This is a genomic window from Chitinimonas viridis (assembly GCF_030409555.1).
Classification (GTDB): Bacteria; Pseudomonadota; Gammaproteobacteria; order Burkholderiales; family Chitinimonadaceae; genus Chitinimonas; species Chitinimonas viridis.
This window is the reverse complement of sequence record NZ_JAUFPU010000003.1, coordinates 1-230,686: the sequence shown is the minus strand read 5'-3', so window position 1 is coordinate 230,686 and position 230,686 is coordinate 1. Positions and strand designations below refer to the sequence as shown.

Here is a 230,686-nt window from a genome sequence, read left to right as displayed (position 1 = left end):
TGATATTGAACGGCGGGTTGGCCAGCACAAAGTCAGCGCGCAGGTCGGGGTGCTGGTTGCGGGTGAAGGTGTCGGTCGGCTCTTTGCCGAGGTTGTAGTCTATGCCGCGTATGGCCAGGTTCATCGCCGCCAGCCGCCAGGTGGTGGGGTTGGATTCCTGGCCGTAGATGGACACATCCCCTAATTTGCCGCCGTGCGCTTCGATGAACTTCTCGCTCTGCACGAACATGCCGCCCGAGCCACAGCAGGGGTCGTAGACTTTGCCGTGGTGCGGCGCCAACACCGCAACCAGGGTTTTGACGATGCTGGCCGGCGTGTAGAACTGCCCGCCCTTCTTGCCCTCGGCACTGGCGAACTGGCCGAGGAAGTATTCGTACACCTGGCCGAGCACATCGCGCGCCTGGCTGGCGTTCTCGCCAAAGCCGATGGTGGACACCAGGTCGACCAGTTCGCCCAGCTTGCCGTCCGGCAACTGGGTGCGGGCATAGCGCTTGTCGAGTATGCCCTTGAGCTTGGGGTTCTCGGCTTCGATTTCAGCCAGCGCGTCATCGATACGCTTGCCTATGTCGGGCTGCTTGGCAGCATTGCGCAGGCTTTCCCAGCGCGCGGTCTCAGGCACCCAGAAGACGTTGGCGGCCTTGTAGTAGTCGCGGTCTTCCAATTCTTCAGCCAGCGCCGCCTCATCCGCATCGGGGAAGTAAAACTCATCGTTCTCGTTGGCAAAGCGGCAGGTCAGCTCGGCTCGGCGTGCGGCGAAGGTATCGGAGATGTACTTGAGGAAGATAAGGCCAAGCACGATGTGCTTGTATTCGGCGGCGTCCACGTTGGCGCGCAGCTTGTCCGCTGCGGCCCAGAGGGCTTTTTTGATGTCTTCCAGCATAGGGTGTTTCGGTTATCCGTGGTTTTCCATCACGCCACTCAGGCCCAGTGCCTGGGCGGTCAGCGTGAAGTCATGGCGCATTCTAACCAACTTGGCCACAGGCATGGCTTACCGTCACCCTTAGCGCCCGTAAACGCCCTGCTCCACCGCGCGTTGAACTGAAATGCCTGGCTGCCACCTCTTGTTTGCAGCTTGCAGCACGTCCCTGGGCTCAGTTCACGCTGCGGGCGTCGCGCAATGCCCGCTCCAGAAAGCCGTCCTTGGTCATGGCCTTGAGCGCCTGGTCCAGAGGGCCGATCAGATTACTGCGTTCCACGTGGATGTAGTGGTAAGCAGGCAGATACTCCAGTACGACGGAGCGGAAGGTTTCGGTGCCATTGAGCACCCTGGCGGATTTGAGTGCCCGCAGTGTGGGGCTGACGCCCGGTTCGCGTATCACCACCACATCGACCCGCCCCTGCGCCAGCATCCTGAACATGGATTCATAGGAATCCACCAGGCTGACATTCATACCGGCCGTCTTGATCTCGGCGATCCGGTAGCCGCGCCGCACGGCGATGTTCAAGGTTCGCATGTCCTCCCAGTTACGGATCTCCAGCGAGGGCTTCATGCTGACCGCCAGGAAGGTCATCGGCCCGATCGAGGTGGGAATGCGCCGCATATTGGTATAGGCGTCCTCAATCACGGGCAGGCGCGCCAGCAGGGCATCGGACTTGCCAGTGTTGGCAGCGATCAGGCCTCGCGCCGCCGGCATGAAGGTCAGCTCGACCGGCTGCCCGATGCGGCGGTAGGCTTCGCGCACCACCACTTCGTAATAACGCTCGGTCCCTTCGTCGTTCTCCACGCCGGCGATGCGTACCGGTGCCTCCTCCGCCGCATGGGGGACGACGACGGCAAGTGCCAGGAGCAATCCCAGGAAGTGGCGGAGGCGCATGATGGTTACACCTTTAAGGAGGGAGGAGATAGGGGCGACCCGCGCAGCCAACTCGGCGCCCTTGGCCCAGCGACTCATGTCGGCTTGCCAGACCGGCGAATCAGCATGAAAACTAATCTGCCCGCCAGCTGGGCTTGCATTCCCGCCAGATCGTAAGGGCCAGCCTGCCGGCCATTGAGGGCGCCGTGCTAGCTTTATTCGAGAGACCCTTTTCCCACTTCCAAGGAATAGTGCGCTGAACGCTTACAAAATAGACCTGTCCCGCCTCGCCGACTAGGTAAGCGGAGAAAAATCCGCCCCGCGGCATCCCGCACCGGGAAGCAGGTCGCCATCGCCCTGCTGCTTAGGCACGCTGGCTTGCGTCGCCCGGGGGCTTGGCCACCGCCACCAGCCAGTCGCGGAATGCCCGCGCCGCCGTATTATCCTGGTTGCGCAGGGGGATATAGGCAAAGTAGCGCCAGTCCCCCAGGCGCGGCTGGGTAAACGGCGTCACCAGCCGCCCAGCCTGTATATCCTCCGCCACCAGCACTGTCGGCCCCATGGCCACGCCCAGCCCATCCAGCGCCGCCTGCAGGGTCAGGTAGAAGTGGTTGAAGCGCAGCGCCTGGGCCGGCTGCAGGTCGGCCACCCCTGCAGCCGCCAGCCAGTCCGACCAGACCTCGGGCAGGGTCGCCGTATGCAGCAAGGTGTGCTGCGCCAGATCGTCCGGCTGCAGCAGGGGCTGGCGCAGCAGCAGTGCGGGGCTGCACACCGGCAGTCGCTGCTCGGCCAGGAACTCCCAGCCCTGGTAGCCTGGCCAATCTTGGGGGCCGCCGCGTATGACCAGGTCAAACGGCTCGCCCAGCGCGTCTATCGCTTCATTGGAGGTGGAGATGCGCACCTCTACCTGGGGATGCGCCATTTGAAAGCGCGACAGCCTCGGTATCAACCAGCGCAGGGTAAAGGTGGCCGGCGCGTTGACCCGTAGCACCTGCGGGCCGGGCAGCCGCTGCAATCGTACCGTTGCCTCCTCCATCTGCTCGAAAGCCGGCAGCAAGGCGGCCAAGTAGCCGCGTCCCGCGTCCGTCAGCAGCACGCGCCGATTCTGCCGCTCGAACAATGCCAGTCCCAGCCACTCCTCCAGCTGCCGCACCTGCCGGCTGATCGCACCATGCGTCACATGGAGTACCTCAGCTGCCGCACTGAAACTCTGCAAACGGGCTGCCACTTCAAAGGCTCTTAACGCATTCAAGGGAGGGAGCTGTCGCTTCATCGGTGAGTTTTCCTGACACGAAAACACAGCTTAAGTCGTTTGTTGCGCGCCGCCAAGCCCGGTACCGTTGCGCCCTGTCAACCAATCACAAGGGGTGCAGGGCATGTCCAACAAACTCATCGTCATCGGTATGCAATGGGGGGATGAAGGCAAGGGCCGCATTGTCGATCTGCTCAGCCAGCAGGCCGACCGGGTAGTGCGCTTCAATGGCGGCCACAACGCCGGCCACACCCTGGTGGTAGAGGGGCAGACCTGGAAGCTGGCCCTGCTGCCTTGCGGCCTGCTGCACGGCAAGCCCGGCGTGATAGGCAGCGGTCTGGTGATCGATCCCGAAGCCCTGCTGGCAGAGCTGGAGCGCGTCGCCCAGCAGGGCCTGGCCATCGGTCCAGGGCAGTTGCTGGTGGACGAGACCGCCACCCTGGTACTGCCCTCCCACGCCGCGCTCGACCAAGCCGAGGAGGCCCAGCGCCGCCATCCCATAGGCACCACCGGCCGTGGCATAGGGCCGGCGTTTGCCGACCGCGCCGGCCGCCGTGCCATACGGGTAGGCGATCTGGCCGACCCCACCCTGCTGGCGCAGAAAGTCGACGAAGCCCTGCACTACCACAACAGCCTGCTGGCAGCCTGGGGCCAGCCACGCCACGATCCCGCCGCCACCCTGTCGCGGCTGCTGGCCCTGGCCCCGCGTCTGCTGCCCTATGTGGGTTCGGCCTGGCAGTTGCTGCAGCAGGCCGACCAGGCCGGCGAGCGCTTGCTATTCGAAGGGGCACAGGCGCTGATGCTGGACAACAGCCATGGCAGCTACCCCTTTGTCACCGCCTCTTCCAGCCTGCCGGCCCAGGCCGTGCTGGGCAGCGGCCTGGGTGCGGCGGCGCAGGCCAGCGTGCTGGGCGTCTGCAAGGCCTACACCACCCGGGTGGGCGCCGGCCCCTTCCCCAGCGAGCTGAGCGGCGAGCTGGCCGATCTGCTGCGCCAGCGCGGCCATGAATACGGCACCAACACCGGTCGCCCCAGGCGCTGCGGCTGGCTGGACATCGCCCTGCTGCGGCAGGGGTTGCAGCTGGCGCAGGTGCGCAGCCTGGCGCTGACCAAGCTCGATGTGCTCGACACCTTGCCAAGCTTGCAGCTATGCGTCGGCTACCGCATCCGCGGCGTCTTCCAGGCCAACTTCCCGGCCAGCGCGGCCGAACAGGCGGCATGTGAACCGGTGTATGAAACCTTGCCCGGCTGGCAACAGTCTACTGTGGGCATACGGCAATTCGAGGCACTCCCCGCGGCGGCACAAGCCTATGTGCAGCGGATTGCCACCCTGCTCGACTGCCCCGTCAGCCTGGTATCGACCAGCCCGGAGCGTGAGGACATCATCACGCTACAGCAGCCGTGGTGAGGCAAACCGCGCATTCCCGCTTGGCCGCCAGAGCCTGACTGTTTATATTGAGGGTACGACCTCACTTTTGCCCACGGAGTATGTGCAGCATGAAAACCGCCCGTCAGCTTCTGCAGGAAAAGTCGCGCCAGGCCATTTTCTCGGTCCCGCCCACCGCCACGGTCTACCAGGCGCTGCAACTGATGGCCGAAAAGGACATCGGTGCCGTGCTGGTCATGGAAGGTGAAAAGCTGACCGGCATATTCTCCGAGCGCGATTACGCCCGTAAGGTGGTGTTGCAAGGCAAGACCTCGGCCGGTACACCCATAGTCGATATCATGACCAAGCGGGTCATGTTTGCCCTGCCCAGCCAGACCGTGGACGAGTGCATGGCCATCATGTCGGAAAAACGCTTCCGCCACCTGCCGGTGATGGATGGCGACAAGGTCATCGGCGTACTCTCGATCACCGACCTGGTGCGCGAGCAGATTGCCGAGCAGCAGTTCCTGATAGAACAGCTGGAGCAGTACATACACGGCTGACCCGGCACCATGCGTTCGATTCATGTCGCCCGGCTGCCAGGCCAGGCGCCCAGGACTGTCTCATCAGGCCGGCCCCACGCCGGCCTTGTTTATTGCTAGGGAGTTTCACCTTGAAGTTGTTTGCCGCCCTGCTGGCTGCGCTGGCCCTACCTGCCCAGGCGTTGGAATGCCCACCGCTCGATATCACCGCCCTGCTGGCCCAACAGCCCGACTATGTCCTGTTGGGTGAAATGCACGGCACCGAACAAGCGCCGCGCTTTACCGGCGACATGGCCTGCCAGCTGCTGAAGACCGGCAAGCCCGTCACCCTGGGGCTGGAGATCCCCAGTACCGAGCAAGCAAGGCTGGACCAGTACCTGCAATCCGACGGCGGCCAGGCCGCCCGCGAGGTCTTGCTGCAAGGCAAGCACTGGGATAGCAACGAATGGTCTGATGGCCGCAGCAGCCAGGCCATGCTGGCCTTGATCGAACGGGTACGGCAGTGGCGCCAGGCCAAGCAGCCCGTAAAGCTGGCCGCCTTCGCCGACGGCGGCGATGCCGGCTACGCCGCCGTGCTGGGTGCCACCCGCAAGCAGGCCGAGCAATGGGTATTGGCCCTGGTGGGCAACATCCACGCCAACCGCGCGCCACTGAACCGCCTTACCGGCGCACCGCCCATGGGTGCGCTGCTGTCACAGCAGGGGCTCACCATCAGCCTGAACATCAGCTATCCAGGCGGCGAGATCTGGGCCTGCATGGAAGGCGACGTCCCTGGCAAGTCGGTCTGCGGCATCCATCCGCTGCAGGGCAGCGCCAAGGCGCTGGCAGCCGGCCAGATCACGCTCAAGCAAGCACGCCGCGACAACACCCTGCTGTACGACGGCTGGTTCGATGTCGGCCCCCTGAGCCCATCCGCACCAGCACGCCCCGCCAGCACGGGCAAGGACGAATCCAAGGCGGCCAGCTGAATGCCCACCTGGATCTTCGACCTCGACAATACCCTGCACGACGCCGAGCCCTATGTCTTTCCGGCCATGAACAAGCTGATGACAGCCTATGTGGCCCGGCATCTGGACATCAGCGAGGCCGAGGCCGACGCCCTGCGCCTGCATTACTGGCAGCGCTACGGCACCACCCTGGCGGGCCTGCAGCGACACGGCCATATCGACCCCGAACACTTCCTGGCAGAAACCCATCGCTTTCCCGACCTGCAGCGCAAGCTCAGGCCCATGCGCGCCTTGCAAGCCACCCTGGCGCGCTTACCTGGCCGCAAGATCCTGTTCACCAATGCACCACTGGCCTACGCGGTCAGCGTGCTGCGCGGCCTGCGGGTAGCCCATCACTTCGATGGCGTCATCGCCATCCAGCATACCCGCCACCGCCCCAAACCCTCACCGGTAGGCTATCGCAAGCTGCTGGCCCGCTACCGCCTGAATCCCCGCCACTGCGTGATGGTGGAAGACACCCACGCCAACCTGGTCACCGCCAAGCGGCTGGGCATGGCCACCGTCTGGCTGGGCCGCAAGGCCCATCACGGCGGCGTGGTCGATATCGGCCTGCCTTCCCTGGCCCAACTCCCCCGCCACGCCGGACGCCGAGGCTGGCTGCCTACAAATAACAAATAGTTATCATCAACTAATTTTTTATTACTTTTTATATATATTGGCTTTCACTAAAGTTCGTTCCCTGACAGCGGCCACCCCGCTGGCCCGCTACACCAGTGAACGGACACCCCGTGATCGAACTTCATCACCTCAACAAAACTTACCAGGTCGACGGCCGCCAGGTCACCGCCCTACAAGATATCCAGCTGCAGATTCCCGCCGGCCAGATCTTCGGCATCATCGGCCGCTCCGGCGCCGGCAAAAGCACCCTGCTACGCACCCTCAACCTGCTGGAACGTCCCGACCAAGGCCGGGTGCTCATTGATGGCATAGATGCCACCGCACTCGACCAGGCAGGCCTACGGACACTACGCCGGCAAATAGGCATGGTGTTCCAGCACTTCAATCTGCTGGCCCATCGCACAGTCGCTGCCAACATCCGCTTTGCCCTGGAACTGGCCGGCGAACTGGACTCCTCCGCCATGGCGGCGCGGGTCGCCGAGTTGCTGGCACTGGTAGGCCTGACCGAACAAGCCCAACAATATCCCGCGCAACTCTCTGGCGGACAAAAGCAACGCGTCGGCATCGCCCGCGCCCTGGCCAACCAACCCAAGCTGCTGCTGTGCGACGAGGCCACTTCCGCGCTGGACCCGCAAACCACCCAGGCCATCCTGCAACTGCTGCTGGACATCAACCAGCGACTGGGCCTGACCATCGTGCTGATCACACACGAAATGGCCGTGGTCCGGGCCATCTGCGATCGGGTGGCTGTCATCGACGGCGGCAGCATCGTCGAGCAAGGCACGGTCGCTGACGTCTTCCTGCACCCCCAGCATGCCGCCAGCCGCAATATGGTGGCCGAAGATGGCCACGCCGCCGTGCTGGACCTGGCGGGCAAGCTCCACTCAGTCGCCGGCAAGCTGCTGCGCCTGACCTTTGTCGATGCCGCCACCTATGAGCCGGTGATCGCCGAAGTGGGCCAGCAGCTCGCCAGCCCGATCAACATCCTGCAAGGCAGCGTAGGCCGCATCAAGGACAGGCCCTATGGGCAATTGATCGTGGGCCTGCAAGGCGATGTCAGCGCCGCCCAGGCCGCTTTTGCCAGCCGTGGCGTTCGCTGCGAGGCCTTGGCAGCATGAGCGCCCCATTGTTCGACTGGAGCCTGATCGACTGGGCCGACATAGGCACCGCAACCCTCGACACGCTGACCATGCTGGGCGCGTCCCTCACCTTTACCGTGCTGCTGGGCCTGCCACTGGGCGTGCTGCTCTACCTGCTGGGGCCGCGCAGGCTGCTGGCCAACCAGCCGGCCTACGCCACGCTCTCTTTCGTGATCAACGCTTTGCGGTCCATGCCCTTCGTCATCCTGCTGATCGTGCTGATCCCGGTGACCGTCAAGCTGGTGGGTACCTCCATCGGCGTCGCCGGTGCCATCCCGCCTCTAGTGGTCGGCGCCGCACCGTTCTTTGCCCGGCTGGTTGAGTCCGCCCTGCGCGAGGTGGATCTGGGCATAGTCGAAGCCACCCAGGCCATGGGCGCCACCACCTGGCAGATCGTCAGCCGCGCCCTGCTGCCCGAGGCCCTCCCCGGCCTGCTGGCGGCCACCACCGTAACGGCGGTGACCCTGGTCTCCTATACCGCCATGTCGGGCGTGATCGGCGGCGGCGGGCTAGGCGACCTGGCCATCCGCTACGGCTATCAGCGCTTCCAGACCGAAGTCATGGTGATCACCGTCCTGGCCCTGCTGGCCGTGGTGCAAATACTGCAGATGGCGGGCGACTGGCTGGTCCGTCGTGCCACCCGCAAATAAAGACTCCCCCAAGCTCGCTGTCCATCACAAGGAAAAAAATCATGAAACTGTTCAAGACCCTGCTGCTGGCCTCTGCCACCCTGGCCGCGCTCTCCGCCCAAGCCGAGAAACTGACTATTGCTGCCACCGCCGTGCCGCACGCCGAGATCCTGGCCTTCGTCAAACCTGCCTTGGCCAAGCAAGGTGTGGAGCTGGACGTGAAGGTTTTCACCGACTACGTGCAACCCAATGTGCAATTGGCTGAAAAACGTGTCGACGCCAACTACTTCCAGACCAAGCCCTACCTCACCGAATTCAACAAGAACCGTGGCACCAGCCTGGTGACGGGAGCGGCCGTGCATGTGGAGCCATTTGGTGCCTATTCCCGAAAGATCAGGAAAATTGCCGAGCTTACCGAAGGTGCCGTGGTAGCCATACCGAACGAAGCCTCCAATGCCGGCCGTGCGCTGGTACTGCTGGACAAGCATGGGGTCATCAAACTGAAGGACAGCCGGAATATTCTTTCCAGCGTGAAAGACATCGTCGGCAACCCGAAGAAGCTGAAATTCAAGGAGCTGGAGGCGGCGACCCTGCCACGCATACTGGACCAGGTGGATCTGGCGCTGATCAACACCAACTACGCGCTGGAAGCCAAGCTGCTGCCCACCCGCGATGCCCTGTTGATCGAGGATGCCAACTCGCCCTATGCCAACTATGTGGTGACCCGCACCGACAACCAGCACAACGCGGCCTTGAAGAAACTGACCGCCGCCTTGACCTCTTCCGAAGTGAAGCAGTTCATTGCCGAGAAGTACAAAGGCGCCGTCATCGCGGCGTTCTAAGCCTTCCGGCACCCCGAGTTCGGCTGTCCCGTGTGCCCGCAAGGGTCTGGAGCGGCCTGACTGCACCACCTACCCGTGGTGCATCGCATTGTCGTCTCACTCCATCCGTAGATGATTTGCCACGCCAAGCGCGTGGCTTTTTTTTGGCGGACTGGCACAATTGGGCTATCCCCATACTCCTCTACGCTGCACACAGGCGCCGTGGTCTGCAACGCCGGCTGTCTGCAGGAGCCATTCCATGCTGATACGCAAACTGTTCAAGTTCGAAAACGCCCACATCGTGCGCAATTGCAGTAGCGATCGCTGCCGCCACTCCATCCACGGCCATAGCTACAAGGTGGAGGTGCTGCTGGAGGCCCAGGCGCTGGACCATGGCCAGATGGTGTATGACTTCGGCCTGATGAAGGGCACGATACGTGATGTGATCGACGCGTTTGATCACGCCATCTGCTTCTGGGACCGGGACGAGGCAGACTACATAGCCTGGGCCAAGCGCTATTCGCAGCGCTGGATCGCCATGCCGGTGTCGCCATCGGCCGAGCAGTTCTCACGACTGTTCTTCGTCATCATCGACGCCATACTCAAGAACACCGCCATGGCCAATGGCGAGCAGGATGTGGTGCTGCATTCTGTGATCGCCCATGAAACCGAAACCGGTTACGCGCAGTGTTTCCGCGCGGATGCCTATAATCCGCGCATGGGCCTGATCGCCTTGGAGCAGGTGATCTTCTCGGAACAATGCAAGGCAGAGTGGAAAGACCCGGCCATGCTGGATAAGCTGCTGCGGGGCGAACCCTTCCAGAACCCTACGATTGCCCTACAGGTCCAGCCCGACCCGCAGCCCGATCTCAACGGCTGAGCACGGTGGGCTGCACGCTGCGTCGATAGTCCCGCACCATCAGCCAGATCAGGTAAACCGTCGCCAGCCAGGGCCAGACTTCGGAGAGCGTCTGGGTCAGGCCGTTGAAATCGCGCAGGCCGTAGCGCCAACGGAACAGGCTGAGCATGCCATAGGGCTGCGCAGTCAGTGGCCACATGGCTTCTACTAGCTGGGTCAGGCCGACACACAGCAAGGCCACCAGCGCCTGCCAGCGCCGCTTCAGCCGCAGCAACAGAAATAGCAGCCCTAGGCCCAGCACCCCACCTGTCAGCACATTGACGTTGAACCAGGTGAGGAACTCATCTGGCTTGAGCAGGGCGCCGGCAAACAATACCTTGAGCAGCAGCGATAGCAGGATCAGGCCAATGATGGCCACCATGGCGCGTCGGCGGTGCGCCAGCAGTGTCACCACGATCAGACTCACCCCCATCAGGCTGAGCATGACCCCGAATGCTTCCAGCCCCCGTAGAAAGAGCAGGGCGTTTTCTATGGGCGACACCCAGGGCTGCGGCAGACCGACAGGCTGCACCACCACCCCGAACAAGGGAACAGCAGGATTCAGTTGTGAGATAAACCACAGGAGCAGGAGGATCAGGCCATAGTCGGCCTGCGAGCCCTCGCGGAACCATTGCTGGCGAAACACATGCCAGCCCCGCAGTATCAGCAGTTTGCTGAATAGGCCGGCCAATAATGCACCGATCAGACTACCGGAGGTGTTGTAGATGAGATCGAGATTGGATGGTACGCGCTGGGGCAGGAATTGCTGTACGAACTCGACCGAGCCAGAAAGCATGGCACCAAATACCAGCGCGGCCAGGGGCGCAAACCAGCGACAACGGAAATACAAGGCCCAGGCATATCCCAAGGGCAGATAGGCCAATAGATTGAGCGCGTTGTCTGCCACGGTATGATAGTGCGGCAAGGGGTAGGCCAAAAACGCCCAGATAGGCTCGCCGGTATAACGCCAGCCCGAGAACGGATACCAGCTGGTGACCAATATGACCGCATGCCAGGCCAGCAAAAAATGCCGCCCCAACCAGGACGGCATGGCATCACGTGCAAGGTAGGAGATGGGCAATTGCCAGCGCATGGCGAGCAAGCCTATCACATTGGCCACGAACTACGGATTGCTTGCTACCGATATAAACGTTTCATTGCATGCAGATAATAAAAAAGGAAGCTGAACGGCTTCCTTTTTTGCAGGCGTGCGAGGCTGGCTTACACGCGCAGGCTGTCGATGCTACCACCCTTGGCCAGGTGATCGACCACCCATTGCGGCTTGCGGCCACGGCCACTCCAGGTTTGCTCAGGATTGGCAGGATTCTTGAACTGAGCCGCCACCGGGCCGCGCTTGCCACCGCGCTTGCTGGGCAAATCGGCACCCAGGAGCTCGTTCAGGCTGAAGCCACGTTCTGCCGCGAGCTTTTGCAGGTCGGAGATAGCCTTTTGCTTGTCTTCGACCTTGCGGCGCGAAATTTCACGCTCAAGGTCTTTTTGCAGTTGATAAAGCTGCGGCAAGGACAGGCCAGACAAGTCCACCATTTTAATTCTCCTGGATCAATTAGTGATTTTGGTCAAAAGACTGCGGATATTATGCAGTCGAAGGCATCTCCAAATCAACCTATAACCCAATAAATATCCTGGCGCAAGCACTAAATATGCTATTGGTATTAAATACTTGTTCCTAGGCAGCCTGCCTTGCCACCGGTTTCATGGCGTCATTGAGCGCTTCATAGGTCTTTTTCAAGCGCGCATCGAGCTCGTTCAATTGTTGCTGAATAACCGCATCAATCTCGCTTAACTCTTCAATCCGGTCTTCCAGCGTATCGGTCGCCTTGTGGATGCGCTTGACACTCTCCAGCCGCCTGCGCAGCTGCATCTGGTGTTCGCGTACCTGGGTTTCCATGGGGGCCATCACCGCCTTTAGCCAGTTCTCGGCATCCCGGTTGGCGACCTCATAGACATACACCACGCGGCTGGCGATGGTTTCAAAGAACTTCTTGGTTAGCTTGTTTTGCGAGGTGGTGAGAATTGCCCCAAAGGTATTGAAATGCTCGTGGAAACTCTTTTCCAGGCGGGCAATTTCCTTGTGGTATTTCAAGGTAGAGAAAGGTGGCGGCGACACGGCGCCCAAGCCGTGCTCATCGCTGAACTTCTTATACATGCCAGCCATCATGGCCTGGATTTCCGCTACCTGCTCCGCCGACTTGGTGATGTTGCCGTTGATATCCTTGAAAAACTTCTGCATAGCGCCGGTCAGACCAGAGGAGAAGCTGGAGGCATCCATTTCCATCCGTATCTTGGTAATACGGTTCTTCAGTCCATCCATGCCCAGATAGCCAAACAGCACATTGGTCTGCTGGGAGAACACGCTGCGCAAGGCCTGGAAGCGCTGCATGCCGCGCTCGAAATGGGCCTTCTCTTCCTGGATCTTGTCCAGCATGTGTTCGATCACGTCGCGGTTCTTGCCGCGCAATGCGGTCAGCTCGTCCAGCTGCTCACGCACGCCTTCGCGGCGGGCATTCAGGATGCCGCGCGTGGCCAATACCAAGTCTTCCACCTCGGTCTGGGTGTTATCACGGACTATTTCCTGCTTGAAGGGGATCAGATCATCCGACAGCGCACGCTCGAGCTTGACGATGCGGGTCTTCTCCAGCAATTCGTCGTCATCGTTGATCTTGGCCACCAGGCCCTTCTGGGCCGATACTGGGAATACCTGGCTGGTCTTGATGCCCAGCAGCTCGGCGCTGGTCTTGACCTGCTTGTCGATCTCGGCGTCGATCTCCCCTTCGCTCTTCAGGCTGTCCCACAGGCCGTCTATCTTGTTCAGCACCACCAAGCGGCCGCGTTGCCCCCCCTGGGCACGGCCGATATGGTTGCGCCAGACATCGATATCCGTCTTGGTGACGCCGGTATCGGCCGCCAGGATAAACAGGATGGCGTGGGCATTAGGCAGCAGATTGAGCGTCAGTTCCGGCTCGGTACCGATGGCATTGAGACCTGGTGTATCCAGTATCACCAAGCCCTGCTTCAGCAAAGGATGGGGGAAATTGATGATGGCATGGCGCCAGCAAGGAATCTCGATCTTGCCATCCTGCACCGACAGTTTGTGATCAGGATCGGCGTCGTCAAATAGCCCCAGGCGCTTGGCCTCTTCCACCACCACCCATTTTTTCAGGCCTACTTGCTGAAAGGCAGCCAGCATGGCTTCGCCCGACTCGATATCGAGTTCGACCGTATGCCACTCCTCGGGATAGCGGCGATACTCGGAGGTGGTGGTATCCCCTGCGCGGGTCTCGATAGGCAACAGCTGTATGCAATTGGGCCGCGCCGCATCGTATTGCAGCTCGGTCGGACACATGGTGGTGCGGCCGGCAGACGAAGGCAAAACCCGCTGCTTGTATTCAGCGAAGAAAATCGCATTGATCAGCTCTGACTTGCCCCTGGAAAACTCCGCCACAAAGGCGATATTGAGCTTGTCCTCACGCAGCTTATCCAGCAAATGCTGGATGCGCATATTGGTCTGGGCATCGTTCAGATCCTGCTCGGACAACCAGCGTTGTAAATCCCCGATGCGCTGGATTAGATTCCCGCGCCAGCCGCTATAGGCTTCAAAATCAGCAACAAGGTTGTCGTGCGACATGTTTCTATCCTCTCGCACAGCAGGAGCAGCGTGCTGGCGCATGTATAAAAAGGGCAAATGGGGGTGGCGCTTAACCCGGCAAAATCTTCAAACAGGGAAAACGCATTTCATTGTCATTAAATAACGTGTGGCAACGCTATGCAAGCGCGGTCATCGGTCAAGTCCAGCCTTACGGCGGCAGCATATGCTACCCGCAATGAATAGGTTCATTATCCCGAGTCGCCCTGCTGGCACGCCAATAGCCCGCCCCGACCCGGGAATGGTCGGCCACGGCAACGCTCAGCGTGGCTGGCATTGCGTGCACCAATAGGTTGAGCGCTGCCCCAGGCGGCCTGATCGAATCGGATTACCACACTGTAAGCAGGGTTGTTCATCCCGGCCATATACAAAATAGCGCTGTTGAAAATAACCAGGCTTGCCTTCGCTATCGACAAAATCGCGCAAGGTACTGCCGCCTGCCGCGATGGCCTCGGTCAGGGTTGCCTGTATGGCCGCCACCAGTCGCTGGCAATCTGGCCGACTCAACTTGCTGGCGGGCCGGCTTGGGCGTATGCCTGCGCGGAACAGGGCTTCATTGGCGTAGATATTGCCCACGCCCACGACGATATGGTTATCCATGATGGCCAGCTTGATGGCCGCCTGCTTGCCCAGCAGCATCTGCTTCAGATACGCCGCCGTAAAGTCTGCCTCCAACGGCTCCGGCCCCAGATGGCAGAGCAAAGGATGGGCGAACAATTCGCCAGGCTGCCACAACAGGGCGCCAAAGCGCCGAGGGTCGCGATAACGCAATGCGTATTGCTGTCCTGCGCGATCGAACAGCAGGTCGACATGATCGTGCTTGGCGGGCGGCGTATCTGCCGCGACCACCCGCAAACTGCCCGACATCCCGAGATGCAGGATCAAATGGCCATGGCCGATGTCCAACAACAGGTACTTGGCCCGCCGCCAGATGCGCCGCACGCCGAGCCCAGCCACCCGCTCTGCCAGATCAGGCGGCACCGGCCAGCGCAAGCGCGCCTCGCGCACTACCGCGCCCTGCAGCACGGCGCCGTCCATCGCGGCCGCGATACCGCGCCGGGTAGTTTCTACTTCGGGCAATTCAGGCATGGTTGCTGCCGAACGGGTTAAGATGAAAGAACGAACGACTATAGCATGGTCGCAGATGCTGCCTGAGCCGGCAGACAAGGATACTGACATGACCAACCAGCACGCCTACCGTAATCGCCTGATCGCCCTGACCACCGCCCTGCTGGCCAGTTGCGCCAGCGTGACGCCGCCACCGCCCCCAGCGGAGTCAGCGCCGGCTGAACCCGCAGCGCCAGTGGCTGTAGCCGTAACGCCGGTGGTGGAGCCCAATTACCCCAAGCAGGAACTGACGCGCGAACTGCTGTTCGGCATGCTGCTGGGCGAAGTAGCCGTCGCCAAGGGTGACAAGCAGTTGGCCAGCGACAGTTGGCTGGAGATCGCCCGGCGCAGCCGCGATGTACGCGCCGCCGAGCGAGCCCTGCAGGTGAGCTTTGCTGCCGGACGCATCCCCCAGGCCGTACAGGCTGCCCGCCTATGGCAGGAGCTGGATCCCGGCTCGCTGACGCCACGCCAGCACCTGCTGCATATCTTCAGCAGCACCGGCATGGTCGCGGAGGCAGGGCAGGAGCTGGGCAGCTGGATGCGCGATCGCCCCAGCGATGCCGCGGGGGTGTTCCTGCGCATGCACACGCTATGGCAACCACAGGCCGATCGCCAGGCCATACTGGCGCTAACCCAGCAACTGGCTGCCGGCTTTCCCGAGCTACCAGAGGCCGCACTGGCCATCGCCCTGGCGGCTGTCAACGCCAAGAACAACCTGACCGCCGTGGCAGCGATAGATGAGGCGCTCAAGCGCCGACCCGGCTGGGAACAGGCCATGCTGTATCGCGCCAACCTGATAGGCCAGCAGTCACCGGAGGCCGGTATTGCCTACCTGCAGCAAGCCGTAAAAGCCCAGCCGAAATCGCGTGAGCTACGGGCTGCGCTGGCACGCGAGTTGAGCGATGGCAAGCAGTTGCCCGCCGCCGCAAAACTGTATGACGAACTCAGTCGCGAGTATCCAGCCGAAGTGGAATATCTATTAGGCCAGGCGCTGACCGCCCTGCAGTTGCGCCGCTACGCCGAGGCCGAGGCACCGCTGGACAAGGCGCTGGCCCTGGGCGTGAACAAGCCAGGACTGGTGCATTTCTATCTGGGTACCATCGCCGAGGAACAAGGCCTGCTGGAAAAGGCCCGCACACATTATGTCAGCGCCAGGGACAGCGAACAGGCGGCCCAGGCCAATCTACGCCTGGCCCGCATAGAAGCCAAACTGGGCAACCGGGATGCGGCCCTGGCCACCTTGCAACTGCTGCCCGATGCCAGCAAGAACGACCAGATCACCCGAGTGCAGCTGGAAGCGCAAATATGGCGTGAACTGAAAGAGCCCGAACGGGCGAAATCGGCACTGGATGCCGGTTTGCTTGCGCACGCGGACAACCCCGATCTGCTCTACGACCGCTCCCTCATATTTGACCTGATGGGTGACGTGGCCGCCGCCGAAAGCGATCTACGCCGCTATCTGACACTCAAGCCGGACAATCCGGCTGGTCTTAATGCGCTGGGCTATACCCTGGCCAACCGCACACAGCGCTACGACGAGGCCGAAGCCTTGCTCAAGAAAGCACTGGAGCAGGATCCGGACAACCCGGTGATCATAGACAGCATGGGCTGGCTGCAGTATCGCCGAGGCAATGTGAAGGAAGCCGTTATCTGGCTGGCCCGCGCCTTCGCCGCCCAGCCCGACCCGGAAATCGCCGCGCACTATGGCGAGGCACTGTGGCAGGCAGGCAGACGCAGCGAGGCCCGCAAGATATGGGCGGAAGGCAAGAAGCTGGACCCGGCTCACCAGGTACTGGCCGAAACAGTGCAACGACTGACCGGTAACTGAGACCATGCTGCGTTACTCCCTGATGGTGGCCCTGGCCGCCTTGCTGCTGGCTGGCTGCGCCACCCAGATGCCGGCCCCTGGCGCCCTCAGCCAGCTCCCCGAGCGCTACACGGTCAATGGCCGGGTGGCCGTCAATGCCGCCGGCAAGGGCTACACCGCTCGCTTCAGCTGGATACACGATGACCAGCGCGACACGGTGGACGTCAGCAACCCGCTGGGGCAGATCATGGCCAGGGTAGAGCTGGACCCAAGCGGCGCGCGCTTTTTTGACAGCGACGGCAAACTGCGCAGTGCAGACGATGTGGAGGCTCTGAGCGAGCGCGAACTCGGCTGGCGCCTGCCTGCCAGCGGACTGCGCTTCTGGCTCTTGGGCTTGGCGGCACCCGACCGCCCCGCCTTCTGGACCCAGGACGACAACCATAGGCTGCTGGAACAGGATGGTTGGCAAATACGCTTTCCGCTTGATGCGGGCACCCATGCGCCCAGCCGCCTGACCCTGAACCGCCCCGACCTGGAAGTTCGCATTGCGCTTTATGACTGGCAGCTGTCCAGCACCCAACCATGACCTATCACGCCTTCCCCGCCCCCGCCAAGCTCAACCTGTTTTTGCATGTCATAGGTCGCCGCAGCGATGGCTACCATCTGTTGCAAACTGTTTTCCGTCTGATAGACCACGGCGACACCTTGCATATTGCCATCGACCACAGCGGCGAGATCGTGCATGAGAACCCACTACCCGGTGTGCCTGCCGAGCAAGACCTGATCATCCGCGCCGCACGCCTGTTAAAGCAAGCTAGTGGTAGCCGGCTAGGTTGCCGCTTGCGACTGGATAAGCGCCTGCCCATGGGGGGCGGGCTCGGCGGTGGCAGCTCGGATGCCGCCACGACACTGATGGCGCTGAATCATTTGTGGGGCACCCGCTTCAGCCGCGAACAATTGCAGGCCTTGGGCTTGCAACTCGGTGCTGATGTGCCGGTTTTCATCTTTGGCAGAGATGCTTTTGCCGAAGGTGTAGGCGAAACGCTACAGCCTATACGCCTGCCAAATCAATGGTATGTCGTACTTATTCCACCTGTCTCCGTCCCTACGGCAGAGATTTTTTCCGATCCGTGCTTGACAAGGAACAGCGAGCCCATAATAATGGCGGCCTTTCCGAACGAGCAGATGCACAACGATCTGCAAGCAGTAGCCGTGAGGAAGTACCCGATCATCGCTGATCACCTTGCCTGGCTTAGCCAATATGGCAATGCGATGATGACCGGTTCCGGTGCTTGTGTATTCGCTGCATTCGATACACAAGTAGAAGCCGAGCGTGTTATTACAGCCCTGCCTGCCACAATGCAAGGGTTTAGCGCGCAGAGCATGATGCAGCACCCTTTGTTCGATCTGCTGGATTGAAACCAGTCGGGCAGATTTAGGGGAGTCGCCAAGTGGTAAGGCATCGGATTTTGATTCCGACATTCGTAGGTTCGATCCCTACCTCCCCTGCCAGTTTTCATCAAGCGTTTGGGCGGCACGCCGATGCGCTCACCTAACGCAAAAAGAAACCAGAAAGCGTGTAATGGCGATTACACGCTTTCTTTTTTTGTCAAGGATCAGGACATGGCCTACGAAAGTTTGATGGTCTTCACCGGCAATGCCAACCCCCAGTTGGCCGACGCCGTAGCCAAGCACCTCGACATTACCGTCGGCCGTGCCACGGTAGGTCGTTTCAGTGACGGCGAAGCCACTGTCGAACTACTGGAAAATGTCCGTGGTCGCGATGTATTCGTGCTGCAATCCACCTGCGCGCCCACCAACGACAACCTGATGGAAGTCCTGTTGATGGTCGATGCGCTGAAGCGCGCTTCGGCTGGCCGCATCACAGCTGCCATGCCCTATTTCGGCTATGCCCGCCAGGATCGCCGCCCCCGCTCGGCCCGCGTGCCCATCTCGGCCAAGGTTGTGGCCAACATGCTGCAGGCTGCTGGCGTGGATCGCCTGCTGACCGTCGACCTGCACGCAGACCAAATCCAGGGCTTCTTCGACATTCCCGTGGACAATATCTATGCCACGCCGGTCCTGCTCGACGATGTCCGCACCAAGAATTACGAAGACCTGATGGTGGTCTCGCCTGACGTGGGCGGTGTGCTGCGTGCCCGTGCCATGGCCAAGCAACTGAACACCGAGCTGGCCATCATTGACAAGCGCCGTCCCAAGGCAAACGTGGCCGAGGTGATGCACATCATCGGTGACGTGGAAGGCCGTACCTGTTTGATCATGGACGATATGGTGGATACCGCCAACACCCTGTGCAAAGCCGCCGAAGCACTGAAGCAGCACGGCGCCAAGCGGGTGATGGCCTACTCCACCCACCCCGTACTGTCCGGCCCCGCCATTGAGCGTATCGCCAATAGCGAACTGGATGAGCTGGTGGTCACCGACACCATCCCGCTCAGCGATGCCGCCCGGAAGTCCAGCCGCATCCGCATGATCAGCTTGGCACCGCTGCTGGCTGAGACGCTGCGCCGCATTAACAACGAAGAGTCGGTTTCCACCCTGTTCGTTGACTGATTCTCTGCGGCTGTTTCTTCGGAAACGGCCGTTTACCCAAGCATCACCTGGTCGCGGGTGATGTTTTTTTGTTGCTTAGGAGCAATTCCATGACCATCGAAGTTATCGCCAACAAGCGCGTCGAACAGGGCACCGGAGCGAGCCGCCGCCTGCGTCGTGCAGGCAAGGTTCCCGGCATCATCTACGGCGCCGGCCAAGAGCCTGTTGCTGTTGTGCTGGACCACAACAACCTGTACCACGCCATGCAGCAGGAAACCTTCCACGCCAGCATCCTGAGCCTGAACGTGGACGGCAAGACTGAGTCCGTGCTGCTGCGCGACGCCCAATACCACCCCTGGAAGCAGATCGTCATGCACGTCGATTTCCAGCGCGTGGACCCGAACGCCAAGCTGCACACCAAGGTGCCGTTCCACTTCATCAACGCTGATGTGGCTCCTGGCGTGAAGCTGGGTGGCGGCATCGTGTCGCACGTCATGAACGACGCCGATGTGTCCTGCCTGCCAGGCCAACTGCCCGAGTTCATCGAAGTGGACCTGAAGGACCTGCAAGCCGGTCACTCGATCCACCTGTCCGACCTGACCCTGCCGGCCGGTGTTGAATTCGTGGCCCTGAAGCATGGCGACAACGCTACCGTGGCGACCATCCTGTCGGTACGTGGCGCTGCCACCGAGGAAAGCGCTGCCGCTTAATCGGTCGCGTTTATCCTAGACGGCCCGCAGCCTATACAGGCCCAGCGGGCCGTTTCACATTCCAACGAAGGCAAATTCAGTTACACAGCCTGATACTCTCCGTCGTTGAACCTAATACTTGATGGCAAGCCATGAGCACTGCACCGCTCCCCATACGTCTGGTGGTCGGCCTGGGCAATCCCGGGTCGGAATATGTTGATACGCGCCACAACGCCGGCTTCTGGTGGGTGGATGCGCTGGCACGCGAGCTAGGCACGGGGCTGCGGGTCGAGAGCAAGTTCATGGGGCTGGCAGGACGCGCCAAGCAGGGCGATGAGGAGGTTTGGCTGCTGCAGCCAACCACCTATATGAATCGTTCCGGCCACGCGGTAGCTGCGCTGGCACGCTTCTACAAAATACTGCCGCAGGAAATCCTGGTGGTGCACGACGAACTGGACCTGCTACCCGGCGAAGCCAAGCTGAAGCAAGGTGGCAGCCACGCCGGCCACAATGGCCTCAAAGATATACAAGCCATGCTGGGCAGTGCCGATTTCTGGCGTTTACGCCTGGGCGTAGGCCACCCACGCACCCTGGGTTTGAACCAGCCGGTGGTGGATTTCGTACTCCATCGGCCCCGGCAGGATGAGCAGCCGCAGATAGAGGAAGCGATCGCCCGCTCGCTGGCCGCCTGGAAATGGCTGTCCCGCGGCGAATTCAGCAAGGCCACCATGCTGGTCAACACCAAGCCCAAGATTGCCAAGCCCGAGGCCTAAGGCAGCCGGCAAGGCATGCTTTTCTCCTCACCGCTGGCACCCCAACACGCATTAGAATTACCCTTTCCCCAAAGGAACACGCTATGAGTCTCAAATGCGGCATCGTCGGCCTGCCCAACGTCGGCAAGTCCACCATGTTCAACGCCTTGACCAAGGCCGGCATCGCTGCCGAGAACTACCCCTTCTGCACCATTGAGCCCAATGTTGGCATCGTGGAAGTGCCAGATGCGCGCCTGAAGGCGCTGTCGGCCATCGTCAATCCGCAAAAGATCCAGCCTGCCATCGTCGAGTTTGTCGACATCGCCGGTTTGGTGGCGGGCGCCAGCAAAGGTGAAGGCCTGGGCAACCAGTTCCTGGCCAATATCCGCGAGACCGATGCCATCGTGAACGTGGTGCGCTGTTTTGATGATGAGAACGTGGTCCACGTTGCCGGCCGCATTGATCCGCTGGCCGATATCGAAGTCATCGTCACCGAACTGGCGCTGGCCGACATGGCTGGCGTGGAAAAAGCCATACAGCGCGAAGGCAAGAAGGCCAAGTCAGGAGACAAGGAAGCACAAAAACTGGTGGCCACCTGCGAAAAGCTGCTGCCCCACCTGAACGAAGGCAAGCCGGCCCGCACGCTGGCACTGACCGATGAAGAAAAGGCCTTGCTCAAGCCACTGTGCCTGCTCACCATCAAGCCGGCCATGTATGTGGGCAACGTGCTGGAAGACGGTTTCGAGAACAACCCCCATCTGGATCGCCTGCGCGCCCATGCCGCAGCCGAAGGCGCGCCGGTTGTCGCGCTGTGCGCCAAGATCGAGATGGAGCTGTCCGACCTCGAGGAGGAAGACAAGCAAGCCTTCCTGGCCGACCTTGGCTTTGAAGAGCCAGGGCTGAACCGCTTGATACGCGCAGGCTACAACCTGCTGGGCCTGCAGACCTACTTCACCGCTGGCGTGAAGGAAGTCCGCGCCTGGACCATCCATGTGGGCGACACCGCCCCCCAGGCCGCCGGCGTCATCCACACCGACTTCGAGCGAGGCTTCATCCGGGCCCAGACCATTTCCTTCGACGACTTCATCAGCTACAAGGGCGAGCAGGGTGCCAAGGAAGCCGGCAAGATGCGGGCCGAAGGCAAGGACTATGTGGTCAAGGATGGCGATGTGATGAATTTCCTGTTTAACGTCTGATTGGCAGCCTTCAAGGGGGAGCGCCCAATGCCCAGGTGCACTCCTCCGCTCGCCAGGCTCGTTGTGAGCCCCCCGTGAAGGCTGGCATGCCGCCCATGGCAGATCACCAGAAAAGCAGCCGCTGCCTTTTGCCACCTAGCGGTGGCATCGACGGCGATGACGGCCCGTGAAATAACCGGCATGAGCACTTTCTCGCCCAGTCATGTCTCCTGTTTGGGATTCCCCCGCTGCGGCCATGCATACCCGCCAGCGGTCAAAGGCACTCCATGAGCGATCTTGAATCTGCAGCCTGCCCCCTTTGCGCCAGCACCACGGCCAAAGCCCTGTATGAGGGCCGTTTTGCGCCTTATGGCCTGATGTCTTGCCAGGCATGTGGGCTAGGCTACCTGTCGCCCCGCCTGACCGAGGCCGCCATGCTGGCGCATTACGCCAACGATCAATACTTCTCTGGTGATCAGCATGGCTACAACAACTACGCCGCCCAGGCTCCCGCGCTCCGGGCGACATTCCGGCGCCTGCTGCAGACACTGGCAAAGCAGGGGCGTACGGGCGGCAGCCTGTTGGAGATCGGCTGTGGTTTTGGCTATCTGCTGCACGAGGCACAGCCCTATTTCACGCGCAGGGTGGGGACGGATTTTTCTGCGGAGGCTGTGCGTACCGCGCAAGCGCATGCCGATGCCGTCTATACCGGTGGTGTAGCGGCGGTTCCCAGCGGGGAGCTGTTCGACTGCATCATCGCCACCCACGTCATCGAGCATACCTATCACCCGCGTGAATTCATCCGGGATTTGCTGCTGCACCTGCGCCCAGGCGGCTCGCTCATTATCGCCGCACCCGATGCCGGCAGTTTCTGGCGCAAGCTGATGGGCTATCGCTGGCCCTCCTTCAAGCTACCGGAGCATGTGCTTTATTTTGACCAGCACACCTTGCACCGGCTGCTGGCGGAATGCGGCCTGGAGACGCTGCAGACGGTTCCCTATCCTCATGCTTTCCCCTTGCCGCTGATTGCCGCCAAGCTTGGGCTTACCCTACCGGCCTCGCTTGGCCGGCACGCTTTGTGGCTACCCAAGACAACGATCGCGATAGCAGGAGTCAAGCCCGGTGTCTGAACTTGCGCGGCAAGCCTGTGACCTGTCCGTTGTCATCCCCCTGTACCGCGAGGGCGTACATCTGGGCGATACGGTGAAGGAGATCAGCCGAGTCTTGGAGGGCCTAGAAACCCGCTATGAGCTGATCCTGGTAGACGACGGTTCACCCGACGATACTTGGCAGGCCATTACCGCGCAGGCGAAGCACAATCCGGCCGTCAAGGGCTTGCGCCTGAGCCGTAACTTCGGCAAGGAGGCTGCGCTTGCCGCCGGCCTTGAGCAGGCCTGTGGCAAGGCGATTGTGGTGATGGACGGCGATTTGCAGCATCCGCCCAGCTTGATTCCCACCATGCTGCAATGCTGGCGCGATGGCGCAGAAGTGGTTGAGGCGGTAAAGCAGCACCGGGGCAAGGAAAGTCTGCAGAGCCGGGTCAGGGCCCAGGTGTTCTATCGCACCTTTGCCCTGCTGGCTGGCTACGACCTGCGCGGTGCGTCGGACTTCAAGCTGATAGACCGGCGTGTGCTCGAAGCATGGCGCCATATGGGCGAGCGCAACCTGTTCTTCAGGGGCATGAGTGCTTGGCTTGGCTTTCGGCGCGTGCAACTGCCATTTGATGTGCCGGAGCGCGCTGGTGGCCAATCCACTTGGTCGGTGTTGAAACTCACCAGGCTAGCCATGACGGCCGTCACCTCGTTCTCTTCCGCGCCCTTGCACCTGATTACCCTGGCAGGCATGGGGTTCATGCTGTTCTCCCTGATACTGGGTATGCAGACCATCTATCTCAAATTGGCGGGCAAGGCCGTCGATGGCTTCACGACCGTGATCCTGCTGCTGCTGATCATAGGCGGTGCTGTCATGCTGGGCCTGGGCATCATAGGCACCTATGTGGCGCGCATCTATGAGGAAGTCAAAGGCCGCCCCCGCTACATTATTGCGGAACAGGTTGAACAATGATCCTGGGGCAGGCCGGTCGCTATCTGGTCGCGGGCGGGTTGGGCACCCTGGCCCACCTGGGCTTGATGACGCTCTGCGTGGAAAGCCTAGGCGTGCGGCCCGTTGCGGGCGCGGTGGTCGGTTTCGCAGCCGCCGTGGGCGTGTCTTATGCGCTCAACCAGTATTGGACATTCCAGTCGAGTCGTTCACCGGTGCAGAGTTTCTGGCGCTTCCTGCTCGTCTCCATCCTGGGCTTGCTGATGAACACCGGCATGATGTTTGGCCTCGTCCACTACCTGGGCTGGTGGTATCTCAAGGCACAGTTAAGCGTCATCCTGATTGTGCCGGCCACCAATTTCCTGCTTAACCGATACTGGTCATTCTCCACCAGGGCCGAATGAACACGCCTATCGAGCCATCACTAGCCACCTCGGGTCGTACTGCACACTGGCAGCTTCGGGATAGTCATGCCTTGCTGCTGTTGCTGATCATCGCCGTGACCCATTTCTACAGCCTACTTTTCGGCGGGTGGCGCGGTGATGACCCAGCAATCTTGTGGCACGCCATGAACTCTAGCGGCCTCAGTGCATTCCACGATCCGGCGGACTGGCAGAAACTGTCGCCCAATAATCTGACCCCCTGGATAACCCTGTCCTTCAAGCTGGATCTCTGGTTGGCTGGGCCAGACCCGCTGTTCTTTTACCAGCACCAATTGCTCTCGCTCTGCCTGGCGGCGACCGCCGCCTATGCCCTGGGCCGATGCTGGCTGCCCCCGGCCTGGTCGCTCGCATTTGCATGCCTGTTCCTTGCCGGAGCGCCCACTACCGCCGTCGTAGAGGCGCTGATGACCCGGCACTACCTGGAAGGTTTGCTGTTTGCCATCCTGGCTGTCATCGCCTTTGTGCTGGCACAGCGCCGCCAGCATAGCGGATGGGTGGCGCTGGGCGCCCTGGCCTACGCGCTCGCCGCGACGGCCAAAGAGATATTTGTGCCGCTCCCCCTGGTCTTGCTGGCTATGCCGCCTTTCGGCCGTATAGCTGAGCGCGCGCGCCTGCTTGCCCCTTACTTCTGCGTCGCCCTCGCCTATGTGATCTGGCGGCAGTACATGCTGGGCGGCGTGACGGGCGGCTACGCTGCTGGTCAGGCCCTGGACCTGCCGGCCCTGCTGACGCAAACCATCCAGACCTTCGCCGGTTTCCCCAGGCTCATACTGGGGCCGTACTGGCCACTACCGACGATCATTCTGGGCGCAGCGCTGACCTTCTACCTATCCAAGCGGCCAGCAGGCCTGCCGCTCGCCCTTATGCTAGGTCTGTGCCTGCTTGGCCCCCTTGTGCCGCTGGTGTTTTTCCCCGGCATACATAGCCCCGATCGCTATCTGTTCCTGGTCTGGTTTGCGGTAAGCCTGGCAAGCATCTTGTCCGTGCGATTCGCGGTCTCGTATCTGCCTGGTGGCAAGGTGGTACAGCGTGGTGGTGCGGCCTTGGTCTTCCTGATGACCATCGTCCCCCTGATCGGCCAGGACCGGGCGGTGTCGGCAGTGCGCCAGACCTACTACCAAGAATATGATGTACAGGGAAAGTTCATGCTTGAGGCCGGCGCCGAGCAGGCATGGATACCCTCGCCCACGCTTACCTCCACCTACTGGTTTGTCACTCAACTCTGCGAAATCAAGCGCAGTACCGGGCTAAGCTGCCCGACCGTGCTGTTCAAGGGTGTCCCGGCGGCGGTGCCGGTGCGGCAGTTATACCGCTATGACCCGCAGCAGAAACAGATGGTGGATATCTCTGCCCGCCTGGAAGCAGAGATTGCGCAAACCATGGCCGTGGACGAAACAAGGCCGCTGACTGCCAGGGTATCGATCGAGAACGGCCACGCTGCTTGGCAGTTTGGCCCCTATGAGGAGGGGCAGTACTTTATTGCATCCGCCAGCTTGGGGCGCTACCCGGTATCCAGAGTCGGCTCGATCAAGACGGCCCTGACGGCCGTCCCCCTGCACCTGCAGTACGAGTCCCCTGAGGGTTGGACCACGCGCTCGCCCTTGCTGTGGGTGAGGCCAGGGCAGCCCATAGACTGGGCAAGGCGCTAAGAGCCTGTTCAAAGGCACGGCGGAGAAATACCGCTACCGCCTCAGCAGGCGTGCTTCCGCATGGCGCTGAAGACCATGTAGCGCTACGATATGCGCCTAGACAGCTGGTCGCTCCTCTGCAAGACGAGCGCCAAGCCCCGACATGCTGCGCAGCGCTGGTGTAACTGGCCTGGAGCCAAACATTCGGCTTGCCGTGGTGATGGCCAGTCACGGCGGCGTAACGAACATCTGTTAAGTTTCAACAAGGATATTGATATGACCAGAATGGTAAATTGCATCAAGCTGGGCCGCGAAGCCGAAGGGCTGGATTTCGCGCCGCTGCCGGGCGAGATGGGCAAGAAGATATTTGATTCGGTCTCCAAGGAAGCCTGGGCTGCCTGGGTCAAGCACCAGACCATGCTGATCAATGAGAACCGCCTCAATCTGGCCGATGCTCGTGCACGCCAGTATCTGTCGCAACAACTACAAAACTATTTCTTCGGCAGTGGTGCAGACGCCGTACAGGGCTACGTGCCGCCCAAGGAATGATTCCGGGTAGCAATGGATATCAATGGCCGCCCAGTGCGGCCATTTTGCTGCATGTCCATCAGCCCGCATTCGCAATATCGCCACCGCGCTATACTGCAACGTTACCTGCCCAACTGGGCTCAAAGCCAGACACACCATGAACCAGGCACTCTTGGAACACAGCACCGAACTCTTTCTCAATCGCGAACTGGGCTTGCTGGAATTCAACCGGCGCGTGCTGGCTCAGGCGGAGGAGGAAAGCAACCCCCTGCTGGAGCGGCTGAAGTTCCTTTGCATCGTGTCGTCCAATCTCGACGAATTCTTTGAAGTGCGGGTGGCCTGGATCAAGGAAAACATCCGTATGCACACGGCAAGGCCGGCACCGGATGGCCTGTCGCCGGAAGCCGCCTTCCATCGCATCGCCATCGATGCCCATGCGCTGGTGGAGCGGCAGTACAAGATACTGCGCGAGGTCGTACTGCCGGAACTCGCGCAGGAAGGTATCGTTTTCCTGCGCCGGACCATGTGGAGCGATGCGCAGCGCCAATGGGTGCGCGAGTATTTCGACCGCGAACTGGCGCCGGTGCTCACCCCTATCGGACTGGACCCGGCCCACCCCTTCCCTCGCCTATTGAACAAGAGCCTCAATTTTGTGGTGGAGCTGGACGGGCGCGATGCTTTTGGTCGCAGCTCAGGCGTGGCCATCGTACAGGCCCCCCGCATCTTTCCCCGCTTTATCAAGCTGCCACCAGATGTATCCGGTGTAGAGCACGGGTTTGTCTTTCTCTCCTCGGTACTTCACGCCCACGTGGATGAACTGTTCCCCGGCATGGAAATGCGCGGCTGTTACCAGTTCCGGGTTACCCGTGATTCCGATCTGAATGTGGATGACGAGGACGTCAAGGACTTGCGCGCCGCCCTCCAGGGCGAGCTGAGCCAGCGCCAGTTTGGTGACGGCGTACGGCTGGAGGTCGCGGACAACTGTCCGCATCATATTTCGGATTTCTTGCTGGAACAGTTTGGCCTGGATAACGAAGACCTGTATCGCGTGGACGGGCCGGTCAATCTGGTGCGTTTCATGCAGGTACCGGATCAGGTAGACCGGCCTGACCTGAAGTTCCAGCCGTTCATGCCCGGCGTACCCAAGGAGCTACGCAAGCAGCCCGACCTTTTTTCCGCTATACGCCACGGCGATGTACTACTACACCACCCGTTCCAGAGCTTCACGCCGGTGATCGATCTGCTGCAGCAGGCTGCCCGCGATCCGCATGTGGTCGCCATCAAGATGACGGTGTACCGCACTTCCAAGGATTCCGCCCTGATGGAGGCCTTGATCGAGGCTGCCGAGGCTGGCAAGGAGGTCACTGCGGTGGTGGAACTGATGGCTCGCTTTGATGAGGAGGCCAATATCAATTGGGCGGCCAAGCTCGAGCGCGTGGGTGCCCATGTGGTCTACGGTGTCTATGGCTACAAGACGCACGCCAAAATGCTGCTGATCGTCCGCCGTGAAGAAGGCCGCCTGCGCCGCTATGCCCACCTGGGTACAGGCAACTATCACCAGCGCACAGCCAAGCTGTATACCGACTTCGGTCTGATGACGGCCAATGAGGAGAAGTGCGCCGACGTCAACGACGTGTTCATTCAGCTGACTGGCATGGGCAACCCCGGCAAGCTCAAACACTTGTGGCAGTCGCCATTCACCATGCATTCGTCGATGATTGATGCGATCAATCGTGAGGCCAACATCGCTCGCGCCGGCCGCCGTGCCGTCATCATCGCCAAGATGAACTCATTGCTGGAACCGGCTCTGATACAGACGCTTTACGATGCCAGCCAAGCCGGCGTCTCCATCCATCTGATTGTGCGTGGGGTATGTACCCTGCGGCCAGGTGTAAAGGGGCTGAGTGAGAACATCAAGGTACGCTCGATAGTCGGGCGCTTTCTTGAGCATACGCGCGTGTTCTTCTTCCATAACGATGGGGCAGAGGATCTTTATCTCGGAAGTGCCGATTGGATGGGGCGTAACTTCTTCCGCCGCATTGAAGTGGCCTTTCCCATCTTCGATCTCAAGACCAAGCGTCGCATCATCCGCGAAGGCTTGCGCCCGTATCTGGTGGATAACAGCCAAGCTTGGGAAATGCAGCCGGATGGGCGCTACCGCAAGAAGACCACCCGCGGCGACCATAAGCGCAATGCTCAAGCCATGCTATTGGCCGAACTGGCCGCCAAGGACCGGGATTGAATATAGGGGTGCTACGGCGCCCCTTTCTATTGGATGTACTGGATGAAAACCAACCTGATACTTTGGCGTCATGCCGAGGCTGAAGCCGGCGATGACGATATGCGCCGGGCACTCACGGAAAAAGGCCATAAGCAGGCCCGCAAGATGGCCGAATGGCTGGACGCCCAGCTACCGGCACACCCCATGATTATCGCCAGCCTGGCCTTGCGTGCCCGCCAGACGGCAGCAGCCCTACACCCCAACCACCAGATAGACAGCCGACTCAACCCCGACAGCAGCGCCGAGGCCTATCTGCAAGCGGCCGGTTGGCCAGCGGCAGGCGGCACCACCGTGCTGGTGGGGCACCAGCCCACACTGGGCCGGGTTGCCGCCCGTTTGCTGAGCGGCATAGAGGCCGACTGGCACGCCCGCAAGGGGGCCATCTGGTGGCTGCAGTACCGTCTACGGGATGGTCAGCCACAAACCCTGCTCAAGACCATGCTGACACCGGAGCAGTTGTAGCGCCCTCCCGCGCTCAGAAGACCTGGCAACGGGCTGCTGTCCCCAGATACTGCCATTGCTGATTACTGGTGGACGTTGTCGGTAAGGGGCTGCTGTAGCGGCCGGCCAGCAGTGCACGGTAGTAGCGCCCGGATTGCTGGAATACCTCACCGTAACGGGCACCGCCGCCAGCGACCCAGCTGCTGCAACGTGGGTAATTCAGTTGCACCACCGTATCGACCAGGCCATTGCCGGGAAAATCCGCCCATAGCAAGCCCACATAGCGCGGCCGCACGCGATGGATGTATTGCAAGGTCAGGTCGTTGGTGCCTTCAAACGCAATGCTGCATATGCCCCAGAAGCACCCCACCCGTGGGAAATCCGGATAGCTGTGACGCCAGCCCGGTGTGGTCAAGCCAGTCAGCAGCCTGGGAGCCCCCGTCTGTGGGCTGGAGTGGCCGCTGGCCACAAAGTAGGGAAAGACACCGGTAGAAGCAGAAAGCCCGTTGGCGTGGAAGGCCTGTCCATGTTCGGCGTTGGCTTTGACCAGGTGGTTGCGTACCTTTTCCCACTTGCTATAGAGCTCCCAGTTGTTGTTGAGCAGCCAATGTCCTTGTGAGCGAAATCCAGCACCATCCAATCCATAGCGTCGCTGCGCGGCAAAATTTTGCACGATCACCAATTTACCTCGGGTCTCCGCCAGGGTGGGATTCTGGCTGCTGGGCTCCCAGATCAGGCTGCCATAGCGCGCCTTGTAGTCTGCAAAGGTGGCCTCGAAGCTACGACCATTGCCCTCGGGCGTGTGCTCCTCCTGCACGTTCACCATCAGCGTCTCGCTGGGGTTACGGCGCAGGAAATCGGCCATGGTATTGAGTACGTCTCCAAACATGGTCTTTTGAAACACCACGCCGTGATGGATAGCGAAGACGTTATTGATATGTCGACAGCGCACATCGAATGCACGCACGCCGGCACGCAACTGATTGGCCAGGCTCATGCTCTGGGTCTGGACGATGTCGCCGCCGTAAAATGACAGGCTGTCATGGGTTCCCACCAGCGAGAGGTTGCGTAGCGGCGTATTGCCATCCAGCACCGCCATCCAGTTGCTATGGTCTATGTCGGCACGGTCGTCATGCAGATAAGCGCCAGAGGAGTGCGCTGCGGCGGGCAAAGCCAATGCGATCAGCAAGGTGGTGGCAAGCAGGCGAGCCATGATGATTTCCAGTGTGGGCGAGAAGAGAAACTAAATCTAGACCCAATAAAAAACATTGTTACCAGGAAATTCATCGAAACCGCTTAACCTTTGATTAAGTAAAACTGAAGTCGTCTCTTACCCACTGTGGACCATGGGTCAGTCAGCCTCTGTTTGACCCAAGCCTGAGCACACTGCCAGATCACCACCCCGCAAGACAACGGACACCTGGCAGCGACCGGCTCGGCTCAAACAACCCAGCGTTGCGGCGCTGCTTAGGTGCGCCGGGAAAGCCCGCGAGCTTCCGGCACCTAGGTACCGTAAGCCCGCACAACCGCGCCAACAGGTTGTTACTGGCGGCGCTTAGTGTGCGGCCTCCCAGTTCAGGCCCACGCCCACCTCGGCAAGCAAAGGTACTTTCAGGTCTGCCACACCAGCCATCAGCGCCGGCAGCTGTACCCGAACCTGCTCCAGTTCGCTATCCGGCACCTCCAGCACCAGTTCATCATGGACCTGCATGATGAGCTTGCTGGCCATGCCCGTGCGTTCCAGCCAATCCTGTACCGCTATCATGGCCAGCTTGATCAAGTCGGCAGCCGTACCTTGCATAGGCGCATTGATCGCCGCGCGCTCAGCACCCTGCCGCCGGCCCTGGTTGCTGGAGCGTATCTCGGGCAACCAAAGGCGACGGCCAAACCAGGTCTCCACATAGCCTTGCTCACGCGCTGTTTCACGGGTGGTCTGCATGTAATTGGCCACCCCGGGATACCGCGCAAAGTAACGATCAATATAGTTTTGCGCCGCACTACGCTCGATATCGAGCTGGGCAGCCAAGCCAAACGCGCTCATGCCATAGATCAGACCAAAGTTGATAGCCTTGGCATAACGACGCTGATCGCTGCTGACTTCATCCGGCGGCGTGCCAAACACCTCGGCGGCAGTTGCGCGGTGGATATCTATCCCCGCGTCAAAAGCCTTTAGCATGCCTTCATCGCCGCTGAGATGCGCCATGATGCGCAACTCGATCTGCGAATAGTCGGCACTGACAATGACATGACCTGGCGGGGCGATAAAGGCCTCGCGTATGCGGCGGCCTTCTTGCGTACGCACCGGTATGTTCTGCAGATTGGGATCGTTGCTGGCCAGCCGGCCGGTAACAGCCGTTGCCTGGCCGTAGTTGGTATGCACCCGACCTGTGCGCGGATTGACCATCAGTGGCAGTTTGTCGGTATAGGTGGACTTGAGCTTGGCCAGACTGCGGTGGGCGATCAGCTTGGCAGGTAGCGGGTAGTCGCGCGCCAACTCGGTCAGCACATCCTCATCGGTCGAAGGCGCGCCTTTAGGCGTTTTCTTGATGACAGGCAGCTTGAGCTTATCGAACAGTATCTCGCCTATCTGTTTGGGCGAACCCAGGTTGAAGGGCTGCCCAGCCAGTTCATAGGCCTCCTGCTCAAGCTTGAGCATGGTCTGCCCCAGTTCATGGCTTTGGCGATTGAGTTGCTGGCTGTCCAGCAGCACGCCATGGCGCTCCATCTTGAACAGCACTTCCCGGCTGGGTAATTCTATCTGCCTATAGACATAATCCAGCCGCGGCTCCTGGGCCAGCTGTGGCGCAAAGGCACGATGCAGCCGCAGCGTGATATCCGCATCCTCGGCGGCGTAGCGTGTGGCGACATCCACGGCCACTTCACCGAAACCGATCTGCTTGACCCCTTTGCCAGCGACCTCCTCATAGCTGATGGCTTTGAGCCCCAGATGCTTGGCCGCCAGTTCATCCATGCCATGACGTTCGGTGCTATCGAGCACATAGCTCTGCAGCAGCGTGTCTTCCGTTACCCCTGCCAAGTGTATGCCGTGGTTGGCAAACACATGCTGGTCATACTTGAGGTTCTGCCCCAGCTTGGGCCTGGCCGCATCTTCCAACCAAGGCTTGAGGCGCGCCAGGGTAGGCTCCAGCGGCAGTTGATCGGGGGCATCAGCATAGCGGTGGGCAAGCGGTAGATACGCAGCCTCGCCCTCTGCCACAGCAAAGCTGATACCCACAATGTGGGCCTGCAAGGGCTCCAGGCTGTCTGTTTCGGTATCCAGCGCCACCAGGCCTGCCCCCGCCAGCTTGATCAGCCAAGCATCGAGCTGTGACTCAGTCAGAATGGTTTCATAGTCACGTGGCAGCTCGGTGAGTTCACCCACATCACTCGGTGCAAAGCTGCGCAAACTGCTGCTATTGCCCTCGGCAGCAATCTTGTCGCCTACGGCTGCATCCCCCTTCATCTCAGCCAACCAGCTTTTGAAGCCATAGGCTTCAAACAGATCAAGGAGCGTGGGCTTGTCGGCATCGCGCGGGCTGAGGCTGGCCATACCCTGAGGCATCTCCTGGCTCAGATCGACATCGCATTTGATGGTGACGAGCTGCCTGCCCATGGGCAACCATGCCAGGGTATCCCGCAGGTTCTGCCCCACCACCCCGCCTATCTTGTCCGAGTTGACCATGATGGCATCGAGGGAGCCATATTCGGATAGCCATTTGACAGCCGTCTTGGGGCCACATTTGGGTACACCCGGAACGTTGTCCACGGTATCGCCGATCAAGGCCAGATAGTCCACGATGCGATCGGGCGCCACACCGAATTTAGCCACGACACCGGCTTCATCCAGTGTTTCCTCGCTCATGGTATTAACCAGGCGCACATTGGGACTGACCAGTTGCGCCATGTCCTTGTCACCCGTGGAAACCACGACGGCCATGCCCGCTGCGTCAGCCTGGCGACAGAGTGTGCCGATTACGTCATCCGCCTCCACCCCATCCACCATCAGTATGGGCAAACCCATGGCAGCAATGGCAGCATGTATGGGTTCTATCTGTGCCCGCAGATCATCGGGCATGGAAGGACGCTGTGCTTTGTACTCGGGATAGAGGTCGTCGCGGAAGGTCTTGCCCTTGGCGTCGAAGACGCAGCCGATATAATCGGCTGGAACCTCCTTGACCAACTTCTTCAGCATGGCAATGATGCCGCGTAAGGCGCCCGTTGGCGCACCTGTTGGCCCACGCAGATCTGGCATGGCGTGAAACGCTCTATACAGATAGGAAGAACCGTCGATCAGCAGGAGCGTCTTATTGGAATCTGTTGCCATTTGGGCCCTATCCACCACGAGCGTCTAGCGCTCTGTCAAATAAAGAGAAAAAGAGAAAACCATGAGTGCCCACAGCAAGCTGCCGAGTGACAACGACCCGGCCACCATCGCGGCCAGTCAAGCCTACCGTTCAAAGGAGGCCTGGCGGGTTTTCGAGATTATGTCCGAATTCGTGGAAGCTACCGAGCGACTGCAAGCGATACAACCCGCCGTCAGTCTGTTCGGTTCGGCCAGGACACCGCGCGACCACCCCTATTACAAGCAAACCGAGGAAATTGCCCGACTCTTGAGCGACGCGGGATTCAGCGTGATTTCGGGCGGCGGACCGGGCATCATGGAGGCTGCCAACAAGGGTGCCTTCCATGGCAAGTCACCCTCGGTGGGGCTGAATATCCAGCTGCCCCACGAGCAGCATGGCAATCCCTACCAGGATGTCAGCCAGACCTTCCGTCACTTTTTTGCCCGCAAGGTCATGTTCGTCAAAAACGCTACGGCCTATGTGGTGATGCCCGGTGGCTTCGGAACGCTGGATGAACTGACTGAGGCACTGACACTGATACAGACCGGCAAGAGCCGCAAGATACCCATTATCCTGGTAGGTAGCAGTTTCTGGAGTGGTCTGCTGGAATGGATGAAGACAACGCTGGCCGGCGAGCGGATGATCAATCCGGACGACATGAATCTGATGCAGGTCATTGATGAACCCCAAGCGGTCGTCGACGCCATATTTGCCTTCTACGAAACCCGGGGCTTTGCCCCCAGCCCTGCTGAGCGTGAAATGCAACTCAGCCTATGATGGCCAAGACCAGGAGAAACCCGATCATGCGTACCCTGCTGTCGCTCATCGCCGTGATGATTGCGCAGCCCTTGCTGGCTGCCGACCCCAAACCTGCCGACCTACCGCCACCGCCACCGCTTCCCGCCGCCACGGCGGATGAAGCCACGGTGCAGCCGGAAGTCACCATCATCCAGAAGGAAGACGCCACCTACAGCGAGTACCGCCTGCGGGGCAAGCTCTACATGATCAGGGTGCAGCCCAAGGTCGGACCAGAGTATTACCTGCATGATGACGATGGCACTGGTCAAATGGTAAGGCGTGACGGCCAAGGCGTATTGCGCCCGCCCATGTGGGTCATCAAGCGCTTCTGACCACAGGGGAGTGCAGCAACTGGGCTGCACTCCCATTTCTCTACTCTGCCGATGCAGCCATATTGGCTGAATCGGGTTTTATGCGACCTTGCCCATGTCCGTCTTTACTACTGTCACCCCTCAAGAACTTGGAGCCTGGCTGAAAAATTATGCGCTGGGCGAACTGGTCGAACTCAAGGGCATCGCCGCAGGTATTACCAATACCAACTATGCTGTCACCACCACGCAGGGCAAGTATGTCCTGACGCTGTTCGAGGCCCTGCAGGCACACGAGTTGCCCTTCTACGTCAACCTGATGGCCCACCTAGCCCATCATGGCATTGCCTGCGCAGCCCCCATTGCCAATCAGCGCGACGAGTACATCGACACGCTTGCCGGACGCCCGACCGTGATAGTGGGCTGGCTTCAAGGCGAGCCAGTCACCACCCCCACGACCGCCCAATGTCGTGCATTGGGCACCATGCTGGCGCAAATGCATAGGGCAGGAGAAACCTATCCTGGCCGTATGGCCAACCCCCGTGGCCCGGCATGGTGGACAGCCACTGCCGCAGATCTATACGGTTACCTGGATGAGGCCGAAGCCACCCAGTTGCGCAACGAACTGGCCCTACAGGCACGCTACCGCTTTAGTCACCTGCCCAGCGGTGTCGTGCATTGCGACCTGTTCCGCGATAACGTCCTCATGCATGGCGAACAAATAGGCGGCTTTATCGACTTCTACTATGCCTGCAACGATATCCTGATCTACGATCTGGCCATCACCCTGAACGACTGGTGTGCACAGGAAGGGGGCGAAATCGACGCTGCGAGAGCCGAAGCATTGTGCGCAGGATACCAATCCGTGCGTCCCTTCAGCCAAAGCGAACGCGATGCCTGGCCTGTGATGCTAAGGGCGGCTGCACTGCGCTTCTGGGTCTCCCGCTTGTGGGACTGGCATAAGCCACAAGCTGGCGAACTGACTTTCCGAAAAGACCCCAACGTATTCCAGCGTATCTTGCGCCACCATGCCACTCGGGGTGATACACCACGCTGGCTATAGCGTTGCCACTACCCACCGTAGTATGCCAAAAAGCCTCGTACCATCAGGTTTGGCGGGCGGTTTCAACGCGCCAGTGCAACTGACAAAGCAAGGGTTGAAAGTAGGGTGAGATGAAGGGACTTCACCGACTTTCGATCGCCAAGTCAGAGAGCCGATGCCATCGTACCAACGCCTCACCGAGAAGAACGATACAGATCGAAGCCTACGTCCGATGTGGCCAGACACTCGCCGAGATTGTCCTACAACTCAAGCGCCCGCCGTCTACCATCAGTCACGAGCTGGCGCGCAATGGCTGCCGAAGTGGCTACCGTAGCGAGCTTGCTGATGCGCAAGCCCGGGTGGACGTCGCATTTATGCTGTTTGGAACTACTACTCAGCCAACTCACATAGAAGTTGGTTCATATACGGATTGATGCTGTCTTCTGTATAAGTAACTGGAAAGAAGTGATGTTCTCTGCAAAGTAATTCCTTCAGCGAATTTAATTGCTCTTTCTTGACAAAATACTGTCCATCCAAGTCTTCCTCATCCAACTCAGATGGCACCAATCCATACGAGAACTTCTTGAAATAGGAGACCGTATGCATTTTATCTGTCACGGTAGCAACTGACCCCAAGAGAAACCGAAGGGCATCTACTTGGATATATCTACTCAAGAACTCGATGCCTGCAAACATGGCAAACTGATCATTCGTTCTTGATGTATCTGGTCGTGAATTTTGACGAAGCAGTATCCGAACCCATATGTCTGGCGACAAGCCCCCACAAAATCGAAGTGGGTAGAATTAAGTCAAGGACATATCGATGAGGAAAGCTCCTCATTTGATAGTCCAAAAACAATTCAAAGTCGAAATTCGCAATTTGTGGGACATACTTGTTGAAGTATGTAATACCAACTTCGTTCAATTCGCTATACTCGCTATACTCGCTATGCAGCCTGTGCGAAAGTGCACTTAAATCTTAAATTCTGTTCATTTCAGTTGCCAGTTGATGGTTAGCGTGCTGTTTGTAACGAAACAGTCCGAATCCAGAGTTAAATCATAGAGCTTCAAGTATGCTCCATTGGTTTTCAAGCCCAAGTCATTGAGCAATTCAGGTACACGCAAGCCTTCCGCAACAGTTGGTCTAAAGTGGCCGGAAAGATTGTCAATCAGGTGAATATCGCCTTTACCAGACAGCATCATCTGACCAGCAGCACGGACATTGGCATTGTTGGCTAAGCTCGTATGCTTCTGACCAAGCACTAGCTGCCCGTCGGACGTAATCACAAAGTCAACATCCTTAGGCAGATTGGGACGACCAATAGCAATACGCCCATCAACGCTTCAAGCAATCCCGAATATTTTGCCATTTGGATCCAAAGCCTCGGCCGGGAATTTGTTCGACACTAGTGATGTGTTTGGAACATTACTTTGGTAATTTCTCCCTATCTTCTGGATGAAGCTCAACATAACGACTACATGCACCCTGCAAAAATGTCTTGCATTTTTCGTTAGTGACTACAACTTGGTCATTCATTATTCCAAATTTTACTCCATCAAAATACAATTCCGGATCAGGACCTTCTGGATCGGCAAAAAGACAATAGTCTTCATTGATAACGCACGAACGCCCTGCCGCTATTGAATTAACGGCTGAGACAAATTCTCCTTGGAAGTATGCTGAGTTAAAAAACTCCTTAATAATCCACTCGGGATCGTTTTCTACATTTTGCAATTTAAACAGTTCGACACTCATCATTTATCACCTCGGGTGGAAGTTTGTAATCAAACCGGTTTGTTCATTCCGGTAAACTCGGAATGAGATACCACCGGCTTCTGCAGTGTATGCCCTTATTCCATTCGCTACGGAATTTGCATAGCCAGAAGATGCCGCCTGCTGCCCAAGCTCAAGAATGGCTTGATCAGAAATAACCCTAGGGTCATACACAGTTTTGGTGAAGTCTGCGCCCTTGTAAACAATGCCACCATTTGCATCAAGCATAACGTTGCCCACTTTATCGGCGACCGGAATCTCATATTTAATTATATAGATGCCTTTCACACCACCGGGCGCTTGACTAATAATATTGACATTATTCTTCGTTGCAGCATCCATAAATGCGTCCAAGTTGTGCGCACCACCAATGCCTTTACTCTGCGTAAAACCATCCAATCTTGTAATATGCGTTGCGATGTCTGGTTCAAATGCAATCCCATACGCATACCTAAACACTTTGCTTGGAACGTTATACTGCCCAAGTCTCGGGACTCCGGTCGCAACCTGTCTGCGCAGCATGGACAAACTATTGCCAAAAGCTGGCGCAACACCTGCGGTAACAACCTTCGGCAATGATGCCATGTCCTTCGTCGTACTTCCACCTACCAGTACGCCCGGACCGGTTGCCATGTGGAGAATCTCTTCCCCCCCAGTTGCCTGCACAGCGTCCTTAAACTTAGCTTGGTCAGCTTTCCAACCGATGTTACCGTACCAGCCACGCATCTCTTTCGTCGCCGCAATCTGGTCAGTGAGCTGAACCACCAATTGCGCTTGCTGATTCTGGCTCAGGCTGCACATTTGCTTGCGCAAGTCCTTGAGGGCGTTGTCACGCCCCGCGAATCCATCTTGGGTCATGCTGGCATTGGTCAACTCAGCCGCAACCATAAAGCTCTCAGCCACCATATCTATCTGCTGTTGCTCAGCAGCTGAAATTGGCGTAATCGAGACATTCCCATCCCAGGGCTCAGTACTGGTAGCTGACGAGTACCCACCCCAAGCCGCAGCACGCTGCATGCTATCCACCAGCGACTGCATGGCAACATAACGCGCACTGGGGTGCGCTGAGGACAGACCCGCAAGGTCGATCATGACACTGCGTGGTACTTGTCTGTTCGGATAGGCCTCCCTATTCGCATTACGCTGGATTCTCGCCTCGCGACGATCAATCCAGTGCGTAGCCAATGCATTCTTGGCATGTCCATCGAGGGAAGTGATGGGGGAAGCAGCCTGCGAGAGATTGTAGTGTTCTGGGCTGCTAGCAGCTCTCGGGGGCGACTCAGTGCGGGCGGCGGCCGATTTCTGCAGGCCATGCTGGGTCTCCCGATTAAGCCCGGTTTTCTGAGCTAGGCCATTCCCCCCCTCCGCGCCGAATCTGGAGCCCTTTGATGGCAATATGCTATTCGCCGAAACAGCAACGCCACCCTGCGGTGGCGTTTTGCGTGATTCGTTAACAGATCTTTTATCTGTTGGCTTCGCTCTTTGACGAGATTCCGCAAGGATTCGATCTCTGACTACGTCAACCGACTTGTAGTTCCTGAGGTAACGCGCTTCACTGGCAGTAAGGCTTTGGTAGTCGTAACCTGTTGCTTGTCGGAAGGCATCTTCCATGTCTCCATATTTCTCGCGAACTTGGCGCAGCAAACTTGGTGCTGGTGCCAAAGGAGCGCTGAATTGTTTGCCGGTCAGGGCAACAATCGCTGCAATGTGCCCTCCGCCCTGCTGGATATGTCGCGCCAGTGCGGCCAACATGTCGCCTTGCGGCAAGGCATCATCAATCAGTACATATTGCCTGCCAGGCTGCACGGGCCCAGCAAACCTGGGTCGATTCAATATCCTGCTCAGGCTACCCGTCGCATGCCTCACTTTGATAAAGTCGAACAGGTTGCTGACGCCAGTCGCCATCCCATAGTCGCCCAAACGGTCACGCGGAACCGCGCCCGTCCCCAACTCCCCCACCAGCCCCAGCAAGGCACGCTGTGGGTTGTCACGGGTCGACTCCCCCGTTTCAGATGCCGCCCAAGCCAGGATGGGCCTATCCCAGCGTCGCCCCTGCCACCAATCCGGATACATGCCCGTCAAGTGGAAGGCCAGCTCAGCGCCACAGCAAAACGTCTTGCCATTCTGGTTGCCCGCGCGTAGCAAGCGCTCACGAAAAACAGCAATGGCAGCATGAAATTGCTGCTGCTTCCGATACGGCCGGTACACCAGCAGACGGTTCTCGCGCAACCGTCGCCCCCTTTCGTCCAGCAAGCGCAGCAACTGGCGCCGCTTATCCGTCGCTGCTGAGCATGGCAATCCGTGCGTCGAGTTCAGCATCCGTCAGCTCTTCCAGTTCATGTTTCACCGTCTGCTTGTCGTTGAACAAACCCAGATGGCGAGCGAGACTATCAAGCGCCGCCTTCTTATCCAGCAGCTTGACCTTCCTGATAGTCGACCCCTCGCCCGCTGCCAGCTCCGCCACATCCATGGCGGTCAGCACCGCCGCCGAATCCGCATCCAGCTCCAGCACTTTTTTCAAGCGCCCATCGGGATGAAACAACCGCCTTGGATCAAAAAAAGCAATGCGCGCATATTCATTCAGCACCCTGTCCTGGCTGATCTCCGTACGCTGCTGGCGGGCCGCCATACGCTCCGCTATCGCCTCCGCCACCGCATCGACCTTCAGCAGGCGATGCGCCCCGCTAGCCGCAGCGGCCGCGTTGCGCGAGGCAAAACCTGCGCGCAGATAGGCCGCCACGCCGTTCATATCCACCAAGTACTCGTCCACAAACCGTTGTCGCCTGGGCGACAGTTTTTGGGCATTCACCATGTCCACCCTGCCCGCAGGCGAGGATCCAGGCGCGAATCCTGCGCCAGCAGCTCCGCCCCAAGGCGTAGTCGGCCTATATCCCGCTCCAGCCAGATACCCGCCACACGCTGCCGCGGTGACCAGCTCAGGCCTGCAGCCCAGGTGCTGGGTGGCGCCGACAAGCGCATCGGTGTCAGCGGCATGTCCAGACCAGCGAGCACCTCGCCGTCAGGTGAACTCGCCACCACACGCTGCCCCCCCTCCGCATCCCGCACCAGGCTCACATCAACCTGTACCGGGTCACACAGGCAGTCCAACGCAAAAGCCGCTTCCGTCGGCCGGGTTTCAGGCCGTACATGCAACTGGATACGGCGCTCCTCCACGCTAGCCGCTGGCAAGGCATGCACAGGCTTGCCAGCCTTGGCAATTGGCTGCCTCGCCAATACCAGCGCACCGTCAGCCTGGCGCACGGCCGGCGCAGGCGTCATCACCTCGCTCCGCTCAACCTCACCAAGCAGCCAATAGCCCAGCAGCAGACCCACTCCCACCAGGGCCGTCAGCAGCACTAGCACGCCCCCTAACTTCAAATACGCCCAGGCCTGATTCATCAAAGCACTGCCCTCCCTTCGCATACAGCCCGCTCATGCGCCCTGCGCCTGACCAGCCCTGGCCACTGCCGGCCCCCCGCGTAGGTCCAACGGCTCAGCTCCGCACAGGCACCCATCAAATCCCCCGCCTTCGCCTTGCGCACCAAGGTAGATCGACAAAGCTGGCGCCCACCCACATTGAAGGCAAACGAAGTCAGTGCCGCCTGCATCCCCACTGGTAGCGCCACCGGTATGCAGCGCGCCACATCCGCCATGGCAACACGTGTGCCCGCCACCAGCATGCCGGCACATTCTTCAGCGCCATAAGCCCTTCCCATCCGCACGGCAGCACCTGTTTGTCCAAAACAGGCGGTTGGCACCCCAACCGGGTCCAGATAAGCCTGGCGTACCTCCCCCTCATGCGGGTCAATCAGCAAGGCGGCCAGCAGCAAGCTCCCTGCCGCTCCTGCAGCAATCAAACGCCCGCGCAAGCTCATGCCCGCCTCCGCAACCAACGCCCAATCCTGCGCAAGCAGTTAGCACCACCAAACTTGTCACGCCACAGCACCAGCAACTGCATCACCGTGTAAAGCAAAGTCACCAACAGCACCAAGTCAGACAACTGCAGGCCTGCCAATGTCATCGCACCAACCGATACCGGCGGTGCCGCCTTGATCGCCTCCAGCCCCACGTCGTATGTTCGTTGATCCATCCCTCATCACCCTCCAGAAACGCAAACGCCCAATCCGGTTGGCATCAACTGGATTGGGCGCAGAAACGAAAAAACCCGGCACAAGGCCGGGTTTTTGTCGCACTTATTGAAAGTAACGAATCGATGATCTCACACTTCATGCCGCAAGGCAAGTACCCAGCGCCGATTGCGAACTCAATACATTAATGGGATGTGACGGATTGGGCAGCACCGAGAAGACCCGGACCGGCAAACGCAGCCAGGATAGCCCCCATCACCGCTACGAAGGCGCATCCCGGCGCGGGATAGCCACAACGAAACGGTTAGTGCCAAGAGCGGCAGACACAACCCAGCCTAGGGCCCTGCTGCGCAAGCACAGCAATCAGGCGCGGAAAGCTCGCAGCGCCGAGGCAGATGCGCGGTCTTCGTAGCGCCGAATGTCGCCAAGGCCAAACCCGCTGCCGTCCATCTTGCCACCCAACCAAGCTTGCCGGCACGCGCTACGCTGCCAGCAATGCCTGATACAACCATCGCAGGAGGTCTCATGAACCGTCACATCGCGCTACAGCTACTCCTGTGCAGCAGCATGGCCCAGGCCGCCATCACGCCAGATCAACTGTTCGACTGGGCGGAGATCCAATACTACGCACTGTTTCCAGGCAACAGCAGCACCGCACAATACGAAGGTTATACCTATCGCTATTACCCTCAGTCCAACAACTACCTCGCCGTCAAAGACGGGGACATCTGGGTACTAGGCACCATCGCCAGCAGCCCACTCAAGATCGCGCCGGTAGCCGACTACCAATGCCAGGTTCTGCCTGACGTGTGTGTAGACAACATCACCCGGTCCGCACTGACCCATGCCGTCACCAGCTTCTCCCAACTTTTCAGCCAAGGCCATCCCAGCGCCGATCAACTGACGCCTTTGCTTGCCGACGACTTTCTGCATAACGACAAGCAACGCAGCACGCACATCGCCGACCTTATCGGCGACGCCGATACCCTAGGCATGCAGTTTGCCAATGTACAGGCTCAAGCCCTGTCAGGCGATCTGGCCACAGTCAGTTTCGATGTATTGGATGCACTGGGCACCCTGCAGGAGCGGGTGTATGGCATGCAGCTGCGTAAAATCAACCAGCAATGGCTATGGCTAGGCAATCAGCAACGATTCGAGACAGGCGCTTGGGCACAGGCCTTACGCCACAGCCGTAACAATGCGGCAGCCACCCTGAGCCAAGGGCTGGAGTTCTCTATCATTGACGCCGATGCCAGTAACAGCAGCGATATCAGCCACGCCATCATTACCGGGCCAGGCCTGCCTGTCGCCGGTCTCACCTATGTGCCCGGTACAGGCGGCGCAGGCAATCAATGGGTCACCACCTTTACGCAGCCAGGCGGCACCGCCAGCATCACCTCGCCCTACTATCAGATCAACAACGACACCACCATCCAGCGCATTCCCAACGCCGCCATCTATCAGATGCAGTTTTACCGGGCCGATGCCAGCCTCGCCTACACCTATCAGGCCCATATCCTTCAGCGGCCGCATCTCGGCGCCTAAGCGCTTGCCCTCAGCTATCCCGACTTCAGCCCCGCCAGCCAACAGGCCTTTGCAAGCTATCTGGGTGGCGCAATCGCCATCAGCGGCACCGCACCTGCAGGCATAAAGTACGTATGGGCCTATCTGAAACTCGTCGGCAATGCTGGCACAAGCCAAGCCAGCGGCGACTACGCCATCAGCGAACAAAGCTTCACCGCCACCGATCTAGGCCCCCAGATCAGCAGCATGCAAACCGTAACAGTGCGCAACAGCCGCATCTCCTACCGCGACAGCCACTATCGCAGCATCATGACTGAATACTATTTGGGACCTTGACCGCCGTCGCCGTCCGCCGCCCGCGCACCCAGCAAAGCGCCATAGCCCAGCTACACTGGTCTGATGAAAGCACCTTGGCACCCCGCCTCGTCCATGCGGTCCTCATGGCGCTGCTGCACGGCTGCCCTGTGCCTGCTCAGCCTCGCCTGTAGCCATGCCTTGGGAGCTGAAAGCATCATGCTCAAAGTGCCATCCCAAAGTGGTACCGAACCCAAGTACCTCACACTGCCCGATGGCAGCATAGGTGGTATTTGTATTGATGTACTTAGGGCAATAGAACGACTGGAGCCCACCATCCGTTTTAGCGGCGACCAGGAATTGCAACCCGCCGCACGTATCGAAGCCTCGATGGCAGCGGGCTCGATAGATGCCGAATGTGGCCTCTCCAAAACACCCGAGCGAGAGGCCCGCTTTATCTACGCTGAACCCGCCCTGTTCCAGGTCCGCTACCACTTGGTAGCCCGTGCCGACGATGCCACATCCATCCAGCACTGGGACGATGTACGCAAGCTAGGCGATAGCGGCATCATACTCACCATCCATGGATTCGGCCCGGTCAGCCGCCTGCGGGCCCTGGGCGGTTTGCAGATAGACTCCAATGCCAAGGACACCCCCACCAATCTACAAAAACTACTGGCTGGTCGCGGGCGCTTTTTCTACCACCGCCTGCCCGGCATCAAGGGCGATATACGTAAACTGGGGCTGGAAGGAAAAGTGCGCATACTGCCCACCGTCATGGATCGCCAGGCCTTCTATTTGACGTTTGCCCGGCATGTACCGCCGGCAGTCATTGATCGGATCAAAGCAGCGCTACGCCAGCTGGAGCAAACCGGCGATCTCAAGCGCCTCGCCGATAAATGGGATGACAACTAGGGCCTACACTGAACCTGCACACGCCAGCGCAGGCACCCGGGTGCTCACTATGGCGGCAACTCAAACAACGGCCCGACCTTGATTGAGCCCCACCCCTACCCCCGCCCGCCGGCGGGGAAGCTGGCTTCTAAGCCTCAGCTGTAAACCTTCACAGCATTCCCTATGAACCTGTGCGCGACGCCTCTTGAGCCGGCCGCAGGAGTTCGTCGAATCGATGCGCCACCGCCTTCAGAGCAGCCGTGTATTGCGTATCCAGCTCAGCCCACACCGCGTGCTTGTAGCGATGCGCCGTCGCTGCCGAGCAACCCGCCATGCCTGCCAGCTCCACCTCCGACCCCGCAGTCGCCCCCTTCTGGCTAACAGGTGTCATCCACATCCTTGCCGCATAGCGCGCCGCCTGAAAGCCATACTTGCCCGGCACACTGTCCGCCGCCGCAATACTCATATTTTCGCGCATGGTTGGGTTGAACAAGCCAAACACCACGCACTTTTGCCCCACCGGCAGGCTAGAAAGAAAAGCCATCACAACTGCCGCCTGAGCATGCTTGTCATGCGCCGACATTCCTACCGGCCCGCCTCCCCGCACCTCGGCCGACCCCGCGTCATAGCATCGCGCACTACGCAATATCGGACGCTCGCTCGTCTCAAACGCCCACGCCAACAGATGTGCCGCCGATTTGAATTGCATGCCTTCTCTCCTCATTCCTGTGAGTACCATCGCCTCAATTCGGGCGCTACACCCCCATCAACTGTACGTCATTGCGTACCATAATTCAACACAATGGGCGCGCATTCGTACTTAATATGCAAGACAATCCGGCAATGCGTACTTTATCCGAACGAATGCAAGCAGCCGCCGATGCTGCGAAGGTCTCGCAGGCCGACATCGCACGCCACCTGAGCGTATCGCGCTCAACGGTCAACCAATGGTTCAATGGCCGTGCGCACAGCCTCAGTGCAGACTATGGCGCGCGTGTTGCCAGCTTCCTGAACGTCAATGCGCTCTGGCTGTCCTCAGGCAAAGGCCCCATGCGGCCGGGAGAAATACCCGCAGGCGCAGCCGTTGCTGCGTACAACGACTTCACCGAGCTGGACGAACAGCGCTACGTCAAGGTCCCCAGCTACGATGTGGGCCTCTCTGCCGGAAATGGCAACCTGGCCTGGGTTGAGCATAGCGAGGATGACCCATTGGTATTCCGTGCCAGCTTCTTCAAGGCGCGGGGGCGTAAGCCCGAGAATGCCAAGGCACTCTATGTACGTGGCCGCTCCATGGAACCCGAGCTGCGCGATGGCGACACCGTTGTCATCGATATCGCCGACACCCGCATCGTTGATGGTGAAGTCTATGCCGTACTGGTTGGCGACCAACTCTTCATCAAGTTCGTTGATCGCCTTACCGATGGCATCCGCCTGCGCTCGGCCAATCCCGAGTTCGCAGCCCAGGACATACGCGGCGACGACCTGGAGCGCTTCAGGGTGCTGGGAAAGAAGTTCTGGCGCGCAGGCTGAACGCAGGCCCATTCATCATCCTCCCTACAGTGATACCCATGCTTCATATACAAGCAGAAGATCCCGCATCCCCCGATGCCCAGCGATTGATGGACGAACTCTCGGCTGTGCTCGCACACATCACCGGCGATAGTGGGCGAGCCTCCTTCGACGCGGATGATGTGCGCGCAGCCAATGCCGCCTTTGTGATCGCCCGCAACAACACAGGCCAGGCCGTCGGCTGCGGTGCCTTCCGTCCCCTGGGTGACGGCATTGCCGAAATCAAGCGCATGTATTCCCGGCCCGGCCATCAAGGTGTAGGCTCGGCCATACTTGCCCACCTTGAAGAGCGGGCGCGTACCCTGGGCTACCAGACACTCTGGCTGGAGACCCGCAAGGTCAACGCGCGAGCAGTCGGCTTCTACCGCGCTCGTGGCTTCCAGACCATCGACAACTACGGCAAATACATCGGCAATACCAAGGCCATCTGCTTTAGCAAGCAACTGGGCTGATGCTTAAACGCCGCCGCAAGCGCACAGACCGAACCGTTCACCATCAACGTCCGGGAAAAATAACTGCAAGGCCCCCTGCCACGGGGGTAACCTGTCCGCCCGATTGGATTCAGCCGTGCCGCTGGTCTAATCTCACTTGATCCAACATCCATCGCAGTCCGCTTTATCCGGAGTCCCCATGACCGCCTCACGCAGTCTTCTCAGCCTTATCAGCCTGGCCCTGGCTACTGGTGCGTTTGCCCAAGCCCGCCTGGATGGCGCCCTTCAAGCCATTGCCCGCAATCCTGCCCTGCAAGCCCAGGTCATTCCCGCCAATGCCGGCAGCAAGCCCAATATGGTGCCTGCGCTGCTGCGCTTTGAAGGCAAGGGCCTGGATGGCGCACGCGCCAGTGGCGTCACAGTGCGTAGCGTGCTGGGCGATATTGCCTCTGTAGAAATCCCCAGGAATAAACTACGGCAGGTCGCCAACCTGCCCGGCGTCATGTTCATCGAGGCGGCGCGCAAGCTCAGCCCCAAGCTCGACAGCAGCGTCGCTGCCACCAAGGCCAATACCCTACGCAGCGGCACAGGCTTCAACCTGACCGGTGCGACCGGCAAGGGCGTCATCGTCGGCATCATTGATGATGGCATTGACTACCGCCACATGGATTTCCGTAAGCAGGATGGCAGCACTAGGCTGCTACAGCTGTGGGATATGCGTGCCAGTGGCGCATCAGGCGCGCCTCCCAGCGGCTTTACCTATGGCGGTATCTGCACGGCGGCCATGATCAACGCGGCCATCCAGGGCAACAGCACCATGTGCCGGCAACCGTCCAGTGGCGGCCACGGCACCCATGTTGCCGGCATCGCGGCTGGCAATGGTCAGGCAACGGGGGGCGCCATGGCCGCCTTCCGCATGGTGGGCATGGCGCCCGAGGCCGACATCGTCTCGGCTAATGCCATAGGCAGCGGCGTCGCAGCCAGCAACGCCGTGGTCGATGCCGTCAGCTATATCAAGCAGGTCGCCAGCCAAGCTGGCAAGCCCGCTGTGGTCAACCTGAGCCTGGGCAGCTATTTCGGCGCGCGCGACGGCACCTCCAATTATGAGCGCGCCTTGTCCAACGCGGTCGATGCCGGCTTCATGATAGTTGGAGCCGCCGGTAACGAAGGCGATGCGAAGATACGCGCCAGCGGCAATATCAGTCAGGGTGAAACCGTCACCGTAGGTTACGAGGTCCCTGACGGCAACCAAACCTATTACCTGGAAATGTGGTACCCCGGTACTCAGTCGTTCAGCGTACGCGTCACCGGCCCAGGCGGCATTGATTGCGATAGCGGCCTGATTGCCGTCAATCAGTCCATAGACAAGGAAACCAGTTGCGGTCAGATTGTGGTGGCCTCCACCGACACCCTGGCCAGCAACGATGACAGACAGATCTACATTACGCTGAATCCCAGTGTCTCCGATGTTACCGTTGGCAAGTGGGGCATCTCAATTACAGCCAACTCGCTCGGCGGAGCCCCAGGTCGCTTCAGTCTCATCGGTGGAGAGGACGCCAGCGGCGGCACCTTTACCGATCACACCGACAATGTCACCAGCGAGATCATCACCGACACCGCCTCGGCCACCAATGTCCTGGGCGTCGCAGCCTATGTCACCAAGCGTAGCTGGAAAGCCATAGACGGCAGCACCTACAACGTTCCGGACGATGTCGTAGGCGACATCACCGGCTTTTCCAGCCGTGGCCCGCGTCGCGACTGCAGCAACTTGGCCAAATGCCCCGCCATCATGAAGCCGGAAATCACCGCGCCCGGCGCGACCATTTTTGCAGCCTTGGCCCAGGACGATAACGATGTCGCCGAAAGCAGCACCGATCCGGATGGCAAACATGTAGGCAAAAGCGGCACCAGCATGGCCACGCCACATGTCGCCGGCGCCATCGCCCTGCTGCTGCAGAAAAAGCCCAACCTGACGCTCGCCGAAGTCAAGCAGGCCCTGCTGGGTCATGTCCAGACCAATGGCTTCGTGGGTACGCTACCCGTTTACAATGCTCAGACCCTGCTCCCGCAATCACCCAACTACACCTGGGGCTACGGCATACTCGATGTCGCTGCCGCCTATAACGCCATCAGTTTTGGCCCCACTTTCTCGCTGGCACGCTCGGCCACCGCAACCGAAGTCAGCTACAACGCCACCGTCCAACCCGGCAGCGCCGACCTGGGCAAGACCGTCAATATTTATATCGGCGTGCAGGTAGGCAACAACCTCTTCCTGCGCAATGGCAGCAACTGGGAACTCTACGCCCCGCCCGCCATTCCAGTGGCAAGCACCGCCGTCGCCAACACCAGCATTCCGGTGCACATTGCCACCATCCCCCTGGGCGTCAACAACGACCTCATTGGTTCGCAGATCTATGTGGGCTACGGCAACAGCGTCGATGAAATGCTTAATGGCAAGGTTGCCATGCCAGGCTTCGTGCAGTAATCGCACATAGTTGATACGAAACCAGGGCGCTTCTTCCACCAAAGAAGCGCCCTGATCATGTGTGGATTCCACCAGCGTAACCGCTGCATTGCAAAGAGAACGATCGTTCACCATAATGGTGCTGCCATAGCTTGGTGTCTATCCGCGGTCTCTTTCCTACCCCAGCCATGCAGCGCCCCACGCTTGCCCCTCTCTACTACCTCACCAACTTCCACAGGGCGCTGGGCTGGATTAGCGAACGCTATGGCGACTTGCTGGGTGATCAAGAGCAGGCGTTCATCGCCGCATTTCAGCAGCTGCCTCTCCCCTCCCAAGCACTGCTCGTTCGGCTGGTCATGCGCAAGGGGCCGCTGTTTCTTGCCAGCAAGCTGCATTACCCCGAAATCGGCTGCATCCGTTCTGCCGCCGCCCCGCTCACCAGCGTGGGCTGGCTGGATACCAAGCCCGAACTGAGCCTGCCCCAGCTGTTTCAGCTATTGACCCGGGCCGATCTTGCACAAGCCTTGCCGGCTGGCCCCGCAGGTCAACGCAAGGATGCCTGGCTGGCCGAGCTCAGCCCGCAATACCCAGAGCCGCGCCCATTGGCAGCCTGGCACCCCACCACCAGCGATACCGTTTACGCAATGCAAGTCACCCCAATTTGCGAGCGCCTGCGGCTCATGTTCTTTGGCAATCTGCACCAGGATTGGTCGGAATTCGTGCTCACTGACCTGGGTGTGTTCCAGTACGAAAAAGTCCCATTCAGTCCCCATTCGCGTGCCTTCCAGCATCGCCAGGAAATAGACGACTACCTCCACCTGCACGATTGCCGCCAGCGCCTACACCAAGGCACGGCCATCACCGAACTGCTGGACGCCATTCCCTCCCAGCCGTATGGCAACCCTTGGCTGGAGAGTCGCCGCGCCAGATTGTTATTCCAGCTGGCACAACAAAGCGAAGCCGACGATGCGGCGACTGCCCTGGCGATATACCAACGCAGCAGCCATCCCGGCGCCCGCGCCCGGCAGGTCAGGCTGCTGGAGCGGCAGCAGCAGTACACGACGGCCTATGCCTTGGCCACGGCCGCACAGCAACAACCGGAAAGCGACGCCGAACTGCAACAACTGGCGCGCATGCTGCCACGGCTGGCCCGCAGGCTGGGCCAGGCCAAGCCGGCACCCGCGCCAGCCTTGCCAGCGCCGGAACAATGGCTGGAGCTGCCACGCCCCGAGTCCGGGCAGGCTGTCGAGCTGGCCGTGCGCGATCATCTCCATCGCATCGACGCCCCGGTACACTATGTCGAAAACACCCTGCTGAACGGCCTGTTCGGCCTACTGTTCTGGCCAGCCCTGTATGCCCCCTTGCCCGGCGCCTTCTTTCATCCCTTCCAGGCCGCCCCTGCAGATCTTTATCGACCGGATTTCCAGCAACGCCGGGCGGCAATATGTGCGCAATGCTTCGCCGAACTTGATAGCGGCAGCTATAGAGAGACCTTGCGGCAACGCTACCAGGAAAAAGCCGGCCTGCAGTGCCCCTTCATCCACTGGCCCTGGCTTACGCCCGATCTGCTGGAGCAGGCCTTGGCCGCCATTCCGCCACAGCACCTCAAGCTATTGTTTCAACGCATGCTGGCCGACCTCCAGGCCAACCGTACAGGCCTGCCCGATCTGATCCAGTTTCAAGCAGGCCACCCAGGCTACCGCATGATCGAAGTCAAAGGCCCAGGCGACAAGCTGCAAGACAACCAGAAGCGCTGGCTGGCCTACTGCCTGGCCCACGACCTCCCAATCAGCGTGTGCTACGTCCGCTGGCAAGCAGGTAGCGAGGCGGACACACCGTGAGCTACACCATCGCCGTACGTGCCTTGTGTGAATTCACAGCCAAGGCCGGCGACCTCGATCTGCGCTTCACCCCCGCCCCCACGGCCCAAGAGGGCATCACCGGCCACCAGGCTGTCACCGCACGACGGGCCAGCGGCTATCAGGCCGAAATCAGCCTGTCCGGTCAATACCAGAACCTGCTGGTTCGCGGTCGTGCCGATGGCTACGACCCAGGCAACAATCGGCTGGAGGAAATCAAGACCTATCGTGGCGACCTGGCGCGCATGCCCGCCAATCACCGGGCGCTCCACTGGGCGCAGCTCAAAGTCTATGGGCACCTGCTCTGTCAGCAGCGCCAGCTCAAGCAACTGGAACTGGCGCTGGTGTACTACGACATCAACCGCCAGAAAGAGACACTGCTGACAGAGACCTTTAGCGCCGCCAGCCTGCAGCAATACTTCGAAACCCTGTGCGGCCGCTTTACCGCCTGGGCCGAGCAGGAACTGCAGCATCAGCAGCAACGCAACCAGCAATTGCAGCAGCTGGGCTTCCCTTATCCGCATTTCCGGCCAGGCCAGCGCGATCTGGCAGAGGCCGTCTACAAGGCAGCCAGCACGGGTCGCCATCTGTTGGCCCAAGCCCCCACCGGCCTGGGCAAGACGGTAGCCACCCTGTTCCCCCTGCTCAAGGCCATGCCCGTCCAGCGGTTGGACAAGCTGTTCTTTCTGACGGCAAAAACACCCGGCCGTCGACTTGCCCTCGATAGCCTGTCACTGCTGCAACAGGGTATGGCCGGCGGCTCCCTGCGCACGCTGGAACTGGTCGCTCGCGACAAAGCCTGCGAGCACCCGGACAAAGCCTGCCACGGCGATGCCTGCCCGCTAGCCCAGGGCTTCTACGACCGGCTACCCGCAGCCCGCGCGGCTGCCGTTGGCTTGCAGCTGCAAGATCAGGCAAATTTGCGCGGTATCGCACTGGCCCACCAGGTCTGCCCCTACTACCTGAGCCAGGAGATGGCACGCTGGAGCGATGTCGTCGTCGGTGACTACAACTATTATTTCGATACCAGCGCCCTACTCCATGGCCTGGCTCAGGCACAACAATGGCAGGTGGGCGTGCTGGTGGACGAGGCCCATAATCTGGTGGACCGTGCGCGCAAGATGTACAGCGCCACGCTCGATCAAGCGGCATTCCGCCTGGCCCGCAAGCAAGCCCCCAAGGTGCTACGCAAAACGCTGGATCGCCTGCACCGTAGCTGGAAAACCCTCACAGACGCCCAGCAAACCCCATACCAGGCCCACCCCACACTGCCCGATACCCTGCTCCACCCCCTGCAACAAGCCATCAGCGCCATTACAGATCACCTGGTCGAGCAGCCATTGGGGCTGGATCCAACGCTACAGCAGTTCTATTTCGATGCCCTCGATTTCACCCACCTGGCCGAGGTCTACGACCTGCACTCCCAGTTCGACAGCACCCTGAGCGGCACGCATAGCCGGCAAGCCAACAGCATCCTCTGCCTGCGCAACATCCTGCCCGCCCCGTTCCTGCAGCCGCGCTTTGCCAGTACCCGCAGCACCACCCTGTTCTCCGCCACGCTGAGCCCCTGGCACTATTACGCCGACACGCTGGGCCTGCCACCCGACACGGGCTGGATCAATGTCGATTCTCCCTTTCAAGCCAGCCAGCTGCAGGTACGCCTGGTCAACGACATCTCCACCCGCTATCCGCACCGTCAGGCCTCGCTCGCGCCCATCTGCAATCTGATCGCCCAGCAATACCACCGCCATCCAGGCAACTACCTGGCCTTCTTCAGCAGCTTCGACTACCTGCAGCAGGTCAGCCACGCCTTCCAGTCCCGCTACCCCCTCATCCCCACCTGGCAGCAGGCCAGACGTATGGATGAAAGCGAGCGGCAAGGCTTTCTTGCGCATTTTGTCCCCGGCGGACAAGGCATAGGTTTCGCCGTCTTGGGCGGCGCCTTCGCCGAGGGCATAGACCTGGCAGGCGACCGGCTTATCGGCGCCTTCGTCGCCACCCTGGGCCTGCCGCAATTCAATCCCGTCAACGAGCAGATCATGCAGCGCATGGGCACCCTGTTCGGCACAGGCTACGAATACGCCTACCTTTATCCTGGTCTGCAAAAAGTGGTACAGGCCGCCGGCAGGGTAATCCGCACCCAGCAAGACCAAGGCTACGTCTACCTGATCGACGATCGTTACTGCCGCCCAGAAATACAGGCCCTGCTACCAACCTGGTGGGACTTGCAGCTAGCCTCAGCCACGCAAGCGCAGGCGGGGCCGATTGAGCCCTTCCAGCGTGAACGCCAGTTGCCCACCGAGCATGGCGGTCGATAGCTGATGGAAATGCGCGCAGTCGCAAGGCAGGTAATAACGCGCCAAAGCCGCCACCGGTGCATGCAATATCAAACCCATCAGATGCTCTATGGTGCCGCCATGGCAAACCACAATCACATGCCGGTCGGGGTGCGCCAGCAACTGTTGCTGCAGGTGGCCAAACCAGCTCGCCACGCGCGCCCGGTGCTGGGCCACGCTTTCCTCGCCCATCAAACTGCACTCAGGGGCAAGCAGGCCATCCTCCTGCAGTTGCTGCGATAGGCGTCCTGTCAACTGAGGGAAGGCATCAAAACTACGCTCCGCCAGGCTGGCCTCATACTGTATCGGCACCTGCAAGCGCTCTGCCACACAGGTGGCCGTCTCACTCGCACGGCGTATCGGGCTGGCATACAGCAGGCATTCCCCGCCCAGCCCAGCCAGCGCCTCGGCCAATGCCGTGGCTGCAGCCCAACCCGATGCCGTCAGCCCGTTCTCTGCATCCGCCAGCAAAGGCAGATGAGCCTCTCGCACTACTGACATCGGCTCTGCATGTCTTGCCAGCACCAACATTCCCTCACCTCATGTAGTTCAGTAATTCTGATTAATCCGCTCAAAATAAACCGCGTTCATTCCTGAAGGCATCTTGCCATACTGCAGCCACCCCACTCATCAGGGCGTGGCATTACCCGCCCAGTCCCATCAAGGAGCCTGCCATGGCAAAAGTCGCAATCGTCTACCACAGTGGTTATGGCCACACCAAGAAAGCCGCTGAGGCCGTCCATGCGGGCGCCGCCAGCACGGGGGCCGAAACCAGCCTGTATGCCATTGATGCCGAAGGCAATCTGCCAGACGGCGGCTGGGAGGCACTGGAGGCCGCCGACGCCATCATCATGGGTTCGCCCACCTATATGGGTAGCGTGTCCTGGCAGTTCAAGAAATTTGCCGATGCCAGCTCCAAGCCCTGGTTCGGCCAGAAATGGAAGGACAAGATCGCCGCAGGCTTCACCAATTCCGCCACCATGAATGGCGACAAGCACTCCACCCTGCATTACCTCATTACCCTGGCCATGCAGCACAGCATGATCTGGGTAGGCAGCGGCATGATGCCCTCCAATAGCAAGGCCGCCCAACGTAACGACCTCAACTATGTTGGCTCCTTTGCAGGTCTGATGACGCAATCCCCTTCCGACGCCAGCCCCGACGAAGGTCCGCTGCCTGGTGATCTGGAAACCGCACGGCAGTTTGGCGTACGTGTCGCCACCTACACCCAGCAGGTGAAGGGCTAAACCGCCACAACGCAGCCAGAAGCGAAACGCGCTGGCGATACGCCCCACCATCGGGCCCATCGCCAGCGCAATGCTTACCTGCAACCGCGAACCAACCCCAGCCTAACGACGTTGGCTAGGCGCGCGAGGACAAGCTCGCACAGCAACACCAGAAGGGTTGGTATCAGCGCGCCTTCACTGCAGACACCAGGTACATCACTGCAGCACCACCATACCAATAGCGCCCCGACTCCAGCAGTGCGCGCAACCGCGCATGGCGCGCATCGACATCGGCCGCATATGTCCGAACGAAATCAGCGTCCTCCCGGCTTAGTGCAGTAACCCAGCGCGCCACATGGCTATCCCATAGTGCCACCCGCTCCGGCAACATGCTCTCGCGCAAATCCGCCAGGTCAGCCTGCGCTTCCTCGCCCCCATAGGGCGCCAATACCGGCGTGGCCTTGTCCGAGAGATAACTCTGAACCTCGGCAAAGCCCACCTGCCGGAACAGGCTAGCCAGCCCATCCCCCAGTGAAGAGTCGCCTTCGCCCACCAGCCGCTTGCCCGTCTCGCACAGCAGGCGGTAGCGATATGCCGCCAACCGCTCCGCCGGCGTCATGCCTGCCTCCAGTGCACTGGCCATGCCAGCATTGGCCAAATTGCTCGGTTCGGCACATATCACCCTACCTCCCGGCTTGGCTACCCTGTGCATCTCCCGCAACGCGGCCAAGGGGTCAGCCAGATGTATCAGCACCGTCTGGCAAGTCACTAGGTCAAAGCTATCGTCGGCATAAGGCAGGCAAACTGCATCACCCTGGCAGAACACCAGGCTAGCCCCTTGCTCGGCAAATCGGCGCTGCAGCGCCGGGTCGCCCTGCGACCATTTGATATCGCGATCCAGGCCCGTAATCTGCGGCTGGTCCGCCAGATAGGGCAGCAGCAAACGGCTCCAGTGGCATTGCCCGCAGCCCACATCCAATACTCTGCGGTAGTGCTGCAACTGCCAGCGCCTGGCAATCAGCTGCAGAAAGTCCGCGTTCCACCAGAAATCCCGATAAGCCCCAAAGTATTCCTCGGAGTGCCCCAGTGCGTTGTGGGCATGGGTAGATACGGCAGCCGGCGTGGCCGGTGTCAAAGATGAAGTCATATTCCTGTCCTGTAGAGACGCAACAACACCGCCATCGCAAGGCAATGGCGTGCAAAAAAACAGCGATCTCAACACAGGCATTACATCGGCAGACCCATCCAGGCAAGGACTCAGACCCTGCCATGCTAACAGGCAGACGGCCATATCGACCTACATCAGGTTTCAGCCCGCACGCCAGTGTGTGTCTCCAGCAACCTCCACCGCCAAGCCAGAGTTTGGTACGGGTGAGCCACCTCGACTCAGCAGGCATTTGATGTGCACGGCGTATTTCTATCTGGCCACGTCATGCCACGCAGACTTCTGGCTTCTGGAAGCGCCCACCTGCATCTATGCTGAATCAGGCGCCACCACCCAGGAATCGCATTGGAACACCTCAACAGCCTGAAAACCGCTATTGCCCTCGCCCTGCTGGGTGCTGCCGCCTTGCTGCTATACAAGCTGATTACCGGCATAGACGCGCTCTGGAACGACCCGGCATCACACGCCATCATCGGCTACTTTGCCTCGCTCAGTCCTGCCGACAACACTGTCCACAGCCCCAATGGCAACATCGTCCTGTCCAAGTCCATAGTGGTGTTTCTGGGTGGCGCACTAGCGGTCTTTATCCTCGGCGTACTGGCAGGCGTCATCAACAGCCTGGTGCGGGGCGCCATTGCCCTGCTGGGGGCCGATCTCGAAAGCCGGTTTCAGCAGTTGCTGCAAGCCATCAATGCACAACGCCCAAAGTGAGGCTGGCGTGGGCGGGTACGAGCTGCCGCTATCGCGGCCCTGTTACATTCCGTTTCAACGGTAAACAAACCGCAGACCTGCTTGTCCCACGCCGACACCGGGCACTATCTTGGCCGCACTTACTACCAAAAGTTTGCCGCCATGCGCCCCCCATTGCTTGCCTACCCCCTGATGCTGTTCGCCCTGCTGTTATGCAGCCCATTGCATGCAGCAGTCCAGACGCTGGAAACCAATTGGTACGACCCTGTCCGCCAACGCAGCATCCCGCTCAAAGCCTATCTGCCTGAGGGCAAGGCGCCCGCGCCCACCATCCTGTTTTCCCACGGATTGGGTGGCTCGCGCGATGCAGCGGTTGACTGGGTCAGTTATTGGGCCGAGCACGGTTTTACCGTGCTGGTGCTGCAACACCCGGGCAGCGACGCCTCAGTTTGGCAAGACAAGCCCGCCAAAGACCGCCGGGCCAACCTCCGGCATGCCGCCACCGCACACCAGTTACTGGAACGTTTGCGTGATGTCAGCTTTGTCATCGACTACCTGGTCGAGCACCGGCAGGATGCCGTAGCAAGCCGGGTAGACCTGCTGCGGCTTGGGGCCAGCGGCCATTCCTTCGGTGCCGTCACAACGCAAGGGCTCGCAGGCGAACGCTATCCCATGGTGGGCCTACGCTTTGCCGATCCACGCCCGCTCGCCTTCCTGGCCTTCAGCCCGTCCTTGCGTAACGACAGGGAGAGACGCCACAGCCAGATGATACGCCCCATGCTGCTGATTACCGGCACCGACGACCAGGATCCGCTGCACGCCGAACGTACTCCAGCCGATAGAGCCGCGCTGCTTGACCACCTCCCACCAGGCGACAAATACCGACTGGTGCTGGATGGTGCCGACCATGCCTTTCTCGGGGGCCAACAAAGGGGCAAGGTCAATGGCGATGCCACGGCCCAACGCAAGCTGGTACAGGAGGCCAGCCTGCAATTCTGGCGTGCCTACCTGCTGAATGACACACAGGCACAGCAGTGGCTCAAGCAAGCTGCGCCCGGTACGACCCGGCAACTCAACGCCAGTTGGGCCACCCGCTGATGAAGGGCAGCACCCAGCCCAGGCACCGGGCGCTTGAACTCGCCTCAGCCGTGGGTTATATCTTGCTCCCGGCCAAGCACTGGCAACGACACCGCAACAGGAAAGCGCATGAGCAACCGCAGCCTGAACCTCGACGACACCCTGTACCAATACCTGTTGGACCATAGCCTACGCGAACACCCGGCCCAGCTCGGGCTGCGGGAAGCCACCCGCAGCCACCAGGCCGCAGGCATGCAGATATCGCCGGAGCAAGGCCAGTTCATGGCCATGCTGGTCAAGCTGCTGGGGGTACGGCGTGCCATCGAGATAGGCGTCTTCACCGGTTATAGCGCCCTCAGCGTCGCGCTCGCACTACCCGATGATGGCTACCTGCTGGCCTGCGACATCAGCGACGACTACACCCGCATCGGCAAGCCGTTCTGGCACGACGCCGGCATCAGCCACAAGATAGACCTGCAACTGGCGCCTGCGCTCGACACCCTGGATCAGCGCCTCGGCGCAGGCGAAGCCGGCCAGTACGACTTTGCCTTTATCGATGCCGACAAGGTCAGCTACGACGCCTATTATGAGCGCTGCCTGCAACTGCTGCGCCCCGGCGGTCTCATTGCCATCGACAACGTGCTGTGGAGCGGCGCCGTCGTGCAGCCATCGCAAGAGCCCGACACCCAGGCACTGCAAGCGCTTAACCGCAAACTGCACGCCGACACGCGCATCGACCTTTCCATGCTGCCCTTGGGCGATGGCTTGACCATGGCGCGCAAGCGCTAAGGCACCCCATGCAGACTGCAGCTATCCAGGTACGGCCGGCCACGCTGGCAGACTGGCCCACACTCAAGGCGCTACGGCTAGCCGCACTGCTGGATGCCCCCAAGGCTTTTGGCATCAGCCACGCCCAGGTCGCCAACGACAGTGACGAGCAATGGCAAGCCCGCGCCGGAGCACAGGCAGGTCCCACCTTCTTCCTGGCCTATGCCCATGAGCAAGCCATTGGCCTCGTCGGCGGCGTGGTGCATCCGCAAAGCCAGGCATACCACCTGATCGCCATGTGGGTAGCCCCAGCGGCGCGCGGTAGCACAGCGGCCAGCAGTCTGGTCCAGGCCGTCATCAACCATGCCAGCCAGTTGGGTCACAGCAGGGTTGTACTCTCCGTTTCGCCCACCAACGAGCGCGCCTGCCAGCTCTACCAGCGCATGGGTTTCAGCTTTACCGAACAGACCGAAACCCTGGCCAGCCACCCCGAAATCACGGTGCAAGTCATGGTCAGGGAGTACTAAGAGCTGCTAACAAAACCCTTCTGGCGTTGTTGTGCGAGCTTGCCGGACCCACGTACTGTCTGCTGCGCGCGCCATCTCTCGCACGCCTAGCCAGAACCGCTACGCTGAGTTTTGGTAGCCGCTCTCAGCACCGCCACCAGGCATGCTCGAAGCAGCCTCGGCTACATCCGCCGGGGCCGGCAGCAACCTCCTGCGGCCCGCCCAGGCTATGGCTATCGCCAGGCAGATCAAGCCCATCGCGACAGCAAACGTCATCTGCATACCGGCCGCTACCGATACAGCGGAGGCCAGCGTGACATCGGTCGCCCTTGCCCCGTAAGCAAAAACAGCCCCCATCAACGAAGCGCCCGTAATCAAGCCCAGGTTGCGCGACAGGCTAAGCATGCCCGAGATGACACCTCGCTGGTCGGGCCTGGCATCCGCCGCCACCGCCGTATTGTTAGCAGTCTGGAACAAGGCATAGCTGGTCGTGATGATCACCAGCGGTACAACATAGGCAACGGCTCCCAAGGCCGGCGGCAGCAGCCACAGCATGCTACTGCCCGCGGCCATGCCCGCTAGGCCCACCAGCGTCAGCGGCGGCGCACCCAAGCGATCCACCAGGCGACCGGCAGGCACCCCGCCAAGCGCCGCCGCCGCAGGCCCGGCCGACATGAGCAGCCCCACCAGCATCGCATCCAGCCCCAGCGTACGGGCCAGATAGAATGGCCCGACCACCAGTGTCGCCATGATCACCGTGGCCACCAGCGCGCTGGTGGTCAGGCCTGCGCTCAGCACGGGGTCACGGAACATGCCCAAGCGTATCAACGGCGACGCAACCCTGGTTTCCAGCCACACGAAAAAGCCACCCGCTACCAAGGCCAGCAGCAGCAGCCCCCCATTGCGCCAACCCGGCCCGCCCTGCCCTGCTGTCATGGCCAGCGCATAGGCCGCCAGCGTCACCGCCAGCAGCGACATGCCCCCAAAATCGAAGTCACGCAGATTTGCCCTGGGGGCCAAGCCATCCCCCGGCAGGTAGCGATACGCCAGCAAACCGGCCAATACGCCCAAGGGCAGGTTGAACCAGAATATCGCCCGCCACCCCAGCTCGGCTATCAGCAAGCCCCCCAGCGAAGGCCCGAGCGCCGTCCCGATGGCCGACATCGAACCCAAAAGCCCCATGGCACTGCCGCGCCTCTCCTTGGCTACCGCCTCGCCCACCAGGGCCAGGGCAAGCGCCATCATGATGGCCGCACCCAAGCCTTGCGCCACCCGTGCAGCAATCAAGGCCCCCAGCGTAGGCGCAGCACCACAAAGCGCCGAGGCCGTGGTGAACAGGCCTATCCCCACCAGCAATAGCCTCCGGCGACCGATGACGTCGCCCAGCCATCCAACGCTGACGATCAAGGTGGTAATGGCAATGAGATACGCCAGCACCACCCACTGCACCGCCTGGAAAGAAGCCTGGTAGGCCTGAGCCAACGTCGGCAAGCCCACACTGGCAATGCTGGTGCCTAACGAAGACAGCAACATCGCCAGCGCCAGGCTAACCAGCGCCCAGTCCACCGCAGCCGGCCGACGCCCAGCCGCCCCTACCGCATCACCTGCTTTTACCCTTGGTTTCAACATGAAAGCCGCCTCCGATTGCCACTCGCCATACACCGCGATCACAAGCAGAGACTAGCCCCCCGTCACCCATGGCGGAAGGCGCAGCATTTGCACTTTATTCATGCATACAACGCCACACCATGTCTGTTCTGCGCTATCGTCAACCCATGTCCACGCCCGATCTCAACCTGCTCACCACGCTCGATGTCCTGCTGGCGGAAGGCAGCGTCGCCCGCGCCGCACGCCGCCTGCGGCTCAGCCCCTCGGCCATGAGCCGAGCCTTGGCACGATTGCGCGAAACCACCGGCGACCCCCTGCTGGTTCGCGCCGGGCGTGGCCTGGTGCCAACACCAAGGGCGATCGAACTGCGCGAGCGCGTCAGCCAGCTGGTGCAGGATGCGCAAGCCGTATTGCGGCCGGCCGAGCAGCCCGATCTCAGACAGTTGGTACGCACCTTCACCCTGCGCTCGCGCGACGGGTTCGCCGAGAATTTCGGCCCAGCACTCATGGCCCGCATCGCCGATGAGGCGCCCGGCGTACGCCTGTGCTTCATGCAGAAAACAAGCAAGGACAATGCACCACTGCGCGACGGCAGCGTCGATCTCGAGACGGGTGTGATAGGCGAGGCCACCGGCCCTGAGCTGAAAGTCCAGACCCTGTTCCGTGATCGCTTCATCGGGGTTGTCCGTGCGGGGCATCCGCTAAGCCAAACCGAGCCGACCGCCGCGCTTTATGCTGCCGGCAGGCACATCGGTATCTCGCGGCAAGGGCGGGAACAAGGCCCTATCGATGCAGCGCTGGCATCACTGGGGCTGGAACGCCAGGTCGCAACCATAGTCAGCGGTTTTTCCACCGCCTTGGCACTGGCACGTCATGCCGACCTGATCGCCAGCGTGCCCGAACGCCATACCGGCAATCTGCGCGCGGGCATGCACAGCTTCGCACTACCCATCGCCCTGCCCGAACTCACCATCTCGCTGATCTGGCACCCCAGGCTACAGGCCGACCCCGCCCACCGCTGGTTGCGCGAATGTGTACTGGCCGTGTGCACGGCAGAGCTCGGCAGCACCGGCATACGCTGATACCGCCAGAGACAAGGTCACAACGGCTCGCCCGCCAGCAGGATGGCACGCACCTGCTCGTAGACCTTGAGCCGGGCATAGTCGGCCTCGGTAGGCTGGCTGATGCGGCCCAGATCCATATTGTCCGCCACGTCGGCCAGCTTTACCCGCCGCGCAATGGGGTTAGCGGCCGCTCTATGCGCCGCCGCAATACGCGACTCCCCCTCGGTCTTGGTCAAGGCCGTCACCGCGTCCAGCACGGCTTGCGGAAAGCCAGCCAAGGCCAGCTCCTCCAGCGTGACCGCCGTATCCTCAACCACATCATGCAGCACAGCCGCCATGCGCTCGTCAGCCGTCGTTACCGCCAGCATCAGACGCAAGGGGTGCAGTATATAAGGCTGCCCCGCCTTATCGACCTGGCCCTGGTGTGCCGTCGCCGCAATGGCAATCGCCCGTTCAAGGGTAGACATATCAATCCTTCCTGCTCACAAGAATTCCGGTCGCGCCGCTAAGAGCCTGCCTCTACCTGAGTTTAATCGCACCACTGGCAATCACAATGCCAGTGTCCAGGCTGCCGCCAGCCGGATACCCACACCATGCGCTATACCTCAGTCTGGCGCCCCTGTTCGGCACCCATACACTCAAGGAGTCGAGGAAATCATGAAGATCACCCCCTGCCTGCTGGCAGCCGCCCTCTTGGCCTGCACCAGCGCATCTGCAGAAGAAACCCACTGGAGCTACCACGGAAAACACGGCCCCAAGCATTGGGGCGGCCTCTGCAACAGCGGTCACGAACAATCACCCGTCAATATCGACACCGCCCGCGTAGAGCATGCCCTATTACCTGATATCGAATTCAACTACCACGACAGCAGCACGCAAGTCGTCAACAATGGCCACACCGTCCAGCTCAACTACGATAGTGGCAGCAGCATACGGCTGGGTCAGGACGAATATCGCCTGTTGCAGTTCCACTTCCACACACCTGCCGAAGAAACCGTCAACGGCCAGCGCTACGACCTGGTTGCCCACCTGGTGCACAAGAATGACGCGGGCCAGTTGGCAGTCGTTGCCGTCCTGCTCAATACCGGCAAGGAGAATGCCTTCCTCAAACAGTTCTGGCACAAGATTCCACCACCCAAAGAGACCGCCACAGACGACAGCCGTATCAATGTCGCCAAGCTGCTGCCCGCCATAACCCGCTATTACACCCTGCCAGGGTCATTGACCACCCCAGCCTGCAGCGAAGGTGTGCGCTGGCTGATATTGAAGGTGCCGGGCAGCCTGTCACGACAGCAACTGGCTGACTTCAAAAAACACTACAAGATGAATGCCAGGCCCGTTCAAGCCCTGAACCAGCGCACCATCCAGGTCGGCTGGTAGCCCCCGGGCGGGCCGGTTTGCCCGCCCGCCTCCCTCGCGCAACACGAAACGTACAACTCGTACGAATATTTGACATTAAGTACATTTTTTCGTACAATCTGTTCATCGATGTCGCCATGTCATCGTGCAGCAAGCCCCTCGTAGCCGCAGCACCGTAGTCTGGTGTACCACCTAAAGCGGCAGGCGTACCGACACAAAGGCGGATGGGGAAGGTGGGGGATTTATACGTTACACGTGTACGTTTTTATGAACACATTTTGAACACATATCGTACAAGCGCCATCGGTCGCCAAACACCGTGCAGCCTGAGCTGCGTGCCGCCGGCCACACCTTGCCGGCAAACCAGAACGCGTGCCAGGCGCGCGGTCCGGTTTTCTGGCAAGCGCACCCTACAGCGGCCGACGCCCTCAGCCAGTGCCTTGCCCTTGCAAGGCCTGGCGTGCAACTGGCACGCCAGGCCCAGGTAGGCCCCCCCATCAAGACGGAGATATCCATGTCAGCCCTCAGCCACATTGCCCGCAGCCTGATCGAAGCCACCGCCGAGCTGGAAGCCGACAACCGCCTGGCAGAGCTACGCCACATCGCCAGACTGGCCAGCCAGCAACTGGGCCTGCAGCACGCCGAAATCGACCGCCTCAATCAAGCCATGAAAGGCATGGGGCCACTGGATGCCGGCATGCCCGCCCTGGATCAAGCCCTCCGCACCGCCCGCAACGAAGCCAGCCGCCTGCAAAGGCTCTATGGCAGCGCCAGCGCCAAGGCCGATCGCTACCAGCGCGAAGTCTGGCAACCACTGTTTCTCGGCACAGGTGCCACCAGTAGGCAAGCCAGCTGCCACGCCAGCATCGCCTTGGAACAACAGCGCGCCCACCAGCAGGGCGATATGTACCTGAGTGGCGACTGAGCACCTGCTCAACCCATGGCGCCAGCCATGAGCTTAAGCCTTTATTAAGCGCAGCCAATTCAAAAGTGGCGACGAGCGTCAGCGATTCATCACAGGCCCTTGAACAAACCCACACTCACAACGGAAGAGGAGAAATGAATGCCCGCATGGCTAGATAGACAATCCCAACCCCCTCCCCCCAAAGCCGCGTCCAACGCGGCTTTTTCTTTGCCCCCACCCGCCAGGCACACACCAGGGCGGGAGGAGGAAGGCTTCTGGATCGGCGGGGCCCGTGATCTAGCAGGCGCATGGACCATAGGTTCCAACGGCCTCCTGCATGGCGCCGGCTGGCTGGTCGGCAAGCTCGGGGCCGACGAAGTCGGCGCCGACATGATGGAGATGGGGCGCAGCGGCATGCAGTATGGCCAGGCCCTGCTCAGCGACCTGGGCTACAACGCCATGCAGTCCGATGAACTCAGCCTCCACAAGCTGGGCCTGGCCGGTGTGCAATCGCTGCCCGGCATGGCAGTGGGCGGCGCCGTCGCAGCCCCCATTACCCTCACCGCCCGGGTAGGCGGTACGGCCCTGGCCGCGCGCACACTTGCCTCACAAGGCGCCCTGGGCAAGGCCGCAGCGCGCATCCTGCAGCTGCCCAAAGGTGCGGAGCTGGCCAAGGCCTTGCCCGCCGTGGTCGGCAACAGCGTAGCCGAAGGCAGCCTGGCGGCCATGCAAAGCGGCGCCGAGGCCTACGACGAAATCATGCAGGCCGACCCGTCCCAGCTCGATCAATCACCGCAATTCCAAAAGCTGCTGCAAACCCTGGGCAGCGTCGACAAAGCGCGCGCCGCCATGGCAGACAGCTACGCCACCCATGTGGCATGGCGTACCGGCCTGAGCACCGGCGCCCTCAGCGGCCTGTTCGGCACTACGGCACTCGTCAGGCAAGGCGAGAAGGTAATGGGCCGACAGACTGCCGTACAGGCACTAGCCCGGGTAAGCCGCGAGCTGGTACAGGAGTCGTCAGAAGAAGCCGTCCAGAGCGGCGCGGAGCAACTGGCCAAGAATCACGCCCGCCAACAGGTCATCGACCCCAAGCAGTCGCTGCTGCAAGGCGTTGCCAAGGCCGCCCTGGAGGGCGCAGCAACAGCGGGCCTGCTCGGTACAGCCAGCCGTGGCGCCAGCAAGCTAGGCAGCGTGGCTGCGACCGCCATCCATACCCCAGCACCAAGGGCGGTCAACACTGTCACGCGCCCTGCTGCTGTAGACCAGGAAAACCAGGCCACCACCGAACGCCGCGCACCTGAAGCCACCAGCGCCACCGCCGGCCAGATTCCTGACCACCGCCGCGCCGCCGACACGCAAGCAGCACCTGCTGGCAATACAAAGGCCACTTTCTCGCGCACCCAAGCGACGCCCCCAAGCGAGGCGGAATCTCCCGCAGCCACCACACCCAGCGCCCGGACAACCACGGCTGACCGTAACACCGGGCAAGTTGCTGCTGCCGCCCGCCATACGCCACAGCGCCGCGTCACGGTGGAGGAGAGCGCCAAGCCTCCCGCCGCAAGCGAGGACGCACCTGCCCAATCCCCCACCCCACAAGCAGCTCAGCCCCACCCTGCCGATCCCCTCACCCAACCGACGGCGGAAGACGCATCCAGCCCAGCCCCACTTCACACCAGTGACAGCAGCAACGCCCCTCAACTGCTCCCGCAGACCTCCCTGAACAAGGATGGCACCCTGCTGCTGCATGGCGAAAAGGCCCAGCTGCAAGCGCTGATGACCAGCCTGAATCTCCAGCACATCCGCTCGCAACCCCACACCGATGGCTTGCTGATAGGGCGCAAGCAGGTAGCGCTGGTACAGCAGACACTGCTACAGCTGCAGCAACGGCCCACCCAGCCCAAGCCGCCACCGCGCCCACCGGCCCAGCCAGCCGGCCCGGCGCTGCCCGATACACTCGACACCCCCACCCAGGCTACCGTGGACGCCGCCTGGCAGACGCTGAATCAGCACGACGAACTACGCAAAGCCCATGACTACATCCAAAAACAGGAACAAGCCGGCGACCTTGCCATCGCCGCCCTGGCGCGCAGCGTCGACACCAACCAGCCAGGCCTCACCGGCACTGCGCGCAGTGCCGCCATCCTGGCACTGGCCGCCCGTGGCGACATCGACTACGAGAAGGACCTGGGCAAGCATGCGCTGAACCTGGCAAATCGCACCCGGCTGGCGCTGAGAGAGGCAGGCATCAGCAATCGCTGGGTAGGCAGCCACAAGAACGCCGACATACTGCAGGCGCTGAACCAGCAACACGCCGCCCCCACGCCAGCGCAACTGATCACCAGACCAGAATCCCCGCCGGCCCGTCAGCACATCTATATCCAGAATTTCAACGAATACATCGCCGTCAGCAAACAGCCCTTGCAGCCCAATACCATCTATCACTTCGACGGCATGGAATTCGAAACCGATCATCTAGGCCGTTCGGTCAGCACTCGGGGTAAGGTCGACGTGAAAAAGCGCGGCAGGCGCATGAAGGTCTTGGACCGCCTACTGGGCAAGGGCAAGGAGGCCGACAGCCATGATGTCGGATTCCACCGTGGCGGCGATGCCCTCGGCTTCCCCGGTGGCCCGCTCAATGTCGTGCCCGGCAATGGCAAGCCCGATAAGGACAAATTCCCCAACAAGAAGAACCTGAACCAAGGCCCTTACAAGCAGCTGGAGCTGGAACTAGCCAGGCTGGCCAAGGCCGGCAAGCAGGTGCATTGCAACTTCAGCATGGAGTTCGATAGCGACAACCTTCAAGGGAGGCCTGATCGCTTCGTGGTAAGCTATCAGGTAGACGGTGGACCCGCGATCACGCACTATTTCCTGAATCAACCAGGAGGATAAAACACTGATGGAAAACGAGATTTTTCAAGACATTACCGACCTGGTGCTGGACGCCATCGACGCCCAGGGAAAAGATTGGCATGCCTTCGTCATCAACTACCGGGTCGACGATCAGCAGAGCGATTGTGTCAACACCTTCATTACCCAGGAACAAGGGCAGTGGAAGGAAATATCCCTGCCCCCTATCAAAGGCCTGGATCAATCCCTGCGCAAGCTCCGAACCCTGCAGTCACAAGGCGGTCGCTCGCCCTTCACCAGCTGCAACCTGCATGTCACGATAGACGGCGACTTCAACACCCAGTACGGCTACGACCCCATAGACTGGGAAAAGCGCCTGGGCTGGAACTTCGACATCCCCAATCGCTAGCCTAGTCGCAGACCAAACCCAGCGTAGCGATCCTGGCTGGGCGTCTGGACGATGACAGTGCGTGGCTAGGGCAAGCGCGCACAGCAAGGCCAACAGGGTTTTGTTAGCGGCCCGATGGAGACGGATGCGCTGGATACATCAGCAGACCCTGACGGCCTACCCCCGCCGCACCCACAGACGATAGTCCCTCGGGGTCATGCCCGTCAGTTGCCGGAACTGCTTGGATAGCGCGCTCTGGTCACAGAAGCCGCAATCCAGCGCGATATCCGAGATAGCCGCCTGGCTCTGTGCCAGCAGGCGGGCGGCTGCATCAATGCGCAGCTTGGTCAGGAACTGCCCGGCGCTGAGCTGGAATATCTTCTTCATGCGCCGCTCAAACTGCGCCAGCGAGATACCCGCCATCTCGGCCAGCGCCTCCACCGACTGCGGCTGGGCATAGCAGGCCAGCATATGGTCCACCGCCTCTGCCATGCGGGCATCCACGATGCCTGCCCGGCTGGGCTCCAGCAGATCGCGTGACAAACAGGCCAGGCCGATGATGCTGCCCTGCGCATCGAGCAAGGGAGTCTTGTTGCTGAGACACCAGCCTGGCTCGCGGTTGTTGAACAGGGTCAGGTCCAGGTTGTCGACTATGGGCAGGCCAGTGCGGAACAACTGCTCATCCTGCTCGGCATAGCGGTCTGCCATATGGGGCGGGAACAACTCATGCGCCGTTCTCCCCACCGCCTCATGCTTGCCCGCCAGGCCGCAGCGCTCGGCACAGGCCTGGCTCATGGTGATGTAGCGGCCGGCACGATCCTTTACTGAAAACACCATGTCCGGCATACGGTCAAACAAGGCTTCCACAAACAGCGGCTGAGCTAGGCAGCTGACAAAGTCCTCGCGCCAGGCCTTGAGCGTGCTATCCATCCGATTTATTCCCATCTCTATCGCATTTGCCAAAAACGGGCCTTTTTACGCGCTGATCACACAAGATCGCATCGGCCTCTAGAAACTAGCATGACGGCATTCCCAATCAACGGGCAAGCCTCATGTCTCAAATGCAGCAAATCCAGATCATCGACTCCCACACCGGCGGCGAGCCGACACGCGTCGTCATCAGCGGCGGCCCACGCCTGGGCCACGGCACCCTGGCCGAACGGCGCGCCCGTTTCGGCAGCGAATTCGATCACTACCGCTCCGCCATATGCAATGAGCCACGCGGCAGCGACCCGGTGGTCGGCGCCTTGCTGTGCGAACCGCGCGACCCCAGCTGTGTGGCAGGCGTCATCTTCTTCAACAACGTCGGCACCATAGGCATGTGCGGCCACGGCACCATAGGCCTGGTCGTCACCCTGGCCCATCTGGGCCGCATAGGCGAGGGCACCCACCGTATCGAAACCCCGGTAGGCGTGGTTGAAGCCACCCTGCAACGCGGCAACCGGGTCAGCCTGCGCAATGTCGCCAGCTACCGCAGCGCCACCCAGGTAGCCGTCGAGGTGCCTGGCTACGGCCGCATGCACGGGGATATCGCCTGGGGCGGCAACTGGTTCTTCCTGGTCAGCGATCATGGCCTGCAGGTTCAGTCCGACAATATTGCCCAGCTGACCGACTGCAGCGTCCGCCTGCGTGCCGTGCTGGATCAGGCCGGCATACGCGGCGACGATGGCAGCGAGATCGACCATATCGAGCTGTTCGGCCCCAGCAGCGTGGCCGATTCCCGCAGCTTCGTACTCTGCCCCGGCCTCGCCTACGACCGCTCACCCTGCGGCACCGGCACCAGCGCCAAACTTGCCTGCCTGGCCGCCGACGGCAAGCTCGCTGCAGGCCAGATCTGGTGGCAGGAAAGCATCATAGGCAGCGTGTTCGAAGCGCAATACGAACAGGCCGACGGCCAGCTCTACCCCCGCATCACCGGCACTGCCTATGTCAACGGCGCCACCACCCTGATGATAGACCCGCAAGACCCGTTCGCCTGGGGCATACGCAGCGAGGCCATGGCGTGAATCCCGTCATGCACGGCGACGTGCTGATCATCGGTGCCGGCATCATAGGCAGCGCGCTGGCCGAGCAATGTGCCCGGCGCGGACTGCGGGTCGCCGTTGCCGAGGCCGCCATCCCGGCAGCCGGCACCTCAGCCGCCGGCATGGGCCACCTGGTGGTGCTGGACGATAACCCTGCCGAGCTGGCACTGAGCCGTGACGGCCTGGCACGCTGGCAGGCACGCCGCCATGAGCTGCCGGCCAATGCCGAGTACCGCGCCTGCGGCACCCTCTGGCTGGCGCGCGACGAGGCCGAGATGCAGGAGGCCGAGCGCAAGCAGGCCGGCTACCAGCAGCACGGTCTCAGCAGCAACCTGCTGCCCGCCACCGCCCTGCGCAAGCTGGAACCCGCCCTGGCGCCTAACCTGGCCGGCGCCCTGCAGGTTCCCGACGATGCCGTGCTCTACCCCCCAGTCGCCAGCCGCTGGTTGCTGCAAAACGCCCAGGCCCTGGGGGCGCAGCTCTGGTGCAAGGCCCAGGTCAGCAGCGTGGACGACGAAGGCGTCGCCCGCCTGGCCGATGGTCGGCTGCTGCGCGCCCGCCATATCGTCATCGCCGCCGGCAATGCCAGCGCCACGCTCCTGCCCGGCCTGCCACTCAAGCCGCGCAAAGGCCAGTTGCTGATCACCGAGCGCTATCCGCAACGCATCCGCCACCAACTGGTGGAACTGGGCTATATCCGCTCTGCCCACGCCAGCGATGGCGATTCCGTCGCATTCAATGTCCAGCCCCGCGCCACCGGCCAGTTGCTGATTGGCTCCTCCCGCCAGTTTCACGATACCGACCCCGCCATCAACTGGCCGCTGCTACAGGCCATGCTCAGCCGCGCGCTGGAATACCTGCCCAGCCTGCGCCAGTTGCAAGCCCTGCGCAGCTGGGCGGGGTTCCGGCCCGCCACGCCAGACAAACTGCCCCTGTTGGGCAAGGTGCCCGGCCACAGCCGACTCTGGCTGGCCACCGGCCACGAGGGTCTGGGCATCACCACCGCGCTTGCCAGCGCCCATCTGCTGGCCGATCTGCTGTGCGAACAGGCACCCGCCCTTGATCCCACCCCCTACAACCCCGCCCGCTTCGGCCCCTGGAGCCTGGCCGATCAGCACCACCCGGTGGGAGTCGCCGCATGAAGGTGCAACTGTTTATCGATGGCCAAGCCCACCTTGCCACCCTGGGCAGCAATCTGGCCGCCGCCCTGGCGGGCCTGCCCGGCCGCTGCTCGGTCAGTGGCCAGCCGCGTGCCGCCCTGTGCGGCATGGGCGTGTGCTTCGAATGCCGGGTCACCATCGATGGTCAGCCGCACCAGCGTGCCTGCCAACGGGTGGTATACGAAGGCATGGAGGTAGCGCGTGAGCTCTGAGCTGCATACCGACATCGCCATCATCGGCGCCGGTCCTGCCGGCATAGCTGCCGCCATCGCCGCCTGCGCCCAGGGCGCCCACGTCACCCTGGTGGACGACAACCCCCGCCCTGGCGGGCAGATCTGGCGTGGCGGCCCGAGCCAGGCGCCGGCCTCGGCCAGCAGCACCTTCCGCCAGCTGGCCGACAGCCAGGCGCGCCTGCTCAGCGGCTTCCGCGTCGCAGCCATACCCGCCCCCGGCCAGTTGCTGCTGGAAGACCCCCACCGCGCCCAGGTATTGCGCTACGGCAAGCTCATCATCGCCAGCGGCGCCCGCGAACGGCTGTTGCCCTTCCCCGGCTGGACACTGCCAGGCGTTACGGGCGCAGGCGGGCTGCAAGCCCTGGTCAAGGGCGGGCTGGATGTCCGCGACCAGCACATCGTGCTGGCCGGCACCGGCCCCTTGTTGCTGGCCAGCGCAGCCACCCTGCGCGCCGCCGGTGCCCAGGTGCTGCTGATTGCCGAGCAGGCACCCTGGTCGCAGCTGGCCCGCTTTGGCTGGGCCCTCAAGGCCTATCCGGCCAAGCTGGCCCAGGCCGCCTCGCTGGCCTGGCAGTTGGGCGGCGTGCCCTATCACCATGCCAGCCATGTACTGGCCGCGCTAGGCCAAACCCGGCTGGAAGGAGTGCAGCTGCAACTGGGCGCCCGCACCCTCACCCTGCCGTGCGACTGGCTGGGCGTGGGCTATGGCCTGCTGCCGAATACCGAACTGCTGCGTGCCTTGCATTGCCAGATCAGCCAGGGCGCCGCCGAAGTCGATGCCCTGATGCAGACCTCGCAAGCCGGCATCTATGCCGTAGGCGAGGCCACCGGCATCGGTGGCGTCGATAAAGCCCTGCTGGAAGGCCGCATCGCCGGGCTGGCCGCCACCGGTGCCGCCGCCGCCGCCCAGGCACTGGCTCCAAAGCGCAAACGGCAGCTGGCGTTTGCAGCACTGCTGGACAAACACTTCGCCCTGCAACCCGCCATCACCCAACTGGCCCAGCCCGACACCCTGGTATGCCGCTGCGAAGACGTCAGCCACGCCAGCCTGCAGCTGTTCGACAGCTGGCGCGAGGCCAAGCTGCAGACCCGCTGCGGCATGGGCGCCTGCCAGGGCCGTATCTGTGGTGCTGCCTGCGAGTCCCTCTATGGCTGGCAAGGCAGCGGCGACCGCCCCCCCTTACTCCCCACCCGGCTCGGCAGCCTGCTTGAGCCTACCCTAGCAAAGGCAAATCCCACATGAGTATCCGTTTCGAAGGCGTCATGCCTGCCATCACCACGCCGTTCGCAGCCGACCTGAGCGTAGATCACGAAGCCCTGACCCAGACCGTCCAATGGCTGGCCGGCCATGGCTGCAGCGGCATCGTGCCCTGTGGTTCGCTGGGCGAAGGCGCCACCCTGGAGTTCGACGAAAAGGTCGCCCTGATCGAAACCTGCGCCCGTGCCGTCGACATCCCCGTCATCCCCGGCATCGCCGCCCTCTCCACCCACGAGGCCGTCAAGCTGGCCAAGGCCGCAGCCCACCATGGCGCCAAGGGTCTGATGGTTCTGCCACCCTATGTCTACAGCAGCGACTGGCGCGAGATGAAGGCCCACCTAGCCGCCGTCATCCAGGCCACGCCCTTACCCTGCATCATTTACAACAACCCGGTTGCCTACAAGACCGACTTCAAGCCCGAGCAGATCCTCGAACTGGCCAACGAGTTCGACAACGTCAAGGCCGTGAAGGAGTCCTCCACCGACGTCCGCCGCATCACCGCCATCAAGGCACTGGCCGGTGATCGCCTGGCCCTGGGCGTGGGTGTCGATGATGTCCTGGTGGAAGGTGTTGCCGCCGGTGCCCAGTTCTGGATCGCCGGCCTGGTCGATGCCCTGCCGGCCGAATCGGTGCGGCTGTTCGAGCTGGCCCGCGCAGGCCGCTACGAAGAAGCCGCCCGCCTCTACGCCTGGTTCCTGCCCTTGCTGCGGCTCGATACCGTGCCCAAGTTCGTACAGCTGATCAAACTGGTGCAAGAAAAACTGGGGGTCTGCCACCACCGCGTCCGCGGCCCACGCCTGGCCCTGGAAGGCGCCGAGCTGGCCGAAGCCGAAGCCGTCATCCAGCACGCGCTTGCCACGCGCCCAGCCCTATGAGCAACGCCCCCTTGCTACAAGGCCTGTCGCTGATCGGCTACGACCACGGCAGCCCTGGCGATAGCCGCTTCCAGGCCAGCAACCCGGCCACCGGCGAGCTGCTGCCCCAGCACTTCCACGCCGCTCACCCCTCGGAACTGGACCGGGCGGTGGTCCTGGCGCAGCAGGCCGCACCTGCCTACGCTGCCCTGGGCGGCAGCCTGCATGGCGCCTTCCTGCGCGGCATCGCCGAGCGGCTGGAGGCACTGGCCGATGAGTTGGCCGAGCTGGTGCCGCAGGAGACCGGACTGCCCGAGGCACGGGTGCGCGGCGAGTTGGCACGCACCACCGGCCAGTTACGGCTGTTTGCCCAACTGGCCGAGCAGGGTGATTGGGTCGATGCACGGCTGGACAGCGCACAAGCCCAGCGCCTGCCACAGCCACGGCCCGAGCTGCGCTCCATGCTGCAGCCCTTGGGTCCGGTCGCGGTATTCGGCGCCAGCAACTTCCCGCTGGCCTTCTCGGTGGCCGGTGGCGATACCGCCTCGGCCCTGGCCGCCGGCTGCCCGGTCGTGGTCAAGGCCCACCCAGCCCACCCGGCTACCAGCGAGCGGGTTGGCTTGGCCATCATCGAAGCCGCCCGGGCGCTCGATCTGCCCGAAGGCGTCTTCTCGCTGCTGTTCGACGCCGGCATCAGCGTCGGCCAGGCCCTAGTCAAGCACCCCGGCATACAGGCTGTCGGCTTCACCGGCTCCCTGCGGGCCGGCCGGGCGCTGATGGATGCCGCCGCCGCCCGCCCGCACCCCATACCGGTGTATGCCGAAATGGGCAGCAGCAATCCGGTGGTCGTCCTGCCCCAATCGCTCAGCCGCCATGCCGAGTCCATCGCCGATGGCCTGGCCGCCTCGGTCACCCTGGGCAACGGCCAGTTCTGCACCTGTCCCGGCCTGGTCCTGGCGGTGGAGGGCGAGGGCTACCAGCGCCTGCGTGATCGCCTCACCCTGCAACTGGCCAAGGTACAGGCAGCCCCCATGCTCAGCGCCGCCATCGCCGGCAGCTTTCATGATGCGCTGGCCACCCGGGCCCGCCAGGAAGGCGTCGTGCAACTGCTGTGCAATACCCCAGGCCCCCACCGCACCGGCCCCGCCCTGCTGGAGACCGATGCGGCCCGCGTACTGGTCCAGCCGGCCTTGACCCACGAGGTCTTTGGCCCGGTCACCGTGCTGGTGCGCTGCGCCAACCCGGCCGAACTGATGCAGGTGCTGCACAGCCTGGATGGACAATTGACCGCCACACTCCATGCCGAGGCGACCGAGCTTGCCGCCTGGCCGGGCCTGCCCGCCCTGTTGGCCAGCAAGGCGGGCCGCGTGCTGTTCGGCGGCTATCCCACCGGGGTCGAGGTCTGTCATGCCATGGTGCACGGCGGCCCCTACCCAGCCGCATCCGATAGCCGCAGCACCTCGGTCGGTGCCGCCGCCCTGCTGCGCTTCGCCCGCCCAGTCTGCTACCAGAACTGGCCCGATGAGCTGCTGCCTGCCGCCCTGCAAGCCGCCAATCCGCTGGGCCTGATGCGCATGGTGGACGGCCAATACCGCCGGGATGGGGGATGAGTCACCCGTCTCCAACATAAAGGGGCTGGCCCGCCCAGCCAGCCCGACAAGCGCGGCAGCACCGCGTCAGATACCGAGGAAGCCAGCGGGCCGGCTCGCCGGCCCACGCAGCAACACCACCAAGAAGAGAGGACAACATGCCACACCCTGCACCCAAGCAATGCGCCCTGATCCTGGCCAGCGCCCTGCTCGCCTCATCAGTTGCCGCTGCCGGCCCCACTACGGTCAAACTGGGATTCGCCGCCCCGCTCACTGGCCCGCAAGCGCACTACGGCGCCGACATGAAGGCCGGCATCGTGCTGGCGCTGGAAGACATCAACAAGCAAGCCCCCGTCATCGGCGGCTCGCCGGTGAAGTTCGAGCTGATGACCGAAGACGATCAGGCCGACCCCAAGTCCGCCACCAGCGTGGCGCAGCGCTTCGTCGATGCCAAAGTCAGCGGCATCATCGGCCACTTCAACTCCGGCACCTCCATCCCGGCCTCCAAGGTCTACGCCGACGCCGGCATTCCGCAGATTGCCATGGCGACCGCCCCCACCTACACCGCCCAAGGCTTCAAGACCACCTTCCGCGCCATGACCAGCGACACCCAGCAGGGCAGCGTCATGGGCGGCTTTGTCGTCAAGAAGCTGGGGCTCAAGACCATCGCCATCATCGATGACCGCACCGCCTATGGCCAAGGGCTGGCCGACCAGTTCGAGAAAGCCGCCAAGGCTGCCGGCGGCGTGGTGGTACAGCGCGAATACACCACGGACAAGGCTACCGACTTCTCCAGCATCCTCACCAATATCAAGGCCAAGCAACCGGCGGCCATCTTCTACGGTGGTGCCGATGCCCAGTCCGCCCCGCTGACCCTGCAGATGCGTCGCCTGGGCATCAAGGCGCAGCTGATTTCCGGCGAAATGACCCGCACCGACAACTACCTCAAGCTGACGGGCGACGCTGGCGACGGCGTCATCGCCTCGCTGGCCGGCCTGCCGGTAGAGAAGACACCGGGCGCGTCCGAACTGGTAGCACGGGTCAAGGCACGCTTCGGCGCCGCCGACTTCTACGCCCCCTATTCCTACGACGCCACCATGGTGATGTTCAAGGCCATGAAGGCCGCCAACTCCACCGACCCCGCCCGCTACCTGCCCTTCCTGGCCAAGACCCGCCATGCCGGCGTCAGCTCGCCCAATATCGCCTACGACGCCCGTGGCGATCTCAAGTTTGGCGACATCACCGTCTACAAGGCCCAGAAAGGCAAGTGGACGGTGCTGGAAACCGTCAGCGGCAGCTGAGCCTCACCTGCCCACCCCGTTTCGGCATCCTCACGGGCTGGCCGCTATCGCTCCGTAGCGTCCTGCCCACCGTGCAGGGTTGACCCCTCCCTGCGCGGTCGCCGACTTGCGGCGGGTCCACAAGGCCCGCCGCACCTTTTTATTCTTGCGAGACCCCGATGAACGCCCCGCTCCATACCGCCACCCAGCACCTCGCCACCTTGCGTCAAGCCATGCAGGCACAGGGCCTGCACGCCTGTATCGTGCCCTCGGCCGATCCTCACCTGTCCGAATACCTGCCCACCCGCTGGCAGGGCCGCCGCTGGCTCAGCGGCTTCCAGGGCTCGGTCGGCACCCTCATCGTCACCGCCGATTTTGCCGGTCTGTGGGTAGACAGCCGCTACTGGGTGCAGGCCGAAGCCGAACTGGCCGGCAGCGGCATCGCCCTGATGAAGACCGATACCGCCGCCAGCACCGCCTATATCCCCTGGCTGGCTGCGCACCTGCCCCCAGGCAGCAGCGTCGCCGTGGCTGGCGAAGTACTGGGCCTGGGCCTGCGCCGCACGCTCAACACTGCCCTCTGCGCCAGCGACATTTCCTTGCGTACCGATATCGACCTGCTCGCCAGCATCTGGCTGGATCGCCCCGGCCTGCCCGCCGCGCCGGTATACGAGCATCTGGCACCCCACGCCGATCTCAGCCGCGCCGAGCGGCTGGCGTGGGTCCGCGCCCAGATGCACGAGCAAGGGGCCGACTGGCATTTCATTTCCTCGCTGGACGACATAGCGTGGCTGTTCAATCTGCGCGGCAGCGACGTCAGCTTCAATCCCGTGTTTGTTGCCCATGCCCTGCTCAGCCCCAGCCAGGCCACCCTGTTCCTGGCACCCGGCAAGGTTGATGCTGCACTGACCGCACGGCTGGCCGCCGATGGTGTCGCCCTGGCCGACTACGACCAGGCGACCCATGCCCTGCGCGCCCTGCCATCCGGCAGCAGCATCTTGCTAGACCCTCGCCGCGTCACCGTCGGCCTGATCGATACCCTGCCCGCCGGGGTCAAGCGGGTCGAAGCCATCAATCCCAGCACCCTGGCCAAGGCCGTCAAGTCCACCGCCGAAGTCGCCAACCTGCGCCTGACCATGGCCCACGATGGCGCCGCCCTGTGTGAGTTCTTCGCCTGGCTGGAGGCAGCCCTGGCGCAAGGCCAGCGGCTGACCGAGGTGGACATCGACACCCACCTGACCGCCGCCCGCGCCCGCCGCCCCGGCTTTGTCAGTGCCAGCTTCGCCACCATTGCCGGCTTCAACGGCAACGGCGCCATGCCCCACTACTGCGCCACGCCCGCAAGCCATGCGGTCATCGAAGGCAATGGCCTGCTACTGATCGACTCGGGCGGCCAGTATCTGGGCGGCACCACCGACATCACGCGTACCATCGCCATCGGCAAGCTCACCGACCAGCAGCGGCAGGACTTCACCCTGGTACTCAAGGGCGTGATCCAGCTATCGCAGGCGCGCTTTCCCACAGGTACCCGCAGCCCCATGCTAGATGCCCTGGCCCGCACCCCCATCTGGGCCGCCGGCATCAACTACGGCCACGGCACCGGCCACGGCGTGGGTTACTTCCTCAATGTGCACGAAGGCCCACAAAGCATCTCGCCCTACACCGCCCCAGAACCCCATACCGCCATGCTGGCCGGCATGATCAGCTCCAACGAACCCGGCATCTACCGGGCCGGCCTATGGGGCGTGCGCATAGAAAACCTGATGCACAACATCCCGGCGGGAGAGACCGAGTTCGGCGAATTCCTGGCCTTCGAAACTCTCACGCTATGCCCCATAGACAGCCGCTGCCTGATGCTGTCGCTGCTGCGGGAGGATGAACGCGCCTGGCTCAACCAGTACCACGCCACCGTACGCGAGCGGCTGTTGCCGCTGGTCACCGGTGCCGCACAGCAATGGCTGCTGCGCTGCACCGAACCCGTCTAGCGCCATCACGCCTAGCCCCTCTGGCCTGCGTTGTCCGCAGTGCCAGCCCCCCCGGCGATGCACGGGTAAGCCAGCCCGTAGAGCCCGTTCAAAGTCTTTTCGCCGCGTCGTTCGCAACCTTGCCGGATGAAGGGCAAGGCGTAAGCCGCGCAGCGGTACGGGTACCGTAAGCGGCTTGCAACGCCGCCATTCGCCGGCAAGGCTGCGAACCCGAAGGGCTGAACTGGAAAATGGCCACTCACTGCGTTGTGGCGCTTGGCAATAACTTGTTATTGCCTGTGCGCCACGCCTTGTCCCTGGCCCTTTTCCAGATCAGCGACGAGGCGAAAGGACTTTGAACAGGCTCCTAAATCGCCGCCTCAAAAACGCAACACAAGCTTAGTCATTCTGAAATAACACTGTTTTATTTTATATCTCGGTTCTAGAAATAGACCTGCTGCAGACGTCGCATCGCCTACCAGTACTCAACTCGAGGAGATAAAGCATCATGCGCATCACCACCTGGCTGCGTATCGCAGCCTGTACCCTGCTGGCCTCAGTGGCCAGTGCCGAAAGTTACGTTTACCTCAGCAACAATACCGCCCAGCCGGTCACACTCAGCACGGTGCAGACGGGTGACAAAGCCCTGCAGCAAGGCAGCCACTGGGGCCAGTACGAAACCACCATACCGGCCTATGGCACCCGCAAGATATTGTGGATGAACCGCGATCAGGGCATCAGCAGCGGCAAGAACTTCTATTTCGAGACCACCGTCCGCCAGGGCGCACATGCCGTAGTGCTGCAGCAGCGCCTGCAAGGCAAATTCATCGGCAGCAGCATCTGGGCCGCAGCCCGCTCGGCCGACTTCAGCCACCCCTGGTATGCCGACCGAGAGCTGCACAACGGCCGCACCCGCTTCGCCGGCCTGCAGGCCACCCTGTCCTACCGCGCCCAGTTCACTGGCGGCTACGACGACTTCCACTACGTCATCCAGCCCGATGCCACCGTCGAAACCAACACGGCCAGCAACGAGTTCAAGATACTGAGCTGGAACATCTGGGGCGTAATCGGCGCCAAGCAGATTTGCGACCGCTGGAATGACGTCCCCACCCATACCCGCAATTTCGACGCCGTCGTCTTCAGCGAGGCTTTCGATAACGGCTGCCGCGACCAGCTCCGCGCCGCCTTAAGATCCGAATTCCCCTACCAGACCCAGGTCGTGGATAAAGCCAATGTCTACGAGGATGGCGGGGTCTTTATCGTCAGCCGCTGGCCTATCGCCGGCGAACGGCAAATGGTCTATAGCCAGTGCTCGGGTACCGACTGCCTGTCCAACAAGGGCGTCATGGTGGTCGAGATCATCAAGCAGGGTAAGGCCTACCACATTGCCGGCACCCACACCCAAGCCTGGAACGGCGCAACCGAACGCAGCGTACGCCTGGCCCAGCTCAGCACCCTGCGCCAGTTCGTCGACCAGCAACGGCCACCCGCCAGCGATGCCCTGTTCTACGCCGGAGATCTGAACGTAGACCGTTACGCCACCGCCGACGACTACCAGCAGATGCTGGGCCTACTCGGCGCCAACCAGCCGGCCATCCAGGGCTACGGCTGGACCTACGACGCCAGCGTCAACAGTCTGGCCAGCGCAGGGCGCGAATACCTGGACTACGTGCTGGTCTCCAACGGCCATCGCCAGCCCAGCCGCAGCGAGAACGAGGTCACGGTCTACCGCAGCATCACGCCCGCCGTCTGGTCCTTGCGTGATCTTTCCGACCACTTCGCCGTCGCCGGGCGCTTCCGCTACTAAGCACCGTCAGCAAAGCCATGGCCTCCCCACCCTCTACGCTGGTAGAGGAATGGGAGGCCACGGTCCCCTGCTCATCGCAAAGCCGCCATCACGCAAAGGCGCCTATCCCATGCCACGAACCCTGCTATTGAGCCTGGTCACCGCACTGACGCTGACCCTCTGGTATCTCTGGCCTGCCGCCCAAGCCACCACGACTGCCCCAGCCGCCATCACCCCACCACCCCCCGTGCTTGCGTCCAGTGCCACCACAGCCATCCCGGCGCTCCCGCCCCAGCAGACCGCAGCCGCCCAGCGCCTGGCAGCCTTGCGCACTGTCCTGGCCGGCCAGCGCAGCTTGCTCGAGCTGCAAGCCGAAGTCCGTCGGGCCTGCAAACCCGCCTGCCCCAACTGGCCCGAAGGCGAACTCAGTGCCCTTAGTCCACAAGAAGCCCATCTGCTGCGCCGGGCCCTTGCCGCCCACCCCACCATGGAACGCGCCGTGGCCGAACTAGTACAAGACAGCCAAGCCCCCCTGGCCGAGAGGCTGGCCCACATCAATACGGCCCGCCAGCAGATCGCGGGCACAGAAGTCACCCAGTTGCTCTATGGCGAACAACAAGCGCAGATCGCCTTCCAGGCGGCAGTCCAGTCTTTCCTGGCCGGCCCTGCAGCCAGCCTGCCCCCAGCGGCCCGGCAGCAAGCCCTTGATGCCCTGCAGCGCCAACATTACGGCAGCTATTACGATCACCTCACGGCACAGCAAGCGCCCGCAGAAAAACTGCATTGGGTACTGGCCGCCGCCGAACTGGGGCTGAGCCCCCCCCAGCGCAATGCCATCCGCCTGCAGCTACGCACCCAGTACCTGGGCGCCGACATGGCTCGCCAACTGGCCGCCCAGGATGCCGACGATGCCCGCCACCAGCAGCAGGCCCAGGGCTATCAAGCCGCCCGCGCAGCGCTGGAGACCGCACTCCGCCAACGCGGCGATCCCAGCCGCGACCCGGTACTGGCCGCCGAATGGGAAGCCGGCCTGGCCGCACTCAGGCAGCAGTGGTTTCGCTAGCCCGGCACACGGCAGCCTGAATGCACACAGCGGTATCAGTCCGACTTGATGCCATGCCTTGCCATCTTCCGCTGCAGATAGGTCGCACTCAGTTTCTGGTATTTGCGTTGCGCCTTCTCCTGCCGTTTCTGATCGCCGCTTTGGTGGTGCTCCATGATCCTATCGATCTTCGCCTTCTTGCTGGTCCACCAAGTACCCCCCTTGAAGTTGGGGTCAGCCATCTTTTCAAATTTATGGCTGAAGGTCGCCAGTCCAGCGTTATAGGCCTCTTGATGGGCATTGCTGATATGCCCGAGTTGATCGCTCTTGGAGAAATCGGTGCCGCCGGATTTCCAGTGCGACTTCAGCGCCGAGATGCCAGATTCCTTCAATTTGCCCACCGCCAACCCACCCTTGCCCAGCTGTGGAAACTGCTCGAGCATGGTGGACTGGAAGCGCTTCCCGGCATCCTCGTTGCCGGCCAGCTTCATCCGCCATTTCGCCGCCATGGTCTTGGCCCGCATGGCCGAGCCTATATGGTCCATGCCCACCGCGCGGCCAGCCGTCACGTCTTCCAGAAACGACCCTATCGCAATACCACCCAGCGGTGATGACTTGGCGGTTTCCTTGGTAGATAGGCCCAAGGAAGGAAAAGCACTGACCTTGGCAGAGGCATCGTAGGGCGCATCACCCGGATGCACCGGTGACAACTGCTTGATCACCCGGCTTTCCAGCGTGGCCCGCTCCAGCGAGAGATCAACCGGCAATACGCTATGCGTCACGATCTTCTGCTGCCGCTTTTCCTCCGCCTCCTTGTTCTTCTGCGCATCCTTGGTCTTCTTGATGGCCTTGGGCGTAGAAAGATAGGCCGAGGGCGCACTGCTGTTCATCATGCCCTGGGTCAGCTCTGTGGTGGGATGGGTCATGACGCTGAAACTGGCACCGATCTTGTGTACCGCAGCCTTACCGCTCGCCCCCTGCAGATTGACAGCCACCTTGGTGCGAACACTCTCATCGCTGTCGCCGCCGCGCATCCGGATGATGGCCTCGGAAAATTCCTTGCCCGTCTTGACCTGCGGCGTCCGTGGCTTACCGAGATCACCAGTCTTCTGGCCGGTAAACGTAAAGGGATTCACCGCCGTCAGCGGCTTGACCTTCTTGTGGCCGGAGTCCCCGCCTGACTTACCATGGTCAACACTGGCTTTGCGCTTCACGTAATACCCCCATCACTCAGGCTATAGGATCGTCAAGACGCAACGCGCCAGCAATGCGCATGCCACCCTGCCCAAGGCCGGCCAAAGCCTGCGCCAGCCCAGGCGCTCGGGCCAAGGCAACAGCCTATACCTGGAGTAATACGGGTTGTTTTATACCCATGAAGCGTGGTTTATTACCCATCCGCCGGGCGATGACCGTGCAGGGTAAAGGCAAGCTCGATCAACAAGGCCTAAGGGTTTTGTGAGCGGCGCTCAGCGGGCGCGCGGTAGGGGCTGCATACTGAAGCCTGTGACTGCATCCGGTGTACCCACTCCATCGCACCCAACGATTGAAAACATCATGACCTGGATACTCACCACCCTGCTGATCGCCATCGCCGCCACCGCGCTTGGCCTTGCCTGGTGCATCCTGCGTTTCCACGCCAGCCTGGGCCAGCACCACCTCCGCGGGCGCTATACCTGGGCGGACGAGATCGCCGCACAGGAACAGCCCGATAATCCGGCCAATGATGCGCAATAGATCCTGCCGGGGCATCGCGCTCTCGAGCGGATGCCCCGCTCAGTTGGGAAACGGCTCTATGTGCACTTCGCCACGGCGGCCGAAGTAGCTGACATGTCGGCCTATCAGCCAAACGGTATAGCCTATGCAGCCCGCCAGTTGCGACAGGTGCTTGAATTGCGGATACATCAGCTCCCCACGCTGGGCACCAAGAATAGCCGCCTTGATCCCCTCAGCCGAGAAGTCCTGCCCGATGGTGACATCCACGTCGGGGTGATCCACCGTCAGTGTTTCACCTGTGGGCAGGTAGTAGGTCGTACGGCGAGCTCGATAGTCCACGCTATACGATTCAATACCCGCCCCCAGCAAAGCGCCGACGACCTGGCCAAAATGCATGCGCCCCTCATTCGAGGCGGCAGCCGTATCGCGTATGACGCTTGCGACCGCGTTATCCATGGTGCTTCTCCTTGCTGCTTACTTGATGGGGACGACTTTGAGCTGATGATGGCAAACCAGGCCCTGCATCAAAGCCATCAGCTCACCGCGCTGCGCCTCGTCCAGATGCCCGAAGAAGAACCTGTCGTTTTCATCCGCCAAGGCCGCCAACACCGGTAGCAACGCCCTACCCGCCGCGGTCAGTGCCAGAACCTGCTCACGCGCACTGCCCTCCGCCGCCTGGCGCACCGCCATGCCCTTGTGCTCGAGTTTGCTGACAACCTTGGAGGCCGCGCCCTTGGTCATCCCCAGCGCGCTGATCAGCTCGGCATGGCTGGTATGCGCACGCTCAAACAAGGTCCGCATGGCGACCCACTCCGTGACGGTGAAGCCCTGTGCTTCCAGCTGCTGCTCAAAACGGCCGGAAACCTGGTTGGAAACATAGCGCAGCCAGAACCCTAGGTGCGCTTCGAGAGGACTGACATTCGATGTAGGTGCGAGGCTCATATATTGTTTCCCTGGAAACAAATCAATATTAGTTTCCAGGGAAACCTGAGTCAAGCCCCCTACGCGCAAATCGGCACCCCCACAGCCAACCCGATGCAACCAGCGCAAATGCCCGTGCAAAGGCGCGGGTCAATAGCAACGGCTTTGGGCCACAGCGGACCATCGCCACCCGCAGGTGTTTCAAGCCACACGCGGTCGTCGGATGGTCTACCGTTAATCGAGCCCAGCGAGCGTAACGATACCTAATCTATGCCGCGGCCTGCCCAGGAGGAAATCATGGAGCTCACGCTCGACTTCACCCGCAAACCGACCATCCTCATAGTCGACGACACGCCGGACAACCTCCTGCTGATGTCTAACCTCCTGAAGGAGAACAACCGGTACGTCATCAAGGCAGCCAACAATGGCGAAAAGGCCTTACGCATCGCCCAGGCCGACCCACTGCCCGACCTGATCCTGCTCGACATCATGATGCCCGACATGTCCGGGCATGAGGTTGCCCAGGTGCTGAAAGCCGAGCCCAGGACCAGGGATATTCCCATCATCTTCCTCACCGCCATGGCCTCCACCGCCGATGAAACGCTGGGCCTGCAGATGGGCGCCGCAGACTACATTACCAAGCCGATCTGCCCACCTATCGTGCTCGCCCGCGTCGAAACCCAGCTCAAGGTCAAGGCAGCAGCCGATTTCCTCAAGGATCAGAACGACTACCTTGAACAGGAGGTCTTGCGGCGCACCAAGGAAGTGACGGCCATTCAAGACGTCACCATACACGCCATGGCCTCACTGGCCGAAACACGCGACAACGAGACAGGCAACCATATCCGTCGTACCCAGCATTACGTGAAAGTGCTGGCCGAGCACTTGCGCGAGCACCCTCGGTTCCGCCATTTCCTGGACGACGAGACGATCAAGCTGATCTTCAAGTCAGCGCCACTGCACGATATCGGCAAGATCGGCATCCCCGACCGCATTCTGCTCAAACCCGGCCGCTTCACGCCCGAAGAGTTCGACATCATGAAGACCCACACCACCCTGGGCCGCGATGCCATCGCGCATGCCGAGCAGCAATTGGGCATGGATGTGGACTTCTTGTGCCTGGCCAAAGAGATTGCCTACGGTCACCAGGAAAAATGGGATGGCTCGGGCTACCCCGAAGGCAAGGCAGGTGACGACATCCCCATTTCGGCGCGCTTGATGGCAGTGGCCGACGTCTATGACGCCCTGATCAGCCGCCGGGTCTACAAGGACGGCATGTCGCACGAAGCTGCCTTGGCCATCATCAGGGAGGGCAGGGGCACCCATTTCGACCCCGACATCTGCGATGCCTTCCTGGCGTGCGCCGACCGCTTCCAGGTCATAGCCACGCAGTTTGCCGATTCAGACCATGACATGGCACAAAAGGCGGTCGCCCTGCAGTACATCACAGGTACACCCTGAACCTCGCACCTACCCGCCGGCCATTTGGAGTGCCCATGCGTTCACCGTTGCAGTTGCTGGAGCGCCTACCGCTCCACCACAAGCTGATCGTCGGTTTCATCTCGCTCTTGCTGCTGTCGCTTGCGCTGGGCCTCCAAAGCCTGGAAACCCAGCGTGATCTCAATCGCGACCTGTACCAGTTGCATGAAGAGGGCGTCATAGGCATAGCCAGGGTGCAGGAGGCCCGCATCCATTTCTCCCGTATGGTGCTGGCAGCCCATCGCGCCGTCGGAGCAGAGTCGGACGGCGAGCGCGACGAAGCCCTGCACGAGATGGACGAGGCCCACCAGCGCATCCAGCAAGCGATACAGCTTATCCGCCCTACCCTGTTCAAGTCACAGAACATGGAGCGATTGACCCAGTTCGAAGTATTGCTTGCCCGCATGCTGCGCACCACCTCAGACGCTGTGGGTCTCGCCAAGCAGGGCCTTCCCGACGAGGCCGTCTCGCTGGTCGAGAGCGTCGCCTTCAAGCAGCTCGGCCGCAGCGCAGATCAGTTGCTGGATGAAATCGTTGCCGTGAAGGAATCCACCGTCCGCGATACGACACAGGCCTTCCATGGCACGGCCACGACCAACAACACCCTCACTTACGCCCTACTGCTGGGCGGACTCGGCTTGGCCCTGGCCTTCGCCTGGCTCATCAGCCTGTCCATCCGGCGACCTATCAACCGAGTCCGCAATGCGGTCGAGCAATTGGCCGCCGGCAAGCTCCAGCTCACGATTCCGCACACAGACTTCCAGAACGAAACCGGAGACCTGGCACGCGCCATCGCCGCGCTTCAGGCAGAGTCCATCCAGCTGGAAGCCCAGCGCTGGATCAAATCCCAGGAATCCATGATCCAGGCGGCGCTGCAGCAGGCCGATTCACCAGCCGAGCTGGCGTCACGCTTCTTCAAATACCTGGCGCCCTTGCTCAACGTCGGGCAGGGGCTTATCTACCGCTGGGACGAAGCTCGCGCCACGCTCGTCCTGGCCAGCAGCTATGCCATCAGCAGCGACCGCACAGTGGACAGCGAAATCGCGCTCGGCATGGGCTTGCTGGGGCAGTGCGCCAAGGACAAATTGCCCAGATCGGTGCAGCAAGGCGCCGATGGCGAATGGCGCATCCGCTCCACCCTCGGGGAGATCGTCCCCAGTGACATCATGGTGATACCCCTGCTGAGTGGCGACAAGCTGACGGGCGCGATGGAGCTGGCCTGCTACGACTCGCCGAGCAACACCGCCAGATCCCTGCTTGAGCAGGTGCTGCCTCGCCTCGCCATCAGCATGGAAATACTGGATCGCTCGCTGGCCGTACAACGGCTACTGGAACAAACGCAACTGCAAGCCGATGCGATGGAGGCCCAGGCAGCACGCATGGAAGAACAGGCTGTCGAACTGGAGGCGCAACAGGCAGCCTTGAAGGACACCGAAGCCTGGTTCCGCGGCATCGTCGAATCCGCACCCGACGGCATGCTGGTGGTGGACGAAATCGGCAGAATCATTCTTGCCAATACGCAGCTGGATAAACTGTTCGGCTACCAGCCAGGCGAAATGGTCGGCCTGACGGTTGAGCACCTGGTGCCCGCCTCGGTTAGACCGCACCACGGGGAGCTGCGTAAGGGCTTCATGACCGAAGGCAAGACGCGCAATATGGGCGGCGGCGCCAATGACCTGCTAGGCGTGCGCAAGGATGGCAGCACGTTTTCCGTCGAGATCGGCCTGGCGCCGCTACCGGCACTGGGCGACCGGGGGAGGTGCGTGTGTGCCTCGATCCGCGACATCACCGAACGCAAGCGCTTGCAGGAAGCCATGTGGCGCGTCAACTTCCTGTCCGATGTCGCGCTGGAACTGACCGGCAGCGGATATTGGCACGTAGACTACAGCGACCCCGAGCACTACTACCAGTCAGAAAGGGCCGCCCAGATACTGGGCGAGCCGATCAAGCCCGATGGCCGCTACCATCTGCAGACTGAATGGTTCGAGCGCCTGCTCGAAGCCGATCCTGTTGCCGCACAGAACACCCTGGAACGCTACCAGGGCGCCCTGGACGGCAAGTACGACAGCTACGACGCCATCTACGCCTACAAGCGACCGCTGGACGGCCAGGTTATCTGGGTACATGCAGCGGGCAAGCTGGTGCGAGGTGAGGACGGGGCTATCCAGTACATGTATGGCGCCTATCAGGACATCACTCAACAGCGCGCCTCCGAGCAGGCCATCCTCAACAGCGAACGACAGATACGCACGATGCTGGATACCAGCCCGATCGCCGTGCGGGTAGCAGCCCAATCGACGCATACCGTGGTGTATGCCAACAAAGCTCTTGCGGACATGCTGCATGAAGCGCCCGACGACATCGTGGGCATGGCCCCGAGCGTGTACTACCAGGACCCTGAGGATTTCAGGCTGATCAGCGAAAAGATGGCCTTGGGCGAGAACATCATCAACATGCCGCTGGCCATGAAGACACGCGATGGCCAGCCCTTCTGGGTATCGGGCTCCTTCTCCCAGATTACATACGGTGGCGGCCCCTGTGTACTCGCCTGGTTCTTCGACGTGACCGAACTACGCCTCGCCAAGGAGGCGGCAGAAAATGCAACGCGAGCCAAGAGCGATTTCCTGGCAAACATGAGCCATGAAATCCGTACGCCGATGAATGCCATCATTGGCATGAGCCATCTGGCCTTGCGCACTGAGCTCGACAAGAAACAGCGCAACTACATCGAGAAGGTCAACCGGTCGGCCGAAAATCTGTTGGGCATCATCAACGACATCCTCGACTTCTCGAAGATAGAGGCCGGCAAGATGACGGTCGAGCGGGTGGATTTCCGGCTTGAAGACGTCATGGACAACTTCGCCAGCATGATAGGCCTCAAAGCCGAGGAAAAAGGCCTTGAGCTGCTGTTCGATACACCGCCAGACATACCGACCGCACTGATAGGCGACCCGCTGCGCCTGGGACAGATACTGATCAACCTCGGCAACAACGCGGCCAAGTTTACCGAGCACGGCGAAATCGTGGTCGGCATCAAACCATTGGCGGTAACAGCCGATTCGGTAGAGCTGCACTTCTGGGTACGCGATACCGGCATAGGCATGACACCTGAGCAGTGCGGCCGCATGTTTCAGTCATTCAGCCAGGCCGACAGCTCAACCACGCGCAAGTACGGTGGCACGGGCCTGGGCCTGGCCATATCCAAACGCCTGGTCGAATTGATGGATGGGCGCATCTGGGCAGAAAGCGAACCCGGCAAGGGCTCAACCTTCCACTTCATCGCACGGTTCGGCCTTCAGCACACCATCGCACCGCGACGCATGTTCAAGGCAGAGGAATTGTTAGGCCTACGCATCCTGGTGGTGGATGACAATACCAGCGCACGCGAGATTCTCTCGACCATGGCCCGCAGCTTTGGGCTGGAAGTCGATGTAGCCAGCGGAGGAGCCGCCGCCTTGCACCAGTTGGCAGAAGCCGAGCGCAAGGATCTGTGCTACGACCTTGTACTGATGGACTGGAAGATGCCCGGCATGGATGGTCTGGAAACCGTGCTGCAGATGCATGCCAACACCGTCGGCAAGGTGCCCTCCGTCATCATGGTGACCGCCTTCGGCAGGGACGAAGCACAGGAGGAAGCGACCCGCAAACAGGTGCAACTATCTTCGGTACTGACCAAGCCGGTGACGCCGTCCACCCTGCTTGAGGCCATAGGCGAGGCATTGGGGAAAGGCCAGATGGTCGAGACCCGTTCAGCAGAGCGCGATGACCAGAGCACCACCGACATGGCCAGACTGGCCGGCGCCCGAGTCCTGCTGGTTGAAGACAATGATATGAACCAGGAGTTGGCGAGCGAGCTGCTAACCCAGGCCGGGATCGGATACGCCATTGCCAACAACGGCCAGGAAGCGCTTGCCCTCCTCGCCAAGGACGACGCTTACGACGGCGTACTGATGGACTGCCAGATGCCCATCATGGACGGCTACACCGCCACCCGCGCCATCCGCGCTCAACCCCGGTTCGCACAGCTGCCCATCATCGCCATGACCGCCAATGCCATGGCAGGGGATAGGGAGCTTGCCATCACCAGTGGTATGAACGACCACATCCCCAAGCCGCTGCATGTGGCAACAATGTTTGCCACCATGGCAAAGTGGATACGCCCTGCATCGCCGCAAGCGGCATTACCGGTCGCCCAGCAGCTAGGCCTAACGGCTGCGCTCCCACCGCTGCCTGGCATCGACCAGGCGGCTGGCCTGGCCACCAGCATGGGCAAGCCGGCGCTCTACCAACGCATGCTGCTCAAGTTCCAGGCATCGCAGCATGGCTTCCCGCAGGCCATGCGCGACGCCCTGCTGGCACACGACCAGACAGCAGCGGCCAGGGTAGCCCACACACTACGCGGCACCGCAGGCAATATTGGCGCCATGGCGCTTGCGGCAGCCGCGGCCGAACTGGAAACCGCCTGCAAGCAAGGATGGGAGCAGGCTCGGCTGGCACCGCTCATCACGGCAACAGAACAGGCCCTGGCGACGGTATTGAAGGGTATATCGCAGATCGAACAAGCCAAGGACGCGACAACGACTGTCACGACCGCGCCGCCAGACCAGGTCCATCAACGCGTGGAGAAACTCAAGCAACTGTTGGCCGACAGCGATACCAGCGCGCTCGACCTGCTGAGTGAGCTGGAGGCCCTGGTGGCAAAAAGCCCGGCAGGCGCCCAACTACGCGCAGTGATCGGCAAGGTCGAGATGTTTGATTTCGACGAGGCGCTCGAACTACTCAACGCGATCCCCTTTGCCGGATAAGGCCGGACTTCAGGGGCTTTCAGGCAACAGGACCACGAAAGTGCTGGTGTCATCCTCGTCCGACACCGCGAAAGTCACATCCCCACCCTGGGCGTTGGCCAGCAGCTTGGCAGAATAGGTGCCCAAGCCAGACCCATTCGGCTTGCCGTAGGTAACATGCTTCTGGAACAAGCGTTCCCGAATTTCTGCTGGCACCGCGCCCCGGTTGCGGATGGAAATGCTCACTGGACTCCCGGCGATCAATGAGGCGGTGACACGGCTACCGATAGGAGCAGCCTCGCAGGCATTCTTGAGCAGGTTGTGTAGCAAGGAGTAGGTCAACATGGCATCCCCTGCCACCTGTGGCGCCTCGCTGCCCACGTCAGCATCCGCATCGACTGCGACAACCAGCTGCTTGGAGGCGAAAGTCGTCCGCACCATCTCGACCACCCGGCGCAGCATATCCCCTATGGGCAACGGCTGGGCCTGGAGCGAGAAGCGACCGGTTTCAATCTTGAGCAACTCGGTGGACAGGTTGATCATGTCCATCACCTGCAGCATCGCATGCTCGGCCAGTCTCAGTTGTTCCGATTGCCGGCGCGTGGTGTCGGAATCGTCCAGCAGCAATTGCAGCGTCGCCATCGCCCCCGCCAACGGCCCCTTGATGTCGTGACGCATCATCGCATCCATGTCATCGCGCAGGCGGGCCGTTTCCAGAAGGTTGTCGTAGTCCGCCTGCAACTGCTTGCGCAGCTCGACATAACGCATGAAATTGTCCACACGCAACTTGAGCTGTATGGGATCGAGCGGCTTGCTGATGAAATCGACGGCGCCTAGCTCCATACCCTTCAGCTTCGAACTTTCATCGGTCAGCGCAGTGACAAAGATGATGGGTATGCCCTCCGCATTCGGATGCTCACGCATCCGTCGCGCCACCTCGAAGCCATCTATGCCCGGCATCATCACATCCAGCAACACCAGGTCGGGAGGGTTGTCCGAGCAGCAGATATCCAGCGCCTTCTGGCCGTGATGGGCAGCACGGACACGATAGGCCCCTTTGAATATCTCTGCGAGCAGGTGCAGATTGTCCGGTGTGTCGTCGACCAGCAGCACAGTGGCTTGCTCTGGTGCTGTCGTAGCAGGCAGGATGCGGCCCGCTGGTATCTGCCCTGCTGCCGATGCGCCGGCCTCATGGCGCGCGCGAACCCGAAGCGCTCGCTTGATACCCTGTAGCAGCCGGTTCGCCGTGTACGGCTTAACCAATAGGTCGCTGATGCCCAGCGCGACCGCTTCCTCGATACGGCTACGCGCTGCTTCTGCGGTAATCAGTACGAAGGGGATACTCGCCAGTTTGGCATCGTGGCGCATCGCCCGAAGTAGATCGATGCCGGACATGCCAGGCATATTCCAGTCGGACACCACGACATCGAAGCGTTTGGCTTGAAGGAACCTGAGCGCCTCGATTCCATCGCGGGCGAGTTCGGCATGCTCAATGCCAATCGATGCCAACTGCGCAGCCGTCACCTTGCGCATCGTTTCCTGGTCATCGACAACCAGTACCTTCAATCGCTCGTACATGCAGGCGGCCTCTGTCAGCTGATCACCTTGCTCATTTAAGGCCAAGTTGCGCAGGATTACGACCCATGGCCTCCCCCACCTTCAGACCCGATGGCACTTTGGTGCCTGCATCAGCCCATACTGAATTGCGGCTTCTTAGCGAACTGTGCAGCAGCAGCAAAGCTTTATCCTAAAGTTCTGGCTGGGTGCGCGCACCAGCAATTTTTATGGGTATGGCAAACCCGCACAACGACGCCGGAAGTATTTTGTTAGTGGCACAAAATGGAGGCAAAACATGACACGAGTTCGCGTTGAGAGCTTCACCATCTCACTCGACGGATACGGCGCGGGGCCCGATCAAGACATCAACAACCCGCTCGGCGTGGGTGGGGCAGAGCTGCACCAGTGGCTATTCCCCACCCGCACCATACAGTGTGCCCTGTTCGGCAAGGACGGCGGTACGACCGGGGTGGACGATGATTTCGCCGCCCGAGGCTTCCAGAATGTCGGTGCCTGGATACTTGGGCGGAATATGTTCGGCCCCATCCGGGGCGCTTGGCCAGACACCAGCTGGCAAGGCTGGTGGGGAGATAGTCCGCCGTATCACGTCCCGGTATTCATCTTGACCCACCATGCTCGCGCCCCCATCGAGATGGAAGGCGGCACGACCTTCCACTTCATCACAGGCGGCATACACGAAGCGCTAGCCCAGGCTCGTGTAGCCGCAGCCGGCAAGGACGTGCGCATCGGCGGCGGGGCCGACACCATCCAGCAATACCTTCGCGAGGGCCTGATAGATGAGTTGCACATTGCCATCTCGCCTATCCTGCTAGGCGAGGGCGCCGCGCTGTTCGCAGGGTTGGACTTGCGGGCCCGAGGATACGAATGCGTTGAGTTCGTCCCGTCAGAGAAGGCCACGCATGTCGTCCTGCGGCGCCGGGCCTGAGTATGCTTGCTGCCGGCACCGTCGACGGCAGCGCCCGCCGTTCGGACTAAGCCGGCCGTACCGGCAAACACAGCTCGCAGTTGAACACCTGCGTCTCCGGGTCGTATTGGGCATCGGCCGGATAGTGCTCGAAACAGGGTCTGTTGTCGCACTGCATGCCGCTGGATGGCAGCCAGTCACGCAGCAAGGTCAGCCAAGCATCGCCGATATCGGCCCCGGTGCCCTCGACCCTGGCCACGGCATAGCAGCCACCAGGCAGACTGGACAGCACGGCGCTGCCGCTGGCCACATAGCCGTCCGGCACCACAACAGCCGCGTCGTAGCGGCATTTGTCCGGCGCAGTGACGCTGGGGTCGTCGTGGCCTATGCCGTAGCACGATCGCCCGGTCAGCCCTGCAGCCGTCAGCCATGGAATAAAGGTCTGCGCCCAGAAACGGCTAACGCCAGGGCCATAAGGGCCGATATAGCGTTGATAAGCAATCTTGCAGGCAGATAGTTGCACGATGCGGACTTGCATTTGGGCCTCCCAGGCTTTGAATGAGTCCGCATCATCGCCATTTCCCCCCTGGCCAGCCTGATCGAGCTTGCGCTGCACTTGATCCTGCTTGCGCATCTGTTGCGCGCGCCGAGCCTGCATCTCGTCCAGCAAGGCCTGCGCGCGTTCCGCCGCCCCCTTGCGCCAACTGGTCGGTGTGCAGCCAAAGCGCGCCTTGAACGCCCGGGTAAATGCCTCCGGCGACCCAAACCCTATCGACAGCGCTACCGCCAGAATGGCCTGATCGCCATTGCACAGCAGCAAGGCGCCTCGCTCCAGGCGGCGGCGCCAAAGGTAGTCGCCCAGCGTCTCGCCCATCCACGCCGCAAACAGCCGGTGGAAATGATAGGGAGAAAAGTGCGCCACCACGGCCACTGTCTCAAGATCCAGCGGTTCCCCCAGATGACGATCGATATAGTCCAAGACGCTATTCATGCGCCTGCCGTATTCGCGCCGGCTTTCACGCCATGTCATGCCCTACCTGCCCTCCTGCCTCGGTCAGGCCCGCATCATGCCAGCGCCAGGCGCCACACACCAAACCTCGCCAGGATCGGCAACACCCGGTTCGATCATCGGCACCTCAAAAAGGCCGTCCCTGGCCACAGCCCAGCATCGTCATGTCGCCACCACACGACAATGCTTTACGCTGTTTTTTCATGAACTTATCGACCACGCCCCGCCAAGGCGTCGCCTCTACCCGACAAATCCCTGGCCCAAGTGCGCCTCATCGCCGCACCTGTACGGCCATCTCACTGATACGACAGGCATAGTGCCTGGTGGCACGGCTTTTGTATGGCTCAGGAGCTCACCCCGTTCTGCGGGGTGCAACACTGGCGCCGCGGAGCCCGAGCCTCGGTGCATTCCTGCTCCCATCACCAAGGAACGCCATGTTCAACAAGACCAGTCCCCTCGCCCGTCACAACGCCAATGGTCAGGAGAGCGACAACCGCACCAGCAGCCCCTCCACCCCCAGCCAGCGCAGCGTAGGCAGCGCCTATTCCGGCCTGGAACTGGGTAGCACCCCGCCCAAGCCAGCGCCCGAACCCATTGCAACAACGCCGGCCGTCAAAACCGATTGCGACAGCCCCAGCCAGCTCAGCGTCGGCCCCAATGTCAAACTCAAGGGCGCCGAGATTCTCGATTGCGACACCCTGGTGGTAGAGGGCCGAGTCGAGGCCACCATGGACAGCCGGGTGCTGCGCATCGCCGAAAAAGGCGCCTTCTCCGGCAAGGTCAGCATCGACATCGCCGAGATACACGGCCACTTTGATGGCGAGCTGACCGTGCGCCAGCAACTGGTGGTCCACGCCACCGGCCGGGTCAACGGCACCATACGCTACGGCAAGATGCTGGTAGAGGAAGGCGGCGAGCTATCAGGCGATGTCCGCTCGCTCAATGCCCAGGCCACCCGGCCCGAAGGGCTGCAGCGCACAGAAGCACGCCCGGTACAGGTTGAGGCCGCCAACAGCAAGCCCCTGAACGGCACGCTAGGCTAGCAAGCACACCCGGTGCAGCGCCCGGCCTGCCCCGGGCGCTGCTAGGTCGGCCTACCATCGGGTAGCCATGCCAGCGACAGGTGATGCGCTCCCCCGCAGCCAGATACCTTTTCAGACGCCTAATGGACATCATTCGGGCCAGCCCCCGCCCCTCTGGACGGAGGCCGACTCAGGCAGCCTGGCTATCACCTTGATCTCAAACTGGTAGCCGTACAGCCAGGTCACCCCTACACCAGTCAGCGTCGGATGCGGCGCCCCACCCCAGCATTCCGAGAACACCTGCCAGATGGGCTCAAAGTTCTGGGCAGGATCGACGATAAAGACCGTCACATCGACCACATCCTCGAAACTGCAACCCGCAGCCGCCAGGATGGCATCCAGATTGTCGAACGCAAGCCTGACCTGGGCTGCCAGTTCAGGCTCAGGATTACCATCAGGCCGGCTGCCGACCTGCCCCGACACAAACAAAAAACCGTTGGAACGAACCGCTGGCGAGTAGCGGTTCTGTTCATACAGCGCTTGGCGCTGGGCAGGGAAGACAACATCACGTGCAGACATGGATCACCTCCTGGTGCTGGGTCGAGTCAGATAGCACCGGGCGAGAGGACCGGCATCGCTGATCGAGCAGATAAGGCGATTCTAGGAATTCGCCCTAGGCGAATAAACACCAAAGACGCACAATGACTGTTTGCACTAAGCAAACAATTAGTTGCGCATCAGGGGTGACCATGGACCGATTCGACGCACTGCAGGCATACACCCGCGTGGTGGAGGCAGGGAGCTTCACCAAGGCGGCGCAGACGCTACATATCAGCAAGACCACGGTGACTCAGTTGATCCAGCAGCTGGAAGCACGCCTGCGTGTCAAACTGCTACATCGCACTACACGCAAGGTTCAACTGACCAGCGAGGGGGCCACCTACTACCAGCATGTGGTGCGGCTACTCGCCGATCTGGAAGAGGCTGATGCCAGCCTATCGAGCGCTGTCACCTCGCCCAAAGGACGTTTGCGGGTGGACGTACCCAGCCCTTTCGCCCTGATGATACTGGTGCCGGCCCTGCCGGACTTCCACGCCCGCTATCCTGATATCCAGCTGGATCTGGGTGTCAGCGACAGGATGGTGGATGTCATAGCCGACAATGTGGACTGCGTGCTGCGTGGCGGCGAACTGCCAGACTCCGCCTTGATTGCCCGCCGCATAGGGGAATTACAGTTTGGCGCCTACGCAGCACCAGGCTATCTGGCGCGCTCGGGCACGCCATTGCACCCAGCAGAGCTGGAAGACACGCACCACCGTGTCGTGGGTTTTCTGCGTGCCAGCAACGGCAAGGTGGCCCCCGTCACACTGTGGCGAGCAGACGAGCGCATCGAGGTGCGGGGCCGTTACACCGTCGCCCTTGATGACGGCAACGCCTATCTGGCCGCGGGCCTGGCAGGCATGGGCGTCCTGTGGCTGCCGCACTATATGGCCGAAACACATGTGGTACAGGGGCGCCTGACCCCGCTGTTCGAGGCCTGGTGCTCCGCACCCATGCCCATGCACCTGATGTACTCACCTAACCGCCATGTCAGCGCACGGCTTAGGGTATGGATAGATTGGCTGACGGAGCTGATGGCCCATCATGCGCCGAGCGTTGCTCCGCAAAACACTCAGCGCCGCTAGAAAATCCGGCTTACACCCCCTGCAGCATCAGGCCAGGATATTTCCTCGCTATTTTCATGGGCCCGTTGATGGCGTAGATTGCGGCCAGCTAAACCAAGCACCCCCACACCAAGGTCCTATATGAGCACTGATCGCGTTGCAAAGCTGCTGGACGACATCCGCGCCCTCGATGAAGCGCGCTACACCCTGGTACAAACCCTGCGCGAGGCAGTGCTGAGCCTGGGCGTCGGCGTAACCGAGGAAGTGAAATACGGCGGCCTGCTGTTCTCCGCGGGAAAGCCATTCTGTGGTGTTTTCTCTTACGCCAAGCATGTCTCGCTGGAGTTTGGCGACGGCGCAGCACTGCCCGATCCGCACCAGGTGCTGGAAGGTGAGGGCAAGCTGCGCCGCCATATCAAGCTCTCTGCCATCCAGGATATCCAGGCCAAGCAGGTACATACCTATCTGGGGCTGGCATACCAGGCTGCAGCCCCAGCTTGAATAGGGCCGCCGCAATAGGCCCGGCGCAGCGAACGGGCTAGCGGCGCAGACCGCCTGGCCACCCTGCGGCTGCCGCACCGGCCCCCTCCAGCCTCCTCCCCGCCCATCAATCCAGCTTGACCCGGCTGCCTGTTTCGTATTTAATTTCTGTAACGACAGAAATTACTGAAAACATCATGAAGCTCAGCCCCACCGCACAGAAATACATCCTCCACTGGGGCGAAATGGGCACCCGCTGGGGTGTCAACCGCACCGTCGCCCAGATCCACGCCCTGCTCTTCCTCAGCCCACATCCGCTGCATGCCGAGGAAATCAGCGAGACCCTAGGCGTCGCCCGCTCCAATGTCAGCACCAGCCTCAAGGAGCTGCAGAGCTGGGGCCTGACCCGGGTGACCCACAATCTGGGCGACCGCCGAGATCACTTCGTGGCCCATCAGGATGTCTGGGAAATCTTCAGGGTGGTGATGGAAGAGCGCAAGAAGCGCGAGCTGGACCCGACCCTGACGGTACTGCGCGAGTGCGCGCTGGAAGCCGATGGCGACCGGGAACTCGATGCCATCACCCGCGCCCGCATGGATGAGGTACTGAGCTTTATGGAAGACCTGATGCGCGCCTACGAAGACTTCAAAGGCCTGCCGCCACCCACGCTCAAGCGCTTTTTGAAGATGGGCGGCAAGATGGCCCGCTTCCTGAGCACCGATGACAGCAACGACCTACCCTGACAAGCGAGTAAGCACCATGACTACCCTCACCCTGTTCTACGATAGCCGCTGCCCCCTCTGTGCCGCCGAAATGCGCCGCCTGGCCCGACTGGATAGGCACGGCCGCCTGGCTTTCAGCGATATGCACGCCGAAGGCTTCGACGCCGCCCGCTACGGCGTCACCCTGGCAGCCCTGGATGCCGAACTGCATGGCCTCGATGACCAAGGCAGGATGCTGGTCGGCATCGACTGCATCGCCGCTGCCTATACTGCTGTAGGCCGGGCCTGGCTGGTATGGCCGCTGACCATAGGCGTCACCAAGCCCCTGTGGCGCAGCCTGTACCGCTGGTTTGCCCGCAACCGCTACCGTGCCAGCGAAATAATGGGCTTCACCTGCACCGATGGCGTCTGCGCCACTCGCTATCGCTAAAAAATTTGGCAATCTATTTCTGTCTTTACAGAAATTTCCGCAACGAAAACTCCCGGAGCCATCATGGACATCCTGCTTACCGGCGCCAGCGGCCTAGTTGGCAGTGCCTTGCTCCCCCGGCTCCTGGCACAGGGCCACACGGTACACGCCCTGTGCCGTCGCCCCCCTGCCAACACGGCAGCAGTCGGCCAACTGCACTGGCATGCCGCCGATATGGCCACACTTCTGAATGAAGACGACTGGCTACCGCTGCTGGACGGCATCGACCTGGTCATCAACACTGTGGGCATCTTTGCCGAGACCGGTAGCCAGACTTTCGCCCACCTCCACACCCAGGCCCCCATCGCCCTGTTCAACGCCGCCATCGTGGCCGGGGTAGAACGTGTCATCCAGCTCTCCGCCCTGGGTGCCCACCCGCAGGCCACCACCGCCTACTGGCGCAGCAAGGCTGCGGCCGATGCCGTGCTGCGTACCGCACCGCTGGACTGGGCCATCGTGCAGCCCTCGCTGGTATACGCCGACCAGGGCAGCAGCAGCACCCTGTTCCGCCAGATGGCGGCCCAGCCCTGCCTGCTGGTGCCAGCCGATGCCGGCCCGGTACAGCCCATCCATCTGGCAGATCTGGTGGATACCTTGCTCCAGCTTATCCACCGCCCCACCCTGAGCCGCATCACCCTGGCAGCGGTCGGCCCGCAGGCCTTGCCCTGGCATGATTACCTGCAGGCCCTGCGTGGCGGCATGGGCATGGCGCGCGCCCCCGTCATTGCCCTCCCGGCCCCTTGGGTAAGCGGCATCAGCCACTTGGCCGCCCTGTGCCCAGGCAGCCTGCTCAACCCAGCCAGCCTCAGCATGCTGCGAGCCGGCAGTTGTGCTGATGCCGGCCCCATCCACCAGTTTCTGGGCCGCCCCATGCACCCACCACCGGCCTACAGCCATCCCGCCCTGCGCAGCGCAGCCGTCATCGCCGCTTGGCAGCCCTGGCTACGCCTGGCCTTGGCGTTCGTCTGGCTGCTGACAGCAATCGTCTCCATCCAGCAAGCGCCGCTGGGGCTGCAACTACTGGCCGATGCCGGCCTGCCCGCCGCCTGGCACCCGGCAGCGCTCTGGGGCGGCGCAGGGCTGGATCTGATACTGGGCCTACTCACCCTCGGCCATCCCCATCGCCGCCTATGGCAGGCACAGATCGCGCTGATCCTGGGCTACACCCTCTTTATCAGCCTGCTCCTGCCGCAATGGTGGCTGCACCCCTTCGGCCCCATCAGCAAGAACCTGCCCATCCTGGCCCTGCTGGGCTTGCTGACCGCCCTTACTCCCGCCACCCGCAAAGCGAGCTGATCATGGACTACCTCACCCTCAAGTGGCTGCACATACTCTCAGCCACCTTTATGTTCGGCACCGGCTTTGGCACAGCCTTCTATATGTTCTTTGCCAACCGCAGCGGCAATGTCCAGGCCATCGCCGTGGTCACCCGCTGGGTTGCCCGCGCCGACTGGTGGTTCACCACCCCCGCCGTCATCATCCAGCCGCTCTCCGGAATGTGGATGATCCACCTGGCCGGCTTCCCCATGGATTCGTTCTGGATCGTCGCCTCCATCGCCCTCTACGCCCTGGCCGGCGCCTGCTGGGTGCCCGTGGTGTGGCTGCAGCTCCGCATGCGCGACATGGCCCAGCACGCCGCACGCGACAACACCCCGCTGCCGCCCAGCTACTGGCGTTACGAACGAATCTGGACCGTACTCGGCTTCCCCGCCTTCAGTGCCCTGATCGTTGTCTACTGGCTGATGGTGCACAAGCCCATGGCCTGGTAAGGGCCCGCTTTTCCAAATACTGCTTCATAGGAAACACATCATGTTTGCCACACCATTGGACTGGGTCCTCAACCTGCTGATACTGCAGGGCCTGATGGGCGCCTTCGATACCGTGTACCACCACGAACTGACCGTCGGCTTGCCGCAGCGCCCCGGCGCCCGCAAGGAGCTGACCCTGCATGCCGTCCGCGCCCTGCTCTACGGCGTGGTCTTCGCCGCCCTGGCCCACGTAGGGTTCCATGGCCTCTGGGTTGCGGCCATTGCCGCCCTGGTGCTGGTCGAAGTCGGCCTCACCCTGTGGGATTTCGTGGTGGAAGACAACAGCCGCAAGCTTCCCAGCACCGAACGCGTGCTGCATACCGTGCTGGCCATCAACGGCGGCGCCCTGTTCGGGCTGTATGCCTGGCAATTGGCCGACTGGGCCAGCCTGCCCAGCGCCCTGGTCAGCCTCGATACCGGCTGGCGTGGTTGTCTGCTCAGCCTGTTTGCTGCCGGCGTAGCCCTCTCTGGCGTGCGCGATGCGCTGGCCGCCCGCAAGCTGGGGCAGGCCGCCGCCACCCCCAACCCGTTTGCCGGCCTGCCCCATCAGAGGGTATTGGTAACCGGTGGCACCGGCTTTATCGGCGAAGCCCTGGTATCGCAGCTGCTGGCAGCCGGCCACAATGTCACCGTGCTGGCGCGTGATCCCCTGAATGCCGCCTATCTGTTCCACGGCCGCGCCCGCTGCGTGCCTGCGCTGGACCAGTTGCACAGCGCCGAGCAGTTCGACGCCATCATCAACCTGGCCGGCGCACCGGTGGTCGGCCCACGCTGGAGCCCCCAGCGCAAGGCGCAATTGCTGGCCAGCCGGGTGGGCACCACCCAGGCCCTGCAAGCGTGGCTGGCCAGGGCCACCCACAAGCCCGCCACTTGGATACAGGCGTCGGCCATAGGCTACTACGGCGTGCGGCCGGCCGACGAGCTGCTGCACGAAGACAGCCGCGCCGGCCAGGGTTTCATGACCGAACTGTGCGCGCGCTGGGAGGAATCCGCCCAGCCTGCGCAGCGCCAGGGCCTGCGCCTGGTCACCCTGCGGCTGGGCCTGGTGTTCGGCCCCGGCGGCGCTCTGCTTCCCCTGCTGCTGCCCCATCGCTTCGGGCTGGGTGGCCGCATGGGCAATGGCCGCCAGATCATGAGCTGGGTACATCGCGACGATGTGCTGGGCATGATCGCCAGGGCGCTGGGCGACGGCACCATGCAGGGCACCTACAATGCGGTCGCGCCCGAGGCCATCAGTCAGGCCGACTTTGCCCAGACCATAGGCAGACTGATGCATAGGCCGGTTTTCCTGCACCTGCCGGCCGCCCCCTTGCGCCTGATCATGGGCGAGATGGCCCAGTTGTTCTTCGACGGCCAGCGCGTGGTACCCCACCGCCTGCAGTCGCACGGTTATGTCTTCCGCCATCCCACTCTGGCAGGCGCCTTGCGGGCACTGATCTGAAGCCCGCCTACCCAGCCAGCGACTAGCCCACCATGCCCACGCTCTACCAAACCGCCCTCGGCCCCGACTACCGCCACCTCCCCCCGCTGCTGCAAGCCTTCCATAGCCAGCCAGGGCCCTGGTGGCGCGGCCAGGTCGATGTCAGCTGGAGCCCCTGTCCTCTGCTGCGCAGCCTGCTCTGGCTGGCACGCCTACCCGCCGAAGGCAAGCAGCTGGCCATTGCCGTGCGGCTGGTAGTGCAGGGTCAGAGCGAGTCCTGGCAGCGTTACTTCGGTAGCCGCGCCATGGTCTCGCATCAGCGCCTACATCCCATGGGGCTCAGCGAATCATTCGGCCCCCTGCGTCTGCTGCTGCGCAACCAGGTCGACGCCCGGGGCCTGCATCAGCGCAGCCACGACACCCGTTTTCTGGGCCTAACTCTGCCAGCATTCCTGTCGCTGCAGGTACAAGCCCACGAATGGGCAGTGGCCGATCGGTTTCATTTCGATGTCACGATCGCCCTCGGGACACATTGCTTGCTACGCTATACCGGCTGGCTGCAACCTGAGAAGGCCAAGCCCTTCGCCGAACACCGCGCCCACTAGCATGCTAGCCATGCTTCAACCCTTGCATGCCGCATAAGAAGGCTGCACGCCCTGCAACGCTATCTGGAACATGCCCGTGAGTGCTAAACCCATCCTCTACCTGCTAGCCGGCAACGGTGGCGCCGCCGATTGGTGGAACGATGCCCTGCCCTCCTTCCGCCACTACCATCCCCAGCCGCTGGAGCTGCCCGGCTTTGGCGACAACCCGGCGCCACCGCTGCCCGATCTCGCCAGCTATGCCGAAGCGCTGCTGGCCGCCACCCAGCCCGGCAGTCACATCTTCGCCGTCGGGGTCAATGCCCTTCTGGTCATGCATGCACTGGCCCGCCGGCCCGGCCATTTCCAGCGCACCGTGCTGCTGGCCCCGGTCGGCGCCTTCCTCTGGCAGCGTCGCCTGCCTGCCCTGATGGCACCCAAGCCTATGCGCCTGCTGGCTTACTGGCTGCTGGCCTACAAACCGCACTGGCTGGCCCACAAGTTTTCGCGCCAGCGCTGGTCCGCCACCCAATACCGCCGCATGGGCAGGGGCTATCGCCGCTGCCGCGCCTTCCTGCCCTATTGGGACATGGTAAGGGCCGATACCGCCCTGCCTCTGCTGGAATGGATCAACGACAGCATGGAACTGGTCTGGGGAGAGCACGATGCCATGCTGGGCCGCGAGCAGGCCTCGGCCTGGTCGGCCATCCTTGCCCGGGCAGACCTGCACGTCAGCATCCAGCCCGGCTGGGGCCACTACCCCTGGATAGACCAGCCAACCGCATTCGTCGCTTGGCTGGAATCCGGCCAGCGAGGCTTCGTGGCACACGGCAAGGGCGGCCGGCTGCAACTGGCCGCGCTCGCCGGCCTGCCGGTACCCACCGCCGTCAGCGTCAGCCACGTCGACGACCCACGCGTCGCCGCCTTGCTGGCCAGCCAGCCCGACGCCACCTGGGCCGTGCGCTCCTCCAGCCACGCCGAGGATCAGGCCGACCAGGCCAATGCCGGGCTCTCCACCACCTATCTCCAGCTCCCCAGCACTGCCGTCGCCGAGCATATCGCCCTGCTGCGCCAGGCCGGCGTAGAAGAAGTGGTCGTGCAGCGCTTTGTCGCCCCCGTGCTCTCGGGCATCGCCTTCGTCCGCCACCTGGCCGCCGAGGTCGAATGGGTGGAAGGCCATCTTGCCGGCCTGGCCGACGGCCAACTGAATCCCCAACGCGCCATCCTGTCACGGCTGGGTGGCGACTGGTCCAGCGGCCACTTCCCCACCCAACATGGCCTCAACCAGCAGGCACTATGGCAGTTCCTGCAGGCAGTACTGCATGCCTTCCACTATGTGCATGGCGATGTGGAATGGGCCTGGGATGGCCGGCAACTCTGGCTGCTGCAATACCGGCCCATCAGCGACTACGGCTGGCGCCGCCACCTGACTGCCGCCAACATCGCCGAAATCCTGCCACCGCAGCCCAGCCGCCTGGTCGAATACGCCCAGCGCCGGGCCGCCGGCAGCATACCCGCCATCATGGCCCGCTGGGATGGTCGGGTGCTGCAGGACGCCGAGCCCTTTACCGCCCGCTATGGCGATGCCTCCTACATCAACAACGACCTGTTCCTGGCGCGGCTGGCCGAATGGGGCCTGCCCTCGCAGCGCTACGCCGACGAGGTGGGTGGCAGCGCCCCCAAGCTCCCACTGCGACCCGCCAGACTGCTACGCCAACTGCCCTTGTTCTGGCGCATGCAACAGCGCAGCCGCGCCTCCCTGCCCGGTCTCGCCGCCGGCCTGCAGCGCTTTGATGCCGAGCTGGATCAGCTACGGGCCCAGGCAGCCAACGGCCAGCAACTGGCCGACTGGTTCTGCCGCTTCTATGTGTTCGTGGTGCAAGGCAATCTCTGCATAGGCACCGCCCTGGCCGGCAGCGGCGGCAGCTTGCTGGGCCGGCCAGCCACGGCCTACGCCACGCTGGGACACGCCCCCCACCGCCTGCCGTGGGAGACCGACCCCGCCACCCCAAGACCCGCCTACACCGACCTGCCCCTGCAGCCCTTCCCGCGCTGGCCCGGTGCCATCAAGCTGGCCCACCGCCTGGGCCTGCCCGGCATGCGCGGCTACTATCTGCAGGTACGCGAGTGGTACCGCGATAACCTCATGCGCATCTTCTTCCGCCTGCACCACGCCATGCCCGAGGCCGACCGCGCCTATTGGTACGCCCCACATCCAGCCAGCCGCACCCAGCCGGGCGCCTTCTGGCAAGACGGCCAAGCCGACCACACACAGGCACAGGGTTTCGTCATCTATCCCGGTGCTGCCGAGGGCATACTGGGGCAGGACATCCTGCTGGAAGCCACCCTGGACCCCGGCCGCCACGCCCACTACCGCGAAGCACGCGCCGTCATCGCCCGCATGGGTGGCCGCCTCTCACACGGCGCCACCCTGCTGCGCGAACTACGCAAGCCCGCCGCCGTGCTACCCCTGGTCGATCCCGCCTGGGTAGGGCAAGCCGTGCGTTACCAGGACGGCCAGCTCAGCCTGGTCTCGGCTATCCATTGAGCAAACAGCCACAACGCGGCATAGGCTTGATATGCAAGACGACATTGTTCTTAGACAACGCCGTACCGCGACGAAAGCAAGGGGGCTGGAAGCCCCCTTCGCCCATGTTGAGCTCTTTATCGAGCGCTAAAGTTGAAGGTAACGTACAGCAGGAGCGGCGAAGCAGCGGAGGGAACCTAAAGTGTAGCCTTGGGTTCTCACATTGACTGACAGGTTAGGTGCGTAGCCAGTAGCACAGTTTTGCAATTGACTTTTCATGCATTGGATGGACCTTATCCGATTTCGGATCGGGCAATGCAATTCGCTTCTCCCATAGTGGGAACCATAAAGGGTCTTTTGTATCTTCAGCTGTGGCCGGGCGCACATTTTTTACCATTTCTCTATTGCATGCACCAAATTGCACAAAATTAACTTGCGACTCCATTAGGGAGCAGGGATTTGGGCCGCCAGCTTGATTTGGAAAATACAGTTGGGATGCATCATCCTCCCAAAAGCAGAACGGGCATATTTCATACGACCCAGGAGACTCGCCAAATACTTCATAGCCACAGCACGGGCAGGTAAACATAAGCACCTAACATTGTTTATACGCACTTTAGGTTCCGTATATTAATTAATAATAACGGCACTGTACAATTCCCGTAACCCATTGATTTTCAATTACCTACGCTTCGCCGTGCAGTATAGCAACAACAGAAAACCGGGCGCCATGCCGTTCTCTATGCCTTTAGGATAACCAGGTGACTTTCTGCTCACAAAGGCGCCACCTAATGGTGGGACACTCCTCTCAAGCCACGCCTGCTAGATCAGGTTTCACTGACCTGCCGCCGGCGTCACTTCAGCGCCAACGCCTAAGCGGCTTATCCCTACGGTGTCCGTCAGGTCCTCATGCTCCGCGGCAAGCAGCATCCAAGCACCCCTGGGGCGGTAGCCCTTGAGGCATTTCTCAATCAACCGGCCACCCAGCGGCGAGTAGCAGCCTTCACTAGCCAAAGACGATTAATGTCTTAGGAAAGCAAACCGAGGCTTACCCTTCAAACACACTCACTTGGGCAACTCTGCAATTAACTGCTTGATTCGAGCAATCATGTCTTCACGCACTGCCACGTAGCTCTTGCTTACGGAAGGGACGCCTTCCCAGGCAACAATTTTTTCCTTATTCAAGAAGCCAGGTACTTGCTCGACCCCAATCAGTACAACTCTTTCGGACGTTTCACCATCCTCCTCACTCAAGTTCTCAGGCACGAATGCTGACGTATCCATGCCGTCCTCCTTCAGGCCGACAGCCGTCGCTGGTTGAAGCTCTGCTTTGCTGGTGACACCCCTTGATACAGCGGTGTATTTCAGACCCTGTTCTTTGGCGAGCTTATTGAAGTATTTCTCGGCAATGACACTTTTTGCCACGCCATACTCGCAAACAAAGGTGATCTTTTTTGACGAGGGCTCCGCCGCGCCCGCCCCGAATGAAATGCTGGACTGCAGGGCAAAAATGGCAAGCGCAATCAACTTTCTCATTGTGACTCCCGATTCAACGCTGTTCGTGGCGGTATCCACCACACCTCTATCTGCACAGTCTTACCACCCAAGGCCTAAGACTTCCGTTCGTCTCGCATGGTGAGCCTTCAGGTTGAGAAGCCGCTCGACTTACGATCAAGTGCCGCAGCTGATTTGCACCCGATCATGTCAGTACTTTATACGCAGAAATTTTTACATAAGCTACATTTTTTGTAGATCATATTAAATGTATCATGGGAGGATGAACGATTGGCTAGCACTCATCCTGACTCTACCCACCGGCAACGCGACTGCACGCATGCGCGTTTGGCGGACACTCAAGGCCAGCGGCGCGGCAGTGCTGCGAGATGGTGTTTACTTGCTGCCTCGGCGCGACGAATGTCTTGGCGCACTCAGCGCCGTTGCCGAGGATGTTCGCCAGAATGAAGGCACGGCCTACTTGCTAGAGGTTTCGGGCAGCGACACGGAAGGATTTCCTGGGCTCTTCGATCGATCTTTGGAGTACACAGCGCTGCTAGCTGAGATTTCCCACCTGAGAGCCGGTCTGACGCTGGCCAGTGCCGACGAATCCGTCAAAAAGGCTAGGCGTTTGCGCAAACAGGTCGATGCCTTGACCACGATCGACTTCTTCCCCGGCGAGGGGAAACAGCAGGTTTTGGCAGCACAGGCTGAGCTAGACCAGCTTCTTCGCCAGCTACGCCACCCAGGCGAGCCACAAGCCATCGAGATGGCATTGCCCCGACTCGAAATTGCCGACTTTCAAGGTCGGCGCTGGGCAACCCGAAAACGCCCTTGGGCGGACCGACTCGCGAGCGCTTGGTTAATCCAGCGCTTCATCGATCCTGCAGCCCATTTCCTTTGGTTGGCCACACCTGCAGACTGCCCCAGCGATGCGCTTGGATTTGATTTCGACGGCGCCCGCTTCAGTCATACCGGCTCTCGTGTGACGTTCGAAACCCTATGTGCCAGCTTCGGCCTTGATAGCCCAGCAATGCGCAGGATGGCTGCCTTGGTCCATTACCTCGATGTTGGTGGCACATCAGTACCCGAAGCGGCGGGTGTTGAACAAGTCTTGACCGGCCTGCGGAGCCGTCTGAGCGATGACAACTTGCTTCTCACAGCCAGTTTCGCCATTTTCGACGGCCTGCTGGCCGCTTTTGAGTCAGAGCAAGCATGAGCTCACCCAAGCAAACGCTCCTCACCGACCAAGGCTTACTACTGCCCAACCAACCAGCGCCGCCGAATACGCTCCAGCGTGCCATTGCGGCCCAGTTGCACAATCGCCTCGTTGATGGTGTTCAGGTCAGCCTGCGTCAGTGTCTTGCGGTTGAGCATATAGGCCACCTCGCCCCTGGCAATCGCGATGTCCAGCCGCCGGATGGGCACGCCCTGCTCGGTGGCGGCATGCTGTACCGCCCATTGGTCGCCTATCAGCACTTCGCCCCGCCGCAGTTGCAGCAGCTGTACCCCTTTGCGGTACTCCTCATACCGCGTCACCAGGCCCGCCGCCAGAAACTGCGCCGCCAAGGGGTAGCCGCCATCGCTCCCGGTCTGGGTCACCAGGGGTACGCGATGGGCCAGCATCGCCTGCAGTGAGCCCACATGCGGGCGCGCCCGTCGGTCATCCAGCACAAAGGCCGCAATGATTTCCGGTCGATAGGGGCGGGTAAACATGGCGACAGCGTTGTGCGAGGCCAATCCGTTGTCGGAGGCAGCCAGCAGCACGTCCAGCTCGCCCTGGGTAAAGTACAGCCAGCGCCGCTTGCGCGGCAGGTCTTGCACCCAAGACACTTTGCAGCCCGCCGCCCTGGCGATGGCATTCAGCATGTCTATCTCAAAACCCACCGGTTTGCCGCCAGCGTCCAGATAGGAATACGGCGGCCAGCTCTCGAATGGCACGCGCAGTACCTTGCTGCATGGTGCGCCCAGGCAAACAGCTTGAAGCAGGCAGGTGAGCAGCAAGGCACGCAGCAACATGGTGGCCGGCAATCAGGACGCAATCCTCGTTCATGCTGTATAGCATGCGCCCGTGGGCCGCGCCGTCGGTCGCGCCCGCGTGCTGCAGCACGGCCTACAACCTCTCAGCCAGCGATTGGTTCCCGCAAGGCATAGCCCATGTACGAGACCGACATATCCCGCGTCGCCCCCAGTCGTATGCGCTCGCCCAGGCCGGCAAAACTTAGTCTCCCCAGCTTGTGCAGCAGCAGCCCCCACAAGGGCCGCAAGGGATTGCCTACCGGCGACAGGCCGGCCATCACCACCTGGCCCAAGCCGTGCCTGGCCATTCCCTGCTGCAACTCTTGCGGCCGGATAAACTGGTGCCAGACATGGACATCGGCCGGCATCAGCCGCGTCAGCGCCCAATCCTGCGCCAGCTTGATGGCCAGCAGCTTGCTGCGCAGGGTACGGTTGATGGTGTCAAAGAAGAACACCCCACCCGGCTTGAGCACCCTGGCTATCTCTGCCAACACGGCATCCACGTCATCCACATGCTCCAGCACATCGCAACAGCAAACGACATCGAACTGCTGGTCTGCAAACGGTAGTTGCTCGGCACTGCCTTGCTGGTAGTCAATACGCAGGCCGCTGGCCTCGGCATGGGCCCTGGCCGCCGCCAGGCCAGCCGCCGCACGATCCAGCCCGGTTACCTGGCAGCCCAGCGCGGCAAACCGCTCCGACAGCAGCCCCCCGCCACAGCCGACATCCAGCACCGTCAAGCCCGCCGGCTGGCGCTTCAGCACGCCCGTCAAGGCCTGCTCAAAATAGGCAAATCGGGGAGGATTGATGGCAGTACGCAGCAGTGACATAAATCCATCCTCGTCCCACCAGGTGTGCGCAACGTGGTCATAGATGGCGTTGTTGATAACAGGCATGGCAGCTCCTTGGCAACCGCAGGCTAGCACCCGGTTTGGCGGTACCACCTCGATAAATTTATTTAGCTAATTAGTTAAATAACAGCATACAATGCCACCATTCAATCCGCAAGCATCATACCGGGAGCAGCGCCATGAAAACCGCAGACAACAAGCATCAGGACGCATGGTTGGTGTACGACGGGGAGTGCCCGGTATGCACGGTTTACTGCCGCTATATCCGAATCCGCGAGGCCGTCGGCACCTTACATTTGGTCGACGCCCGCCAGCCTGGCGAGCTGATGGACGAAATCACGGCGGCCGGGCTTGATATCGATCAGGGCATGGTGCTCAAGTTCAAGGATGTCGTCTATTACGGTGCCGACGCCATCCATATGCTCACCCTGCTCAGCACGCCTTCCGGCCTGTTCAACCGGCTCAACTACCATGTCTTCAGCCACCGCCTGGGCGCCAGGATCGCCTACCCCCTGGGCAAGGCCTTCCGCGACCTGGTGCTGAGGCTGCTGGGCATACGCTATATCAACAACCTGGCCAGCAGGCACTGATACTGGCTCGATGGGCGGCCACCGCGCACCGTCACCAGGATGCGCCCTACCACGATGCACGCTGCCACTGCGTCACATAGCAGTCGCCGTCCAGGCACAGCATGGGGTCGTTGTTCCTGGGGTGGTTGCGCTTTTCCAGCGGGTAGGTGGTGCTGCCGCCCTTGTGGGAGTGCGCCGTCAGGCTATTGCCGGTGGCCGTCCAACGGCCACTGTCGCTGCTGCTTGAGCTGGTACCGCCCCACATGCCGCCGCCGTAGGCATCCATGCTGCGCTCGCTGCTATAGCTGTAACTGCCATCGGGCCGCAGCTCAAAGCAGGTCGAGCTTTGCGAACCACCTCCGCCACTGGCGCTGAAGTTGCGCACCAGGCACCAGCTGCCCACCAGCTCCTGCCGCAAGCCACCGGCCTGGGCCTGGGTGGCATTGCCACGTGGCGGCTTCTGCCCCGGTTTGACCCGTATCATGCTCAGCACGCCCGGTATATCCCCACCGGCAATCAGCAACTGGCCACCCTGCAGCCGGAACTGATACGGCGTCACCTCGCCGTCTTCTTCAATCAGCAGCAGACCACCCATCACCTGGTAGCGTATGGGCTTGCCATCCAGGCTGCCGCCCCCCTTGCCGTTCAGGCTCAGGCTTACCGCCTGTCCCGCCACCTCGCCACCCCAGCTACCGGTCAGCACCTGCTCGGCGCGCAACAACAGGGTGCAACAGGCCAACAACAGGCAGATCAGCAATCGGTGCACGGCAGTCTCCTTGGATGGCAACGCGACGGGAAGGCGTCCTAAAGCGCCCGCCTGCCAGCGAGCAACGCCACAGCTGGCCAGGATATGCGCTTAGAGCCTGTTCAAAGTCTTTTCGCCGCGTCGTTCGCAACCTTGCCGGATGAAGGGCAAGGCGCAAGCCGCGCAGCGGTACGGGTACCGTCAGCGGCTTGCAACGCCGCCATTCGCCGGCAAGGCCGCGAACCCGAAGGGCTGGCGCGCGGCGAAAAGACTTTGAACAGGCTCTTAGGACACTCCCTTTAGCTTATGCAAGCCACGGCGCCTCAGGCATTCCGGCGATGGCCGGTCTAAGAGCCTGTTCAGGCCGGCAGCAGCACCTCGGCATCGGCCTCGCCCACCACCACCCTGGGTACTGCTGCCAGCAGAGTACGGGTATAGGCATGCTGGGGTGCCGTCAGCAGGCTGGCACTCTCGCCGGTCTCGACGATGCGGCCAGCCTGCATCACCGCAATCCGGTCGGCCAGGTATTCCACCACCCCGATATTGTGGGTAATGAACAGATAGGCGACCCCCAGCTGCTGCTGCAGCTCCTTCAGCAGGTTGAGTATCTGCGCCTGCACCGAGACATCCAGGGCCGAGGTAGGCTCGTCGCAGACAATCAGGCTGGGTTCCACCGCCAGGGCACGGGCGATGGCAATGCGCTGGCGCTGGCCGCCCGAGAACTCATGCGGAAAACGCGTCAGCGCCGACTGCGGCAGGCTGACCTGCTCCAGCAAGTCATCCACCCGGCGGCGGCGCTCGGCCAGGTCCAGCTCGGGCCGCAGCGACTGTATGCCCTCGGCCAGTATCTCGCCCACCCGCATGCGCGGATTGAGCGAGCCGAATGGGTCCTGGAAAATAATCTGCATCTGCCGCCGGGCGCGCATCAGCTCCGCCTTGCCGGCACGCATCAGGTCGATATCACCCAGCATGGCCTGGCCATCGACCACAGCCGTGCCGCGCAACAGCTGCAATATGGCCTTGCCCGTGGTGGTCTTACCCGAACCCGACTCCCCCACCAGCGCCAGGGTCTCACCCGGCCGCAGCGAGAACGATACCTCGTGTACGGCATCCACATGGCCGCTGACCCGCTGCAGCAAACCCGAGCGTATGGGAAACCGTACCCTCAGGTTTTCTACCGCCAGCAGCGCCTTGTCGCCTAACTGCCTGGCCACCCGGCCCGCGCCGATATCCCGCAGCGGCGGCAGCACCAAGGGCACGGCCGCTTCGGGCGCATAGGCAAAGCAGCGCACACCATGCCCGCCACCCATTTCGTACATGGGCGGGATTTCGCCACGGCAGCGGGCCGTGGCCGAATAGCAGCGAGGGGCAAACCGGCAGCCGTCGAACGCCTGATAGAGCGGCGGCACACTGCCAGCAATGGCCTCCAGCAGATGGCCGCGCTTGTCCACATCGGGCAAGGCGCCCAGCAAGCGGGTGGCATAGGGGTGCAGGGGCTTGGAGAAAAACGCCGCCTTGCTGCCCAGCTCCACCAGCTCGCCCGCATACATGATGCCGACGCGATCCGCCACCTGCGAGACCACACCCAGATCGTGAGTGATCAACAGCATGGCCATGCCACGCTCGCGCTGCAGGTCCAGCAGCAGATCCAGTATCTGCTTCTGCACCGTCACATCCAGCGCCGTGGTCGGTTCGTCGGCAATCAGCAGCGCCGGCTCGGTGGCCAGCGCCATGGCAATCATCACCCGCTGCTTCTGCCCACCCGACAGCTGGAAGGGGTAGCTGTCTATGCGCCTTTCCGGCTCGGCAATGCCTACCCGCTTCAACCAGTCCACCGCCTTGGCCCGGGCCGCGGCCCCCCGCAGCTCGGTATGGGTGGTAATGGCCTCCACCAACTGCCGCCCCACCGACATCACGGCATTGAGGCTGGTAGCCGGTTCCTGAAAGATCATGGCAATGCGGCCACCGCGATACGCCCGCATCTCGCTTTCCGGCAGGTCGGCCAGGCTGGCATCGTCCAGCCGCACATCGCCGGCAGCAATGCAGGCGTTGTCGGGCAGCAGCCGGCTGATGGACAGCGCCGTCACCGATTTGCCCGAGCCCGATTCCCCCACCAGGGCAAAGGTCTCGCCCGGCTGGATGGCAAGGCTGACGCCATCGACGGCCACCACGATGCCCTGGCTGGAGTGGATCTCGGTACGGAGTTGATCGAGTTGCAGCATGATGGACGACCTACTTGTGCGTGGCGCGAGGATCGAAGGCATCGCGGATGGCATCGGAGAACAGATTGGCCGACAGCACCAGCGAGAACATGAAGGTGAAGGCCGTCGCCAGCGTCCACCAGATGGTGGGTTCGCGCGACAGCTCCAGCCTGGCGGTATTGATCAAGGTACCGAAGCTCTGCATGGACGGGTCCACCCCGATTCCGACATAGGACAGCACCGCCTCGGCCAGCACCAGACCGGAGAAATTGATCACCATGCTGATCAGGATCAGGTGCATCACATTGGGCAGCAGGTGCACCAACAGTATCCGCCACGTGCCCACCCCAAACGCCTGCGCCGCCTGGATGTACTCGGCCTCGCGCAGCTTGATCACCTCGCCCCGTATCAAGCGGCACAGCTCGGTCCAGCTGGTCATGCCCAGAATGATGCAGAGAAAGAACAGGCGTGCATCGGTACGCTCGGCCGAGGTCGGGAACAGGTCCGGGTGGTTATCGATGAACACCATCAGTATCAACACCACGGCCGCGATCAGCAGCACATAGGGGATGGAATTGATCACCGTATAGACATACTGGATCGCCTCATCCACCCAGCCCCGCAGATAGCCGGCGCAGATCCCCAGGCCTACGGCAATGGGCATGGTCACCAGGGTGGACATGGTGCCAATGACTAGGGCCGTACGTATGCTCTTGAGCACCACATACAGCAGGTCATTACCCACCCGGTCGGTGCCAAGTACATGGTAGGCCGTCGCCAGCATGGCCATGACGCCGGCCAGCACGGCCAGCACCGTCAGGGTCAGCAACACCGCACGCAGGGGGAATCCCACCTGCCCACGCCGCAAACTGCGCCAGGCCACCCCCAGGCCCTGGCGCCGCTTTCGCGCCAGCAGCAGTACGGCCAGTGCCGTGGCCGCAGCGGCCACCAACAGGCCCAGCCCTACCCCTGCCAGGGTGCGCAGTAGCACGTCAGCGGCCCATTGCTGCTCGGGCTGGTCCAGATGGGCGCCGCCATGCTGCAGGCGCAGGTAGGCCCGTGTAGCCTGCCCGTCTATCACCGTCGCCTCCTTCTCATAACCCTGGTAGGCCAGCGGCGCCGAGTAGCTGCGTTCACGTCCCGTTTGCTGCTGGTGCAGGATATCGTCCAGCACCGAGCGCGTCTCGGTGGCATAGGCATCGGCCTTGCCCGCTATGGCCGGGCGGTAGTGCAGCGAGTCGAGCAGGCCTATCACCAGAAAGACCGCCAGCACCGTGGCTGCCGAGGTGCCGGTGGCGGTATTGAATGCCTTGCGCCAGGTCACTGCCAGGTGTGGCTGGCGCATGACCTTCCAGCCGTAGGCCAGAGTACCCAGCAGTACCAGCAGCACCACCCAGTCTGTCCACAGAACAACTATCTTCATCGCGGCATGCTCACTTCAGGCGCACCCGCGGATCAGACCAGGCATAGGCAAAGTCGGTCAGCAGGTAGGTAATGACATAAAGGAAGGAACCGAAGAACACCATGGCCCGGACGATGGAAAAATCCTGGCTGGTGATCCCGTCCACCGCAAAAGTGCCCAGGCCCGGTATGCCGAAGAAGGTCTCCAGCAGGATGGAACCGGCCAGCAGCGCCGGCAGCAGCAGGCCTATCGAGGTAATAATGGGTATCAGGGAATTGCGCAGCACATGGCGCCCCAGCACAGCCCATTCCGACACCCCCTTGGCGCGGGCGGTACGGACATAATCCTTGCCCAGTTCCTCCAGGAACAGCGTGCGATACAGACGGGTATCAGGCCCCAGGTGGGCAATCACCGATACCAGCACAGGTAGCAGCAGGAACTTGAACATGCCCGGCGGCGGGCTGAAGCCCGATACCGGCGTAATGACCATAAGCTTGGCGAACAGGTACTGGCCCATGATGATGAAGAACAGCGACGAGGTGGACATCAGCCCCACCAGCACCACCACCCCCCAGGTATCCAGCACCGTATGGCGGTAGAACACCAGTCCCAGCCCCAGGATGATGGACAGCGTTACCGAGATCAGCAGTATCGGTATCGCCAGCGCCAGGGTGGGGCCGATACGGTTGCCCAGCTCCCAGCCCATATTGCGGTTCTCATTGGTCTTGCCAAAGTCCAGCCGCAACAGCTTGGCCGAGCTCTCGAAAAACACCGTCTGGGTCAGCTTGCCCACCCCAGCCGCCTGCGCATTGAAGTACAGCGGCTGGTCATAGCCGCGCTCGGCCTTCCAGCGCTCCACCGCCTCCTGCGCCACCCGCTTGCCGCCCAGCTGCAGGCGGGCCATGTCGTCCGGGGTATTCACCGAAAAGAACAGAAAGAAGGTCACCAGGTTGATACCGGCCAGCACCAAGATGGAGTACAGGGTGCGGCGCACCAGATAGGTCATCATGCTTGCGCTCCCTTGCTGGCACTGCGGCCGCTGTTGATACGCAGGGTACGCGCGGTGGCGCGCTCACGCCGGCGGTAGATGCGCCAGGCCGGCCACAGCAGCAGGCCCAGGGCCACCATACCTACGCCCAGCGGCCACACCCGTGGCTGGTTCCATTGCGCGACCTTGCTGGCCCGCAACGCCCCATCTACCCGCATGTATTTGACCTTGTCGTTGGCAATCGAAGTGGGCTTGGCGTTGTGCACCCACTGCTGGTACACCCCCAACGAGCCAGGAAACAGCCCCCAGCTCCATGGTGCATCCCGCTGCACCATGGCCACCATCTGGTCTATCACCTGCTGCCGCTCGGCGTTGTCCGGCAGGTCGCGCATGCGGGTATAGAGCTTGTCGTATTCCGGGTTGGCATAGTTGGAGGCATTTTCACCCTCAAACTTCACCTTGGACTGGGTGCTGTTCAGCAGGAACAAGTAATTCTCCGGGTCCGGGTAGTCCGAGAACCAGCCCCAGAAATACAGCTGGGCATTGCCCTTGCGCATGCGGTCCTGGAAGCGGTTGTAGTCCGATGCCCGTATCTCCAGCTGTATGCCCAGTTTCTGCATTTGCTTGACCTGCCAGTCCAACCTGGCCTGATAAGCCGGCCCCACGCCGTTAGAGTCATAGAACAGCAGCAGCGGCTTGCCGCTCTTGGCGTCGCGCCCATCGGGATAGCCCGCCTCGGCCAGCAAGCGCTTGGCGTCAGCCAGTGGGCGCCGCACAGCCTGGCCATCACGCCAGACATGGGTCACCGGGTTGATACCCGCCTCGCCGATACGGTAGCCGAACAAACCTGGTGGAATCGGCCCCATGGCCGGCACCGACGGCCCATAGGTATCAAAGAAAATGGCGTTGTGCTCTTCCCAGTCGGTGGCGATGGCAATGGCCTGGCGCAACTTACGGTGCCGCTCGGCCTCCTCCGGGTTCTTGCCGCCGCCCACCACCGGGTCCAGCCAATTGAAGCCCATATACCAGCTGGTCGGTTCTATGGTCGGCTCCAGTTTCACCCCATGCTCACGCAGCACCTGCCAGCGGCCGGTCTGGTCCATGGCTTCCTTGAGAAAGACAAAACCCACATCGATGCGGCTGAGATCGGGCACATCGTAGTAGCCCTGCATGAACTTGGCCTGCTCAGGCTCAGACTCCTTCTCCTGCAGGAACACCAGCTTGTCCAGGAAGGGCAGCCGCTTGCCGGCATCGGCCAGCAATCCCTGCGCCTTGTCCTCCGCCGAGCCCTCGCTGGGGTAGCGCATATCGCGGTAGTTCGGGTTGCGCACCATCACGTAGCGGCTGGCGCTCTGCTCGGTCAGCATAAAGGGCCCCGTCCCCACCGGCCAGGTATTCAGCGACAGCGAATGCTCCGCCATGCCGCGCTGGGCATAGAAGCGGTCGGCCTCCCAGGGGATGGGGACAAAGAAGGTCATGGCCATCCAGTACTTGAACTGCGGGTACTTGCCGGCGATGCGTATTTCCAGCGTGCGCGCATCCAGCGCGCGGGCACCTTCCAGCTTCACCTCGCGCAGATCGCGCCAGGGCAGGTAACGGTCACGCGGGTCACGCTGCGCTAGCTGCGCATTGCGCTCGGCCTTGAGCTGCTCGCCCAGATCCTGCAGGCCGACTATGTACTGGTTGAGCAGGTTGTAGATGGGCGACGGCGTGGGCACATAGGGGCTGGCCAGGCGCTTGATCTGGTAGACGTAATCTTCTGCCGTCACTTCGCGGCTGCTGCTGGCCGCCTGCGCCAGCGGAAAATCCCAGATGCTGTATTTGCCAGCCAGCTGGGCCGGTTTGAGATCGTGATACAGCAACTGCCCAGCGGCATCACGGGCCAGCGCCGGATGGGGCTGGTAGCGTATGCCGGGCTGCAGTTTGATGGTGTAGATGCTGGTAGCGATCTGCTCGCTGGGCGCATCGTCAGGCAGGGTATTGCCGGCCTGGTCGTAATAGCGCGGTATCGGCACCTCGGTGGCGGTCAGCCCCTCCAGCGTGTAGGGCCGCTTGAGGTAGTGGTAATGCAGCAGCGGCTCGTAGGTCTGGTAGGTCCAGGGGGTTTCGTTCAGGTTATAGGAGCTGACCGGATCCAGAAACTTGGGCCGCTCCTGGAACGAACTGAACATCACATCGCCGGTCAGGTCGGCCTGGCTATGCGGCTGGTTGGCCACTTCGCAGCCCCCCAACAGCAGCAGCGCGGGTGTCGCCGCCAGCAGCAGCGAGCGCCGCAGCGCGCGTAGCGACAAGGAAAAAGGCTGGAGTACAAGCATGGCACGACCCGCAGACAAAGGCACCCCCAAGGGAGCGAAGGCCGCGATCATGCCATGCCGTTTGGCCTGACTGCCAAGCGCAGTCCGGCCACTGTGGCCTTTTCGCCAGTGCAAGAAAGGCGGCCCTGGCACGACAGTGCCGGGGCCGCCTCAGTCGGCGATCAGGCCAGTACCAGCACCGCGTCAGCCTCGACCTGGCCACCCTTGGGCAGTGCCGCGGCCTGGATGGCGGCGCGGGCAGGGTAAGGGGCATCAAAATACTGGCCCATGATCTCGTTGAGCTTGCCGAAGTTGGCCAGGTCAGTCACGAACACGCCCAGCTTGACGATATCCTTGAGGTCGCCGCCGGCCGCCTGTGCCACCGCGCGCAGGTTCTTGAACATCAGGTGGGCCTGGGCCTCAAAGCCCTCGGCCAACTCGCCGGTCACCGGGTCCAGGCCCAACTGGCCCGACAGGTAAACCGTGTTGCCCACCTTCACGGCCTGCGAATAAGTGCCGACAGCCTTGGGTGCGTGGTCGCTATGGACGATTTCTTTGCTCATGATGTATTCCTTGGGTAAACGACGCGACGGATAGCCGGCAGGCAGCATGAACAACGCGGCCTCGTGCGACATAGTTGAATGTATTGGGGGGAAGCTGGAAGCCCTGCACACACCCTCCTTCCAGCACGCGCCGGAACGAGGGCGGAACGAGCCCACCAGGCCTGATAGAGGCCAGTTGCCACTCAACGCCCGCCTGGACCAGGCTGCCCAGCGCCGCCACCAAGGGTGCCATCTTGCCTTGCTATGGCAGACTTTCCAAGCCATACCGCTTGCGCAGCGCCCTATCCTCGGCACTACCACGAAAAGCCCTGAAGGCCGCGTCAAAGCGGGCTACCCATTCGGGGGTGACGGTCTTGCGCGAGAACATCACATAAAAGCGGATGGGTTGGTTCATCACATCGGCGGTGACCAATTGCTCACCCCACCCCTGCTTGGCGGCCAGGTGCAGCCCCACCTGCCGCTCCTCGATCACATAGTCCACCTGGCCGGCCAGCAGCCGACGGAAATTGCTGAACTGATCGTAGGACACCACCGACTTACCCTGGCTACCCAGAAATGCCTCGATCTCCGGCGAATAGCTCCAGCCATGCACCAAGCCGGCCCGCAAACCCTTGAAATCCTCTTTCTTCTGCAGCCGCAAGCCATCGCTGCGACGGCTGAAAGCCGTCCAGCGGGTTTCGGTAAAAGGCTCGGCCGAAAAATGCACATAGGCCTCCCGGTTGTCCACCTTGCCGCCATTGACTGCCACATCGGCCTCCCCCGCCTCCAGCATGGCCAGCAGGCGCTTCCAGGGCACGGCCCGATCGGGGTGGACCAGCTCCACCTCCATCTGCCGCAGCACGGCCTCCAACCTGGCCACGCTGTAACCATCGGCCTTGCCCTTGGCCGCGTACTCATACGGCGGCCAATCATCCGTCACCAGCCGCAGTTTCAGCGGCTCGGCCGCCAGTGGCAGGCAGGCAAGCAGGATCAGCAAGGCACGCAGCAGCACGGCAGGCTCCTGTCTCCCGGCTCAACGGTCGGGCAAAAAGGCTTCCATCAATCGATTCAGGTGGCGCCGACCCAGCTCGCTGGGCGCCAGCCGGGTGGGGTCGGCATCCAGCAAGCCCTGTTCATGCACCCGCGCCAGGGTGCGCGCAATACCTGCCAGCGGCAGGCCGGTACGTTCACTATAGAGGGTAGCCGCCACGCCTTCGCTCAAACGCAGCGCATTGAGCATGAATTCGAACGGCAGGTCCTGGTGATCCACCAGTTCCTCGGTCTGCACCGCATTGCCCGCCGCCACTGCCTTCAGGTACGCGGCCGGCTGCTTGTAGCGCGCTTGGCGCAGGATGCGGTCATGGAAACTGAGCTTGCCATGGGCACCCGCCCCTATGCCCAGGTAATCGCCAAACTGCCAGTAATTGACGTTATGCCGTGCCCGGTGGCTAGGCAGCGCATAGGCACTGGTTTCATAGTGATCAAACCCCGCGCTCGCCAACCGCGCGGCGATCACATCGTGCATCTCGGCAGCCGTATCGTCATCAGGCAGGCTGGGCGGATAGCGGTAGAAATAGGTATTGGGCTCCAGCGTCAGGTGGTAGCAGCTCAGATGGGTGGGCGAGAACGACAACGCCGTTTCCACATCCGCCAGCGCCTGCGCCACGGTCTGGCCCGGCAGGGCAAACATCAGGTCCAGATTGAAGGTGTCAAAGGTCTCGCGCGCAAGCGCCGCTGCCCGCCGCGCCTCATCGCCATCGTGTATGCGGCCTATGGCGGCCAGATGGGCCGGATCAAAACTCTGTATGCCGATAGAGAGACGATTGATCCCTGCCGCCCGGTAGCCCTTGAACTTGTCCGCCTCCACCGTACCGGGGTTGGCCTCCAGCGTGATCTCGGCATCGGGCAGCAGCTTGGTGCGCGCCCGTATGCCGGCCAGCAGGCTGTCCATGGCTTCGGCCGAAAACAGGCTGGGTGTGCCCCCGCCCATGAAGATGGTGTGTATGGGCCGGCCCCAGATCAGCGGCAGGCTGTGCTCCAGGTCGGTCAGCAAGGCCGCCACATAGCCCGCCTCGTCCATGCCCCCCTTGGCTTCATGCGAATTGAAGTCGCAATATGGGCACTTGCGCACACACCAGGGAAAATGGATATACAGCGATAGCGGCGGCAATGCCTGCAAGGCCCAGCCCGCAGCCGGGGCCGCCACAACAGCCGCCGGGCCAGGATGGGGGTGGATGGGGATGATCATGGCTTGCGGTAGGGGTTGACCAGCGCATCCACCATGCGGTGCAGGGCCTCGCGCATCTGCGCCTCCGAGACTTCCATCAACAGGCCATCCTCGAATGCGTCCTGGGTCATCTGCTGTATCTCGCCCAGGTTTTCTTCCATCACCTTGACCTTCTCGAAGCAGCTCACCACCGCCCCATCGTCCTTCAGCCATTTCGGCCATGGGCTCGTCATAGTGCATCCTTTGCCAGCTTGTCCAACAGGGCAGCCAGGGCCTGGCCGCGATGGCTGATGGGGTTCTTCTCTTCCGGTGTCAGCTCGGCCACGGTCTTGCCCAGTGCCGGCACCCAGAAATGCGGATCGTAGCCAAAGCCCCCCTCGCCGCGCGGTTCAGCCAGCAGCTCGCCATCAAACCGGCCTTCGGCAATCAGGGGCCGGGGGTCATCCGCCGTGCGTACCAGCACCAGCACCGCATAGTAGAAAGCCCGGCGGTCGGCCTGGCCGGCCATATCCGCCACCAGCTTCTGGTTGTTGCGCGCATCCGATTTCGGCTCACCGCCATATCGGGCCGAATACACCCCAGGCGCACCGCCCAGGGCCGGCACGCAGATGCCGGAATCATCGGCCAGCGCCGGCAAACCAGTGGCCGCCGCCGCATGGCGAGCCTTGGCCAGGGCATTCTCGACGAAGGTGGCGTGCGGCTCTTCGGCTTCGCCCACCCCCAGTTGCCCCTGCGGTATCACCTCGATGGCAAGAGCCCCCAGCAAACGCTGGAACTCCTTCAGTTTTCCGGCATTGTTGCTGGCGAGTACGAGCTTCTTCATGCGCAACCTGCTTGCAGTACGGTGAAAGAGGGATTCAAGGGGCAGTCGCCAGCAAGGCACGCAAGGCCTTGGCGAACTGCGCCGGCTGCGGCAGGCACAGCCAGATGGTGCGGCCATCACGGGTCTGCAGCTTCACGCCCTGATTCAGGTCGGGCGTGAAATTGCCGCCATGGCGCTCCTCCACGCCTTCCCTGCGCACCGGCCGGGTCGGTTTGTCCGGCAGGGCAGCCACCTCCACCGCCGCAATATCGGCCAGCGCCAGACGTTGCACCGGCCCGTGGTTCAACTGCCCCCAACGCCAGCACAGCGCCTCGCCCTCGCACCAGGTCTTGTAGGCCAGGTAGGGCAGCAACAGCCAGGTCAGCACCAGCGCCAGCAGCACATACCCCAGTTGCACCGGGCTGGCCACGCCCATGCTGCGCAGCACCCACAGTCCCAGGGTCAGCAGCACCAGGGCCAGCAAGGCCGGCGGCCAGATCGACCATTGCTGCAAGGCCTTGTCCTGTTTCTTCGTCTTGTCCATGTAACCGTCTTCTCAGTATTTCTTCTTCAATGTCATGCGCTGGCCATCGTTCTGCATATGGAACTGGCCCAGCACACTCATACCTATCAGCGCGACTTCCGGGTAGGCACCATCGGTCACCACGGCGTCCACATTGTAGAGCTGCACCCCTTCGATGCGCAGGCTGGGCACCTTGGTACGCCAGCCATTCTGCACACCCTGGGCCGTGCGCAGCATGATGGGCTGGTTACGCTCGAAGCGCAGCCCCATGGCCTTGGCCTGGTTGCCCGACAGCGACAACAAGGACGCCCCGGTATCGATCAGCCCCCTGACGCCACCGCCACCCAGGCTGATCTGGGCCATGAAGTGGCCACCGCCGACATCAAACACGGTAAAGCTGTTGGTCTGGGCCTGCTCCGCCTGGCTGCCGCCGGCATAGAACTCCTGGCCCAGGCGCACACTCTGGCGCTTGCCCTCCACTTCCAGCACCGCACTGTCCTCGCCCACCGATATCAGCTTGATACCCTCGCGCTGCTGCCCCACGCTCAGAGTCAAGGGCTTGCCACCCAAAGACAGCGACACCTTGTTGCCCATGGTAGCCAGCAGCACCGGCGATGCCGCCCAACTCGTGCCTACCAGGCCCAACGCCAGCACCAGCTGCAACAGGTTCTTACCTAACATGCGCTGCTCCATCGCTAAGCCACCACCGGTTCCACTTCCGCCAGGGCCGCCTCTATCAATTCCGGCCCTGCTCCATTCAATACCTTGCTGTCACTGAGCATGCGCCGCCAGTTGCGCGCCCCGGGGCGCCCCTGGAACAAACCCAGCACATGCCGGACGATATGCTTGGGCTGGCTGCGCCCAGCCGCCATGCGCTCGGCAATATAGGGCATCAGGGCTCGGGCTACCTCGGCTCGGCTCGCCACAGCCTGCTCATCACCGTAATAGCGGGCATCCACCTCGGCAAACTGGTAAGGGTCGTGGTAGGCCATGCGGCCTATCATCACCCCGTCCACATGCTGCAGCTGCTCATCCACCGCCTGCCAATTGTCCAGGCCACCGTTGATGATGATCTCCAACTGCGGAAAATCCCGTTTGAGCCTGTGCACATAGTGGTACTTCAGGGGTGGCACCTCGCGGTTCTCCTTGGGGCTCAGGCCCTTCAGTATGGCGTTGCGGGCGTGGGCGATGAACACCTCGCAGCCGGCATCCGCCACCGTCCCGACAAAGTCGCGCAGATACTCGTAGTGCTCCACCTCGTTGATGCCGATACGGTGCTTGACCGTCACCGGAATGCTCACCGCATCCCGCATGGCCTTGACGCAATCGGCCACCAGTTGCGGCTCCTCCATCAGGCAGGCACCAAACGCCCCCGACTGCACCCGCTCGCTGGGACAGCCCACATTGATATTGACCTCGTCATAGCCCCACTGCTGAGCCAACCGGGCACACGCCGCCAGATCAGCCGGCTCCGAGCCCCCCAGTTGCAGCGCCACCGGGTGCTCCGCCTCGCTGAAATCCAGAAACCGCGCCTTGTCCCCATGCAGGATGGCGCCCGTGGTCACCATCTCGGTATAGAGAAAGGTGTGGCGGGTGATCTGGCGCAAGAAAAATCGATAGTGCCGGTCCGTCCAGTCCAACATCGGTGCCAGACAGATGCGCCTGGCAGACAGGGGTGCAGCAACATCGGGGGATGTAACGTTATGCATGAATTCCAACTATCAAATTGCAAAGGCTGCGCCCACCAGGGGACAAGCCTACTTATTCGTCGCGGCTGACTGCTGCTGCAGCGATGGCACCCATGGCACCTGCCACCAGGAACACATACCAGAGCGATACACTACCGCCAGGCAGCGTCAGCATGCCCGCCGCCGACATCACCAGCGACACGGCGGCAACGCCTGCCAGCAGCAGCATGGACAAGGCCGAGCCCAACACGATGCTGCGTATCTGGCCCAGCTTGCCGCCTATGCCAAACAGCACCGAACCGGCGATAGTAAGCGCAGGAAACAATATCCACAGTGCCAAGCTGGCCGGGCCAGACAGTTTGCCCAGGGCGATCAGCACCATGGCCAGGCCGGCAAACCAACCCAGCGCCAGCAGAAATACGCCCGCCACAAGCAACACCATTTATTCATCCCTTTCAAAAGCGCATACGGGAGGATGCTTCACAGGCCGTACAACGCCGGCCTGTGTCGAGCAGCCAACTGCCTCAGCCAGCCAAGGCGGCTTTCTGGGCATTAATCAGTTGCGCAATACCCGCATCCGCCAGATTCACCAGCGCGTTCATTTCTTCGCGGCTGAAGGGCGCACCCTCGGCCGTGCCCTGCAGTTCGACAAAACCGCCGGCCGCCGTCATCACCACATTCATGTCGGTATCGCAGTCGCTGTCTTCCAGGTAATCCAGATCCAGCACCGGCACACCCTGGTAGATACCCACCGAAACGGCTGCCACATGCTGGCGGATGGGATTACTGCCCAGCTTGCCGGCCGCCATCAGGCTGGCGATGGCATCCTGCAGGGCAACGAAGGCGCCGGTAATGCTGGCGCAGCGGGTGCCGCCGTCGGCCTGTATCACGTCGCAGTCTATGCTGATCTGGCGCTCGCCCAGGGCTTTCATGTCCACCACGGCACGCAGGCTGCGGCCTATCAGACGCTGTATTTCCTGGGTGCGGCCGCTCTGCTTGCCGCTGGCCGCCTCGCGCTTCATGCGGCTATGGGTGGAACGGGGCAACATGCCGTACTCGGCGGTCACCCAGCCTTCACCCTTGCCTTTCAGAAAAGGCGGCACGCTTTCTTCTACCGATGCCGTGCAGATGACCTTGGTGCCCCCCATCTCGATCAGCACCGAACCTTCGGCATGGCGGGTGTAGTGACGGGTGATGCGGACATCGCGAAGCTGGTTGGGTTGGCGGCCAGAGGGGCGCATGTCATACCTCATTGAATATCAAGGCAGAAATTATACCCCAAGCGTCAAGCCCTTACGGTGGCAAGGCTGCGCCCTGGCGGCGTTACCCTGTAAGGCCAGCGGTTTTGCCAGCGACACCTAATCAGCACGGTGTATGGGCAGCAACACCACCCGGATGCCAGCCAGCCTGTCGTGCAGGCATTGCTGCTCGCGATCTATCAGCGCCCACAGCCAGGGCAGCGCCATCCAGACCAGACCCAGCCATAGCAGCCATTTCATGTCCGGCACATGCTTGGTATAGGCCCACAGCGGTATCAGCGGTGCGTAGACCAGCAGGCACAGGGCAAACCGCAGGCTGACCTGCCACAGACTGGGTAGCTGGTTGGCGCGGTTGCGCAACTGCAACCGCCAGGTCTTCATGGCCAGTGTCTGGCCCGAGCGGCGCCAGCACCAGGCAAAGTAGCCGTACAGCACCAAAATCAGAAAGGCGAACTGGGCCGGGGTACCCGCCAGCCGGCTGAACAGCAACTGGAACAGCATGCCGGCGACCAGAATCACGGCCAGCAGCAGCAGGCTCTCATAGCAAAGGGAGACAAGACGCCGCCACCGGGGGGCAAGAGGATGTTCTACCAACATGGTGCAACCTGCATGCAAGACAAGCCCGCCAAGATACGGCGCAAGCCCGGATAAGACAAGCGGCTGCCCGGATCAGTTGGCCGCCTGCACCTGCTTGAGCTTTTCCTTGACCTGCTCGCGCTGGGGCGAGGGCAGGCGCTGCACCTTCTTGTAGTTGTCGCGCGCCCGGTTGCGTTCGGCTGGGCTCAGGCTGGCCCAATGGCGTATGCGGGCGTCGATGCGGCTGCGCTCGGCCGCGCTATGGTGGGGATATTGCTCGGCCAGGGCCAGCAGATGCTGCCGCTGGCCGGCGCTATAGCTACCCCACTCTGCTGCCAGCGGCGCCAGCACCGCCTGCTGGGCCGGCGCCAGGGCCGCCCAATCCGCCGGAGGTGCTGCCGCCACGGCCGTGGCGGCGCAGAACAGCAGCAACGACAATCCCAGGCGCCTCACGAGGCCTCCCTTGCCAGGTGCTCCACCGAATCGGACAGCCACACTTCCATGGGCACCTCATCGGCCAGCAGCTGGGCATCGATATCGTCGTCGATTAAACCGGCATTGCCTTGCTGCCACCAGAACAGGCCCACGCCCAGGCACAACGCCAGCCAGGCCGCCTGGCTCGCACGCCGGCTAGCCACCGGGTGCAGCCCCTGCCAGCGCACCATGCCCAAGCACCAGCCCCGTGAGCCAGACTGCTGCCGAGCCAGTGCCACCTGCCGAGCCTGGGCCAGCCTGTGCTGTTGCCGTAGCGACAGCGGCTGCGCAGCCAGTTGGCTGGCAGCGGCTTTGCCGAAGGTGTCTTCCTCCCACTGCGACTTGCTCATGGCTCCACCCCTCTCTCTCGCAGCCAGTCTGCCAGGCTGTGGCATGCCCGCGAGCAATGCGTCTTGACGCTGCCTTCCGAGCAGCCCATGGCCGCCGCCGTGTCGGCCACGTCCATCTCCTCCAGATAACGCAGCAGGAAGGCCTGCCGTTGACGCAAGGGCAAATGTGCCAGACCGTCCTCCAACAAGGCCAGCATCTGGCGTCGCCCCCATTGCACATCGGGCTGCTGCAAGGCCTCGCAGCCAGGCTCCACCGCCAGCGTGTCCAGCGGGTCCGGCTCGCTATCGTCGTCTTCGCCCTGGCGTAGGTGCAGGGCAGACAGCAGGCCCACCCACAGGTTGCGCACCTTGCTACGACGATAATAGTCCCGTATTGCGTTCTGCAATATCCGTTGAAACAGCAAGGGCCATTCTTCGGCCGGCTGGCCGGCATAGCGCTCCACCAGCTTGAGCATGGCATCCTGCACCAGATCCAGCGCCGCATCCTCGTTCTGCACGGCAAACATGGCCTGCCGAAAGGCGCGGTGTTCGGCTGCAGCAAGGAAATCGGCAAGGGAGGACGGAGTGGGCACAGCGCAGGGCAAACAAGAGACGGGGGCGCGATGATAGCAGTGACGTGCGCGGAAGTCGTTTTGCAAACAGCGGTTTAGCATCGCCCATGTTGCATTGCGGCACTTGACCTGCCCCGGTCAGGTCGGCTATGGTCACACCCATCCTCTCCGCCACGGACGGTGCCGCTTGCAACTCGCTTGCCGGCACCACATCGGCAGCAAGTCTCGATGGTCACCCGCCAGCCACAAGCCAGCGCGCGGTGACAACCCGGTTGGTTCTGGTGCGTAGCCATTACGTGCCCGTGATATACAAAAGCTTTATCGGCTTTTTTGCTGCATTGGTTGCAGATCTTGGTTGTCGTTGCAAGTTGGCTTGAGTCGGCAGATGCCGATTCGCAGTCGCCCCGGTAACGGTGCGTTGGTCTGGCGTCTTTTCCAAGGCGTCGGGTGCGCGTACCCACCTGCACAGCAGTGCGGGCCAGTCTCCGGGTAGGGCTGTCTGCCACACGTCGCCTCGGTCTGTTTTAGTGTCCCCTTTACCAAGGAAGACATCATGGAAATATCCGGTGCGGAAATCGTCATCCGTTGTTTGCAGGAAGAAGGCGTTGAATTCGTCTTCGGCTACCCGGGTGGCGCTGTCCTCGAAATCTACGACGCAATCTTCAAGCAAGACAAATTCAAGCACGTGCTGGTGCGCCACGAGCAAGGTGCCGTGCACGCCGCCGATGGCTACTCACGCTCCTCGCACAAGGTCGGGGTAGCGCTGGTCACCTCCGGCCCCGGTGCCACCAATGCCATTACCGGCATTGCCACCGCCTACCTCGATTCCATCCCCATGGTGGTGATCTCGGGCCAGGTGCCCACGCCCGCCATAGGTCTCGACGCCTTCCAGGAAGTCGACATGGTCGGCATCACCCGACCCTGCGTGAAGCACAACATCCTGGTCAAGGATGTACGCGACATCGCCAGCGCCATGAAGAAGGCTTTCCATATCGCCACCACCGGCCGCCCCGGTCCTGTCGTGGTTGATATCCCCAAGGACATCACCCTGGCCCGCGCGGAGTTTCACTACCCGCAATCGGTCAGCCTGCGGTCCTACAACCCGCCAGCCAAGGGTCACCCTGGCCAGATCAAGAAGGCCGTCAATCTCCTGAGCGACGCCAAGCGGCCCCTGATCTACATCGGCGGCGGTGCCGTGCTGTCCAATGCCTCCAACCAGGTTACCGAACTGGTCAAGATGCTGGGCGTGCCCGCCACCAACACCTTGATGGCCCTGGGCGCTTTCTCCGGCTCCGATCCGCAAAACCTGGGCATGCTGGGCATGCACGGCCTGTACGAAGCCAATATGGCCATGCAGCACTGCGACGTGCTGATCGCCATCGGCGCCCGCTTTGACGATCGCGTCATCTCGGTGCCCTCGCACTTCCTCAGCTCGCCCAAGAAGATCGTCCATATCGACATCGACCCCTCCTCCATCGCCAAGCGCGTAAAGGTGGACATCCCCATCGTCGGCAATGTGCGCGATGTGCTGGACGAGATGCTGGCGCTGCTGCGGCAGACCGGCGCCCGCCCCAATGCCGAGCACCTGGCCAACTGGTGGAAGCAGCTGGAAGAGTGGCGCAGCCACAACTGCCTCAAGTTCGACGCCAACAGCGACATCATCAAGCCGCAGTTCGTGGTGCAGACCCTCTACGAGATCACCGGCGGCGATGCCTTCGTCACCTCTGATGTGGGCCAGCACCAGATGTGGGCGGCGCAGTACTACAAGTTCAACAAGCCACGCCGCTGGATCAACTCCGGCGGCCTGGGCACCATGGGCTTTGGCCTGCCTGCCGCCATGGGCGTGCAGCTGGCCAATCCCGATGCCACCGTGGCCTGCATTACCGGTGAAGCCTCCATCCAGATGAACATCCAGGAGCTCTCCACCTGCAAGCAGTACCACACCCCGGTAAAGGTGATTAACCTGAACAACCGCTATCTGGGCATGGTGCGGCAGTGGCAGGAGTTCTTCTACGGCAACCGCTATTCCGAATCCTATATGGATGCGCTACCCGATTTCGTGAAGCTGGCCGAGGCCTATGGCCACGTCGGCATGAAGATCGAGCGCCCAGCCGATGTGGAACCCGCCCTGCGCGAGGCCATGAAGCTGAAGGAGCGACTGGTGTTCATGGACTTCATCACCGACCAGACCGAGAACGTCTTCCCCATGGTGCAGAACAACCGCGGCCTGAGCCAGATGGATCTGCCGCCGCATATGCGCCACCTGCAACAAGGCACCGTCGCAAAAGAGCGCGACTACGGCAACCTGAGCTAAGGAGGAGAGACCCATGCGACACATTCTTTCCATCCTTCTGGAAAACGAAGCCGGTGCCCTGAGCCGGGTAGTGGGCCTGTTCTCGGCCCGTGGCTACAACATCGATTCGCTCACGGTATCCACCACCGAAGATGCCACCCTGTCGCGGATGACCATCGTCACCAGCGGCTCCGATGACGTCATCGAGCAGATCACCAAGCAGCTCAACAAGCTGATCGAGGTGGTCAAGGTCATCGACCTGAACGAGTCGGACCATGTCGAACGCGAGCTGATGCTGATCAAGGTCCGCTCCACCGGCAAGGACCGCGAAGAGATGAAACGGATGGCCGACATCTTCCGTGGCCGCATCCTCGACGTCACCGAAAAGACCTACACCATCGAGCTGACCGGTGAGAGTTCCAAGCTGGACGCCTTTATCGAGGCGGTGGACCGCACCCTCATCCTCGAAACCGTACGGACCGGTGCCTCAGGCATAGGCCGTGGCGAACGCATACTGAAAATTTGATCGTGCGGGGCACCACGCGCGGGCAGACACCCGCCGCCCCGACACCACTCACACCCAACAAGGAGTTACCCCAATGAAGGTTTTCTACGACAAAGACGCCGACCTCTCCCTGATCAAGGGCAAGCAAGTCACCATCGTGGGCTACGGCTCGCAAGGCCACGCCCACGCGCTGAACCTGAAGGACAGCGGCGTGAACGTGACCATCGGCCTGCGCAAGGGCGGTGCCTCGTGGAGCAAGGCCGAGAATGCCGGCCTGTCGGTCAAGGAAGTCGCCGAGGCAGTGAAGGGCGCCGACGTGGTCATGATACTGCTGCCGGACGAGAGCCAGCCTGAAGTCTACAAGCGCGATATCGAACCCAACATCAAGCAAGGCGCCTCGCTGGCCTTCGCCCATGGCTTCAATATCCACTACAACCAGATCGTGCCGCGCGCCGACCTGGACGTCATCATGGTCGCCCCCAAGGGCCCAGGCCACACCGTGCGCTCCGAATACAAGCGCGGCGGTGGCGTGCCCTCGCTGATCGCCGTGTACCAAGACACCAGCGGCCGCGCCCGTGATGTGGCCCTGTCCTATGCCGCAGCCAATGGCGGCACCAAGGGCGGCGTGATCGAGACCAACTTCCGCGAAGAAACCGAGACCGACCTGTTCGGCGAGCAGGCCGTACTCTGCGGTGGCGCGGTCGAACTGGTGAAGATGGGTTTCGAAACCCTCACCGAAGCCGGCTACGCCCCGGAAATGGCCTACTTCGAGTGCCTGCACGAACTCAAGCTTATCGTCGACCTGATGTACGAAGGCGGCATCGCCAACATGAACTACTCGATCTCCAACAATGCCGAATACGGTGAGTACGTCACCGGCACCGAGGTAATCAACGAGCAGTCGCGCGCCGCCATGCGCAACGCCCTCAAGCGCATCCAGACCGGCGAATACGCCAAGCGCTTCATCCTCGAAGGCAAGACCAACTACCCCGAGATGACCGCCCGCCGCCGCCTCAACGCCGCCCACCCCATCGAAGTCGTGGGCGAGCAACTGCGCGACATGATGCCGTGGATCAAGGCCAACAAGCTGGTCGACCAGAGCAAGAACTAAGCACCACCATGGGGCGCAGCATTCGCCCCATGCGCCACACCCAAGGCCGGCTTTGCCGGCCTTTTGCATGGCCTGGGCCCCGCGCCCAAGCCATGCAACCCGGCACTTAGCGCTGCTAACAAAACCCAGCGCAGCGGTTCTGGCTAGGCGTGCAAACGATGGCGCGCGCAGCTGACAGTACGTAGGTACGGCAAGTTTGCACAACAACGCCAGAAGGGTTTTGTTAGCGGCTCTTATTGCGCTTACGTCTGTGGTGGCGATCTATATCCTCTCGCCACGCCAACACCACACCAACCGCACCATGAGCACACAGCACACCATCGAATACAGCGGCTCACTGCTCTTCCGTGAGCTGCCAACCATCCGCTATCCCGAACTGGCCGCCGCCTGGGCGCAAGAAGGCTATGGCTGCGAACCCATGGATGCGCCAGAGATGCTGTTGGCCGCCTTCCGTGGCGAGAACGCCATCCTGCTGGAACCCATCGTCGCGTTAGACCTGAACAACCATCCAGACCACTATCCGGCCATGGCGGCAATGGCGCTCGATTACGACTCGACCTTTTTGATCAACCATCAAGCCGCCTATGCCGACTTCCAGCGCGCCGCCTACGAGGTGCCCTTCACCTATAGGACGCTGGCCAGCTATGGCAAGCAAACCGCCCTGCTGGAACTGGCCCGTACCCTGCTGGGCCTGCGCCAGGCAATCGATATCGAAGCTGTCTGGCTGGACCACGCCGGCATGCTGGTGGGCAAGCAAGACCTCCAGGAATTCACCGATTACGTCAACACCCAGGACGGCATGCCCCCAGAGGCCGTGCCCTATCCACTCTTCTTTGGCGTGCACTACCAGCAGGATGGCAGCGGCTACACCGCCTGGAGCCGTGGCCTGACAGAACTGGACCACCCCGAGAAATTCGTCCACACCGCGTCCCACACAGTGCTGGACACCATCAGCCTGATCTTCAACAGCTGCATGTTCATCCAGGCCGGCTGCATCTGCCAACCCGGCGAATCGCTGTCCTGCGGGCAGTTCGTCTGAACCATAGCCGCCGCAGATTTTAACGGCGCACCGGCTTGCCAGTTGCTGCCGCAATAAGCCATCCCACTACAGCAGCCCAGCCCCGCGCATACAAATGCCTCCGCGATAGCGAGCCCCTTCTCTGGTGTGGCGCGCTACGATAGTCATACTCGTCATCCCAACTCAGCACATGAAAAAGGGGCACCCTTAGGTGCCCCTGCTACCTTGCGAACCTATACCGTGGATCAATCCGGTATCAGCTCACGCCAACTAGCCTTGGTCTGCAATGTCACATCTGCGTTCTCAAGACCAACATTGGTCAGCTCACCCTTTACGTCAGCACTCTGCAGCACGATCTTGCCACCCTTGAGCTGTATCAGTCGCGGACTAGCGGCCGCACCGGTAGTCAACTCCTTATAGGCAACATTGCCCGTACCTATCTTCAGGAAAGAACGGCCTTCCTTGCCTGCCAGATAAGAACGTGCATACACCCGAGCCACATTACCAGGGGAGCAGAGATCCTTAGTCGGGATAGTAGATGCAAAAATCACTTGGCCCAGTGCCGCAGAGGGCTGTAGCACCACCCGTTCGGCCAAACGGTCTATACCAAGCACCTGTTCGGAGGGCGCCAGATCCATATACCAGCCACGCTTGTGCGATTCCAAATTCACTTCATCGACAGTGGCACGGTTCACGGGCACCATCACATCACGCTTCACCGGCAGCTCGCTACCCGTCAGTGGGGCCAATGCCTTACCGTCACGGATGGCGTACATGGTCTGCACCTGATTAGCCTGGGCAAAGGTGCCATCACGGTCAGCCTTGCTCTGGTCCAGCCCTGTACCAATAAAGATCCAGCGTGCGTCTGCAGCAGAGTCCCAGGCAATAGCTGGGTTCACCGTCACCGGCTGACGAGTATTGTCGTAAACCCCCTTAGGTGCCAGGCCACGATCCAACTCGGCCAACTTCACGATCTTCCAGTTATTCATATTGGCGTCAGAGACATCCATGCGCCAGACATTGCCCTGCATATCCGCAGCATAAATGGACCACAAGCGTTCTTCATCACGACTGGTGACAAAAGTCGCCAAACTGCCCAAGTTCAACGGATTGGAGGCACTGAGGCCAGGCAACTGGAAGCAACTGTTAGTACCGCAGCCGGCCGAGGATATGGTGAATTTCTTTACTACCGCACCTGTCTTGGCATTCAGTATCCAGATCGCGCCATTACCGGTGCTGTTGTTGTAACCGGATGGCACAATCACCACCCAGCCATGATCCTTGATCCAGGATACGGTAACTGAGCCGAAGCTATAGCCCATATCCGCATCACCCTTGAACTCCCACAGCAGCTTGTTAGCGACATCGACTTCGGTAGCAGCAGCACCGTTGGTCACATCAAGGGCAAAGTACCCCTTGCCACCCTTGTTCAGGCCGCTGATAAGCAGACTGCGCCAATTCACCGCCCCCTTGGTACCACCGGTATGGCCCAGATCGGCGTCGAATATTGTCGGCGTTGCATCACTCAGGAAATGCTTGCGGAACGGCGGGTTGGCAGCCTCCGAATAGGCATAGCTCTGCAGGCCATTCTTGCGGCCATCCTCATCCAGCGCATCGGCACCGGTGCGCAGCAGCATGCTGGGAATATAGGCCCACAGCTCCTTGCCCGAAGTCGCCGTGGCTACCTTCGCACCACCAATACCGGCCGAGGTGGCGTCAAATGCATGCAGCATGCCATCGTTGCTGTTGACATACACAACTGGCGGGCGATTCTTGACCGAAGTAACAAAGGCATCGTAGCCCTCGTGGTAATCCTGACTGTAGCGTGAAGTCGCCTTGCTCAACACCACGGGGCGCGAGTTGATGATGTCCCCCAGAATACCAATGGTGGTGTCACCGACCGTATCGTCGCCACGAGCGCGGAACAACTTGTTACCCGACTCACCCTCATTGCTCTTGTCCCCGCGCAGATAGTTCAGCAGGCTTTCGCCATACGCCGCCGTCTTACCGTCCTCAAGTACGGTCCGATGCCCTGCCGGTAGGCTGGCCCAACGGAATGGCACGGCGGTGCCGCTGCCGGTACCCACGGCAATACGCCGCTGTGTATCCCAACCAGTGCCACCACCAGAGAGTACCGCGGCATCCAGCTTCTGATGTGCACGCCAGATCGGAGCTCCGGGCAGGTACTCGCCTGTCTCAGGATTGATCAGCTTGGCCTCAAGCCGGCCGGACCAGCTACCATTGCGGTAGGACGCCACATAGGCCACGTTGTCATCATCCGACAGCACCGGGCTGGCGGTACTCGGTGCCACCGCCTTGAACACATCAGCCTTGATATCGGTCAGCGCCTTGATCAAGCCGCGCGCCAGCGAACCAGGGTCCTTGGCTGAGAAGAAAGTGCCACGTCCGTTGACCGCCGCATGCCACAGGTCATCGACCCGTTCGGGGTAGGTGCCATTCGGGTTGCCGGTGTTGGCATCGGGCCAGTCACATACCGAGGCGCCCGTGCCCCCCCCCGCCGCGCTACACGTTGCCACACCGGTTTTGATACGGTTGAAGTCTGAAGCTGGATCCACCGAGGTTTTATAGTCCTCAATGAACTTCAGCCTGCCGGACAAACCCAAGCCTATGGTATGAGACACCATGTTCTGGAAGTTGGCGGGGTTGGCCGTTCCGTAATTATTGGGCAGATCGGGGCGGATATCCTGACCATAGTAATGCAATGCTACGTCAGCCAAGGTGCCGGAGGAGTTCTTGCCATCGAATGCGCCGTCGCTGCGCAACCGGAAGGGAGCAAAGGTTGCCGGCCCTGTGGCACTGTCGGCATCCAGCACAGTATTGGAATCATTACTTGGCGTTGCCGTTAACCCCACTGCGCAGTTCGAACAATTCAGCGGGTTGGGGGTGTTGGAGTTCCACATACCATCAGTGGAAAGGATGGTGTAGTTACGTTGGCATGCCCCGCCATTGAGGTTGCTGTACATGGGGTCTGCGACAGTAGCGCTATATTTGTTGCCGTAATAGCGCCCCACGCCGGCCAAAGCCTCACGCAATGGTGTACTGCCACTTTCGGGTGCCGCAAACAACGTGGAATACCAATTCCCGCGCACCGTACCTGTTGTGGTACCAACAAACTTGCCCACAGGGCGGAAAGACGAACCACCAGCGGTAGTGATATGGCTGGGCTGGGCATGAATAGTCATAAAGCCGACCCGATAATCGCCATCGATCGAACCAAATGCCGTACTGACAGCCGACTTCATGGTCATGCTGCGGCGGCGATAATAAGTAAACCAGTTGGCAAACCGCCGATTGAGCTCCGCCTTGGTCATCGTGATAGGCGCACCGCCATCGGTCTTGTACAAGGTGTCTATCGGGTCTACAGTCGGTAGCGGTATCAACACCTTTGTAAAATTGGTGGAGTTACCCAATACTTTCTTGCTATCCACTATCGAAACAGTTGGTGCTTCCTTGCACTTTACATCCGTATGATCTGTCGGCGCAGGATCCGTACCCGTATAAGCATAGTAATGTGCCGCGGAGGGTAATTCTGTTGCCTGATAGAAACGGCCTATATCGTCATCCTGCGTGCCCGCAGTACCAGGCAAGTAGTTGGTAGTGACCTGAAACTTAGCAAAACCGTTGTTGCCATCAACGGAATTTACATCCAGCAGATTGTAGGTCCCATTGTAGTTGGCATATCCGCCCTGTGTGTCGATATCTATGACGCGGTAGCCATCCAACATACGCGCCTGTATACCATTGGTTACCAAATAGGCAGTGTAGGGGCTGCCCGTACCAAATACATACAGCTGGCTATCCCCAAGATTATTCCCATTGGTCTCAGGCTCCCGAAAATGCCAGTTGGTGCCTGAAGCAACCGTAGGGAGGGCAGCAGTAGTTTGCAGACTGAACTCAAAGTAGCTGGTAGCAGCTGCCAGATTGACGACATTTGTTACCCGATATATGCCTGCTATCGAAGCAGGTTGCAATAGCGCAACCAAATCATTGAGTTGATAATTATGCGTCGCCGAAACACTACCGGGATAGACCCTAACGACATAATTCGGGCCAGCACCAGAAACCACGACCTTAGGGCTGGGGTCCCCAGCAGCAGCCTTCCTGACCACATTTAGTGAAGCACCGTTTCCCACAGAATTGATAGCAGATCCCGCGTTATTATTACCTCGACGGAAGGGCGTTAAACTAAGCGCAGCCTCTTCCAAGTCCCAGGCAAAATATTCGCTTGAAAGATCAATCGTAGCGCCATAACCGCTAAAGGGCATGGAGGGCGTATTAGTGGCGCTAGCCTTGCTGGTACGTAATCCATCGTAATAAGCACTTGTCCAAGTACTATTCGGGAACAACGTGCCATCCGCCCTGGTTGGTGGGTCGTAGGTCAGTGCGGGATTAAACGCCAGCGAGTTGCACAGTGCGTTCTTGTAGCCCACCGTAGCCGGAACAACATTGGCGTTCGCCAAGCTATCGCCGTTCAAGCTAGAGCCATGATCTGGCACATGGCTCCAAGCCATACTGCCCGATGTATCGTAAACAAACATCAAATTGGGTTCGACCAGACTGGTCTGGTTGAGCGGGGTATTCCCCAGCGGCGGCACCACTGCCTCTACGCTGACGACCTGGCACAGGGCCAACATGGCCACTAGGGTCTTGGTGGCAAATGACTTGGAGTCTGACATGACTAGTTTCCTCTCACTATCACGTGGAGATGTAATTACTGGATCCGGCGGCAACTTACCGAGCAGGGATCAGGTATCTGGCAAGGGGTAGATCAGTATGGTCTGCAGATAAGAGGTAGTACCGCGCGGACCGTCCACTCGGACACTCAGACGCATGCCCACACCGTTCTGCGGCGGGACTATGTCGGAACTGTTGGTACCGTCACCAGTCTGCCCTTGGGTCCACTTGCCCCCCACCTGGGCCTGGTTGAACAACACACAATGATTGGCGCTAGCCTGCCCGGTATTCCGGCACATCCGCTCTAGTACCATTACGGCACAGTTGCCAGACGCCTCATCCCATACCGCACGCAAAGCTGAGGCCGCTGCATCGCTGCTACTTTTACACTTGCCGGCAGCGCGCAGCGCGTTGGGTATGCCCGAGGTCTTGATGCAATTCAAATCAGTGGCGACACATGGTGAGGTTGGGTTTTCCTCGGTAAACAAGGTTGAGCGATACCAGCCGCCGTAGTTGTTGTGATAACGGGTCTCTACCGTATTCAGTATGCCAAACCCACCACTGCTGCTGATATCTGCCATATGCTCGACGGCCAGATCTGCCGTATTGATGCTGGACTGCCGGAAAGTCAGATTACCGGTCACCAGCGTAGCCGTATCAACCTGCCGGACGATGGCCAAACCGGCTAGTGTCAACGCCACCAGGGCAATCAGGGAGATTAACAGCACCACACCGCGTTGCCGCGCCATGCCTGGCACTGGCCCGGCCGAATAAGAGTACATAGGGATCATGGCTCGATGCCTCGCGTATTCCAGATCATGTTACGAAGAGGCACAACTCCGGTGAACACCTGGTAGCGGTAGCAGCGCCATTCATTAGGGCCATCGGTCGGTAGGCTGCCACGAGCCATATCCACATTAATGGCGGGACCATTGGGAAAGGTAATGGCCCGTACCGAGGCCGCTTGCACTGCCGGTGGCGTGGCATCGCAATTCACACCATCAGTAGGCCGCTCCCGCAAATTGTTACGGGACACGATAGCGAAGCGTACGCCACGTATCATTCTGGCCTGTATGGGGGTCAATGCCGCAGCCGCGTAGACGCCCGTCGGCTCAACCCAATTGCTGATATCGGTGACCACATCGGCTGGTACGGTATCAACCCCATACTGTGCCTGCAGGTCGATAACCTGATCTGCCAGGCGCAAGACCTCCGCCTGACCTGCCATGGTTGCGATCGCGGGTGCGGTCGCGCGCAGAGCTCCGACGCCATCATAGCTGGCGCCAAGCACGCCGTTAGTTGCATTCATGGCGTTGTTGCGTACGGTATAACTCTGTACCGACAAGGTGCCCAGATGGGCGAGTTCGGTAGCCCCCACCAACGCGGTTAGCTGATTGAAGGTGCTGCTGGGGCAGGCATTGCGTGAACAAGTGGCGCCACCCGGCGTAAAGGCAATCTGTGTCAGATTATTGTTATCGGGATCATTGGTCACCTGACCAAGCTGGCAAGTGCCAGCGATGGTGTTGATCTGCAAGGCCAGGTCGCCACGATTCACCATGAAAGCCACATTGGACCGCGCCGCGGTCACATTGAAGGTAGTCGGAGCCAATGGCGGTACCACGCCGTTGAAGGGAATGGCATTTCCACCCGTGGCACGCATGACGCGTATGCCATCCGCAGCAGCCCCGCCATCAGCAATCAACACCGGTAGTATCACTGGCGCGTTTAGACCAGCAGGGGCAGCTGGCGGCACAGGAAAAATACCGGTAGGCCCCAGGCTTGCCGCATAGGCCGCACCAAAATTGCAGCCCACCCCTGCACGCACATTGGTCAGGCCATAGCCCGCCATGCGCAAGTCTCTGTCCAGTTGGTACTGGGCAAACTGCCCGCTGGTCTGCGATTCGCTGCTGGCACCTGTTGTACGGCGTTGCCCTTCATAACCACGGTAGGTTTCCATGATGGCAACCGTAGTGATAAGGGCGACAACCATGCCAACCATGATTTCAACCAGGCTGATGCCTGACTGCATATGGCGGCGGGGAAAATCGGGCGTGGTAATCACGGCATCCTGCCTTGTTATGGTTTTACTGCACCACTTCAGCAGTGGTGGTGTAGGTTCTCACATCAGACGACGGTAATTTCCAGCTCACCGTTACCGTCACCCGGTTTTGGCGACCCGCTGTTGGCGCCGACCAAGCAATGGTGGGCGGATATGTGGCAGCACCAGGCAACACCCCCGCCACTTCGTTCGCCCAGGTATTAAAAGCGGTCGTGCCTGTCGCATAGGTGGTTTTCACCGTAGCTGGATTGGCAGCCCACATATTGGCCAGCAACTGGTTGGCCATTGTTGCCGCCTCACCACGATGGCGTGAGTCGAGATCCATCGTGATGGCACGAGCCTGCAACGCCACCAAACCCAACAAGCCCAGGGAAAAAATCACCAGCGCCACCAGCGCCTCAAGCAGCATCACACCTGCCTGTCCACGTAACGTGCGCGATGAGAAATTAGGGTGGTTAGAGGGTTTCACGTTCAGCACCTACGTGGGTCATTGAGAGGAAAAAGATTCTCGGCATCTGGGTCGCACATGCGCAACTCCCCACCTTGGCTAACGGTAATGCGCAAGTTACGCGACTTCTCCAATGGCAACACAGTTGCTGGCAAATCAATATCTACCCACCAGCCCCCTTGGATATTGTCTACAACCCGCCCCAGCGCAGAGAACTGTATGGTGTTAGGGATGTCGCCAGTTGGCACGCGCGCAACATTGACAAGCCGATGGGTAATGACCGCATTAGCACCCACTTTGTCGGAGCCCGAGGCGACAAGTATCCGCGCATCATTGCACCCGGCAATCGCCGCTGGCACAGCTGCCGTGTCTTGCCAGATCACCCAATGCGGTGCGCCGTTGGTCGGTATGCAGGAGGTGCCGTTCGCCAGCGAAAAACGCACTGAGGCATTGTTCTTGATCGCCTCCATACGCGCCTGCCGCATACCATCCATCAAGGCATCGGCACGTGCGCGCACGCCACTGTTCTCGATCCAGGCACGATAGCTGGGCACACCTACGGCCATCAGCACCCCGATGATAAGCACTACCACCATCATCTCAACCAGGCTGAAACCGTGGCCGCGACGCAGACTGGAAAATTGGAAGTTATCCATGGCGGCGCCTTAGCAAACCCCAGCTTTGGTCGATATCCAGCAGTTCTTGGGCAAGCCAGCCGCACCGGGGAACGCAGTGGTTCGGCGAACATTGGTCTCAGTGACGGTGAAGACCATGCCGTTAACGCCAAGACCGGATGCTCCCTTGGAGGAAATGGTCAGCAGATAGGTCTGCGCCTGATTACCCGGCGCGTCACACGCCAGCGTGAAGTTCTTGTCCGTCGGCATGGCGACATCGCAAACCCCTGCATTACCATACCGGCGCCTATCCTGATACGACTGCTCCAGCCGGACACGCTGGTCGGCAATCAGGCTTTGCGCCGCCGTAGCGTGCGAACGCACGACATGTTCCCGGTAGTTAGGGACAGCAATAGCCAGCAGCACCCCGATGATTGCCACCACAATCATGATTTCGATAAGGGTAAATCCATGTTGCGTCTTGTTCACGATGCTCTCCCCAGTTCAGCTTGGTTTGGATTATCAGACGGGCGCCAAGACGATGTCATCTTGATGCGACCAGCGTCATCATAGGACGGATCAATGGCACTGCCTGCATGCCACGTGCAAGCAGGGGCCGACATTCTCAGGGGGCTTACGGTCGGGGGTCAATGTCATTATCATGTCGGGCAACCGCCCCTACCCGGCGCAGCGCAGCAAACCAGCAGCGCTCGATAAGGCGTTGCTTAAGTACCGTGCATCGCTTCTGCACGATATTGACGCTTTAAATCAGCCAAGATTGATTTTGCAATTAACTTGGCGTTAAATGCCATATGAATGCGGATGGCCCAAGTTAAATTTGCCTTATCTCTGAACAACTTCCGCGCTCAAGCTCAGAAAAGGAATTAATATTTATGCGCAAATTCAGTATATGGCACGAACTGTGGCGCTTCGCCCTGGTTCTGGTGGCCATTGCCCTAGCCTCCTGTGGCGGCCCTGGCGGCAGTGACTCCGAAGCCTCCAAGAAGGAAACCCTGACACTGACAATGAGCATCAGCTCACTGTCTGCAGGTCAGCCAGCCACCGTTACTGCAGTACTCAAGGATGGTGCCGGTGCTCCCAAGGTAGGCCAGACCATCACCTTCACTACAGATGCGCTGTTCGGCATCATGTCCCCCGCTTCTGGCGTGTGGATCACCGATTCCACCGGTACGGCGACCATCACGCTGTCCTCAGGCCCAAACATCGGCTCGGCCGCCATCACCGCCACATCGAGCAGTGGCACCAAGTCCAGCCTCAGCTACAACAACACCTCCGTAGGTGTATCGGTGGCTTCGCTGCAACTGCTGGTGAGCAGCGGCAACCTGCTGGCAGATGGCTCTTCTACGATTGATGTCACTGCATTGGTCAAGGACGCCAACAACAACACCGTCAGCGGCCAAACCGTGGTGTTCTCTGCCAACTCCGGTGCGCTGACTGTAACCAACAACGGCGTTTCCGATGCGGCTGGCCGAGCCAGCGCTGTACTCAGCAGCGGCGATGACAAGACCACGCGTGATATCACCGTCACCGCCAAGGTTGGCTCGCTGACTGCCACCAGCACAGTACGCTTGGCAGGCACCAAAATTACCATCGCCGGTGTTAACTCCCTGGTCGTGGGTAACAACACTCAGCTGACCATACGCCTGCAGGATGGCGCAGGTCGTGCCATCGCTGGACAGACGCTGACGCTGGGCTCCATCATCGGCAACACCTTCAGTGTCAATGGCGCCAATGTTACCTCGGTCTCCACTGACTCTTCCGGTCAAGCCACCGTCCGTTACAACGCGGTCAACCCAGGCACAGATAACATTTCCGCATCGGCCTTGAATGAGCGTGGCACTCTAGCCATGGCCGTCAGCAACCAAAGCTTTACGGTTGTCGCAGCCCCTGGCCAAGCTGGCACCAACTTCCCTGCCGGCAGTTCGCCCGAGTTCAATCTGGATACCCCTGTCGTCATTACAGCTCGCTACCTGAACGCAGGCGTACCCCAAGTTGGTAAAACTGTCACCTTTACCTCTACCCGCGGCACCATTAGCCCAGCCTCGGCTATCACGGACGCGTCGGGCTCTGCCTACGTAACTGCCCAGGCAGATACGGCGGGCGCCGCCGTGATTACCGCCGAAAGCGGCTCGGTGTCGTCGCAGTATCTGGTGGAATATGTCTCGATTGCGCCGAACAAGCTCAATCTGCAGGTCGAGTCCTCAACCGTCGCCCCGCGCGGCAAGACAGCAATCACCGCCACCGTTCGTGATGCCAAGAACAACCTGGTTAAAAACAAGACGGTGTCGTTTACGCTAAGTGACACCACAGGTGGTACCCTCAGCGTTGCCAAGGGCGTGACTGACAGTGCAGGACAGACGAGCACCACCTACACCGCGGGCAATACCACCAGCTCCAAGGATAGCGTGGTGATCACCGCAACCGTACAGGATACAGCGGTCACCTCCACAGCACGCCTGACTGTCGCAGGCCAAGCACTGTTTGTTCGCCTGGGTACTGGCAATACCATCGACGTAGTGAGTGCGACCGAGTATGGCATGCCCTACACCGCCATTGTCACTGATGCGGCTGGCAATCCCGTGGCCAATGCAGAGGTCACGTTCTCAGTGGTTCCCGTGAAGTATTACAAGGGCACCCACTATTGGACGGGTACTACTTGGGCAGCAACAGGTGGCACGCAACAATTCACCACTACTGACCCCGCCTGCCCAGTGGGTAGCTATCAGGTTGGTAGCAACGGCCAGATCCCGCCAGTCCTCAGCTGTGTCCAGTTGTTGCCAGCCACTTCATGTGCCAACGAAGACACCTTTGTTGACGCGCTTAATGGTGTTGGCGCCAACAACGGCATACTGGAACCGGGTGAAGACTTTAATGGTAACGGTGAGCTAGATCCTGGCTTTGTTGCCGCAGCCTCGCCCGCCAAAGTGCTTACCAATGCCGCCGGCAGTGCGACGATCCGCGTCGGATATACCAAGGACAAGGCGCGGTGGGTTCAGGTTGCCCTGACCGCACGCGCAACCGTCCAGGGTAGTGAAGCATCTTCCTCGGCGATTTTTGGCCTCAGCGGCTTGGCCGGGGACTATGATGACGAGACCATCTCGCCTCCTGGCTTCAGCAGCCCATATGGCACCAGCGTTAGCTGCAGCTCGCCTAACTAAGTAGTGTTAGTGGTCCCGCCAGGCCCCAAGGCCGGCGGGTACAGCAAGCAGTAGCAAAACAAAAGCCCGCACTTGTGCGGGCTTTTGTTTTGTGGCCTGACACACCGTGCCTGTCAGGCATCACGCCTGCGGATGCGCCCGCCCGGCCTCGGTCGTTAGCCGGTTCAGGGCCGAGATATAGGCCTCGGTCGAGGCCACCAGCACATCAATGTCCGCTCCCTGGCCGTTCACCACCATATCATCCAGCGACAGGCGTACCGTCACCTCGGCCTGCGAGTCTGTACCGGCCGTGACGGCATTGACCGAGTACAGCAGCAGGTCGGCACCGCTCTGCGCCACGCTCTCTATGGCCTTGAACACCGCATCAACCGGGCCGGCCCCGTGGGCCACCACCCTGTGCTCCTCGCCCTGCGCGCCCATCACCAGGTTGGCCGTGGGCTGCTCGCCGGTTTCCGACACCACCTTGAGCGAGATCAGCCGGTAACGCTCAGCCGCATCCGGGCCGCTATCGCCCAGCAGGGCACGCAGGTCCTCGTCGAATATCTCGCGCTTCTTGTCGGCCAGCTCCTTGAAGCGGGCAAAGGCGGCGTTCAAGGCCTCCTCGCCTTCGGGCAGTATGCCCAGCTCCTGCAAGCGAGTACGGAAGGCATTGCGGCCAGAGAGCTTGCCCAGAGTCAGCTTGTTCTGGCTCCAGCCCACCGATTCGGCCGACATGATTTCATAGGTCTCGCGGTGCTTGAGCACGCCGTCCTGGTGTATGCCGGATTCATGCGCAAAGGCATTAGCGCCGACCACCGCCTTGTTCGGCTGCACCGGATAGCCGGTAATCGAGGAAATCAGTTTGGAGGCCGGTACGATCTGGGTGGTATCGATGCGGGTCTCCAGGTCAAACACATCGCAGCGGGTGCGTACCGCCATAACGATCTCTTCCAGCGCAGCATTGCCGGCACGCTCGCCCAGGCCATTGATGGTGCATTCCACCTGGCGAGCGCCGGCCATCACCGCAGCCAGGGAGTTGGCCACCGCCATGCCGAGGTCGTTATGGCAGTGCGCCGACCAGATCACCTGGTCCGAATTGGGTGTACCCTCGATCAGCTTGCGGAAGAACTCGGTGGTCAGGTGCGGCACGGCATAGCCCACAGTATCGGGCACATTGATGGTGCGGGCTCCGGCTTGTATCACGGCATCAAAGATACGGCAGAGGAAGTCCGGCTCGGAGCGCAAGGCATCCTCGGCCGAGAACTCCACATCGTCGGTGTATTGACGCGCCAGCTTGACGGCCGCCACGGCGGCCTCCACCACCTGGTCTGGCTGCATGCGCAGCTTTTTTTCCATATGGATGGGGCTGGTGGCGATAAAGGTGTGGATACGGCCACGAGCAGCCGGCTTGATGGCCTCGCCCGCCGCACGGATATCTCGCTCATTGGCCCGCGCCAGCGAGCAGATGGTGGATTCCTTGATGGCCTCGGCGATGGCGTGGATGGATTCGGCGTCACCTGGGCTGGCAGCAGCAAAACCGGCTTCGATGATGTCCACTCCCAGCTTCTCCAGCTGGCGGGCAATGCGTATCTTCTCGTCACGGGTCATGGATGCGCCCGGACTCTGCTCGCCGTCGCGCAAGGTGGTATCGAATATGTAGAGCCGTTCGCTCATGATGCTGTCTCCAGTGACGATGTAATAACAAAAAAGCCGCCGGGCCTAAGGGCCGGGCGGCTGAGATTGATGTTGTTCTGGTCTGGCTAAGCGCGTTTATCGCGCAAGACGTAACAGCGGCCCGGAGAGGTCGTTCTCGGCTAGTAGTAGCAGAAACGGGCGGCTGTTGGTCGAAGTCATGCTTGCAGAGTAAAAGCCTGCGGCGTCAACGTCAAGCCTTGTTCGCAGGCTTGAGCCGGTTCCACAACGCCAGCACATAGCCGGACAGCGCATAGACCACAAACAAGGCAAACAAGGCGATAGGCGGGTTAGCTGCAATGGCCACCAGCACGAACAATATCGGCAACAGCACAAAAAAAGGCACGGTCTTGCGGACGTTGATCTCCTTGAAGCTGTAATAGCGCACATTGCTGACCATGGTCAGCCCGGCAAAGGCCGTTACGACCAGCGCCCCCCAGCGTATGGCCTCACCAGCCCAGCCGGCCTCCAGCGAGATCCAGACAAAACCGGCTACCAGGGCCGCGGCCGTGGGCGAAGGCATGCCCTGGAAGAAGCGCTTGTCGGCCACCTCCAGCTGGGTATTGAAGCGTGCCAAGCGCAGGGCGGCGGCCGCACAATAGATGAAAGCGACTATCCAGCCCAGCTTGCCAAAGCCGCGCAGCATCCACTCATAAGCCACCAACGCGGGTGCCACACCAAACGACACCATGTCCGACAGCGAATCGAACTCCGCTCCGAAGGCACTCTGGGTATTGGTCATGCGCGCCACCCGGCCATCCATGCCATCCAGCACCATGGCCACAAAGATGGCCACTGCAGCAGGCTCGAAGCGGTGGTTCATGGCCTGCACGATGGCATAGAAGCCAGCGAACAGGGCCGCCAGGGTAAAGCTGTTGGGCAGCAAGTAGATGCTTTGGCGGCGCAGGTTCAGGGGGCGCTTGTCGCTCGGTTGCATGGTGTGGTTTCTCGTTCGGCTGCCTGCACTGGGGCCATCGGCCCTGTCGCAGATTCGGGACACGATTCTAGCTGAGCCACCAGCCCCTGTCTTTGCGGCCTATCGATCAGGCTGGGAGGTAGCCCGGACATCATCACTTCACGTCTGTCACCCAGCCTGGGTAATCCCGGTATTCTGCCGCCGGGCGAAGCAAGCATGCGTTAGAATCTCCCGCTTTCCCCTAACCCGGAATCGATTGTGTCTGATCGGCTGTTTGTTCTAATGCAGTATCTCATGCCCAAACTGGCTATGAACCGCCTGGCCGGCCACCTGGCCAGCCGCCCGGCCGGCCGCTGGATGCGCTGGGAGATGCGCCGTTTTGTGGCGCGCTACAAGGTCAATATGGCCGAAGCCGCCAACCCCGATCTCGACAGCTACAACAGCTTCAACGATTTCTTTACCCGCGCCCTCAAGGAGGGCGCCAGGCCGCTGGCCCAGGCCGACCTGGTCTGCCCGGTGGATGGCGCCATCAGCCAGTTTGGCCGTATCGAGCGCGACCAGATATTCCAGGCCAAAGGTCACCAGTATTCCACCACCGCCCTGGTGGGCGGCGATGCCGCGCTGGCAGCACAATTCGAGAACGGCAGCTTTGCCACCATCTACCTCAGCCCACGCGACTACCACCGCATCCACATGCCTTGCGACGGGCGTTTGCTGCGCATGATCTACGTGCCGGGCGAGCTGTTTTCGGTCAACCCGGCCACCGCACGCGGCGTACCCGGCCTATTCGCCCGTAACGAACGGGTGGTCTGCCTTTTTGAATCAGCCAAGGGCCCCTTTGTGCTGACCCTGGTTGGCGCCACCATCGTCGGCAGCATGGCCACCGTCTGGCACGGGGTGGTCAATCCGCCCCGTCGTCCTGCCATCGAGGAGTGGGACTACCGCGACCAGCAGATCGTGCTCAAACAGGGCGAAGAGATGGGCCGCTTCCTGCTGGGCTCCACCGTAGTCATGCTGTTCCCAGGCCCCGCCCTGCCCTTCGCGCCAGACTGGGCGCCTGCCAAGGGCGTACAGCTGGGCGAGAAGATGGCCGACTGGCCGCAATAAGCGCACAGCCATACCCGGCACCTAGCGTACTTCCCAGGTGCCAAGCAATAAAAAACCCCTGGGCAGATACCCAGGGGTTTTGCTTTGGCGGCCTTGCCAGCAAGGCCTGCCGCTGCGGGATTACATGTCCATACCGCCCATGCCACCCATGCCGCCCATGCCACCACCCATCGGGGCATCTTCCTTCGGCAGCTCAGCCACCATGCAATCGGTGGTCAGCATCAGCGAGGCCACGGAAGCCGCGTGTTGCAGGGCTGAACGGGTCACCTTGGTGGGATCCAGCACGCCCATTTCAACCATGTCGCCGTACTCGCTGGTACCGGCGTTGTAACCGAAGTTACCCTTGCCTTCCAACACCTTGGCAACCACCACGCTGGGCTCGTCGCCGGCGTTGGCAACGATCTGGCGCAGCGGGGCTTCGATGGCACGCAGCACGATCTTGATACCGGCATCCTGATCGGCATTGATGCCGCGCAGTTCGGTGATGGCCGAACGGGCACGCAGCAGGGCTACGCCGCCGCCAGGAACAATGCCTTCTTCAACGGCAGCGCGGGTAGCGTGCAGCGCGTCTTCGACACGGGCCTTCTTTTCCTTCATTTCGACTTCGGTCGCAGCACCGACCTTGATCACGGCCACGCCACCGGCCAGCTTGGCCTTGCGCTCTTGCAGCTTCTCGCGGTCGTAGTCGCTGGTGGCTTCTTCGATCTGCTTGTTGATCTGGCCCACGCGAGCCTGGATCAGTTCGGCCTTGCCCACGCCGTCGATGATGGTGGTGTTTTCCTTGCCGATCTCGACGCGCTTGGCTTGGCCCAGGTCGGCCAGCGAGGCCTTTTCCAGGGTCAGGCCCACTTCTTCAGCGATCACGGTGCCGCCGGTCAGGATGGCGATATCTTCCAGCATGGCCTTGCGACGATCGCCAAAGCCAGGAGCCTTCACAGCAACGGTCTTCAGGATGCCACGGATGTTGTTGACCACCAGGGTAGCCAGTGCTTCGCCTTCGACATCTTCGGCAATGATCAGCAGCGGACGGCCGGCCTTGGCCACTTGCTCCAGCACCGGCAGCAGGTCGCGGATGTTGCTGATCTTCTTGTCGAACAGCAGCACAAAGGGGTTGTCCAGCGAAGCGATCTGCTTCTCGGGATTGTTGATGAAGTACGGGCTCAGGTAGCCGCGGTCGAACTGCATGCCTTCCACGGTGTCCAGCGAGTTTTCCAGGCTGGAGCCGTCTTCAACGGTGATCACGCCTTCCTTGCCGACCTTGTCCATGGCATTGGCGATGATGTCACCAATGCTGGAATCGGAGTTGGCCGAGATCGAACCGACCTGGGCGATTTCCTTGGAGGTGGTGCAAGGCTTGGAGATATTCTTCAGCTCGCCGACCAGGGCTGTCACAGCCTTGTCGATACCGCGCTTCAGATCCATCGGGTTCATGCCGGCGGCCACGTACTTCATGCCTTCCAGCACGATGGCCTGGGCCAGCACGGTAGCGGTGGTGGTGCCGTCGCCAGCGATGTCGGAGGTCTTGGAAGCCACTTCCTTGACCATCTGGGCGCCCATGTTCTCGAACTTGTCCTTCAGTTCGATCTCCTTGGCCACCGACACACCGTCCTTGGTGATGGTGGGGGCGCCGAACGAGCGCTCCAGCACCACGTTACGGCCCTTGGGGCCCAGGGTCACCTTGACAGCGTCAGCCAGGATGTTGACGCCGATTACCATTTTTGCACGGGCGCTATCGCCGAACTTCACTTCTTTTGCAGCCATTATCTTGCTCTCCGAATTCGTTAAGGGGACTAGCGGTGTGGGGCGATCAAGCCTCGACAACACCCATGATGTCTTCTTCACGCATTACCAGCAGTTCGCTGCCATCGACCTTGACGGTCTGGCCGCTGTACTTGCCGAAGATCACCTTGTCGCCAGCCTTGACCTGCAGGGCACGGACCGAGCCGTTTTCCAGGATCTTGCCGGTACCAACCGACACCACTTCGCCCATATCAGGCTTTTCGGCCGCATTGCCCGGCAGAACGATGCCCGAGGCGGTTTTTTCTTCGGCTTCGACGCGCTTGATCACAACGCGATCGTGCAGGGGACGAATCTTCATGGTTTTCTCCTGTAGGAATACGATTTGCTGAATGCCGTGACAGGCAAAAATCAACAGTTTGATGTTCGCTGCTAGCACTCTAGGCTAACGAGTGCTAATGATATGGGCAGTGTTAGCCCATTTCAAGGGCGAGGCTTGCAGATAATTGGTCCGTTACCGCAGATAAGACCGCGCTAATGACGAACGACAGTGCCAGAATGTGAAACTGCGCCCAGCACGACATTAGATGGAAAGCGCTTTACAGGCGCATGACGGCCACCTACCAGAATGCCTCGCCATCGTTGCAGTACATGGTCCTATGCCGATAAGCTGCGCACGCCGCGCGTGGGCCGAGCCAGAAGCCCGGTCTACCAGGCAGCCAAAAACGGGCAGATGCGCCAACAGCGCACCGGACAGGAGACAAGCGCATGACCCCCCCCAATCAAGACTGGCTGGCCCGTAGCCGCCAAGCCGTATGGCATCCGTGCACCCAGATGAAACGCCACGAAGCCCTGCCCATCGTCCCAGTAGCCTGTGGCGACGGTGCCTGGCTAGTGGATTTCGAGGGACATCGCTTCCTCGATGGCGTCAGCAGCTGGTGGGTCAACCTGTTTGGTCACGCCAACCCGCGCATGAATGCCGCCATCCTGGACCAGATGAACACGCTGGAACACGTGATACTGGCCGGCTTTACCCAGAAGCCGGTGGTGGAACTGTCCGAGCAGCTGGGCCAGCTGACAGGCCTGGGCCATGCCTTCTATGGCTCCGATGGCGCCAGCGCTACCGAAATCGCGCTGAAGATGAGCTATCACTACTGGCGCAACCTGGGCCAGGAGCGCAAGACCGGCTTTGTCAGCCTGCGCAACAGCTATCACGGCGAGACCCTGGGTGCGCTCAGCGTGACCGATGTCCCGCTGTTCAGCGCCACCTACGCGCCCCTGCTGCGCCAAACCCACCGGGTCATGTCGCCAGACTGGCGCTTGGCCGAGGCCGGTGAAACCGCCGAAGCCTACGCCCTGCGAGCGGCGGCGGACCTGGAGCAATTGTTCCGGCAGCAGGCAGGCGAACTGGCGGCCTTTATTGTCGAGCCCCTATGCCAGGGTGCCGCCGGTATGGCCATGTACCACCCGGCCTATCTGCAGCGGGCACGGGCGCTGTGCGACCAGTATGGGGTGCACCTGATCGCCGATGAGATCGCCATGGGCTTTGGCCGCACCGGCACCTTGTTTGCCTGCGAGCAGGCCGGCATACGGCCCGATTTCATTTGTCTGTCTAAGGGTATTACCGGCGGCTACCTGCCGCTGTCGGCGGTACTGACGACCGACGCCATCTATGCCGCTTTCTATCACGACGATGTCAGCCGGGGTTTCCTGCACAGCCACAGCTATACCGGCAACGCCCTGGCCTGCCGCGCCGCACTGGAGGTGCTGGCCATCTTCCGCGACGACGCCGTACTGGACAGCAACCGCGCCAAGGCCGCCGCTGTCGCAGCCGATTTCGCCCGCCTGGCCAGCCACCCACGGGTAAGTCATGGCCGCCATCTGGGCATGATCTGGGCCTTTGAAGTCAACGATGCCCGCCCCGGCTTTGCCAACCGCTTCTTCGAGGCCGCCCTGACGCGGGGGCTGCTGGTCAGGCCAGTGAATAATTCCGTCTACCTGATGCCGCCCTACGTAGTTACTATCATGGAACTACAGGCCGCGTTTGCGACACTGCAGGCCTTGCTGGACGAAGGCCTGGACTGAACTGGCTGACGTAGCGAAATAACAGGTCGGGGAGCGGCGAGTTCGCATGCTAAGCGAATATCGCCTATATAAAACAACAGCAACTGTTCGTGGAAACACATGTCGCTCGCTCTCAACGTACCGGAACCGATTACCGGTTACTCCATCAGCGTCGAGACCAATCCAAAGGCCGTCAAGGCCTGGCTGGTCTCGCTGCCGCCTGCCAACCTGATGGAGACCACCCGGGCCATCTTTGATGCCTTGACCACGCTCAACCGCATCAAGCTGGACGACGACACCCGACTCAAGCTGATGGAGCACTACCAGCTGGCGTCTGACTTGCTGGATGCGCCGCTGGAAGACGCCTATACCTCGGCCACCGTACCCGCCAAGGAAAAATTCAAGCAAACCGCCGCACTGGCGCGCAACCTGCAGCTGGAGCTGGCCAATGGCTACAAGATCATCCTGCTGGGCCGGCTTGGCGCCCGCTTCAGCCTGGGCCAGAAACACATCCCCGATGTGATACGCAAGCTGCTGATCACCTACTACAAGCTGATGTGGGTGTGCTGCAAGAGCTATAGCCCTATTCCAGCCGGCGTCTGGCAGGAAGTGCATAGCCTGTTCCGCCACGCCATACAGCACAAGCTGATAGACCAGCCGGAAGGTGCCGAGCACCCGACCAAGACCATAGGCGGTTATTACAAGCAGATCCTGCTGCTGGCCCTGTCCGACCCCTACCGTTACCACCCGGTGGAGCACGACAAGATACAGGAGCTGATCAAGAGCTACGGCGCAGCCGCCCAGTTCCAGCCGCTGGGCAACACGCCCAATCCGGCCGGGTTCTTCCTGGTGCGCATGGATGTAGACCAGCCACCGGCTTTCCTCGGGCAGCGCCCGATGGATGTGGAAGCCAGCAATGCCATCCTGCTCGACACCATGGAGATGGCCAAGCTGCTGCACAAGGCGCTGCATGCCGTGGAGCAGAAACTGCCCGGCGCCAGCGACCGGCCCAAGGCCCAGGCCTGGATAGACCTGCTACGGCGCGTCACCCGGCAGTGGAGCATCGCCCCCAAGCGGGTATTCCAGCGCATACGCGCCAATAGCCGCGTCAATATGGTGGGCGGCCTGCGCATGACGGCCTTCTACCTCAATGGCGCCCAACCGCTGCTGCAGCCGGTGGTGCTGGACGACAGCATACTGGACGAGCAGGGACCAGTCAGTGTCTCCGGCGCCAACTATGGCCCGGCCGACAGCTGGCTGGTCATCAACGAAAGCCCCGGCGGCTATGCCCTCAAGCTGCAGCCCGCCCCGCAGAACTGCACCTACCGGGTGGGCGATATCGTCGGCCTGCGCGGCGCCCCAGGTGATGACTGGATGCTAGGTTGCGTACGCTGGTTGCAGACGGTGGAGGAAGGCGAATCGCTGGAGGTCGGCATACAGGTGCTGGCCCCCAAGGGCGAGCCGGCCATGCAGCGCCCCAGCATCACCCATGCCGGCGCCACCTTTCAGCCCTGCGTCCTGCTGCCCGAAGTGCCCGCACTCAAACAGCCGCCACTGGTCATCGCCCCGCGTGGCACCTTCTCGCCCATGCGCGAGCTGGTGATCTACACCGATGAAGGCGAGCAACTGATACGCGCCGTGCGGCTCAACGAGCAGGCGGTAGGCTACGAGTTGTTTGAATACGCCCCCAGTCCAGGGGCGGCACACTAGCCCGAATCCGTTACAGATTGCCTGTGAGGCTGCCGGAAGAGGCCAGACGCTAGTCTTCCGGCGCAGCCTCCCGCCGCAGTTGCCGCGCCATCTCGGCCAGCGAGATATCCAGCGAGTCATCGACCCGGCCAAATCGCTCGGCCAGCATGTCATGCAGGCCATCCACCGCGCGGGGCGGCGCCACCGGCCGGGTTACCAGCAGGTGGTAGAGTGCCTGCAGGTTGATGCGTTCCAACGCCACCGCCAGCAGCCAGCCGCCACTGCGGGTGGCTTGGGTCCAGCCTTTTTCGGCCAACCGCTCCAGCAACTCATGCAACTCATCCTGGCCTAGCGAGAGCGAGCGACGTAGCTGGCCCAGTTGCAGGGTCACGCCTTCACGGCGGGCATCGTCAAGCTTCAGCAGCAGCCGCACCGCGTCATAGAGGCGCTGGCCCGGATGCGCCCGGCGACGCCAGGCTTCGCCATGCCAGTAGGACAGACAGGCGCTCAATACGGCACCGGCCAGCACGATGACCCAGATCAGATACAGCCACAGCAGGAAGATAGGCAGGCTGGCAAAGGCACCGTACACCAGCTTATAGGAGGCGAAATTGCGCACATACAGCCCGAACAGCCCCTTCATCAGCCCCAGCGCCACCGTGGTGAACAGGGCGGCTATCCACGCGTGGCTGGGTGGCACCGGGCAATTGGGCACCACCCGGTAGAGCAAGCCAAAGCCGGCCAGCGCCATCAGAAAACCGCTGCCGTTCAGTATGGCGGTCAGCGCGCCGCTGCCGGCCTTGTCCGCCACCCAGTCGGTCATGGTCAGGCCTATGCCCAGCAGCAGGGGCCCCAGCGTCAGCACCCCCCAATAGGTCAGGGTCTTGACCATCCAGGGGCGCGAGCGCCGTATCCGCCAGATACGATTGAAGGTGCGGTCCATGGTGGCCATCATGGCCAATGCCGTCAGCGCCAGGGTGGCCATACCCACCAGGGTGAGCTTGCCGGTGTTTTCGGTGAACTGCCGCATGTAGACCGAGATCACCTTGCCGGCCGAATCCGGTACCAGGTTCTTGATCAGGAACAGCTTGACCTCCTGAGTCAGGCTGTCTGCCATAGGAAAGGCAGACACCACCATCAGGGCGATGGTCAGGAAGGGCACCAAGGCCAGCATGGTGGTAAACGTAAGGCTACCGGCCGCCTCCAGGCAGCGGTCATCACGCAGGCGGCGGAATACGAACAGCGCAAAATCCAGCGGCGCAGGCAGCTTGCTGATGACATTACGGCGATAGTCGGACAGTCTCAACATCGGTCAGTGAGGCTTTACGTGGAATGCCGCGACTATCCACGAAATACGCGGCGCGGCAAAGGCCTATAATCCCGCTTTTGCTGACTTCCACCCTTGCGTACATGGCCGACATCCTGGTTCTCTATTACTCGCGCCACGGCGCCACCCGGCAACTGGCACAGCTGATCGCCCGCGGCATCGAATCGGTACCAGGCTGCCATGCCAGGCTGCGTACCGTGCCCGCCGTCTCCAGCGTGGCCGAGGCCACCGCCCCCGCCATTCCCGGCAGCGGCGCACCCTATGTGGAGCTGAGCGACCTGCAGGAATGCCAGGGCCTGGCGCTGGGCAGCCCTACCCGTTTTGGCAATATGGCCGCACCGCTCAAGTATTTTCTCGATGGCACCAGTGCCGACTGGCTGGCGGGTACGCTGGCTGGCAAACCTGCCTGTGTATTCACCTCCACCAGCAGCCCCCACGGTGGCAACGAGGCCACCCTGCTGACCATGATGCTGCCCTTGCTGCACCATGGCATGACGGTGCTGGGCCTGCCCTACAGCGAACCCGGCCTGACCCTGACCCAGGGCGGCGGCACCCCCTACGGCGCCAGCCATGTGGCCGGCCACGACGGCCGCCGCGCGGTGGATGAACACGAGAAGGCCTTGGCCATGGCCCTGGGCAAACGCTTGGCCGAGGCTAGCCTCAAACTGGCGAGACCGCTATGAATCCCTGGATACGCCTGAGCCGTAATGGCACCCTGGCCGGCATGCTGGCCCTGTTCATCCTGTGCATCGTGTGGGAGGCCTGGCTGGCGCCGCTACGCCCAGGCTCGCTGCTGTGGATCAAGGCCCTGCCCCTGCTGCTCCCCCTGCCGGGCGTGCTGCGCGGCAAGCGCTACACCTACCAGTGGCTGAGCATGTATGTCCTGGCCTGGTTTATCGAAGGGGTGATGCGCAGTTGGGGTGACCGCGGCACCATGCAATACCTGGCCCTGGTTGAGACCTTTCTCAGCGTCTGGGTATTCTGTTGTACCGTGGTATATGCCCGATTGACCCGCCCCACACCGCAATGAACCCTTATCCACTGCTACGCCTGTTGTCCGCCGATCAGTTCCGCCCCGGCCCCGAGTTGGCCGAGGCACTGGGCGTCTCGCGCGCCAGCATTTCACTGGCACTGAAATCGGTGGCCGACCTGGGTGTCACCGTGCATACGGCCAAAAGCCGTGGCTACCGGCTGGACAAGCCCATAGACTGGCTGGAGGAGCGCAAGGTGGCCGAGCATCTGGGCACGCAGGCGCGCTATTTCGATCTGCGCCTGTTCGATGAGATCGACTCCACCAACACCGCCCTGATGCAGCAAGCCGGCCAGGGTGCGCCGGCCGGCCTGGTATTTGCCGCCGAGCACCAGACAGCCGGGCGCGGGCGGCGTGGTAGACGCTGGCAGGGCGAGCTAGGTGACGCCCTGATGTTCTCGCTGCTATGGCGCTTCAACCTGGGCGTGGCCGACCTGTCCGGCCTCAGCCTGGCCGTGGGCCTGGCCGTTGCCCGTGCGCTGGAAGGGCTGGGCCTCAGCGCCGCACGGCTCAAGTGGCCCAACGATATCGTGACCGAGCAAGGCGCCAAGCTGGGCGGCATCCTGATCGAACTGGCCGGGGAGGCACACGGCCCATCCACGGTAGTGATAGGCATAGGGCTCAACCTGCGGCTGTCCGATACGGTAAGGGGCAGTGTCGAACAGGCCGCCGAATCGCTGGCCATGCTGGGCTATGGCGGCGACCGCAACCGCCTGCTGGCAGCCCTGCTGGCCGAACTGGCGGTGCTGCTGCCCCAGTTCGAACAAGGTGGTTTTCTGCCCTTGCTGCCGCAATGGGAAGCACGCCACGCCATGCAGGGGGCACCGGCCCGCCTGCTGCTGCCCAATGGCGACAGCGTCGCTGGCACGGCGCTGGGCGTAGCCCCCGATGGCGCCCTGCGCTTTGCCACAGCCGAGGGCGAGCGCCGCGTCCATGCTGGCGAAATCAGCCTGCGGGGGGCGGCATGAGCGGCCCGGTACTGTTGCTGGACGCCGGCAACAGCCGGCTGAAATGGGCGCTGCTGGCGCCCCACGCCCCCTTGAGCTACCTGGCCGAGGGCAGCCAGGCCTACGATCAGCTGGCGCAGCTGCCGCTGGCCTTGGCCCACCACCCTGCGGTCAGCCACATACTGGGCTGCAATGTGGCCGGGCCGGCCATCGCCGAGCAACTGGCCGCCTGCTTGGCATTGCCCATAGACTGGCTGAAACCTACCGCTAACCAGGCCGGCCTCAGCAATCGCTACCGCGAACCAGCCCAGCTGGGGGCGGACCGCTGGGCGGCCATGCTGGGCGCCCGCAGCCTGGGCGCCAGCGATGCCATCGTGGTCATGGCAGGCACCGCCATGACGGTGGACGCTCTGACGGCGGAAGGGGTGTTCCTGGGCGGACTGATCGTGCCCGGCTACCGGCTGATGCGCCAGTCCCTGGCACAAGGCACAGCCGACCTGGGCCTGCCCGATGGCAGCACGGTGGATTTTCCCCAAGCCACCGGCGAAGCCATCGTCAATGGCGCGCTGCTGGCCCTGACCGGCGCCATCATGCAGATGCACGGCCGGCTGGAAAAGCACACCGGCCATGGCGCCCAGGTGTGGCTTTCGGGGGGCGATGCCAGCCTGTTGGCGCCCTTGTTGACGCCAATGCTGGCAACACGCCTGTCTGCCGTTGATAATCTGGTCCTGCGCGGCCTGGCCAAGTTGGCCAGCGATGCCTCGCCCAACTGGAATCCTGTCCCATGAAATGGCTGTTCTTCCTGTTACTGCTCGCCAATTTGCTGTTCTTCGGCTACACCCGGCTGGCAGAGCCGCAGCCGCCGCTTGATTGGCGTAACCGCGAAGTCAATGCCGCCAAGTTGCACATCGCCGAAGTCCTACCTGCCAGCCCCAGTGCAACCCCACCGGTTGACGCAGCGGCCGGGCCAGCAGCCGACACCCCGATGGTCGCCTCCGATACCCTCGAGGCGCAGGCGCCCGTGGCCGCCGAAGTCGCTGCTGCAGGCAAGGCCTGCTTTGCCTGGCGAGGCATACTCACCGAAGACCTGCCCAATGTCAGGAAGCGCGTGGCCGCCCTCAAGCTGGGTGGTGAAACCAGATTGGAAAGCAGTGGCGGCGAAGGCCCTGTGCGTTACTGGGTACTGATACCGCCACGCGGCACCACTGCCGACGCGCAAAAGAAAGCCGACGAACTGAAGACGCTGGGCGTGACCGATTTCTTCATCATCAACGACGACAAGCGCTACCTGAACGCCGTATCGCTAGGCCTGTTCTCGACCAAGGAAGCCGCCGAACGCCGGCTGGACAACCTGCGCCAGCAAGGGGTGCGTACCGCCATGCTGCGCGAACGCCGCGAAGGCGCACCTGTCAGCAACACCCTGCTGCTCAAGCAGGTCCCCAGCTCGGCCAAGACCCTGTTGAATCAGGCTGCGACCGCCTTCCGCGGCAGCACCATCACCAGCATAGGTTGCTGATACCCCTGCAGGCTGGCGCCGTCGGCACCGGCCTGCATCACTGCAGCTCCAGCCGCAGCACCTCGCCATCGGCGGCATCGGTCAGCAGATAGACCCAACCGTCCGGCCCCTGCCTTACGTCCCGCACCCGCCGCCCCAGCTCCATCAGCAGCTTCTCCTCGGCCACCACCCGCTCGCCGTCCAGGCTGAGCCGTGCCACATGCTGGCCACGCAAGGCGCCCACCAGCAAGCTGCCGCGCCAGCCTGGGTAGCGGTTGCCGGTATAGAAGGCCATGCCGGAAGGCGCGATGGACGGATCCCAGTAATGCTGTGGCTGCTCCATGCCGTCCTTGGCCGTCCCCTCGCCTATCTTGCCGCCGCCATAGTTGCGGCCATAGGTGATGACGGGCCAACCGTAGTTGCGCCCCGCCTTGGGGGTATTGATCTCATCGCCCCCCTGGGCACCGTGTTCGGCCGTCCATAGCTGGCCGCTTTGCGGGTGGATGGCCGCCCCCTGTACATTGCGGTGGCCCAGCGACCATATCTCAGGCTGATAGCCCGGCCGGCCGACAAAGGGGTTATCCGCCGGCACGCGGCCGTCGTCATGCAACCGCACCACCTTGCCCAGATGCTCCATGGGGTGCTGGGCGCGATCACGCTGAAAGCGCTCGCCCATGGCCAGGAAGAAACGCCCATCGAGCGCAAAGGCCAGGCGTGCGCCAAAATGATTGCCGCCAGCCACCTTGGGCTGCTGGCGGAACAGTACCTGAACGCCCTGCAGTTGCTCCCCCACCAGCTTGCCGCGCGCCACGGCGGTGCCGGCCAGGCTGGCCTGCTGGGGGTCGGGCTCGGCGTAGACAAGGTAAACCCATTGGTTGGTGGCAAAGGCCGGATGCAGCACCACATCGAGCAGACCGCCCTGGCCGCTGGCAAACACGGCTGGCACGCCTTTCAGCGGTGCCGATACGGCGCCATCCCTGGCCACCAGGCGCAGCCTGCCTGGCCGCTCGCTTACCAGCATGCGGCCATCGGGCAAGAAGGCCAGCCCCCATGGATGCTCCAGCCCACGCGCCACCGTCACCGCCTGTAGTTTGGTGGCGGCCTGCAAAGGTGCGGACTGCATAGGTGCCACCGGCACAGGCACGGCCGCAGTGGGCGTCTCCGCGCCATGGCAGGCCACCAGGGACAGCAGGCTGGTGATGATCAAGCTATTGCTGGCAGACAAGGTTGCGTCCTCCGTCAATAAGAGCGGCTAACAAAACCCAGCGTAGCGGCTCTAAGGCGCCGTGCATAGCGCCACACCCCACGCCATCCCCACCCGCCAGGGTAAGCTAGCGCTTCACGAACATCAGATCCCACACCCCATGGCCCAGGTTCAGGCCACGCTGCTCGAACTTGGTCAGCGGACGCCATTCCGGCCTTGGCGCATAGCCCTCTGCCGTATTGCGCAAGGCCGGATGGGCGCTCAGCACGTCCAGCATCTGCACGGCGTAGTCCTCCCAGTCCGTCGCCATATGCACATAGGCGCCCTGCTTGAGCCGGCTGACGATGCGATCCAGAAACTCGGGCTGCACCAGCCGGCGCTTCTGCTGCCGCTTCTTGGGCCAGGGGTCGGGGAAATACAGATGGAAGCCATCCAGGCTCTCCAGAGGCAGCATGTGCTCCACCACCTCGACAGCATCATGCCGTACCACGCGGATATTGCTCAGCTGTTTTTCGCTGATCAGCTTGAGCATATTACCCACCCCGGGGCCATGCACCTCGATGCCCAGGAAATCGGTATCGGGCCGCGTCTGGGCGATTTCCGCCGTTGCACCGCCCATGCCAAAACCGATTTCCAGCACCTTGGGCGCCTCCCTGCCAAAGGTCTGGGTCAGATCCAGCAGTTCATGTCGGTACTCCACCCCCCATTGCGGCATGCCCTCTTCCATGGCGCGAGTCTGCGCCTCGGAGAAATGCCCCTGGCGCAGCACGAAACTGCGGATATGGCGATGATGCGGATTGTCCAAGATGGGGCCTTTCTACTGCGAAATCAGGTTGGAACGAGTGTTCTGGGGCTAGCCGCTTCTTAGAGCGACTAGCAAAACCCAGCGTAGCGTTTCTGGCTAGGCGCGCGCAGCTGACAGTACGTGGGTACGGCAAGCTCGCACAACAACGCCAGAAGGGTTTTGTTAGCCGCTCTTTGCGCGCCTGGCCTTCAAGTGCTTGAGGTCGGCAATGACAATAAAGCTCAGTATCACCAGCAGACCCCAGGAACTGATTTTACCCCAGTGCACCAGCGTCCAGCCGGCGGCTTGCTCTGGATACTGCCAGGCGCGAAAAAACGTGGCGATGTTCTCGGCCAGCCAGACAAAGAAACCGATCAACACAAAGGCAATCGGCATGGGCATCCAGCGCGGTGTTGCCAGCGGATGGAAGTACACCCGGGTGCGCGCAAAGATCAGCACGGTGGCGCCTATCAGGAGCCAGCGCAGATCGGGCAGGAAGTGATGGGTGAAGAAGTTCAAATAGATGGCGGCACACAGGGGTAGGCTAAGCCAGTAGCTGGGGTAGCCAGTCAGTCGCAAGTCCATGATGCGCCAGGCCTGCGCCATATAGCTGGCCACGGCGGCGTACATGAAGCCACTATAGAGCGGCACACCCAGCACCTTGCTATAGGCGAACTCCGGGTAATGCCACGAGCCTATGGCCGGATGCGTCTTGAACACCTCCAGCGCAAAGCCCAGCAGATGGAACAGGCTGATGGTCTTGACCTCGTCCCAGCTCTCCAGCCGGGTAGCGATCAGCAAGCCCTGGATCAGCAACGCCGCCAGCAGGATGAAGTCGTAACGCGGCAATGGCCCCAGCGGCAGCTTGGTGGACAGGGCCAGCACCACGAAGAACGAGCCTGCAAATATGCAGGCGCGCGCCTCTTTCAGGCCAAACCACCAGAACTCGCGGCAAAACCGGGCGAAACCGCCCGGTGCAGGTAGTGCAGCAGCCTGACTCAAGCTCGCCTCAGCCTATCATGCCGGTAGTGGGCGAGCTGGGGCTGGCCGAGTAAAGCTTGCGCGGCATGCGCCCCGCCAGAAAGGCCTCGCGGCCGGCTTCCACGCCCTTGCGCATGGCGCTGGCCATCAGTACCGGGTGCTGTGCCGCCGCAATGGCGGTGTTCATCAGCACGCCGTCGCAACCCAGCTCCATGGCGATGGCGGCATCCGATGCCGTGCCCACGCCGGCATCGACGATCACCGGCACACGCGCCTGCTCGATGATGAGCTTGAGGTTCCAGGGGTTCAGTATGCCCATGCCCGAGCCTATCAGGCTGGCCAGCGGCATGACGGCGCAACAGCCTATCTCCTCCAGCTGCTTGGCGATGATGGGATCGTCCGAGGTGTAGACCATCACATCGAAGCCATCCTTCACCAGGGTTTCGGCCGCACGCAAGGTCTCCACCACATTGGGGTAGAGGCTGTGGGCGTCGCCCAGTACTTCCAGCTTCACCAGCTTATGTCCATCCAGCAGCTCGCGGGCCAGCCGCAGCGTACGTACTGCATCGTCGGCGCTGTAGCAGCCGGCCGTATTGGGCAGGTAGGTGAACTGGCTGGGTGGCAGGTAATCGAGCAGGCTGGGCGCCTGGGCATCCTGGCCGATATTGACCCGACGGATGGCGACAGTCACGATCTCCGCGCCCGAGGCATCAATGGCCGCGCGGGTCTCGGTGAAGTCCTTGTACTTGCCGGTACCCACCAGCAGGCGGGAGCCATAGACGCGGTCGGCAATCTGGAATGGAGCATCTTGCATGGGCTTGGTTATCCGTCAGTATAGGGCAGCCGGGAGCAGGCGCTCCATCAGGCGCACCCTGGGGTCTTTGCCAGACTGGGCGCAGAGGGCCCAGCCATGCTTCTGATAAAGGTATCGCGCCGGGCTGCCAGGCAGTCGGCCAGGTGGTGTTCCAGGTCTATGGTGGCAAACCGCAGCGGCTGATGCACTCAGCCGCCCCCTACTGCCACCACGATCTCCAGCCTGTCGCCGGCCAGCAGCAGCGTCTCACCATGCAGGCGCTTGGGCACGATTTCGCCGTTGCGCTCAATGGCAATACGGTGCCCCGTATGGCCCAGCCTATCCACCAACTGGGCCAGATTGAGATCGGGATCGAACTGGCGGGTTTCGCCGTTGAGGGTGATGGTAATCACGGTAAGGGGTGCGCAGAGCCGGTCAAGGCATTGATTCTAGCATTGCCCGGCCCATCGCCAGGATGGCTAAGTACCTGTTCAATATCTTTTCGCCAGCGGGCCGGCGCGAGGCGAAAAGACCTTGAACAGGCGCTAAGACTTCAGCCTGTGTATCCGCACCACGCTCTCCAACTGGCGCAGGGTCTGCATCACTCTGGCCAGGTGCTGGCGGTTTTCCACCTGTACGGTAAAGCTGATCTCGGTGTAACGATCGCCCTCGTGATCGCTATCCATGCGCACATTCTCGATATTGGCCGCCGCCTCCGAGATGGCGGCGGCAATCTGCGCCAGCACGCCACGCTCGTGCATGGCCAGTATCTTGATCTGCACGTCAAACAGCTTGCCGGCGGGGACATCCCACTCCACCTCCAGCATCTTCTCCGGGTCCACCTTGCCATGCCTGCCTACGACCTGTGGGCAGTCATGGGTATGGATGACCAGCCCCTGCCCCTGCTTGATCAAGCCGATGATAGGGTCGCCCGGTATGGGATTGCAGCAGCGGGAGAACTGCACCGCCACCCCCTCGGTACCGCGTATCAGGATAGGCCCGCTCTTGGCCTCGCCTTCGGTCAGCAGGCCGGCCAGCGTCAAGAGGCGCTGCGCCACCACCACACCGATACGCTTGCCCAGGCCGATGTCAGACAGTATCTCGTCACGCCGTGACGGGGCGTTTTCTTTGAGGTAGCGCTCCCAGGACTCGGGTGGCAACTCCACGCTCTGGTTCATCAAGGCCCGGGCGGCCTGGCTCAGCATGCGCTCACCCAGTTGCACCGATTCCTCATAGCGCATGGTCTTGAGGAAGTGCCGGATATGCGAGCGCGCCTTGCCCGTCACCACAAAGTTAAGCCAGTTGGGATTGGGCCGGGCCGTGGTGGCCGTAATGATCTCCACCTGGTCACCGGTCTTGATGGCGGTCCGCAGGGGCATCAGGTCGTAGTTGATGCGGGCGGCAATGCAGCGATTGCCGATGTCGGAGTGCACCGCATAGGCAAAATCCACTGCAGTGGACCCTTGCGGCAGGGTCAGTATCTTGCCCTTGGGGGTAAAGACATACACCTCGCCAGGGAACAGATCGACCTTGATATGCTCGAGGAATTCAACCGAATCCCCCGACATGGATTGGATCTCCAGCAGACTTTGCAGCCACTGGTGGGTTTTCTGCTGCACATCGCTGACGCCGTCGTCGCCGGATTTGTACATCCAGTGCGACGCCACGCCGGCCTGCGCCACCTTGTGCATATCGTGGGTGCGTATCTGCACCTCGATGGGCGTGCCATAGGGGCCGGACAGCGCCGTATGCAGGCTCTGGTAGCCATTGGGCTTGGGGATGGCGATATAGTCCTTGAACGTACCAGGGCGGGGCTTGTAGAGGCCGTGCAGGGCCCCCAGCACCAGGTAGCAGGTCGATACATCGCGGACAATGACACGGAAGCCGTAGATATCCAGCACCTCGGAGAAGCTCAGGTGCTTCTCCTGCATCTTGCGATAGATGCTGGCCAGGTGCTTTTCACGGCCATACACGGTGGCCTCTATCCTGGCGTCTTCCAGTTTTTGCTTGATGGCGTCCTGTATCTTGTTCACCACCTCGCGCCGATTGCCCCGCGCCGCCTTCAATGCCTTGCCCAGCACCTCGTAGCGCATGGGGTGCAGGTAGCGGAAACTCCAGTCCTCCAGCTCCTGATAGATGGCATGCAGGCCGATGCGGTTGGCGATGGGCGCGTAGATTTCCAGCGTCTCGGCGGCAATCCGCTTTTGCTTGTCCTCGCGCATGGCATCCAGCGTGCGCATATTGTGCAAGCGGTCGGCCAACTTCACCAGGATGACCCGCACATCGCGGGCCATGGCCATCAGCATCTTGCGGAAGTTCTCCGCCTGCGCCTCTTCCTTGCTCTGGAACTCCAGCTTCTCCAGCTTGGACAAGCCATCCACCAGCTCGGCGATAGGCTTGCCGAAGCGATCGGTCAGCTCCAGCTTGGTGACCCCGGTATCCTCCATGGTGTCATGCAGGAAGGCGGCCATCAGCGCCTGGGCATCCAGGTGATGATCAGCCAGGATATCGGCCACCGCCAGCGGGTGGGTGATATAGGGCTCGCCGCTCTTGCGGAACTGGGTCTTGTGGCACTCGGCGCTGAACAGGAAAGCCGTGCGCAGCAACGGCAGATCCTCGGGCTTCAGATAGCCCGATACCTTGGCGAACAGAACGTTCGCATCCCTCGCCACCAGTGCGGCGTACTCCTCGGGGACGGGGATGTCTTCGGCTATCAGCATGATGTAGGGTAGCTAGAGGGACAAAAAGCGGGCATAGCCCGCTTTTGTGCTGCCCTGCAACGCTTAGCTACGCGCCCGGTGCAGTATCTCGATACCGATCTTGCCCGCAGCCAGCTCACGCAGGGCCAGCACGGTGGGTTTGTCGCGACCCACCTGATCAACCAGCGGCGTGGAGCCATTGGCCAACTGGCGAGCGCGGTAGGCGGCCGTCAGGGTCAGGTCGAAACGGTTGGGGATACGGTCGAGGCAGTCTTCTACGGTAATACGGGCCATGGTCATTTACTCCGGTAAAACGGCCGGCATGGCGGCCGGCACGGGTTCTGTGATGCTCAGCCCTGCAGGCTGGCAATAAGGGACTGGTGCCGCTCGCTCTGGGCTGCCACCTTGCAGCGCTCAGCGCGGACGATACCGATGATGTCACGCACGGCCTGATCGATATGCTCGTTGACGATCACATAATCAAATTCGGCCAGGCGGGCGATCTCTTCGCGGGCGTTGGCCAGGCGGCGAACAATGGCGTCTTCGCTATCGGTACCCCGATTGCGCAAGCGCTGCTCCAGCACCTCGGCGCTGGGCGGCAGAATAAAGATGCCTATCTCGTCGCCAAAAATCTTGCGCACCTGCTGGGCGCCCTGTACATCTATCTCCAGCAGGATGTCCTGGCCCGCCGCCATCGCATCGGTAATCCACTTCTGCGATGTGCCGTAGAGATTGCCATGAACCTCGGCATGCTCCAGAAACTCGCCACGGCTTACCATGGCGAGGAACTCCTCGCGGCTGACGAAATGGTAGTCGCGACCATCCTGCTCACCATCGCGCGGCGCGCGGCTGGTAAAGGAAACAGACAGTTGCACCTTGGCATCTGCGGCCAACAGCCCCCGCACCAAGGTGGCCTTGCCGGCACCCGAAGGCCCAGCCACGACGAAAAGCTTGCCTTTGCTCATAGCACTATCTCATTGATTCAAACGGCCTCGCGCCAGCGTAACACAAACCACCCCTCGCCCGCATGCACAGTGGGCAGTATAGCCCCCAACCACCCCGCGTCACGCCCAGGTTCAACCCAGGCAAAAGGCCAAGTTCAAGCCCTATGCGCATCCGTAGGCATGGACGGCACAACCAAGTCGCGGTGGGGCGGGCCATAGGCCTGATGAATAGCACGGTACTTCAGTGATGCCGGTAACCGATACCGACTGCGGTGCTTAGCTGCGCTTGAATACCATTCCCTCACGGATCAGCGCCGAAACCACCCTACCCGTACAAAACCACCAAGGTCCACGAACGCCAGCGAGGCTCCCCCTGCGGCGGCAGGGGGCGGGGGGATGGGCTAGATCAGGGGAATAGTGATGATGGCCCAGCCGCTGCCACTTTCCATCAAAGCCTGGGCTCTGCCCGGGCCTGCCGCGATCGCCATCACCCAAACCCCCTGGCCATCATTCAATATTCTGCACCTGCTCCCGCATCTGCTCGATCAGCACCTTCAACTCCAGCGAGGCCTGCGAGGTCTCTACCGCCACCGACTTGGAGCCCAGGGTATTGGCCTCGCGATGCAGTTCCTGCATCAGGAAGTCCAGGCGCTTGCCGACCGCTCCACCGGTCTTGAGGATGCGACGCAGCTCAACGATATGGGTGCTGAGGCGGGTCAGCTCTTCCGCCACGTCGATCTTCTGGGCGAACAAGGCCACTTCCTGGCGCACCCGGTCATCGTCGGCACTACCCAGTGCCTCGACCAGCCGCAGCTTCAGCTTCTCGTCATAGGCGGCCACGATGGTGGGCAGGCGTGGCTGCACTTCGGTGACGATGGTCTCGATCTTGGCGATGCGCTCCAGCATGGAATCCGCCAGCTTGGCGCCTTCGCGGCCACGGGTGGCGGCGAAATCGGCCAGCGCGATATCCAGCAGTTCCAACGCGGTCTGCTGCATAGCCTCCGGCGTCACCGAATCGGTTGCCAGCACACCAGGCCAACGCAGCAGTTCACCCATCTTCAGGTCACCTGCCTGGGGGGCGATATCACGTGCCTGTTGCGATAGCGCCACCAATTGCGCCAGCAGGCCGGTATTCAACTGCAGCCGCGGCTGGGTCTCGGCGCGGGCCGAGAACCCGACGCGGCAATCCAGCTTGCCACGCGACACCTTGCCGGCCAGCTTCTCCCGCAACTGGTTCTCGATCAGCCGCAGCTCTTCAGGCAGGCGCAGGTTGAGATCGAGAAAACGGTGGTTCACCGCCCGCAATTCCACGCTCAACAGGCCACCGGCCAACTCTCGGGTAGCGACGGCGTAGCCAGTCATGCTCAGTATCATGGGGTCTCCGGAATGCTGTGGATAAGACGGTTTGATGCAGGACAAAGCAGGCTAAGCTGCAATGCGCTTTGACATTGTGACGGCCCAAAACCACAATTGACACAACAACTCACATGTCATTTCATTGCCTTACTGGCAATATGGCGGGCAGCGGTCCAAAAACAGGCCGCCAATCTTACCACACGCGCCAAGACGCCTATCGATGCCACCACCCAGTAACTTCCCGCTAGCGCGCGGCTACCAGCTGCTCAATTACACCATCGTCAAGCAATTGTCGGCTGGCGGGTTCTCTATCGTCTATCTCGCGCACGACGATACCGACCAGCCGGTGGCCATCAAGGAATACCTGCCCAACGCGCTCGCCCTACGCAGCGAGGGTGAGCGGGTGATGGCCACCTCGGCCGACAACCTGGCGCTGTTCCGGCACGGCATGAAGTGCTTTTTCGAGGAAGGCAAGACCCTGGCGCAGATACGCCACCCCAATATCGTCAAGGTGGTGAATTTCTTCCGCGCCAACGAGACCGTGTACATGGTCATGGAATACGAGCGGGGCAGGACGCTGCAGAAAGAAATCCAGCTGACCGAAGGCGGCGTGAAGGAGAACATGATCCTCTACGTCTTCGCCCACCTGCTCAACGGCTTGCGCGAAGTGCACCTGCACAAGATGCTGCACCTCGATATCAAGCCGGCGAACATCTACATACGGCGCGACGGCAGCCCGGTGCTGCTGGACTTCGGTTCTGCCCGCGAGGCGCTGAACCAGTCGGCGCTGAGCAAGTTCACTCCCATGTACACCCCAGGCTTTGCCTCGCCCGAGCAATATGCCGATCGCGAGAAGCTGGGGCCCTGGAGTGACATCTACAGCGTGGGGGCCAGCATATTTGCCTGCATGAGCGGACTGGCGCCGCAGGCGGCCGACCAGCGTGCCAAGGAAGACAAATACCAGTCGGTCAAGAAAATGTGGGCTGGCCGTTATTCGGCCAGCTTGTTGGAACTGGTTGACTGGTGCCTGGAACTGGACCCGTTGGCCCGTCCGCAAAGCGTACGCGACGTACAAAAAGCCTTGGTTGAAACGGCCAGTGAGCCGCAACCAAAACCAGGCAAGGGCCTGCTGGCCGGCCTGAAAGGCAACCTGGCGCGGTTGACCCGCCTAGGCAGCAGCAAAGGAGAACAAAAATGAAATTCACGATATTCCAGGAAACCCGCCGGGGGGCGCGCCAGTACAACCAGGACCGCATGTGCTATTCCTACAGCCGCGATTCGCTGCTGATGGTGGTAGCCGACGGAATGGGCGGTCATTTGCATGGCGAAGTGGCAGCGCAGATCACGGTCGAACTGATGGCCGAGCTGTTCCAGAAGAAAGCCAAGCCCACCATCCAGAACCCACACCAATTCATTGCAGATGGCTGCATGAAGTGCCATGACGCCATCTTCAACTATGCCGCCAACCACAGCCTGTTGGAGACGCCCCGCACCACCGTGGTGGCCGCCATCATCCAGGATGGCATGCTGTACTGGGCCCATGTGGGTGACTCCCGCCTATACCTGATACGCAACAGCCAGGTCGCCGCCCGCACGCGCGATCACTCCAAGGTACAGCAGATGGTGGACATGGGCCGTATCACAGCCGAGGAAGCCGAACGCCACCCGGAGAAGAACAAGATCTACAACTGCCTGGGCTCGATGTTCCCGCCCGAGGTGGAGATTGGCGGCAAAGTACCGCTGGTCGACGGCGACACCGTGCTGCTCTGCACCGACGGCCTGTGGGGCTGCGTCACCCAGGGCGAGCTGGAGCAGATGATGACCGGCTACCCGGTGCTGTATGCCCTGCCCCAGTTGCTGGACCGGGCCGAGGCCCGTGGCGGCATACATGGCGACAACCTGACCGGCGTTGCCATCAACTGGCACGAAGAGGACGACCACGCCACGGCCGACAGCCTGTCAACCAAGAAGCTGTCCGATGGCGAAGTGACCACCCGGCTCAATACCCTGGCATCCGACAAGGCCTTGAAGGAAAACAAGGAAGTCACCGAGGCCGACATCGAAGCCGCCATCAACGAAATACAGGCCGCCATCAACAAGTACTCCCGCTAGGGCAGATCGATCCCGACCGGGCAGACGGTTAGCGCCAGGGAAACCCCTGGTGCTAGTCCGTACCCCCCATCACCGAAGCAAGAGCCTGCTTAAGGTCTTTGCGCCTCACGCCGGCGCCACCACCAGCCCATGCCCAGCCCCAGCGCTGCCAGCAGCAATGCCGCCGTATTGCCCCACAACAGGTAAGGCGTGTTGCCCTGCATACCTTGCACCATGGCGTAGAGCGTACCCTCGATCCGCTCGGGCAACCGTGCTTGGTAATGGCCATCTGGTGTAATGGCCGCCGTGGTGCCGCTATTGGTGGCCCGCAACATTGGCCGCCCTGTCTCCAGCGCCCGTGCCTGCGATATCTGCCCATGCTGTGCCAACGCCACCGAGCCATCGAACCAGGCCAGATTGGAGAGATTCAGCAGGATGGTGGCCTGGCGGGCATTGGGCAGCAATTCCTCGCCAAATACGTCTTCGTAGCAGATATGCGCGGCTATCCGCTGGTCGCGCACCTTTAGCGGTGCCTGCTGCGGGCCGCCCGAACTGAAATCGGCCAGTGGCATGTTCAACAGATTGTCGTAGACCCAGGCCAGTAGCGGCCGCATGGGTACATATTCGCCAAACGGCACCAGATGGGCCTTGTAGTTGGCAGGCCGCTCCGGGTCGCTCAGCAACACGGCGCCGTTGTAGTAACGCTGGCTGCGCACATCCAGCCGCGGTACGCCGCCTATCAAGGCCGCCTGCTGGGCCGCCACATGGGCCAGCATGCCATCCAGCACCTCCGGGAAATAGCCGTCCATATCGTGCAGAAAGATAGGAAAGGCGGTTTCCGGCATCACGATCAGATCGGCCTTGGCCTTGCCAACAAGCTGGTAATAGGTGTCGAGGTTGTAGGCCAGATCCTCGGCGCCCCATTTGCGGTTCTGCGGAATGGCACCTTGCAGCAGCGCCACCTTGAGCGGCTTGCCACTGGGCTCGGTCCATGCCACCTGCTTGAGGCCATAGCCCAGGCCACCCAGCAACAGCACTCCGGCCAGCGCCAGACCATCGACCCGATCAAAACGCCTACCCATCAACCAGGCGGCAATGCCGCCCACCAGGGCAATCAGGCCACTGACGCCATAGATACCAATCAAGGGGGCGTAGCCTGCCAGCGGGCCATCGGGTATTTGGCTGTAACCAACGGCCGCCCAGGGAAAGCCAGTGAACACCCAGCCGCGCAGCCATTCGGCCAGCAGCCATAGGGCCGGCAGCAGGCACAGCAGCAGGGCGGCGCGGGATTGCCCGGCCAGCCGCTTGCCGGCCCAAGCCGTCAGGGCGGGGTACAGGGCCAGAAAGGCGGCCAACAGCAAGACCGCCAGCGCCGCCAACGGCGCGGGCATGCCGCCATAGGTATGCAGGCTGATGAAGATCCAATGTATGGTGCCGGTGAAATAGCCCAGACCCCAGGCCCAGCCTATATAGGCCGCTCGCCTGGGCGTGGGCGCAACGTCGATCAGGCCAAACAGCAGGGCCAGCGACAACGGCAGCAAGGGCCAGAACGAGAACGGCGCAAAGCCGAACACGGCAATGCCGCCTATCAGGGCAGGCGGCAGCGCCCGGCCAAGCAGCCGGGCGGCGGTGGTGAGGCGGCTCACGTCTCGTCCGAGGCGGCTTCGCGCTCGACCAGCAAGGAATAAACACGGCGGCTGTCGGCACGTATCACACGGAAGTGATAGCCCTCGATACTGATGGCGTCGCCCCGCTTGGGCACCCGGCCAAACTCGGTCACCACCAGGCCACCGACGGTGTCGATGCCATCGGGTTGGTAAGCGCTGCCCAGGGCGATATTGAGGTCGCCCACCAGGGTAGTCGCCTTGACCCGCCAGCGCCCCTGCTTGTCCGGGCGGATATTGTCCTCGGTCTCATCGAAATCGTACTCGTCTTCAATATCGCCAACGATCTGCTCGACCACGTCCTCTATGGTGACCAGACCCGCCACGCCACCATACTCGTCCACCACAATGGCCATATGGTTGCGGTTGGCACGGAACTCCTTGAGCAGCACATTGAGACGCTTGGATTCAGGTATGAACACGGCCGGCCGCAGCATGGGCCGCAGGGCAAACTGCTGGCTCACGTAATAGCGCAGCAGATCCTTGGCCAGCAGTATGCCGACGATATTGTCCTTGCTGCCCTCGTACACCGGGAAACGCGAGTGGGCCGTATCGATGACGTAGGGTATGAAATCCTCGGGCGGGGTGGCGATATCGATCGCATCCATCTGCGAGCGGGGCACCATCACATCGCGCACCTGCAGGTCACCTACCTGCAGCACGCCCTCTATCATCTCGAGTGCGTCGGCATCGAGCAGATGGCGTTCGAACGCCGAATGCAGTAGCTCCACCAGTTCCTGCCGGTCTTCCGGCTCACGCAGGAGGAAGGCGGTCAGGCGCTCCAGCCAGTTGGGTTTATGGTCGTTATTCGGCTTGGGCGATCGACTAGAGGGTAAGTCCATGAGGCAATAGGAAAAATGACAATGGGGGGATTATAGCCGGCTCTGCCGGCTGTGTTCTTACATTACGGTTTCGTAGAATTCAATAGGCAAGCCGTCAGGATCACGGCAAAAGGTGTAGCGGGCGCCCGTATATTCGTCCACCCGCAGCGGCTCGCAGGCTATCCCGAACTGTGCCAGCCGCTGCAGCAGGGGCGCCATTGCCGTCACCCGCAATGCCAGGTGGCGCAAGCCTTGCGCCTCGGGTTGGCTGGCGCGGGGCGGCGCCGCCGGGAAAGTGAACAACTCCAGCTGACCGCCATCGGGCAACTGCACATCCACCTTCCAGGAATCACGCGCTGCACGATAATGCGCCGCCATCTCGCGGCCACCCAGCACCTCGCAATAGAAGCGCCGCGCCGCTGCCAGATCGGTCACGATGATGGCAACGTGGTGCAGGCCGACTATCATATCGCCACGCTCTCAGGCAGAGTCATGCATAGCAACTCGGCCTTGCCATGCGTACTGCAGGCACGTGCAAAGTCCAACACCTCGTTTTCGTCCTCACCCGGGTGGCTGGAGGTGAGCGCGAACAATTCGACATCACGGCCTGTCTCTATCATCACCCAATCCAGTGCTTCTTCCCAGGCGGCACAATCAATGCCATGGAAGCAGCACAAGGCAGGGAGCCGATCCGCCAGCAGGCGTAAGGCAGGCTCGTACGCCACCGTATACGGGCAAAGCGTGCGGATCACGACGGCAAGCGAGGCCACCTCAGCCTCGCCCTCACGCCTCGTCCGGCGCACCCTTCTCGCTCAGATAGGGATCGGGATAGCCCAGGCTTTGCAGGATGGCAGTTTCCAGGGCCTCCATGGCCTCGGCCTCCACCTCGTCCATATGGTCATAGCCCTGCAGATGCAGCACGCCATGCACCACCAAATGGGCCCAGTGCGCCTCCAGGGTCTTGCCCTGCTCCAGTGCCTCGCGCTCGACCACCGGTGCGCACAGCACCAGGTCGCCCATCATGATGTCATCCATGCCCGGCATGGCTTCGCCCTCATTGAAGGCAAAGCTCAGCACATTAGTCGCATAGTCCTTGCTGCGATAGTCGCGGTTCAGCGCACGGCCTTCGGCTTCGTCCACCACCCGCAGGGTCAGCGAGGCATCGAGGCCAGCCTCCAGCGCGGCGGCAGCCCAGAGGCGCAGCAGCTTCTTGCCGGGCGTGCCCTTGGGGCGCACACCATACTGCACTGCCAGGTCCAGCGAGCCCTCGCGGTCCGCACCCAGCACCGACAGGTCAACCGGGTCGCGCTCAACTTCGATACGCACGGCATTGGCCGCACCCGGGCGCAGCACCAGCCGCGCCGGCGCATGATCCTCGGCCGGCGTGCCGATCAGCAGTCCGTCCTGCTCATCGAGCAGCACCTGCAGCTCGCTGCCGTCGGCCAGCACTATGCGCAACGCCTCAGCCTTGACCCGCTTTTGCTTGCCATCGGCATCGACAGCATAGACTTCTGGCTTACTCATCGTTCTTTTCCTTGGCGCGATCGCGCTTTTCATAGGCATCGACTATCTTTTGCACCAATGGGTGCCGCACCACATCGTCGCTCTTGAAGTAGTGCAGGGCAATGCCGCGCACATTCTGCAGCACGTGCTGGGCGTCGATCAGGCCGGACTTCTGGTGGCGCTGCAGATCGATCTGCGTTACGTCGCCGGTGACCACGGCCTTGGAACCAAAGCCGATACGGGTCAGAAACATCTTCATCTGCTCGGGCGTGGTGTTCTGCGCTTCGTCCAGGATGATGAAGGCGTGATTGAGGGTACGGCCACGCATAAAGGCCAGCGGCGCTACCTCGATGATGCCGCGCTCGAACAGCTTGGTGACCTTGTCAAACCCCATCAGGTCGTAGAGCGCGTCGTAAAGCGGGCGCAGATAGGGATCGACCTTCTGCACCAGGTCGCCCGGCAGGAACCCCAGCCGCTCACCGGCCTCCACCGCCGGCCGTACCAGTACCAGCCGCTTGACCAGGTCGCGCTCCAGCGCATCGACCGCGCTGGCAACGGCCAGATAGGTCTTGCCGGTACCGGCAGGGCCGATACCGAAAGTGATATCGTGTTCCTGTATGGCCTTGAGGTAGTGATTCTGCCTGGGCGTACGGCCACGCAGATCGGCGCGCTTGGTCAGCAGCACCGGCATGCCATCTTCACCAGCCACCAGGGCGTCTGTCGGATGCGCCACCTCGATCAAGCCCAGCTGTATCTCTTCGACATCGATGGGTCGGCGCGATATGGCATAGAAGCGCTCCAGCAACTCGGTTGCCAGCTTGGTCTGCGCCACCCGGCCGGAGATGCTGAAATGCTCGCCACGGCGGGCGATATCGACTTCCAGGCCGTTTTCTATCTGGCGCAGGTTTTCATCGAGGGCACCACACAGATTGGCCAGTCGGCCGTTGTCTACAGGTTCAAAACTGATTTCACGGGTAGCGTGACGGGTGCTCATGGCGTGAGGCGTTTCTCATGGCTGCGTTGCGGATGGCCAATGATACGGCGATAACCCATGCTTTCGTAGAAATGCATGGCCGGCTCGGCATTGGTATACAGCACCAGGCGCTTGAAATGCTGGCGGGCGTGCTGTTCGATGGCGCCGATCAGGGCATGGCCCACGCCGTGGCTACGGGCCTCGGGATGCACATACACCCGCCGCACCCGCCCCAGCGTATCGTCATCGCAGTCGCGGTTGATCCCCGCCACCCCCACCAGCCGGTCCGCCATCCAGACAGCCAGAAAGGCTTCGCCCTCCTGGTCAAAACGGTTATCGCCACAGCGCCAGTCATCGATCAGGCGGCGCAGAAAGCGGAAGCCCTCGGCCTCGCCCAGCACACAGAGTGCCTCTACGCCCTCGGGCAGATCGGCCACCGGCACAATCTGCACCGGCGCCTCGCTACCGATCTCTACGGTAGGCATCATGCGCTGACGGTCTCGCGCGTCACAATCTCGCCACGCAGGCTATGCGGCATGGCCTCGGTGATCAGCACTTCGGTGAACTGATTGATCAGGCGGGCATGGCCGGCGAAGTTGACGATGCGGTTGTTGTCGGTGCGACCCGCCAGCTCACTGGCATCCTTGCGGGCGTGGCCCTCTACCAGCACGCGCTGCACCGTGCCCACCATGCGGCGGTTCTCTTCCTGGGCGAACGCCTCGATACGGGCCTGCAGCCGCATCAGGCGCTTGACCTTGTCCTCATGGCTTACGTCATCTGGCAGATCGGCAGCCGGCGTACCAGGGCGGCGGCTGTAGATAAAGCTGAAGCTGGCGTCAAAACGGACATCCTCAATCAGCTTCATGGTGCGCTCGAAGTCCTCATCCGTCTCGCCGGGGAAGCCGACGATAAAGTCGGACGACAGGCAGATATCGGGACGTGCCTCGCGCAGCTTGCGCACGATGGCCTTGAATTCCAGGGTGGTGTAGCCGCGCTTCATGTTCACCAGTACCCGATCAGACCCAGCCTGCACCGGCAGGTGCAGATGCGATACCAGCTTGGGCAGGTTGCGGTAGCAATCGATCAGCCGCTGGGTCATTTCCTTGGGGTGGCTGGTGGTATAGCGAATGCGCTCGATACCGGGTATCTCGTGCACATATTCCAGCAGCAGCGCAAAGTCGGCGATCTCGCCGTCTTCCATCTTGCCCAGGTAGGCATTGACGTTCTGCCCCAGCAGGGTGACTTCCTTGACGCCTTGCTGGGCCAGACCCGCCACCTCGACCAGCACATCCTCGAACGGCCGGCTGACTTCCTGGCCACGGGTGTAAGGCACCACGCAGAATGAACAGAACTTGGAACAGCCTTCCATGATGGAGACAAAGGCAGTGCCGCCTTCAACCCGCGCCGGCGGCAAATGGTCGAACTTCTCGATCTCGGGGAAGGAGATATCCACTTGGGAAGTACCACTGGCGCGCCGCTGGGCAATCAGCTCAGGCAAACGGTGCAGGGTCTGCGGGCCGAATACCAGGTCCACGAAGGGCGCCCGCTTGACGATGGCCTCACCCTCCTGCGAAGCAACACAGCCGCCCACGCCTATCAGCAGATTGGGATTCTGCAGCTTGAGTTCGCGCACCCTGCCCAGGTCGGAAAACACCTTTTCCTGTGCCTTTTCGCGCACCGAGCAGGTGTTGAACAGGATGACATCGGCCTCCTCGGGATTATCGGTCTTGGTCAGACCCTCCGACGCGTTGAGCACATCCACCATCTTGTCCGAGTCGTACTCGTTCATCTGGCAGCCGAAGGTTTTGATGAAGACTTTCTTGCTCACGATAATCCGCCTTGAAATCAAGCCCTTAGTTTACGCCAATCACCACGGCGCGCGCATAAGGCAAAAGCCCGCTGCCTTACGGCAACGGGCTTTAAAAACCTGGTGGCTATGACTGGACTTGAACCAGTGACCCCAGCATTATGAGTGCTGTGCTCTAACCAGCTGAGCTACATAGCCAACGAAGAGGGCGTGATTATCCGCAGCGCCCCGCTATTCGTCAAGCGCCACGCGCAAATCTTTTCAGACGGCTATAAGCCGCCCGAGCGATCATCCCGGCCAAAGCCTGCCAGCAAGCCCGGCAGCGCCAAGTTGCGCGAGAAGGCGATAACCTTGAACAGCTCGCCCATCTCGGCCGGCCCCACCAGCTTCTGCGCCGCTGCCGCCGCCCTGAAGTAGTCCTGGCTCTGGCTGTCCATCCCGGCCATGCATTCCAGCAGGCCGGCATCCAGCAGGAATGCACCCTGGGCCGTATAACCCTCCAGCTGCCAGCCTGCCGCATCGCCAGCGCGCCAGATGGCCGAGAAATCCACATGCGTGGTGATGTCTTCCAGGCCCGGCAGATGGAACGGGTCGTCGTGGCTATGGTGACGGTAGTGGCACATCAGGGTGCCCTTGTGCCGTTGCGGGTGGTAGTACTCGCTTGCCACAAAGCCATAGTCCGGCAAGATCAAGGCACCCTGCCTGGTAGCCTCTGCCAGACTGGCCACAAAGCCACAGGCCTCAGGCTGTATCTCGGTCAGATAGCCATCCGGCAGGCCAGCGGTAGCGATATGCGCCACCACGGCGGCATCGGCCAGCGGCCTATCCTCCCAGGCCAATCCTGCGCGCCAGCACACACCGCGCTCCCACCACATGCCCCCTTGCCAGCGGACTAGCCGGCATGGCATGGCATCGAGCACCTCGTTGCCGACGATGGCGCCGACAAACGCCTGCGGCAGCGCAGTCAGCCAGCTCACCCGCGCCAGCAAGGCGGGCTCGGCGGCCAGCGTCTCGCGCTGGCGTTGCGCCAGTTCGGCCGATAATTCCAGTATCAGATAGCGCGCCGGCAACTGCCCCAGCGCAGCCAGCGCCTGCAGCATATCCAGCGCCAGCCTGCCAGAGCCCGCCCCCACCTCAAGCACATCGCCGCCGCACTGCTGTAGCACCTGGGCCACGGGCCGGGCCAGGCACTGGGCAAACAGCGGCGACAACTCCGGCGCCGTGATGAAGTCCCCGGCTGCGCCGAACTTGCGGCTACCGCCGCTGTAGTAACCCAGGCCAGGGGCGTACAGGGCCAGCCGCATATAGTCGGCAAAAGGCAGCCAGCCGCCAGCCTGGGTCAGTTCATGCTGTATCAGCTGCAGCAGGGCCTGGCTGGCGGCCTGTTGCGCAGCGCTGGGCGCGGGAAGGGAGGTCATGTGCTAGATTCGATGCCATCAGAGAACACGCAGTTTAACGAGGGTGCATCATGCAGGGCAAAGTGGCATTGGTAACCGGTGGCGCCAAGCGGGTAGGCGCCAGCATCGTACGGCGGCTGCATGGCGCCGGCTGGAACATCATGCTGCATTACCGCAGCTCCAGCACCGAGGCGCGCGCACTGGCCGCCGCACTCAACCTGCAGCGCAGCGGCAGCGTCGCACTGGCCCAGGCCGACCTGCTCAATATCGCCGGCCTGCCCACCCTTGTACAGCAGACACTGCAGCAATTCGGCAGGCTGGATGCCCTGGTCAACAATGCCTCCAGCTTCTTCCCCACCCGCGTGGGCGATATCAACGAAGACAACTGGGCCGACCTGATAGGCAGCAACGTCAAAGCCCCCCTGTTCCTGGCGCAGGCCGCCGCGCCCGAGCTGAAGAAAACCCATGGCTGCATCGTCAGCATCGCCGACATCCATATCGAGCGCCCCATGCGCGACCATGTGGTCTACACCATAGGCAAAGCCGGCCTTGCCGCCATGACACGGGCACTGGCGCGCGATCTGGCGCCCGAAGTCAGGGTCAATGCGGTGGCGCCTGGCGCCAATGTCTGGCCCGATGCGGACTCGGTGTTTGATGAGCTGCATCGCCAGCGCATCGTCGGCAGCATCCCGCTCAAGCGCGTGGGCGAACCAGACGATCTGGCCCGTACGATCCAGTTCCTGATCGAGGATGCCCCCTATATCACCGGCCAGATCATCAACGTGGACGGCGGCCGTAGCGTATACCTCTGATTTGCCAGGGTGGGCGGCCATGCTGATTTTCGTGCAAGCAGACGGCGCCAAGGCAAAAAACCCTGTAAAATCACGCCCTTTCGCATTTCAGGGTGGCCAATATGGACGCCGTAGTACAGAAGCCGGCACTGACCGACGCCGAGCAAAAAGCCAAATACAACTTCGACAAGCTGGCCAAGCGCCTGCGCCATGGCGTGGGTGACGCCATCGACGACTTCGGCATGATAGAAGCCGGCGACCGCATCATGGTCTGCCTGTCCGGCGGCAAGGACAGCTACACCATGCTGGATATCCTGCTGAGTCTGCAAAAGAGCGCGCCGATTGATTTCGAGCTGATTGCCGTCAATCTGGATCAAAAACAGCCCGGTTTTCCCGAGCACGTGCTGCCCGCCTATCTGGACAAGCTGGGCGTGCCTTACAAGATCGTCGAGGAAGATACCTACTCCATCGTCAAGCGCGTGGTGCCCGAGGGCAAGACCACCTGCGGCCTGTGCTCGCGCCTGCGGCGCGGCATCCTGTACCGGGTTGCCGACGAACTGGGCTGTACCAAGATCGCGCTGGGCCACCATCGCGACGACATACTGGAAACCCTGTTCCTCAACATGTTCCACGGCGGCCGCCTGAAGGCCATGCCGCCCAAGCTGGTGAGCGACGATGGCCGCCATATGGTGATACGCCCGCTGGCCTACTGCCGCGAGAAGGACATCGAACGCTACGCCGAACTGCGCGCCTTCCCCATCATTCCCTGCAATCTGTGCGGCTCGCAGACCAATCTGCAGCGCGTGGTGGTGGGCGATATGCTGCGCGACTGGGACAAGCGCTTTCCCGGCAGGCTGGAGAGCATGTTCCGCTCCCTGCAGCATGTCGTGCCTTCGCACCTAGCCGACCCCCAGCGCTTCGACTTCAAGGGACTCAAGACGCAGGACACCCCTTTCGAAGATGGCGATACCGCCTTCGATGCACTGGAATTGCCGCCGCAGCCGCCCGAGGGCAGCTTACGCGGCATCAGCATCATGGATAGCCGCGACAAGCTGGAAGGGTGTCATTGATGCGGCGCTTCGGTAAGCGCGTGCACAAATCGCCGCACGAGGAGGTCGTGGTCGACGTCAGCGAGAAGGACGGCATACGATCGCTGCACCTGGGCTCGGAGGCCATCCAGAGCTCCATGCGGGTGCGCGACCCCTATGAGCTGGTGCTGGGCTACAGCCGCTGCATGTTCTCCTTCCTGCTGTTCCGCGAGCCACCGCGCAATATGCTGATGGTGGGCCTGGGCGGGGGCTCCATCGCCAAGTTCGCCTACAAGCACCTGCCCGAGACCCGCATCGTCGTGGTCGAACTATTGCCCCAGATCGTAAGCGTCGCCCGCTCCATGTTCTTCCTGCCGCCGGACGATGAACGGCTGCAGGTCATCGTCGGCGACGGTGCAGACCATATCGAAAACATGGTCAATCCGGTGGATGTGATCATGCTGGACGCCTACGGCGCCACCGGCATCGCCGAACCGCTGTCCACCGAGGACTTCTTTGGCCGTTGCCGCGATCACCTGACGGCAGAGGGCGTGCTGATGGTCAATCTGTGGGGTTCGGACTCGCGCTTCAATGCCTATGTGGACAGGCTCAGCCGTGCATTTGATGGCCTGGTGCTGTGCCTGCCCGCCCGCCAGCGCGGCAATGTCACCGCGCTGTGCTTCAAGCGGGGCTGCAACAGCCCAACCTGGTCGGCGCTGACCGAGAAGGCGCTGGAGCTGGAGCAACGCTACCCGCTGGAGTTCGCCGAGTTCGCCAGCGACCTGAGCCGCATGAATGTGCACAACGACCGTCGGCTATTGATATAGCAGGAATTTTTCCAGCCAGGCGCAAGCCCCCGCCAACTTGCTGCAAAGCAGCATCAGCCTTTGCTTTCCATCACCGTGCCGATGTGAAAAAATCAAGACAACTTAACGATTTCCTACGGTGATATCCATGCTCGATCGAGACGGTTATCGCCCCAACGTTGGCATCATTATCTGCAACGACAAAAACCAGGTTTTTTGGGGCAAACGTGTTCGCGAACATTCCTGGCAGTTCCCGCAGGGCGGCATCAAGTCGGGCGAAACGCCCGAACAGGCCATGTTTCGTGAGCTGATGGAAGAAACCGGGCTCAAGCCCGAACATGTCCGCATCCTGGGGCGCACCCGGGACTGGCTGCGCTATGACGTGCCCACCCATTGGGTGCGGCGGGAGTGGCGCGGCACCTATCGCGGCCAGAAGCAGATCTGGTTTCTGCTGCGGCTGGTCGGCCGTGAGTGCGATGTCTGCCTGCGGGCTTCGCACCACCCGGAGTTTGATGCCTGGCGCTGGAATGAATACTGGGCGCCGCTGGAGGCCGTGATCGAGTTCAAGCGCGGCGTCTACGAGCAGGCACTGTCTGAACTGGCACGTTTCCTGACACCCAATCCTCGCCAAAAAACACTTCCACGACAACAAGAAGCACCACGCTGACTATACTCCTCGCTGAAACGCATCTCGGCAGCTAGTATTCAGCTGCCGTTAGGCTTACACGGATTATATTGGCCCTTTGAATGCAATCGTGGTCTTGGTTGCGCCGCACAATAACGGTAGCATTGGCAGATGCGACAACAAATACTCGTTACCGGGGGAGCCGGCTACATAGGCAGTCATACCTGTGTGGAACTGCTAGCTGCAGGCTACGACCTGGTCGTCGTCGATAATTTCTCCAACAGCAAACCGGCTGTGCTGGATCGCGTTGCCGCCATTGCCGGCCGCGCGATGGTCTGGCACGAGGGCGATCTACGTGATCGTGGCTTGCTCCAGCGCCTTTTCGACAAACACCCGTTCGCGGGTGTGTTGCATTGCGCCGGCGTCAAATCCATCTCCGAAGCCCAGCAGTTCCCCCTCAAGTACTACCAGCATAATCTCGAAGCCAGCCTGACCCTGCTCGACGTCATGGCGCGGCACAATGTACGCCGGCTGGTATTCAGCTCCTCAGCGACCGTCTATGGCGAGGCCGCCCGCGTGCCTTACCGCGAAGAAGCACCGGTGGCGCCCAACACCGTCTACGGTCGCAGCAAGGCCATGGTGGAGGGCATATTGCACGACCTGGTGCAGGCCGACCCCAGCTGGCGGATCGCCATACTGCGCTATTTCAATCCGGTGGGCGCCCACCCATCCGGCCTGATAGGCGAGGACCCCAGCGGCGCCGTCAACAACCTGATGCCCCACCTGTGCCAGGTTGCTGTTGGCCGTCAGGACGAGCTGTCCATCTTCGGCCATGACTACCCCACGCCCGACGGCACCGGCGTACGCGACTACCTGCATGTGTGTGATATGGCCGAGGGCCACGTCAAGGCACTGCAGCACACCGCCGGCGAAAGCGGCCTGCTGACCCTGAACCTGGGCATGGGCCGCGGCCACAGCGTGCTGGAAGTCATACGTGCTTTCGAACAGGCCTGCGGCCAACGCATACCTTCGCGCTTCGTGGCACGCCGCCAGGGCGACCTGGCCAGCTACTATGCCGACCCCAGCCGGGCGGCCGATATACTGGGTTGGCGCGCCAAGCGCGACCTGCTGGAAATGTGTGCCGACGCCTGGCGTTGGCAATCGCAAAACCCGAACGGCTACTGAGCCGCCCTGCTCCACACCCGCCGGCCCATTCGTTGCTCCCGTACAACAGGCTGCCGGGGTAGGCAGGCCCGCCCAGCGCTGCCGCCTTATTTTTTCGGAGTGCATCTTGATTCTTGTTACCGGCGGCGCGGGTTTTATCGGCGCCAACTTTGTTCTGGAGTGGCTCAAGCAGGGCAACGAGCCTGTCATCAACCTTGACAAGCTGACTTACGCTGGCAACCGCGACAATCTGCAAGCCCTCGCCAACGATGATCGCCACTGCCTGGTGCAGGGCGATATCGGCGACAGCGCCCTGCTGGCTCAGCTGCTGAGCCAGCATCAGCCGCGCGCCATCATCAATTTTGCGGCGGAATCGCATGTAGACCGCTCCATACACGGCCCGGCCGATTTCATCGAGACCAATGTGCTGGGTACATTCCGCCTGCTGGAGGCCACGCGCGCCTACTGGCAAGGCCTAGCGGCAGAGGCCAAGGCTGACTTCCGCTTTCTGCATGTCTCCACCGACGAAGTCTACGGCTCGCTGGAGCGTGAAGACCCCGCTTTTGCCGAAACCCACCAGTACCAGCCCAACAGCCCCTACTCCGCCTCCAAAGCGGCATCCGATCACCTGGTACGGGCCTGGCACCATACCTATGGCCTGCCGGTGCTGACCACCAACTGCTCCAACAACTACGGCCCCTATCAGTTTCCGGAGAAGCTGATACCGCTGATGATTACCCACGCACTGGCCGGCAAGGCCCTACCCATCTACGGCGACGGCCAGAATGTGCGTGACTGGCTCTATGTGGGGGACCACTGCGCCGCCATACGTCAGGTACTGGGCCGCGGCCGCCTGGGCGAGACCTACAATATCGGCGGTTGGAACGAGAAGCCCAACATCGAGATCGTCCACCTGATCTGCGACCTGCTGGACCAGGCCCGGCCGCGCCAGGATGGCCGCTCCTACCGCGAGCAGATCAGCTATGTGGCCGACCGCCCCGGTCATGATCGCCGCTACGCCATCGATGCCCGCAAGGTGGAACGCGAGTTGGGCTGGCGCCCCAGCGAGACCTTCGAGACCGGCATACGCAAGACCATAGACTGGTATCTGGCCCATCCTGACTGGCTAGCCCGCATTGCCAATGGCAGCTATCGTGCCGCGACCACAGAAAGCGTACTCGCATGAAGGGCATCATCCTGGCCGGTGGCTCCGGCACCCGCCTCTACCCCGCCACGCTGGCCGTCAGCAAACAACTGCTGCCGGTGTACGACAAACCCATGGTCTATTACCCCCTGACCACCCTGATGCTGGCGGGGATTCGCGACATCCTGCTGATCTCCACCCCGCAGGATACGCCGCGCTTCCAACAGTTGCTGGGCGATGGCTCGCAATGGGGCATACGGCTGCAGTACAAGGTGCAGCCCAGCCCCGATGGGCTGGCGCAGGCCTTTATCCTGGGCGAGGAGTTCATCGCCGGCGACAGCGTTGCCCTGGTGCTGGGCGACAACATCTTCTACGGCCATGATTTCCAGTCCCTGCTGACCAATGCCGCCCAGCGCGGCGAGGGCGCCACGGTATTTGCCTATGCGGTGACCGACCCGGAGCGTTATGGCGTGGTGGAGTTCAATGCACAGGGCCAGGCCGTCAGCCTGGAGGAAAAGCCCAAACAGCCCAAATCGCGCTATGCGGTGACCGGCCTGTATTTCTATGACCATCGCGTGGTGGAGGTTGCCAAATCCATCCAGCCCTCGGCACGGGGCGAGCTGGAGATTACCGACGTCAACGCCCGCTACCTGGAATGGAATGCGCTGAACGTGGAGATCATGGGCCGGGGCTATGCCTGGCTGGATACCGGCACCCATGAATCCATGCTGGAGGCCTCGCTGTTCATCCAGACCCTGGAAAAGCGCCAAGGCCAGAAGATCGCCAGTCCGGAGGAGGTCGCCTTCCGCCAGGGCTATATCGACGCTGCAGCCCTGCAACGGCTGGCCCAGCCCATGGCCAAGAATGCTTACGGCCAGTACCTGTTGAGCCTGCTGGCCGATGACAGGCCATTCCGCTGATGACAGCACCATGCGGCTAGGCCTGCTGGTTCCCACACTGGATGCAGGCCCCCGCTGGGTCGAATGGCTGGCCGCCCTGGCCAGCCAGACCCGACAACCAGACCGCACCCTGGTCATCGACTCCAGCTCCAGCGACCAGACCGCCGAGCTTGCCCGCGATGCCGGGCTGGAGGTGTGCAGCATCGCCCGCGCGGACTTCGATCATGGCGGCACTCGGTTGTGGGGCCTGCAACAGCTGCACGACTGCGATGTGGTGGTCTGCATGACCCAGGATGCCCTGCTGTCCTCGCCCGAAGCCCTGGCCAGGCTGCTGGCGGCATTCGAGCAGACCGATGTGGCCGCTGCCTATGGCCGGCAACTGCCTCACCATGACGCCACCCCGCTGGCAACACATGCCCGCCAGTTCAATTATCCGGCCCGCTCCCATGTGGTGAGCTACGCCGATCGGCAACAACTGGGCATCAAGACCGCTTTTTGTTCCAACTCCTTCTCAGCTTGGCGCCGCCGCGACCTGATGGCACTGGGCGGCTTCCCACAGCGCACCCTGCTGGCAGAGGACATGCTGGCCTGCGCCAGGCTGCTGCAAGCAGGATTCCGCGTCGCCTACGTGGCCGACGCCTGTGTGGCCCACTCGCACAACTACCCAGCCACAGCCGAGTTCCGCCGCTACTTTGATACCGGCGCCCTGCATGCGGGCGAACCCTGGCTGCTGCACAGCTTTGGCCAGGTAGCGGGTGAGGGTTTGCGCTATGTCAGGTCGGAGTGGCGCAGCATGCGCATGCACGGCCGGATATGGCAGTGGCGCAGCCTCAAGGCCAGCTGCATGAAGTGGCTGGGCTACCAACTGGGAAAACGCTCCCGCCGGCTACCCCGTTGGCTATGCCAGCGCCTCAGCATGCACCCACGCTGGTGGCGGACGTCCGGCCGGCCGTAGATCGGGCCATGAACTTGCGTCGTGGCCAAGCGGAAGCACAATCAAATTGCAGACGCGCCGCAGTGAGGCCCCCTCCGCGCAGCGTAGACCTCCGTCGCGGCGGCGAGGGTAAGGGTGAATAGCGGATGCGATCTGGGGACAGACTAGGGTATCAGGCAGCGCTGGCGTTTAGCGCCAGGGTGCCTTTGGGCATGCCCCATCCAAGGCCCATCCAGAACCTGTGTGCTTAACCGGCTTTCAATAAGCACCGCGCCGATTCAGCACCACCAGGCAGGTACGCAGCAGGATGGTGATATCCAGCCACAAGCTCCAGTTACGTACATAGTGGGCATCCAGCGCCACGCGCTGGGCATAGCTGGTGTCATTGCGGCCGCTTACCTGCCACAGCCCGGTAATGCCAGGCCGAACGGCCAGGTAGCTGGCCAGGGCCTCTCCATAGCGCGGCAACTCCTCGCTGACGACTGGGCGCGGCCCCACCAGGCTCATCTGCCCTCGCAACACATTCCATAGCTGTGGCAGCTCATCCAGGCTGGACTTGCGCAGGAAGGCGCCCAAGGGGGTCACACGGGGATCCTGTTTCAGCTTGAAATCCTGCTGCCATTGCCGTCGCGCCTCTGGATCGCGGGCCAGCAGCTCCGCCAATCGCTGTTCGGCATCCACATACATGGTGCGGAACTTGTAGCAATGGAAAGTCCGGCCATGGCGACCCACCCGGACATGACCAAACAGCGGCCGCCCGCCTTGCAGGCACAGCAGGCCATACAGCAGCAGCAGCACCGGAGCACACAGCAACAGCGCCAGCAGACCCAGCAGTATGTCCAGCAGGCGCTTGGTACCGCTGTTGAAGCGGCTCAACAAGGGCGACATCAGCTCAGCAACTGGCGCAGTTGCGCCGTATCGAGATGTGTCACATAGGCTTGGCTCATGGCGCGCAATAGCACGAAGCGTATACGACCGGCCTCCACCTTCTTGTCCTGCGCCATCAAGTCCAGCCAGCGCTCAAAGCCCAGCGTGGGCGCCTCCACGGGCAAGCCGGCTGCCTGTAGCAGGCGGGCGATGCGCGCCACCTCCGCCTCGTTCAATTGCCCCAGCAGGTGCGATGCCCTGGCGGCCAGCAGCATGCCCACCGCCACCGCCTCACCATGCAGCCAGGTGCCATAGCCCAGGCCCGCCTCGATGGCATGGCCAAAGGTATGGCCCAGGTTCAGCAGGGCACGTTGCCCCTCTTCCCGCTCGTCCGCCATCACAATGCGGGCCTTGTTACGGCAGGAGCGCTCGACAGCATAGGCCAGCGCCGCAGTATCACGGGCCATCAAGCGGCCCATGTTCTGTTCCAGCCAGACAAAGAACTCAGGGTCATCGATCAGGCCATATTTGATCACCTCAGCCAAACCTGCGGCGTATTCCCTGGCGGGCAGGCTATGCAAGGTAGCCAGGTCTGCCAGCACCAATCTGGGTTGGTAGAACGCGCCTATCATGTTCTTGCCCAGCGGATGGTTGATGGCAGTCTTGCCGCCCACCGATGAATCCACCTGGGCCAACAAGGTGGTCGGCACCTGGATGAAAGGTACACCGCGCTGGTAGATGGCCGCTGCAAAACCGGTCATGTCACCGATCACGCCACCGCCCAGTGCGATCAAGGTGGTCTTGCGCTCACAACGGCTGGCCAGTAACTGATCCATGATCTGGTTCAAGGTCTCCCAGGTCTTGTAGGCTTCACCGTCGGGCAGACAGATAGGCAGGACGCTCACCCCCTGTGCCTCCAGGGCGGCCTGCAAGGGTGCGAGGTAGAGCTTGGCCACGGTAACGTTGGTCACCACTGCCACCTTGGGCAAGGGCAGCAGCCGTACTATGGGGCTTACGTCTGCCAGCAGATTGCTGCCGATCAGAATGTCATAGCTGGCGTGGCCCAGATCAAGATGAACGGATGTCATGGCGTTGGGACAATTCGGTAAGTATGGATTGAGCCAGTTGCTGCACGCCCTGGCGGCCGGTATCGACAACCAGGTCGGCCAGTTCGCGGTAGATGGGATCGCGTTCGGTGTACAGCTGTTCCAGCTTGGCCCTGGGATTGGCAGTCTGCAGCAGCGGACGGTTCTTGTCCTGGCGGGTGCGCTGGTAGAGTTCCTCTACCGAAGCCCGTAGATAAATCACAAAGCCATGCTTGCGCAGACAATCGCGATTGGCCGGATTCAGCACCGCGCCACCACCGGTCGCCAGCACGATATCGCTGAGCGCCGTGAGGGCGCGTATGGTTTCCACCTCCCGCGCGCGAAAGCCCGCCTCGCCTTCGATTTCAAAGATGATGGGCACCCGCACACCGGTGCGCGCCTCTATCTCATGATCGGCGTCATAGAAGGTTTTATTGGACAGGCGCGCAAGGCTGCGACCTATGGTCGTCTTGCCTGCACCCATCAACCCCACAAGAAAAAAATTGCCCGGCAAATTCATGCCGGGCATTGTAGCGTATCAAGCTGAGATCAGCGCAGTGTCAAGGAGTCATCCAGGATGCGCGGGGTCACAAAGATCAGGAGTTCCTTCTTGCTGGTGCTCTTGAGCTTGGACTTGAACAGGTTGCCCAGGTAAGGAATATCACCCAGCAGCGGTACCTTGCTCTCGCCGTCGTTTTCCTGCATTTCGTACACACCACCCAGTACGGCGGTGTCACCACTACCTACCAGCACATTGGTCTGCACCACCTTGGTTTCCACGACAGGGAACTGGCCACCCTGGGTCAGCACGTCATTGCTCACCCTCAGCTCCATGAACACGCGGCGGTCCGGGGTAATCCGTGGGGTCACTTCCAGCTTCAGGGCCGCTTCCTTCTCCTGCGGTGCAGCGCTATCGCCCGAGCCACCCGGCACGATGATGTAGTACTTGCGGCCCTGCGAGATCGTAGCCTTCTGCTGATCGGCAGTAATCACGCGGGGGCTGGACACGGTACGACCCTTGCCCTCGGCTTCCAGCGCCTGCAGCTCCAGGCTGACCAGCATGCCTGCTGCTGCATTCAGCAAAGTCACGCCCAGCGCGCCCCCCGTCGTGGCGGACGATGGCAGGTTCACCACAGAACCCTGGCTACCTTCCGTACCCATTGTTTTCCCGTTGTTCAGGATATCAATGGCGGCATTGGAGGTATTGCTGACACCGATGCGGGTGTCACTATCCAGCGTACGGTTTGCGCGCAGCCCCAAGCGTACACCCAGCTCACGGCTGAAGGTGTCATCCGCCACCACGATACGTGCCTCGATCATCACTTGGCGCGAAGCGGTGTCCGTCTTCAGCAACAGGGCGCGGACATCGTCCAGCTTGGCAGGGATGTCGTTCACGATCAGGGTGTTGGTACGCGGCTCGACGATGGCCGTACCTTGCTTGCTCAGGAAGGGCTGCTTCTCGTTCATCAGCATATCCCGCACTTCTTCTGCCTTCTGGTAATTCAACTGGAAGGATTCGGTACGGGTGGGCTCAACCTCGGCCAGCTTCTTCTTGCTCTCGGCAATCTGGGTTTCGCGCAGGGCTATTTCGTCGCGCGGGGCCACCCACAGCACATTGCCATTCTCACGCTTGTCCAGGCCCTTGCTCTGCAGTATGAGTTCCAGCGCCTGATCCCAAGGCACGTCTTTCAGACGCAGGGTCAGGTTGCCGTTGACGGTATCGCTGGTGATGATGTTCTTGCCGGTAAATTCGGCAATCACCTGCAGTACGGTACGCACTTCTACGTTCTGGAAGTTCAGCGACAGCTTGTCGCCTTTAAACACCGGCTTATCCAGTTCAGCCAGTTTCTTCGCACGCTCGTCGATACTCTTTACTTCAACAGTAAAGCGATTCTCGGTCTGGTACGCCGAATACTCCCAGATACCGCGCGGCTCGATTACCATCTTGACCGTGTCGCCCTGGCTATAGGTATCGATGGTCTGTACAGCAGTACCAAAGTCGATCACGTCCATACGACGCTCGAACTGGCGAGGCAGTTGGGTCTTGGCAAATTCCAGCACCAGCGACTTGCCCTGCTGCTTGATATCAATACCAATGGAAGGGCTGGACAGATCGATCAGGATACGACCATCACCATTGGTGCCGCGACGGAAGTCAACACTGCGTATCGCCTCCTTGCTGGCGTTCTGGGCAGTGGAGAATTGAGCCGTGGTATTGGTGACCGCCATCGCAGCCGCCGTGGACTTGACCTTGATCTTCAGCTTGTTGCCGTCCACCTGGGTCTCGTAGGTCGCACCACGCAGCAGGCTCAACACCAGCCGTGTACGGCTACCCGATTCGGCGATGCTGATGGACTTGAGATTGCCGCTCGACACTGGCACGGACGACTTGCCCGAATCGTTGACAGTGTTATTAAAGTCAAACGCGATACGAGGCGGCGTATTCACAGCAAAACTCGCCGGCACTTGCGGCGCTTTCTGCATCACGACCGTGATTTCCTGGTGATCGGCAGACTCGGCCTGCACTTCGATAGACTTGATCGCATTGGGCTCGTTAGCATGGGCAACACCCATCAACAAGACCAGCGCAATACAACCCAGCCATCCCTGCATCCGCTTCCTAATCATTTGTTTTGCTCCGTATCATCCAACGCCAGTACGCTTGTTCTCTCAACCCAGTCGCCGCCACTGTCTTCCACAATCTCTTTCAGTGTCAGGTCTGTCTCGGTAATGGTAGTCACCATGCCAAAATTCTGGCCGATATAACTACCCAGCTTCACCCGGTACAGATTGCCGTCCGGCGTGCGGATCAAGGCATTCAGCTCCTTGCCGCGCTGCAACGTACCCACCATCCGCAACTTCTCCAGATCGTAGGCTTCCAAGGTTTCCTTGGGTCGATTCAAATTGGGTGCCAAACCACCACCACCACCCTTTTTCGCTACTTCCATCTTGTTGCGGCTGAATGGCTCAACAATATCGAATGCAGCATAAATAAAGGGCTGATAGGGCTTTACCTCAGGCAGCGGCTCAATCCGCCCCCGCAAGGTGGCACTTTCTGCATCCATCCACACCTGCAAATCCTCAAAGCGGCTGTCAGAACACGCTGTCAATAGCAAGGGCAGGAGCAGCAGGGTTGATGACTTCTTCATCGCGATCATCCTTTAATCCCTAATCACTGCTTTTTCTTCTTGGCCTCGGCCTCGGCCTTGCGCATTGCAACAGCCTCCTCCGCATCAAGGGCTCGATAAGTCTTGGCTACCGCCTGCATGGACAGCACGCCCCCCATTGCAGCACCGGTCTTGGCATCCACATTGACGGCAGGCACGGCGATCTGGATATCACCCAAGGTCACGATGCGCGACAACTGGGCGATATCGCTGGCAAACGCCGCAAGGTCGTGATAGCTGCCATTGATCTTCAGGCTGACCGGGCGCTCGGCAAACTCCGTGGTTTTTACCTCAGCCGTGGTGGGTTTAAACAGTTCGAACTGCAAGCCACGCCCCACGCCGGACTGGTTGATCTCAGTAATCAGGGTTTCCATCTCTGCCTTGCTTGGCAATTGCTTGAGCAAGGCACCAAAGGACTCCTGGATATCAGCCAGCTGGAGGCGATAGGCCTCCAGATTGACCGCCTTGGCTTTCTTGTCCAGGAACGCCACTTTGAGTTCTTCCTCAGTGACCCGGCCTTGATCCAGAATTTCAAGCTCACCAGCCAACAGCAAGAAATAACCCAGCACAATCACTACTACAGAAAACAGGGCGAGGGTGACCAACTGCACGGCAGCCGGCCAGTTCGCAATATCCTTGGGGTCTAGCCGCCGTAATTCATCTAGATTCATGGCTTTGGCGCCTCTTTCTTGTTGGCCTTGGCCTTCTCATCGGCCTCGTCCTTCTCTCGCGTCACCTTCACGTTCAGGCTGAACTCATTAACGCGCTGACCACCTACGTTAGTCGCCTTGATTTCAATCAGATTGGGCTGCTCGAAAATGAAGGAATCCTCCAGGCTGCGCATCAGGGTGGATACCCGCGCACTCGACTGGGCATAACCGATCAGCAAGAGCTGGTCGTTGGTCTGCTTGATCTCCTTGAGGAAGATCCCCTCGGGCACCTGGCGCGCCAGCTGATCCAACATCTGTACGGCTTCGCCACGATTGGATTGAAGGCGTTCAACCACCTTCTTCCGATCCAGCAACTGCTGGCGCTCTTTCTTGAGCGTCTCGATCTCGGCAATCTGCTTGTCCAGCTCGGCATTCTTTGCCGTCAGGAAAGCATTCCGCTCTTCCTGATTGGATATTTGAGCGCCGATAAACAGGTAGGCAAACACCACGATGGCTCCGCCAGCCAGAACCGACATCGCGGACAACACAGTAAAGCGCCGCACCCGAGCCTTACGCTTCTGCTCCCGGTGCGGTAAGAGGTTGATACGTATCATTGGTCAAACCTCCTGAGTGCCAAGCCACACGCAATGAGCAAGGAAGGAGCATCCAGGAGCAGCTGACGGGTCTTGATTCGGCTGGACTGCGTCATATTCAAGAAAGGGTTGGCGATCATGGTACTGACCTGGGTTCGACTGGCCACAACCTCATCCAGCCCGGCAATCACACTGCACCCACCCGCCAGCAGGATGTGATCCACGCTGTTGTACTGGGTGGAGGTGAAGAAGAATTGCAGAGCGCGGGAGATTTCCATGGCCAACGAATCCATGAAAGGCTGCAACACTTCGGGTTCGTAGTTATCCGGCAGGCCGCCATTACGCTTGGCAGCTTCCGCTTCTTCAGCAGACAGACTGAACTTCCGCTGTATGTCCTGGGTCAACTGGTTACCGCCAAATGCCTGCTCACGGGCATAAACCTGCACACCATCGCGAACAATATTGATATGCATCATGGCAGCGCCAATATCAACAATGGCGATGGTCTGGTCCTTGCCGGACTGCGGTAGCTGATGCTCGATCAACTCATAGGCGGCCTGTGTGGCAAACGACTCCACATCCACCACCAGGGCTTTCAGGCCGGCGGCTTCGACCACGGCAACCCGGTCTTCGACCTTTTCCTTGCGGGAGGCGGCAATCAGGACTTCCACTTCATCCGGCGTGGCAGGCGAAGGGCCCAGCACCTGGAAGTCGAGGTTGACCTCGTCCAACGCAAAGGGGATGTACTGGTTGGCCTCTGTCTCGACCTGCATCTCCAGTTCCGCCTCGGTCTGTCCGGCTGGAACGGTGATTTTCTTGGTGATGACAGCTGCCGTCGGCAACGCCAGCGCCACATTACGGACGCGGCTACCCAGCATGCGCCAGGCTCGCTTGACGGCCTCACCCACCACCTCTAGATTCGCGATATTGCCATCAGCAATCGCGTCCTTGGGTAGTGGTTCAATGACATAACGTTCAACGGCAAGGTGCTTGCCCGTCTCCGACAACTCCACCATCTTCACCGCCGATGTGCTGATATCAACACCGATCAGTGGAGGGGCTTTGGGCTTTAGGAAATCGAGGTTCAACTTAAATTCCCTTTATGAATTAGCACTTTGGCAGCACTTTTAAATATAGTAGTCACTTTAAATCGTAGCAGCCCACCATCAGGGTGTAAAGGCAATTTATGCATTTATCTTAAACTGTGCCCTAACTGACGTATCCTACTTATCCCGCACCCCAAAAAATCGTACTTGGCAATGAAAAAACGCTGGCTGCTACTCACCGTCGCTCTATTGAGCCTCATCCTCATCACCATGATAGGCGTTCTGGCGATCGCTATCGCCGTCACTTACCCCAAGCTGCCCTCGCTGGCGGTGCTTACGGACTACCAACCCAAGATTCCCCTGCGCGTGTACACCCAGGATGGTGTACAGATAGGCGAGTTCGGAGAGGAGCGCCGCGCCTTCGTCGCCATAGGCAAGGTGCCTGTGCTGATGAAGCAGGCCATACTGGCAGCCGAGGACGAGCGCTTTTATCAGCATGGCGGTGTTGATTACATCGGCGTCGGCCGTGCAGTGCTCTCCAATCTGGTCAGCGGGCACGCGCAGTCGGGCGCGAGTACCATAACCATGCAGGTGGCGCGCAATTTCTTTCTGTCCAGCGAAAAGACATTTACCCGTAAATTCAATGAGGCGCTGCTCTCATTCAAGATTGAGCATAGCCTGAGCAAAGACCAGATACTGGAGCTGTATTTCAACCAGATATACCTGGGCCAGCGTGCCTACGGCTTTGCCTCGGCCGCTAATATTTACTATGGCAAGACACTGGAGCAATTAAGCATCGCCGAGATGGCCATGCTGGCCGGCCTGCCGAAGGCCCCCTCCAGCTACAACCCGGTGGTGAACCCCCCGCGCGCGCAGCAGCGCCAGCGCTATGTGCTGCGCAGAATGCGCGAACTGAATTTCATCAATCAGGTGCAATACGAAGCGGCCGTGAAAGAGCCCTTATCGGTCCGCCGCATCAGCGAATCATTCCCGGTACAGGCCGGTTATGTTGCCGAGATGGTCCGCCAAGCGATGCACGACAAATATAAGGATGCGATTTATACCAAGGGCTATCGCGTCTATACCACCCTGACTGCCGCACATCAGACTGCAGCCCACGAAGCCGCCAAGCGCGGCCTGCTGGATTATGACCGTCGGCATGGCTATCGCGGCCCCGAAGGTTATATCGAGCTACCCGCCGGCGTGATCGCCCCCACCGAGCAGCTGGAGGATTTCCTCTCCACCCAGAAGCAGCTGGGTGACCTGTCACCCGGCATCGTGCTCGCGGCCGAGCGCAATCTGGTCAAGGTGTATCTGCGCGGCGGCAAGATCGCCGATGTCAGCGGCAAGGGCCTGCAATTTGCCGCCCGTGCGCTCAACACCAAGTTGCAGCCAGCCCAGCAATTGCGTCGTGGCTCGGTGGTGCGCATGCAGCTCAAGGGCAATGACTGGCAGATCGTCCAGTTGCCCGAGGCCGAAGTCGCCATGATCTCGCTGGATCCGAAGGATGGTGCCATCCGTGCCCTGGTCGGTGGGTTCGATTTTGACAAGAACCACTTCAACCACGTCACCCAGGCCTGGCGCCAGCCCGGCTCCAGCTTCAAGCCGTTCATTTATTCAGCCGGCATAGAGCGCGGCTTCACACCCGCCAGCATCATTAATGACAGCCCCCTGGAGATAGACCCCTCATCCATCGGTGGCCAACGCTGGGAGCCCAAGAACTTTGACGGCAAGTACAGTGGCCCAATGAGCATGCGCGATGCCCTAACCAAGTCCAAGAACTTGGTGTCCATCCGTATCCTGCAGGCTATTTCACCCGAGTATGCCCAGAGCTATATCAGCAAGTTCGGCTTCGAGGGCCGTAACCACCCGCCCTACCTGACCATGGCCTTGGGCGCTGGCAGCGTCACCGCGCTGCAGATGGCCGAGGGCTACGCCGTGTTCGCCAACAGCGGCTACCGGGTGCGGTCTTACTTTATCGACCGTATTGAAAACAGCCAGGGACAGGTCATCGCCCGCACTGCCCCAGAAGTCGCTGGCATCAATGCCCCCCGCACGCTGGATGCCCGTAACGCCTTTATCATGACTAGCATGATGAAGGACGTGACCCGCTTCGGCACCGCAGCCAAGGCCAATGTCCTGAACCGTACCGACCTTGCTGGCAAGACAGGCACCACCAACGACACCTTCGATGCCTGGTTTGCCGGCTACCAGCAAAAACTGGTGTCGGTGGTGTGGATAGGCTTTGACCAGCCCAAATCACTGGGTGGCGCTGAAACAGGCGGCCACGCCGCACTGCCGATCTGGATCGACTATATGGGCAAGGCACTGAAGGGCGTACCCAACTACCAGTATCCGATACCCGAGGGTGTGGTGACCCAGACGATAGAGACCGGCCGCGGACCACGCGAGGAATACTTCTACGCCGAGTTCCTGGAAACCAATAGCGAGCTGGGGCTGGGCGGCAGCAACGCCCCCGCCAGCCAGACCATCAATGACGAGGTGAAAGACCTGCTGTTCTGACCCTTGCCATTTGTAACAAGCAAAGGGGTGTGCCCAGGCACACCCCTTTATTCATTCAACCCACCGTCGGCCAACCATCGGCCCACCATCCGCCCGTCATCGACGTCCGCCGATTCCAGCAGCGATTACAGCAGCGGGTAATCGAACCGGCGCAATAGCTCGGCCGTCTCACATAGCGGCAAACCCACCACACCGCTGAAGCTGCCCTGCAACTCGGCAATCAAGATGGCGCCCAGGCCCTGGGCACCATAGCTTCCAGCCTTGTCCATGGGTTCACCGCTGGCCACATAGGCCCGTATCTCCGACTCAGCCAGATCGCGGAAGCGCACCTGGCTGGTGGAAACCGCGGTCTCCGTCCGCTCGCCATCCGTCAACGCCACACCAGTCAGCACCTGATGGCAGCTGCCGGACAAGCGCATCAACATGGCCACGGCGTCTTCCGGGCTTTCCGGCTTGCCCAATATCAGGCCATCCAGTGCCACCGTAGTATCCGCAGCCAACAGCAGCCGTGGCTCACGCCCCTCGCGGCGATAGGTCGCCACACCTGCTTGGGCCTTGGCCCTGGCCAGACGGCTGACATAAGGCAGTGCCTGCTCGCCCGGCAGCGGCGATTCGTCTATCTCGCAGCGCACCAGCTCGATAGGCACACCTATCTGGCCCAGCAGTTCACGCCGGCGCGGGCTGGCCGAAGCCAGGTATATCGTGGGTTTGGTCATGGTCTAGACTCAGACTGCGGCCAGCCGGCAGCGACTAAACGCAGCGCGGCTACTCGCGGTGGTAAGGGTGGCCCTGGTTGATCGCCACGGCGCGGTACAACTGCTCGGCCAGCAGCACCCGCACCATGCCATGCGGCATGGTCAAGGCGGAGAGTTGCAGCAGATCGTCGGCCTGTCGCTTGACATCGGCATGAAGGCCGTCAGCCCCGCCTATGACAAACGCCACATCACCGCCCTCACGCTGCCAGCCCTTGAGTTTCTCGGCCAGCTTCATCGACGTCCAGGCCGCACCACGCTCGTCCAGAATCACCTTGCGGCAACCAGGCGGCAAGGCCGCCAGTATGCGTTCACGCTCGGTATCCATGGCCCGCTCAACGCTGGAGCCGGCCCGCTGGCCCGGCTTGAGCTCGATCAGCTCGATACTGGCCTCGCGCGGCATGCGCTTGGTGTATTCCTTGAAAGCCGTTTCCACCCAATCGGGCATCTTGTGGCCAACGGCAATAATGAAAAGCTTCATGCAGCGTACTCGACAGCCACGGCATACACCGTGGCCGGCGCCTTATCAGACCTGGGGATCGTCGTGTGCCTGAATGGCTGCTTCCCAAGGCCGCGTGGGGTTGAAGGTCGGCTTCTGGCCGCCCCACAGCTGTTCGATATTGTAGTAGTCACGCACGGCCGGCAGCATCACGTGCACGATCAGCGGACCGACATCGACCAGCACCCATTCGCCGCTCACGTCGCCTTCCATGCCGAGTATCTCGGCACCGGCTTCCTTGAGCTTCTCGCGGGCGCTGTTGGCCAGCGCTTTGACCTGGCGGTTGGAGCTGCCCGACGCCACGATCATGCATTCGAACATGGCGGTCAGCTTGGTGGTGTCGAGCACCAGAATGTCTTCGCCCTTGATGTCTTCCAGGGCGGCTACGGCGATGTCACGCATCTGCTCGATAGTCAGGTGTTGAGTCATGGAGTCAGTTTCTTCCCAATAATGTCTTGCAGCACAGCAGCCGCGGGACGTTCCGCATTCATAGCTGCTAAGCCATAGAAAGCAAATGCCGCTCGGCGCAATCTGGCACGGCGTCCGGGCTCACTCGGCAATAAAAACTGCCAGTAGCGCAACGAAGGCGGTGCCCGACCAGGCGAGCGGCGGCATAGGCAAGCGCGGGATTGTACCCGCATATCTCGAACAGGTCACGCTAAGTGTTTGAATTCTCGGCAGGACTTGTTTCGGCACGCCGCAATCGATGCCGGCGCGCCATCGATTCACATGGATTTCTCGAACTTCGCCACGATGGCCTTGAGCGACTTGGCCGTCGCCGCCAGTTGCTCAGCCGACCTGGCCACGTCCTGCGCCTCGCGGTTATTGGCATCAATGGTACCGGCCATACGCTCGATGGTACGGGCCACTTCCTCCGCCGCCGACGACTGCTGCCGCAGGGTATTGGCAATCCGCCCGGTCATCTCCACCGTATGCTCGGATGCCGCCGCCACCGCCGCCAGATTCTGGCTACTGGCCTCGATCGACGCCGTCCCGTTGGCTACTTCGGCCACCGCATCGTCCATGGTCATCAGGGTCGCCTGGGTCACCATCTGGATATTGGTCACATTGTTGCTGATGTCCTGGGTGGACTGCGAAGTCCGCTCGGCCAGCTTGCGCACCTCGTCCGCCACCACCGCAAAGCCACGGCCCGATTCACCGGCACGGGCTGCTTCAATCGCCGCATTCAAGGCCAGCAGATTGGTCTGATCAGCAATCTCCTTGATGGTGCCTGTCATGCTGCCGATGCGGGAAACCGCCTGGTTCAGGTCGTCCAGGGTAGAACGGGCCTCGCCCACCACCTCCACGATACGGCTGGTTGATGCCAGGCTGGCCTGCATATTGGCCTCGCCCTCGCGCACCACCGTCTTGGCCTTCATGGCGCTCTCGGCCGTCTCATGGGTGGCCCGGCTGATCTCAGTCACCGACACGCTCATCTGCTCGGTGGCGGCGCTCACCTGCATGGCTTGATCGCTCTGCTGCCCGGTCTGGGTCGCCAGCAATTCCGCCGCGCCATCAAGGTGGTGCGATTGCTCCGAAATCTTGTGGGACGACGCCAGCACATCGGCAATCAGGCTGCGCAGCTGGTTGGACAGCGTCTGCACATACTGGATCGTATCGGCAAACTCGTCGGTAGACTCCACGTGTACCTGGTAGCGGAAATTGCCATCCTCGATATGCTTGAGCTGCGTACGTATCTTCTCTATGCCATGACTGGCCCGGCTGGCCCACCAGCCACCTCCGACAACGGCGACTATGGCGCCAAATACGGCAACACCCCAGACCGCACCGCTGCCCCAACCCAAACTCGCCACCAAGGCGGTGGCCAGGTTCAGCACGGCAAGGCCCATGAATGCCAGCAAGGCACGTTGGGTGAACGAGAATATCTGCATGGCGGCTCCGGTACCGATAACAGGGCACATACCCTGAATTGAATTAGCGCTACGCTAACGATAGTGCGCCACAGGCCACTGCGGCAACATGACTCGCAAAGATATAATCTTTGCGCAACAGCACAAGCCAGGCCAGAAACGGCCAAGACCGGCCCAGTGGCGATACTGCGCCCCTCACACGGCGCGCCTTGCAATACCCCTCGCACCTGCGCCACCCAGCGTGCCCGATCAGGCTAGCACAAGCACCGCCAACGCCACCTTGAGCCCCATCAAAGCCCGCTACCAGCGGGAGTGGTGATCCTCCGCCACCCCCAGCAACCCCGCCACCTGATAGGGCTCGGCCTGGGCCGACGCCTTCACCCAACCATGGTAAGTACCCACCGGCTGCACATAGCGGCTGGCCGCCACAATCAGATCCCTGTCTTCGCGCCGCTCGCCCTCGGGGTGGAAATGCAGGTCAAGCAGGCCATCGTCGGTGCGCACATGCCAGGGCGCCAGCGTATTAGCCTGGTCGTAGCTGAATTCGGCCGCACCCAGCGCAATCAACTGCCCGTGCAGCCACAGCACATTCTCGTGGTTGCCAAAATAACCGGCCTGAAGGTTGAACCCCACCTCGGCGCCATGCGCTGACGCCCACAGCCAGCGGGTATTGCGCGGCAACAGCCCGTTGGAATGATCCAGGCTGGCGTGCCCACCATCCAGGCGATACACCCGCCCGCCCACGCGCGCCTCGCCCTGCACCTGCAAGGCGGGCGACTTATGGGTGGCATGCCATACCCCGCCATCCACCGGCCCGGTGGCAAACAGCCAGGGGGCCGCCGCCCGGCCATCCAGGCCGGCCCGCACGCTGAAGCCATCTGGCCCATCCACCTCCAGCACAAACTGGCCCGCCGTCGGTTCCAGCATCTGCACACGGGTACCCCGCCAGGCAAACCGGCTCTCGGCCCCGGCAGCCGGTACATCGGCCACACGGGCCGTCAGTCCCGGCAAGCCATCGCGTGATGTTGCCGCCAGCACCTTGCCACTGGCCCGGTCAAACAGGTAGGCAAACGCCGCATTGGTCCAGCCCACATGCACCACCGCCGCCCCGATAAAACAATCGCCGCAGGCAATGCCCATATACTGCCAGCGCTTGTGGTGGAACAGGCGCCACCACGCTGGCCGCTGCAGGCCTGCCGGCAGCGCACGCCAGTCTATCTCGCCACAGCGGCCAGCAAACTGGCCCGCCAGGGGCGCCACGGCATCGGGCACGGCAACAGGTGCCGCCAGCAAATCACGCACGAATCTGGCCGTCACCCAGCACCACCCACTTCTGACTGGTCAAGCCATCCAGCCCCACCGGGCCACGGGCATGTATCTTGTCGGTCGAGATACCAATCTCGGCCCCCAAGCCATATTCAAAGCCATCGGCAAAGCGGGTCGAGGCATTCACCATCACACTGGCCGAATCCACCTCGCGCAAAAAGCGCCTGGCCTTGCTGTAGTTCTCGGTGACGATGGCATCGGTATGGTGGCTGCCATAGTCATTGATATGGGCAATCGCCGCATCCAGGTCTTCCACCACCTTGATCGCCAGTATCGGCGCTAGGTATTCGGTAGACCAATCAGCCTCGGTCGCCGCCAACACTTCCGGCAGCACATCTCGGGTGCGCGGACAGCCCCGCAGCTCCACCCCCTTGGCACGGTAGATCTCAGCCAGCGGCGGCAGCACCAGCTCAGCCACATTGTCGTTCACCAGCAAGGTCTCCATGGTGTTGCAGGTGCCGTAGCGATGGGTCTTGGCATTGTCGGCAATCCGCAGCGCCTTGTCCGGGTCGGCCTCGTCGTCGATATATACATGGCAGATACCGTCCAGATGCTTGATCACCGGCACCCGCGCCTCACGGCTCACCCGCTCGATCAAGCCCTTGCCGCCACGCGGCACAATCACGTCCACATACTCGTTCATGGTAATCAGCGCGCCCACGGCCGCACGGTCGGTGGTCTCCACCACCTGCACCGCTGCCTCCGGCAGGCCCGCACTGCGCAAACCCTCGCGCACCAGCGCCGCCAGCGCCTGGTTGCAACGGGCCGCCTCCGAGCCCCCACGCAGAATCGCCGCATTGCCCGATTTCAGGCACAGCCCCGCCGCATCCGCCGTCACATTCGGCCGCGCCTCGTAGATGATGCCTATCACCCCCAGGGGCACCCGCATCTTGCCCACCTGTATGCCGCTGGGGCGGTAAGCAAAGTCACTCATCTCCCCCACTGGGTCTGGCAGGGTGGCAATCTGCCGCAAGCCCTCAGCCATGCTGGCCACGCCCTTGGGCGTCAGCGCCAGCCTGTCCAGCAAGGCCGGCTCCAGCCCCGCCGCCTGCGCCGCCGCCATATCGGCCGCATTGGCCGCCAGCAGTATCGCCGCATCGCGCTCTATGCCCGCCGCAATGGCCAGCAAGGCCGCATTCTTGGCATTGGTATCCGCCCGCGCCAGCAAACGCGAAGCCGCCCGCGCCGCCCGCCCCAACTCGTTCATGTACGACTGCACGTCCATTGCTGATTGCTCCGTCAGATCTTGGCTTCAGTCGATTCTGCCAGAATCCGCGCCACCTTGTCGGCGCCACGCACGCCACGCTATATTTACCCCACATGGGCCGATAGCTCAGCTGGGAGAGCGCCGCGTTCGCAATGCGGAGGTCGGGAGTTCGATCCTCCTTCGGTCCACGTCGAACACTTCCGGAAAAGTCCGAGCTGTTGTGACGGCTTGCAAATCGTGCCGGTGTTGGCACCTATCTACGTCCAGCATTGCGAGCCTCTATCTAGCCTCGCAAGATCGCAATGATCGCTACCCCCGCTCGACCCTATCGTAGGTGTGATTGACCGAATTTTTACTAACAATTCCCCTCCGCGATAATGCGCAGGCTACATCTTCAGTCAACCAAGTTTGATAAATGCCCGCTCGTGCATTAACCCTTCAATCACAGAAGTTTTCAGCAGCTTCGACCCATCGCCATTCAACGCATCCACTTGGCGTCGTCTTGCTTCTCGCACTCGCCACGACCTCTGTGGCCGCCCACAGCGCCCCCTGCCAAGAGCCTGATTTGGCGTCAGTATCCGTCACGCATCCAGAGTGTCATTTCTACAAGGGAACAAGACACTTTCGTGCAAAGGAATGCGCTGCTGCGCGCTTGGCGTGGATGACTATCATCGATGCCAAAGACACCCCCAAGGGGTCAGAGCGCCTACGGCACGACGCCCAAAACAACCTGGGTTTCCTCTACTAAATGAGATGGGGCGTGAAGCAAGATCAAAAGCGTGCCATTCAGCAGTATTGGCTGCCCGCAGAGAAGGCAGGGCACGAGGAAGCCGCGTATCACCTATGCCATGCCTATGCAGACGCGGCGCCAAAGCTCGCCCTGGGCTACTGCCATAAGGCGCTTCGCAGCTACCGCAAGCTCCGAAAAGCAGACGAAGACAACCGCGCTATTGTTGCTCAGCTCCATCAGCATATCTCCCGCTTGGAAGCACTTGCGAGATAGCCTTGATCCCGTCAATCACATTCCATAAGCGAGCTGGATACAAACAGAATTAGGCAGAAGCAATCCCCTAGATCCTCGTCGAAGGTCGACATGCTCCTACAACCGCCGCATCCAGGCGCGCCGCTTAAAATTAGACGTAGTGTTTACGGACACCACCAATTTGCAGTGCACGAAAGCCTTTAGAATGGGAGGGCTATCGGTTTTCTCTATCCGGCATGTCAGGTGTCGCCAATACGACTCAGCAGAGACTCAACATGGGAACAGGTACCAAAATCCACTGCAGCAGGTGTTGTGCTGCCATTACGGTCGAACTGAAAGAGGTGGATATCGACGAACAGCGCATGCTGGTGTCGCTGACCGTGCCTTGTCCTGCCTGCGGGCACACCAATAAGTGGAGCCAGCTCCATGCCGACTCTGCCGCCGATCGGGTCGTCCAGGAGTCCACACTTGACCTCATGGCGCAAATCACCGGTCTATCTAAAACCAAGCTGAAGACCTATGTTTACCCGCCTGACGTCATGAAGCAGGCGGATTTAGCCAGACGAAAGATCCCCCACATTCGTGTAAAAAACATGCTGAAGGAAGCTCGGCAACCCTATCCTGCAGCAGCAGAAGACTGGTGGTGCGTTTACCTGCTCGCTGCAACTCAGGAGGCCATTTGGTTCAACCCAGACAATGGCGCCTATCGCATCCATACTCCAACAGGACAGCAAATTCTACTGACCTCCGTCATAGCGTTAGGTGAGTACTACAGCGCGCGGGAATAGCGGGTTGCGTGACCACTTGACCGCGCAAGCAGCCTGCATCCCCCCGCCTCTCACGCACAATGCACTCGCCTCCATACAGGTGACTCACATAACCTGCCACCCCTCATGCGGCCCCACTCTTACGTCTGTAGAAGTTGCCAGGAAGCCTTCCAGTTCCCATTTAACGAGGTATGCCACTACATTAGGTAACCCACCAGCGAATGGGCTGATAAAAGCAACTGACTTGCTATGGCTGCCCAAGCGACCCGCCTGGTGCAAGCGCTGTTCGTCCGGCGCTATGAAAATCTGCGTGAAGTGGTAGGGGCCGCGATCGCAAAGTATGAAGCAGACGTTAGGGGCGGCACCTTTCCCAGTGCCGATGAAACCTACTCGGCGAACTAAGCCGAGGTATTTGCGTACTAAGCGCCGCCAACAGGAGCCTCCAGAAACCGCGAAGCAACATCGCATCGCGACGAAAGAGAGGCTTCGGGCAGCGCCCTTGGCCTAAACATGGTTATACATCAGGAGCATGCAGTGATCGTCGAACGTATCTTCATCAGCCCGGAGCGCGGCCTCGCACAAATGGAGTGTGAGCACATCACGCTCCATAGCGGCATGGGCATTGTAGGCGACCGCTACTTCGGGATGCATACCTACCCAGGCCAAAACCTGACCTTGGTCGAGGCCGAGGAGATAGAGCAGTTCTGCGCGGCGCACTTGCGCACGCCCGACCTGTCGATAACGCGCCGTAATCTGGTCACCCGGGGCCTGCGCTTGAACGATCTGGTGAATGTGGAGTTCACCATCGGCCCGGTAAGGCTGCGCGGTGTCGAGTTGTGCGAGCCTTGCATCCTGGTGGGCAACAACCTCAGCAGTGCATCCCTGACGCCAGCCGAGGTCATCAAGTACTGGGTACACCGTGGTGGGCTGCGTGCCGATGTGATCAGTGGCGGCGAGATTGCCCGTGGCGCGCGTATTGAGACGGCCACATAGAATGCACGCCGATAGCCGCCAGGAGAAAAGCCCCCGCTAGTAGCAGGGGCTCCTCCTACCGGCCTATCCACCAGGGCCTCTCCCCTACGCAAGCCTGCCTGCTTGCCGACGCCGGCTATCGCTACCGCATCGGCATACGCAAATACTGGTTGTCACCGGTAAACCGTTTCAGCGGCTTCGGGTCTTCTGCCCGGCAGCCTGCGCATATCAGTTCGATATTGCCGCCATTAGTGACCCGGAACGAATCCAGGTTCCAGTTATCGCCGCCTATGCCGCCACCGAATGTCGTGGTCAGCACAAAGCTGGTGATATCGGCCTTGCGGACGGGCCGGTTCAGTACCAGGGGCACCGTCTCCTCATAGTTGTCTATCCACCTTGCCTGCCGGTTGACGTCGAGGAAGGTCTGCGAGCTGCCGTCGGTGTAGCTGACAATCACATTCACATTGTCGTTGCCGCCGCGCAGATCGTCTCCGCCGGTACGGAAGCTGGCATAGATGTGCCGTATGCGGCCGTCTGGCTCGTTGGCGGCCAGTGCATCCAGCCTGGGCGGGGTCACGGCGGCGTATTTGCGGTCGACAAAGTAGGTGCGGCGTACGGCAGGATCCTCGACATAGAAGAAGGCCTTGCGTGTCACATCGGGCACCATGGTCATGGTCTGGCCGGGGTAGTTGGGGTCGTAGACAAAGATTTTCAGATCCTGCTTGTGGCTGCCCAGATCGCCACGGTAGCGGCCCAGCGCATAGCCCACGGCCAGCACCTGGTGATCGCCGGCCTTCCATCCCTCGAAATTGCTCGTGCCCCCCTCATACAGACCCAGCGGCGCTGGCTTGGCGCTATTGATCATTTCCTGCAGCTCCTGCAGCCGGCCACCGCCGCTGCCACGCAAGCCCCATTCAAAAAACTCCGCATCACGCCAGCCGAATGGGTTCAGCCTAAGCTCCATCCATTTGTCCAGCTGGTTTTCCATGGCGGCTTTGTTCTGCCGTGCATAGATGTGCGACTGCAAGGGCGTGCGGTTGGCCGGTGTATAGGTCTGCGGTGGGATAGCCATGCCCAGGCTGAAATAATCCATGGCGCTGTAGACCATGCCACCACACAGGCCGCCGTAGGCATAGCTGGCGTCCACCCCCTGAAAGGTATTGGCGAACTTGAAACCATGCGTGCCCGGCATAAAACTGGTCATCTGCCTGCCATCTCCGGTCCACTTGATCAGGTGCCATTTCTGGGTATCGGTGTAGCTGATGCTATTGGTGAAGCTGACAATGCCACCGTCCCGCCGCCGGGCATCCGTCACCGCTAGGTATTTATTGGTCTTGGATTGAATGGTGTAAAAGCCATCGCCCGCATCAACTACCCGCCACAGCTGGCTGTCCTCGTCCAGGTCTGGGTCCAGCGTCGGCACCAGCAGGCGCTTCTGGGTCAGGAAGAAACCGGTTTGCGACTTGATCTGGTAGAAACCGTCGGCCTTGGGGATAAAGCGCCAGGTATGGCGATTCGTCTCTCCCGCGTTAAATCGGGACATTGAGGCAATCGACCCCACGGCCGGCACCGCATCCCTGATGGAGAGATAGCGATAATCGCTATTGCTGCGCAGGGCAAAGGTGCCGCTGGCCAGGTAGTCCGGGCCGGCCAACACCTGTGCATTGAACAAGGCCAGCCATGCACAGGCCAGCATCAGACGGATAAAACCAGTACGGCGTAACATGATTCCTCCTTGCCTTGCGTCGGCTGCCCGCCATAGCCAGGGGTAACGGCATCCATCCCTTGGTCTTGGCGTGGGTTCTCGTACGGAAAATATAATATGAGTGCCACCAGGGCAAAGAATCACCCAAATGAGTGAGACTGGTACTAGTTGGCATGCAAGCTAGCGAGTGCAACTAGCCCGTTGCGGGATTGCCCATCACAGCCAACCAAGGGCCCGTAGCCCAGCAGCACTACCCTTCCTGAAAACGCGCCTGCATATCCCGATAAGCCGTTTCAACCAGCGCTATCAAGGCCCGGCTGTCTAGCGATTGGCCAGGCCGTAGCTTGACATGGCGCATGTACTTGCCCGTGCCTTCCAGCAGATGTCCTGGGTCGGCCAACTCGGCACCACGAAAAAAGCCGACATTGACGTGGGCGGTAAAGGCATTGACATAGGCAAACGCCGCATCGCCCACGCAGGCAGTGGGATGGCCATCGTGCAATAGCTCCCGCACATCGTCGCCACAGCCGCGGATCAGGGCAAACCAGTGCTGCGCGATTTCCCCCAACTCGCCCGGATGGGCTTGCATCCAGGTTTCGATGGCTGGGTCATGCCTGACGGCAGTGGGAAATCGCAGTAGCGGGCTCATCATGGGGTGTCGTGTTGCCATGCCATCCCCACCTGCGCGCCGCCAGCCCATGGCAAACCCGTTGCCCTGGTCATAGGGTGCCGCCTGCCACCTGTACGTCCCCTACCAAGCCATTCAAGCGGCTCTGCAAGTTGTACAGTTCGGCGTATTTGCCATTCTGCTGCATCAGGGCCTCGTGGGGCCCTGCCTCCACCACGGCGCCACGCTCCAGGAAGTAAATGCAATCCACATTGCGTACGCTGGCCAAGCGATGGGTGATCAGGATCATCGTGCGGTGATGGGCGAGCTGGCGCAGTGACTCATACACCGCATGCTCGGCCTTGGCATCCAGCGGCGCGGTGGGTTCGTCCCAGATAACCAAGGGCGCATCCCGATACAAGCCACGCGCCACGGCCAGGCGTTGCCATTGGCCGCCTGACAGATCGTGCCCACCACTGAATTCGCGTGACAGCAGGGTCTCCCAACCATCAGGCAATTGGCTGATGACTTCGGCGGCGCGAGACTGCTGCGCGGCATCAAGCAGGGCCACATCAGCAGGGTCAGCCCTGTCGTAGCGCCCCAGGCGGATATTGTCCCTGGCACTACGGGGCCAGCGTATGGGGTCCTGCAACACCATGGCGACCTGATCAGCCAGGCTGCCAGGGTCTATCTGCCCAAGCGGTACACCATCCCAGCTAACGCTGCCCCCGCTAGGCTGTAGCAAGCCGGCGATCACCTTGGCCAGCGTAGTCTTGCCCGACCCATTCTCGCCCACCAGGGCAATGGTTTGGCCCGCCTTGATCTGCAACGAGATATCGCGCAAGGCAGCCGGCCCGTGCGTGCCAGGGTAGCGAAAGGTGACGCGATCGAGCGTCACCAACTGCGGGTTCGTGGGCGCCGCCAGCTTGCCCACCGCTAATCTGCGCTGCGCCGCCTTGTCGATAAATTCACAGTAATCGCTGATATAGAGCGTTTTCTCGAACAGGTCGTGGCTCACCTGCATCAGTCGCCCCAATGCCAGGCTGGCGCTGCGTATGGCGATGACGGCCGTGCCGGCTATCGCCAGATCCAGCCACTGCCAATGCAGCATGAAACCCAGCGCCGCAAAGGTAGCCACCAGGCCCAGCGATGACAGCAGCCGCCCCAATGTGGTGGCACGCACCTCCCGCAAGCCCAGCGCCACCAGGTGTTGCTGCAGGGCGAGGGCGCTGCGATGGTGCTCCGCCAGCACATAGGGCTGCGCCTGGTTGGCGCGTATCTCGGCCGCCGCATCCCGGTTGGTCGCCAGTTCGGCCATCATCTCCAGCTGCCGCGACAGATCGATGGTCACCGACATGCCGGCATATTGCACCTGCGCCGCCGTCAGCGCGGCCCAGCCTTCAGGCAGCAGGGCCAACACCAGTATCGGCAGCAGCAGCGGGTGCAGCCAGCACAGCGCAATACTAGCGCTCAGCACCGCGAGGCTGGCACTCAGGGCTTCGACCAGACTATTGGTGGCGCCCTCCATATGCATGACACCCCGCATCTGCGCCCGGTGCATCTGGTCGTAGAAGTCCGCGTCATCAAACGAGGCCAGGTCCACTCCGACGGCAGCCTGGCAGAGCGCCTCTTCTGCAGCCCTGTGCACCTTGGGCCCCATATGGGCCTTGGCCATGGCCGTTACGGCATCCAGCGCCATGCGCACCAGGTAAACCAGCAGCAGCAGGGCTATGGCCGGCAGTACCAGGCGCAGCGAGGCAATCCCACCTTGGGCGCCAAACAACTGGTTCAGCACCTCAGGCGTCAGCAGGAAGGCCCAGGTTGCCGCCGCACCGGCCAGCAACTGTGCCACCACCACCACCAGAATGGCCCGGGGGGCGGCTCGCCGCAGCAGGGCGGCGGCCGGCCGGATGGCTTGATTCAGCCGACGCAACACCCCACGCAGGCCAGGGGCGGCCGACTCGCCCCGGTCTATGCGCCAGAACGGCGTATCCAGCGTACTTTCTTCAGCGCTTTGGCTCAGAGCCCACCCCCACCCAAGGTCAAGACAGAGGGCAGATCGCAGTCAGGGTGGGCCCGCAGCAACTGGTACACCACGCCCCCCAAGCCGGACAACAAACCCGGCGCGAAGGTATTGCGGGCAATCCCGCTAACCGGCCCGTGGTCTTCGATACTGGTCAGTATCAAGGACAATACCTGCTCGTGGTTCAGCCCCTCGGGGGCCTCACCCAAAGCCATGGCGCGATGCAACAGCTCCCAAGCACCCAGATCGCCATGGCAGGGGCAATGATTCTGGCCAAAGCCGGCTCGCCAGGCTGCCGCTGCGGCAATCCGCACACGCTGCCGATTGGCTGGCTCCGCCAGGTGTGGGTCCAGGTGCAGATGCGCCAGGCCTATGCCCACGGCACCATGGCACCATGCCGCCACGCTCCTGACCGGTAGATCACGCAAATCCAGCCAGTTCTGCTCGTCTTCGTCATACAGCTGGTCTTCAAAAGCAAAGGCAGCCTGCGCCATGTCGGTATAGCGCTGCTGGCCCGACTCGCGCCCCAGCCAAGCCAAGGCCCAGCCTATGCCGGTAACACCATGGGCAAATCCGCCTATGCCCTTGGGCCAACGCTCGTGTGTCCAATGGGCAGTCGTGCCCTGCTGCTGGGCACGGTCGCATAGCTGGTCGCCAATATCGCAAGCCATGCGCAGATAGCGGGTATCGCCTGTCGTACGCGCCAGCACCAGCAAGGGCACAATGGCCCCGCTGCGGCCCGTCAGCAGATCGTTCACTTCGTCGGCAGCAGCGGCCGCCGGCAGCATCTCGGCCAGGGCACAGGCGCGCACTACCCCATCACCGCCGTCCATACCCCAGGCCGCCAGTGTCAGCCGGGTCCATATCTGCGAGCCCAGCCCGATATAGCCGCCCGGCTGCAGGGGACGCATCTTCTGGGTGCCGGCGCGCTTCCACTCCTTGACCACCCAGTCTTCCAGCAGGTTCAGCGAGTGCAATACGTCGGCCAGCAGGCTGTCCAGGCCCGCCACAGGGTCGGCGCGACCCGCTTCCACTTCTTTCAGATAGGCGGCCAGCAGCAGCGCCACGCCGCTGGTGCCACCGTACAGATCGTCCTCCAGCGGCTGCACCGACCAGCCATTGGCCCCCACTATCGGCGCAATCCAGGCAGCCGTCCCATCCTTGCCGCGTATAGCGGCCGACTGCATGTCCGTCACAATACGCGCCGCCAGCACGCGCCGGCGTAGCTCCAGCGCATCGACACGGGGCTGCGCCGGCAGTATCGAGACATCCTCGGGATACCAGCCGTCTGAAATAAAGGCGCTCACCAGGCTCGCACGTATCACCTTTCGCTCCAGTTCGAAATCTGCGGCGCGCCAGCCCTCCAGTACGGCCTCCACCAGGTTGCAGGGTTTGAGCCAACGGGTATCCCGGGGGCCGTCCAGCACGCCATGCCCGGCGATGGCGGTAAAAAATGGGATATCGCCTTCCAGCAGGTCGTCTATCTCGGCATTGATCACGATAGGGTCGGAAGGCGCCGAGATGAAATTGACCGCCATGGTGGCCAGCAGATTAAACGCCTTGTCGCGCGCCGGCCCCTCCTTGTGCAGCGACACCGGGTGCCACAGCATGCGGCTGATTTCCGCATAAGCCTCGGTCGGCCGGGGGACAAAACGGATGCGGCACGGCTCAAAGGCCTGCAGGCGATGATGCAAGGTACCGGCAGCATCCAGCCGCTGCAGGGTTGCCGTCAGTTCATCGAATGCGGACAACACCTCCGGCCAATAGTTGCCCAGGGCGGGTTCGGGGCTGGGGTGATTCTGGCTGCGCGGCATCTCCATCGTGGTCCGGCCCAGCCTGGCTTGGTCTGAGCCCGCATTGACGACACCTGGTACATTCAACACCGGCTGCTGGCCCGGCAGCATACCCACGCTGGAGACATCCACGCCGCGCCAGCCTAAGCCACGGCCACGGCCAGGCAACATGCCCACATTGAGTACCGACTCATTCACCAGCAGGTTGGCTTCGTCTACGGCCGCCCCCAAACCAGAAGGCCTGACCGGTAGCCGAGGCGCAAACAGCGTTTCGCAGTCCACCACGATAGGGCAGCTACCATGGGCAATCAGGTTCTCGGCATGTAGATCATTGCCACCCAGCAGGCGCATCAAGGCCAGCCAGTGGCCTATGCCACGGTAGAACGCGCGCAGCTCCTGCTCATCGGCTGCGTAGCGGTGCGCCACAAACTCAGACCATCCATGCTCGCCGCGCAACAGCACGCGGGGCACGCCTATGGTCATGGCACTGCCATGCGCCTGGGCAATGTCGCGGACAAACGCTCCCAGCGCCACATCCACCGCCATCGAACGCGGCTTGTATACGATACGGCCACCTTCGCAGTGGACAATGCCTACCGTCTGGCCCTGTTGGTGACTATCGCCAGCGCCCAGGCTCAGCTCCAGCAATCGCCCTGCAGGCTGGCCACACAGCTCAGCGAGCGCGGCACGGTCCGCCGCCCAGCGCTGGGCAAAACGCAAAGAGGCCATGCACCGGTTCCGGATGACGGTGTCGATACGGCGCAGCACAGTAGGATACGGCCCCGCCAGGTCATCCCAGAACTGGCGTTGCGATGCCATTTCGATGAACTCGGCCCAGCGCTTGGCAGGGTCCTCCGCCACCAGCTTGCCCGTCACCCGCGCCGCGTTCAGTTCCAGCAGCAGCAGGCGCCCCAGCTTGGCGTGCAGTACTTCCTGTAACGCTTCGCCCGTCACTCGCAGAATGACTTGCGACTCCCCTTCGAGCAGCCCAGCAACCGAAAAAAGCTGGGTTGCCAGCTCGTCAACGTACGGCGAGATCAGGCAACCCAGGCATTTATCGAAGTTACTGGTGTCCATAGCTGACACCATCATTCAATAAACCTCTCTACTTGGTTTCGATGCGTTTGCTTAACAGCACATATAACGCGACGAACCAGTGCAAGCCGTGCCACAGCCGCCAAAGGTCAGGGGACGGATGGCCATGGTGATGTCGGCTTCGGCGTACTCACCGCTAACGAACAAGGAACCAGCGGGATTCTCTTCGCTGGCTTCATTACGCCACAGGTCAACAAGGCTTGCTGCGTCGATGCTGTTCATAAGTCTTCCTTCTCACGGTTGGTCGATTGAGTTTGTCGGAGGGCCCCTGCAAAGCATCGCCGCCGGTACTTTGCAGGGGCTCCCCGTGCTGCCGATAAGACGCTTGTGCCATCGCTCAGCAGCCGAATTCAAGCTACACCAACAAACTTTGCGAATCGAATCATTTCTTATGCATAGCGGGTTATTGAATCAATCTCGCCACATCTTAATCTTGTGCCCAAATCCCCCGCCCAGCCTTTGCCTTATCATTCAATCCCGCACTCTGCCACCGGCATTATCTAGTCGTGATTATAAGAAAATAAACTGATATACCCTCCTTGCAAGTTGCACTCCACAGCCGCAGCAAACACACCTAATCCGGCAAACAAAAAATCCATAATAAACAATGCATTATGCACACCACCCATCACGCCAATTCAGATTTCACACGGGCAAGCCAGCACTTATTTCGCATCGCAGCAAACACGATTTACCCTTGCTGAATAAAACAAGATGGAATAAATCCATGCCCATATATTGCCAGTCGAATCTTATGCCGCGAAACTAATCCACCCGCGCTCGGCAACCCACACCAGCAGCACCCCACCCAATTCCGCCGGCGATCGTGTTTCGGTGCGCTTGCTTGGCAGGCCCAGCTACCCGCCCAACCCTGCAGACATCCGCTTGCTCTCAGCAAGGCGGTTCACAGTTTGCGATTGCTCGTTTGCCTCAGCGCAACGCCAGCAAGTGCGCCCAGAAGCGGATGGGGTGTACCGCCCAGCGGCACTGGCCCAGGCAGCACCCGGGCCCATGCGTCAGCGCCTTGCCATCACTTGGCCCGCCGCCACTCCATCACCCAGTTGTGCGCCCAGCTTTGGCCGCCATCCTCCGAAACCACCTGGCGCCAGCGGCAACCATGGGGGGTGATGCTGTCCCAGATACCGAGCGAGATCGTCTTGCGGCCTGCCACTTCTTCCTCGGCCCAGAACAGCCCTACGCCTTGCTCGAAGCTACCCTGCAATCCCGGTGGTGTCAGCGCGCCGCTGCGGGCATTCACCCAGAAGTCGGACCACCGCTGCTGCTCAACATCGAGCAGGCGCAGGCCCATGCCACTGAAGTTACGAGCCGGGATACGCAACTCCTCGACGCTGCCTACGCCGCCCAAGATCGTCCAGCAGGTAGCCTCGCCCTCAAAATGGTCCCACTCCTTCGCCCCAGCCGGCAGGCGCCAGTGGCGTATCTTCCACTCGCCTGCCAGAAAGTTGAAATCGCCAGGCTTGCCCGGTGTCGGCAGCTTGGGCAGCGGCGGTACGGCATCCAGCACAGGGGCGTTGCTCGCCAAGGTAGCGCCTGGCAGCAGGGCTGCGGCACCGGCAGCCATCATCAAGGTACGGCGGGTTTGGTCCATCTCAATCTCCAGTTGTCAGGATTACAGGGTAAGCATGGGCCGTGAGGCCCTGCATGCAGTAGCGTTCCGCGCCGCAATACATGCCGGCATCGACCGCGCCCTTGCACACAGGGCACCTGAGGCTGGAAGAAATGCTACGCTTCAATACCTGACAACCTGTGGCAGGTATTTTCTTGCCGCGCCTGATACCCGCCTCACCATGCGATCCAGCCGGCTGCTCTCCATCCTGATGCTGTTGCAATGGCGTGGCTGCCTGTCGGCCACGGTGCTGGCGCGCGAGTTTGAAGTGTCGGTACGGACCATCTACCGCGACGTGGATGCGCTGAGCGCCAGCGGTGTTCCCGTCTATGCCGAGCGGGGCCGCCAGGGCGGCATCACCCTGCACGAGGGGTATCGCACCCGTCTGACGGGCCTGACCCCTGGCGAAGCAGAGAGCTTGCCGCTGGCCGGCATTGCCACCATAGCGCGGGATCTGGGCCTGGGTGCCGAAGCCACCGCCGCGCAGTTGAAGCTCATGGCCAGCTTGCCAGTAGACGCCGGCGAGGGGGCACTACGCATCGCCCGCCGATTCCATATCGACCCACTGCCCTGGTATCACCGTGCCGAAACCGCACCCTGCCTGCCGGAGCTGGCCAATGCCGTCTGGCGCGAGCGCTGCATCCTTATTGACTACGAGAACTGGCAAGGCCCAACCCGGCATGAGCTGGAGCCCCTGGGGCTGGTGCTGAAAGGTGGGCTTTGGTATCTGGTCGCCAGCCATCGCGGCAAACAACCGCGCAGCTACCGCGTTGCCAGCATACGCTCCATCGAGGTTTCGGACCGTAGCTTCAAGCGCCCTGCCGGCTTCGATTTGGCCGTGCATTGGCCTGCTTCGGTAGCTGATTTCGAACGATGGCTGACGAGAGATATCGCCACCGTCAGGCTGTCGGCAGAGGGCTGCCGCATCCTGCGCGCCGTCAGCCCCATGGCGGCCGAGCAAGTAGAGGCCAGCAGCAGGCCCAGTGCGCGCGAGCAATGGATAGAGGCAGAAATGCCTATCGAGACGCCGGAGTACTCGGCACGCCAACTGCTGCGCCTGGGCGCCGAGGTCGAAGTACTCGCGCCAGCAGCGCTACGCCTGGCACTACAGCAGGAGGCACAGGCCGTGCTGGCGCTCTACGGGCAGGAGCCCAACCCAGGCGCCGGCAAGGTTGGTAGCGGCAAGGCCTAGCCACCCACCATACCTCCCAGATTAACGCCCTTTAATCACCCGCCCAGATTGCGTCAAGGTTGGGAGGGCGATGATCAAGCTGCGCACGTAGTACCTGCGCTCACCACGCAAGGGGACGAGCATGCACTACCTCTCCCGACCTTGGATATGGATCGCCCTGCTTGGCCTACCTGGCAGCCATCTGCCGACGGTGGCACCCCAGCTGGAGATGGCCATGCAAGAGGCCACCCAGGCCACCAGCGTGCAAGCACAGCGCGCGGCGGGGTTGCGATCCAAAACCGCACGTAGCAGCCAGTTGCTGTTTCTGTTCGAGGATGGCCAACCGCCGCCCGACAAGAAACCCGCGCACGGGCGACTCTGACCCCGTAGTCAGCGTACCCCGCGAATCTGGCGCACCTTGCTGCCTGCCTGCAGCTCGGCCAGCACCGTATCGAGTGCGATGGGCCGGCCCACCGCATAGCCTTGGGCGTAATCCACGCCCAGCTTGGCCAGGCAATCGAATATCTCCTGCGACTCGACAAACTCCCCTACCGTTGCGGCACCCAGCTGATGGGCCAGTTGGTTGATGGTGGCGACGATGGCGGCATCGGTGGGATTGCGATCCAGATTGCGGACAAAGCTGCCGTCTATCTTGATGATGTCGACAGCAAAGTGCTTGAGGTAGTTGAAGGAACTCAAGCCGGCACCGAAGTCGTCCAGCGCAACCTTGCAACCCAGCTCCCGCAGCGTCTTGAGTATATGGGATGCCACCGATAGCTGATTCATCAGCGCGGTTTCGGTCACCTCGAAATGCAGCTGGCGGGGCGCCATGGCAGACTGGGCGATCTGCTGCAGCAGATAGGGCAGGAACTGCGCATCGTTGAAAGAGTTGGCCGACAGGTTGATACCCACCGACACATGTGAGTGCGCCGCCAGCGCCGGGCCCAGATTGCCCAGCACTTCCTGTATCACCCAGCGGTCTATGCTGCCCATCAGGCCAAAACGCTCTGCCGCCGGGATGAACACGCCGGGCGACATCAGGCCGCCTTCATGGTCGTACATGCGCAACAGCAGCTCGAAGTGGCGATGAAAATCGGCATGGCTGGCCGTGGGCACGATCTCCTGGGCGTAGAGGGTAAACCGGTGCTTCTCCAGTGCCTCCCGCAGGCCGCTGGCCAGCAATATCTCGTGGTGTTGCCGTTTGACATCGTCCTGGCCGGCGTAATACAGCGACACCCGGTTGCCACCGGCCTGCTGGGCAGCGTAGCAGGCCACGTCAGCCTGGCCCATGATCTCGCCGGTGCCCTGGGTGGAGGGCAGGATGGGGGCGATCCCTATACTGGCCCCCACCACATAGACATGCCCCTCCCACGGGAAGCGCAGGCTGGTGACGGCCTGAATGATCTTGTTGCCCATCTCCTGCGCCTTGCCCAGATCGCAGTTCAGCAGCAGCAGGGCAAATTCATCGCCGCCTATGCGGGCTATGGTGTCGGAGTTGCGCACCTGCTCCATCAGCAGCAGGGCCAGTTCGCGCAACAGCATGTCACCTGCAGCATGGCCAGCCGAATCATTGACCACCTTGAAGTGATCGATATCAATAAAGCACAGGGCATGCTGGCAGTTGCGCTCGCCGGCATTGACGACAGCACGCTGCAGCTCCTGCTCGAAGCGGGCGCGGTTATACACGCCGGTCAGGGCGTCATGGGTGGCGCTAAAGCTGAGTTCCTTCTGCAGCTTGTGGCTGCTGGTCTGATCGTGCCAGACCAGCACAGCACCGGTCACTTCGCCGTTGCTGGCGCGCACCGGAGCGGCGGTATGCCGTATCTCGTAGCGCTCGCCTGTTTTGCTGATCAGCGTCACACCCTCGTCACGGCAGAAGCCGTGCATCTGCTGCAGGCTCAGCTTGATAGGGCTGCCGACAGGCTCGCCGGTTTCGCTGTGCAGCGCCCGGAATACCTGCTCATAGGGTACGCCTTTGGCCATGGCCAAAGTCCAGCCCGTCATGGCCTCGGCCGCCGGGTTCATATACGAGACCGTACACAGGGCATCGGTCAGCAACACAGCATCACTGATGGCAGCTATGGTGGTTTGCAGCCGCTCCTGGGCCTGGAACAGCATCTCCTTGGCGCGGCGGGCATCAGTCATATCACAGCAGGACCCCAGCAACTGCGCCGGCTGGCCGGGCTGGCTAGGCAGCAACCTTGCGGCAACACGCAGATGCCGCATATCGCCTCTGGGCAGCACCACCCTTACTTCCACATCCAGCTGCGTCTCGCCGTTGGCGGCAAACCGCACCGCATGCTCAAAGCCCTCCCCGTCCAGCGGGTGCATCAAATAGGCCCAGGTATTCAGCGCAGGCCGGAAGTTTGCCTCTGTCACCGCATGCAGGGCATGCATTCGGCCATCCCATAGCAAACCGCGCCCGGCATCCCACGACCATTGCCCCAGGCCGTTGCTCTGCGCCAGTTGCTCCAGCCTGGACCGGTCCAGTTGCAGTGCCTCCTCGGCCCGCTTGCGCTGGTCTATGTTCTCGATCTGCGAGACAAAATACAGTGGCGTACCCGCTTCATCGCGCACCACCGACACCGCCAGCTCCACCCACAGCACCCGGCCATTCCTGCAGATATAGCGTTTCTCCATCTTGTAGGTGTTGATGCGGCCGCTCAGGATGTCATGCACCAGATCCAGATCGTCCTGCAGGTCGTCCGGGTAGGTCACATCCTGAAAGCGCATGGTGGCCAGTTCCTGCTCGGTGTAACCCAGCCAGCCGCACAGCGTCGGGTTGACCTTGAGCCAATGGCCTTCCAGGGAGACCAGCGCCATGCCAATGGCGGAGAACTCCATGGCCCCACGGAAACGGGCCTCGCTGATGGCAGCCTGGGCCCGGCTGGCGCGCAGTTGTTCGATCACCACTGCCAGGAAGTAGGCCGGTACCAGCGTCAGGGCGATAGGCAGGTGGTGCAGGGGTGTGCTGGCCTCGCGTGCGCTGCCCGGCGAGAGCCAATCCAGCGCGATCAGGGTGAGGATGAACAGGGCGTTGATACCGCCTATCAGGGCTGTGCCGAACACGCTGAGGCGCAAGGCCACCAGCAGCAAGGGCAGCATGATGTAGGCAAAGGGATAGGGCAGATGGACCAGGGCAAAATAGGCCGTGCCCATGGTCAGCGCCAGTAGCATCACCACATCGCCGCTCTGCCGCCCCGCCAGGTGATTGCGCCAGGCTTCGCGGCTGCTATTGAGCAGCAAGGGCAGCATCACCAGCAGGCCGATGGTGTCGCTAACATACCAGCGCAGCCAGTTATGCTGGAAGGTGGCCAATTCGCCGGTACCAAATGCCGCCGCACCGATCACCGACGCCAACAACGGCGGCATGAATACGCCGGCCCACAGTACCCGTACGGTAGACGACATATCGCTGTCGAACGCGGCACTGATGTTATGTACCCGCAGTGCCCAGTAACCTATCAGTATCTCCACCAGATTGGCTGCGACAAAGAACAGGGTCAACTGCAGGGATGCGCCGAAAGCCAGGTTGGCCAGCAGGTTGGCCAGCGCTACCGGTGGCAGTATCAGGCTCCATTTGCCTGGGAAGTGCAGCAGGGCAACTATGCCCAGCGCATTGGGCAGCCAGAGACCGGCTATCCCACCCGATAACTTGAACAGACCGACACACAGGCTGGCCAGCACAAAGTACAGTAGGAACAAAGGCAACGTCAGCGTCAGCAGATCTTGCCGCAAGGCAGGGCTCATCACGGGGCTCCTCGATACCTCTGCCTTGAAGTCAACCGGTGTACCCCTGGCAGATGGATGCCGGGCCCGCCTTGGGCATGCCCGCCCTGGGCCCGACGGCTGTGCATACTCAACCTTGGCAGGCGGCGAGCGGCTTTGCCAGCCAGCCGACAAATGGAGCGATCACCGGCTACCCCTCGCTCGCCCCGTCGCTAACCCGCATGGTGCGCCCCTATACCCGCACCAGCCTTGATATGGCGCAATGCAACATTTGCCGCCGAGCACTACATTACGGTCATAACCAGAACACGATTCGTTCGATCTGTGGGAGGAATAAGCCGAATGCACCCCTGGCATGCCATGGAGCCGCCCCATGTTGCGGCGCACTTTGAGGTGGATGCCCAGCAAGGCCTGGATGAGGCGGAAGCCGCAGCCAGACTGCAGAAGCACGGTCGCAATCGGCCCAGCGCGCCACCCACACGTAGCGGGCTCGCGCGTTTCCTGTCGCAGTTGCTGCAGCCCTTGATACTGGTGCTGATCGTCGCGGGCACCGTCACCGCCTGGCTGGGCGAAACAGTAGATGCCAGCGTGATTCTTGGCGTGGTGCTGATCAACGCGCTGGTGGGCTATATCCAGGAAGGCAAGGCCGAAGCCGCGCTGGCTGCGCTGGCCCGCTCAATGACCATGGAGGCCACCGTGATGCGGGGTGGCAGTCGGCAGCGGCTGGATGCCGCCCATCTGGTTCCCGGCGATGTGGTGGTATTGGCGGCCGGCGACAAGGTGCCGGCAGATCTCCGGCTGTGCACGGGAAAGTCCCTGCGTACTTCCGAAGCAGCACTGACCGGGGAATCCACGCCGGTAGACAAACACGCTCAGGCTCTACCCGCCGAAACCGTGCTGGGTGACCGACGCAATATGGCCTATGCCGGCACCCTGGTCGTGGCAGGGCAAGGCAGCGGCGTAGTAACGGCAACCGGCGATCACACCGAGGCGGGCAAGGTATCGGGCCTGATTGCCGGAGCGGCCGAGCTGGCCACACCACTCACCCGCAAGCTGACGGTATTCACCCGCTATCTGCTGGTCGCCATCCTGGCGCTGGCGGCCCTGACCTTTGCCGTAGGTATCTGGCGCGGCGAAAGCGCCTTCAATATGTTCATGGCCGCCGTGGCCTTGGCAGTGGGCGCCATCCCAGAGGGCTTGCCCGCTGCCGTGACGATAACACTTGCCATCGGCGTAGCACGCATGTCCAGACGCCGCGCCATCATCCGCAAGCTGCCCGCCGTCGAAACCCTGGGCAGCACCACGGTCATCTGCTCTGACAAGACCGGCACCCTCACCGAGAATGCCATGACCGTACAGGCCATCTGGTCTGGCGGGACAAGCTATAAGGTGAGCGGGCTGGGTTACGATCCGATCGGCCAGATAACAGCAGCCATGCAGCCCGCCGAGATCACGCCGCCACTGCGTGAGACACTGATGGCCGGCGTGCTGTGCAACGACGCCAAGCTGCTGCCCACAGCAAGGCAATGGACGCTGCTGGGCGACCCCACCGAGGGCGCCCTGCTGGTTGCGGCCAGCAAGGCCGGGCTGGACTGCGACACGCTCTACAGCGTCTTTCCCCGGCTGGATGAATTGCCATTCGACCCCAACCGGCAATACATGGTCACCCTGCACGAGATCGAGGGCGAGCGCCTGCTCTACGCCAAAGGTGCGGTGGAAAAACTGCTGCCCGCCTGCAGCGCCATGCTGAATGCTGACGGCCAACCCATACCGCTGGCGCCAGAGGCCATCCACCAGGCTACCGCGCGGATGGCGGAAGCCGGCCTGCGGGTATTGGCCCTGACGCGCTCGACCCTGGCGGCCAACCGGATACTCGATCACGACTGCCTGGGTGCCGACCTGGTGTTCCTCGGCCTGATGGGGATGATAGACCCGCCTCGACCTCAGGTGCGGGCATCCATTGCGGCCTGCCACAACGCCGGTATCCGGGTAAAGATGATTACCGGCGACCACCCCGGCACCGCCCGCGCCATCGCCTGCCAGCTAGGCATTACCGGCAGCGACACCAGGGCCTGGACCGGGCAAGAGCTGGCCCAGTTGGACGATGCCGCCCTCTGTACGGTGGCGCGGGAATTCGATGTGTTCGCCCGGGTGGAACCGGAACAGAAGTTCCGGCTGGTGCAGGCGCTGCAAGCCAATGGCGAAGTAGTCGCCATGACCGGTGATGGCGTCAATGATGCCCCCGCGCTCAAACAGGCCGATATCGGCGTGGCCATGGGCCTGGGCGGCACCGCCGTGGCCCGTGAGGCGGCCGCCATGGTGCTGACCGACGACAACTTCAGCACCATCGAAGCTGCCATCGAAGAAGGCCGTGGCATCTACGACAATCTGCTCAAATTCATCGTCTGGACCCTACCCACGAACGCCGGTGAGGGACTGGTGATACTGGCGGCCATACTTGCCGGGGTAACCCTGCCGATCACGCCCCTGCAAATCCTCTGGATCAACATGACTACGGCCGTGCTGCTGGGCATGATGCTGGCCTTCGAGCCGCCCCGGCACGACATGATGCAACAGCCGCCGCGCTCCCCCTCGGCGCCCTTACTGAGCCCAACCCTGCTGCGACGCATCGTGCTGGTGAGCCTGCTGATGCTCGTCGGGGCATTCAGCCTGTTCGAGCTGGCGCTGCGGCAAGGCAGCACGCTGGCCGAAGCACGCACCGTCGCCGCCAATGTGTTTGTGCTGATGGAAATACTCTACCTGTTTAACTGCCGCACCCTGAGCCAGCCCTGCTGGGCCAATGGCTGGTTCTCCAATCAGTGGGTGTGGCTGGGCAGTGCCGCCATGCTGCTGCTGCAGTTGGCCTTCACCTACGCCCCCACCTTCAACAACGTCTTCCAGACCGCCCCCATCAGCGCTCAGTGGTGGCTCACCATCACGGCCTTTGCCGCAGGCAGCAGTGTCCTGATCGAACTGGAAAAAGCACTGACGCGCCCCAGGGGTAGCGACAGCTGATACGGCATCGCCCGCCGCAGCGCTTACTTGGGTGGGATAGCCCCGGCAGCAGGCCAATCGGTATCGCCTATGCGCTTGAGATCCATTTCAAAGAAACGCACAGGTTCCTTGCCCGGCATCAGCCGGTCGCCGACTTCCTTCCAGCTGCCGTCCTTGATGGTGGCGGTGTAGCGTATGGTCATGGGACCGGCGGGGATTTCCCAGACAAAGCCCTGCTCCGTGGGGGTCAGCGCAAAATCACCGACATTGCCCATGGCGTAGGAGTGCATTGTGTAGGCATTGCTGGCGGGGTTGTAGGAGATCGTGCCAAAGGCGTTGAAGCCCACCTTGCCGTCCGCCTGGTAGCCACGTCCTTCCACCACCTTGACCGACCCATCCAGAAACGGCCCGACACGCTCGGTCTGGGTAACCGTGTGCTTCTCGCCCGAGGGCAGCAGGGTCCAGGCGGTGCCGCGCCAGCTGCCATCCATAAAAGCCAGCTTGGCCATGGCGGCCTGCTGGGCAGGGATGACTTTAGCTGGATCAGGCCGCATGGTGCCTGCAGCCAGGCTGCTTATACTGGTCAGCAGCAGCAGGGACGCAACGGTAGTGCGCAGGGTGTACATGGTGTGCTCTCTTCGTCAGTAGGGGCGGTGACAAGCGTACATGGAAGAAAATAGACGGGTCGACATAATGTCGGCGCCAGACATCTGGCTGTTGCGAACGATCAACACGGCCCCTGCACCCCGGTAGAGCGGCCAAAGCCGCCCCGCCAGGATGCAGGCCTACATTACTGCTTCACCATGGTAGCCACCGAGATATGCGGCCAATCTATGCCGTCAAAATTGAGTATCACGGTCTGGGTGTACTGCAATTGCATGAACTGTTCCCCGTCGGGCAGCTCCACCGTCTCTATCCAGAATATGGCGTCCAGCTTGGTGGCATTGGCGTTCTGGGCGATGAAGGGGATATTGACGATACCGCCCACCGGTGTAGTGGATATCTCCAGCACCACGGTGTTGACGATGTTCTGTCCCTGTATGGCATCCACCAGCAACTGATTGGGATTGCCCACCATGGCCTGGGTAATGCCGGGGGGCAGGTCGGAATGCAGGTAGGGGTCCAGATAACCGAGCTGGCCGGTGCCAGGCCCCGTGGGCGTGGAGCTGACCGGAGCAATCTGCGGGCCGCCGTTGACCTCGAACGCGGTACCCTGGGCCAGCAATGAATCGCCGTGCGGAATGGTGGATTGGCGCACGATGGTTGCCGGCGCCGACGGGTCGCTGGTGGGCGGGACGTTCAGCCAGATGCCGGGCTCGATATGCAGGGCAGCATGGCTCTGCTTGTCGCTGACCCGTTGCAGATAGGTCAGACCGGTCAGGAAGATATCGTCCTGCAGCGAACCACGGTTAGGGACAGGCGCACCGATGGGTGAAAAGTCCAGTACTTCATGGGTGGCGTTCAGCATCAGCCTGAAAATTCCGCCATTTTGCTTGTTGGGCAGGGCAATCAGGTTGAAGCCGCTACCTATCCAGCTGCCGGCCAGATTCTTGAGCAGGCCCAAGGGCGAGGCGGTGGCGGTCGATGGCAGGCTGGCGCGCATCAATTGTACGGGGGGACGGGCTTGATTCACGATGGTATTCCTCCAGTGACGGTTGGGTAGGCACGTACATGAATGCCGTGCTTTTCTTGCTTATTGCCGGACACACCACTCGCCACATGGCGATGGCAAAAGGTACGGCGCAGGCCAGATCGGGATGGCTAGCTCCGTTCTATGGGATGACCGAGCGCCATGCATCATTCATTTGGGGGACACTGGATTTATTCCGCCCACCGGCCATGCCCACCAACTGGCAACGCTGCTATGCCTCCCCCATTTGAATGAAGGTAGCCAATCCGCCTTGTGCTAAAGCTATTGCATGGCATCCGCAATCTGCCCTGCCCGCCTGGGCCGAGACAGACCGAGATGGCATGAAAGCGACCCATAGAGGTCAACAAGGAGCGAGGAATCCTGCCCCCTGCCATGGTCCGGTCCCACCGGCCAACGTCAGGCCATCACGCACTCTCCTGCCTTACGCCTCCTTGCCGGGCCACGCCCACTGAGAGCCTGTTCACGATCTTTTCGCCCCGGCGCCGGTCCGGCCCTTCGGGTTCCGGGCATTGCCGGTAGCGACCGCCGCGGCAGCGGTCGGCGTTACAAACCGCTTGCGGTACCCGTACCGCGGTGCGGCTTGTGCCTTGTCCGCTATCCGGCACTACCCGGAACGCCGGGGCGAAAAGATCGTGAACAGGCTCTAAGACTGACACGAACGGCAGCAAGACCGTTCGCCCGCACGCGGCCCCGGCCACAGGCGGACTCCCCACGGGCGGAAAGCCCGATAGGCAATACAAGCAAACGGAGGATGTATGGCAACGGCAACAACAGCTGGCCAGCCCCGCTGGGCCAGGGACTATGTGTTCGATATCTTGAGTGAGCTGGGCATCCACTACATTTTTGGCGTGCCGGGCACCAATGAAATCCCCATCATCGACGGCACCGCCTACCCCGAGAACGAGGTCGAGTACATCGAGTGCCTGCACGAGAACATTGCCATCGGCGCGGCCATGGGTTCTGCCCGCATGACAGGCAAACCCGGCGTGATGGTGGTGCATGTCACCCCTGGCATCGCCCACAGCATAGGCAACCTGTTCAACGCTGCGCGCTCGCAGGTGCCGCTGGTCATACTCTGCTGCCAGCAGCAGAACGAGCTGGTCACGCAGGAGCCCTTGCTGGCCTCCAACCTGGTGGACCTGGCCAAGCAATACACCAAATGGGCACACGAAGTCCGTACCCCGGAAGAACTGCCCATGGTGCTGCAGCGCGCCTTCAAGGAGGCCATGGCCCCCCCGAACGGCCCGGTGTTCGTGGCCATCCCTTGGGAATTCACCATGCGCCGCATCGGTGACCATGACCGAGTGCCCGGTGTCACCCGCATCTCGCCGCACTTTACCGGCGACCCGGAGACCATACGCCAGGTGGCCACCCTGCTGGCCGAGGCCAGGAATCCCCTTATCGTGGGTGGCGATGCCGTGGGCTATGCCAATGCCTGGCCCGAGATGCAGCAGCTGGCCGAGCTGATCGGCGCGCCGGTACTGCTGCAGACCTTCAGCAGCGTGGCCAACTTCCCCAATAACGACTACCACTGGCAGGGTGAGTTACCGGGCAGCCAGCAAGCCATGCAGCAGGTATTCGAAGGCCACGATGTGGCCTTCCTCTGCGGCTTCAGCAACCAGGCCCAGATCACGGTGTTCAAATACACCCAGGGGGCGCTGATACCCCCCCATGTGCGCCAGGTCTACCTCACCAACAACACCTGGGACATCGGCAAGAACTACTACGGCGAGGCCGCCATCCTGGGCGATATCAAGGCCACCCTGCCCCTGATCAACGCGCTGATCGCCCCGCAGGCGCCAGCCGCCGCCGCACAACGCAATCAGCACCTGCGCGAGCTGGATGCCGCACGGCGGGTATCGTGGGATCAATACCTGGCCCAAGCCATGCAGCAGAAGGAAATCTGGGCCGTGGTGATTGCCGACGCCCTGCGGCAGGAGATAAGCGAACGCGGCCTGGACAAGAAGTTCGTCTACGTCCACGAGGCAGTGTCCGATCCAGCGCCATTCCAGTACCTGCTGCCCTTCGGCACCGAGGGGGGCGCACCCATCAGCTACTACTGCGTGGGCGGCGGCTCCCTGGGCTGGTCCATGCCCGCCACGCTGGGCATCAAGCTGGAACAGAACGGCTGGCAGGATATCGAGACCCAACTGGTGGTATCGGCTACCGGCGATGGCTCCTCGCTGTTCTATCCGCAAACCTGGTGGACGGCAGCGCATCGCCAACTGGGCGTGCTCTACATCATCACCAACAACCACGAGTACCACACGCTACAGCTAGGGCTGCAACAGGTTATCCAGGCCTATGGCTCGGCACCGGGCTATGGCTGGACGCCCAAGACCGACAACCCGGACTACCTGCGCATCCGCGGCCCTGCCCCCGATTTCGTCGGCATGGCCAAGGCGCTGGGCGAACTGGGCGGCGAGGTAGTACACCTGCCCGAGCACGTCCGGGCTGCCGTGCGGCGCGGCATCGATCATGTGCTGCACACCCGCCAGTCCTACCTCCTCGATATGCGCACGGCGCAGAACACACCCACCACCCCGTCACTGGCCGAAGCCAACCGCATGGCCCTGGCCCGCTATGTGGGGCAACCACCATTGGACAGCTTCCATCAGCCGGCCGGCAAAGGCCTGCTCAAGGGCGAGCCCGGCAGTGCGCAGCCCAATATACCCATCCTCTTCTAAATCACAGGCAATAACAGGGCGCCCGGCAGCAGGCGCCTATTCAATCCAAGGAGATCAGTATCATGGCTAACGAAACCGTAGATATCGCCATCATCGGCGCAGGGATTTCTGGGGTTTACAGCGCCTGGCGGCTCAAGCAGGCCCACCCTGGCAAGAAGATCGTCGTGTTCGAGAGCTCCGACCATGTCGGCGGCCGCCTGCTATCGGTACAGCCGCCCGACATTCCCAATATGGTGGCCGAACTGGGCGGCATGCGCATTCTGCCCGCGGTACAACCACTGATTACGGCACTGATCGCGGAACTCAACCAGTCGCTGCCCCCCCACGAGCAGATCGAAACCTATCCCTTCCCGGTGGACCAGGACCAGAACCTGGCCTATCTGCGTGGCGTCTATCTACGCCTGAGCGACTTCACCAGCCAACCGGACAAGGTGCCATACCAGCTGTCCTTCCTCGATAGGGGAGCCACTGCAGGCAGCATCATCCTCAATGCCATCGAGCAGATCGTCCCCGGCATTACCGCCCCCGACCTGACCGAGGAGCAGCGCCGCACCATGGCACAAGAAGCCAGCTTCGGTGGCCTGCCACTCTATCAGCAGGGTTTCTGGAACGTGCTGCTGCGGGTGATAGACAGCGAGGCCTACCAATTGGGGGTGGATGCAGGCGGCTACAACTCCACCCTGTCCAACTGGAACGCGGCCGATGCCATCCCCTGGTATCTCTCCGACTTTGGCATCGACCCGCAATACAAGGGCTTCTGCAAGGGCTTCCAGCAGGTACCCAAGTCCATTGCGGCGCTGTTCCAGCATGCCGGTGGCGAGATCAGGCTGAACGCCACGGCGTCGCGGCTCAAGTGGGAAAACGAGGTGTTTGAATTTGCCGTCGAGGGCAAGGTCATCCGGGCACACCAGCTCATCCTGGCCATGCCGCGCCGCGCCATCGATCTGCTGGCCGCCACCAGCCCCATCCTGCAGGAAATCCAGCGCCTGACCTCCAGCGTCACCCCCAGGCCGTTGTTCAAGCTGTTTACCACCTACAACAACCCCTGGTGGCGCGCCGCCGGCTATACCAACAGCGACAACGTCTACGTACCGGTGCAGGCGGGCCGCTCGGTCACCGACCTGCCGGTACGGCAAACCTATTACTGGCCACAAAGCGACGGCCAACCGGCCGAATCCGGCCGCGCCATGCTGCTGGCCAGCTACGATGACGGCACCAATACCGGCTTCTGGGACGGACTGCGCCCGCAGCGGCATCAGCTGAAGCGCAGCGGCCAGGAAGTCGCCGCGCTGGCCGATCCCTTTGTGGGCGAAGCCACCGCCAGCCAGACCGAATCCACCTGGCACCAGTACAAGGCCCCCCGCCTGATGGTGGCCGAAGTCGCCAGACAATTGGGCACCATGCACGGCCTCAACTACACCCCCGAGGTACGCAATGCCGCCTTCCGCGACTGGGGCGACGACCCCTTTGGCGGTGGCTGGAACAGCTGGAATATCGGCGTGAAGAGCTGGGAGGTAAAGAAGCAGATCATCAAGCCACTGGATATCTGCCAGCTCTACATCTGCGGCGAAGCCTACTCTGATGCCCAAGGCTGGGTGGAGGGTGCCTTGCAGACCGCCGAGATGATGTTGAAGCGGATGGCTTACTAAACGCTACTGGCTGGCACGAAAAACAAAGGCCTGGGACATACCCAGGCCTTTTTCCAACACCAGGTGCCGCAATCCAGCCGACACAGGCCGACAACCGCTACTCACGCAGAAATTGCAGCAAGTCACGACTCAGTCGCTGCTTATCGGTAACGAACAGGCCGTGAGCCGCACCTTCGTATTCCAGCAAAACCGACGAGGGCATGGCTTTGGCCGCAGCACGTGCCGAAACCGCTATCGGCACTGTCTGATCTTCTGTTCCATGGATAATCAATGCGGGTACCGTGAATGCCGACAAATCCTCGCGAAAATCCGTCGTGCCGAAGGATCTCACGCATGCCAGCGTCCCCTTCAAACCAGCCTGCATGGCCATGCCTTGTGCCCAATCCAGGGTGGCTTGTGATACTTGGCCCTTGCCAAAGAAGGTTTTGAAAAAGCCTTCAAAAAAGGCAGGGCGGTCAGCCCGAATAAGGGCGCTCATCTCATCAAAGACAGCGTCATCCACGCCTTCTGGATTGTCCGGAGTTTTGCGCATAAAGGGTACGACAGAAGAAATAAGCACCGCTTTTTCCACTGACTTGCCCGCATGGCGTGACATATAGCGTGCCACTTCACCGCCCCCCATCGAGAAGCCAACCAGTGTCACGTTTTTTAGATCAAGCTGGCTCATCACCGAACACAGATCATCGGCCAAGGTGTCGTAGTCATAACCCCACCAGGGTTGCGAAGATCGTCCAAACCCGCGCCTATCATAGGCAACCACCCTGTAGCCTGCCTCCGCCAGCACCAACGCTTGGTCGTCCCAGCTATCCGCTGAAAGCGGCCAACCGCTCAACAGCAACACCGGCTGCCCCTGACCCCAATCCTTGAAGAACAGCGTGGTGCCATCCGCCGTGTTTATCGTATTCATGACATGCCTCCACCAAGGTTGATTACCCACAATGGCTGCAGTGTCACGTCAAAGTCTGTGCGCTAGCGAACAGCATACTGTCGGTATACAAGGCCACCCAGATGTGTTGGCGCGCAGCGCCCATAGATTGATAAGCACCCTGCATCGCTTCATACCGCCACACACATCCGGTGCAATGGTCAGTGTCTGTTTAGGCCAGATTGACGGATGAACGCGGCTCCCTAGTAGCAAGCCTAAGCCCGGTGGCTACGCACCTTGCCACTGTGCCTGCCCGTTTCGGCAGTCCCACGTTTTGCCAGGAGCAAAGCGGGATTGGTGGGCTTGCGTGCACTGATGCCAGCATGCCGTAGAGGTTCGAGGCCATACCTCGGGCTGGCAAGCCCAAGGCGACACACCTCAAGATAGCCATGTAGCGCTTGAGAATAGTGGGCTGCGCTTCGCTCTATCGCTTTCATCTGGTGCTGCAAGGTATTACGGAAGAGCGCCCTGTAGAAGGCAACAAACTGCTGGTAGGGCAGCGCTACAGCGAAGATATCTGCTTGCTCCCCCATGACATCACGCCCTCTACCGACCTCTTGCTGTGCAGCGGGGGTAGCGTGTGCGGCCACATACTGTGTGGATTCAAGCAGCGCTAGTCTCGCTGGCGTATGCTGCTTGGCCTGTTCAGTCGCAGCAATCATACGGGTGCCATTTTGCTTGTTCATAAAGACCTCAGCTAAGTGACTCTCACGCCACAAGATTTGGGCATATCGAGAGTAATGCCGGCTAACATTAGAGCGCCGTATCGTTCATGTCGGTGCGCTAACCCGCTGAGCTCGATTTCGGGGCTGTCAGAGGCTTGGTGATAGGCAAGATCGAAGCACCTCGACCAGGCCACCAAACACGGCCATCGTCGTTAAAAGTGCGATAGCGTACCGACGCCTGGGGCCGAGGCGACCATGGTGACAATGTTGCACCCACCTTGGCACCCCGCATCTTGCGGAAAGCCAAGCCTTCAGGAGACGACATCATGCAAAAGCCCAGCGTTCAGAACCCGAGTAGCGACATCAAGAAAACCGCGGTTCAGCAGCCCAAGAACACCACCACTACCCGGCAGGCTCCCTCCAGCCCCAAACCTAGCCAGGCACCACTGAACAAGCCTGCCACCAAGTGACCGTATAAGCCTGTAAACCGTTCGTGCATCGAGCCGCAGTACACTGTGTTGTACTACGGCTTGAGCTGGTTGGCAGCTGAGCTCGGCCCTGTGCACGCTGCAACACGCACACCAGAAGCTAGCCCGCCACCAAGCTGCGGTCAGTCCTTGTCACACGGCAGCCATAGCAGCCGTAACCAGCAAAGCGGGCCAGCACAAACGCCACCTCATCTCTGGCCCACAGCCCTTGCAAGCGTTCCTCTGCGTCCCCTGCCGTGACCACCAAACCATCAACTATGCGCTCGCTGGCCGTATAGGCCCGCAGCACCAGGGTGTCTTTGAAGTAGTCCGCTACAGGCGCCAGCGGCAGCGCCTGGACACTGGCGGCGACCGGGCTCGCATCCCGCAGGATAAAGACCGGGCCAAACTCGCGGTATGGCCCCGGCAGGCTGAAAGGGCAATAGCTGGCCAGTATCAACGCCTCACCGTGGTGGGCACGTCTAAGCACGTCGCGACAGGGCTCCCCGCCCTGCGCTTGATGGTACTCCACCGGCTGCTGCTGATCATCCAGGCCATGCATGCGTGCACGGGCCAGAAAATCGGCCCTGATGGGCTCGATACGATAAGGTATGGACATGGTGCTCCCTCTTCATGACGGGCCCAACGGGCCGCAATGCAGACAAGGTAGGCTGCCTGTACCCAAGCCGACACCCGATTCCTGCTGAGTCGCAGGCAACTCGCTGCGCCAGCGCTACCAACAAAAAAGCCCAGCCAAAGGCTGGGCCTGGAGGATCACTGCAGCGGTTTACATCCGCTTGGCGTAGGCCACCAATTGATCCAGCGCCGTGCCCCATCCTTGGTGAAAGCCCATTTCCTCGTGTCGCTGCCTACCGGCTTCGTCACGGTGTATGGCCACGGCCCGGTAACGGGTGCGTCCCCCTGGCAGTTCGTCCAACAACAGCATGGCGCTCATGAAGGGCTCCGCCGCCGGTCGGTAGCCAGGCAGCAGGGCATCGGTCCAGACTAGGCGCTGGCAGGGCACAACCTCCAGATAGCAACCGATATTGGGATAGTCCTGGCCTTCCGGCGAACGCATGGTGGTGCTGAACATGCCACCGGGGCGCAGATCAATCTCACAATGCGAAACCGTCCAGGGCGCTGGGGTGAACCAGTGGGGTATATGCTCAGCCTGGGTCCAGGCAGCCCAGACCAGTTCGCGCGGTACATCGATCTCCCGTTCCAGTACCAAGTCCAGCTTGGGATCCGGGGTCCATGGGGTTGCGGTCATGTGTTTTTCTCCTTGAGTGCCATAAGGTAGTGGTCAAGTTGATCCAGTCGACGCTCCCATAGCGTCCGTTGCTGCGCCAGCCAGTCTTCCGCCAACTGCAAGCGGGCAGCGGCCAGTTGGTATGTGCGTACCCGCCCCACCTTGCTGGAACGCACCAAACCGCAGGATTCCAGTATCTTCAGGTGCTGCACGAAGGAGGGCAACGCCATATCGAACGGCGCAGCCAAATCGCTGACCGTGGCCGGGCCACGGCTCAGTCTCTCCAGCACCCTGCGGCGGGTCGGGTCGGACAGTGCGCGGAAAACACCATCTATGGGCTCAGCGCCATGTGACAAGATCATTCCTCCTGGCTGCACGTTCATCCATGCAGCCTCACTACCATAGCAAATACTTAGGTAAAATACTAAGTATTAATCTCAAAAAAGCCAGTGAAGCGCTGCCAGCCCCGGCAGCAGCCCACTGCGCTACTGGGGCCGCATTAATCCAGCCTGGCGGCTCCTGCTAGGCGAGCGATGGCCGTGATGGATACGGCAAGCTCTCCCAACAACGCCAGAAAGTGGTAGCTAGCGCCGCCTAGTACGACATACGCCGCAGCGCGTCTTCTTCCAGCGCCCGCTCTACATGGAGCAGGACATCGTCCACATCGGCAGGACGCTCATCCAGCACTACCCGGCCAGTCAAGGGTACATCGGGCAGCAAGCTACCCTCCTTGTAATGTGCCCAGATTTCCTTGCTGTACTGGCTGGCTTGCAGGGCCGGGGCAAACACGGCGAAGAAATTGCGCAGATTGTTCACATCGCGCTCCAGCATATCGGCCGCGCTATTGTTGCCAGCGGCATCGATAGCCTGCGGCAGGTCGATGATGACGGGGCCATCCACCCCGACCAGGATGTTGTATTCAGACAGATCACCATGCACCACCCCGGCACACAGCATGCGCACCACCTCCCGCAGCAATACCTCATGGTATTCCAGCGCCAGCGCCTCGGTCAGATCCACATCATTGAGGCGCGGGGCGGCATTGCCATCCGCGTCCACCACCAACTCCATCAACAACACGCCTTCGTGGCAGATATTCGGCCTGGGCACCCTCACGCCGGCTGCAGACAAACGGTATAGCGCATCCACCTCGGCGTTCTGCCAGACCTCTTCCTGCATCTTGCGGCCATAGCGGCTCCCCTTCTCCATCGCCCGGGCCTGCCGGCTGTTCTTCACCCGGCGGCCTTCCTGATACGACGCGCTCTTGCGGAAGCTACGCTGATTGGCTTCCTTGTACACCTTGGCACAGCAGATCTCGTCGCCACAGCGCACGATATAGACGGTCGCCTCCTTGCCACTCATCAACTGGCTGATGACTTCGTCTATCAATCCTTCTTCAACCAGGGGCAGGAGTCTTTTGGGTGTCTTCATCGTAATAGCAATAGGCCAGATAGGGGAGAGAAAGCCCCGACCGGTCAGGCCGCGTAGGGATACACCGATAGGGATACTCAGGAACAGGGGGCGCAGGCACGGTCACCACACAGGGAAAGCACGCACCGCAAAGCGGGAAGGCAGCGGCTCAAGCCGAGCCGAATCAATAGTTTAACAGCTCCCAGCCACTTGGCAGCGATACTATCAACGACTAGCCTGTCACATCCGCCCAAAGGTAGCGCCGGCCGGCATGGCCAATGCCGCACAGCAGGCAGCTTACAGCGCCTTGGACACACAGGCTTAAGGCAAGCAAGCCGGCGCATGCAGGCGCTTGATTCAGAAGAAGAAGTTTACCCCGGCAAGCCGTCTTCCCCAATCAGCCGGGTGGCGGCGTGCTCCGTGCCTGCCCAGGCGCCCAGCCCACCATCCCGCTAACGCGGCAGGATGATGGGCGGCTGCTTACTTGCGCCAGTAGTTTGCCGTCATGAAACAATGCCACTGGCCATCGTCACCCAAGGTATGGGACTTGAGCGTACGGTGATCCGGACCGTGCAGCTCGATGACATCGCGGTACTTGCCCATCTTGCCTTCCACGGCAAAATCCGGCCCTTCGGCATCCAGCGACAATATCCTGCGATCCTTATCGAGGCTGCCATCGTAAACCCATAGATAGGTCATCATCGAGCCCACCCAGCTACCGCAGAAACGCCCTTTCTGCGGGTCGTAGCCCAAGGTCATCAGCATATTGGCCATGCCACCACCAGGCATTTCGCCGCGCCCCTCCAGCAGCACCCACAAGTCACCCAAGGCACGCACAGTCTCCTCGCCCTGGAACTTCATCAGTGGCTCATCCGGCCCCATCACGGCCTCACTTTCATAGCGCCACTCGCCTACCAACTGTAACAACCAGCGGTGCTCGTCCTGTGCTTCAATCTGCATGGTCAACCTCCTCAGGTATAGGGATGGCCGCCTAAGCGACCCTGCTGCCAGAACCAGCATAGCAAGCCATGGTCGGAAAGCGCCTGGCAAGCTAGCTAGTCATGGCAGCGCGGCGCAAGGTAAGGGCGCTATTGGAATGCCACCTCGGCAAAGCTACGCAGCTTGCGGCTATGCAACTGGCCCAAGCCCTGCTCGCGCAGCAGCTCCAGGGCCCGTATGCCTATGCGCAGATGCTGGTCCACCCGCTCACGGTAAAAGTGGTTGGCCATGCCTGGCAGCTTGATCTCGCCATGCAGCGGCTTGTCACTCACGCACAACAGGGTGCCGTAAGGCACGCGGAAGCGGAAGCCGTTGGCCGCAATGGTGGCACTCTCCATATCCAGCGCCACCGCCCGGCTCTGGCTGAAGCGCCGTTGCGGTTTGTTATCCGGCAGCAACTCCCAGTTGCGATTGTCGGTACTGGCAACGGTGCCAGTACGCATCACCCGCTTGAGTTCTGCCCCCACAGCCTGGGTAACATCCGACACAGCGGTTTCCAGCGCCTGCTGCACTTCAGCCAGGGCGGGAATCGGCACCCACAGCGGCAGGTCTTCATCCAGCACATGATCCTCACGCACATAGCCGTGGGCCAGCACATAGTCGCCCAATTGCTGGGTGGTACGCAGGCCGGCGCAATGGCCCAGCATGATCCAGGCGTGCGGCCGCAATACAGCCACATGGTCGGTCATGGTCTTGGCATTGGCAGGGCCGACACCAATGTTCACCATGGTGATACCGGCATGCCCCTCGCGTACCAGATGGTAGGCAGGCATCTGCGGCAACCGCGGCGGCGCCACACCCAGAGCATCCCCGGGCAGGGCCTCGCTGCCCACCCGCCGGGTAATCACATTGCCAGGCTCCACAAAGGCGCTGTAGCCGCTATCCGGCTGCGCCATGGCCTCGTGCCCCAGCCGCACGAACTCATCGATATAGAACTGGTAGTTGGTGAACAGCACATAGTTCTGGAAGTGCTCAGGCGCCGTCCCGGTGTAATGGCGCAGCCGGTGCAGCGAGTAATCGACCCGTGGTGCGGTAAACAGCGACAAGGGCAACGGATCACCTGGCTTGGGCTCGTAAGTACCATTGGCAATGCCATCATCCATGGCAGTGAGGTCGGGCAGGTCGAACACATCCCGCATCAGCGCCCGCCGCTCCGGGCTCAGGCTGCCTTCGATGTGGTCGTGCTCGGCAAACGAAAAATGCACGGGTATGGGCTGGGTACTGGTGCCTATCTCCAGCTCGCAGTCGTGGTTCTGCAACAGCAGCGAAAACTGCTCCAGATAATAGCCCGCAAACAGATCGGGGCGGGTCAAGGTCGTCTCGAAGCGGCCGGGGCCGGATACAAAGCCATAGCTCAGATGGGCGGTATCGATGCTCTTGTTGCGCAATGTCGTACGTATCTGGAAGCGCACAAAGGGATAGCAGGCCCGCACATGGCCAGGCAGCGGCTCACCCGCCATAAAGCGACGCATTGCCTCGCGCAGGTGCTTGAGATTGTGTTCATAGATGCGCTGCACCTGCTTCAGGGCATCTGCAGCATTGGTGTAGCGGCTGGGGGCGATAAACGGAGGGAGATGGGACATGGGCTCACACATTCAAAGGTGGGTCGCCTGCAGCGCATTCCTGGCATAGCGCAGGTAGAGGCAGGCGCAGGGCACTACTATAGCCAAACCACCGCGCCATGCACACGCCTGCCAGGCAGCCGCAGGGCTGTTCTACTGGCTTATCATGGCGGCCATCCCTCAATGAACAGGCAGCAAGACATGAATGCGCGACAACTGATTATTGCCGGCAGTCTCAATATGGTGCTGGGCGTCGGTGCCGGTGCTTTCGGCGCGCATGGCCTCAAGGCCGTGCTCAGCCCAGCCCAGCTGGCCATCTGGCAGACCGCCGTCAGCTATCAACAGCTACACGCCCTGGGATTGATACTGGTGGGTGCACTGGCATCCCGCCTGGGGCCAAGCGCCACGGCCCGAATCGGCAACTGCATGCTGGCCGGCATCATTGTGTTCAGCGGCAGCCTGTATGCCCTGGCGCTCAGCGGCATCAAGCTCCTGGGCGCCATTACCCCCCTGGGTGGCGTGGCCCTCCTGGCCGCTTGGCTGATGCTGGCCTGGGCTGCATACCGTTCAAGCCAAGGTGCAGAATAAGCCACGACGGTACGATAGGGCTCTAACCATGTTACCCATCTAAGGAGAACATAATGAGCACGTGGGATTTCTACTTTTTAAATGTCGATGACAAACCGGCATCCATCTATGTCAACCTCGGCGCCATCGATGCTGCACCTAATCCACACTACCCTCATATGGCCTATATCAGACTCCATATGCAAGCACCGCGTGAAGATGGGCTTTCGAGCCAATCCGAATACGATGTGCTGGTGACCATTGAGGATCATCTGGTGAGCACCTTGGTAAATGAAAATACGCAGTATTTGGGTCGTTGCACCACCAATGCTTGCCGCGACTTCTTTTTCTATCTCACCGACGCGCATGACTGGTCATTACGCACCGCCACATGCATGAACGCATTTGATGGCTATCAATACCAAGCAGATACAAGAGAGGAGCCGGACTGGTCAACTTATCACGACTACCTCTATCCCTCCGAGGCTGACAAGCAAACGATGCAGAATCGACATGTATGCGATGCACTAGCCCAACAAGGAGATCAACTCGAAGCCCCTCGAGAGATTGAGCATTGGGCATATTTCCCAAGCAATCATGCATTGGATCTATACGTGATGGAATCACGCCAGTTAGGTTATGAGGTTCGCACCATAACGAAACCAGGCGAAAATCATGATCAATACGGCGTTCAACTTTGGCGCAGTGATGTACCCGCTTACAACTGCATTGATGAGGTCACACTGCCTCTATTCTACTTAGCAGTCAAACACGGTGGGGAGTATGACGGCTGGGAATCCGTCATTATCCGCTAAACCCATCGACACAAACCCGTCAATGCCAATGCATGTACCGGCAGGCCGGTAATCTGCTCCGCTCGATGGCCGACTTAACCAAATCGGCCAAGAGTCGGTAGCCTGCTTACTAGCAAGGCCATGGTGACTCGCAACCGGGCGTCAGGTCTGCCGGTTGCAGCGCGGTCAAGCTCAGCCCGGGAAGATCAGATCAAAGATCCGACAGGGCCTACGCAGCTGCCAATCGCCAAACCCAAACCCCCAAAGCAAAAGCCCCAGACTCTGCTGAGTCTGGGGCTTTCAAGGGGAGCCTGGCGGTGACCTACTTTCACACGGGTAGTCCGCACTATCATCGGCGCTGCCTCG

Annotated in this window: 214 protein-coding genes, 3 tRNA genes and 1 pseudogene (1 of these 218 cut by a window edge); 106 read left to right on the top strand and 112 right to left on the bottom strand. The window is 61.4% G+C overall.

Annotation, left to right across the window (positions count from 1 at the left end):
* The 3 genes from QWZ03_RS03905 to gcvA all read right to left on the bottom strand — a co-directional run.
* Positions 1–880 carry the 5' portion of a class I SAM-dependent DNA methyltransferase gene (locus QWZ03_RS03905; protein ID WP_290331554.1) on the bottom strand. The gene continues 671 nt to the left of window position 1, outside the view, so the window shows 880 of its 1,551 coding nt (coding positions 1–880); it begins with the start codon at positions 878–880; the stop codon falls past the left edge of the window.
* Between the two features lie 211 nt (positions 881–1,091).
* Positions 1,092–1,892, bottom strand: coding sequence for a substrate-binding periplasmic protein (locus QWZ03_RS03900; protein WP_290331553.1), 801 nt, complete (start codon positions 1,890–1,892; stop codon positions 1,092–1,094).
* A gap of 265 nt (positions 1,893–2,157) precedes the next feature.
* Positions 2,158–3,066 carry a transcriptional regulator GcvA gene (gcvA, locus tag QWZ03_RS03895; RefSeq protein WP_290331552.1) on the bottom strand — a complete coding sequence of 303 codons (909 nt, stop codon included), beginning with the start codon at positions 3,064–3,066 and terminating at the stop codon, positions 2,158–2,160.
* A gap of 103 nt (positions 3,067–3,169) precedes the next feature.
* Between gcvA and QWZ03_RS03890 the strand changes: the two genes are divergently transcribed.
* The 9 genes and pseudogenes from QWZ03_RS03890 (at position 3,170) to QWZ03_RS03855 (ending at position 10,047) form a co-directional block, all read left to right on the top strand.
* Positions 3,170–4,453, top strand: coding sequence for an adenylosuccinate synthase (locus QWZ03_RS03890; RefSeq protein ID WP_290331551.1), 1,284 nt, complete (start codon positions 3,170–3,172; stop codon positions 4,451–4,453).
* Positions 4,454–4,542: 89 nt separating this feature from the next.
* Complete coding sequence (locus QWZ03_RS03885) at positions 4,543–4,974, top strand: CBS domain-containing protein (RefSeq protein ID WP_284197134.1); 432 nt, start codon at positions 4,543–4,545, stop codon at positions 4,972–4,974.
* A 110-nt stretch (positions 4,975–5,084) separates the two neighbouring features.
* Positions 5,085–5,921 (top strand): TraB/GumN family protein, encoded by an 837-nt coding sequence (locus QWZ03_RS03880; protein WP_290331549.1) that lies wholly within the window; start codon positions 5,085–5,087, stop codon positions 5,919–5,921.
* Positions 5,922–6,578, top strand: coding sequence for a pyrimidine 5'-nucleotidase (locus QWZ03_RS03875; protein ID WP_290331548.1), 657 nt, complete (start codon positions 5,922–5,924; stop codon positions 6,576–6,578).
* A 110-nt stretch (positions 6,579–6,688) separates the two neighbouring features.
* A pseudogene (locus tag QWZ03_RS03870) lies at positions 6,689–7,423 on the top strand (methionine ABC transporter ATP-binding protein); the annotation flags it as partial.
* A complete protein-coding gene (locus QWZ03_RS21040) occupies positions 7,409–7,696 on the top strand; it encodes an NIL domain-containing protein (protein WP_439954237.1) in 288 nt (95 codons plus the stop codon). The pseudogene QWZ03_RS03870 and the gene QWZ03_RS21040, both read left to right, overlap by 15 nt.
* Positions 7,693–8,367: a methionine ABC transporter permease gene (locus QWZ03_RS03865; RefSeq protein ID WP_284197130.1), complete on the top strand. Its 675-nt coding sequence runs from the start codon at positions 7,693–7,695 to the stop codon at positions 8,365–8,367. The genes QWZ03_RS21040 and QWZ03_RS03865 overlap by 4 nt, the downstream gene beginning before the upstream one ends.
* A 41-nt stretch (positions 8,368–8,408) precedes the next feature.
* Positions 8,409–9,188, top strand: a complete 780-nt coding sequence (locus tag QWZ03_RS03860) for a MetQ/NlpA family ABC transporter substrate-binding protein (protein WP_290331546.1) — start codon at positions 8,409–8,411, stop codon at positions 9,186–9,188.
* Positions 9,189–9,426: 238 nt separating this feature from the next.
* On the top strand, positions 9,427–10,047 hold the full coding sequence (locus QWZ03_RS03855) for a 6-pyruvoyl trahydropterin synthase family protein (protein ID WP_290331545.1): 621 nt from the start codon (positions 9,427–9,429) through the stop codon (positions 10,045–10,047).
* Here the strand turns inward: QWZ03_RS03855 and QWZ03_RS03850 are convergent.
* From QWZ03_RS03850 to mutM, 4 genes are all read right to left on the bottom strand, one after another.
* Complete coding sequence (locus QWZ03_RS03850; protein ID WP_290331544.1) at positions 10,037–11,158, bottom strand: VanZ family protein; 1,122 nt, start codon at positions 11,156–11,158, stop codon at positions 10,037–10,039. The genes QWZ03_RS03855 and QWZ03_RS03850 overlap by 11 nt on opposite strands.
* Positions 11,159–11,286: 128 nt before the next feature.
* Positions 11,287–11,610 carry an H-NS histone family protein gene (locus QWZ03_RS03845; protein WP_284197126.1) on the bottom strand — a complete coding sequence of 108 codons (324 nt, stop codon included), beginning with the start codon at positions 11,608–11,610 and terminating at the stop codon, positions 11,287–11,289.
* A 142-nt stretch (positions 11,611–11,752) separates the two neighbouring features.
* Complete coding sequence (locus QWZ03_RS03840) at positions 11,753–13,711, bottom strand: dynamin family protein (RefSeq protein ID WP_290331543.1); 1,959 nt, start codon at positions 13,709–13,711, stop codon at positions 11,753–11,755.
* Between the two features lie 279 nt (positions 13,712–13,990).
* Complete coding sequence (gene mutM, locus QWZ03_RS03835) at positions 13,991–14,818, bottom strand: bifunctional DNA-formamidopyrimidine glycosylase/DNA-(apurinic or apyrimidinic site) lyase (protein ID WP_290331542.1); 828 nt, start codon at positions 14,816–14,818, stop codon at positions 13,991–13,993.
* 88 nt (positions 14,819–14,906) lie between these two features.
* Between mutM and QWZ03_RS03830 the strand changes: the two genes are divergently transcribed.
* The 15 genes from QWZ03_RS03830 to QWZ03_RS03760 all read left to right on the top strand — a co-directional run bounded on the left by QWZ03_RS03830 (position 14,907) and on the right by QWZ03_RS03760 (position 29,197).
* Entirely contained in the window at positions 14,907–16,667 is a 1,761-nt protein-coding gene (locus QWZ03_RS03830) for a tetratricopeptide repeat protein (protein WP_290331541.1), read from the top strand.
* Positions 16,668–16,671: 4 nt separating this feature from the next.
* Positions 16,672–17,232, top strand: a complete 561-nt coding sequence (lolB, locus tag QWZ03_RS03825) for a lipoprotein insertase outer membrane protein LolB (protein ID WP_290331540.1) — start codon at positions 16,672–16,674, stop codon at positions 17,230–17,232.
* Positions 17,229–18,065 (top strand): 4-(cytidine 5'-diphospho)-2-C-methyl-D-erythritol kinase, encoded by an 837-nt coding sequence (gene ispE, locus QWZ03_RS03820; protein WP_290331539.1) that lies wholly within the window; start codon positions 17,229–17,231, stop codon positions 18,063–18,065. Before lolB ends, ispE begins: the two co-directional genes overlap by 4 nt.
* 18 nt (positions 18,066–18,083) lie before the next feature.
* Positions 18,084–18,158, top strand: a tRNA-Gln gene (locus QWZ03_RS03815).
* A gap of 111 nt (positions 18,159–18,269) precedes the next feature.
* Positions 18,270–19,220, top strand: a complete 951-nt coding sequence (locus QWZ03_RS03810; protein WP_284197120.1) for a ribose-phosphate pyrophosphokinase — start codon at positions 18,270–18,272, stop codon at positions 19,218–19,220.
* 89 nt (positions 19,221–19,309) lie between these two features.
* Positions 19,310–19,909, top strand: a complete 600-nt coding sequence (locus tag QWZ03_RS03805; protein ID WP_308447039.1) for a 50S ribosomal protein L25/general stress protein Ctc — start codon at positions 19,310–19,312, stop codon at positions 19,907–19,909.
* Between the two features lie 131 nt (positions 19,910–20,040).
* Positions 20,041–20,661 carry an aminoacyl-tRNA hydrolase gene (pth, locus tag QWZ03_RS03800; protein ID WP_290331538.1) on the top strand — a complete coding sequence of 207 codons (621 nt, stop codon included), beginning with the start codon at positions 20,041–20,043 and terminating at the stop codon, positions 20,659–20,661.
* 83 nt (positions 20,662–20,744) lie between these two features.
* Positions 20,745–21,836 (top strand): redox-regulated ATPase YchF, encoded by a 1,092-nt coding sequence (ychF, locus tag QWZ03_RS03795; RefSeq protein WP_290331537.1) that lies wholly within the window; start codon positions 20,745–20,747, stop codon positions 21,834–21,836.
* 266 nt (positions 21,837–22,102) lie between these two features.
* Positions 22,103–22,945: a class I SAM-dependent methyltransferase gene (locus QWZ03_RS03790; RefSeq protein WP_290331536.1), complete on the top strand. Its 843-nt coding sequence runs from the start codon at positions 22,103–22,105 to the stop codon at positions 22,943–22,945.
* Positions 22,938–23,879: a glycosyltransferase family 2 protein gene (locus QWZ03_RS03785; RefSeq protein WP_290331534.1), complete on the top strand. Its 942-nt coding sequence runs from the start codon at positions 22,938–22,940 to the stop codon at positions 23,877–23,879. The genes QWZ03_RS03790 and QWZ03_RS03785 overlap by 8 nt, the downstream gene beginning before the upstream one ends.
* Entirely contained in the window at positions 23,876–24,259 is a 384-nt protein-coding gene (locus QWZ03_RS03780) for a GtrA family protein (RefSeq protein WP_290331533.1), read from the top strand. The genes QWZ03_RS03785 and QWZ03_RS03780 overlap by 4 nt, the downstream gene beginning before the upstream one ends.
* On the top strand, positions 24,256–25,947 hold the full coding sequence (locus tag QWZ03_RS03775; protein ID WP_290331532.1) for a hypothetical protein: 1,692 nt from the start codon (positions 24,256–24,258) through the stop codon (positions 25,945–25,947). Before QWZ03_RS03780 ends, QWZ03_RS03775 begins: the two co-directional genes overlap by 4 nt.
* A 255-nt stretch (positions 25,948–26,202) precedes the next feature.
* Positions 26,203–26,475 carry an oxidative damage protection protein gene (locus QWZ03_RS03770; RefSeq protein WP_284197113.1) on the top strand — a complete coding sequence of 91 codons (273 nt, stop codon included), beginning with the start codon at positions 26,203–26,205 and terminating at the stop codon, positions 26,473–26,475.
* A gap of 136 nt (positions 26,476–26,611) precedes the next feature.
* Positions 26,612–28,696 carry a polyphosphate kinase 1 gene (gene ppk1 / locus QWZ03_RS03765; protein WP_290331531.1) on the top strand — a complete coding sequence of 695 codons (2,085 nt, stop codon included), beginning with the start codon at positions 26,612–26,614 and terminating at the stop codon, positions 28,694–28,696.
* A 42-nt stretch (positions 28,697–28,738) separates the two neighbouring features.
* Positions 28,739–29,197 (top strand): SixA phosphatase family protein, encoded by a 459-nt coding sequence (locus QWZ03_RS03760; RefSeq protein ID WP_290331530.1) that lies wholly within the window; start codon positions 28,739–28,741, stop codon positions 29,195–29,197.
* Positions 29,198–29,210: 13 nt separating this feature from the next.
* Here QWZ03_RS03760 and QWZ03_RS03755 read toward each other — a convergent pair whose 3' ends face one another.
* A complete protein-coding gene (locus QWZ03_RS03755; RefSeq protein WP_290331529.1) occupies positions 29,211–30,389 on the bottom strand; it encodes a phosphatidylinositol-specific phospholipase C in 1,179 nt (392 codons plus the stop codon).
* Between the two features lie 342 nt (positions 30,390–30,731).
* A complete protein-coding gene (gene polA, locus QWZ03_RS03750) occupies positions 30,732–33,500 on the bottom strand; it encodes a DNA polymerase I (protein WP_290331528.1) in 2,769 nt (922 codons plus the stop codon).
* A gap of 61 nt (positions 33,501–33,561) precedes the next feature.
* Here polA and QWZ03_RS03745 point away from each other — a divergent pair, with 61 nt between their 5' ends.
* The 3 genes from QWZ03_RS03745 (at position 33,562) to QWZ03_RS03735 (ending at position 35,688) form a co-directional block, all read left to right on the top strand.
* Entirely contained in the window at positions 33,562–34,296 is a 735-nt protein-coding gene (locus QWZ03_RS03745; protein ID WP_284197108.1) for an LOG family protein, read from the top strand.
* A gap of 26 nt (positions 34,297–34,322) precedes the next feature.
* Complete coding sequence (locus QWZ03_RS03740) at positions 34,323–34,649, top strand: DUF2782 domain-containing protein (protein ID WP_284197107.1); 327 nt, start codon at positions 34,323–34,325, stop codon at positions 34,647–34,649.
* A 94-nt stretch (positions 34,650–34,743) separates the two neighbouring features.
* Positions 34,744–35,688, top strand: a complete 945-nt coding sequence (locus QWZ03_RS03735; RefSeq protein WP_290331526.1) for a homoserine kinase — start codon at positions 34,744–34,746, stop codon at positions 35,686–35,688.
* Positions 35,689–36,057: 369 nt separating this feature from the next.
* On the opposite strand, the gene QWZ03_RS03730 is transcribed toward QWZ03_RS03735, so the two are convergent.
* The 8 genes from QWZ03_RS03730 to QWZ03_RS03695 all read right to left on the bottom strand — a co-directional run bounded on the left by QWZ03_RS03730 (position 36,058) and on the right by QWZ03_RS03695 (position 41,531).
* Complete coding sequence (locus QWZ03_RS03730) at positions 36,058–36,363, bottom strand: hypothetical protein (RefSeq protein WP_290331525.1); 306 nt, start codon at positions 36,361–36,363, stop codon at positions 36,058–36,060.
* Between the two features lie 294 nt (positions 36,364–36,657).
* The gene (locus tag QWZ03_RS03725; protein ID WP_290331524.1) at positions 36,658–36,954 is read right to left on the bottom strand and encodes a hypothetical protein; all 297 of its coding nucleotides are present in this window, start codon (positions 36,952–36,954) and stop codon (positions 36,658–36,660) included.
* Between the two features lie 139 nt (positions 36,955–37,093).
* Positions 37,094–37,423: a ribonuclease toxin immunity protein CdiI gene (gene cdiI / locus QWZ03_RS03720; protein WP_290331523.1), complete on the bottom strand. Its 330-nt coding sequence runs from the start codon at positions 37,421–37,423 to the stop codon at positions 37,094–37,096.
* A 6-nt stretch (positions 37,424–37,429) separates the two neighbouring features.
* Complete coding sequence (locus tag QWZ03_RS03715) at positions 37,430–39,670, bottom strand: CdiA family toxin C-terminal domain-containing protein (RefSeq protein ID WP_290331521.1); 2,241 nt, start codon at positions 39,668–39,670, stop codon at positions 37,430–37,432.
* Positions 39,671–39,713: 43 nt separating this feature from the next.
* Entirely contained in the window at positions 39,714–40,253 is a 540-nt protein-coding gene (locus tag QWZ03_RS03710; protein WP_290331520.1) for a terminase small subunit, read from the bottom strand.
* Positions 40,247–40,840, bottom strand: a complete 594-nt coding sequence (locus QWZ03_RS03705; RefSeq protein ID WP_290331519.1) for a hypothetical protein — start codon at positions 40,838–40,840, stop codon at positions 40,247–40,249. The genes QWZ03_RS03710 and QWZ03_RS03705 overlap by 7 nt, the downstream gene beginning before the upstream one ends.
* Positions 40,840–41,316 carry a lysozyme gene (locus QWZ03_RS03700; protein WP_290331518.1) on the bottom strand — a complete coding sequence of 159 codons (477 nt, stop codon included), beginning with the start codon at positions 41,314–41,316 and terminating at the stop codon, positions 40,840–40,842. The genes QWZ03_RS03705 and QWZ03_RS03700 overlap by 1 nt, the downstream gene beginning before the upstream one ends.
* Positions 41,313–41,531, bottom strand: a complete 219-nt coding sequence (locus QWZ03_RS03695; protein ID WP_284197080.1) for a hypothetical protein — start codon at positions 41,529–41,531, stop codon at positions 41,313–41,315. Before QWZ03_RS03695 ends, QWZ03_RS03700 begins: the two co-directional genes overlap by 4 nt.
* 523 nt (positions 41,532–42,054) lie before the next feature.
* Between QWZ03_RS03695 and QWZ03_RS03690 the strand changes: the two genes are divergently transcribed.
* Together QWZ03_RS03690 and QWZ03_RS03685 are read left to right on the top strand one after the other, a co-directional pair.
* The gene (locus QWZ03_RS03690) at positions 42,055–43,074 is read left to right on the top strand and encodes a hypothetical protein (RefSeq protein WP_290331517.1); all 1,020 of its coding nucleotides are present in this window, start codon (positions 42,055–42,057) and stop codon (positions 43,072–43,074) included.
* 492 nt (positions 43,075–43,566) lie between these two features.
* Positions 43,567–44,262 (top strand): substrate-binding periplasmic protein, encoded by a 696-nt coding sequence (locus QWZ03_RS03685; RefSeq protein ID WP_290331515.1) that lies wholly within the window; start codon positions 43,567–43,569, stop codon positions 44,260–44,262.
* A gap of 160 nt (positions 44,263–44,422) precedes the next feature.
* Here QWZ03_RS03685 and QWZ03_RS03680 read toward each other — a convergent pair whose 3' ends face one another.
* Entirely contained in the window at positions 44,423–44,950 is a 528-nt protein-coding gene (locus tag QWZ03_RS03680; protein WP_290331514.1) for a hypothetical protein, read from the bottom strand.
* Positions 44,951–45,084: 134 nt separating this feature from the next.
* Between QWZ03_RS03680 and QWZ03_RS03675 the strand changes: the two genes are divergently transcribed.
* From QWZ03_RS03675 to QWZ03_RS03655, 5 genes are all read left to right on the top strand, one after another.
* Positions 45,085–45,771, top strand: a complete 687-nt coding sequence (locus QWZ03_RS03675) for a LexA family transcriptional regulator (RefSeq protein WP_284197077.1) — start codon at positions 45,085–45,087, stop codon at positions 45,769–45,771.
* Positions 45,772–45,809: 38 nt separating this feature from the next.
* A complete protein-coding gene (locus tag QWZ03_RS03670) occupies positions 45,810–46,262 on the top strand; it encodes a GNAT family N-acetyltransferase (protein WP_290331513.1) in 453 nt (150 codons plus the stop codon).
* A gap of 178 nt (positions 46,263–46,440) precedes the next feature.
* Entirely contained in the window at positions 46,441–48,726 is a 2,286-nt protein-coding gene (locus tag QWZ03_RS03665; RefSeq protein WP_290331511.1) for a S8 family serine peptidase, read from the top strand.
* 167 nt (positions 48,727–48,893) lie between these two features.
* The gene (locus tag QWZ03_RS03660; protein WP_290331509.1) at positions 48,894–50,546 is read left to right on the top strand and encodes a VRR-NUC domain-containing protein; all 1,653 of its coding nucleotides are present in this window, start codon (positions 48,894–48,896) and stop codon (positions 50,544–50,546) included.
* Entirely contained in the window at positions 50,543–52,882 is a 2,340-nt protein-coding gene (locus QWZ03_RS03655) for an ATP-dependent DNA helicase (protein ID WP_290331508.1), read from the top strand. Before QWZ03_RS03660 ends, QWZ03_RS03655 begins: the two co-directional genes overlap by 4 nt.
* Here the strand turns inward: QWZ03_RS03655 and QWZ03_RS03650 are convergent.
* A complete protein-coding gene (locus QWZ03_RS03650) occupies positions 52,802–53,431 on the bottom strand; it encodes a histidine phosphatase family protein (protein WP_290331507.1) in 630 nt (209 codons plus the stop codon). The two genes, QWZ03_RS03655 and QWZ03_RS03650, sit on opposite strands and share 81 nt — an antisense overlap.
* Before the next feature lie 143 nt (positions 53,432–53,574).
* Between QWZ03_RS03650 and QWZ03_RS03645 the strand changes: the two genes are divergently transcribed.
* Complete coding sequence (locus QWZ03_RS03645; protein ID WP_290331506.1) at positions 53,575–54,147, top strand: flavodoxin family protein; 573 nt, start codon at positions 53,575–53,577, stop codon at positions 54,145–54,147.
* A gap of 163 nt (positions 54,148–54,310) precedes the next feature.
* Here the strand turns inward: QWZ03_RS03645 and QWZ03_RS03640 are convergent, their stop codons facing one another.
* Positions 54,311–55,273 carry a class I SAM-dependent methyltransferase gene (locus QWZ03_RS03640; protein ID WP_290331503.1) on the bottom strand — a complete coding sequence of 321 codons (963 nt, stop codon included), beginning with the start codon at positions 55,271–55,273 and terminating at the stop codon, positions 54,311–54,313.
* A 363-nt stretch (positions 55,274–55,636) separates the two neighbouring features.
* Between QWZ03_RS03640 and QWZ03_RS03635 the strand changes: the two genes are divergently transcribed.
* From QWZ03_RS03635 to QWZ03_RS03620, 4 genes are all read left to right on the top strand, one after another.
* The gene (locus QWZ03_RS03635; protein WP_290331502.1) at positions 55,637–56,002 is read left to right on the top strand and encodes a hypothetical protein; all 366 of its coding nucleotides are present in this window, start codon (positions 55,637–55,639) and stop codon (positions 56,000–56,002) included.
* 81 nt (positions 56,003–56,083) lie between these two features.
* A complete protein-coding gene (locus QWZ03_RS03630) occupies positions 56,084–57,079 on the top strand; it encodes an alpha/beta hydrolase family protein (RefSeq protein ID WP_290331501.1) in 996 nt (331 codons plus the stop codon).
* Positions 57,080–57,187: 108 nt separating this feature from the next.
* The gene (locus tag QWZ03_RS03625; protein WP_290331500.1) at positions 57,188–57,847 is read left to right on the top strand and encodes a class I SAM-dependent methyltransferase; all 660 of its coding nucleotides are present in this window, start codon (positions 57,188–57,190) and stop codon (positions 57,845–57,847) included.
* 8 nt (positions 57,848–57,855) lie between these two features.
* Complete coding sequence (locus QWZ03_RS03620; RefSeq protein ID WP_290331499.1) at positions 57,856–58,353, top strand: GNAT family N-acetyltransferase; 498 nt, start codon at positions 57,856–57,858, stop codon at positions 58,351–58,353.
* A gap of 99 nt (positions 58,354–58,452) precedes the next feature.
* Here QWZ03_RS03620 and QWZ03_RS03615 read toward each other — a convergent pair whose 3' ends face one another.
* Positions 58,453–59,961 (bottom strand): MFS transporter, encoded by a 1,509-nt coding sequence (locus QWZ03_RS03615; protein ID WP_290331498.1) that lies wholly within the window; start codon positions 59,959–59,961, stop codon positions 58,453–58,455.
* Positions 59,962–60,080: 119 nt separating this feature from the next.
* Between QWZ03_RS03615 and QWZ03_RS03610 the strand changes: the two genes are divergently transcribed.
* Positions 60,081–61,022 (top strand): LysR family transcriptional regulator, encoded by a 942-nt coding sequence (locus QWZ03_RS03610; protein ID WP_308447510.1) that lies wholly within the window; start codon positions 60,081–60,083, stop codon positions 61,020–61,022.
* Between the two features lie 17 nt (positions 61,023–61,039).
* Here the strand turns inward: QWZ03_RS03610 and QWZ03_RS03605 are convergent, their stop codons facing one another.
* Positions 61,040–61,471, bottom strand: a complete 432-nt coding sequence (locus QWZ03_RS03605) for an HD domain-containing protein (protein WP_290331496.1) — start codon at positions 61,469–61,471, stop codon at positions 61,040–61,042.
* A gap of 190 nt (positions 61,472–61,661) precedes the next feature.
* Here QWZ03_RS03605 and QWZ03_RS03600 point away from each other — a divergent pair, with 190 nt between their 5' ends.
* The 4 genes from QWZ03_RS03600 to QWZ03_RS03585 all read left to right on the top strand — a co-directional run bounded on the left by QWZ03_RS03600 (position 61,662) and on the right by QWZ03_RS03585 (position 66,526).
* A complete protein-coding gene (locus tag QWZ03_RS03600; protein WP_290331495.1) occupies positions 61,662–62,384 on the top strand; it encodes a carbonic anhydrase in 723 nt (240 codons plus the stop codon).
* Positions 62,385–62,877: 493 nt separating this feature from the next.
* The gene (locus QWZ03_RS03595) at positions 62,878–63,288 is read left to right on the top strand and encodes a hypothetical protein (protein WP_290331494.1); all 411 of its coding nucleotides are present in this window, start codon (positions 62,878–62,880) and stop codon (positions 63,286–63,288) included.
* A gap of 138 nt (positions 63,289–63,426) precedes the next feature.
* Positions 63,427–66,159, top strand: a complete 2,733-nt coding sequence (locus tag QWZ03_RS03590) for a DNA/RNA non-specific endonuclease (protein ID WP_290331493.1) — start codon at positions 63,427–63,429, stop codon at positions 66,157–66,159.
* A 7-nt stretch (positions 66,160–66,166) separates the two neighbouring features.
* Positions 66,167–66,526 carry a hypothetical protein gene (locus QWZ03_RS03585; RefSeq protein WP_290331491.1) on the top strand — a complete coding sequence of 120 codons (360 nt, stop codon included), beginning with the start codon at positions 66,167–66,169 and terminating at the stop codon, positions 66,524–66,526.
* Between the two features lie 156 nt (positions 66,527–66,682).
* Here QWZ03_RS03585 and QWZ03_RS03580 read toward each other — a convergent pair whose 3' ends face one another.
* Positions 66,683–67,435, bottom strand: coding sequence for an AraC family transcriptional regulator (locus QWZ03_RS03580; protein WP_290331490.1), 753 nt, complete (start codon positions 67,433–67,435; stop codon positions 66,683–66,685).
* 122 nt (positions 67,436–67,557) lie between these two features.
* On the opposite strand from QWZ03_RS03580, the gene QWZ03_RS03575 reads away from it, so the two are divergent.
* The 10 genes from QWZ03_RS03575 (at position 67,558) to QWZ03_RS03530 (ending at position 79,716) form a co-directional block, all read left to right on the top strand.
* Positions 67,558–68,511, top strand: a complete 954-nt coding sequence (locus QWZ03_RS03575) for a 4-hydroxyproline epimerase (protein ID WP_308447509.1) — start codon at positions 67,558–67,560, stop codon at positions 68,509–68,511.
* Positions 68,512–68,519: 8 nt separating this feature from the next.
* Entirely contained in the window at positions 68,520–69,671 is a 1,152-nt protein-coding gene (locus QWZ03_RS03570) for an NAD(P)/FAD-dependent oxidoreductase (protein ID WP_290331489.1), read from the top strand.
* Entirely contained in the window at positions 69,668–69,901 is a 234-nt protein-coding gene (locus tag QWZ03_RS03565; protein WP_284197054.1) for a (2Fe-2S)-binding protein, read from the top strand. Before QWZ03_RS03570 ends, QWZ03_RS03565 begins: the two co-directional genes overlap by 4 nt.
* Positions 69,891–71,165, top strand: coding sequence for an NAD(P)/FAD-dependent oxidoreductase (locus QWZ03_RS03560; protein ID WP_290331488.1), 1,275 nt, complete (start codon positions 69,891–69,893; stop codon positions 71,163–71,165). The genes QWZ03_RS03565 and QWZ03_RS03560 overlap by 11 nt, the downstream gene beginning before the upstream one ends.
* The gene (locus QWZ03_RS03555; protein ID WP_290331487.1) at positions 71,162–72,055 is read left to right on the top strand and encodes a dihydrodipicolinate synthase family protein; all 894 of its coding nucleotides are present in this window, start codon (positions 71,162–71,164) and stop codon (positions 72,053–72,055) included. Before QWZ03_RS03560 ends, QWZ03_RS03555 begins: the two co-directional genes overlap by 4 nt.
* Positions 72,052–73,644 carry an aldehyde dehydrogenase (NADP(+)) gene (locus tag QWZ03_RS03550; protein ID WP_290331486.1) on the top strand — a complete coding sequence of 531 codons (1,593 nt, stop codon included), beginning with the start codon at positions 72,052–72,054 and terminating at the stop codon, positions 73,642–73,644. The genes QWZ03_RS03555 and QWZ03_RS03550 overlap by 4 nt, the downstream gene beginning before the upstream one ends.
* A 137-nt stretch (positions 73,645–73,781) precedes the next feature.
* A complete protein-coding gene (locus tag QWZ03_RS03545; protein WP_290331484.1) occupies positions 73,782–74,924 on the top strand; it encodes a branched-chain amino acid ABC transporter substrate-binding protein in 1,143 nt (380 codons plus the stop codon).
* A 158-nt stretch (positions 74,925–75,082) separates the two neighbouring features.
* The gene (locus QWZ03_RS03540) at positions 75,083–76,888 is read left to right on the top strand and encodes an aminopeptidase P family protein (RefSeq protein ID WP_290331483.1); all 1,806 of its coding nucleotides are present in this window, start codon (positions 75,083–75,085) and stop codon (positions 76,886–76,888) included.
* 487 nt (positions 76,889–77,375) lie between these two features.
* Complete coding sequence (locus QWZ03_RS03535; RefSeq protein WP_290331482.1) at positions 77,376–78,674, top strand: sphingomyelin phosphodiesterase; 1,299 nt, start codon at positions 77,376–77,378, stop codon at positions 78,672–78,674.
* A gap of 109 nt (positions 78,675–78,783) precedes the next feature.
* The gene (locus QWZ03_RS03530; RefSeq protein WP_290331481.1) at positions 78,784–79,716 is read left to right on the top strand and encodes a lipase secretion chaperone; all 933 of its coding nucleotides are present in this window, start codon (positions 78,784–78,786) and stop codon (positions 79,714–79,716) included.
* Positions 79,717–79,751: 35 nt separating this feature from the next.
* Here the strand turns inward: QWZ03_RS03530 and QWZ03_RS03525 are convergent, their stop codons facing one another.
* On the bottom strand, positions 79,752–80,909 hold the full coding sequence (locus QWZ03_RS03525; RefSeq protein ID WP_290331480.1) for a hypothetical protein: 1,158 nt from the start codon (positions 80,907–80,909) through the stop codon (positions 79,752–79,754).
* Positions 80,910–81,249: 340 nt separating this feature from the next.
* On the opposite strand from QWZ03_RS03525, the gene QWZ03_RS03520 reads away from it, so the two are divergent.
* On the top strand, positions 81,250–81,429 hold the full coding sequence (locus QWZ03_RS03520) for a hypothetical protein (RefSeq protein WP_290331479.1): 180 nt from the start codon (positions 81,250–81,252) through the stop codon (positions 81,427–81,429).
* A 39-nt stretch (positions 81,430–81,468) separates the two neighbouring features.
* Here QWZ03_RS03520 and QWZ03_RS03515 read toward each other — a convergent pair whose 3' ends face one another.
* Both QWZ03_RS03515 and QWZ03_RS03510 read right to left on the bottom strand, forming a co-directional pair.
* A complete protein-coding gene (locus QWZ03_RS03515) occupies positions 81,469–81,864 on the bottom strand; it encodes a DUF1398 domain-containing protein (RefSeq protein WP_290331478.1) in 396 nt (131 codons plus the stop codon).
* Positions 81,865–81,882: 18 nt separating this feature from the next.
* On the bottom strand, positions 81,883–82,350 hold the full coding sequence (locus tag QWZ03_RS03510; RefSeq protein WP_290331477.1) for a MarR family winged helix-turn-helix transcriptional regulator: 468 nt from the start codon (positions 82,348–82,350) through the stop codon (positions 81,883–81,885).
* A 276-nt stretch (positions 82,351–82,626) separates the two neighbouring features.
* Here QWZ03_RS03510 and QWZ03_RS03505 point away from each other — a divergent pair, with 276 nt between their 5' ends.
* On the top strand, positions 82,627–83,790 hold the full coding sequence (locus QWZ03_RS03505) for a response regulator (RefSeq protein ID WP_290331476.1): 1,164 nt from the start codon (positions 82,627–82,629) through the stop codon (positions 83,788–83,790).
* Between the two features lie 35 nt (positions 83,791–83,825).
* Positions 83,826–88,613: a response regulator gene (locus tag QWZ03_RS03500; RefSeq protein WP_290331475.1), complete on the top strand. Its 4,788-nt coding sequence runs from the start codon at positions 83,826–83,828 to the stop codon at positions 88,611–88,613.
* Positions 88,614–88,622: 9 nt separating this feature from the next.
* Here the strand turns inward: QWZ03_RS03500 and QWZ03_RS03495 are convergent, their stop codons facing one another.
* Positions 88,623–90,170 carry an ATP-binding response regulator gene (locus QWZ03_RS03495; RefSeq protein ID WP_290331473.1) on the bottom strand — a complete coding sequence of 516 codons (1,548 nt, stop codon included), beginning with the start codon at positions 90,168–90,170 and terminating at the stop codon, positions 88,623–88,625.
* Between the two features lie 274 nt (positions 90,171–90,444).
* Between QWZ03_RS03495 and QWZ03_RS03490 the strand changes: the two genes are divergently transcribed.
* On the top strand, positions 90,445–91,095 hold the full coding sequence (locus QWZ03_RS03490) for a dihydrofolate reductase family protein (protein WP_290331472.1): 651 nt from the start codon (positions 90,445–90,447) through the stop codon (positions 91,093–91,095).
* A gap of 46 nt (positions 91,096–91,141) precedes the next feature.
* On the opposite strand, the gene QWZ03_RS03485 is transcribed toward QWZ03_RS03490, so the two are convergent.
* Complete coding sequence (locus QWZ03_RS03485; protein ID WP_290331471.1) at positions 91,142–92,065, bottom strand: AraC family transcriptional regulator; 924 nt, start codon at positions 92,063–92,065, stop codon at positions 91,142–91,144.
* 452 nt (positions 92,066–92,517) lie between these two features.
* On the opposite strand from QWZ03_RS03485, the gene QWZ03_RS03480 reads away from it, so the two are divergent.
* Positions 92,518–93,126 carry a bactofilin family protein gene (locus QWZ03_RS03480; RefSeq protein WP_290331470.1) on the top strand — a complete coding sequence of 203 codons (609 nt, stop codon included), beginning with the start codon at positions 92,518–92,520 and terminating at the stop codon, positions 93,124–93,126.
* A gap of 129 nt (positions 93,127–93,255) precedes the next feature.
* Here QWZ03_RS03480 and QWZ03_RS03475 read toward each other — a convergent pair whose 3' ends face one another.
* Positions 93,256–93,684 carry a RidA family protein gene (locus tag QWZ03_RS03475; RefSeq protein ID WP_290331469.1) on the bottom strand — a complete coding sequence of 143 codons (429 nt, stop codon included), beginning with the start codon at positions 93,682–93,684 and terminating at the stop codon, positions 93,256–93,258.
* Between the two features lie 170 nt (positions 93,685–93,854).
* Between QWZ03_RS03475 and QWZ03_RS03470 the strand changes: the two genes are divergently transcribed.
* The 9 genes from QWZ03_RS03470 to QWZ03_RS03430 all read left to right on the top strand — a co-directional run bounded on the left by QWZ03_RS03470 (position 93,855) and on the right by QWZ03_RS03430 (position 102,797).
* The gene (locus QWZ03_RS03470) at positions 93,855–94,790 is read left to right on the top strand and encodes a LysR family transcriptional regulator (protein ID WP_290331468.1); all 936 of its coding nucleotides are present in this window, start codon (positions 93,855–93,857) and stop codon (positions 94,788–94,790) included.
* A gap of 120 nt (positions 94,791–94,910) precedes the next feature.
* Positions 94,911–95,270 (top strand): DUF1801 domain-containing protein, encoded by a 360-nt coding sequence (locus tag QWZ03_RS03465; protein ID WP_290331466.1) that lies wholly within the window; start codon positions 94,911–94,913, stop codon positions 95,268–95,270.
* Between the two features lie 176 nt (positions 95,271–95,446).
* Positions 95,447–95,992, top strand: coding sequence for a GbsR/MarR family transcriptional regulator (locus QWZ03_RS03460; protein ID WP_290331465.1), 546 nt, complete (start codon positions 95,447–95,449; stop codon positions 95,990–95,992).
* Positions 95,993–96,008: 16 nt separating this feature from the next.
* Positions 96,009–96,401, top strand: coding sequence for a thiol-disulfide oxidoreductase DCC family protein (locus QWZ03_RS03455; RefSeq protein ID WP_290331464.1), 393 nt, complete (start codon positions 96,009–96,011; stop codon positions 96,399–96,401).
* Between the two features lie 63 nt (positions 96,402–96,464).
* Complete coding sequence (locus QWZ03_RS03450; protein ID WP_290331463.1) at positions 96,465–97,736, top strand: SDR family oxidoreductase; 1,272 nt, start codon at positions 96,465–96,467, stop codon at positions 97,734–97,736.
* Positions 97,736–98,209: a DUF2269 family protein gene (locus tag QWZ03_RS03445; RefSeq protein WP_308447513.1), complete on the top strand. Its 474-nt coding sequence runs from the start codon at positions 97,736–97,738 to the stop codon at positions 98,207–98,209. Before QWZ03_RS03450 ends, QWZ03_RS03445 begins: the two co-directional genes overlap by 1 nt.
* A gap of 40 nt (positions 98,210–98,249) precedes the next feature.
* The gene (locus tag QWZ03_RS03440) at positions 98,250–99,689 is read left to right on the top strand and encodes a TIGR01777 family oxidoreductase (RefSeq protein WP_290331461.1); all 1,440 of its coding nucleotides are present in this window, start codon (positions 98,250–98,252) and stop codon (positions 99,687–99,689) included.
* A 32-nt stretch (positions 99,690–99,721) separates the two neighbouring features.
* Positions 99,722–100,273 carry a DUF4166 domain-containing protein gene (locus QWZ03_RS03435; protein WP_290331460.1) on the top strand — a complete coding sequence of 184 codons (552 nt, stop codon included), beginning with the start codon at positions 99,722–99,724 and terminating at the stop codon, positions 100,271–100,273.
* A gap of 76 nt (positions 100,274–100,349) precedes the next feature.
* On the top strand, positions 100,350–102,797 hold the full coding sequence (locus tag QWZ03_RS03430) for a PEP-utilizing enzyme (protein ID WP_290331459.1): 2,448 nt from the start codon (positions 100,350–100,352) through the stop codon (positions 102,795–102,797).
* Positions 102,798–103,011: 214 nt separating this feature from the next.
* Here QWZ03_RS03430 and QWZ03_RS20970 read toward each other — a convergent pair whose 3' ends face one another.
* Both QWZ03_RS20970 and QWZ03_RS03420 read right to left on the bottom strand, forming a co-directional pair.
* Positions 103,012–103,365 carry a CPCC family cysteine-rich protein gene (locus tag QWZ03_RS20970; protein WP_290331458.1) on the bottom strand — a complete coding sequence of 118 codons (354 nt, stop codon included), beginning with the start codon at positions 103,363–103,365 and terminating at the stop codon, positions 103,012–103,014.
* A 476-nt stretch (positions 103,366–103,841) separates the two neighbouring features.
* Positions 103,842–104,312, bottom strand: coding sequence for an arsenate reductase/protein-tyrosine-phosphatase family protein (locus QWZ03_RS03420; RefSeq protein ID WP_290331456.1), 471 nt, complete (start codon positions 104,310–104,312; stop codon positions 103,842–103,844).
* A 241-nt stretch (positions 104,313–104,553) separates the two neighbouring features.
* Between QWZ03_RS03420 and QWZ03_RS03415 the strand changes: the two genes are divergently transcribed.
* On the top strand, positions 104,554–105,489 hold the full coding sequence (locus QWZ03_RS03415; protein ID WP_290331455.1) for a chromate resistance protein ChrB domain-containing protein: 936 nt from the start codon (positions 104,554–104,556) through the stop codon (positions 105,487–105,489).
* A gap of 38 nt (positions 105,490–105,527) precedes the next feature.
* Here the strand turns inward: QWZ03_RS03415 and QWZ03_RS03410 are convergent, their stop codons facing one another.
* Positions 105,528–106,289 (bottom strand): substrate-binding periplasmic protein, encoded by a 762-nt coding sequence (locus tag QWZ03_RS03410; RefSeq protein WP_290331454.1) that lies wholly within the window; start codon positions 106,287–106,289, stop codon positions 105,528–105,530.
* 104 nt (positions 106,290–106,393) lie between these two features.
* Complete coding sequence (gene ubiG / locus QWZ03_RS03405; RefSeq protein ID WP_290331453.1) at positions 106,394–107,185, bottom strand: bifunctional 2-polyprenyl-6-hydroxyphenol methylase/3-demethylubiquinol 3-O-methyltransferase UbiG; 792 nt, start codon at positions 107,183–107,185, stop codon at positions 106,394–106,396.
* Positions 107,186–107,319: 134 nt separating this feature from the next.
* On the opposite strand from ubiG, the gene QWZ03_RS03400 reads away from it, so the two are divergent.
* Complete coding sequence (locus QWZ03_RS03400) at positions 107,320–107,730, top strand: DCC1-like thiol-disulfide oxidoreductase family protein (protein WP_290331452.1); 411 nt, start codon at positions 107,320–107,322, stop codon at positions 107,728–107,730.
* Positions 107,731–107,776: 46 nt separating this feature from the next.
* On the opposite strand, the gene QWZ03_RS03395 is transcribed toward QWZ03_RS03400, so the two are convergent.
* From QWZ03_RS03395 to QWZ03_RS03305, 19 genes are all read right to left on the bottom strand, one after another.
* Complete coding sequence (locus QWZ03_RS03395; RefSeq protein ID WP_290331451.1) at positions 107,777–108,475, bottom strand: hypothetical protein; 699 nt, start codon at positions 108,473–108,475, stop codon at positions 107,777–107,779.
* 338 nt (positions 108,476–108,813) lie between these two features.
* Entirely contained in the window at positions 108,814–110,676 is a 1,863-nt protein-coding gene (locus QWZ03_RS03390; RefSeq protein WP_290331450.1) for an ABC transporter ATP-binding protein, read from the bottom strand.
* A gap of 10 nt (positions 110,677–110,686) precedes the next feature.
* Positions 110,687–112,078, bottom strand: coding sequence for an ABC transporter permease (locus tag QWZ03_RS03385; RefSeq protein WP_290331448.1), 1,392 nt, complete (start codon positions 112,076–112,078; stop codon positions 110,687–110,689).
* Positions 112,079–112,088: 10 nt separating this feature from the next.
* On the bottom strand, positions 112,089–113,066 hold the full coding sequence (locus QWZ03_RS03380) for an ABC transporter permease (protein ID WP_290331447.1): 978 nt from the start codon (positions 113,064–113,066) through the stop codon (positions 112,089–112,091).
* Positions 113,063–115,360 carry an ABC transporter substrate-binding protein gene (locus QWZ03_RS03375; protein ID WP_290331446.1) on the bottom strand — a complete coding sequence of 766 codons (2,298 nt, stop codon included), beginning with the start codon at positions 115,358–115,360 and terminating at the stop codon, positions 113,063–113,065. The genes QWZ03_RS03380 and QWZ03_RS03375 overlap by 4 nt, the downstream gene beginning before the upstream one ends.
* A gap of 161 nt (positions 115,361–115,521) precedes the next feature.
* A complete protein-coding gene (locus QWZ03_RS03370; RefSeq protein WP_284197021.1) occupies positions 115,522–115,902 on the bottom strand; it encodes a Rid family detoxifying hydrolase in 381 nt (126 codons plus the stop codon).
* 241 nt (positions 115,903–116,143) lie between these two features.
* Complete coding sequence (locus tag QWZ03_RS03365; protein WP_290331445.1) at positions 116,144–116,893, bottom strand: substrate-binding periplasmic protein; 750 nt, start codon at positions 116,891–116,893, stop codon at positions 116,144–116,146.
* 21 nt (positions 116,894–116,914) lie between these two features.
* The gene (gene hemW / locus QWZ03_RS03360) at positions 116,915–118,129 is read right to left on the bottom strand and encodes a radical SAM family heme chaperone HemW (protein WP_290331444.1); all 1,215 of its coding nucleotides are present in this window, start codon (positions 118,127–118,129) and stop codon (positions 116,915–116,917) included.
* Positions 118,126–118,341 (bottom strand): hypothetical protein, encoded by a 216-nt coding sequence (locus QWZ03_RS03355; RefSeq protein WP_284197018.1) that lies wholly within the window; start codon positions 118,339–118,341, stop codon positions 118,126–118,128. Before QWZ03_RS03355 ends, hemW begins: the two co-directional genes overlap by 4 nt.
* A complete protein-coding gene (gene rdgB / locus QWZ03_RS03350) occupies positions 118,338–118,931 on the bottom strand; it encodes an RdgB/HAM1 family non-canonical purine NTP pyrophosphatase (protein WP_284197017.1) in 594 nt (197 codons plus the stop codon). The genes QWZ03_RS03355 and rdgB overlap by 4 nt, the downstream gene beginning before the upstream one ends.
* A gap of 34 nt (positions 118,932–118,965) precedes the next feature.
* Complete coding sequence (locus QWZ03_RS03345) at positions 118,966–119,454, bottom strand: hypothetical protein (RefSeq protein ID WP_290331442.1); 489 nt, start codon at positions 119,452–119,454, stop codon at positions 118,966–118,968.
* Positions 119,455–119,466: 12 nt separating this feature from the next.
* On the bottom strand, positions 119,467–120,114 hold the full coding sequence (locus QWZ03_RS03340; RefSeq protein ID WP_290331441.1) for a retropepsin-like aspartic protease family protein: 648 nt from the start codon (positions 120,112–120,114) through the stop codon (positions 119,467–119,469).
* A 14-nt stretch (positions 120,115–120,128) separates the two neighbouring features.
* Positions 120,129–121,142 carry a tRNA dihydrouridine(20/20a) synthase DusA gene (gene dusA, locus QWZ03_RS03335; RefSeq protein WP_290331440.1) on the bottom strand — a complete coding sequence of 338 codons (1,014 nt, stop codon included), beginning with the start codon at positions 121,140–121,142 and terminating at the stop codon, positions 120,129–120,131.
* Between the two features lie 52 nt (positions 121,143–121,194).
* The gene (locus QWZ03_RS03330; protein ID WP_290331439.1) at positions 121,195–121,563 is read right to left on the bottom strand and encodes a hypothetical protein; all 369 of its coding nucleotides are present in this window, start codon (positions 121,561–121,563) and stop codon (positions 121,195–121,197) included.
* 82 nt (positions 121,564–121,645) lie between these two features.
* Positions 121,646–122,362 carry a ribonuclease PH gene (gene rph, locus QWZ03_RS03325; protein ID WP_290331437.1) on the bottom strand — a complete coding sequence of 239 codons (717 nt, stop codon included), beginning with the start codon at positions 122,360–122,362 and terminating at the stop codon, positions 121,646–121,648.
* Between the two features lie 117 nt (positions 122,363–122,479).
* Entirely contained in the window at positions 122,480–122,977 is a 498-nt protein-coding gene (locus QWZ03_RS03320) for an RDD family protein (protein WP_290331436.1), read from the bottom strand.
* Positions 122,978–123,049: 72 nt separating this feature from the next.
* Positions 123,050–123,409, bottom strand: coding sequence for a DUF3106 domain-containing protein (locus tag QWZ03_RS03315; protein ID WP_290331435.1), 360 nt, complete (start codon positions 123,407–123,409; stop codon positions 123,050–123,052).
* Positions 123,406–123,780 carry a DUF3619 family protein gene (locus tag QWZ03_RS03310; RefSeq protein WP_290331433.1) on the bottom strand — a complete coding sequence of 125 codons (375 nt, stop codon included), beginning with the start codon at positions 123,778–123,780 and terminating at the stop codon, positions 123,406–123,408. Before QWZ03_RS03310 ends, QWZ03_RS03315 begins: the two co-directional genes overlap by 4 nt.
* Positions 123,777–124,352: an RNA polymerase sigma factor gene (locus QWZ03_RS03305; RefSeq protein WP_290331432.1), complete on the bottom strand. Its 576-nt coding sequence runs from the start codon at positions 124,350–124,352 to the stop codon at positions 123,777–123,779. The genes QWZ03_RS03310 and QWZ03_RS03305 overlap by 4 nt, the downstream gene beginning before the upstream one ends.
* Positions 124,353–124,884: 532 nt before the next feature.
* Between QWZ03_RS03305 and QWZ03_RS03300 the strand changes: the two genes are divergently transcribed.
* From QWZ03_RS03300 to QWZ03_RS03285, 4 genes are all read left to right on the top strand, one after another.
* Positions 124,885–126,645 (top strand): acetolactate synthase 3 catalytic subunit, encoded by a 1,761-nt coding sequence (locus tag QWZ03_RS03300; protein WP_284197009.1) that lies wholly within the window; start codon positions 124,885–124,887, stop codon positions 126,643–126,645.
* 13 nt (positions 126,646–126,658) lie between these two features.
* Entirely contained in the window at positions 126,659–127,150 is a 492-nt protein-coding gene (gene ilvN / locus QWZ03_RS03295) for an acetolactate synthase small subunit (protein ID WP_284197008.1), read from the top strand.
* Positions 127,151–127,223: 73 nt separating this feature from the next.
* Complete coding sequence (gene ilvC, locus QWZ03_RS03290; protein WP_284197007.1) at positions 127,224–128,240, top strand: ketol-acid reductoisomerase; 1,017 nt, start codon at positions 127,224–127,226, stop codon at positions 128,238–128,240.
* A 301-nt stretch (positions 128,241–128,541) separates the two neighbouring features.
* Positions 128,542–129,279, top strand: a complete 738-nt coding sequence (locus QWZ03_RS03285) for a hypothetical protein (RefSeq protein WP_290331430.1) — start codon at positions 128,542–128,544, stop codon at positions 129,277–129,279.
* Positions 129,280–129,503: 224 nt separating this feature from the next.
* Here QWZ03_RS03285 and QWZ03_RS03280 read toward each other — a convergent pair whose 3' ends face one another.
* The 6 genes from QWZ03_RS03280 to QWZ03_RS03255 form a co-directional block, all read right to left on the bottom strand.
* Positions 129,504–133,955, bottom strand: a complete 4,452-nt coding sequence (locus QWZ03_RS03280) for a pilus assembly protein (protein ID WP_290331429.1) — start codon at positions 133,953–133,955, stop codon at positions 129,504–129,506.
* 69 nt (positions 133,956–134,024) lie between these two features.
* Positions 134,025–134,744, bottom strand: coding sequence for a pilus assembly PilX family protein (locus QWZ03_RS03275; RefSeq protein WP_290331428.1), 720 nt, complete (start codon positions 134,742–134,744; stop codon positions 134,025–134,027).
* Positions 134,741–136,015, bottom strand: coding sequence for a PilW family protein (locus QWZ03_RS03270; RefSeq protein ID WP_290331426.1), 1,275 nt, complete (start codon positions 136,013–136,015; stop codon positions 134,741–134,743). The genes QWZ03_RS03275 and QWZ03_RS03270 overlap by 4 nt, the downstream gene beginning before the upstream one ends.
* Before the next feature lie 22 nt (positions 136,016–136,037).
* Positions 136,038–136,481: a PilV family protein gene (locus tag QWZ03_RS03265; protein WP_290331425.1), complete on the bottom strand. Its 444-nt coding sequence runs from the start codon at positions 136,479–136,481 to the stop codon at positions 136,038–136,040.
* Positions 136,482–136,483: 2 nt separating this feature from the next.
* Positions 136,484–137,116 carry a GspH/FimT family pseudopilin gene (locus QWZ03_RS03260; protein WP_290331424.1) on the bottom strand — a complete coding sequence of 211 codons (633 nt, stop codon included), beginning with the start codon at positions 137,114–137,116 and terminating at the stop codon, positions 136,484–136,486.
* 9 nt (positions 137,117–137,125) lie between these two features.
* Positions 137,126–137,563 carry a type IV pilin protein gene (locus QWZ03_RS03255; protein ID WP_290331423.1) on the bottom strand — a complete coding sequence of 146 codons (438 nt, stop codon included), beginning with the start codon at positions 137,561–137,563 and terminating at the stop codon, positions 137,126–137,128.
* A 404-nt stretch (positions 137,564–137,967) separates the two neighbouring features.
* On the opposite strand from QWZ03_RS03255, the gene QWZ03_RS03250 reads away from it, so the two are divergent.
* Positions 137,968–140,253 carry a beta strand repeat-containing protein gene (locus tag QWZ03_RS03250; RefSeq protein ID WP_290331422.1) on the top strand — a complete coding sequence of 762 codons (2,286 nt, stop codon included), beginning with the start codon at positions 137,968–137,970 and terminating at the stop codon, positions 140,251–140,253.
* A 120-nt stretch (positions 140,254–140,373) separates the two neighbouring features.
* Here QWZ03_RS03250 and QWZ03_RS03245 read toward each other — a convergent pair whose 3' ends face one another.
* Together QWZ03_RS03245 and pssA are read right to left on the bottom strand one after the other, a co-directional pair.
* On the bottom strand, positions 140,374–141,906 hold the full coding sequence (locus tag QWZ03_RS03245) for a 2-isopropylmalate synthase (protein WP_290331421.1): 1,533 nt from the start codon (positions 141,904–141,906) through the stop codon (positions 140,374–140,376).
* A gap of 211 nt (positions 141,907–142,117) precedes the next feature.
* Positions 142,118–142,861 (bottom strand): CDP-diacylglycerol--serine O-phosphatidyltransferase, encoded by a 744-nt coding sequence (gene pssA / locus QWZ03_RS03240; protein ID WP_290331420.1) that lies wholly within the window; start codon positions 142,859–142,861, stop codon positions 142,118–142,120.
* A gap of 261 nt (positions 142,862–143,122) precedes the next feature.
* Here pssA and asd point away from each other — a divergent pair, with 261 nt between their 5' ends.
* Positions 143,123–143,947 carry an archaetidylserine decarboxylase gene (gene asd / locus QWZ03_RS03235; RefSeq protein WP_505538576.1) on the top strand — a complete coding sequence of 275 codons (825 nt, stop codon included), beginning with the start codon at positions 143,123–143,125 and terminating at the stop codon, positions 143,945–143,947.
* 120 nt (positions 143,948–144,067) lie between these two features.
* Here asd and groL read toward each other — a convergent pair whose 3' ends face one another.
* Together groL and groES are read right to left on the bottom strand one after the other, a co-directional pair.
* Positions 144,068–145,708 (bottom strand): chaperonin GroEL, encoded by a 1,641-nt coding sequence (groL, locus tag QWZ03_RS03230; protein ID WP_290331418.1) that lies wholly within the window; start codon positions 145,706–145,708, stop codon positions 144,068–144,070.
* A 46-nt stretch (positions 145,709–145,754) separates the two neighbouring features.
* Complete coding sequence (gene groES, locus QWZ03_RS03225) at positions 145,755–146,045, bottom strand: co-chaperone GroES (protein ID WP_284196995.1); 291 nt, start codon at positions 146,043–146,045, stop codon at positions 145,755–145,757.
* Positions 146,046–146,452: 407 nt separating this feature from the next.
* Here groES and bioA point away from each other — a divergent pair, with 407 nt between their 5' ends.
* Together bioA and QWZ03_RS03215 are read left to right on the top strand one after the other, a co-directional pair.
* Positions 146,453–147,769: an adenosylmethionine--8-amino-7-oxononanoate transaminase gene (gene bioA / locus QWZ03_RS03220; protein WP_290331417.1), complete on the top strand. Its 1,317-nt coding sequence runs from the start codon at positions 146,453–146,455 to the stop codon at positions 147,767–147,769.
* A gap of 99 nt (positions 147,770–147,868) precedes the next feature.
* On the top strand, positions 147,869–149,458 hold the full coding sequence (locus QWZ03_RS03215; RefSeq protein WP_290331415.1) for a cyclic-di-GMP receptor FimW-related protein: 1,590 nt from the start codon (positions 147,869–147,871) through the stop codon (positions 149,456–149,458).
* 49 nt (positions 149,459–149,507) lie between these two features.
* Here QWZ03_RS03215 and QWZ03_RS03210 read toward each other — a convergent pair whose 3' ends face one another.
* Positions 149,508–150,746: a YihY family inner membrane protein gene (locus tag QWZ03_RS03210; protein ID WP_290331414.1), complete on the bottom strand. Its 1,239-nt coding sequence runs from the start codon at positions 150,744–150,746 to the stop codon at positions 149,508–149,510.
* A gap of 101 nt (positions 150,747–150,847) precedes the next feature.
* Here QWZ03_RS03210 and wrbA point away from each other — a divergent pair, with 101 nt between their 5' ends.
* From wrbA to QWZ03_RS03185, 5 genes are read left to right on the top strand one after another with little or no spacing between them, the layout of a single operon-like run.
* Complete coding sequence (gene wrbA, locus QWZ03_RS03205) at positions 150,848–151,447, top strand: NAD(P)H:quinone oxidoreductase (protein ID WP_290331413.1); 600 nt, start codon at positions 150,848–150,850, stop codon at positions 151,445–151,447.
* Positions 151,444–151,794: a DUF2069 domain-containing protein gene (locus QWZ03_RS03200; protein WP_290331412.1), complete on the top strand. Its 351-nt coding sequence runs from the start codon at positions 151,444–151,446 to the stop codon at positions 151,792–151,794. Before wrbA ends, QWZ03_RS03200 begins: the two co-directional genes overlap by 4 nt.
* The gene (locus QWZ03_RS03195) at positions 151,791–152,762 is read left to right on the top strand and encodes a biotin--[acetyl-CoA-carboxylase] ligase (protein ID WP_290331411.1); all 972 of its coding nucleotides are present in this window, start codon (positions 151,791–151,793) and stop codon (positions 152,760–152,762) included. Before QWZ03_RS03200 ends, QWZ03_RS03195 begins: the two co-directional genes overlap by 4 nt.
* On the top strand, positions 152,759–153,529 hold the full coding sequence (locus QWZ03_RS03190; RefSeq protein WP_290331410.1) for a type III pantothenate kinase: 771 nt from the start codon (positions 152,759–152,761) through the stop codon (positions 153,527–153,529). Before QWZ03_RS03195 ends, QWZ03_RS03190 begins: the two co-directional genes overlap by 4 nt.
* Positions 153,526–154,257: an SPOR domain-containing protein gene (locus QWZ03_RS03185; RefSeq protein WP_290331409.1), complete on the top strand. Its 732-nt coding sequence runs from the start codon at positions 153,526–153,528 to the stop codon at positions 154,255–154,257. Before QWZ03_RS03190 ends, QWZ03_RS03185 begins: the two co-directional genes overlap by 4 nt.
* Before the next feature lie 37 nt (positions 154,258–154,294).
* Here the strand turns inward: QWZ03_RS03185 and QWZ03_RS03180 are convergent, their stop codons facing one another.
* From QWZ03_RS03180 to QWZ03_RS03140, 9 genes are all read right to left on the bottom strand, one after another.
* Entirely contained in the window at positions 154,295–155,461 is a 1,167-nt protein-coding gene (locus QWZ03_RS03180; RefSeq protein ID WP_308447507.1) for a PQQ-dependent sugar dehydrogenase, read from the bottom strand.
* Positions 155,462–155,567: 106 nt separating this feature from the next.
* Positions 155,568–156,245 carry a tRNA (guanosine(46)-N7)-methyltransferase TrmB gene (trmB, locus tag QWZ03_RS03175; RefSeq protein ID WP_290331408.1) on the bottom strand — a complete coding sequence of 226 codons (678 nt, stop codon included), beginning with the start codon at positions 156,243–156,245 and terminating at the stop codon, positions 155,568–155,570.
* Positions 156,246–156,407: 162 nt separating this feature from the next.
* Positions 156,408–157,226, bottom strand: a complete 819-nt coding sequence (locus tag QWZ03_RS03170; protein WP_290331407.1) for a DUF817 domain-containing protein — start codon at positions 157,224–157,226, stop codon at positions 156,408–156,410.
* Between the two features lie 7 nt (positions 157,227–157,233).
* The gene (locus QWZ03_RS03165; RefSeq protein WP_290331406.1) at positions 157,234–158,019 is read right to left on the bottom strand and encodes a thiazole synthase; all 786 of its coding nucleotides are present in this window, start codon (positions 158,017–158,019) and stop codon (positions 157,234–157,236) included.
* A 188-nt stretch (positions 158,020–158,207) separates the two neighbouring features.
* Positions 158,208–158,411 carry a sulfur carrier protein ThiS gene (gene thiS, locus QWZ03_RS03160; protein ID WP_308447032.1) on the bottom strand — a complete coding sequence of 68 codons (204 nt, stop codon included), beginning with the start codon at positions 158,409–158,411 and terminating at the stop codon, positions 158,208–158,210.
* 132 nt (positions 158,412–158,543) lie between these two features.
* The gene (locus tag QWZ03_RS03155; RefSeq protein WP_284196983.1) at positions 158,544–160,718 is read right to left on the bottom strand and encodes a RelA/SpoT family protein; all 2,175 of its coding nucleotides are present in this window, start codon (positions 160,716–160,718) and stop codon (positions 158,544–158,546) included.
* A gap of 63 nt (positions 160,719–160,781) precedes the next feature.
* A complete protein-coding gene (rpoZ, locus tag QWZ03_RS03150) occupies positions 160,782–160,991 on the bottom strand; it encodes a DNA-directed RNA polymerase subunit omega (protein ID WP_284196982.1) in 210 nt (69 codons plus the stop codon).
* A gap of 56 nt (positions 160,992–161,047) precedes the next feature.
* Positions 161,048–161,662 carry a guanylate kinase gene (gene gmk, locus QWZ03_RS03145; protein ID WP_290331404.1) on the bottom strand — a complete coding sequence of 205 codons (615 nt, stop codon included), beginning with the start codon at positions 161,660–161,662 and terminating at the stop codon, positions 161,048–161,050.
* A gap of 486 nt (positions 161,663–162,148) precedes the next feature.
* On the bottom strand, positions 162,149–163,015 hold the full coding sequence (locus QWZ03_RS03140) for a YicC/YloC family endoribonuclease (protein ID WP_290331403.1): 867 nt from the start codon (positions 163,013–163,015) through the stop codon (positions 162,149–162,151).
* Between the two features lie 202 nt (positions 163,016–163,217).
* On the opposite strand from QWZ03_RS03140, the gene QWZ03_RS03135 reads away from it, so the two are divergent.
* Positions 163,218–164,195: a serine/threonine protein kinase gene (locus QWZ03_RS03135; protein ID WP_284196979.1), complete on the top strand. Its 978-nt coding sequence runs from the start codon at positions 163,218–163,220 to the stop codon at positions 164,193–164,195.
* Positions 164,192–165,109 carry a PP2C family protein-serine/threonine phosphatase gene (locus QWZ03_RS03130; protein ID WP_284196978.1) on the top strand — a complete coding sequence of 306 codons (918 nt, stop codon included), beginning with the start codon at positions 164,192–164,194 and terminating at the stop codon, positions 165,107–165,109. The genes QWZ03_RS03135 and QWZ03_RS03130 overlap by 4 nt, the downstream gene beginning before the upstream one ends.
* Before the next feature lie 89 nt (positions 165,110–165,198).
* Here the strand turns inward: QWZ03_RS03130 and lnt are convergent, their stop codons facing one another.
* The 10 genes from lnt to QWZ03_RS03080 all read right to left on the bottom strand — a co-directional run bounded on the left by lnt (position 165,199) and on the right by QWZ03_RS03080 (position 173,274).
* Positions 165,199–166,734, bottom strand: a complete 1,536-nt coding sequence (gene lnt, locus QWZ03_RS03125; RefSeq protein WP_290331402.1) for an apolipoprotein N-acyltransferase — start codon at positions 166,732–166,734, stop codon at positions 165,199–165,201.
* Positions 166,731–167,594 (bottom strand): CorC family transporter, encoded by an 864-nt coding sequence (locus QWZ03_RS03120; protein WP_284196976.1) that lies wholly within the window; start codon positions 167,592–167,594, stop codon positions 166,731–166,733. The genes lnt and QWZ03_RS03120 overlap by 4 nt, the downstream gene beginning before the upstream one ends.
* Before the next feature lie 57 nt (positions 167,595–167,651).
* A complete protein-coding gene (gloA2, locus tag QWZ03_RS03115) occupies positions 167,652–168,041 on the bottom strand; it encodes an SMU1112c/YaeR family gloxylase I-like metalloprotein (RefSeq protein WP_290331401.1) in 390 nt (129 codons plus the stop codon).
* Entirely contained in the window at positions 168,038–168,343 is a 306-nt protein-coding gene (locus QWZ03_RS03110; protein ID WP_290331400.1) for a DUF7684 family protein, read from the bottom strand. The genes gloA2 and QWZ03_RS03110 overlap by 4 nt, the downstream gene beginning before the upstream one ends.
* A 13-nt stretch (positions 168,344–168,356) precedes the next feature.
* Positions 168,357–169,097, bottom strand: coding sequence for an rRNA maturation RNase YbeY (gene ybeY, locus QWZ03_RS20965; protein ID WP_284196973.1), 741 nt, complete (start codon positions 169,095–169,097; stop codon positions 168,357–168,359).
* Positions 169,090–170,070, bottom strand: a complete 981-nt coding sequence (locus QWZ03_RS03100) for a PhoH family protein (RefSeq protein WP_284196972.1) — start codon at positions 170,068–170,070, stop codon at positions 169,090–169,092. The genes ybeY and QWZ03_RS03100 overlap by 8 nt, the downstream gene beginning before the upstream one ends.
* Positions 170,067–170,537: a GNAT family N-acetyltransferase gene (locus tag QWZ03_RS03095; protein WP_290331399.1), complete on the bottom strand. Its 471-nt coding sequence runs from the start codon at positions 170,535–170,537 to the stop codon at positions 170,067–170,069. The genes QWZ03_RS03100 and QWZ03_RS03095 overlap by 4 nt, the downstream gene beginning before the upstream one ends.
* Positions 170,534–171,877, bottom strand: coding sequence for a tRNA (N6-isopentenyl adenosine(37)-C2)-methylthiotransferase MiaB (gene miaB, locus QWZ03_RS03090; RefSeq protein ID WP_290331398.1), 1,344 nt, complete (start codon positions 171,875–171,877; stop codon positions 170,534–170,536). Before miaB ends, QWZ03_RS03095 begins: the two co-directional genes overlap by 4 nt.
* Before the next feature lie 100 nt (positions 171,878–171,977).
* Positions 171,978–172,054 (bottom strand) — tRNA-Met (locus tag QWZ03_RS03085).
* A 71-nt stretch (positions 172,055–172,125) separates the two neighbouring features.
* Positions 172,126–173,274 (bottom strand): class I SAM-dependent methyltransferase, encoded by a 1,149-nt coding sequence (locus tag QWZ03_RS03080; protein ID WP_290331397.1) that lies wholly within the window; start codon positions 173,272–173,274, stop codon positions 172,126–172,128.
* Between the two features lie 50 nt (positions 173,275–173,324).
* Between QWZ03_RS03080 and QWZ03_RS03075 the strand changes: the two genes are divergently transcribed.
* The 8 genes from QWZ03_RS03075 to QWZ03_RS03040 all read left to right on the top strand — a co-directional run bounded on the left by QWZ03_RS03075 (position 173,325) and on the right by QWZ03_RS03040 (position 180,665).
* Positions 173,325–174,065, top strand: coding sequence for a pteridine reductase (locus QWZ03_RS03075; protein ID WP_284196968.1), 741 nt, complete (start codon positions 173,325–173,327; stop codon positions 174,063–174,065).
* 101 nt (positions 174,066–174,166) lie between these two features.
* Entirely contained in the window at positions 174,167–175,114 is a 948-nt protein-coding gene (ttcA, locus tag QWZ03_RS03070; RefSeq protein WP_290331396.1) for a tRNA 2-thiocytidine(32) synthetase TtcA, read from the top strand.
* Positions 175,114–175,899, top strand: a complete 786-nt coding sequence (locus tag QWZ03_RS03065) for a polyamine aminopropyltransferase (RefSeq protein ID WP_290331395.1) — start codon at positions 175,114–175,116, stop codon at positions 175,897–175,899. The genes ttcA and QWZ03_RS03065 overlap by 1 nt, the downstream gene beginning before the upstream one ends.
* Before the next feature lie 127 nt (positions 175,900–176,026).
* Complete coding sequence (locus tag QWZ03_RS03060; RefSeq protein ID WP_284196965.1) at positions 176,027–176,545, top strand: RNA pyrophosphohydrolase; 519 nt, start codon at positions 176,027–176,029, stop codon at positions 176,543–176,545.
* Between the two features lie 129 nt (positions 176,546–176,674).
* Entirely contained in the window at positions 176,675–177,688 is a 1,014-nt protein-coding gene (gene galE, locus QWZ03_RS03055) for a UDP-glucose 4-epimerase GalE (protein ID WP_284196964.1), read from the top strand.
* Positions 177,689–177,794: 106 nt separating this feature from the next.
* Entirely contained in the window at positions 177,795–178,853 is a 1,059-nt protein-coding gene (gene rfbB, locus QWZ03_RS03050; RefSeq protein ID WP_290331394.1) for a dTDP-glucose 4,6-dehydratase, read from the top strand.
* Positions 178,850–179,731 carry a glucose-1-phosphate thymidylyltransferase RfbA gene (rfbA, locus tag QWZ03_RS03045; protein ID WP_284196962.1) on the top strand — a complete coding sequence of 294 codons (882 nt, stop codon included), beginning with the start codon at positions 178,850–178,852 and terminating at the stop codon, positions 179,729–179,731. Before rfbB ends, rfbA begins: the two co-directional genes overlap by 4 nt.
* A complete protein-coding gene (locus tag QWZ03_RS03040; protein WP_290331393.1) occupies positions 179,712–180,665 on the top strand; it encodes a glycosyltransferase family 2 protein in 954 nt (317 codons plus the stop codon). Before rfbA ends, QWZ03_RS03040 begins: the two co-directional genes overlap by 20 nt.
* A gap of 237 nt (positions 180,666–180,902) precedes the next feature.
* On the opposite strand, the gene QWZ03_RS03035 is transcribed toward QWZ03_RS03040, so the two are convergent.
* From QWZ03_RS03035 to QWZ03_RS03005, 8 genes are read right to left on the bottom strand one after another with little or no spacing between them, the layout of a single operon-like run.
* Positions 180,903–181,532 (bottom strand): sugar transferase, encoded by a 630-nt coding sequence (locus QWZ03_RS03035; protein ID WP_290331392.1) that lies wholly within the window; start codon positions 181,530–181,532, stop codon positions 180,903–180,905.
* Positions 181,532–182,599, bottom strand: a complete 1,068-nt coding sequence (gene aroB / locus QWZ03_RS03030; RefSeq protein ID WP_308447506.1) for a 3-dehydroquinate synthase — start codon at positions 182,597–182,599, stop codon at positions 181,532–181,534. The genes QWZ03_RS03035 and aroB overlap by 1 nt, the downstream gene beginning before the upstream one ends.
* Positions 182,580–183,125, bottom strand: a complete 546-nt coding sequence (locus QWZ03_RS20880) for a shikimate kinase (RefSeq protein WP_308447505.1) — start codon at positions 183,123–183,125, stop codon at positions 182,580–182,582. Before QWZ03_RS20880 ends, aroB begins: the two co-directional genes overlap by 20 nt.
* 20 nt (positions 183,126–183,145) lie before the next feature.
* Positions 183,146–185,224: a type IV pilus secretin PilQ gene (locus QWZ03_RS03025; RefSeq protein ID WP_290331391.1), complete on the bottom strand. Its 2,079-nt coding sequence runs from the start codon at positions 185,222–185,224 to the stop codon at positions 183,146–183,148.
* Positions 185,221–185,754: a pilus assembly protein PilP gene (locus tag QWZ03_RS03020; RefSeq protein WP_290331390.1), complete on the bottom strand. Its 534-nt coding sequence runs from the start codon at positions 185,752–185,754 to the stop codon at positions 185,221–185,223. Before QWZ03_RS03020 ends, QWZ03_RS03025 begins: the two co-directional genes overlap by 4 nt.
* 14 nt (positions 185,755–185,768) lie before the next feature.
* Positions 185,769–186,434 (bottom strand): type IV pilus inner membrane component PilO, encoded by a 666-nt coding sequence (locus tag QWZ03_RS03015; protein WP_290331389.1) that lies wholly within the window; start codon positions 186,432–186,434, stop codon positions 185,769–185,771.
* Positions 186,431–187,027 carry a PilN domain-containing protein gene (locus QWZ03_RS03010; RefSeq protein ID WP_290331388.1) on the bottom strand — a complete coding sequence of 199 codons (597 nt, stop codon included), beginning with the start codon at positions 187,025–187,027 and terminating at the stop codon, positions 186,431–186,433. The genes QWZ03_RS03015 and QWZ03_RS03010 overlap by 4 nt, the downstream gene beginning before the upstream one ends.
* The gene (locus QWZ03_RS03005; RefSeq protein WP_284196955.1) at positions 187,024–188,094 is read right to left on the bottom strand and encodes a pilus assembly protein PilM; all 1,071 of its coding nucleotides are present in this window, start codon (positions 188,092–188,094) and stop codon (positions 187,024–187,026) included. The genes QWZ03_RS03010 and QWZ03_RS03005 overlap by 4 nt, the downstream gene beginning before the upstream one ends.
* Positions 188,095–188,265: 171 nt before the next feature.
* Between QWZ03_RS03005 and QWZ03_RS03000 the strand changes: the two genes are divergently transcribed.
* On the top strand, positions 188,266–190,575 hold the full coding sequence (locus tag QWZ03_RS03000; RefSeq protein ID WP_290331387.1) for a penicillin-binding protein 1A: 2,310 nt from the start codon (positions 188,266–188,268) through the stop codon (positions 190,573–190,575).
* A gap of 125 nt (positions 190,576–190,700) precedes the next feature.
* Here the strand turns inward: QWZ03_RS03000 and QWZ03_RS02995 are convergent, their stop codons facing one another.
* From QWZ03_RS02995 to QWZ03_RS02970, 6 genes are all read right to left on the bottom strand, one after another.
* The gene (locus QWZ03_RS02995) at positions 190,701–191,291 is read right to left on the bottom strand and encodes a Maf family protein (RefSeq protein WP_290331386.1); all 591 of its coding nucleotides are present in this window, start codon (positions 191,289–191,291) and stop codon (positions 190,701–190,703) included.
* A 49-nt stretch (positions 191,292–191,340) separates the two neighbouring features.
* Positions 191,341–191,808, bottom strand: a complete 468-nt coding sequence (gene rlmH / locus QWZ03_RS02990; protein WP_284196952.1) for a 23S rRNA (pseudouridine(1915)-N(3))-methyltransferase RlmH — start codon at positions 191,806–191,808, stop codon at positions 191,341–191,343.
* A gap of 45 nt (positions 191,809–191,853) precedes the next feature.
* On the bottom strand, positions 191,854–192,255 hold the full coding sequence (rsfS, locus tag QWZ03_RS02985; protein WP_284196951.1) for a ribosome silencing factor: 402 nt from the start codon (positions 192,253–192,255) through the stop codon (positions 191,854–191,856).
* Positions 192,256–192,551: 296 nt separating this feature from the next.
* Positions 192,552–193,718 (bottom strand): methyl-accepting chemotaxis protein, encoded by a 1,167-nt coding sequence (locus QWZ03_RS02980; RefSeq protein WP_290331384.1) that lies wholly within the window; start codon positions 193,716–193,718, stop codon positions 192,552–192,554.
* Between the two features lie 279 nt (positions 193,719–193,997).
* Positions 193,998–195,014, bottom strand: a complete 1,017-nt coding sequence (locus tag QWZ03_RS02975) for a DUF2804 domain-containing protein (protein ID WP_290331382.1) — start codon at positions 195,012–195,014, stop codon at positions 193,998–194,000.
* Positions 194,992–196,248, bottom strand: a complete 1,257-nt coding sequence (locus tag QWZ03_RS02970) for a glutamate-5-semialdehyde dehydrogenase (protein WP_290331381.1) — start codon at positions 196,246–196,248, stop codon at positions 194,992–194,994. Before QWZ03_RS02970 ends, QWZ03_RS02975 begins: the two co-directional genes overlap by 23 nt.
* Positions 196,249–196,345: 97 nt before the next feature.
* Between QWZ03_RS02970 and QWZ03_RS02965 the strand changes: the two genes are divergently transcribed.
* The 4 genes from QWZ03_RS02965 (at position 196,346) to QWZ03_RS02950 (ending at position 198,972) form a co-directional block, all read left to right on the top strand.
* Positions 196,346–196,418, top strand: a tRNA-Ala gene (locus tag QWZ03_RS02965).
* 572 nt (positions 196,419–196,990) lie between these two features.
* Positions 196,991–197,233 carry a hypothetical protein gene (locus tag QWZ03_RS02960; protein WP_290331379.1) on the top strand — a complete coding sequence of 81 codons (243 nt, stop codon included), beginning with the start codon at positions 196,991–196,993 and terminating at the stop codon, positions 197,231–197,233.
* A gap of 254 nt (positions 197,234–197,487) precedes the next feature.
* Positions 197,488–198,000 (top strand): hypothetical protein, encoded by a 513-nt coding sequence (locus QWZ03_RS02955; RefSeq protein WP_290331378.1) that lies wholly within the window; start codon positions 197,488–197,490, stop codon positions 197,998–198,000.
* 513 nt (positions 198,001–198,513) lie between these two features.
* Positions 198,514–198,972 carry an MOSC domain-containing protein gene (locus QWZ03_RS02950; protein ID WP_290331377.1) on the top strand — a complete coding sequence of 153 codons (459 nt, stop codon included), beginning with the start codon at positions 198,514–198,516 and terminating at the stop codon, positions 198,970–198,972.
* A 121-nt stretch (positions 198,973–199,093) separates the two neighbouring features.
* Here the strand turns inward: QWZ03_RS02950 and QWZ03_RS02945 are convergent, their stop codons facing one another.
* From QWZ03_RS02945 to QWZ03_RS02920, 6 genes are all read right to left on the bottom strand, one after another.
* On the bottom strand, positions 199,094–200,677 hold the full coding sequence (locus QWZ03_RS02945) for an RICIN domain-containing protein (protein ID WP_290331376.1): 1,584 nt from the start codon (positions 200,675–200,677) through the stop codon (positions 199,094–199,096).
* A 229-nt stretch (positions 200,678–200,906) separates the two neighbouring features.
* The gene (locus tag QWZ03_RS02940; RefSeq protein WP_290331375.1) at positions 200,907–201,326 is read right to left on the bottom strand and encodes a DUF1801 domain-containing protein; all 420 of its coding nucleotides are present in this window, start codon (positions 201,324–201,326) and stop codon (positions 200,907–200,909) included.
* Positions 201,327–201,375: 49 nt separating this feature from the next.
* Positions 201,376–203,196, bottom strand: coding sequence for an ABC transporter ATP-binding protein (locus QWZ03_RS02935; protein WP_290331374.1), 1,821 nt, complete (start codon positions 203,194–203,196; stop codon positions 201,376–201,378).
* Positions 203,197–203,282: 86 nt separating this feature from the next.
* Positions 203,283–206,156 carry a type 2 lanthipeptide synthetase LanM family protein gene (locus QWZ03_RS02930; protein ID WP_290331373.1) on the bottom strand — a complete coding sequence of 958 codons (2,874 nt, stop codon included), beginning with the start codon at positions 206,154–206,156 and terminating at the stop codon, positions 203,283–203,285.
* 51 nt (positions 206,157–206,207) lie between these two features.
* Complete coding sequence (locus tag QWZ03_RS02925; RefSeq protein ID WP_290331372.1) at positions 206,208–206,396, bottom strand: DUF6229 family protein; 189 nt, start codon at positions 206,394–206,396, stop codon at positions 206,208–206,210.
* Positions 206,397–207,204: 808 nt separating this feature from the next.
* On the bottom strand, positions 207,205–207,783 hold the full coding sequence (locus QWZ03_RS02920) for a hypothetical protein (RefSeq protein ID WP_290331371.1): 579 nt from the start codon (positions 207,781–207,783) through the stop codon (positions 207,205–207,207).
* 199 nt (positions 207,784–207,982) lie between these two features.
* Here QWZ03_RS02920 and QWZ03_RS02915 point away from each other — a divergent pair, with 199 nt between their 5' ends.
* Both QWZ03_RS02915 and QWZ03_RS02910 read left to right on the top strand, forming a co-directional pair.
* A complete protein-coding gene (locus QWZ03_RS02915; protein WP_290331370.1) occupies positions 207,983–208,993 on the top strand; it encodes a helix-turn-helix transcriptional regulator in 1,011 nt (336 codons plus the stop codon).
* A gap of 121 nt (positions 208,994–209,114) precedes the next feature.
* Positions 209,115–209,354 carry a hypothetical protein gene (locus QWZ03_RS02910; protein WP_290331369.1) on the top strand — a complete coding sequence of 80 codons (240 nt, stop codon included), beginning with the start codon at positions 209,115–209,117 and terminating at the stop codon, positions 209,352–209,354.
* An 8-nt stretch (positions 209,355–209,362) separates the two neighbouring features.
* Here the strand turns inward: QWZ03_RS02910 and QWZ03_RS02905 are convergent, their stop codons facing one another.
* The gene (locus tag QWZ03_RS02905) at positions 209,363–212,722 is read right to left on the bottom strand and encodes a diguanylate cyclase (RefSeq protein WP_290331367.1); all 3,360 of its coding nucleotides are present in this window, start codon (positions 212,720–212,722) and stop codon (positions 209,363–209,365) included.
* A gap of 321 nt (positions 212,723–213,043) precedes the next feature.
* On the opposite strand from QWZ03_RS02905, the gene QWZ03_RS02900 reads away from it, so the two are divergent.
* Complete coding sequence (locus tag QWZ03_RS02900) at positions 213,044–215,716, top strand: cation-translocating P-type ATPase (protein ID WP_290331366.1); 2,673 nt, start codon at positions 213,044–213,046, stop codon at positions 215,714–215,716.
* Between the two features lie 23 nt (positions 215,717–215,739).
* Here QWZ03_RS02900 and QWZ03_RS02895 read toward each other — a convergent pair whose 3' ends face one another.
* Both QWZ03_RS02895 and QWZ03_RS02890 read right to left on the bottom strand, forming a co-directional pair.
* Entirely contained in the window at positions 215,740–216,321 is a 582-nt protein-coding gene (locus QWZ03_RS02895) for a DUF1579 domain-containing protein (RefSeq protein WP_290331365.1), read from the bottom strand.
* A gap of 164 nt (positions 216,322–216,485) precedes the next feature.
* Positions 216,486–217,328, bottom strand: coding sequence for a heme-binding protein (locus tag QWZ03_RS02890; protein ID WP_290331364.1), 843 nt, complete (start codon positions 217,326–217,328; stop codon positions 216,486–216,488).
* A 773-nt stretch (positions 217,329–218,101) separates the two neighbouring features.
* Here QWZ03_RS02890 and QWZ03_RS02885 point away from each other — a divergent pair.
* The gene (locus tag QWZ03_RS02885) at positions 218,102–220,033 is read left to right on the top strand and encodes a thiamine pyrophosphate-binding protein (protein WP_290331363.1); all 1,932 of its coding nucleotides are present in this window, start codon (positions 218,102–218,104) and stop codon (positions 220,031–220,033) included.
* Positions 220,034–220,095: 62 nt separating this feature from the next.
* Entirely contained in the window at positions 220,096–221,682 is a 1,587-nt protein-coding gene (locus QWZ03_RS02880; RefSeq protein ID WP_290331362.1) for a flavin monoamine oxidase family protein, read from the top strand.
* A 97-nt stretch (positions 221,683–221,779) separates the two neighbouring features.
* On the opposite strand, the gene QWZ03_RS02875 is transcribed toward QWZ03_RS02880, so the two are convergent.
* Complete coding sequence (locus tag QWZ03_RS02875) at positions 221,780–222,589, bottom strand: alpha/beta fold hydrolase (protein ID WP_290331361.1); 810 nt, start codon at positions 222,587–222,589, stop codon at positions 221,780–221,782.
* Between the two features lie 1,009 nt (positions 222,590–223,598).
* On the opposite strand from QWZ03_RS02875, the gene QWZ03_RS02870 reads away from it, so the two are divergent.
* The gene (locus QWZ03_RS02870; protein WP_290331360.1) at positions 223,599–223,742 is read left to right on the top strand and encodes a hypothetical protein; all 144 of its coding nucleotides are present in this window, start codon (positions 223,599–223,601) and stop codon (positions 223,740–223,742) included.
* Between the two features lie 118 nt (positions 223,743–223,860).
* On the opposite strand, the gene QWZ03_RS02865 is transcribed toward QWZ03_RS02870, so the two are convergent.
* The 6 genes from QWZ03_RS02865 to QWZ03_RS02840 form a co-directional block, all read right to left on the bottom strand.
* Entirely contained in the window at positions 223,861–224,358 is a 498-nt protein-coding gene (locus QWZ03_RS02865) for a DUF1203 domain-containing protein (protein WP_290331358.1), read from the bottom strand.
* A 168-nt stretch (positions 224,359–224,526) separates the two neighbouring features.
* Complete coding sequence (locus tag QWZ03_RS02860) at positions 224,527–225,009, bottom strand: SRPBCC family protein (protein WP_290331357.1); 483 nt, start codon at positions 225,007–225,009, stop codon at positions 224,527–224,529.
* Complete coding sequence (locus tag QWZ03_RS02855) at positions 225,006–225,350, bottom strand: ArsR/SmtB family transcription factor (protein WP_290331356.1); 345 nt, start codon at positions 225,348–225,350, stop codon at positions 225,006–225,008. The genes QWZ03_RS02860 and QWZ03_RS02855 overlap by 4 nt, the downstream gene beginning before the upstream one ends.
* A gap of 232 nt (positions 225,351–225,582) precedes the next feature.
* Positions 225,583–226,419 (bottom strand): PA4780 family RIO1-like protein kinase, encoded by an 837-nt coding sequence (locus QWZ03_RS02850; RefSeq protein ID WP_284196932.1) that lies wholly within the window; start codon positions 226,417–226,419, stop codon positions 225,583–225,585.
* Between the two features lie 459 nt (positions 226,420–226,878).
* Complete coding sequence (locus QWZ03_RS02845) at positions 226,879–227,358, bottom strand: DUF1579 domain-containing protein (protein WP_290331355.1); 480 nt, start codon at positions 227,356–227,358, stop codon at positions 226,879–226,881.
* 128 nt (positions 227,359–227,486) lie between these two features.
* Entirely contained in the window at positions 227,487–228,980 is a 1,494-nt protein-coding gene (locus QWZ03_RS02840) for an AMP nucleosidase (protein WP_284196930.1), read from the bottom strand.
* A gap of 180 nt (positions 228,981–229,160) precedes the next feature.
* Between QWZ03_RS02840 and QWZ03_RS02835 the strand changes: the two genes are divergently transcribed.
* Both QWZ03_RS02835 and QWZ03_RS02830 read left to right on the top strand, forming a co-directional pair.
* Positions 229,161–229,547: a DUF423 domain-containing protein gene (locus tag QWZ03_RS02835; protein WP_290331353.1), complete on the top strand. Its 387-nt coding sequence runs from the start codon at positions 229,161–229,163 to the stop codon at positions 229,545–229,547.
* A gap of 53 nt (positions 229,548–229,600) precedes the next feature.
* Positions 229,601–230,341: a DUF695 domain-containing protein gene (locus QWZ03_RS02830; RefSeq protein ID WP_290331352.1), complete on the top strand. Its 741-nt coding sequence runs from the start codon at positions 229,601–229,603 to the stop codon at positions 230,339–230,341.
* Positions 230,342–230,686 lie beyond the last annotated feature (345 nt).

Coding starts and splice junctions, on each gene's coding strand:
- QWZ03_RS02865 (WP_290331358.1), bottom strand. CDS start 224,358: ATGTCCATACCTTATCGTATCGAGCCCATCAGGGCCGATTTTCTGGCC.
- QWZ03_RS03485 (WP_290331471.1), bottom strand. CDS start 92,065: ATGAATAGCGTCTTGGACTATATCGATCGTCATCTGGGGGAACCGCTG.
- QWZ03_RS02915 (WP_290331370.1), top strand. CDS start 207,983: ATGCGATCCAGCCGGCTGCTCTCCATCCTGATGCTGTTGCAATGGCGT.
- QWZ03_RS03790 (WP_290331536.1), top strand. CDS start 22,103: ATGAGCGATCTTGAATCTGCAGCCTGCCCCCTTTGCGCCAGCACCACG.
- QWZ03_RS02850 (WP_284196932.1), bottom strand. CDS start 226,419: ATGAAGACACCCAAAAGACTCCTGCCCCTGGTTGAAGAAGGATTGATA.
- QWZ03_RS03565 (WP_284197054.1), top strand. CDS start 69,668: ATGAAGGTGCAACTGTTTATCGATGGCCAAGCCCACCTTGCCACCCTG.
- QWZ03_RS03585 (WP_290331491.1), top strand. CDS start 66,167: ATGGAAAACGAGATTTTTCAAGACATTACCGACCTGGTGCTGGACGCC.
- QWZ03_RS03570 (WP_290331489.1), top strand. CDS start 68,520: ATGCACGGCGACGTGCTGATCATCGGTGCCGGCATCATAGGCAGCGCG.
- ispE (WP_290331539.1), top strand. CDS start 17,229: ATGACCTATCACGCCTTCCCCGCCCCCGCCAAGCTCAACCTGTTTTTG.
- QWZ03_RS03540 (WP_290331483.1), top strand. CDS start 75,083: ATGAACGCCCCGCTCCATACCGCCACCCAGCACCTCGCCACCTTGCGT.
- QWZ03_RS03075 (WP_284196968.1), top strand. CDS start 173,325: ATGCAGGGCAAAGTGGCATTGGTAACCGGTGGCGCCAAGCGGGTAGGC.
- aroB (WP_308447506.1), bottom strand. CDS start 182,599: ATGACATCCGTTCATCTTGATCTGGGCCACGCCAGCTATGACATTCTG.
- QWZ03_RS02870 (WP_290331360.1), top strand. CDS start 223,599: ATGCAAAAGCCCAGCGTTCAGAACCCGAGTAGCGACATCAAGAAAACC.
- QWZ03_RS03375 (WP_290331446.1), bottom strand. CDS start 115,360: ATGCTTGTACTCCAGCCTTTTTCCTTGTCGCTACGCGCGCTGCGGCGC.
- QWZ03_RS03330 (WP_290331439.1), bottom strand. CDS start 121,563: ATGGTGTTGCTTGTGGCGGGCGTATTTCTGCTGGCGCTGGGTTGGTTT.
- QWZ03_RS03475 (WP_290331469.1), bottom strand. CDS start 93,684: ATGTCTGCACGTGATGTTGTCTTCCCTGCCCAGCGCCAAGCGCTGTAT.
- QWZ03_RS03025 (WP_290331391.1), bottom strand. CDS start 185,224: ATGATTAGGAAGCGGATGCAGGGATGGCTGGGTTGTATTGCGCTGGTC.
- QWZ03_RS03280 (WP_290331429.1), bottom strand. CDS start 133,955: ATGTCAGACTCCAAGTCATTTGCCACCAAGACCCTAGTGGCCATGTTG.
- QWZ03_RS03730 (WP_290331525.1), bottom strand. CDS start 36,363: ATGTTTGCAGGCATCGAGTTCTTGAGTAGATATATCCAAGTAGATGCC.
- QWZ03_RS02845 (WP_290331355.1), bottom strand. CDS start 227,358: ATGCAGATTGAAGCACAGGACGAGCACCGCTGGTTGTTACAGTTGGTA.
- ilvN (WP_284197008.1), top strand. CDS start 126,659: ATGCGACACATTCTTTCCATCCTTCTGGAAAACGAAGCCGGTGCCCTG.
- QWZ03_RS03185 (WP_290331409.1), top strand. CDS start 153,526: ATGAAATGGCTGTTCTTCCTGTTACTGCTCGCCAATTTGCTGTTCTTC.
- QWZ03_RS03100 (WP_284196972.1), bottom strand. CDS start 170,070: ATGAGCACCCGTCACGCTACCCGTGAAATCAGTTTTGAACCTGTAGAC.
- QWZ03_RS03065 (WP_290331395.1), top strand. CDS start 175,114: ATGCGGCGCTTCGGTAAGCGCGTGCACAAATCGCCGCACGAGGAGGTC.
- QWZ03_RS03875 (WP_290331548.1), top strand. CDS start 5,922: ATGCCCACCTGGATCTTCGACCTCGACAATACCCTGCACGACGCCGAG.
- mutM (WP_290331542.1), bottom strand. CDS start 14,818: ATGCCTGAATTGCCCGAAGTAGAAACTACCCGGCGCGGTATCGCGGCC.
- QWZ03_RS03490 (WP_290331472.1), top strand. CDS start 90,445: ATGACACGAGTTCGCGTTGAGAGCTTCACCATCTCACTCGACGGATAC.
- ttcA (WP_290331396.1), top strand. CDS start 174,167: ATGGACGCCGTAGTACAGAAGCCGGCACTGACCGACGCCGAGCAAAAA.
- QWZ03_RS03885 (WP_284197134.1), top strand. CDS start 4,543: ATGAAAACCGCCCGTCAGCTTCTGCAGGAAAAGTCGCGCCAGGCCATT.
- QWZ03_RS03510 (WP_290331477.1), bottom strand. CDS start 82,350: ATGAGCCTCGCACCTACATCGAATGTCAGTCCTCTCGAAGCGCACCTA.
- QWZ03_RS03440 (WP_290331461.1), top strand. CDS start 98,250: ATGTTTGCCACACCATTGGACTGGGTCCTCAACCTGCTGATACTGCAG.
- QWZ03_RS03380 (WP_290331447.1), bottom strand. CDS start 113,066: ATGATGACCTATCTGGTGCGCCGCACCCTGTACTCCATCTTGGTGCTG.
- ppk1 (WP_290331531.1), top strand. CDS start 26,612: ATGAACCAGGCACTCTTGGAACACAGCACCGAACTCTTTCTCAATCGC.
- groL (WP_290331418.1), bottom strand. CDS start 145,708: ATGGCTGCAAAAGAAGTGAAGTTCGGCGATAGCGCCCGTGCAAAAATG.
- QWZ03_RS03850 (WP_290331544.1), bottom strand. CDS start 11,158: ATGCGCTGGCAATTGCCCATCTCCTACCTTGCACGTGATGCCATGCCG.
- QWZ03_RS03860 (WP_290331546.1), top strand. CDS start 8,409: ATGAAACTGTTCAAGACCCTGCTGCTGGCCTCTGCCACCCTGGCCGCG.
- QWZ03_RS02955 (WP_290331378.1), top strand. CDS start 197,488: ATGGGAACAGGTACCAAAATCCACTGCAGCAGGTGTTGTGCTGCCATT.
- QWZ03_RS03810 (WP_284197120.1), top strand. CDS start 18,270: ATGGCCTACGAAAGTTTGATGGTCTTCACCGGCAATGCCAACCCCCAG.
- QWZ03_RS03080 (WP_290331397.1), bottom strand. CDS start 173,274: ATGACCTCCCTTCCCGCGCCCAGCGCTGCGCAACAGGCCGCCAGCCAG.
- pth (WP_290331538.1), top strand. CDS start 20,041: ATGAGCACTGCACCGCTCCCCATACGTCTGGTGGTCGGCCTGGGCAAT.
- QWZ03_RS20880 (WP_308447505.1), bottom strand. CDS start 183,125: ATGCCCGGCATGAATTTGCCGGGCAATTTTTTTCTTGTGGGGTTGATG.
- QWZ03_RS03320 (WP_290331436.1), bottom strand. CDS start 122,977: ATGTTGGTAGAACATCCTCTTGCCCCCCGGTGGCGGCGTCTTGTCTCC.
- QWZ03_RS03195 (WP_290331411.1), top strand. CDS start 151,791: ATGAACCCTTATCCACTGCTACGCCTGTTGTCCGCCGATCAGTTCCGC.
- QWZ03_RS02875 (WP_290331361.1), bottom strand. CDS start 222,589: ATGAATACGATAAACACGGCGGATGGCACCACGCTGTTCTTCAAGGAT.
- rfbA (WP_284196962.1), top strand. CDS start 178,850: ATGAAGGGCATCATCCTGGCCGGTGGCTCCGGCACCCGCCTCTACCCC.
- QWZ03_RS03415 (WP_290331455.1), top strand. CDS start 104,554: ATGAACGATTGGCTAGCACTCATCCTGACTCTACCCACCGGCAACGCG.
- QWZ03_RS03275 (WP_290331428.1), bottom strand. CDS start 134,744: ATGATCCCTATGTACTCTTATTCGGCCGGGCCAGTGCCAGGCATGGCG.
- QWZ03_RS03020 (WP_290331390.1), bottom strand. CDS start 185,754: ATGATCGCGATGAAGAAGTCATCAACCCTGCTGCTCCTGCCCTTGCTA.
- QWZ03_RS02835 (WP_290331353.1), top strand. CDS start 229,161: ATGAATGCGCGACAACTGATTATTGCCGGCAGTCTCAATATGGTGCTG.
- QWZ03_RS03660 (WP_290331509.1), top strand. CDS start 48,894: ATGCAGCGCCCCACGCTTGCCCCTCTCTACTACCTCACCAACTTCCAC.
- QWZ03_RS03480 (WP_290331470.1), top strand. CDS start 92,518: ATGTTCAACAAGACCAGTCCCCTCGCCCGTCACAACGCCAATGGTCAG.
- QWZ03_RS03155 (WP_284196983.1), bottom strand. CDS start 160,718: ATGCTGATAGCCGAAGACATCCCCGTCCCCGAGGAGTACGCCGCACTG.
- QWZ03_RS03390 (WP_290331450.1), bottom strand. CDS start 110,676: ATGCTGCAACTCGATCAACTCCGTACCGAGATCCACTCCAGCCAGGGC.
- QWZ03_RS03605 (WP_290331496.1), bottom strand. CDS start 61,471: ATGTCTACCCTTGAACGGGCGATTGCCATTGCGGCGACGGCACACCAG.
- cdiI (WP_290331523.1), bottom strand. CDS start 37,423: ATGAGTGTCGAACTGTTTAAATTGCAAAATGTAGAAAACGATCCCGAG.
- groES (WP_284196995.1), bottom strand. CDS start 146,045: ATGAAGATTCGTCCCCTGCACGATCGCGTTGTGATCAAGCGCGTCGAA.
- QWZ03_RS03600 (WP_290331495.1), top strand. CDS start 61,662: ATGAAGATCACCCCCTGCCTGCTGGCAGCCGCCCTCTTGGCCTGCACC.
- ybeY (WP_284196973.1), bottom strand. CDS start 169,097: ATGAGTAAGCCAGAAGTCTATGCTGTCGATGCCGATGGCAAGCAAAAG.
- QWZ03_RS03690 (WP_290331517.1), top strand. CDS start 42,055: ATGAACCGTCACATCGCGCTACAGCTACTCCTGTGCAGCAGCATGGCC.
- QWZ03_RS03610 (WP_308447510.1), top strand. CDS start 60,081: ATGTCTGTTCTGCGCTATCGTCAACCCATGTCCACGCCCGATCTCAAC.
- QWZ03_RS03675 (WP_284197077.1), top strand. CDS start 45,085: ATGCGTACTTTATCCGAACGAATGCAAGCAGCCGCCGATGCTGCGAAG.
- gloA2 (WP_290331401.1), bottom strand. CDS start 168,041: ATGATAGTCGGCCTGCACCACGTTGCCATCATCGTGACCGATCTGGCA.
- QWZ03_RS02905 (WP_290331367.1), bottom strand. CDS start 212,722: ATGAGCCCTGCCTTGCGGCAAGATCTGCTGACGCTGACGTTGCCTTTG.
- QWZ03_RS02920 (WP_290331371.1), bottom strand. CDS start 207,783: ATGGACCAAACCCGCCGTACCTTGATGATGGCTGCCGGTGCCGCAGCC.
- QWZ03_RS03000 (WP_290331387.1), top strand. CDS start 188,266: ATGAAAAAACGCTGGCTGCTACTCACCGTCGCTCTATTGAGCCTCATC.
- QWZ03_RS03555 (WP_290331487.1), top strand. CDS start 71,162: ATGAGTATCCGTTTCGAAGGCGTCATGCCTGCCATCACCACGCCGTTC.
- ychF (WP_290331537.1), top strand. CDS start 20,745: ATGAGTCTCAAATGCGGCATCGTCGGCCTGCCCAACGTCGGCAAGTCC.
- QWZ03_RS02970 (WP_290331381.1), bottom strand. CDS start 196,248: ATGGACGTGCAGTCGTACATGAACGAGTTGGGGCGGGCGGCGCGGGCG.
- QWZ03_RS03710 (WP_290331520.1), bottom strand. CDS start 40,253: ATGGTGAATGCCCAAAAACTGTCGCCCAGGCGACAACGGTTTGTGGAC.
- rph (WP_290331437.1), bottom strand. CDS start 122,362: ATGCGCCCCTCTGGCCGCCAACCCAACCAGCTTCGCGATGTCCGCATC.
- QWZ03_RS21040 (WP_439954237.1), top strand. CDS start 7,409: ATGGTGGCCGAAGATGGCCACGCCGCCGTGCTGGACCTGGCGGGCAAG.
- QWZ03_RS03855 (WP_290331545.1), top strand. CDS start 9,427: ATGCTGATACGCAAACTGTTCAAGTTCGAAAACGCCCACATCGTGCGC.
- QWZ03_RS03410 (WP_290331454.1), bottom strand. CDS start 106,289: ATGTTGCTGCGTGCCTTGCTGCTCACCTGCCTGCTTCAAGCTGTTTGC.
- QWZ03_RS03505 (WP_290331476.1), top strand. CDS start 82,627: ATGGAGCTCACGCTCGACTTCACCCGCAAACCGACCATCCTCATAGTC.
- QWZ03_RS03760 (WP_290331530.1), top strand. CDS start 28,739: ATGAAAACCAACCTGATACTTTGGCGTCATGCCGAGGCTGAAGCCGGC.
- QWZ03_RS03680 (WP_290331514.1), bottom strand. CDS start 44,950: ATGCAATTCAAATCGGCGGCACATCTGTTGGCGTGGGCGTTTGAGACG.
- QWZ03_RS03130 (WP_284196978.1), top strand. CDS start 164,192: ATGAAATTCACGATATTCCAGGAAACCCGCCGGGGGGCGCGCCAGTAC.
- QWZ03_RS02885 (WP_290331363.1), top strand. CDS start 218,102: ATGGCAACGGCAACAACAGCTGGCCAGCCCCGCTGGGCCAGGGACTAT.
- QWZ03_RS03700 (WP_290331518.1), bottom strand. CDS start 41,316: ATGAGCTTGCGCGGGCGTTTGATTGCTGCAGGAGCGGCAGGGAGCTTG.
- gcvA (WP_290331552.1), bottom strand. CDS start 3,066: ATGAAGCGACAGCTCCCTCCCTTGAATGCGTTAAGAGCCTTTGAAGTG.
- rlmH (WP_284196952.1), bottom strand. CDS start 191,808: ATGAAGCTTTTCATTATTGCCGTTGGCCACAAGATGCCCGATTGGGTG.
- pssA (WP_290331420.1), bottom strand. CDS start 142,861: ATGCAACCGAGCGACAAGCGCCCCCTGAACCTGCGCCGCCAAAGCATC.
- QWZ03_RS03165 (WP_290331406.1), bottom strand. CDS start 158,019: ATGCAAGATGCTCCATTCCAGATTGCCGACCGCGTCTATGGCTCCCGC.
- QWZ03_RS03520 (WP_290331479.1), top strand. CDS start 81,250: ATGACCTGGATACTCACCACCCTGCTGATCGCCATCGCCGCCACCGCG.
- QWZ03_RS03575 (WP_308447509.1), top strand. CDS start 67,558: ATGTCTCAAATGCAGCAAATCCAGATCATCGACTCCCACACCGGCGGC.
- QWZ03_RS03735 (WP_290331526.1), top strand. CDS start 34,744: ATGTCCGTCTTTACTACTGTCACCCCTCAAGAACTTGGAGCCTGGCTG.
- QWZ03_RS02940 (WP_290331375.1), bottom strand. CDS start 201,326: ATGGCAACACGACACCCCATGATGAGCCCGCTACTGCGATTTCCCACT.
- QWZ03_RS03200 (WP_290331412.1), top strand. CDS start 151,444: ATGAATCCCTGGATACGCCTGAGCCGTAATGGCACCCTGGCCGGCATG.
- QWZ03_RS03620 (WP_290331499.1), top strand. CDS start 57,856: ATGCAGACTGCAGCTATCCAGGTACGGCCGGCCACGCTGGCAGACTGG.
- QWZ03_RS03775 (WP_290331532.1), top strand. CDS start 24,256: ATGAACACGCCTATCGAGCCATCACTAGCCACCTCGGGTCGTACTGCA.
- ubiG (WP_290331453.1), bottom strand. CDS start 107,185: ATGCCTGTTATCAACAACGCCATCTATGACCACGTTGCGCACACCTGG.
- QWZ03_RS03840 (WP_290331543.1), bottom strand. CDS start 13,711: ATGTCGCACGACAACCTTGTTGCTGATTTTGAAGCCTATAGCGGCTGG.
- QWZ03_RS02840 (WP_284196930.1), bottom strand. CDS start 228,980: ATGTCCCATCTCCCTCCGTTTATCGCCCCCAGCCGCTACACCAATGCT.
- QWZ03_RS03890 (WP_290331551.1), top strand. CDS start 3,170: ATGTCCAACAAACTCATCGTCATCGGTATGCAATGGGGGGATGAAGGC.
- dusA (WP_290331440.1), bottom strand. CDS start 121,142: ATGCATAACGTTACATCCCCCGATGTTGCTGCACCCCTGTCTGCCAGG.
- QWZ03_RS03615 (WP_290331498.1), bottom strand. CDS start 59,961: ATGTTGAAACCAAGGGTAAAAGCAGGTGATGCGGTAGGGGCGGCTGGG.
- QWZ03_RS03640 (WP_290331503.1), bottom strand. CDS start 55,273: ATGACTTCATCTTTGACACCGGCCACGCCGGCTGCCGTATCTACCCAT.
- QWZ03_RS03780 (WP_290331533.1), top strand. CDS start 23,876: ATGATCCTGGGGCAGGCCGGTCGCTATCTGGTCGCGGGCGGGTTGGGC.
- QWZ03_RS02860 (WP_290331357.1), bottom strand. CDS start 225,009: ATGACCGCAACCCCATGGACCCCGGATCCCAAGCTGGACTTGGTACTG.
- QWZ03_RS03035 (WP_290331392.1), bottom strand. CDS start 181,532: ATGTCGCCCTTGTTGAGCCGCTTCAACAGCGGTACCAAGCGCCTGCTG.
- QWZ03_RS03385 (WP_290331448.1), bottom strand. CDS start 112,078: ATGAAGATAGTTGTTCTGTGGACAGACTGGGTGGTGCTGCTGGTACTG.
- QWZ03_RS03060 (WP_284196965.1), top strand. CDS start 176,027: ATGCTCGATCGAGACGGTTATCGCCCCAACGTTGGCATCATTATCTGC.
- QWZ03_RS03830 (WP_290331541.1), top strand. CDS start 14,907: ATGACCAACCAGCACGCCTACCGTAATCGCCTGATCGCCCTGACCACC.
- QWZ03_RS03285 (WP_290331430.1), top strand. CDS start 128,542: ATGAGCACACAGCACACCATCGAATACAGCGGCTCACTGCTCTTCCGT.
- QWZ03_RS03250 (WP_290331422.1), top strand. CDS start 137,968: ATGCGCAAATTCAGTATATGGCACGAACTGTGGCGCTTCGCCCTGGTT.
- QWZ03_RS03215 (WP_290331415.1), top strand. CDS start 147,869: ATGTCGCTCGCTCTCAACGTACCGGAACCGATTACCGGTTACTCCATC.
- QWZ03_RS03755 (WP_290331529.1), bottom strand. CDS start 30,389: ATGGCTCGCCTGCTTGCCACCACCTTGCTGATCGCATTGGCTTTGCCC.
- rdgB (WP_284197017.1), bottom strand. CDS start 118,931: ATGAAGAAGCTCGTACTCGCCAGCAACAATGCCGGAAAACTGAAGGAG.
- QWZ03_RS03300 (WP_284197009.1), top strand. CDS start 124,885: ATGGAAATATCCGGTGCGGAAATCGTCATCCGTTGTTTGCAGGAAGAA.
- QWZ03_RS03705 (WP_290331519.1), bottom strand. CDS start 40,840: ATGAATCAGGCCTGGGCGTATTTGAAGTTAGGGGGCGTGCTAGTGCTG.
- QWZ03_RS03355 (WP_284197018.1), bottom strand. CDS start 118,341: ATGACGAGCCCATGGCCGAAATGGCTGAAGGACGATGGGGCGGTGGTG.
- QWZ03_RS03470 (WP_290331468.1), top strand. CDS start 93,855: ATGGACCGATTCGACGCACTGCAGGCATACACCCGCGTGGTGGAGGCA.
- QWZ03_RS03865 (WP_284197130.1), top strand. CDS start 7,693: ATGAGCGCCCCATTGTTCGACTGGAGCCTGATCGACTGGGCCGACATA.
- QWZ03_RS03590 (WP_290331493.1), top strand. CDS start 63,427: ATGCCCGCATGGCTAGATAGACAATCCCAACCCCCTCCCCCCAAAGCC.
- QWZ03_RS03900 (WP_290331553.1), bottom strand. CDS start 1,892: ATGAGTCGCTGGGCCAAGGGCGCCGAGTTGGCTGCGCGGGTCGCCCCT.
- bioA (WP_290331417.1), top strand. CDS start 146,453: ATGACCCCCCCCAATCAAGACTGGCTGGCCCGTAGCCGCCAAGCCGTA.
- galE (WP_284196964.1), top strand. CDS start 176,675: ATGCGACAACAAATACTCGTTACCGGGGGAGCCGGCTACATAGGCAGT.
- QWZ03_RS03465 (WP_290331466.1), top strand. CDS start 94,911: ATGAGCACTGATCGCGTTGCAAAGCTGCTGGACGACATCCGCGCCCTC.
- QWZ03_RS03515 (WP_290331478.1), bottom strand. CDS start 81,864: ATGGATAACGCGGTCGCAAGCGTCATACGCGATACGGCTGCCGCCTCG.
- QWZ03_RS03095 (WP_290331399.1), bottom strand. CDS start 170,537: ATGATGCCTACCGTAGAGATCGGTAGCGAGGCGCCGGTGCAGATTGTG.
- QWZ03_RS03340 (WP_290331441.1), bottom strand. CDS start 120,114: ATGTTAGGTAAGAACCTGTTGCAGCTGGTGCTGGCGTTGGGCCTGGTA.
- QWZ03_RS03370 (WP_284197021.1), bottom strand. CDS start 115,902: ATGAGCAAAGAAATCGTCCATAGCGACCACGCACCCAAGGCTGTCGGC.
- gmk (WP_290331404.1), bottom strand. CDS start 161,662: ATGAGCAAAGGCAAGCTTTTCGTCGTGGCTGGGCCTTCGGGTGCCGGC.
- QWZ03_RS03500 (WP_290331475.1), top strand. CDS start 83,826: ATGCGTTCACCGTTGCAGTTGCTGGAGCGCCTACCGCTCCACCACAAG.
- QWZ03_RS03535 (WP_290331482.1), top strand. CDS start 77,376: ATGCGCATCACCACCTGGCTGCGTATCGCAGCCTGTACCCTGCTGGCC.
- QWZ03_RS03420 (WP_290331456.1), bottom strand. CDS start 104,312: ATGAGAAAGTTGATTGCGCTTGCCATTTTTGCCCTGCAGTCCAGCATT.
- QWZ03_RS02880 (WP_290331362.1), top strand. CDS start 220,096: ATGGCTAACGAAACCGTAGATATCGCCATCATCGGCGCAGGGATTTCT.
- QWZ03_RS02830 (WP_290331352.1), top strand. CDS start 229,601: ATGAGCACGTGGGATTTCTACTTTTTAAATGTCGATGACAAACCGGCA.
- QWZ03_RS03135 (WP_284196979.1), top strand. CDS start 163,218: ATGCCACCACCCAGTAACTTCCCGCTAGCGCGCGGCTACCAGCTGCTC.
- QWZ03_RS03580 (WP_290331490.1), bottom strand. CDS start 67,435: ATGGATAGCACGCTCAAGGCCTGGCGCGAGGACTTTGTCAGCTGCCTA.
- QWZ03_RS03450 (WP_290331463.1), top strand. CDS start 96,465: ATGGACATCCTGCTTACCGGCGCCAGCGGCCTAGTTGGCAGTGCCTTG.
- QWZ03_RS03625 (WP_290331500.1), top strand. CDS start 57,188: ATGAGCAACCGCAGCCTGAACCTCGACGACACCCTGTACCAATACCTG.
- QWZ03_RS03495 (WP_290331473.1), bottom strand. CDS start 90,170: ATGTACGAGCGATTGAAGGTACTGGTTGTCGATGACCAGGAAACGATG.
- QWZ03_RS03845 (WP_284197126.1), bottom strand. CDS start 11,610: ATGGTGGACTTGTCTGGCCTGTCCTTGCCGCAGCTTTATCAACTGCAA.
- QWZ03_RS02895 (WP_290331365.1), bottom strand. CDS start 216,321: ATGTACACCCTGCGCACTACCGTTGCGTCCCTGCTGCTGCTGACCAGT.
- QWZ03_RS03545 (WP_290331484.1), top strand. CDS start 73,782: ATGCCACACCCTGCACCCAAGCAATGCGCCCTGATCCTGGCCAGCGCC.
- QWZ03_RS02910 (WP_290331369.1), top strand. CDS start 209,115: ATGCACTACCTCTCCCGACCTTGGATATGGATCGCCCTGCTTGGCCTA.
- QWZ03_RS03435 (WP_290331460.1), top strand. CDS start 99,722: ATGCCCACGCTCTACCAAACCGCCCTCGGCCCCGACTACCGCCACCTC.
- QWZ03_RS03645 (WP_290331506.1), top strand. CDS start 53,575: ATGGCAAAAGTCGCAATCGTCTACCACAGTGGTTATGGCCACACCAAG.
- QWZ03_RS02925 (WP_290331372.1), bottom strand. CDS start 206,396: ATGAACAGCATCGACGCAGCAAGCCTTGTTGACCTGTGGCGTAATGAA.
- QWZ03_RS03310 (WP_290331433.1), bottom strand. CDS start 123,780: ATGAGCAAGTCGCAGTGGGAGGAAGACACCTTCGGCAAAGCCGCTGCC.
- QWZ03_RS02995 (WP_290331386.1), bottom strand. CDS start 191,291: ATGACCAAACCCACGATATACCTGGCTTCGGCCAGCCCGCGCCGGCGT.
- QWZ03_RS02945 (WP_290331376.1), bottom strand. CDS start 200,677: ATGTTACGCCGTACTGGTTTTATCCGTCTGATGCTGGCCTGTGCATGG.
- QWZ03_RS03345 (WP_290331442.1), bottom strand. CDS start 119,454: ATGGACAAGACGAAGAAACAGGACAAGGCCTTGCAGCAATGGTCGATC.
- wrbA (WP_290331413.1), top strand. CDS start 150,848: ATGGCCGACATCCTGGTTCTCTATTACTCGCGCCACGGCGCCACCCGG.
- rsfS (WP_284196951.1), bottom strand. CDS start 192,255: ATGACTCAACACCTGACTATCGAGCAGATGCGTGACATCGCCGTAGCC.
- rpoZ (WP_284196982.1), bottom strand. CDS start 160,991: ATGGCCCGTATTACCGTAGAAGACTGCCTCGACCGTATCCCCAACCGT.
- QWZ03_RS03770 (WP_284197113.1), top strand. CDS start 26,203: ATGACCAGAATGGTAAATTGCATCAAGCTGGGCCGCGAAGCCGAAGGG.
- QWZ03_RS03400 (WP_290331452.1), top strand. CDS start 107,320: ATGAAAACCGCAGACAACAAGCATCAGGACGCATGGTTGGTGTACGAC.
- QWZ03_RS03245 (WP_290331421.1), bottom strand. CDS start 141,906: ATGAGCGAACGGCTCTACATATTCGATACCACCTTGCGCGACGGCGAG.
- QWZ03_RS02930 (WP_290331373.1), bottom strand. CDS start 206,156: ATGGACACCAGTAACTTCGATAAATGCCTGGGTTGCCTGATCTCGCCG.
- QWZ03_RS03670 (WP_290331513.1), top strand. CDS start 45,810: ATGCTTCATATACAAGCAGAAGATCCCGCATCCCCCGATGCCCAGCGA.
- QWZ03_RS03015 (WP_290331389.1), bottom strand. CDS start 186,434: ATGAATCTAGATGAATTACGGCGGCTAGACCCCAAGGATATTGCGAAC.
- QWZ03_RS02855 (WP_290331356.1), bottom strand. CDS start 225,350: ATGATCTTGTCACATGGCGCTGAGCCCATAGATGGTGTTTTCCGCGCA.
- QWZ03_RS03040 (WP_290331393.1), top strand. CDS start 179,712: ATGACAGGCCATTCCGCTGATGACAGCACCATGCGGCTAGGCCTGCTG.
- QWZ03_RS03460 (WP_290331465.1), top strand. CDS start 95,447: ATGAAGCTCAGCCCCACCGCACAGAAATACATCCTCCACTGGGGCGAA.
- QWZ03_RS03805 (WP_308447039.1), top strand. CDS start 19,310: ATGACCATCGAAGTTATCGCCAACAAGCGCGTCGAACAGGGCACCGGA.
- QWZ03_RS03190 (WP_290331410.1), top strand. CDS start 152,759: ATGAGCGGCCCGGTACTGTTGCTGGACGCCGGCAACAGCCGGCTGAAA.
- lolB (WP_290331540.1), top strand. CDS start 16,672: ATGCTGCGTTACTCCCTGATGGTGGCCCTGGCCGCCTTGCTGCTGGCT.
- QWZ03_RS03595 (WP_290331494.1), top strand. CDS start 62,878: ATGTCAGCCCTCAGCCACATTGCCCGCAGCCTGATCGAAGCCACCGCC.
- QWZ03_RS03745 (WP_284197108.1), top strand. CDS start 33,562: ATGAGTGCCCACAGCAAGCTGCCGAGTGACAACGACCCGGCCACCATC.
- QWZ03_RS03740 (WP_284197107.1), top strand. CDS start 34,323: ATGCGTACCCTGCTGTCGCTCATCGCCGTGATGATTGCGCAGCCCTTG.
- QWZ03_RS03650 (WP_290331507.1), bottom strand. CDS start 53,431: ATGTTGGTGCTGGCAAGACATGCAGAGCCGATGTCAGTAGTGCGAGAG.
- asd (WP_505538576.1), top strand. CDS start 143,123: ATGCAGTATCTCATGCCCAAACTGGCTATGAACCGCCTGGCCGGCCAC.
- QWZ03_RS03550 (WP_290331486.1), top strand. CDS start 72,052: ATGAGCAACGCCCCCTTGCTACAAGGCCTGTCGCTGATCGGCTACGAC.
- polA (WP_290331528.1), bottom strand. CDS start 33,500: ATGGCAACAGATTCCAATAAGACGCTCCTGCTGATCGACGGTTCTTCC.
- QWZ03_RS03685 (WP_290331515.1), top strand. CDS start 43,567: ATGCTCAAAGTGCCATCCCAAAGTGGTACCGAACCCAAGTACCTCACA.
- QWZ03_RS03140 (WP_290331403.1), bottom strand. CDS start 163,015: ATGATACTGAGCATGACTGGCTACGCCGTCGCTACCCGAGAGTTGGCC.
- QWZ03_RS03530 (WP_290331481.1), top strand. CDS start 78,784: ATGCCACGAACCCTGCTATTGAGCCTGGTCACCGCACTGACGCTGACC.
- ilvC (WP_284197007.1), top strand. CDS start 127,224: ATGAAGGTTTTCTACGACAAAGACGCCGACCTCTCCCTGATCAAGGGC.
- QWZ03_RS03010 (WP_290331388.1), bottom strand. CDS start 187,027: ATGATACGTATCAACCTCTTACCGCACCGGGAGCAGAAGCGTAAGGCT.
- QWZ03_RS03455 (WP_290331464.1), top strand. CDS start 96,009: ATGACTACCCTCACCCTGTTCTACGATAGCCGCTGCCCCCTCTGTGCC.
- QWZ03_RS03665 (WP_290331511.1), top strand. CDS start 46,441: ATGACCGCCTCACGCAGTCTTCTCAGCCTTATCAGCCTGGCCCTGGCT.
- hemW (WP_290331444.1), bottom strand. CDS start 118,129: ATGATCATCCCCATCCACCCCCATCCTGGCCCGGCGGCTGTTGTGGCG.
- QWZ03_RS03260 (WP_290331424.1), bottom strand. CDS start 137,116: ATGGATAACTTCCAATTTTCCAGTCTGCGTCGCGGCCACGGTTTCAGC.
- QWZ03_RS03695 (WP_284197080.1), bottom strand. CDS start 41,531: ATGGATCAACGAACATACGACGTGGGGCTGGAGGCGATCAAGGCGGCA.
- QWZ03_RS03210 (WP_290331414.1), bottom strand. CDS start 150,746: ATGTTGAGACTGTCCGACTATCGCCGTAATGTCATCAGCAAGCTGCCT.
- QWZ03_RS02980 (WP_290331384.1), bottom strand. CDS start 193,718: ATGCAGATATTCTCGTTCACCCAACGTGCCTTGCTGGCATTCATGGGC.
- QWZ03_RS20970 (WP_290331458.1), bottom strand. CDS start 103,365: ATGTTTACCTGCCCGTGCTGTGGCTATGAAGTATTTGGCGAGTCTCCT.
- QWZ03_RS02900 (WP_290331366.1), top strand. CDS start 213,044: ATGCACCCCTGGCATGCCATGGAGCCGCCCCATGTTGCGGCGCACTTT.
- QWZ03_RS03120 (WP_284196976.1), bottom strand. CDS start 167,594: ATGGACTTACCCTCTAGTCGATCGCCCAAGCCGAATAACGACCATAAA.